Genomic DNA, 230686 nt, shown 5'->3' on the forward strand with positions numbered 1-230686 from the left:
CTCTTTAGTCACTCTCACCGCACTAATGAGTATCAAAATGGCCACAATTACGCTAGCAATTGGATCGGCAATATTCCAACCAAATTGTATGATCAACAGAGCTGCAATAATAGCACCAATAGAACCGAGCATATCCCCTAGAACATGCAAAAATGCACTTCGAAGATTAAGGTTTCCTTTTGTATCTCCTCTCATAAGGACCCATGCAGCCACGATATTCACTACTAAACCAAGAATACCGATGATCATCATTCCACTTCCTACAACAGAAGGTGGTTCTTGAAACCGATGAAAAGCCTCATAGAAAATGTAAATCGAGACAACGATTAATGTCACCCCATTAAATAAGGCGGCCAATATTTCAAACCGTTTAAATCCAAATGTTTTCGCTTTCGTTGCAGCCTTTTCTCCTACGACTAGCGCTAGCAGGCTTAAACCTAACGAGACTGCATCACTCAGCATATGTCCGGCATCAGATAATAAGGCCAGGCTATTTGTAATCAAGCCACCAATAACTTCAGCGACCATAAATAATGTAGTAATTAGAAAAGCAAATAATAGTGCTTTTTTATTCGAACCGTGTGAATGGTTATGACTATGACTTTCCATGTTCATTTCCTCCTGAAGCGCTCAATGATTCTTTCACCTAGAGTACCCTACTTGGTGAATATTGTACCAGTTTTTATTAGAGGTTGTTATCATTGAGTATTGAAAGCTTTATGCAACCCATAAGACTTTATCTCTAAATAAAACACATAAAAAAACAGCTCAAGCGTATATCACTTGAGCTGTTTTTTCATCCTTTTTCCTTGTCATTCCTCTGTCTATAAAACTCGTGGAACAATTTCATTAGTGCGCGTTTTTCAATACGAGAGACATAGCTTCTCGAGATACCCAGGTCTTTCGCAATCTCTCGCTGTGTCCGTTCTTTTTCCATGTCGAGTCCGAATCGTCCAACGATCACTTCTTTTTCACGATCATCGAGAATATGAATGTGCTCATAAATCTGTTTTTTCTCCATCTTCAGCTGAATCGTATCGACAATATCGTCAAGATCAGCTTTCAGTACATCAATGAGTGTAATCTCATTCCCCTCTTTATCCGTACCAATCGGGTCATGTAATGAGACATCTTTCTTCGTCTTTTTAATTGCACGGAGATGCATGAGAATTTCATTTTCAATACATCTCGCTGCATACGTCGCCAGTTTCGTTCCTTTTCCTCTGGAGTAGCTTTCGATTGCTTTAATCAGCCCGATTGTACCGATTGAGATGAGATCCTCCGTGTCTTCTCCGGTATTTTCGAACTTTTTACAAATATGGGCAACTAAACGCAAGTTATGTTCGATTAAGCGATTCCGTGCTTCTTCATTACCCTCGGCCATTTCTTTCAGATACTTGGCTTCATCATCAGATGACAATGGCTGTGGGAACGCGTTGTTCTTGACATAGGAGACGAAGAACATGACTTCTTTAAAGAAATAAGCCAGTGCTGCAATAATGCTGGACACAACCTCACCTCCATAGGCAACTATCACATATACTTATACCTATGACGGTGTGGGCTTGGTTGTGTCTGTACTAATATATAATTCAACAATTGTATCTACATAAATTTAAGAACTGTTTGCATTCTTTAAGGAAAGTTTCAGAATCGCTACAACAAGAAAATGTTGATACCATAGGGGGATACCCGTTTATCCATCAGTTATGTATCCTGCATTCATTTACAACTAAATCGGATTATTTAAACCAACCTTTTTCTTTGAATCGTGAGATAGCTTCTATTCGATTACTCACATTCAGTTTATCAAGAATGACTGAAACGTAATTGCGGACAGTTCCAGTGGTGAGAGATAGCTCATTTGCAATATCTTTCGTCGTTTTCCCTTCAGAAATTAGTTTAATGACCTGTTTTTCACGTGCAGTAAGTGGATTTCCATTACTACTCTCATATGCAATATCAACTAATTCTGGTGAATATACTTGACGACCATCCATTATGACACGGATTGAGTTCGCTAATTCCTCACTTGGACTATCCTTTAATAAATACCCGTTTACCTCCGCTTTACGAGCACGTTCGAAATACCCCGCTCGAGCGAAAGTAGTTAAAATAATGACTTTGCAAGAATCGCCCTTCAATTCCTCTGCTGCATCTAGTCCACTCTTTAAAGGCATTTCTATGTCCATAATGCAAATGTCAGGCTTTTGTTTCTTAACCAAAGCTATTGCTTCTTCTCCGTCTTTAGCCTTACCTACGACTTCCATATCTTCTTCCAAATTTAGCAGAGACCCTAGAGCTCCAAGCAACATCTGTTGATCTTCAGCAATAACTATTCGTATCACATCAATCTCTCCTAATACGTTATATTTATAAATTTGGCACCCGAGTAGTTAGTGTCGTTCCATTCGATGAGTTTATCTCCAAACTACCATTAACAAATTCAAGTCGTTCTCTCATCCCTTGGAGTCCATGACCTGATAAAGTGGACACTTTATCAGAGATGCCAATTCCATTATCTTGAACGCTTAACAACACTTCATGAGGTGATTGTTTGATAAGAACATTACAAGAAGTAGCTTGGCTATGCTTGACCACATTGGTTACAGCTTCTTTCAAACACATGCTTAACACATTTTCAACCAATAGTGGTGTATTGGTTAGTTCAGGGTCACCTTCAATATTTAAATCCATTTCAGCCGCTTCTACCATTTGTTGGATGTGAATGATTTCGTCTTTTAATTTTACTCTCCTCATATCTGAAACCATCTCTCGCACTTCTTTTAATGCAGTTCTTGCTGTTTTGTGAATATCATCGATTTCTATTTTCGCTGAATTGAGGTTCTTATACATTAATTTACCTGCCAAGTCACTTTTCAGTCCAATAAGGGAGAGTTTTTGTCCTAAAGTATCATGTAGGTCTCTAGCTATCCGTTGACGTTCTTCAAAGACCATTAACTGAGAAATTCTTTTATTTGCATCTTCTAATTGACCTTCTAATCTTTCCTGCTTGATTTTGTTAAACATTGTGAAAGGCAACAAAATGACACCAATTAAACAAATAATAATGAAAGGAAATTGAGAAAAAAACATTTCATTTTGTCTGAAAACGACTATGCTAACAGCTACAATCGTAGAAAGAAGGTGAATGATATATAACGTTAGAAACCCGACTTTCTTCTGTATGTTGCCAATAAAAAAAGCTAAGAAAAGTGCAAAATAAACATACCCAAAAAGTATTGTCATCACAACACTTATAGCCATTTCTATACTTACCCAAACGTAGACAGACCACCCCTTAGAAATAAAGGATAATCTGTAGGATGTAAAAAACATCAGAAATGCTAATACACCGATAATAATTTCCATTGTGGAAGAAGATCTGAAAATGAAATAGAGTGGAAGTATACAAAATACAATCCATACATAGGAGCTAAGCCCCGTATTTTTCGGAATAACATGATACCAATTACGCATGGGGGTCCCCTTTTTAAATTTTATTTACAAGTCGATCCAAAATACAACAATTACATTAAGTATAACAAAAAACAAAAAACGATTTACTAGAAAACCCTTCTCTACATGACGGAAGGGTTTTAATCAGTCGTATTTATTTTTGTTGTAGACTTGGTCTTATTGTGTTCAGCTGTCCGCTTGTTTTTAATTTCTTCTTTAAGTGTTTGAGGTCATTAAAGCCTACAAACGTCTTGTTTTTCTCATCAAACAATCTGAAACGAATAGATTTCAAACTTGATGCCAAGGTTATGGTCGTCGCGTTTTGTAACGGTGGTGTTGATTCGTGTGCTTTTTCTAGATGATAATTGGGTACCCTTGGGCTTAAGTGATGTACATGATGGAATCCAATATTACCTGTTAACCATTGCATTAACTTCGGGAGTTTGTAATAGGAACTACCATCCACGGCAGCTTTTACATAGTCCCACTCATCTTCTGATTCAAAATAAGAATCTTCAAATTGATGTTGAACATAAAATAACCAAATACCGAGCGAACCAGATACTAAAAGGATAGGGATTTGTATAATCATAAAAGCTTGCCAACCGATTGCGAATATCATAAGCCCATAAATGGTAGCGATTGAAAGGTTGATGAAGTATGTGTTCAATCGTTCCTTTCGTCTCGCTCCTTTTCGATTAACACGATTCGAAATGAAGTAAAGATAAATTGGACCGAATCCAAACATAATAATCGGATTCCGGTAAAGACGGTATGACAATCTGGTCCAAAAAGAGGCAGCAAAATACTCATCAACGGTCATCACCCAAACATCTCCAGTTCCACGCTTATCTAAGTTACCACTGGTTGCGTGATGGATCGTGTGACTACGTTTCCATTTTTCAAAAGGAAAATGAGTAATGATTCCAGTAATCGTACCTAGTACTCGATTGGCTCTTTTGCTTTTGAAGAAAGATTGGTGAGTGCAATCATGAAAAATAATGAAAGTCCGCACAACAAATCCTGCTGTCACAACTGCCAATGCCAAGGTCAACCATATAGAAACAGACAAACTTTGGTATGCAAGGAACCAAAGCAAGAAGAATGGTGGAATGGTATTGATCAGCTGATATACACTTGATTTAGTATCGGATTGTTCGAAAGAAGTAATATTTTTTCTGAGTTCTCTTTGTTTATTTATGCTCATATGTCCTCCTCAAGTCTAATACTCTCAATTCTTTATTTGGATATTTCATCTACTTCTATAATAAAGAACAGAAATAAACAGGAGAATTCATAATCGTCATGAATGTATATGACAAGTGTCATGTTTTTTAGTATTTGTCACAAAATCGAAACATTTAAATGGGAAAATAATCTAATTTGTTGATACCACAACCTCAATACCAATCATAGGTCTAAGTTCAATAGGGTGTGATTCTTATCTGAAAAACACCAAGCCTTCAAATGGTCTTAATGTTAATGTTTCTGCTAGGACAACCTCTTGGTAGTTTTGCACAATAACCCTGTACTGCTTCAGATCCTCGATGAGCAACGGATCTCTCAAAGATAGGTCCTTCTCGGAGAAATTACATAGTACGATTAATTCCTCTGTATCACTTTTTCTTCGGTATGCAAACAGGTTTGGATCTTCTTCGTAAAGTAAGGTGAAATTACCGCCTGTGATGACATCATATTTCTTTCTCAAAGCAATTAGGTGCTGATAATGATAGAAAATAGAATGATCATCAAATAAAGCTGCCTCAACGTTAATTTCTTTATATCGTGGATTTGCTTCTATCCATGGTTCTCCTTCTGTAAAGCCCCCATGCTTTGAGTCATCCCATTGCATTGGTGTCCTTGCATTGTCTCGTCCTTTTACATATATGGAATTCATAATTTGGTTAACTGGAACACCTTGCGATTGTTTTTCCTTGAACATATTTAGTGTTTCCAAATCTTTATACTGTTCGATAGAAGGAAATTTAACATTTGTCATACCGATTTCTTCACCTTGATAAATGTAAGGCGTGCCTTGTAGCATGTGTAAGCAAGTCGCAAGCATTTTGGCAGATTCTATCCGGAATGCTTCGTCATTTCCAAAACGTGAAACGATTCTCGGTTGGTCATGGTTATTCCAATAAAGACTATTCCATCCGATATTGTGTAGTTTTGTTTGCCACTTCTCAAAGTTTTTCTTTAAGTCTACTAAATGTAAAGGTTGATAATCCCACTTGTCGGAACGACTATCGAGTTCCATGTGTTCAAACGTAAAGACCATGTTCAACTCATTATTGGATGGGTCCGTGTATAAAATAGCATCGTCTGTACTAGCGCCTGGCATCTCCCCAACCGTTAACGTGTCATACTTTGATAACACTTCACTATTCATTTCCTTCAAGAATTCATGTATTCTTGGACCATTCATAAAATAGAGAGAACCGTCACCATATATCATACCTTCTCGGACAATTCCATCTGGTAAATTTGGAACCTTTGAGATGAAATTGATGACATCCATACGAAATCCATCTACACCTTTATTAAGCCAGAATGCCATCATCCTATAAATTTCATCCCGTACATTTTTGTTTTCCCAATTTAGATCAGGTTGTTTTCTAGAAAAGATATGGAGGTAATACTCATCAGTCTGTTCATCATATTCCCAAGCTGGACCGCCGAAGACTGAACCCCAATTGTTAGGTTCCTTGTCGTTTTCTCCGCTTCTCCAAATATAGTAATCTCGATAATGTTGATCCTTACTTTTCTTTGATTCCAGAAACCATTTATGTTCGTCAGAAGTATGATTGACAACAAGATCCATGATTATTTTCATCCCACGAGTATGCGCTTCTTCTAGTAAATATTCAAAGTCATCCATCGTCCCGAATTCTTGCATGATTTCATGGTAATCACGGATATCGTATCCATTATCGTCATTAGGAGAATCATAAATGGGGCTTAACCAAATAACATCAATACCAAGTTTATGTAAGTAGTCTAGTTTACTTACAATTCCTTGGAGGTCACCAATTCCATCTCCATCTGAATCCAAAAAACTTCTCGGATAAATTTGATAGACGACACTCCTTTTCCACCACTCTTCACATTGTTTAGTACTCATCACAGATTCTCCTTTTAATTTAATTTTTCTTACTCAAAAATGAGGCCCCTGTTTAGGACCCCATTTTATATACTCGAGCCTCATAAGGCTTTAACGTTATGGTGTATGTAGGATCATGCTCATGTACCTCATAATTATTAAGAAGAAGTTGATCGCGAACTAATAAGTGATCCGTTTCAAGTTCAGCTGGTGTTTCAGATAAATTAGTGATGATCATCACATGCTCATGTTTAAGCGTTCTTGTATACGCGTATACCTGTGGATGATCTTCCAAAATTAAATCGTATACCCCATAAGTGAATATATGGTTCTCTTTCTTTAACTGAATCATTTTCCTATAAAAGTGAAGAATGGAGTTTGGGTCTGACAGCTGTTCTTCTACATTAATGTATGCATAATTAGGATTCACACCTAACCAAGGCGTTTCCTTAGTAAAACCACCATTAGATGCACTTGACCATTGCATCGGAGTACGTGAATTGTCACGACTCGTTTTCCAAATCATCTCCATGATTGTCTTTTCTGGGATGCCTTCTTCTTTTTTGATATGGTATAAATTCTTGGTTGCAACATCATTGTATTCCTCGATCGTATCGAATTGGACATTTGTCATGCCAATTTCTTGTCCTTGGTAAATAAATGGAGTGCCTTGCATGAAGAAATACATAGCCCCTAAGGCAGTAGCGCTTTCATACCAAAATTCATTATCGTTTCCCCAGGTAGATACGACTCTTGCTTTATCATGATTTTCGATAAATAGTGCATTCCATCCTTTGTTCTCCAAGCCTTTCTGCCAACTTGTAAACACTCTTTTTAACTCTGCAAGATCCATCTCATTTTTCTCAGGATCCCATAGCCCTAAATGTTCAAATTGAAATACCATGTTAAACTTTCCTGAATCTTTTCCTACCCATAGCTCAGCATCTTGTACATTTACACCGTTTGCTTCACCAACCGTCATAATGTCATATTTAGCAAATGTCTCATCTCTTAATTCCTCTAATAAAGGATGTATGCCTTTGACATTCATATGCAGGTCAAAGGATGGTACATACTTTAACCCGTTTGGATTAGGTAGATCGGGAAGACCTTCTTCTTTTTTAATATGGCTTATGGCATCGACTCGAAATCCATCGACTCCTTTATCCAACCACCCATTCACCATTTTATATAGCGCTTCTCTCACTTCTTCATTTTCCCAGTTCAAATCTGGTTGTTTTCTAGAAAAGATGTGCAAGAAGTATTGTCCGGTTTGTTCATCATATTCCCAAGCAGAACCACCAAAAATACTTTCCCAATTATTCGGCTCTCTTCCATCCTTACCATCGGACCATATGTACCAATCACGTTTTGGACTGTCCCTCGATTCTCGTGAGTCTATAAACCATGGGTGTTCATCACTTGTATGATTAATCACTAAATCAATAATTAGCTTCATTCCACGTTTATGTACTTCTGATAACAGTTGATCAAAATCTGCCATCGTTCCGAATTCAGGCAGGATGTCTTCATAATCGCTAATATCATACCCGTTATCATCATTTGGGGATTGATAAAATGGACAGATCCAAATGACGTCAATTCCTAAATCTTTTAAATAGTCTAGCTTTAAAATAACACCTTGTAAGTCGCCAATACCATCATGATTAGAGTCCATAAAACTTCTCGGATATATTTGATAGGCGACCGCTTCTTTCCACCAAACTTTTGTCATATCTATCCTCTCTTTTCTTAACCATTCATGCACCCAGACTCTTTGTGATTTTCCTACTTAATTTTTTTGACTGATTTCCGTTCAATCATCTTGGAAGGAATGGTAATGCGTCTTGGAAGTACATCTGGGTTTTTAATTTTTTCAACTAAACAACTCGCTGCTTCAAAGCCCAATTGAAATATATTAATATCAACAGTAGTTAATGCAGGCTTTGTATATTCAGCAAGTAAGATATTGTTAAAGCTAATCATGGAAATATTTTCAGGAATACTAAGATTCAGCGCTTCTGTATAGCTTAATAATTCAATAGCCAAAATATCATCTGCGACCACGATTGCTGTGAGAGGAGCAGTGTCTTCAAGGAATTTAAGTATCCCTTCTTTTCCCTCTTTTTTGATTTGAGCGTCATCAATGATATATTTTTCATCAAATGGAATCCCAGCATCACTTAAGGCTTGTTTGTAACCTTCCATTCTATCTATAGTAAATACGAAATCCATATTTGTTCCGATATAGGCTATATGTTCATGTCCATTCTGTATTAAGTGCTCAGTTATTCGTTTTGTAATATGGATATTGTCATTATCTACATACGTCATATGTTCCGCATTCTTGTAGGGTCGACCTATAACCGTGAACGGGAATTGTTCAGCAAGTAAGTATTGCATCAATCGGTCATCTGTACGTGAGTATAATAATATGATGCCATCTACCCTACGTCCTTGTACCATAGCTACAACCTGCTCATAGGTTTCTTCCTCGGTTTTACCTGTTGTTAAATAAACACCATACATATTCTCACAAGCTTTTAAGCTTATACCTCTAATAACCTCTGGGAAGAAGGGGTTTTGAAGTGCTTGTGTAGCTGAATTGGGCATTACAATACCGATTGTTTGTGTGCTCTTACCGACAAGACTTCTCGCTTGTAAATTAGGGTGATAGCCCAATTCTTTCATCGCTTTACGTACACGTTTTTTTGTATTTTCACTTATACCTGGATGGTTACTTATTACTCGAGAAACAGTCGAAGGTGAAACATTTGCTTCCCTTGCTACTTCTTTAATCGTTACTGCCATCGGTTGTCTCTCCTCTATACCGAAAAATAATAAACATTTTCTTTTACTGTCGTACTTTTCTTTCCTAAGTATATCATCTACTTTACAGAGCCTTCTGCGATCCCTTTAATAATATGTTTTTGTAAGAAGAAGTAAACGATGATCACTGGAATAATCGCAATTGCTAGTCCTGCTAATGCTAAATGCCATTGTTTTGTATACTCTCCAAAGAAGAAGAACATTTTTAAAGGAATCGTCTCATTACCGGTCTTATTAATAACTAAAGATGGGAGAAGGTAGTCATTCCAAATCCATATGATATTTAATATGGCTACGGTTACCGTAATCGGTTTCAACATCGGGAATATAATATACCAAAATACTTGAAATCTACTTGCACCATCAATTGTTGCAGCTTCGTCTAGTGATTTCGAAATACCACTCAAAGCCCCGTGATAAAGGAAAATGGACAAACTGGCTCCAAAACCTAAATACATGAAAATTAAACCGGCTTTGTTCAACATGTCTACCTTTCCGAAAATCGCAATTAATGGAATCATAACGGATTGGAAAGGAATAAGCATGGCAGCGACGAATAGGAAAAAGATGAAAATACTCATTTTTCCGCCTTTACGTGACAATGCATAAGCCGCCATAGATGAAAAAATGATGATGATGACGACTGCTAATGTTGTTATTAGTACAGAGTTAAATAACGTTCTCAGAAAATCTAATTCTATAAAGGCTTCTTTATAGTTATCAAATGTAAAAATATCAGGAAGCTTCAATGTATCGGTAAATATTTCTTTTTTTGTTTTAAAGGAATTGACGAACATTAGATAAAACGGGGCAAGCCAAAGAATTGCTAGAGTCAGCCCGAGTATAGGTATTAAGAATTTCGAATTTCTTCTCATTACAATTCAACCTCCCGTTTCTTGTTTATGTAAACTTGTGTCAGTGAGATAGTAGCTACGATCAGGAAGAATATAACCGCTTTTGCCTGTGCAAATGCCATAGCATTTTCTACAAAGGCTGTATTGTAAATTTCCATCGCAACCATCTGAGTGGAATTATATGGTCCTCCACCTGTTAAGGATAGGTTTTGATCATACAGTTTAAATGAGTTTGATAGAGTTAAAAATAGACTAACTGTAAATGCTGGCATAACTAGAGGTAATGTAACGTGAAAGAAACGTTGGAATGAATTAGCACCATCTATTTGCGCCGATTCTAATAATTCTCTTGGTACACCTTCTAAGAAAGATATATAGATGACCATAACATAACCTGCTAATTGCCAACTCATCAGAATTGCCAGCGCCCAAAACCCTGTCTCTTCTGTTGCCAACCATACCTTGAGCCCTTCAACCCCTAAAATGTCTCCAATGCTTGAAAACACTTTAATAAAGATAAATTGCCAAATGAATCCTAAAATAAGCCCACCGATCAAGTTCGGCATAAAAAATATCGTTCTTAATACATGATTACCTTTAAACTTCTGCGTAACGAGTAGAGCTAATGATAATCCAAAGAAATTGATCAGGAATACAGACACAACTGTAAATTTCGTTGTAAACCATAATGAGTTTCTAAATTCTTCATCACCTATTAATGCTTTATAATGATCAAGGCCAACAAAGCTAGTGGTATAAATACCATTCCAGTCAGTAAAAGAATAATAAATCCCATACATCAATGGAAGAATGACAACAGCCACTAATGCAATTAGTACTGGAGCCAAGAACACCCAATACCACAAATTTCCTTTCCGCATCTGAAATCCTCCTTAGGTGGTGTTACATTTAAAAAAAGAGAGGAAACAAAGTCTTCACTTTGTTCCCCATTTGTCTATCATTATTTTCTAGCTTTTTCCCAAGCTTCTTGAGATTCGCTAACTAACTCTTTCCAGCTCATTTTGTCACTTAAATATTTTTGAATGTTTATACCTAGCTCTTGTTGGCCCCATCCGGTCGGATAGCCCATGAATGTCCACGATAAGGTTTTACCATTCTGAGCGTACTCATAAATATCTTTTGCTAAGGGATCCGAAATTTTGGATGTGTCGTAACCCTCATATGCAGGGATGAATTTGAAGTCTTCTAATACAGTTGTTTTACCAGTTTCAGAAGTATATAACCAATCTAAGAACGCTTTTGCTGCTTCAATTTCTTTAGCATCCTTGTTGCTGTTTACAGCCCAGTACATCGGAACTCCAACTGGCATAGAATCTTCTTTATAACCTTCAACTGGGATAGGAAGCATACCAATACCTGAGTTTGCTAACTCTTCATCAATTCCCGCAATTGAGCCATATGCCCAGTTACCTTGCTGAATCATCGCTACTTTACCAGTAGAGAATAATTCTTCTACTTGTTGAGAATAGTCAAGGTTCACAGTAGGTTGAGCAGAATACTCGTTTTGTAAATCTAGTACTTTTTTAAATGCATCACTATGAGTGAATTCAACTTTGTTAGAATCAAATGCATTTAATACATTTTGATCAAATTCTGGAGCTAAGAATACGTTAGAGAGGTGTAGTCCAGTCACCCATGTTTCCTTTGCTGGGAGTGCAAATACTGCTTTAAGGCCCAAATCGTCTTTCTTTTTATCTAAAGTTTGAACTGCACCTTCTAATGCTGCATAGCTAGTAATACTTGCTGGATCAATTCCTGCTTCTTTTAATACATTTTTGTTATAAATGAATCCGTAACCTTCTTGGTTGTAAGGTAATCCTAATACTTTATCGTCTTTTGTTACCCCTTCGAGCGTTCCTTTTAGAGCAAGTTCTGCTGCTTTTGTATCAGAAAGATCTGCAAGCTTGTCTGCCCAATCTTTAACATCTTGTGGTCCACCAACGTTGTAAATAGTTGGCTCGTTACCAGATGCAAATTTTGATTTAAGCGCAGCACCGTAATCCTCACCGCCACCGACCGTAGTGATGTTGATGTTTACGTCTTTATTTTCTTTTTCATAAGCTTTAACTACTTCTTCAAATTGTTTTTTGAATTCTACCTTGAATTGAAAAATATCCACTGTTACCTTGTCCTTGTTTGAATCATCGCCTTCGGATGAGGAACAGCCAACTAAAGCTACACTAATTAATAAACCAAATGAAAGAAGTAATAGACCAATCTTTTTTGCTTTCACGAATGAAACCTCCCTATTTAATATGTTTTAATACTCCAACCACTCGTTAATGAAAACGTTTGCATTAATTTCAATAAAATAATTTCAGAAAACACTCTTCTGAAATTGTATGAGTCGCTTACAATGATGATAAATATTAGTAAAGCACTTATAATATGTAGGTTTTAATTAAGCAACATTTTTAAAATTTCAACAAAAATTGATGCAAACATTTGCATTGAAGGAGTTGAATTAATCTTAGCACAGTAACTTTTTTCTGACAATTAAAATATTTACCTTTTGCAGAAATTAAATAAAATGAAAAAAAGCAAGCGGTGGCGTCCCCCGCTTGCTTCATAGATTACATCATATTCATAAAGTTTGCGGATTTGTTATGGGCTTCATCCATCATGGACTGTACACGTGTTTGGTGTTCCAGTGTACTTGGGTCGACTTTCCGCACTCGTTTCATAATCGCCAAAATAAACAATTGAAATGGCATCATATTGAATCACTCCTTCTCTTTTCATTTTCCTTTCAGGTCGTATCTTTCTCCGTTATCATCCAATCAAGAAACACTTTTCCTCTTATCATTTTCTTCATCCTCCTTTATATTTTCTACATGTTGATCATGTATTGAATGGCTTTGTCACGGTTTCGATTGTAAAGCTTTTCAACTTGTTGACGTTTGTTGATGTCTTCAAATGTTGTTTCAGTTTTTAATACTTTTTGTACTATGGTTAAGACAAATAAATGCATCGGCATCATAGTGGATCCCTCCTTTCTATGATTGAGCTATTCAGGGTTATACCCCACTTGAGCCAAATACGGTCTTTCTTGATTTTCTTTCCACATGCATAATCCTCCTTTCGTTTTTATATATAAAAACGCCACAAGGATCACTCCCTGTGGCGCATAATAGACAATTAGACAGAATGAACCGTCTAAAAGGCATATAAAAACCACAGGCAGTTGTTGACCTGTGGCGATTTTAACAAGATTCAATGTTTAAAAATCGTTCGTTTCACTGGTCGAACTACTTTTGTTAAATTGTATTTGTTTAGCTGCATACCATTTTTGGTTGATCATCATTTCATTCGACCTCCTTTAGTAATTTTATCCTGCAAAGTGAATTATACCCATACACATTATATATGTAAACCCCAAATATTAAAATTATTGACTTTTTTCTAAAAATGGGTTTTTCCATTCCATTAATACACCATAATTTGCTGATTCAGGATCATCTAAATAATTTGGTAGCAGTTTGACTGGAGTGCGCCCTGTTTTCATTAGAAACGAAACAACAGGGTCCTTATATGATCCAGTGATGATTTCTGCCAAGTACTTTTCTGGCGTCATGTGATCTTTCACCTTCTCGTATCCTGGCATACGCGACCCACCTAATACTGCTTCTAATTTCAATTCAACAACTAAATGAAACAGCGATTGCATCAAAAGTCTACCCACCCCTGTTCCCCTAAATTTAGGACGAACACTAATATCTACTACATAAAGTACATTGCCGAAGGTTTGATGTGTTCCGATTGATCCATTGTCAGTGATCTCATTCCAAGTGTGATCTTCACCATTGTAATCGACGATGAGTGTTGTAATCGAACCAGCAAGAATTCCATCCACTTCAGCACAAATTGCTCCCTTTGGAAAATGACGAAGATGAGAGGCTAACTGGTCCTTTGTCCACCATAAATCAGAAGGAAATGGGGGGGGGAAGCATTCTTTTTGTATGGCGATCAACTGGTCAAAGTCATTATTCGTATAGTTTCGAATTGTCGTTTTGAACGGCAGATCTTTATAAAATAAGTACTGAGAGAATTGCATAGAGTCGTTTCTCCTTGTCCACTTTGTCGTACGTATATATTTTGCTATGTAAACAGAGACTCCTGCATGCAACAAAAAAAGAAAGGACCTTTGCCCTTCCTTTAATAATCTATTGATTTGTATTTAGTTTCTTCTTCCATACCGATATTTTCCGATAAAAGACTAAAGCTACTCCGATTGATGTATAGCTTGCACTTAATAATATAAGTTGGTCAGCTGTCTCTTTTCCTTCAAAAGGGACGATACTGCCAATATAAAGAAAAGCACTCAATGATAGTAGTACAAAGCTAAACCGTTTGAAGTCAGCAATCTTATCTTTGATGTTTCGTACCATTTCCTTAGACAATTTCCCCACCCCTTACTAAACCTATCCTAACATGATTTTTGTAAGAAATATGGGAAATTCAGAAAATTCCTCAAGTTACCAATGTAACATATGGAAGACTCTAATAGTAAAAGATATTCTCTGTACTACATCTGGGATATTCTGTTTTCTTCTTTTCAAAGACAATTCAACCAACAAAAAAGAGCACGGTTGCCCATGCTCTTTTTTTAAGATATTATCCCTCTAATGCTTGTTTCAAGTCTTCGATCAAGTCCTCTGCATCTTCAATTCCTACTGAGATTCGTAGTAAGCCGTCTGTGATGCCGAGTTCGTCACGACGGTCCTTTGGGATCGATGCGTGTGTCATACGTGCAGGAGCTGAGATTAAACTTTCAACTGCACCTAAACTTTCAGCCAAAGTGAAGTAACGGACTTTACTTAATACTTGATCCGCTCGCTCTTCACTCCCTACATCGAAAGAGATCATTCCGCCAAACCCACCTGCTTGACGCTTAGAAAGCTCGTGACCTGGGTGAGACTTAAGTCCAGGATAGTAAATTTTCGTTACAGCTGGATGCCCATCTAGGAACTCTGCAATTTGTTTCGTATTACTTTCCGTCGCTTCCATTCTTAATCCAAGCGTCTTAATACCACGGATCAATAACCAAGAATCCTGTGGTCCGAGGACAGCGCCTGCTGAGTTTTGGATGAAGTGTAACTCTTCAGCTAGTTTCTTCGAATTCACAACGGCTAACCCTGCTACAACATCACTGTGGCCACCGATATATTTCGTCGCACTATGCAACACGATATCTGCACCGTGTGTTATTGGTGTTTGCCAATATGGCGTGTTGAACGTATTATCAACAATCAACAACACATCATTAGCTTTTGCGATTTTAGAAGCCCCATCAATATCAGTAACTTTCAAAAGTGGATTCGTAGGCGTTTCTACATAGATTGCACGTGTATTGTCTTGGATTGCATTTTCAATGTTCTCCAAGTTACTCGTATCAACGAATGTGGACTCCAGTCCTAGACGGTTCAAAACTTTTGAGACGAGGCGATATGTTCCACCGTACACATCATCAGTAAATACAACATGATCTCCAGTGTTGAACATCATCATGATCGAGTTGATCGCTGCCATACCCGATCCGAAAGCAAATCCTGCTTCCCCTTCTTCCAAGTCCTTGATTAACTCTTCTAAAGCATGACGAGTCGGGTTGCCAGTCCGTGAATACTCATATCCTTTAAAATTGCCGACGCTTTCTTGTTTATACGTACTCACCTGATAGATTGGAGTAGAAACTGCACCTGTTTGCTCATCACCAACAATACCAGCATGAATCATTTTAGTCTTTGGCTTCATCTTACATGCCTCCTTGATAGATCTTTTTACTTAAGTAGCGCTCACTGCTGTCTGCAAAGATCGTTACGATATGGCTACCTGGTTCTGCCTTTTCCGCTTCGATTAAAGCAGCATGTAAGGCTGCACCAGAGGAACTTCCGACGAGTAGTCCTTCTTTTTGAGCAAGCTCTTTTACACGTTGAAATGCATCTACATCATCAACGGTATGAATCGCATCAAAATAAGAAGTGTCCATATATGCTGGTAAGAACTCCATACCAATACCCTCTGTTTTGTGCGGGCCTGGTTCTGCACCATTTAGGATTGATCCTTCTGGTTCAACAATGACCGTCTTGATTTCTTGATTTTGCTCTTTCAAATAACGAGCCGTTCCCATGAACGTTCCACCAGTACCTGCACCTGCTAGGAAAATATCTACCTTACCGTCAAGCGCATCATAAATTTCTGGTGCCAGGGATTTATAATACGTGTTCGGATTTGCAGGATTTGCAAATTGAGCTGGGTAATACGCATTTTCAATCGTTTGCTCAAGTTCTTTCGCTTTCTCGATTGCTCCGCGCATTCCTTTGTCAGTATCAGTGTTGATCACTTCAGCACCAAGCGCACGCATTAACTCCTGCTTCTCTTCGCTGAACTTCTCAGGTACAACAAATATGACATGGACATCTTTATTAACAGCCGCAAGTGCAAGCCCAATCCCTGTGTTTCCTGCTGTTGGTTCAATCACAGTCCCACCAGGTTTTAGCTTTCCACTTGTAAAGGCTTCTTCAAGAAGCTCTTTACCAAGTCGGTCCTTAATGCTCCCACCTGGATTGTAGAACTCAAGTTTTGCAAAAAGTCGTACACCGTTAGGAAGATTGAAATTTACAATCTCTACCAACGGTGTATGACCAATCAATTCCTGTACGTTTTTGAAATACCTCATTGACGTGTGTTCCTCTCTAAAGAAAACTTGGCAAATCCAAGCCTAAGTCGATGGCTGAGCCATAGTTGCACTTATACTGGAATCCCTCGGTTTTACCTAGTTGAAAAGTTACACTTTCCATGTATTAAGAAAACTTATTCTTCGCCGAAAACATCTTTCCATTCGCTACGTTTTGCAAGCATGTCACGGGCAATAACCTTTGCACCTTCTAGACTGTGGTTGGCTGCCCATCCACATTGCACTTCATTACACGCAGGAACTTCATCTGCTTCAAGAACATCATTTAATGTCTTTTCAAGCACATCATGAATTTCATCATGGTCCGTTTGATTCAGAACTGCAAGGTAAAAGCCAGTTTGACAACCCATAGGACCAATATCAATGATACGATCGTGGTGATTGCGGATATTTTCAGCCAACAAATGCTCGATAGAGTGAAGACCAGCCATATCCATATGTTCTTTATTCGGTTGCTTGAAGCGGATATCATACTTTGCGATTTCGTCCCCGTGTTGTCCTTTTGTAATTCCTACAAGACGTACATACGGTGCACGTACCTTTGTGTGATCTAAGTTAAAACTTTCTACATTCATTTGTTTAGCCATGTTTCTTCAGCTCCTTTACCATTTTTAAAATTAATTCAGCAGAATTCTTTGCTGCAACTTTCAAGAATTGATCGAATGACATCGGTGCATCTTTGCCAGCAATATCAGATAATGATCGGATTACGACAAACGGCACATTGAATTGGTGACATACTTGAGCAATTGCCGCAGCTTCCATTTCTGCAGCATGCAACTCTGGAAATTTCCCGCGGATATCTTTCACACGAACAGCATCGTTCATAAAAGAATCACCTGAGGCGATTAATCCTTTAACAATCTTCATATCAGTAACTTCCTTGGCACTTTCCTCTGCGATTTGTACCAATAATGCATCCGGCATATAAAATGCAGGTAATTGAGGAACTTGCCCGTACTCATAACCAAATGCTGTAACATCAACGTCGTGGTGGCGGATTTCGGATGAAATGACGACATCTCCGACATTTAGTTCTGGATTAAAGCCACCCGCAGACCCAGTATTGATCACATAATCTGGTTTGTACAATTGATTTAACAAGGTTGTAGCAATTGCTGCATTTACTTTTCCTATACCCGATCTCAACAACACAACTTCTTGGTCATATAATTGACCTGTATAGAACGTGCATCCTGCTATCGTATTTGTTTCGCAGTCTTCTATTAATTCTTGCATTTGGATTACTTCTTCATCCATAGCTCCGATGATGGCAATTTTCATATTCACATTCCTTTACGTATCTTTTTTGACGGCAGACATTAACCAAACATAACGGTTCAAACGTTCAAATTGAACCTCAAACCCATTCTGAGTGAAAATGTCTGATAATACACCCATTGTCGTATAATATTCCGTTTGAAGATCATGGAGTAAATTTAGATACCCTTGCTTCTTCACCCGATCATGCAATTCTTTCTTAGCTTGTTCATGTTCATATACGGTGTCCGCAAATACAATTTTACCATTGTTACCGAGTAGCTTTCCATAATTATGGATTGCTTTCTCTTTTTCTTCATCTGTTAAATGGTGGAATGCATATGTGCTAACGATCGTGTTGATGGGTACATCTATTTCTGGAAAGGATAGAAAATCACCATCGAGTACTTCCGTATCCGGAAAACGTTCATTTGTTTTTTTCCTCATGCCTGGGGAAGGCTCGACCCCAATCACATTACGCTTTTTTTCAATTAGTGCATTAGTCAAATTTCCCGTACCAACACCAAATTCAAGAACAGTACCTGATGCTTCGCTAGCGACTCTTTCAAGAATTTCATCATATTTCTCAAAAACTTCATGATATTCGTTATCTTTTCCTGAAACTGTCTCATCGTAAGAGTCTGCCCATTCGTCAAAGAGATCAATAAACTCTCTTCCCACATTGTCCACTCTCCTATAATCTAATCTATATTATTCCTATCATTATACTATGAATTAATTTTAATATGGCTACAAGATACCACATAACACACTTTATGGCAATAAATTTAGAATGTTGACAGTGAACCTGTGCACCTACCAATCTAGATCAAGGTCATGGTAAAATATCATGTAGGTACATGTGGTCACTGAGCATTTGCTCGTGAGGGTGCGGAGGAGATCAAATTCGCTTACAGAGCACTCATTAATAGGCATCAATGAAGGTGTGGGAGACTCCTTCTTAGGTACTCAAATGCTGAGTTGGTGTTTTTCAGGGTACGGGAGACCTTAACAAGCACTCAATAGGGCGAAACCGAATACGCACATATTGAATTTAGGAGGTAACTACAAATTGGAATTACAACTAGAATTCATCGAAGATAAAGTAGAATTTTACGAGGCGACAGAAATGGCTAAATTAGAAGCTATCATTCAAGACAAAATTGAGCAAAACAAGGCATTACTCTTGCGGGTCCATCACGTTTCACACCAAGTAAACATAGACCCATCAAGTGGGAAGTGGCTATATTCTGCAGTCGTTCACTTCCGGTATAAAGGATAAACCATTAATGGCTGGCACCGATTGTGTGTCAGCCATTATTGTTTCTAAGACTAAGGTCTGATGAAAAAATAATGCTTGAGCGCATTGTTCCTACGTGTAAACTGGATTAAGATGGAAGAAATAAGAATGACTGATAAGGGAAGGGACTGCAAAAATGAAAACACTTTTGGCTATTTTACTCATATTAATAGGTGGATATTTCATTTTAAACGAAACAAACATAATGACAATGTCCAAATCAAATGGAGAGAAAATTCAATCAGCGGATATGGATCGTGTTGATCGTGTCAGTATTGATGTATCAAGTCTTAAAACGTCCATTGTCCCTGAGAAACGGGAAGATATACGTGCAGAATTGGATGGTAAGGGAGAACTTGAGGTAGACCGAAAAGGAAGTGAGGTTCGGATTAAGTATAGAGATGCCTGGTTCAACTGGTTTTCTATTGATCGTTCTGAGTTGACAATCTATCTTCCTACTGACTACGACCAGGAACTCACCTTAGATAATGGCTCCGGTACTTTAGAGTTAGTAGGTCCCTCTAAGCACTCACCTCTGTCACTGAAATTCTTAAGTGTCGATATTGGTTCTGGTGATGTAACACTAGAAAATATTGAAGCTAAACAGTTCAAGCATGATGGATCCTCTGGGGATGTGAACATCCGAAACATGAAAACAGAGTCTGGCACTTTTGATCTAAGTTCAGGGGACGTACGAATTGAGCATTACAAAGGTCCATTAAAAGCCGATTTATCTTCTGGAGATTTCGATGTACAAATGGATGAATTAGTTGGAGATATTGAGATGGATGTTAGTTCGGGTTCTGCAAATATCGATTTGCCGAAGGATGCTAGTTTTACGTTAAAAGGGAAAGTGAGCAGCGGAGATATACATTGTAAATTCCCTCTAAAAAGCCAGACGACCGGAAGTAGAAAAATTAATGGTACTTATGGAACAGGAAAATATCAAATTGACCTATCCGTATCAAGTGGTGAGATTGAAGTGTATTGATCATTCACACAACATATTTGTTAATAACATTAAACTCACTCACAAAAAAGCTACCCTCAACGTTCGCAACATTTGTTGAGGGTAGCTTAGCTTGTTTTCTATTATCAATTATTGTCTGCTGCTCCAGGTACACGTTCAACTGAAGTTGGTTTCCAACCTTGTCCGTCTACCCACTCAAGCATAACGACAAATGGCTCAGCCTTGTTTTCTGCTTTACTTACTATTCCTTTTGCAGTACTTGAGGATCCACCATTACCGATCCACCAATACGTAATTTCATCAGGAGATAAGCCAGTTGCATATTGAAGCGCTCGTTGTTTTTCTTCCCAATCTATTGAGCCTTCTTCAAAGCTATTTGTATGCTCACCATCTTGTTGTTTAGTACCTACAGGTTCCCATGAGCCATCTGGACCTGCTGATTCATCTGTATGATTCTTATATTCTCCGTTAGATTCGTCTTCAGACTGCTCTTCTTTATCTTCCTCGGACATTTCTACACTTTCAGAATCCTCTTTATCTTTATTCGTTGATTCCGTATTCTTCTCATCGCTTTCAGATGAAGAATCTTTCTTAGCTGCGGAATCATCCGATTCTTCTTTTGGTTCAGGTGTTGTGGTACCATTCTCTTCGCTCTTAGGCTCAGTTGATGCTTTTTCATCATCGCCTAAAAGCATTGATGCTCCGACTGCCAAAATTCCAATGAAGACGACACCAATCAGAGCATTAAGGATCAGATTTTTTTTCTTAGATTTTTGAGTTCGTGAATACCTTGAATTAAATGAGTCTTTCATGATTCCCCTCCATTCTTATACTATTTTACCACTATACAATGATTCGAAGAAGGGATAATTTTTGTACCGTCCTCCTAAAAGTTGTATAATGAATATTGTGAATATTTGTAATATTGGAACTAGTTTTGTCGTCTAACAGGAATTTGGGATAGTTATCACCAATATTACTACTAAGGAGGGGTACAAGATGCAATTTACGACATTTCATTCTGAAGAATGGAACCTAAAAACGTTTCATACGATTGGGTATCAAAAGGATTCAGAAACACTGCATGTTTGTCTCCATGGTGGTTCGACCCTTGAAGTGCTTGGTGTAACGGAACAAAGACTCTTTGAATTCATTCTTGCTCCTTATAAAGAACAATACTTACAAAATCAATTGCTCCCGAATCATGAAGTTAAAGTCGTCCAGTCAAAATCTTAATTCCCCAATGCTCTATCTGGATGCTCAAGGCTATAAAGTTGCTCAACAATTTGCGCGAATACTTTATTTGTAGAGGTAGAACTCGAATCAGCTTCTAAATCTACAACAACAAGTGCATATTTGGGGTTGTTTGCAGGGAAATATCCTGTGAACCATTTGTTATAAACACTTTTGTCACCTTTTTCTGCGGTACCAGACTTTCCTGCAATACCCCATGGCAAATTGTGAAATGACGGATAACCTGTCCCCTTTGGGTTTTGAACGACTCCAGTCAACAATGATTGGAGTTTTTTGATTGTATAATGAGACAATGGTTCAGACTGACTTTCTTTTTCCTCAAATTCAACGAGCGTATTCCCATTTTTATATAGAACAGATTGAGCTGCACGGACCTGTTTCTGCTCACCACCTCTAGCGATTGTTGCCATCATGTTAGCAACCGAGATCGGAGACAATTGTACATTTAACTGTCCGATAGCAGTTTGGGAAATAGCACGAGATACATGTCTATCAGTTTCATCCGCCCAAAGCGTATTTTTGCGCTCTGTTGGGTAATGCCTAAAGTCTTCAAGATGGAATACATCGTCGGTCCATCCTACCCGTTTCGTTAAGCCTAACATTTCCCCGTATTGATCTAATACTTTAGCGTCCTGTTCCATCATCTCATTTAATAGGGTTGCAAATGTGTAATTACAGCTTTGGTAAAAACTTTCTTCAAATGACAAGATGCCAAGCTCGCGAGCTTCAACTCCATCATTATAAGTGTTTTGACTACAATTAAACTTCCTGCCTTCAATATTATGATTTCTCTCGATTGCAGCAGCAGCTGTTACAATCTTGAAGATGGAACCAGGCGTTTGTGGTAAAAGCATCGCATTTTCTGTACCAGGTTTTTCTGGATCTTTCTTGGGTGGTAGCGGTCTACTAATCATACCTAGCATGTCGCTCGTTTCAACATCAAGTAAGACCGCGCCTCCTTTTGTTATATTGGCTTGATTGAATGCATCCTCAAGTATGGTTTGAGCCTGTTGGTCAAGGGTCGTTTGTAAATGGACAGGGTAATATGGATTGGCTGGGGCTGTGTACTTTACATCTAACCCAAATAAAGGTCTTCCAGATTGCTGCACGTGGTAAATCAGCTTAGACTCTCCTTCTGAAATAAGAAAAGGGTCAAAAGCATATTGAAGTCCACTCACACCCATCATCGAATGAGGATGAATCAATCCTTTTTCGACACGATCTTTATATCTTTTTTTCACTAAGTTAGGATTTTGTCGAATCGCACCAATAAAATGAAAGGCAAATTCAGGATCGCCATCAGTAGTTAACATTTGTCCATATGCACCTTGGATTTTCAAATCATTCACTTCATCGATCATTTCAGAAGTAATCTTATCTCTTAACACAAGTGGCTTGGACTGGTTCGTAAGTTGGCTTTCCAATTCATAGCTCGAAATAGGTAGGATTTCAGCAACCTTCGTTAGCTTTTCTTTCTCTTCATATAGAAAAGGAAATAAAATGATTGCGGGCACATGAATTTCATGTAAAAGCTCTCCAAACCTGTCATTCAACTTCCCTCTTCCATCATCTAACGCAACAGAATGCGTTCTCTGGTTCACACTTGCCTCAATTAGATTGACTTGATGTTTTGAGAATGACAGTGGTTCAATCAATTGAATTTGAGCTAACCTTCCTATAAGAACAACTAAGATCAAAATAAAAATAATCGCGATTTGATAAAGTCTCTTCGAATATTTCATGATGGCACACCTCATCCATCATTTTCGCCCGAAACCAATTATAATAAACCAATCGCTCGTCTCCATTATTGTTTAAAAAAAGAGACTAACACCTAGGTGTTAGTCTCTAATAACGCTTATAGTTTACCCTACTTCCGTAATACGGACGTTCATTTCGCCACCTGGCGTTTGAACGGATACTTCATCACCGATCTTTTTCCCAAGTAAGCTTCTTGCCATTGGAGAGTCATTGGAAATCTTACCTTCAAAAGGATCTGCTTCTGCACTCCCTACGATTGTATAGGATTCTTCTTCTCCTTCTGGAAGCTCTACGAATTTAACTGATTTCCCGATTGATACAACATGTGGATTTTCATCCTTTTCTTCAATGATTTCTGCATTACGAATCATTTTCTCTAATTGTCCAATTCGTGCTTCTACGAAAGCTTGCTCGTCTTTTGCAGCATCATATTCTGAGTTCTCGGAAAGGTCTCCAAAACCTCTTGCAATTTTTATACGTTCAACCACTTCTTTACGCTTTTCGGTCTTTAAAAATTCTAATTCCTTTTCTAACTTAACTTTACCTTCTTCTGTCATATAATGAATCTTTTCTTCTGCCATCTTAATCACTCCTCCAAAACCTTCTCGTTACCGACTAGTATATGCATAATACGTAGACACGTATTATTAAAAACTGTAAGCGTAACCATTGTTAATTTCATAAAAAATGAGCGCTAAAGAATATTGAAAACAGAGGTGGGAATACCACCCCTTAAAATTTAAAAAGGATTCTCATTATGGGTTCAATATTTCTTTGGTTTCTAAAATGGTTCGAATCTTGGTTACCATTAAGTCTATGGCCACTCGATTCTGCCCGCCTTCGGGAATGATAATATCTGCATAACGTTTTGTCGGCTCAATAAATTGATTATGCATAGGGCGAACGACGGATGTATATTGCTCAATAACAGAGTCAATTGTGCGTCCTCGATCATTGATATCACGCAATAGACGTCTAATAATTCTTAGATCTGCATCTGTATCAACGAAAAGTTTAATATCCATCAATTCACGTAAACGTTCGTCCTCAAGGATTAAAATTCCTTCTAAAATAATAACATCTTTTGGTTCAATTGGAATTATTTTATCACTTCTTGTATGCGCTGTATAGTCATAGACCGGTTTTTCAATTGATTCTGAGTTGCGCAGATTCATAATATGATCAATCAATAAATCGTTATCGAAAGCAAGAGGATGGTCATAATTCGTATCTAGCCTTTCCTCCATTGATTTTTCTGATTGATCCTTATAATAGGCATCCTGCTCGATAATCAATATAGATTGATCGGCAAACTTCCTGAAAATTTCTTTTGCAACGGTTGTTTTTCCAGAGCCAGAGCCTCCGGCAACACCAATAACTACAGGTTTTTTAGCCATCATTCTTCCCCTTTTGCCCAAGTTCTTTGCCATTGTCATATATGCTAACAGCCATACCGTCACCTACAGGTAATATGCTAGTTGTAAAATGGCGCTGTTCTAATAGAAATTCATTATAACTTCGAATCTTCTCTGTAAGCTTGCGGAAACGTCGAGAATCAATTTCTTCATTCTCTTTCGCAACGTATCCTCTAAAAAGCACATTATCACTCACAATCACTCCACCAGGAACAAGCATTTGTTCAAACTGCTGGAAAAATCGCTTGTACTGACCTTTCGCTGCATCAATAAAGATCAAATCGTAAGGTCCTGAATGTTGTATCTCTTCGACGAGCTCAAGGGCATCCCCTTCAAGAACTTTTATGGATTCATCCATGTTTGCTTTTGAAATGTTATCTATGGCTTGAGAGAATCGTTCATGATCACGCTCTACAGTAACAAGCTTACTTTCTGGAGAGGCTTGTATCATCCGGATACTAGAGTATCCGATTGCAGTACCAATCTCCAAAATTCTTTTAGGCTTGTGGAGACGTATGATTTGTAACAGAGCTTCCATACCGATCAAGTCCATGATAGGTACATGTCCTTCTTCGGCTTGTTGCTCCATCTCTAAAATATGCTTAGGGCGTTCTGATACAAGTCCCTCTAGGTAATGCTTCATTTCATCCGAAATCATACGGAATCCTCCTTTTTGACCCGGTCTATTTTAACATAAGAAAAGAGGGAATGCGAACTTACTTCATTCCCTCTGGAATCCCAGGTTTAATCTTTATCTTTATTTGCCAAATCGCGCCATTCTTGAATGTATTTTTCTTTAATAACATTATGCTCATCTAACGTTTTCGCATACAGAACTTCTCCATTAGGACGCGCAAAGAAATAATAATTAGGGTTCGGTTCCGGGTTCACTGCCGCATTAATAGCAGAGTCACCTGGAGATGATATTGGACCAATTGGAAGACCCTTTTGCACATACGTATTATAAGGTGAATTCGTTTCTGTATCTTTATAGGTTACTGTAATTTTCGACTGTTGTTGGGCATAGGTGACCGTAACATCGGATTGTAATCTCATCGGTTTATTTAACCGGTTATGAAATACACCAGAAACCTTAAATCGGTCTTCTTTTTCTTTCGCTTCTTCTTCAATAATGGATGCTAACGTTAGAATTTCATGTGTCGTATATCCACTAGCCTCAATATTGGCTTGATACTTCGTCACCACGGTCGACATCTTACTTACCATGGATTCTATGATTGATTCTAAAGATGGATCTTTTTTGAAAAATTCATAGGTCGCTGGGAATAAATACCCTTCTAATGGCCATATCACTTTTTCATCTAAGATTTCATCACCGAGTACCGGATATTTCTCTACCAATGATTGAATATACTTTTTATCTTGCATCTTTTTAAGGACTTCATCTTCTGTATATTCCGTTTGCTCCGCTATTTTTGAAGCAACTTGTGGAATTCTTAGTCCTTCAGCAATTCTGACTGTCATTTCTGGTTCTTTGTAAACTTTACCGTCTTTTAATGAAAGAATAATGTCTTTCATTTCCATCGCTTTTGTTAGTTCATAATTCCCCGCTTGAAAGTCATTATCATTTTTGTATTTAACATAGTATTTAAAAACGAGCGCACTTTTTATAACCCCTTTTTCTTCAAGCTTGTTGGCTATTTCACTTGTTGACGTTCCAATAGGTATTTCTACTTCTATTGGCTTTTTGCTCGAAGCATCAACAGGCTCTAACGCTCCTTTTATATATACATAACCACCTATACCGAGTCCTATAATAGAAAAGATCAAGATCGCTAGGACAAGTAATACAACTCTCCTTACAACCTTTGCCTCATGGTTGCGGCGTAAAATGGTTTCTTGATCAAGATTTGGTTGAAGCACCAAACATCCCCCTCTCATCCTCCCTATTATACTATATCTTAGGAATAATTCAGCTAATTTCCAGCAATTTTTTTATAGATTGTCGAAAGATGGGTGTGAGAAAAACAGTCAACTTTTAGTATAATTAACCATTTTTCAGGTGACCGTCGACATTAAAGGGGAGGCTCTACTCACTGTTTAGGGGGAATGGAAATATAGGAAGAGCTACAATAAACAAAAACAAGATCAAGTAGCGCGTTCTACTTGATCTTGTTCTTCATAAGGAACTAATTTGTAGCCCTTGACTTTATTCTTCTTCAGAATCTTGGAATGTGTTTAGCATTTCTTCAACCATATCCCATTCTGCATCTGTTTCAATTGGGAATAGTTCGATATCGTCATCTTCTTCGCCTTTTTCCTCGTATCGGAATGCAAATACTTCTACATCCTCTTCGTCTTCAGAGCTTTCAGCTGGTACAAGTACCATATATGATTTTTCTGACTCATCTACATCGAACGTGAATAGTACCTCAAATAAATGTTCTTCTCCATTTTCATCTGGAATGATGATCCGCTCTTTTTCTTCTTCAGTCATGTCAAAACACCTTCTTCTTTAGTTTGCTGCTGGGCTGTCTAAATAGCCTTGCAGGATTAAAACGGCTGCCATTTTATCAATGACACCTTTTCGTTTCTTCCGACTCACATCTGCTTCAATCAACATTTTCTCAGCAGCAGCCGTAGTCAATCGCTCATCCCATAATACCGTAGATATATTTAATGTATCCTCGATTTGTCGGGCGAATTCTTGACACATTTCTCCACTAGGACCAATTGTCCCATTCATATTCTTCGGAAAACCGACAACGATTTTGTCCACATCGTGTAATTGAACGAGCTCTTGAATGTAAGCTAAATCCTCATCAATGTTTCCCTTACGTCGGTACGTTTCAATTCCTTGTGCTGTCCAACCAAGGGCATCGCTCATCGCGATGCCTATTGTCTTCGTACCCACGTCTAAACCTAATTTTCTCATTGTTTGATTTTATCTCTCACTTTCTTGGTGCTGGACGAGATAAGACTTAACAAGTTCTTCAATTAATTCATCACGTTCAAGTTTCCGCATCTTACTACGCGCATCATTATGACGTGGTATATAAGCTGGATCTCCAGAAAGTAAGTATCCCACAATTTGATTAATGGGATTATACCCTTTCTCTTGTAAGGAATCATACACCGACAACAACACATTTTTGACATTGGTATCCATTGAATCATCGTGAAAATTAAATTTTACCGTTTTGTCAAATGAGCTCATCTTGACACCTCTCTTTAGGGAATATATTTGGAAGCCCCCGATTTATCTACTTCCATTGTACCTTACTGATACAGGTTTAGGAAATGGATTTGACGAATTCGTAAACATAATTTAATGCTTCATCAAGTTGTTCAGGCTGTTTTCCACCTGCTTGAGCCATATCTGGACGTCCTCCGCCACCGCCTCCACAACGAGAAGCGACTTCCTTTACAAGTTTCCCTGCATGATAACCCTCTTTCGTTAAATCATTCGTAACTCCTGCTACAATATTTACTTTTTCACCTTGCGCAGACCCTAGGACAACGATACCACTGCCGATTTGGTTCTTCAAATCATCTACAATTGACCTTAGGTTGTTCATATCACTTGCAGAAACTTTCTTTGCAAGTACTTTCACACCTGTCACATCTACAACTTCATCAAGTAATGATCCAGCTTCAATATTTGCTAGCTTACTTTTCAATGATTCATTTTCACGTTGTAAATCACGAACTTGTGTCTGGATATGTTCAACTTTAGAAGGTACATCATTCAAATTTGATTTCAATAGTTGAGCTGTGTCCTTTAATACACCTACTTGACCCGTTAGGTGGCGGTAAGCTCCTTCGCTCGTAACGGCTTCAATTCTTCGTGTACCTGCCCCGATTCCAGACTCGCTAAGAATCTTGAAAAGACCGATTTCAGCAGTGTTTTGAACGTGACATCCTCCACAGAGCTCCAAGCTATAGTCCCCAACTTGAACGACACGTACTTCACTACCGTATTTCTCACCGAATAATGCCATCGCACCCATTGCTTTTGCTTCTTCAATTGGCTTAACCATTTTTTCTACAGGTACTGTGCTCCAAATCTTTTCATTGACGATAGACTCGATCTTTTCGATTTCTTCCGGAGTAACCTGATTGAAATGTGAGAAGTCGAATCTTAGTCGGTCTTGTGTTACTAAAGAGCCTGCTTGGTTTACATGCTTACCTAGAACGTCCTTTAGCGCTTGGTGAAGTAAATGTGTTGCCGTATGGTTCTTAATAATACCTGCGCGGCTTGCTTCATTCACATTAGCTTTAAGTTCATCTTTAACTTTCAAAGTCCCTTGCTCGACTAGTACAGTATGGAGGTTTTGACCATTCGGCGCTTTTTGTACATCTTTTACGACAGCAAAGACATGGTCGTTTGATAGTGTACCTTTATCTGCAATTTGGCCTCCACTTTCAGCGTAAAATGGTGTTTGATCAAGGACCACGAGAACCTCTTCACCTTCATTTGCTTCTTGTACAGTTTCAGTACCTTTTACAATGACGCTTACCTTAGTAGGAGTTGTCAATTGATCATAACCAATGAAGGTGCTATCAACATCGATATCACTTAGTACACTCGTCTGTACTTGCATAGAGCCTGAATCTTGACGTGCTGACCTTGCGCGATCACGCTGCGCTTCCATTTCAACCTTGAATTGTTCAACGTTGACTGTCATTCCTTCTTCTTCTAAATATTCCTCGGTAAGTTCATATGGAAAACCATACGTATCATAAAGTTTGAAAGCATCCGAACCTGAAAGCTCTGACTGACCCTTCCCTTTTGCCTTCTTAATCATCTCTGACAAGATTGCAAGTCCATCATTGATCGTTTCATGGAATCGCTCTTCTTCATTTTTTACAACTTTCTGTATGAAGTCAGTGTTTTCCTGTACATTTGGATAAAAGTCTTTCATAACATCGGCAACAACCGGTACGAGCTCAAACATAAACGGCTTACTGATGTCCAGTTGCTTAGCAAATCGAATCGCTCTTCTTACAAGGCGACGCAGTACATACCCTCTTCCTTCATTTGAAGGTAATGCACCATCAGCAACAGCAAATGATACGGTACGGATATGGTCCGCAACAACCTTAAATGCTGTGTCTAGTTCTTTACTTGTACCGTACTTAACACCTGAAAGCTTTTCAGTTGCTTCAATCATCGGCATGAACAAATCTGTCTCATAGTTAGTTGGCGCATCTTGTAGCGCACATATTACACGTTCAAGCCCCATCCCCGTATCAATGTTCTTTTTAGGCAGTGGTGTATAGCTTCCATCTGGATTATGGTTGAATTGAGAGAAAACCAAGTTCCAAATTTCTAGATGACGTTCATTTTCCCCACCAGGAAATAGTTCAGGATCATTCGGATCATTTCCGTATTTTTCTCCACGGTCATAGAATATTTCAGTATTCGGACCACTCGGGCCTTCGCCAATATCCCAAAAGTTCTCTTCAAGTCGAATAATTTTCTCTTTTGGAAGACCAATTTCGTTATGCCAGATGTCATGTGCTTCATCATCCTCTGGGTGAATGGTAACAGCTAACTTTTCAGGATCTATTCCAAGCCAATCCTCACTCGTAAGAAATTCCCATGCCCAGTGGATCGATTCCTTCTTAAAATAATCTCCAATCGAGAAATTTCCTAGCATTTCAAAGAATGTGTGATGACGTGCAGTCTTTCCTACGTTTTCAATATCGTTTGTACGTATAGATTTCTGAGCATTTACAATACGTGGATTCTCTGGAACGACACGACCATCAAAGTACTTTTTCAATGTCGCAACTCCACTATTGATCCAAAGTAAAGATGGATCTTCATGAGGTACTAAAGATGCACTCGGTTCTACGCTATGTCCTTTTTCTTTGAAAAAATCAAGAAACATTTGCCTTACTTGAGCTGACGTTAATGTTTTCATTGTGTTTTTCCCTCCTTTAATAAATACAGAGCTTCAATAATCGTTAAAAAAAGCTAAATACAAAAAAACTCCCGTCCTGTATATCTACAGGGACGAGAGTTATCACGCGGTACCACCCTGGTTACGAATACTCTTATGTATCCATCACCTCGAGCACATTAACGGTGTGCGCCGGCAGGTTTTCCCCTGCATTCCGGAATAGCCTTCAGTTACTCTTCTTCCAAAACCTCTTTCAGCCAAGGAGGTTCTTCTCTTTAGGAAGGGCTTCAACTTACTCGTTCCATCATCACGTTAATTTATACATCGTTTACTTTGGATAATTATAGACTTAGCCTCTAGCCTTGTCAATATTTCTATAATGATCCCTCGAATGAAGAAAAATGACTTTTCCAACAGCAAATATCGGTACGGCTAATAGTAAGCCCAACACGCCACCAATTTCTCCGCCAATTAATAGCGCGAAAATAATCATAATCGGATGAATATGCAACGACTTACCTACAATTAAAGGTCCGAGAATATTTCCCTCAATAAATTGGAGCACTAACAAAATCCCCAATATGATGATTAATTTTTTCACTGAAATTGTTGCAGCAATCAGGGCAACAGGTACCGCGCCAATGATGGGTCCGAAATATGGAATAAAGTCGGTAACCCCTATAATCAAGCCCAAAATAACTGGATAGGGAACACCCGCGATCCAGAATGCAACTACAGCTAATATCGCTAATGCAACCGCAACCGTTAACTGTCCCCGAATGTAATTTCCAAGAGACTGATCAACATCTTTCACAAGATTCTTTCCTGATTCTCGCCACTTTTTAGGAGTAAGGTTATAAAACATTTTATTAATTAAATCCACATCTTTCAACATATAAAAGACGAGAAAAGGTATAACTAGTAAAGAAAAGAGGTTACTCCAAATTGTTTTGATTAGCCCTAATGCACTTTCAATCAGTTTGGTTAAATATCGTTCAGTTGCATGAAGTGTTTGTTCAAATTCAGTATGAACGGCTTCTGGAAGATGATCCGTTCGCTCATAGAATTCCCTCACCCACATCTTATACGTATCTGAAAGCACCGGAAGCTGATTACTTAAATCTTTCAACTGGGTTACGAGGTAGGGAATGCTTTTGAAAACTAGAAAACCTGTCCCACCAAAGAATGTCAAATAGATAATGAGTATGGCAATCGCTCTCGGTAGTCCTTTACCATGAAGCCATTCTACAATCGGATGTAAAAGGTACGTAATGAAAACTGCAATGAAAAACGGGACAAAAATAGACTTCACAATATCCCAAATGGGATGCCAAAAGGGACCCAGCTTCATCAATACAAAAAGAGAGAGCAAAAGTAGCAAAACCATGCCCAGACGAACGAGTGCTTCAATTGTAAACCATTTCTTCATAGTCTCCACCGCTCATTCGATGTTTTTCCTTCTTCTTAACGTGCACATAAACGGTATCACTATACTCTTAAATTAAAGCTCATTTCTAAAGGATTGTGGCTATTAAGTAATCATTGCGCACGGAATGAGTTGTTGAAATACACGAGACTCCTCAAAAATGAAATTCGCATTTTCTTCGTGCGATGTTACGCTGCCGAAGTGTTCCTTGTCCTACGGGAGCAGCGGCCAAATCGAGACCCCGCAGAGCTAGTACAAAAGGATCTTCGACTAAATACCACCACGTCCTGTGGTGAACGTCGAAGTCACCACATCCTGTGGAAGTGAGGCTTGATGGTCGTCCGTGGAAAGCGAAGTGTATTCCAACAACCTATCACATGAACAACAATGTATCCGAAAACAGCGTAAATTAAAGACCACTGTAATCAAAAAGAACCGACATTCTTTTGAACGTCAGCTCTTCTTTAATAAATAGCTTTTGCAATACGTTTACGTAACCGTTTCACCTTTTTGTTCGATATTGTGCCATTATCATAAAGTGATTTAATTAAATAAGCACTTGCACATGTTGTTGCAATCGTCAGAAATGCACGATTCATCCTCATCACCTTCTTACATTGGGATACTTAAATCGTCATCCTCGAAAAGGTCGTCTAGCGAAGTTAAGCTACCATCTTCTTCAACTTGATTGAGTGCTAACTTCCCTTCTACAACAGCCAGTTCGATAAAACATCCCCAGCAATAATATTGTTCCACCCCGATCTTACCAAGATCTTTGCATTGGCAATTGGGACATCTCATTGGTTGTTCCTCCTCATTAATAATCAACTACATTCATTGATTATGAAATGCTAGGAATAGGATGTCCCAATTCATTGTTAATTATACGTTTTCACTTGTCTTGGGGTGCGCCACTCTTTCTCTTAACTTCTTACTTAATAGAGAATTCCGAGAATCTGAATCATTTTGCTGAATGGCTCTTTCAAATGCATCTTTTTCTCCACAAATAATTAAATATTCCTTGCTCCTTGTCACAGCAGTATAGATTAAATTCCGCTTCAACATTCGATAATATCCTCTTACAATAGGAAGTACGACAATTGGAAACTCACTACCTTGCGATTTATGTATCGAGCAGCAATAGGCATGTGTAATCTGATTTAAATCCGATTTCTTAAACGTTACTTCAATTCCATCGAATGATATGACGATTTGTTCAACCTTATCCTTTGTTTCCTTTGCATGAATAATGGCTACAATTTCACCAATATCCCCATTAAAGATTTGCTCCTCCGGTACATTTACGAGTTGCAATACTTTGTCACCGACTCGATATTTCGTATCGAAAAAGTCTATCTCTCTCTTTTGGTTGCTCGGAGGATTAAACATGGCTTGCAATTCACGGTTTAACTCATCTATACCAGCTTTCCCCCTGTACATAGGTGCGAGCACTTGGACATCTCTAGCAGTATATCCTTTGTCATGAGCACTTTTGCATACTTGTAATATTGCTTTAGCTGCCTGGTCTTGTGTACATGGAAAGAAACGGCGATCGGGTTGAGGTACATGAATGTCCGCTGGTAAGCTCCCTTTCTTCATTTCATGGGCAAGTTGAATGATAGACGAATCTTTTGCTTGGCGATAAATCTGATCAAGCTTTACAGTTGGGATTACATTTGAAGAAATAAAATCTTTTAACACTTGACCAGGACCTACGGATGGTAGCTGGTCTTCATCTCCTACCATAATGACTTGGATATCTTCTGGTAGCGCATCGAACAACCGATAGGCAAGTCGAAGGTCTACCATGGACATTTCATCAATGATTAACAGTCTACCCGCAATCGGATTGTCGTCATCGTACTCAAAACCACTTCCACCTTTCCAACCTAATAAACGATGTATGGTTACAGCTGGCAAACCTGTGGATTCACTCATTCGTTTAGCAGCACGTCCAGTTGGAGCAACTAATAGGAATGGATAGTCTTCCTCATCATAATCCTTCGGTTCAACTGATAATCCATGAATCTCTGAGTAAAGGTCAATAATGCCTTTAATAACAGTAGTTTTACCAGTGCCTGGGCCTCCTGTTAAGATCATCATAGGTGAAATCAATGCTTTATAAATTGCATCCTTTTGGGCCTCAGCATATTCCATCCCCTGATTTTCTTCTAACAAACCGAGCGCTTTATAGAAATTTGATGGTTCAATTCTGTCATATTCATCTTGTTTAAGCAGTCGCTCAATTGTTTTCATCAAACCGAATTCCGCAAAGTAAAGCGAAGGTAAATAAGCATTTTCTTCTTCAATGTAAATTTTTCCTTCACCATGCAAATGAACAATTTCGGAATAGTAATCCACATCATCATGGTTAGGTTTTGTAAAGAGAAGCGATTTCGTTTCTTGAATTAAGTCATCTACCGGGATAAATGTGTGACCGTATTGATTGGATAGCTCTTTCAAACAATACAGAAAGCCTGCTTGTACTCGTTCAGAAGAGGATTCTTCAATACCTAATGCTTGACCGATTTCATCAGCCCTTTTAAAACCGACTCCCTCAATGTCATAAATAAGCTGATAAGGATTTGATTGGATGATTGAGATCGCTTCCTCTTGGTACGTTTGATAAATTTTCATTGAAATTGCGGGACCAATGCCGTATCGATGTAACGTACTGAGTAATTGCTCAAGTCCTTGATGCTCCATCAATGTTTCATATATCGTTTTCGCACGTTCTTCGCTTAGATCATTTACTTGATTCAATACATCGGGATCTTCGATGATTTTTGAAAAAGCCTCATCACCTAATGTTTGAATCACCTTTTCAGCCGTTTTCTTTCCAATCCCATTAAATAAATCACTTGATAGATATTGAATCATACCCTCTTCTGATCGAGGTAAATCTTTACGGTAAAACTCTACGACAAATTGGGTTCCGTATTTAGGATGATCCTTTACATCTCCCCAGAAAATATATGTTTCTTCTTCTGACAACACCGGAAATGTACCTACCATAATCATTTCCTTTTCTACTTCAGCAAGATTTGTATCCTTCGTTGACACTTTCAGTACGCTATAAAACGTATCATTATTCTTATATATTACATGGAGAATGGTTCCTTTAATGTAACGTTTCTCCTCCGCTCCTAAATCGAACTTCCCTTGTAAATCCATATTTTTCGCCCCGCTAATTATTCGTTGTTTTCAGTGGACTCTCTTATTTCTTTAATTTGTTTTAATCCATTGTGTGCTAGAATATGATCATTTTGAACTTTAACTGCTTTATTAAACATCTCTTCAGCAGTATCGATATTTTCTTGATATAAATAGGCAACACCAAGATTATAGTAAGCATCAGCATGTTCTGGATCCATCTTGATTACTTCATGGAGGGCTGCAGTTGCTTGTTCAAACATCTGTTGCGTGCCAAGTGCCATTCCATATTGAAACCATGCATCCACGTCACTTGGGTTATCTTCTGTTGCTTTTTGAAAATGGGGGAGAGCTCTTTTCGAATCTCCTAATTGAACAAAGCTCATACCTAACATGAAATGTGAATCCCCATCAGATAATCCTTTTTTAATGGCATTTATAAATAAGTCAACAGCGTCATCATATTGTTCTAACTTGTAAAACACAACCCCAGCTCCGTAGTAAGCTGCCGGTAGGTCTTCATTTAGCGAAATCGCTTTATCAAAAAAGCCCATCGCCTTTTCATATTCACCTACAAGTTCAAGTAAGTTACCAAAGTTGACATAGGCAACAGGATCGTCTGGTTGCTCTTCTAGCGCACTATGAAATGCCTTCGCCGCTTCCTCGTAGTTTCCTTCTTTCATCAGTTCAATTCCTCGTTTGTTTTGATCAGCCATAAACTTGTCTCCTCCTATTAATATTTGTCCCATATGAAAAAAGGGACCTAGTCAAACTTTCATTTGAAAAGGTCCACATTAGTGTTCGTATCTCTATGACAAATAAGAAAGTTCTTTTTCTTTCTTATAGACTTTATCGATTGTACCTCCACCTAAACAAACATCTCCATCATAAAAGACGACTGCTTGCCCTGGAGTAATTGCACGTTGTGGCTCATCAAACCACACATCATATTGTCCATCTTCGCGTTTCTTAATGGTTACACCCCGATCTGTTTGCCGGTATCTGAATTTAGCTGTGCATTTTAATTCATCAGGAATTTCCTTATCTGATACAAAGCTTACAAGTGTTGCCGTCAATTGTTCTGAATAAAGAAGCTCATTATGAAATCCTTGTTCAACATAAAGGACATTTCGGTCTAAGTCTTTCCCGACAACAAACCAAGGATCGCCATTTCCACCTATTCCAAGACCATGTCGCTGGCCAATCGTATAATACATAAGTCCATCATGCTTACCCTTCGTTTCACCGGCCATCGTTTGCATTTCACCAGGTTGTGCAGGAAGATACTGGCTTAAGAATTCTTTGAAGTTTCTTTCCCCAATAAAACAAATCCCTGTGCTATCTTTCTTCTTTGCTGTAGCGAGCCCTGCTTTTTCAGCCATTTCTCTAATTTCAGGCTTCTGATATTCCCCGATTGGGAACATAACTTTTGAAATTTGATCCTGGCTGAGTTGATTCAAGAAATACGTTTGGTCCTTATTATCATCAACACCACGCAGCATGACCGTTTCACCATTGCGTTCTGCAACTCTTGCATAATGGCCTGTTGCAACATAATCTGCACCCAAGCTCATTGCATGCTCAAGGAATGCTTTGAATTTTATCTCTTTGTTACACATGACGTCAGGATTAGGAGTCCGACCTGCTTTATATTCTTCAAGGAAATATGTGAAAACTTTATCCCAATATTGCTTTTCAAAATTTACAGCATAATAAGGGATGCCAAGTTGATTACATACCCTAATTACATCTTCATAATCCTCAGTAGCTGTGCATACGCCGTTTTCATCTGTATCATCCCAATTTTTCATGAAGATACCAATTACATCATACCCTTGTTCTTTCAACAGCAATGCTGCAACTGATGAATCAACACCCCCAGACATACCGACAACAACGCGTGTGTCTTCTGGATTATTCGCCATATATTACACCTCCATTTACATTGAAGTTAAGCGATTGACAATTTTGACCGTTTCTTGTCCTGCTCGCTCAATTTCTTCTATTGTATTTCCATAGCCGAAGCTAAACCGAATTGCTGCTGTAAGTCTCTCATGGTCATCAAACATTGCTGATAGAACATGGGACGGTTCGATCGACCCAGCAGTACAAGCGGAACCACTTGATGCTGCTATTCCAGATAAATCTAAGTTTACGAGCATCGATTCTACGTTCGTTCCAGGAAAACTGACATTCAGAACATGTGGCAACGAATACTCGCTAGATCCATTTAGTAAATACTGAATGCCTGCTTCATCAAAAATTTCCAGCATTTTTTCTTTAAATGCCTTTAATTGTTCATGGCGTTCCATTTTTTCTAATTGGATGAGTTCCACTGCTTTTTTCATTCCCATAATGCTTGGTACATTTTCAGTTCCGGCTCTCCGCTTCCTTTCTTGCTCACCACCAAATGCTCTTGGTTCGAGACGAACACCGTCACGGATATACAAAAAGCCACAACCTTTAGGTCCGTTGATCTTATGTGAAGAGATCGACATGAGATCTATTCCTAAATGTTCAACATCTATTAACACACTACCGTAAGCTTGAACAGCATCTGTATGAAAAAGGACTTCTTTATTCTTCGTAATGGTCCCAATTTCTTGAATTGGCTGAAGTGTTCCGACCTCATTATTCCCGTACATAATTGTAACAAGCGTCGTATCTTCTCTGATCGCCTCTTCTAATTGTTGTGGGCTGACCCTCCCCGTCTCATCGACTGGAAGATAGGTTACCTCAAACCCTTGCTCCTCAAGATATTCAACCGCATGTAACACTGCATGGTGCTCGATTCGAGAAGTAATGATATGCTTCCCCTTCTTCTCTTGAGCTAGGGCGGCGCCAATAATCGCCATGTTGTCTGACTCTGTTCCTCCACTCGTGAAAACGATCTCGTTGAATGAAGCGTTAATACTCGTTGCCATCACTCTTCTCGCTTCATCCAATGCTTGTCTAGTGTTTCTACCAAACTGATGGATACTTGAAGGATTTCCGTATAACGTTGTAAAGTAAGGTACCATTGCTTCAACGACTTCCTCCCTCGTCGGAGAAGTCGCAGCATGGTCCAAGTAAATGGCACTCATTAAAATCACCCTATTTCATTATTAACAGATCTATTCAAAGCACATAGCCGTCAACTTTTAAATCTACTTAGCCATATAGACTGATTTAAAAGAGATGGATTAGAAACAAGTAATACGAGGCACGAAGGCTTTAAGGACCGGAATGTATCTTTTAATACATGAGGACCGGAAAAGCCGAGTAACAAAGTAGTGCGCCGTTTATTAGCCATCGACTTTTAAATCTACCTTTAAATGTAGAACATATAAGCCTCTTGATCATCATCATTACTATAAGAAGCCAAATCATCTAAAGTGGTATTATCTAACACATCTTTCACAGCGTCACGGATTTTGATCCAAAGATCCCTTTTGGCAGGTTCTTCGTCATCCATAATTTCAACAGGGGTGATTGGACCTTCTAGTACGCGAATTATATCTCCTGCAGTTATCTTGTCCGCTTCACGAGCTAAAGTATACCCGCCATAAGCACCGCGAATACTTTTGACGAGACCCGCATTTCGGAGTGGACCTACTAATTGCTCTAAATAATGTTCTGAAAGTCCATGGTCCTTTGCAATCGATTTTAAAGATATCGGACCTTCACCATATTTTTTGGCTAGAGCAATCATGATCGTTAATCCGTATCGTCCCTTTGTTGAAATCTTCATAAAATCCTCCTCAATTCACTCTAAACATCTATTAAAAGCTATCCATTATTAATCATTGTATACGAAATATATAATCCCGTTTTAACCTATGACATTATAGCATGAAATGGGTTCTCCTTGCATTCAATCCGTTCCTATAGTATCGTTCATTTGAATTACACATTGTTCATGATTATGTCCCTGAAAGGACGTGAAGCTATGGATTTATTTGATATGCCGAATGACGATACCCCAAGAGGAAAACCACTTGCTGACAGAATGAGACCACGCAAGTTAGACGAGTTCATAGGACAAGAACATATCGTGGGTAAAGGCAAATTACTTAGAAGAGCAATAGAAGCTGATCAGTTATCAGCAATGATTTTCTTCGGACCACCAGGGACAGGAAAAACAACCCTTTCAAAAATCATTGCGAACACTACATCTGCTCAGTTCGACCAAATTAATGCTGTTACTTCAGGAGTAGGTGACATTCGAACCATTACTACTCAAGCAAGAGAAAGATTAAGAATGGAGAATCAGAAAACCCTCCTATTTATAGATGAAATCCACCGTTTCAACAAAAGTCAGCAAGATGCCTTACTTCCATATGTCGAGGATGGAACAATCATTTTGATTGGTGCGACAACAGAAAGCCCGATGTTTGAGATTAACAAAGCTTTGTTGTCCCGATCGAGATTATTTCGCTTCGAACCACTAACAGACCATCATATTAAGAAAGTTTTGCAAGTGGCGATTTCTGACGAACATCGCGGATTTGGTAAACATTCGATTGAAGCGGAAGAACAAGCGCTAGATCATTTAGTCGATGTAGCGAATGGAGATGCGCGAACTGCCCTAAATGCTTTAGAGCTTGCAGTATTGACTACTTCTCCAAATAAGGATGGCACCATCTATATCACCTTGAGCATTGCAGAGGAATCCATTCAACAGAGGGTTTTGCAGTATGATAAACAAGGCGACAATCATTATGACACGATTTCTGCCTTTATCAAAAGTATTAGAGGTTCAGACCCTGATGCTACTTTATATTGGCTCGCCAAAATGATTTACGCAGGGGAAGATCCAAAATTCATTGCGAGACGGCTGTATGTCCATGCGGCTGAAGATGTAGGTCTTGCCGATCCTAACGCTTTATTAATCGCTCAAGCCGCAGCTCAGGCAGTTGACTTTATCGGTATGCCTGAAGCAAGAATACCTTTAGCTGAAGCTGCCCTTTATCTTGCAACCGCTCCAAAAAGTAATGCGGTCATTAGTGGAATTGACCATGCTCTTGCAGCTGTAAAGAATGAAAAAGCTGGACAAGTTCCAACCCATTTAAGGGACGCGCATTACAGTGGCGCAAAAGAGCTAGGTTCAGGAATGGGTTATAAATATCCTCACGATTATAAAGATGGTTACGTACCACAGCAATATTTACCTGATCATCTTAAGCATAAGACCTTCTTTCAACCGAGTGAAAGAGGATACGAGAAATCAGTTTCTAGAAGGCTCGAGTACTTCAAAGAGCGAAAACAAAAAGGTGAATAGAACCTATTAAACAAAAATAGTAAACTTGTATAGTTCTTCTCTTTTTTGTCCATGATAATGCTAAAAAGCCTTATGGGATTTAAAAAGGAGAGAACTAAATATGTCAAATCAACGACAAGATGCTTGGTCTGAAGAAGATGATCTATTACTAGCTGAAACCGTTTTACGTCATGTACGTGAAGGAAGCACTCAGTTATTAGCTTTTGAAGAAGTTGGTGATCAACTTGATCGTACATCTGCAGCGGTAGGGTTCAGGTGGAACGCAATTGTTCGCAAGAAATACGAACAAGCTTTGAAGATTGCCAGACGTCAACGAAAGGAACGAAAAAGAGCAGCTGCTACTCAAGCACCGGCATCACGTAAGGTTGAGAAACAAGATCCTTACCAAACTCGGTATGATGAACCTATGGATTTTGAAAACTATCATCCTCTTTCGGAGCCAAAACACCGAATCGAGGTTGCAGAGGAATTGCATACACCTACACCTGTTGTAAGTGATACACCAAGAGAAGCCGAGGTAAGATCCCATGTCCCAACACCGAAATCAAATCAAACGGTTGAGCTAGATACTGTTATTGAATTTTTGCAGAACCTAAAGCACCAAAATACAGATTCATCTACTGTAAAAATGCGTAATGAACAATTGGAGCTTGAATGTAACAACCTTCGAACGCAAAATGAGGAATTTGAAAAAGAAATAAAAGAACTAAAAAATAATTATTCTTCATTAAAAGAGGATTATCAAGCACTGCTCCAGATTATGGATCGTGCTCGAAGAATGGTCTTACTCCAAGATCAGGATGAATTATCTTCCTCAAAATTCAAAATGGACAAAAATGGGAACTTAGAAAAAGTAGCAAAATAAAAATGGGAGTGATCAATCGTGCTAATACAGCACTGTTGATCACTCCTTTTCTTTTAGCTCTCTAATTTATCGAATTCGATTAATTTGGATTTCGTGCTTTTCAATAATTTTGTTAATGACATGTCCTGCCATGATTAACCCAGAAACCGACGGAACAAATGCGTTCGATGAAGGTGGCAGTTTCGCCTTTCTGATCTTTGCATTTTCATCTGGAACGATGCTTTTTCGCACATCTTCTCTGATTTGAATCGGTTTCTCGTCTGAAAAGACGACATTGATACCTTTATGAATGCCTTCTTTACGTAGTTTTGTGCGGATCACTTTTGCTATAGGATCATAGCTTGTCTTAGAAATATCAGCAATACGTAGTCGTGTCGGGTCCATCTTATTAGCGACACCCATACTTGATATCATAGGAATCTTTCTATTTAAACACTCTTTCATTAAGTGGATTTTATACGAGATTGTGTCTGAAGCGTCAACTACAAAATCAAGCGGATAACTGAAAAAGTCTTCATATGTTTCTTCCGTATAGAAAATTTTCAATGCTTCTACATGACAATCTGGATTAATGTCAGCAATACGCTCTTTCATCAAATCCACTTTCGGTTGTCCCACTGTAGAAATCAACGCGTGAACTTGACGATTGACATTTGTAATATCCACGTCGTCTTTATCGACTAGAATAAGACGGCCGACTCCGGAGCGTGCTAGTGCTTCGGCTGCAAAGGAACCAACGCCTCCAATACCAAGTACAGCTACCGTTGTTCCTTTAAGGACTTCTAATCCATCTTCACCGATTGCTAATTCATTTCTTGAAAATTGATGTAACATCTATATACCCCTTCCGTGCTCCAAATCAGTATCCATCATAGCATATATGAAATCGAAACTCGATTGCAACTTAACAGTTAAGATGATCCATTATTTTAATTAACGTAAAAAAACAATCAGGCTCAAGCCTGATTGTTTTCGTAGCTCATATTAGAGTCCCATTTGTGCCGTCAAATTTCCTTTGTGTTGAACCTGCCTGCAAAACGTGGGTGTCCTGCTATCATCATTGTGCGTCCTTTCGTAGAAGGCTTGCACGCCGATCATAAACTCAGACTCCCATAGTAAAAGTGTTGGCTCAAACATTCGGCAGAAACGTACACCTCAGGACTCTTTAATATTGTAGTTATAGAATAGCACAAGGTCTTTTCAAATTCAATTCAATTGTCAGTGTTTTCTTAAAAATCAGACTAATATACTAAGTTGTAATAATATGTCGCATGATGCACCCAAAATGTCATACGCATAAGTCTTCGTTTATAGTGCTTTGTTAGTAAAATCGCCTTCCAAAATGGAAGGCGACCTTAGTCTTAGGACTCGTTCTTTACTTTTTCTTTATGAACACGTAGATGTAAGTCGTTTAATTGTTGGTCACTTACCTTACTAGGTGCATTTGTTAATAAACAGCTTGCACTTGCTGTCTTTGGAAACGCGATGGTATCTCTCAAGTTTTGTCGGCCAGCTAGCAGCATAACTAGACGATCAAGTCCGAGAGCAATCCCTCCATGTGGTGGAGCTCCGTATTCAAGAGCTTCCATTAAGAAACCAAATTCCGCATGCGCATCCTCTAGAGAAAATCCGAGCGCTTTAAACATTCTCTCTTGAACTTCTTTTTGGTAGATACGCTGAGAACCTCCGCCTAATTCATAGCCATTCAACACTAAGTCATAAGCTTGTGCACGAACACTCACTGGATCTGACTCTAGTAGGTGTAGATCTTCCTTCTTAGGCATCGTAAACGGATGATGGGCAGCAACGTAACGATTAGCATCTTCATCAAATTCAAGTAGCGGGAAGTCAACAACCCACAAGAAATTGAATTTGTCTGTATCAATGAGTTCTAGTTGTTTACCTAGTTTCATGCGTAGAGCACCTAGGCTTTCAGCAACTACTTTAGGTTTGTCGGCAACAAATAGTAACAAGTCTCCAACATTCGCTTCAAATGCTTCCTTCAATTGCTTTTGCATGTTTTCATCGAAGAACTTAGAAATAGGTCCTTTTAGTCCTTCTTCCTCAACCTTCAACCATGCTAAACCTTTCGCACCGTAAACTTTTACGAAATCAGTCAATTGATCAATATCTTTACGAGAGAACTCACCAGCTTGACCGCTAACGTTGATTCCTTTCACTTCACCACCGGATTCAATGGTTGAAGCAAATACTTTAAAATCTGATTCCGCTACTAAGGAGGAAACATTTACAAGCTCCATACCAAATCTCGTATCAGGTTTGTCAGAGCCATAACGCTCTATTGCTTCCTTGTATGTCATGCGTTGAATAGGTGTTTGGACTTGTATACCTTTCGTTTCGTGTAAAATTTGTGTCATCATCTTCTCTGTCATTTCAAACAAATCTTCTTGATCCATAAACGATGTCTCGATGTCGACTTGAGTAAATTCTGGTTGACGGTCAGCACGTAAATCTTCGTCACGGAAACAACGTACAATTTGATAATATCGTTCAAAACCAGATACCATTAGCAATTGTTTAAAGATTTGTGGAGACTGAGGCAATGCATAGAAATGTCCCTCGTGAACACGACTTGGTACTAAGTAATCGCGTGCTCCTTCCGGCGTACTCTTTGTCAGCATTGGCGTTTCCATATCGAGAAACTCATATCCATCTAAGAAATCACGGATTAACTTCGTAACCTTACTACGCATCTTTAATGTTTCTTGCATAACTGGACGACGCAAGTCCATGTATCGGTATTTTAATCGAATATCTTCGCTGATCTCTTCCTTATCCGAGATCATGAATGGCGGTGTTTTGGCTGCATTGATAATTTCAACTTTCTCAGCTTTAATTTCAATACGACCCGTCTCCATTTTTTCGTTAATCGTACTTTCATCCCTGGCAACGACTGCGCCTTGTATTTCGATTACATATTCATTCCGAATTTTGTCTGCAATCATTGCTGCTTCTTTAGAGTTCTCAGGATTGACAACCACCTGTACAATTCCTGAACGATCTCTTAGATCTATAAATATAAGACCACCTAGGTCTCTTCGCTTTTGTACCCAACCTTTTAATTGAACGCTTGATCCGATATGTTGTTCTGTCACCTTACCGCACTGATGTGTTCTACCAATCATGACCGAGTTCCTCCTTCAATACCCTTTAGTAAATATTCTGTAGCTTCATTTATTGGCATTTCTACTTGTTCGCCAGTGTTCATATCCTTCACATTAATAACGTCTTTCGCTAGTTCATCTTCCCCTAAGACTAGTACATACTTTGTGTTTAACCGATCTGCTGCTTTAAATTGTGCTTTCATTTTTCTCTCGAGATAATCTCGATCTGCAGTAAGCCCCGCTCGTCGTAAATCGTTCAGTATGGACATACTGCGCTTCTTAGGTCCTTCACCTAACGTAACGAGATAACAGTCAATTCCCTTTTGTATCGGTAGATCGATTTGTTCTGCTTCTAAAGCGACAAGGAAGCGTTCAAGGCTCATCGCAAACCCTATACCTGGCGTTTCAGGTCCACCAATATCTTCAACGAGTCCATTATAGCGACCACCACCACTTAACGTAGTGATAGCACCAAAGCCTGGAGCCTCACTCATAATTTCAAATGCTGTGTGATTATAATAGTCTAGGCCTCGAACCAATGTAGCATCAACTTCATAAGGTACATTTAATTCATCTAAATAGGCTTTTACTTGCTCAAAATAGCCTCTTGAACTGTCATTTAAGTATTCCAATATGGATGGCGCAGATGCCATTTTAGGATGACTGCGATCTTTCTTGCAGTCCAAAATTCTAAGTGGATTCGCATCAATTCGGTTTTGACAATCCTCACAAAGTTCTCCAATTACAGGTCTAAAGTGAGAGACAAGTGCTTCTCTATGCGCGATTCTACTTTCTGTATCACCAAGAGAGTTGACAATAAGTTTCAAGTGTTTGAGCCCAAGCTCTTGGTAAAGCTCCATAGCAAGTGCCATTACTTCTGCATCAATCGCTGGATCATTACTACCTAACGCTTCGATGCCGAACTGCACAAACTGTCTTGTGCGACCTTTTTGAGGACGTTCATAACGAAACATCGGTCCTATATAGTAAAGCTTTGTTGGTTGCTGTGGATCCCCGAACAATTTATTTTGCACGAATGAACGAACGACAGACGCTGTTCCTTCAGGTCGCAGTGTCAGACTACGATCCCCTCTGTCCTTGAACGTATACATTTCTTTTTGAACGATATCCGTTGTATCACCTACACCTCGTTGAAAAAGATCGGTGTGCTCAAAAATCGGTGTGCGAATTTCGTGATAATTATATTTGCGACAAAGCTCTTTAGCCTTCTCCTCAATTAACTGCCATTTCTCAACCTCGCCAGGTAAAATATCCTGGGTTCCTCTAGGAATTTGAAAGCTCATTCCAGTTCACTCCCTGTTATCATTCTTTCAGATGAAAGATTCGTTTAATGTCTATATTTCAAATAAATAAAAAAACTCCCGCCCCTTCTTAATCAAATCATGATTAAAGAAGGGACGAGAGTTGTTTCCCGTGGTACCACCCTAGTTGAAGTGACAAACACTTCCACTCAAGTTACAGTTAACGCCTGCATACGTTAAATCCCTACTGCCAAATAGGTTCGGAATTAAACCTCCGGAGTGTCTTTCATCTAATCTCTATGTAGGAATGCTTGCAGTCAATTGGCATTCCCTCCCTGCACATGAGCTTTTAGAGTACTTTTCTCCATCAACGGTTATCAATCGATTCGTTTGAATTGATTACTATCATACGGACCTTTAAACATGATGTCAAGCACATAATAAATTTTAACGATTAATTTGTCGTTTTAGCTTTTTGACTGCTTCTAAATTGACGCCAAACTCTTCAGCAAGCTCGTAGTTTGTCATACTCGGTTCTTTTTCAATAAACTGATGGAAGTCCATCCCAAACAGAGCTGATTCCCTTTGATTCATCGTATCTTGTTTTGTACTTTTTCTCATTCATCATAACCACCTATATATCATTATCTACCTCTTTATCATTGCCCTAATATGATGTTTTTTTACATATTTAGATGTTTTTCACTCAATTTGTTGAAGCACATATGAAATGAGGAGAAGGTGTGACCGATATAAAAGATGGAATGAAGAAATGGGGTGGAATAGTGAAAAAGTGTTATTATATTTTGTTAACTATGATTTTCTTACTTAGCTCTTTCACAACAGTTAGTCAAAATGGATTTGCTGCCGACCGAGATAAGGCAAAGATTACGGTTGATACTTTAAATGTTCGGTCAGGACCAGGTTTGGGTCATTCAGTTGTTGGCCAAGTACATAAGAACAAGGAGTACCCGATATTATCTGAGAAAGGCGATTGGCTACAAATTCAAATGAATGGCAAAAGAGGTTGGATTGCTGGATGGTATGCTAAAAAAATTAAAGCTCAACAATCAGAAAACGATCCATCATCCAATACTGGGATCTGGATCTCATCAAAAGTTGATGCACTTAATGTGCGCTCTGGTCCTGATACATCTTTCACGGTCGTTGGACAGATCTATCCACATGAAAAGTTTCAATCGATTGATACGAAAGGCTCTTGGACAAAAATCAAGTATAAAAACCGTGAGGCATGGGTGGCTTCTTGGCTCACTCAGTCATCTACTCCATCAAGTGAAAAGAAAAAGGAACCAGAACAATCTAGCGACAAGTCCATCGTCAATGCTACTAGTTTAAATGTTCGTAGTGGACCTGGAACTTCTTACTCCGTAGTTGGTTCTCTCCGCAAAGGGGATCATGTTGAGATTATTCAGATTCAAAATGGCTGGTATAAAGTGTCTTACCAAAATGGAAAGGGCTGGGTAGCTGGTCGGTACGTTACAAAATCAGAAAATGAAGACAAACAACCTAGTACACCACCTACAGCTCCCACATCATTAAAAAAAGGGAAGATTACAGCTACCATTTTAAATGTCAGGGACAAAGGATCATTGCAAGGGAAAGTCGTTGGTCAATTAAAGAAAAATCAAATCGTAGAGATTCTAAAAGTTGAAAACAAGTGGGCCTATGTACAGTGGAATCAATCAAAAGGTTGGGCTGCTTCCTGGTTTATAGAAGAGGTAAAGGAAGACAACACTTCACAACCTGAAGGTGATTTGTCGAATGAACCATCCCTTACACTTCTCTACGATGGCACAAATCTACGAAGTGGACCGTCAACAAAGGATTCTGTCGTAGATCGAGGCAATAAAGGCGATCAATTTCCTATATTATCTAAAGAAGGTGACTGGTTTAAAATCAAGTTATCTTCAACTAAAGAAGCTTATGTAGCTGGATGGATTGTGTCGGTTACTGGTGCCTCAACACCCGAGGTGAATCATCCTACTGTAGGAGACTATCTTAAAGGAAAAACCGTCGTTATAGATGCAGGTCACGGTGGAAATGATGGTGGTGCTGTAGGAACGACATACGGCACACTTGAAAAAGTTCTGAATCTGAATGTCGCTAAAGCTGTTTCTTCTAAATTAAAAGCAGCTGGCGCGAAAGTAGTCATGACGAGAAGTGACAACCAATATATTAGTTTACCTTATCGAGTATACCTTGCTCACACTCATAGTGCCGATGCGTTTATCAGTGTACATTTTAACTCGTCGATCTTCCCTAGTGCAAAAGGTGTGAACAGCTTTTACTATTCAAAGCTAAAGGATGCACCTCTCGCTCATGCTATTCAAGATGAATTAGTGAGACAGACTGGGTTAAGGAACCGTGGGGTTAAATTCGGAAACTTCCAAGTCCTGAGAACAAATCATCAACCTGCAACACTCTTAGAGCTCGGTTTCATTTCCAATTCACAAGAAGAACATTATGTGCGCTCAGCTGCTTATACAGATAAAGCGGGCCACGCAATTTATAGAGGATTAGCAAAGTTCTTCTCTAATCGATAAATTCAATGAGCTGTCCAGAAAGCCCGTGAAAACTGTCCTTCTGACTGCCCACTGTTAAATAAAGATATTGATTTCTTCGAAATTCACTCCCTTTCCGCGGGCGAACCGCGAGCCTCCTCGCTCACAGCAGATTCCTGTAGCTAAACTTCGCTGCGGGGTCTCGCCTGGCTCGCTATTCCCGCAGGACAAGGAAGGCTTTGGCAACATTACATCGCACGAAGAAAATATGAACTTCATTTTCGAGGAGTGTCGTGAATTTAGTTTGAAATCAATTAATAAAGATCGACAGAACATTAAGATTTATGAAAGCGAAGAACAGAATGCTGATTGAGAGCCAAATGAACAACGGCGAAAGGCAAAAGCAAATACAAACCAGGACCAGGTAGGAATTTCTCTACCTGGTCCTGGTTTGTTTCAGGGACTAATTAGACAGCCCCAATACTTATTTGTTCATTTCATTTGTATCTAAAATTAAGGTTACTGGACCGTCATTATGGATTTGAACATCCATCATCGCACCAAATTCACCCGTCTGAACTTGAATACCTTTTTCGGACAGTAATTTGTTGAATATTTCATAAAGTCCTTTAGCTTGATCAGGTTTGGCTGCTCCCATAAAATTCGGGCGACGTCCTTTGCGACAATCGCCATATAATGTGAATTGGGATACGGAAAGGATAGATCCGTTAATATCCAACAAGGAGTGATTCATCTTTCCATCCTCATCTTCGAAAATACGCAAATTCGGTATCTTATCAGCAAGGATTTCCACGTCCTTTTGGGTGTCATCATGGGTGACACCAACAAGTAGGACGAGCCCTTTTTCAATTTCTCCAACTGTTTGGTCTTTCACAAGCACCTTTCCACTTGAGACCCTTTGCACGACGACTCGCATCAGGTTATCCCTCCAATTGCTTTACTGCATAACTCTTCGAACAGCGTAAATATCTGGAATCCGCTTGATCCGTTCAACGACTTTCTGTAAATGGTTTACGTTGGTAATTGAAATCGTCATGTTTATGGTTGCCATCTTGTTTTTATCTGAACGACCAGAAACGGCACTAATGTTTGTCTTTGTTTCCGCTACTGCATGAAGTACTTCATTCAGTAAACCTCTACGATCGAATCCAGTAATCTCGATATCGACGCTGTAATTTTTCGTTTGGTAATTGGCACCTTCCCACTCTACTGGTAAGAGGCGGCTTTCATCGCTTTCCACATCAATATTCGGGCAATCATGTCGGTGAATAGATACACCTCTACCTTTCGTAATATAGCCCACAATATCGTCACCTGGGACTGGATTACAACATTTAGAGAGACGGATCAACAAGTTATCTATCCCTTTAACTTGAACACCAACTTCTGTTCGCTTTCGTTGTGGATAGGATTTAGACTCGTTAATTGTATTCAGTAATTGTTCAGTTTTTGCTTCATCTTTCTTCTTCCGTACTTTATCAGATAATCGTGTAGCGATTTGAGATGCTGTGATGCCGCTATACCCAACAGCTGCATACATATCTTCAATGTTTGAGAAGTTATATTTTTCTGCAACTTTCTCTAAGTTATCCGAAGTGAAGACTTCTTTAAGTTCAAAGCCATTGCTTTTTACTTCTTTCTCGATCATATCCTTGCCTTTGGCAACATTCTCTTCGCGTTTCTCTTTCTTAAACCATTGTCTGATCTTATTTTTCGCATGAGAACTTTGTGTTAATTTAAGCCAATCTTGACTCGGGCCATATGAGTGCTTTGACGTTAGCACTTCAACAATATCCCCGGTTTTTAGTTTATAATCGAGAGGCACCATTTTCCCATTAATTTTCGCACCGATACATTTATTCCCGATTTCCGTATGAATTCTATATGCGAAATCAAGTGGAACGGAACCGGACGGGAGTTCAATAACATCCCCTTTAGGCGTAAATACGAATACCATATCTGAAAAGAGGTCAACTTTAAGCGACTCCATAAATTCCTCAGCATCGGTCGCATCGTTTTGCCATTCTAGAATTTCTCTAAACCAAGTCAGTTTTTCCTCAAATGTATTGTTGCTAGAATTGTTCATGCCTTCTTTATATGCCCAGTGTGCAGCAATACCGTATTCAGCCACTCTATGCATTTCTTCTGTTCGAATTTGAACTTCAAGTGGATCCCCTTTTGGACCTATAACTGTCGTGTGCAAGGATTGGTACATGTTTGCTTTAGGCATTGCGATATAGTCCTTGAAACGACCTGGCATCGGCTTCCAACACGTATGGATGATACCAAGAACTGCATAACAATCTCGGATATTATCGACAATGACACGAACGGCAAGTAAATCATAGATTTCGTTAAATTGCTTGTTCTGCTTCGTCATTTTGCGATAAATACTGTAAATGTGCTTCGGCCTTCCCCAAATATCAGATTCAATGTTTACTTCATCTAGTCGACTTTGGATATCCCCGATGACCTCTTCTACATATTGCTCGCGTTCATTCCGTTTCTGCTTCATCAAGTTAACAATTCTGTAATATTGTTGAGGATTTAAATAGCGTAATGAAACATCTTCAAGCTCCCATTTAATCGTAGAAATTCCTAACCGATGTGCGAGTGGAGCAAAGATTTCTAATGTCTCATTGGCTTTTTGAATTTGTTTTTCCTTTGGCATATGCTTTAAAGTCCGCATGTTATGAAGTCGATCCGCTAATTTAATGAGAATACAACGGATATCTTGAGCCATAGCAACGAACATTTTACGATGATTCTCAGCTTGCTGTTCTTCTTTAGACTTGAATTTGATCTTCTTTAGCTTCGTTACACCATCAACGAGCATAGCGACTTCTGCATCAAATTCATTTTCCATATCTTCTAATGAAACGCTTGTGTCTTCAACGACATCATGAAGAAACCCTGCCGCAATCGTCGTTGCATCCATCTCCAAATTTACTAGGATATCAGCCACTTCTACAGGATGATCAATATAAGGGTCGCCTGATTTCCGGAATTGCCCTTCATGAGCATCTCTCGCAAATTCATACGCCCTTTGCAAATAATCTATATCTTCTTTCGGCAAATACGTTGCCGCTTTCGTCAATACTTCTTGAATAGCCATACAATCACCTATCATATGTTGATTGGTATATAAATTCTATTATCGTTAAAATTTAACTTCATGTAAAGTGTAAATCGAAAATTGTCGATTAATGCCATCTGTAAGTTTTTTCTATTTCTTATATACCCATACACATCAAGTTATGAACTCAATTTCTGTAATTCATAACTTAATGTACAATAAAAAAATAATATATAAAACGAGCTCGTTTCTACGAGCCCGCTTCTAAGATCATTTTAATATTGCATTAATGTAAAGATATCGTATCCATCCATTTTATCACGGCCATTCAAGTATGTCAGTTCAATCATGAATGCAATTCCGACCACAACCCCGCCAAGCTTTTCAACGAGTTGAATCGTCGCATCGATTGTACCACCCGTTGCAAGTAAATCATCGGTGATTAATACGCGCTGACCAGGCTTAATTGCATCTTTATGAATCGTGAGTACATCTTTACCATATTCTTTACCGTAATCGACTTTAACGACTTCTCGTGGAAGTTTGCCGTCTTTACGAATCGGAACAAAACCGACATTCATCGCATACGCAACAGGACACCCAACAATAAATCCTCTTGCTTCTGGTCCGACGACTACGTCTATTTGCTTTTCTTCTGCGTACGTGACAATTTCGTCCATTGCTTTTTTATAAACGTCCCCTTGCTGCATCAATGTTGAGATATCTTTAAATCGTATGCCTTCTTGGGGAAAGTCTTCAACTACTTCAATGTATTTCTTATAATCCATATTCTTTAGTAAGCCTCCTCAAATCGAACACCATCAGTCTCTTTCTCGAAAAACCAGCGCTTTAAATCACGATAGGAGGAGTAACATAGGTCGTTTTCAAGACTTGACTGTTCTTGTTTTCTCCTATACGTTATTGAATCCGTAAGCGGTCGTTTGATAGGTTGATCTGTTACTGTAATAATTCCATTGTCTATTGTAACAAATTCAAGCTCAAAAAACACCTTTGACATAAAATAGACAGAATCTACTGACCATCCTTTAAAAGAAGCTAATTCTTTCGCTTTCTTCTTGTACTCGAATCGCCCTTGTTTTTTCAGAAAAGCATAGAACCATCTGAATGACTCTCTAGTTGGGATCGGGTTAAAATAATGGTCCTCTTCGTGGTGGAAAACTGTGTATACCCTTTCAGCTTTAGAACCATAACTTATAAGCTCCTCCAACTGTTCCTTATTGGACGGTAAATCAAGAATCATTAGGTAGTGTCCATCCAGTTTTATTTGTTCAAGTGTAGATGTTTCAGTAACATGATAAATACGATTCTTCCATTCTCCCAGTTGTAATTGGGCTACCGTATCTGTTTGAAAAGCAATGAGTTGAACCTTATCTGCATTTAACAGATCAAGTCGTTCTTTTAAATTCTTAATTCCTCGATAATCAAATAATTGCTTTTCTTTAACGGCGATATCTTTAAGCATAAGTTGAGGTTTTCTAAATCCATTCCACTCATTGATAGAAAGTTCACCTACAACAGAAAGAGAGGCATGAGGTGTAATTTCTTCGAAAATTTCGCCAAAGTGAAAACCAATTACATCTAATGCTGCTTGTTCCCCTTTCAACGTAAGTTTCAAATGTTTCGAGTCACTTCCAATTCTCCGAAATTCTTTCAATTGACTCGGTTCAATTAGGAATTTTGGTTTTGGATTATCTACTCCAAATGGCTCAAGTGTTTGAAGCTCTTCTATAACCTCAAGTGAAATATCATCTACCGAACATTTCAAATCAACCGTTGTAATCGGTGTGAAATCTTCAGGATTTAGCTTCTCTGATGCTAATTGATCTAAACGTGAACGAAGCTCCTCTAAATGAGCCAAGTCAAGCGTCATACCTGCTGCCATCGGGTGTCCACCGAAATGGGGGAGGATATCTCGGCATTCAGATAAATTAGCAAACATATCAAAACCAGCGATACTTCTAGCTGATCCCTTGGCAACACCTTTATCTGGATCGATGCTCAAAATAATCGTAGGCCGATAGTATTTTTCAACAATTCTTGACGCAACGATGCCAATCACACCTGGGTTCCATCCTTCTTTTGCGATGACAAGCGCAGATTGGTTCTCTGGCGGATACTCATTCTCAACAATCTCTATTGCTTCTTTGGTCATTTTTGTTACGAGATTTTGTCTTTCTTTATTCATAGCATCAATTTCTTGTGCAATCATTTCCGCTTCGTCTGGGTCATTTGTTGTGAATAAATCTACAGCTGGATCTGCTGAATCTAGTCGGCCAGCAGCATTCACTCTTGGTCCGATTCCAAAACCGATATGCTCCGCATTTAAGACTTGATCGTTAATATTACATAGTTTTATTAATGCTTGTAGACCAGGTTTCTCTGTTCTTTGCAACCTAGTAATGCCTCGTTTGGCAATCAATCTATTCTCACCAACCAGTGGTACTAGATCGGCTATCGTTCCGATACAAGCAATGTCCAATAAATGAACCGGTGGTTTTCCTAATAAGGCATGTGCGACTTTAATCGCTACTCCTACCCCCGCTAATCCCTTGAAAGGATAAGAACAGCCTGGTTTTTTAGGGTTAATGGTCGTATATGAATCTGGTAACTCAGGCTGAGGCTCATGGTGATCTGTAATAATCAGGTCTATCCCGATCTCTTTCGCAACAGTCGCTTCATGTATCGCTGAGATTCCTGTATCTACAGTAATAATGACCGAATAGCCTTGTTCTTTAATCCACCTAAATGCAGCTTCGTTAGGACCGTAACCTTCAGTAAATCGATTCGGTATATAGTAATCAAAGTCAGCGCCAAGTTCACGAAGAGTAAAATACATGACAGACGTACTACTGACGCCGTCTGCATCATAGTCTCCAAAAATCATGATCTTCTCTTGATTTTCTATAGCACTTTTTATACGCTCAACAGCAATTTCCATTCCATCTAATAAGAAGGGGTCATGAAATTCACTGTTCTCAATATGTAGAAATTCTGAAGCTTCGGTTATATCTTCTTTTCCTCTATTTACAAGTAATCCCGCTACTAATGGGGATATACCAAGGTGTTCCACGAATTGATCAGCTTTCTCCTGATCAACCTCGTTCACACTCCACCTTGTCTTTGCGTCCAACATAAAACCACCTCTTGACTCACTCATTATACAAGAGTGGCCAAAGAGGTGGCAAATACAATTTCAGGTTATATCGAAGCGTCTTCTTCAGTTTGATTAGATTCAGTCGTTTGCTTTTCTGAGGACAAGACTTTTTCTTGTTTGTCTTTCGCGCTCTCCGTAAGTTGTTGGTTTTCCTTCTGTAAGTTTCGTAATTCTTTTCTCATGGAGAAAAATCGAACGGAACCCGCAAAACCAATCGTTATTGCACCTAATAAAGCCGAACCTAGAATAACAAGTACAAGTGGCCATTGAGATGAACCAAATAAATAATGAACTTCAACTGAGTCAACATTGATAACAGCAAATACAGCTACAACAATTGCAAATAGGAGTACGATGATAAAACTCCATTCTCTTCTCATAAATCTCCACCGCCCTTTTCTGCTTGATAAGGATTGATATGAACGAAAACGTCTCTTACATTTGTTTGCTCAACTAAGCGATTCTTCACCTCTTTACCAATGTCATGCCCTTCTTGGACAGAAATGGTTGGGTTGACTGCAACTTTTATGTCGATTATCACGTAATACCCATGTTCACGCGCGAAGAATTCATCTAAATTCATCACACCTGGCACATTTCTCACAATTTCTTTCAACTCTATCGTATCTTCTTCATGTAAGACATGGTCAAGCGTATTATGAATAGATTCAGCTCCTAACTTCCAAGAGATGTGTAGTACGAGTAAGGAGACGACTAGACCTGCGATTGGATCGGCATATTCTAGCCAACCAATATTTAACTTCCCACCTAAAACCGCTGCTCCGATCCCAATTAATGCTGCAATCGAAGAATAGACGTCAGATCGATGTTCGTATGCATTATTAATAATTGCATCACTGTTAATTCTTTTTCCTAATCGGAATTTATATTGAAACATGATTTCCTTTGCAATAATCGAGAAAATTACCGCATATACTGCCCAGATTTTTGGTGCATTGATCGGATGGAAGAATGCCTCAATAGACGAATAGCCAATTTCAAGACCTACCACAAACAACAATACCGCTACAATGATGGCAGCGATGGATTCAGCTTTACCGTGTCCATATGGGTGATCACGGTCTGGGGGAAGCTTTGCTGCTCGTAATCCGAGCAATACAGCAAAAGAGCCAGCGACATCAGATGCAGAATGGACAGCATCCGCGATCAGCGCTCGACTATTGGAAAGAAACCCAACAGATCCTTTAATAATTGCTAATATCAAATTCCCAATAATCCCTACCCATGCGGCAAATTCACCCTGTCTAAAACGATCGTTTTGATCCACTTCAACCACTCCAAAAACATTCTACATATTAAGTCTACGTTCAATGTTCAACAATTACATCCAATTTTACACTAAAACTGATTTCTTAAACTTCTAGTTCATTTGTTAGAAAGAAAAGCGGCTGACCAATCTGGTCAACCGTCTTCCAATTATTCTGTTGTTTCAACTGATTTTGCAGGTTTCTTGTTCAATTGTTTCCCTTTCCACACTAACCATACTTGAGAAGCGATGAATAGAGATGAATAGGTTCCTGCAATTAATCCGATCAATAAAGCAAATGAGAAGTTACGGATTGCTTCACTACCGAAAATCATCAGTGCAGCTGCAGCAAATACCACAGTCAACACTGTATTGATTGAACGTGCTAACGTCTGAACTAAACTAACATTTACGACCTTCGATAAGTCTGCAAACGTCTTAATCTTCATATACTTAGAATTTTCTCGAATGCGATCGAAGGTGACAATCGTATCATTGATTGAATACCCGACAATGGTCAGGACTGCTGCAATGAACGGTAGATTCACTTCAATCTGCAATAAGCTGAAAATCGCGATAATGAAAAATGCATCATGGAGTAAAGCGACAATTGATGCTAATGCTTTCAACCATTCGAAACGGATCGTTACATAAATGATAATTCCGATGGATGCAATCGCAATCGCGTACATGGCATTTTTCGCAAGCTCTCTTCCTACAGTCGGATCCACGGTACTAACGTTCGGCTCTTGTCCGTATTCTTTTTTGAAGAACGATTTGAGCTTACTGATCTCTTGTTGCTCTAATACACCAACGTAACGTGTTACAGCAATATTATTTTTATCACCTGAAATGATGACTTCTTCAGATTCCAAGTCGATTGACTTTAATTGTTCTTTAATCTTTTCATCGTTCAATGACTGATCAGAGGTAATTTCAATTCGGCTACCACTTGCAAAGTCAATCCCTAAGTTCAAATTGAATATGAGTAAGGAAGCTACGCCAAGTCCAATCAACACACCTGAGATCGTAAAGAACTTTTTCCGATGCTTAACAAAGTCCATGTTTTTGAATTTGCTCTTAGAAATATCCAATCGATCCGTATCATCCAGATCTGATATTTGCTCTTGCTTTACACCGAATAGACGCGGTTTCTTATTTAAGATACGGCTGTTTACCCATAAGCCAAGTAGTAATCGAGAACCATAAACGGCCGTTAGGAAACTAGCCAAAATACTGATGATCAACACGAGCGCAAACCCTTTTACTGAGCTCGTCCCAAACCCGAATAAAACACCTGCAGCAAGGATGGTTGTGATGTTGGCATCAAGGATTGTAGATAATGACCGCTTGTTCCCCGCTTTAAAGGCTGACATGACCGATTTACCTGAACGAAGTTCTTCCTTAATACGTTCGTATGTGATGATATTGGCATCGACAGCCATACCGACCCCAAGAATGAGGGCTGCAATACCTGGTAACGTTAATACCCCATCCATCCAATCAAATACAAGTAGAATTAAGTAAATGTATGCGGAAAGTGTAATAACCGCAATAATTCCAGGAATACGATAGAAAATTAACATGAATAAGAAAATCAATGCAATTCCAACCGTACCTGCAACGACAGTCTTCTCTAAGGAGTCTTGACCAAATTTTGCACCCACTGAAGTTGAATAAATTTCCTTCAGTTTAACAGGAAGTGATCCAGCATTGAGAAGGTCAACTAAATTTTGAGCTTCTTCAACATTCTCCATTCCATCAATCGTTGCTTGCTTAGAATTGATTACCTTGTGTACGTACGGAGCAGAAATGTATTTCGGATTTTCTTTCTTGGCTTCCTCTTGGAAAGAATCTCCCTTTTCATAATCCAACCAGATGACTAAACGGTTGTTCGGTTTTTTTTCAAGGATTTGTTTCGTAACTTGACCAAATTTATCGCCATCTTTCAACTGTAAAGAAACGATCGGTTGGTTACTATTTTGTAAAAACTCTACCTTCGCACCGCCTTCTTTAAGGTCGGAGCCTTTCAAATAAACTTTCCCATTAACATCGCGGAAAGTCAGTTCTGCTTGAGTAGATAAGAGTTCCCGAGCTTTATTTTGATCTTTAACACCCGCAAGCTGTACGCGGATTCTTTTTCCTTCAATTTGGATGTTCGGTTCAGAAACACCCAGTACGTCAACACGTTCTCTTAACGCACTAACCGTATTATTCAATAAGTCCTTATCAACTTCTTGACCTTCACTGGTCGGTTCGACATCGTAAAGAACCTCAAATCCACCTTGTAGATCGAGTCCTAGCTTAATGTTTTGGACGATGTCTTTCGTCGTTACCCCTAAAGTCCCTGCAATCATTATGACTAACAGGAAAAAGGCAACGATCCGTCCTCTTTTCACCATATGTAACTTCCTCCCCTATGCCTACAATCTGGTTGTTCCTCTTAGTGTTATGTAATGACAGTACATCCTATTATATCCATCCGAAGAAAGGCGTGTCAATTGCCCTCAAGTGTGTCAAATGAATACCACTGATCATCTGTAACCGCCTGAATCGTAAGCCAGTTCATAAAATCATTTGTAGAAAGCCTCATGATTGTGTTGATTACTTGATGAATTCGCCACTCTTCTTCCTTTTGCTTTTTCGCACGTGACAAGATACATTTCCAAATTTCATCCTCTGTTACACTTTCATAACCCATAAAGTGTAACTCTTCCATTTTACTTTTGAGAGCAGGACCAACTTGTGGTCGCCATTCAGCTAACTTCATTTCTTCATGCATCTTTTATCCCCCTTTTTACCAAGCAGTTTATTATTTTATATAATCTACAATTTAAACGATCGAATAAACGACCAGTCCAACGCCTAATCCAGCCACTACTACACCAAATGCAATCGCAAGGAACGCATAGTGAAACCTGATTTTAAATAAAGCGGCTGCCACACAAGCACTATAGGCTCCTGTCGTCGGTAAAGGAATGGCTGTAAATAGAATTAAGCCTATTGCGCCAAATCGCTCAACGTTCTTACTGTTCCGTAGGGTACGTTCGTATAGCCAGTCATAGAAACGCTTGTACCATCGAAACCTCATCATAAAATTACTTAAAGGACGGAACAAAAGTAATAGAGGAATGATCGGTAAGAGATTTCCTAATACCGATAATGTAAAGGCAGTCCAAAAATCATAACCGAAAGTAGCAGCTACTGGAATGCCTCCTCTTAGTTCCAAAATAGGTAATGCAGACACAATGACAACAATTAATTCTTCTGGTAGGAAACTCAAATGTTCTACCACATACTGTTTAATTTCTTCTTTCAACTTCTACACCTCAACTATATACTTGTCATGCTTGGCCACCTTCACCGCATATACATAGGATAAGTGCGGCCCATTCATTGGACCGCAAAATCTATGCGTTTATGTAACTGAAGAAGGCAGGTACATGATATGTCTAAACAAACTTTTATACAAGGAACGCTTATATTAATCGTGGCAGGTTTGATAACAAAAGTGTTAGGCTTCATCAATCGAATTGTGATCGCCCGGATCATCGGTGTTGAAGGTGTTGGATTATATATGATGGCAGTCCCAACCCTTTTACTTACAATCACATTAACACGGCTAGGGCTTCCAGTAGCGATTTCTAAAATGGTAGCTGAAGCAGATGCGCAACGTAACCATAAAAAAATCAAACAGATCCTCGTCGTATCTTTAACCATAACGGGTACCTTAAGTATCATCTTCACTACCGCCATGATAGCACTTGCACCTATTCTATCACAGATTTTAAAAGATGAGAGAACTTATTATCCCTTAGTTGCAATCGCGCCAGTCGTGCCAATTGTAGCATTATCCTCAGTGATTAGGGGCTACTTCCAAGGTCGGCAAAACATGAAACCGTCTGCTTATTCCCAAGTCATCGAACAAATCGTTCGGATTACATTAGTTGCCGTATTAACTGCAGCTTTTTTACCTTATGGCATTGAGTATGCCGCTGCAGGTGCAATGGTTTCTGTTGTTATTGGTGAGCTTGCTTCTCTCTTATATATGTTTTCGATGTTCAAACTCCAAAAGCGTATCAAAATTCGCAAAGGATTTTTCGATTATGTGACAAAAGGTAAAGAAACCTTTAATCAGTTGATGCGCATTTCCTTACCTACCACAGCGAGCCAGTTGGTTGGTTCGGTTTCCTATTTCTTCGAGCCAATCGTTGTGGCGACGAGCTTATCGTTAGCAGGAGTCACAACAGTCCTTGCCACCCAGCAATACGGTGCGCTTGCAGGTTACGTCATTCCATTTTTGACACTTCCGATGTTCATTACGTATTCCCTGTCCGTTTCTTTAATACCAGCCATTAGTGAAGCGGCCGCTCAAAAGAAACATCATGTTGTGGAGCATAGATTGAATCAAGCCCTGCGTATTTCAATGCTTTCAGGAGGAATATCAGTTGTAATCACCTATGTGCTTGCAACGCCTTTAATGGATCTCATGTATGGCACTCCTGAAGTAGCCGTTTACGTAAAACTCATGGCCCCTTTCTTCTTTTTCCTCTATTTCCAGGGTCCGTTACAAGCCGTATTGCAGGCATTGGATTTAGCAAAGGCCGCCATGACGAACAGTATTATCGGTGCCATCATCAAAATTATTGCGATTTACCTACTTGCAACAAGACCAGACCTCGGGATTATGGGTGTCGCCTTAGCAATTGTCATTAATGTCGTCCTAGTCACCTTGCTTCATTTTTCAACCATCGTCAAAGCAATCAGTTATACAGTTGTCGTAAAGGATTATGTAAAAGGAATCCTTGCCATCGCCATAACTGCATTGGCTGTTACCTGGTTTACCACTCTATTGGATAAGAGTTTACTTGCTGATACGCTCATTACAATAGGATTCGCCATTCTCATCTATCTTATTTTAATCTTAAGCTTCAATTTAGTGAAAAAAGAAGATGTCCAATACATTCCCTTCCTTAAGAAGATCGTCCGTTAAGCCATAAGGCACAAGGTTGGTGGCAGGAATTCCTGAGGAATAGTGTCTAATCTAATCACAACTTATTTGGTGCTTTTCCATAGATATGTTAGGAATAGGGTTTAATCAGCTTTTTCCGGGGTTTGGTTATCAATCATTCCAACAAACCAACAAACCATTCCTCTTCCATTAAAAGTGGCTACCTTCAAAAGTCTCCGTTGACTTTGAAGGTAGCCTTATATTGTCTTCTATTACAAGTATTCTTCTTGAGGTACATTTTCTGGTTTCAATGCGTAATAAATGCGATATGCTCTTGTATACCAAAACTGTATAACGGGTCCGAGTGCTATGACCAGGACACCTGTCCCTACACCTACAGGTCCACCAATTAGGACTGCAAGAGATGCTACAACTATCGCTACAAGGGTTTGACCCATTCGTAAACTTAAGTTGAAGCGAGCACTGACTGCGAGAAACAATTGATCGACGGGTGCTCTCGGGAATTGTGGCAAAATATAAACCGCCACGCCAAGACCAATTGCCGTCATTCCTGCCCCAAGCGTGATGGCTTTCACTACCATTGGAGCTGCTGCTAGGTTAAATGAAGAAAATACAATTTCAAGCCAAAAATCCAGGATAAAGCTCTCCAAAATAACCGGTATTAAGGCTTGAAACTCTGGACGTTGATTCATAAGTCGAGCATTCAAAAAGATGATAATAAATTGAAATACACCGTACCAAAAGCCAACTGTCATACCGAAAATGTCAGAAATTCCGATGAAAAATGACGTCCAAAACCCTGCGCCTAGTGTTGCATGGATCACCAGTGCAACTCCGAAAAAATTGATGAACATACCTAGAAGGTAAACCGTAACTCGATATAACATTACGATCCCCTCCCTTCCTCAAAAATAAAGAAAACTCGATGATGATTTAATTCAATTTCAAATTTTCTTCTCCCGATTTTATTAGCGATTATCTTCACCGTCAATCATTTTTTATTAACAGTTAATGCCATCATACAAAAACAAAAAATCAACCATCTGTAACAGGGTTGATTTCACTACTCGTCCTTCGAATCTATAAAGAATATGCCATCTGATTCCAAAGAACAGAATGATATCTTCTTCAGTTCTCTATAACCAAGTTTTTTAAGCTCCTGACGAAGCCACAACTCAGATTTATTCAATCTTTTCAAATGCTCTTCTTGAATTTTGCCATCTAGTACGAGTGGTAGTGGATAAAGTGTTTCCCTCTCTTCATGATCATCGTGATCATCGTGATCTTTTTTGATAACAGAAAGTCTACCGGTCGGTTCTAAGATCGCAAATTCAACATCAGACACTTTGCTCACACCATTTTCACGTAATTGGATAAGCAAGTCCGCAAAGTTATACCGTTGCTTCTTCATTTCAGTTTCATCGATTTTTCCTCGGTCAATGATGACAGATGGTTTCCCATCAATGATTTCCCTTAACTTTTCACTTTTTAACGAGACATACGCAAATAAGATTTGAGCAGCTAACAAGATTGCGATACCCATTAAGGAATGGATCATTGGTTTCTCTGGATTTTCAATTGAAATAACTGCCAGCTCCGCAATCATGATCGAAACGACGAAATCAACAATAGACAATTGACCGATTTCCCGTTTTCCCATGAACCGGTAAACCATAATAATTAAGAAGTATATGAAAAATGTACGAAACATGATGATGCCGAGTTCCATGGCAGTCTTCTCCCTTCTTAATATAGTCTCACCGACTTAGGAGAAGATATGAAAAATTTACAATGGTAATATTTTAGAGGTAGGCCAGTAAATAGCGGAGAATAATGTAGGCTGTAGCAATAATCAAGGACAAGATGACAACAGGAAAACCAATCAGCATAAATTGAATGAAGCTGAAATCTTTCCCAGACTTTGCTGCAAGTCCAGCAACTATAACATTGGCGGAGGCTCCAATTAATGTAGCATTGCCTCCTAAGCAAGAGCCAAGTGCAAGCGCCCACCAAAGTGGGTCTAAGTTTTGAATGCCATATTCTTTAAATTCCATTATGACCGGAATCATCGCTGCGACGAATGGAATATTATCAACGAATCCAGACAATAGACCTGAGCCCCATAAAATAACGATCGTAGTTTTCGGTACATCGCCTTCAGTTAAAGAAAGAATGGACCTAGCCATTTCATCAATAATCCCTACTTCAATTAAACCTCCTACAAGGATAAACAAACCGATGAAGAAAAATAACGTCACCCATTCAATTGAACGGAATACTTCTTCGATCTCTTGATCTTTAGAAGTAATGAGCAATAACAAAAGGGCTCCGCTCATCGCGACTGTCGTTAGATCCACATGTATGAATGGATGAAGCAGAAAGCCTGAAATCGTCATAAGTAGTACTGCAACAGATTTAAATAGCATCGGCCCTTTTTTCAGAAAGGAAGCTGGGTCTACAGCCATCAATTCTGCTTGTTTTTCTTCAGAAATGATCAGTGACTTCTTATAAAACAGGCTAACACAACTGATTACAACAATATAAATCAAGATGACAACTGGACCTAAATGATACAAGAAGTCATTAAAATCAAGGTGGGCAACCGCTTGACCTATCATAATGTTAGGTGGATCCCCAATAAGTGTAGCCGTACCGCCTATATTCGCAAATAAAATGGCACTTATAAGAAAAGGAACACTGTTCACGTTCAACAGGTTCGTTAGCGTAATGATTATTGGAACGAGGAGTAATACGGTTGTCACATTATCTAGAAATGCTGATCCAATCGCTGTAATAGTTGACATGACCACTAATAAAGGTATCGGTTTGCCTTTCACTTGTTGCGCTAATTGAATGGCGATATATTCAAAAACACCATTTTGACTCGTAATGGACACGAGGATCATCATAGAGAATAGTAACGCAATTGTATTCCAGTCGACATGCTTAAAAAAGGCCTGATCAACATCTATGATCCCCAAAATAAGCATAATTACGCCACCACAACACGCAACTAATGCTCTATTTATCTTTTCAACCATAATGCCGATATAACTGATCAAAAAAATGACAATTGCAAGGGTTACATTCACATTACCCATCCTTTACTTGTCCGTATTAATACATCGTATGTAACGGTTCAAGTAAACATGTTCGACTTCTATTTTTTCATGACTAGGAATAAGTTGTACTAATGAATATACATGCCTAAAAGGAGTGAAATAATGTCTAGACGAATGATTACTGCAATGGGGTTTGGATTAGTCGTTGTACTAACCATTATTATGTGTAGTAGCTTTCTTCTTTCTCTTCTACTTCGGTTCTCTAGTATGACTGAGCATTCCATAACTTGGATTATTCTTGGATTGTCTGTTTTAGCGCTATTTATTGGTGGGATGGTTTCTGGGAAGAAGGGAAAGGAAAAAGGCTGGCTACTCGGTTCAGGAACAGGTGCATTGTTTTCAATTGTTGTTTTTCTCGTTCAATATTTAGGTTATCAAGTTCATTTTGATCCTGAACAGTATTTGTATCATCTGGGGTACCTACTCGTTGCTACCTTAGGGGGTGTGATGGGGGTCAATTTATCAAGTCATAAGAATTAGAAAAAGGGCTGACTCATTTGTCAGCCCTTTTTTCTATTTTTATTAATTGTTTTCAGCGATTTCACGAACTGCAGAGCGATCGTATGTAAGCTTTGAACCGTCACCAGCACGTAGTACTACTGTGTTGTTCTCATCATCAATCGCTTCAATTGTTGCGTGGAAACCACCAATTGTAATGACGCGATTTCCTTTTTCAAGACTAGATTGCATTTGAGCCGTCTTCTTTTGACGCTTCTGTTGTGGTCTAATCAGGATAAAGTAGAAAATTACAAACATCAAGATAATCGGAAGTAATCCTGTTAATGAATCCATGTTTCGTTCACCCCTTTCAATTCACCATGTATATTAAAAGTTTTTCGCATTTGGTTTATTGAAACCATATTGTTCAAAAAACTCTTCTCGGAAATCAAGCAATCGGTCTTCTCGAATTGCCTGTCTTACCCGCTCCATTAATTTTAACAGAAAATAAAGGTTATGGTAAGTCGTTAAGCGGAAGCCAAACGTTTCACTCGTTTTCACAAGGTGACGGATATATGCTCTCGAATAATTTCTACACGTATAACAATCACAATTTTCATCGAGCGGTCTAAAGTCATTACTGAATTTCGCGTTACGAACAACTAGACGACCTTCACTTGTCATACAAGTCCCATTTCGAGCAATCCTAGTTGGAAGTACACAATCAAACATGTCAATGCCACGTATCGCTCCATCAATTAATGAATCTGGTGAACCAACACCCATTAAATATCTAGGCTTATCTTCAGGTAACCAAGGTGTGGTGAACTCAAGTACTCTATTCATGACATCCTTCGGTTCTCCAACAGATAGACCACCTATTGCATAACCAGGAAAATCTAATGAAACGAGGTCTTTCGCACTTTGCTTCCTCAGTTCCTCGAATTCTCCGCCTTGTACAATTCCAAATAACCCTTGATCTTCTGGGCGTTTATGAGCTTCTAAACAACGCTCCGCCCATCTACTTGTCCGCTCAACGGATTGTCTCATATAGGAATACTCAGCTGGATATGGTGGACACTCATCAAATGCCATCATAATATCAGAACCAAGTGCATTTTGTATGTCCATTGCTCCCTCAGGAGTGAGAAATAACTTTTCTCCACTTAGATGGTTACGGAAATGAACACCTTCTTCAGTAATTTTCCGTAAATCACTTAAGCTAAATACTTGGAATCCCCCTGAATCCGTTAATATTGAACCATTCCAGTTCATAAATTTGTGGAGACCGCCGGCTTCTCTTACGATTTCATGACCAGGTCTAAGCCACAAATGATACGTGTTACTGAGAATGATTCCTGCTCCCATTTCAACAAGTTCTTCAGGACTCATTGTTTTAACGGTTGCGAGTGTGCCTACAGGCATAAAAACAGGTGTTTCAAAGGTACCATGAGGTGTGTGCACTTTCCCTAATCGTGCACCTGATTGTTTACACGTCTTAATATGTTCATATCGTACTGCACTCATTGGTGATCGGTACTCCCTTCAAGTATGAGCATTGAATCTCCGAAGCTAAAGAACCGATACTTATGAGAAACCGCTTCTTCATATGCTTTCATGATTAATTCCTTTCCTGCAAACGCACTGACCAACATGATTAAAGTCGATTGCGGCAAGTGAAAGTTTGTAATTAACCCATCAATTCCATTAAATTTATAACCAGGATAAATAAAGATATCTGTCCAACCAGACTGTTCTTTAAACGTTTCAGCCCCGTTTTGCATAATCGTTTCAAGTGTTCGCGAAGACGTTGTTCCTACTGCAATGATTCGGCCTCCATCATGACGGACTTGATTCAATAAAGCTGCTGTGCCCTTTGATACCTGGTAATACTCCCCATGCATCTCATGTTCCTCCACCGTTTCAGCAGAAACCGGTCTAAAAGTCCCCAGTCCGACGTGTAAGGTGATATACGCAACATGTATCCCTTTCTCCTGCATCTGTTCGAGTAATTCTTCAGTGAAATGAAGTCCAGCAGTTGGTGCTGCGACAGATCCAACATGTTTTGAAAATACGGTCTGGTATCGTTCCTTGTCATTTAACTGTTCCCGAATGTATGGAGGTAATGGCATTTCACCCAACTCATCGAGCAATTCCAAAAATCTGCCTTCATAAGTGAAGTTCATCAGACGCTCTCCCTGCTCACCTTCTCCTAAGCATGTCGCAGTTAAAAGACCATCTCCAAATGAGATCGTCGTACCTTCCTTCACTCGTTTTGCTGGTTTTACAAGTGTTTTCCACGTATCGTTTCCTTCGTCTTTCAGCAGTAGGACTTCTATTTTTGCACCAGTATCCGTTTTTATGCCGTAAAGCCTTGCCGGTAGTACACGCGTATCATTTAATACGAGGCAATCACCCGGTTTCAAGTATTCTGTGATATGACTAAATGATTGATGTTCTATATGATTAGATTGCGGATCTACAACCATCATTCTAGATTCTTTTCGATCTTCTAATGGTGTTTGTGCAATCAGTTCTTCTGGTAAGTCAAAATTAAATTCATCCACTCTCATATTCCAATTCACCTTTATTCTGAAGTTTGTTTCTCATGATTCGTATCGATTTATTTGAAACGACCGAACAGGTAGAAGAGAAGTGACAATACGATACTGACGATAATTGAAGTGACAATTGGAAAGTAAAAGGTTGTGTTTCCTTTCTTAAAGACGATGTCACCTGGTAGTTTTCCGATTAAACTACCAATCAATCCAAATAAAATAAAGACTATTCCGATGATAATGAATAACTTATTCATGAACGCTCACGCTCAGGCGTTTCTATGTTCATATGATCATAAGCAAGTCTCGTCACCATTCTGCCTCTTGAAGTTCGTTGGATAAAACCAATTTGGAGTAAATACGGTTCGTAAACATCCTCAATCGTCTGAGGTTCTTCTCCAATTGTAGCAGCAATGGTATTCAATCCTACAGGACCACCTTGATAAGTCTCAATCATCCCTCTTAACAATTTATAGTCAATATTGTCTAATCCTAAACGGTCTACCTGAAGCCGTTCTAACGCTTGTACAGCAATATCTTTTGTAATGATGCCGTCACCCTGAACTTGTGCAAAATCGCGGACTCTCTTTAAAAGGCGATTGACAATCCTCGGGGTTCCTCTAGCGCGTCTCCCCAACTCTTCTGCAGCGTCTGGCTGAACCATTATATCAAAGAAATCACCTGTACGAATGACAATTTCAATTAAATCATCTAATTCATAGTAATCCAAACGACTATGGACGCCAAATCGATCTCGGAGTGGTGCTGACAATAACCCAGCCCTCGTTGTTGCGCCTACCAATGTGAACGGAGGTAAATCTAGGCGAACGGAACGAGCTGTTTCACCTTTCCCAATAACAATATCTAGACAAAAATCTTCCATCGCTGGGTAAAGGACTTCCTCAACAGTTCTATGCAACCGATGGATTTCATCAATAAACAGAACGTCACCAGGCTCTAATGCTGAAAGAATAGCTGCTAAATCCCCAGGTCGTTCAATTGCTGGTCCACTTGTCGTACGGATGTTAACGCCCATTTCATTTGCAATAATACACGATAACGTTGTCTTCCCAAGTCCAGGCGGCCCATAGAACAAGACATGGTCTAAAGGTTCGCTCCGCATTTTTGCAGCTTCAATAAAGACACGCAAATTATCTTTCACTTTGTGCTGTCCGATGTATTGTTGCAAATATTGAGGACGAAGACTAAATTCCAATGCTTCATCTCCGTTATTCAATTCGTTTGAAATGATACGATCTTCCATTATTTACACCTCGATCAATTCAGTAATAATTGCAGAGCTTTCTTTATGTATTGATCGGTTGATAGACGCTCTTGTTCTTCTAGCTGAGGAACAATCTTTTTGATTTCCTTTTGACCATAACCAAGTGCAACTAAAGCTTCGAGCGCATCATCCAGTCCTTGTGGAGAAACGGAAGTCTCAGGCTTCTCATCAAACAAAGTATCTGTCCAATTAGGCAACTTCCCTTTTAAATCTAGAATCATTTGTCTGGCTGTTTTCTTACCTACACCCGGGAATCGAGTGAGAAACTTCTCATCTTCATTTTCAATAGCCGTTACAACTTGTGCGGGTTTCCCTGATGCCAGAATCGCTAGTGCACCTTTAGGACCTATGCCTGATACTTGAATGAGTTTCATAAACAAGTCACGCTCATCTAAATTCTCAAAACCATATAATGCAAGGATGTCCTCTCGTACATGCTGATACATATATATTGTTTTGGTGTTGCCTATTTCATCTTGGTACACAAATGGATTTGGACAATTTATTTTATAGCCGATATGACCACACTCTAATACGACATGATCAGTATGTATATACTTAACCGTTCCTGTTATATAATCAATCAAACTTTAGATCTCCCCTTAACTTCCAAACTTCCGTAATCCGTTCATTTAGAATAAAAAATGCGAACGTTTCTTCCTATTTTATTGTAGCACACCCTTTTTGAAAAAGTCGAAAGAATATAGACTAGACTTCTTATATTTGAATCGTTCTGAAACCTAAAGAAAAGAGTGACAATCGTTGTCACTCTTTGTTGGTCGTATATGGTTTATAACGTTCGAGAACTTCTGTGTATTCTTGTTTCGATTGCACTCTAATTCCTTTCGTTAATTCTTCCACCAGACCACTTTCGAGTTTATTAGTATCGATTTGGAAGAAAGATTGGATCACTTCATCCTCATGCGGTCGTCCATTGAAAATCGTCAAAATTCCTTCTTCTGTTAATCCGAAGAAACCATTTATTTTTGATGCAGGTGATATATCATCAATATCCTGCTCGAAAATGACTTTATTTACCTCTTGGTCTACAAGTTGCCAATCTGCATAGTGAGACCAAAAGTCTTCCATTGACCAGATGGTTTCATATACCACTTCTTCACTTTGGTTGCCATCTAAATAATTGCGATGTAGATAGACCTCGACTGTAATTGGACCCGTAACAGTTTGGGCTTCTACTTCAGCATAGTTTTCCTGATTAGTTTGTGACGGTAGATTCGCTTTCACTTTATCCTCAAACGTATAAAACAAAAATACGTACACTGCCCCTAATACGGTTACCACTAAAGGGAAAATCCACGATGTCTTAGTGGGGAAGGATTTCACCTTGCAATCACCTCACGTAGTTAATAAGAACATTACATTCAGTAATAGTTTTACCGTATTAAGTAAATTTATCCATTCTTAATTTACATATTCTTCGTACTCTTCCTCGTCAACTTCAAGATTATGAAAGACTTCCTGGACATCATCTAAATCTTCAAGTGTATCAATAAGGTTCAGTACTTTCTTTGTATCTTCAGCTCCAAGGGAAGCAAATGTTTGTGGAATCATTGTCATTTCTGAAGTAGAAATCGAATAGCCTTTAGAAACTAACTGATCTTTCACTTCTTTAAACATGTCTGGTTCTGTATAAATGTCAAACGTATCTTCGTTCACTTCATACTCTTCACCACCACATTCGATAACCTCTAGCATAAAATCGTCTTCAGATAAGGTAACTTCCTCACGATTAATCGATATGATTCCTTTTCGATCAAACATAAATGAAACACATCCTGTTTCACCTAAATTTCCATCATTTTTTGAAAAGGCGTGCCTAACGTCTGCTGCAGTGCGGTTCTTATTGTCTGTCAATATTTCAACCATAATAGCTGTTCCACCAGCTCCATACCCTTCATAAATGATTTCCTCATAACTGACACCATCTAAATTACCTGTGGCTTTTCTTACTGCACGATCAATATTTTCATTTGGCATATTCGCCGACTTCGCTTTCTCAATCATTAATCGAAGAGAAGGGTTGGTTTCAGGATCTCCTCCACCCTCTTTAGCTGCTACATATATATCTTTTGCAAGCTTCATAAATACTTTTCCGCGTTTCGCATCTTGCGCATTTTTCCTACGTTGAATGTTTTTCCATTTAGAATGTCCTGCCATCGTTATCCCTCTCCCCTTTTCAACACGTTTTCTTAACAATATAGCATAGAACATCGTTTGGAAAAAAGAAAGCGGTGCATGATCTCTCAGTAACAACTACATAGAGAACACCCTTGTTTCATCCTACATTTTCACATCGAAAAAAAATAATTCCGGTCTAAGACCGGAATTATCATTTGACTTCTTCTATCGATTGTTTTCAAACGGACGGCGAAGCGCATCTCCAATATCATTCATAATTGCATTGACATCAGATTCTACTTCATTATATCCGTTACCATCTCGAAGGTCATTGTCTACATCACGAATTCGCGTAAACATGTCTTCATCGGTTGTGACACGAACATCTTTGTCTGTCATCTTTTTCACAGCAGACTTGACCTTAGGCTTAACATCTCGATCATTTCGATCGTTAGTGTCTACACCAATTAGAACTGAATCTCTGGTTACGACTACACGTGCATCGTCAACATCACGCATGTTGTTAACCTTCTTAGAGATTCTTCTCGCAAGATCCCCACCTTGATAATCGTCCGCATAGTTGACTTCTTTTCTATCCAAGTCTTTGCGATCACGATCTGCAATACGCGTCATCGGACCTTCACCTCGACCATCATTCGTATAGTAGCCGATTGGACGGGTATCATTGTCATAACGAGTATCTAACGCTTCATTATCGTCAGCATTACAAGCAGTCAATGCGCTTGTGAGTAGTAATGCTGAGGTAAACATCATAATTTTTTTCAATTGAAAAACCTCCTTTCACCTTTATGATGGCAATCGGAGGTTTAAAATAATCTTAATTAAGATGGGAATGGTTACCTATTCTGATTTTGAATCTTTTTTCTTTGGTTTCCGTGGTTGCATCTCTATGTCTATATCCCAATACGGGTCTCTTCCGCCAGTTTGACCCATGAAAGGAAGTTGACTAAAGTCTGTCGGCATGCCGCTCTGGCCTTGACCCATGCCTGGCATCATTTGGCCCATTCCTCCGCCTTGGCCTTGACCCATGCCTGGTATCATTTGGCCCATTCCGCCACCTTGACCTTGACCCATGCCTGGTATCATTTGGCCCATTCCGCCGCCTTGGCCTTGACCCATACCTGGCATCATTTGACCCATTCCGCCGCCTTGGCCTTGACCCATACCTGGCATCATTTGACCCATTCCGCCGCCTTGACCTTGACCCATCCATGGCATTTGTCCGTTACCACCGTACTGCCCTTGGCCCATATCTGGCATCATTTGACCGCCTTGACCTTGTTCCATCCATGGCATTTGGCCACTCCCGTCATATTGCCCTTGAGCCATCCCTGGCATTTGTCCACCATAGTATTGGTCTTGTTCTTTCCAAGGATTCATTTGATTTGCATCATTTTCACCGTATTGATTCATTTGTCCGCCATCATGTTCATTCATCCATTGTTGGTTGTTTTGCATATTACCTTGGTTCATCCAAGGCATTTGATTACTCTCACCGTACTGTTCATAGTCCATTTGCTGGTGATCCATCATTTGCCCGTATTCCATTGGATTACCCATCATTTGTCCATACATCATTTCTTCGTATGAGTCCATTTCCTGCATATCATAGCCACTGTAATTCATATGCTCCATTCCGTGACCACCTTGATGCATATACTCAGGTGACATAGCGCCATAATGATGACCCATTTGACCGCCACCATGCATATATGGGCCATGCATCATATGCTGGTTTCCATACCCATACATCATGGGTTCACAACATGGATCCATCATCGGATATCCGCTATATGCACCATGGTCTCCATGGCCACTATAACCGCCATAACCGCCATGACCGCCATAAGGCGGGCAACATGGATCTGGCATACAGTAATCTACAGGTGGACATTCCTCAACAGGTTTTTGGATCGGTTTTGGTTTCGGCATTTCATATGTTGTAGTCGTTTCTTCTTTAGATAACCCAAGAGTAATATGAAATTCCTCTTCTGTCATAGGAGCCTGTGGAGGCTTCTTAATTGGCTTTTCTTTTACAATAGGTTTTTCTTTTTTGATCGGTTTCTCTTTCTTAATAGGCATTTCTTTTTTGATTGGCTTTTCTTTCTTAATAGGCATTTCTTTTTTCATCGGCATTTCCTTCTTATTCATGTATGGCATCATAGAATCGTTCTTATTATGGTTTGGATTAGATTTAACAGATACATTTCCAGATGGGACATTCACCTTCATACCAGGGTAAATAATATCAGGTGATTTTATTTGAGGGTTTGCCTTTACTACTGTTTCTAAAGAGACTCCGTACAATTTAGCAATTTTCCAAAGTGTATCCCCTTTTTTTACGATATGGATTTTCAAAACGATCTCCTCCCTGCCTAAGTCAATACACAGTATATGAGAGTTTGGGCATATTGCTACAAGATTACAGATCAGGCTGCTCACCATAATCAATATATGTTATCGAAAAGATACATATTCTATCTTAGGAAGAACTTATGGTATGCTTATAAAAACATGGATCAACATCTAGGAGGAAAGATTCCGATGAAAGGTAGAGGTACAAAAGTCTTAGGAGAAGAACGTAGAGAGCTAATCCTACGTTGGTTAAAAGGAAGTCATTCACCTTTAACAGGAAGTAAATTAGCCCAAGAGACGAACGTAAGTAGACAAGTCATTGTTCAGGACATTTCTTTATTAAAAGCAAGGAATGAACCAATTATGGCAACTGCTCAAGGATACATGTATTTCCATCAAGTACAAACAGATCAAAAAGTCTCAAAAATTATCGCTTGCCAGCACGCCCCAGAACAAACTGAAGATGAATTACTCACAATTGTAGATTTTGGTGTTACGATAAAAGATGTTACGATTGAGCATCCTGTATACGGTGATTTAACTGGGTCAATAATGATTCAAAATCGACATGATGTAGAAACATTTCTCAATCGAGTGAAGGAAACAAAAGCCTCCTACTTACTAGAGCTTACAGATGGCGTTCATTTGCACACATTAGAAGCGAATGATGAATCCCAGCTTCAGCAGGCATGTAAAGCATTGGAGCAAAAAGGATTTTTGCTTCGAAGATCATGAATATGAAAAACAGCCCTTTCTAAGGCTGCTTTTTTTATGCCTAAGAAAGAACTTTATACCATCAATAATAGTAATTTTTTGTGTATATCCAGAAAAAAATCCCCAGGTCGATTCTTGGGGAGATAAGTGTAAAAAGTTTTATTCATGCGCCAGAACCAATAATGTTTACTTGCTTAACATGCTCTAGCTTCTTCAATGCCTTTAAGATCCCATTGATATCCTCTTTAGCAGAGGCTGTTTCAATGGATATGGTTACGTTCGCTCTTCCTTGCAAAGGAATTGTCTGATGGATCGTCAAGATATTACACCCTAAATTTGCCAGTACTGCTAATAAAGTAGATAAAGATCCTGATCGATCTTCTAGGTGTATGGCAATAGAAACAATTTTTTCTTTTACCATCGTTTCAAATGGGAATACTCCATCCCTGTATTTATAAAATGCACTTCGACTAAGATCAACAGATTGGACAGCTTGATTAACCGTACCTACCTTACCTGACTCCAACAATTCCTTTGCATCTAAGGTTTTGTTCATCGCTTCAGACAGTAAGTCTTCTCTAACTAAATAAAATCGTTCACCATACCGTTCCATTCTGGATCCTCCAATTATAGACATTAATGTTCAGTATATAAGAATGAACAAAGGAAGGCAATGTACTCCTCCTTTGAATATGAAAAGACTGTCAAATATGACAGTCTATTCTATAAATTCAAATTCGTACTGTAAGATTCTAACGATGTCTCCATCTTCAGCTCCACGTTCTCTTAGAGCTTGATCAATCCCCATCTTTCTCATTTGTTGAGAGAATCTTCGAATGGATTCATCTCTAGAGAAATCTGTCATTTTAAAGAGTCGCTCAATTTTTGCACCTGTAACCACAAATGTACCATCATCTTCTCGAGATAATTCGAATGGTTGTTGTTCAGCTTCGTGCTTATAGAGAACTCGTTTCTCTTGGTCTTCTGCTTCCTCTGGCTCATTAAGTGGAAATTCTGGCGTATGCTCTAAAAGATTTGCGATTTCAAATAACAAATCTCGCACACCAGATTTCGTTATCGCAGAAGTTGGGAAAATTGGGTAATCCCCAACCTTTTCCTTAAACTCATTTAGATGTTCTTCTGCACCTGGAATATCCATCTTATTGGCAACGATTAATTGAGGTCGCTCAGTCAATCGAAGATTATATTGCCTTAATTCCTCGTTAATTTTTAAGAAGTCATCATATGGATCTCGACCTTCAAGTCCTGACATATCAATAACGTGGACAATAACTCTTGTTCGCTCGATATGTCGTAAAAATTGATGCCCTAATCCAACACCCTCATGAGCACCTTCAATTAGTCCAGGTAGATCAGCCATTACAAAGCTTCGGCTATCTTCCGTTTCTACAACACCCAGGTTAGGACTAAGCGTTGTAAAGTGGTATTCTGCAATCTTTGGCTTTGCTGCTGAAACGACTGATAGTAACGTCGACTTACCAACACTTGGAAATCCGACTAGGCCTACATCTGCCAATAGTTTAAGTTCTAGCGTAATTTCTTTTTCTTCACCTGGTTCACCATTCTCAGCTAGTTCTGGTGCAGGATTTGCAGGTGTAGCGAAACGGGAGTTTCCTCTACCGCCTCTTCCACCCCGTGCAATGACTGCTCGTTGTCCATGAGCAACTAAATCTGCAATTAACTTCCCTGTACTCGCATCCGTCACCATAGTACCTGGTGGCACTTTTACAACTAGAGGGTCCGTATTACGACCGTGCATATTTTTAGACATTCCATTTTCACCACGAGGGGCTTTATAATGTCGATTATAACGGAAATCCATCAAGGTTCTTAAGCCTTCTTCTACTTCGAAGATGACGTCGCCACCTTTACCTCCGTCTCCACCCGCAGGTCCACCGTTAGGAACATATTTCTCTCTTCGGAATGCAACCATTCCATTACCGCCATCACCAGATTTAACAAACACATTAACCTGATCTACAAACATGCTAACTCACCTCTACTTCTTATCCTAATTCAAGGATATACAACAGTTCATTTTCCTGACTGTAGCTTTCGATGATTCTAATTGAATTATGTACGGTTATTTGCGATGAATCCATTGATTGCTCAATGTTCTGAACATCCAAAACACCTGCAAAGTCATAACTAATCCGTACTTTATCCTCAAACAGTTGAATGGTTACCATTAAATGAGGTTCACTATCCATTACAACGTGTTTTTCAATTTCACTTAAAAAACAAGAAGTCCATTCAAACAATGGTTGATCGTACTTTGATAAATCACGTTCTGTTCCAATCACTTCATAATCTAACCTATACTGATTTTGCAGCCAGTTGTAGGTTAAAAATAACTCTGCCAACATAGGCATTTTTAGATTTGATACTTTCGCTTCATTCTTAGCTTCTTGAACGACTTGATCAATAATTTCCTTCGCTCGATCTGTACGGTCTAATGCCAGGTTACCTTTAATCAATTGAAGTTGATTCAGCCAATCATGACGAGCATGACGTAAAAGGCTTACTGAATCCATTTTTCCCTTCATAATAGCACTCCCAAACATATAATTGACAGTCTCTATTTCATAGGCTCTGTTAGAGAAAGCTGTAGATTTCTTGTAGAAAAGTTGATGAAGAGAAATTTACGAGACGCCTCGAAAATGAAATTCGCATTTTCTTCGTGCAATTTAACGCTGCCGAAGCGTTCCTTGTCCTGCGGATCGCACGCTGAAAGCGAGTGAATTTCGCAGAATTCAACATTACTATAACAGAGCTTAGAAGAAAAAAACTCTAACCAGTCCGGTTAGAGTTTAAGTCTTACGCTTCTTTGGCTACTGGGTAAACACTTACTTGCTTACGGTTACGACCAAGACGTTCAAAACGAACAACGCCGTCAACCTTAGCAAATAGAGTGTCATCTCCGCCGCGGCCTACGTTTTTACCAGGATAGATTTTTGTTCCGCGTTGACGGAAAAGAATAGATCCACCTGAAACTGTTTGCCCATCAGCTCTTTTAGCCCCTAGGCGTTTAGAGATTGAGTCACGACCGTTCTTCGTACTACCAACACCCTTTTTGGATGCGAAGTACTGCAGGTTTAATTTAAGCATGCGATGCACCTCCTAAAACCTCAATTTTAATATATTTTCCATAGTCACGTTCGATTGTTCTGAGTGATACCAGCATACCTTCAAGTAAAAGTTGCATCTTCTTAGATGTTTCTTCATTTACTGAAGAAGGTGTTTTAAAAAGTAAGTATCCGCCATTTTCTCGAGTTTCGACTTCAGGTTCAACCTGACAAAGCTCCTCGATTGCATTTACAGATCCAAAGGATACAGCTGTTACAGCTGCACATACAAGATCATGTCCATAAGGACCTGATTCAGCATGTCCTGAAATGCTAAAAGACACGATGTTGTGCTGGTCACGATGAATATTGACGGTTAACATGATAATTATCCGTTAATTTTGTCAATAACGACTTTTGTGTAAGGCTGACGATGTCCTTGCTTACGACGATAGTTCTTTTTAGGCTTGAACTTGTAAACAACGACTTTCTTATTGCGGCCTTGTTTCTCAACTTTAGCCGTAACAGTCGCGCCATCAACGTTAGGGCTTCCGACTTTAACGTCGTCTCCACCTACCATCAATACACGGTCGAATGTAATCGTTTCACCTGCTTCAGCATCCAATTTCTCGATGAAAAGCTCTTGTCCTTCTTCAACGCGGAATTGCTTCCCGCCTGTTTCGATAATTGCGTACATAACTTGCACCTCCTGTTTGACTCAGACTCGCCATTGCAGGTGCTACTGAATGAACATAGCCATCGTATTTCTTTGTTGCGTCGTTACTCCGGTCCTCAAATAGTGTTACCTATGATCCGGTCCTCGTACACTTCCGCGCCTCGAAATACTCGACTCTTTTCATTCAGTTGAATCACTGAATGAATACAGCCAATTTGACTTGATATAATCAGTTAAGCTTGAAAACCTGCTTTGTGCGGTTGGAGCTTGAGGCTCCAAAAACCAACGAAAGAATCATACCATAGAAATGAAGAGATTGTCAACGTTATTCCTTATCTATTCTAGCTTCAATATCAGCTTTTTGACCGATGTGTCGAATCCGAATATTAGGTCCTTCTGAATCGATAGACTTTGTCACAAACAACCGAGCAGGTATAAGATTTGATATATGCTCTAACCGGTCTGATTGATTTTCATGAATATAAGAGTATAATTCACTCGAAAGTTCGACCCAGACGCCTTCTTCTTCTGTAGTGCTAAGTTCATGGACACGTCGTTCTAACTCATAAAATAGTGTCTTTACAGAGAATTGTTGATGTGGTGATTGGCAGCGATTACAGTCATCCTTCATTATTGCGTGTAGACTATCTCTTACCTTTTGTCTTGTTAACTCCATTATACCAAGCGCTGTGAACCCATAAATCCTCGTTTGTATCGGATCACTTTCTAAAGCTGTCTTTAAATGCTTTTGAACTTCCAATCGGTGACGTTCGTCTGACATTCGTATGAAATCAATCACAACCATACCACTAATATTACGGAGTCTAAGTTGTCTGGCCGTTTCTTCAGCAGCAAGTAGATTGGTCTGAAGGATTGCCTGGGCACGATCTTGTTTGCCTGTAAATTTCCCTGTATTAACGTCAATGACGGTCAATGCTTCTGTATAATCAATTTGAATATGTCCACCGTTTTTTAACCAAATTGACTGATTCAATGCTTTTTGAATGGATGCGTCAACTTGATAATAAGAAAAGATATTCTCATGTCCTTTATAGAGTGATAGCTTGTAATTTTTTGATAATATATTTTTACACTTTTGATAAGCTTTAAACTCGTCAAATACTAACTCCGCCTCTTTGGCTAAATGATTATTTAAAGCCGTATCGATTATAGATTTTCCTTCAAACAATAAATGAACTTCACTCATACTCTTCGACTTCCCAAGAATGTGGTGCCATTTATGTCGTAATTCATAAAATTCTTCTTCAAGCTTATCTCTTGATGTCTTGGCACTTGAGGTCCTCATGATGACCCCCTCTTGCCCTTCAATCAAAGCTTCCCCAGCAAGCTTAACCTGATCCCTTCCGTTTTCTGTTAGCTTTTTTGAAACCGCAACATACTCTCCAAACGGCAAATAAACAAGGTTTTCTCCTGGTATTGCAATATTACCCGTCAGAAGAGGACCCTTGTTTTTCGATGCTTCTCGCTTGACCTGTACCACAATAGTTTGACCTTCATGAATGACTTCATTAATGGGGCGTTCTTGGTTATGATCATTAACGAGATCCGTTGCATGAATGAAGCCATTTTGTTCATGTCCTATATCAACAAATGCAGCTTGCATGCCCGGAAGGACTTTAATAACGCGGCCCAGATAGATATTTTCCGCTTTCGGATAAGCGTCTGGTCGTTCAATCAGAATTTCAACTACTTTTCCGTCCTGGATAATTGCCGCTCTTTTTTCTGAAGTGGTTAAATTAAAAATAATTTGATCCATGTGCTTCCTCAATTCTTCATTACAAATGCCTTTTCATACATTTTAACGAAAAAGATCTTGGATTGCACATGTCCTAGCGCTTCTCTTAAAATAAGCGTTCAATAGTTCCTTCTCATTGCAAACAAAAGGTGGGGTGGTCTTAACATGTACTTCATGAAGATATCCTTTATGGAGTTTGGAAAGGACACCATCTAAAGTCATAGTTGGTTCAACTAAAATCACTTTCTTTTTCCTGGATTTCTCCATTATATTCAACCGCTCTAATAAAAATCGGATATACATATAGGATTGGTGCTTCCATTCCACATAATGCGCATATAGCAAGAATGACAATACAATTAGTAGATTTAGATGGAACGAATAAATGAGGATCGTCGAAATCATAAATAGGAATAATAAACTTATTGAAGCAACCAGCATCGTACTCTTCGCACGTTTATAAGGAAGAAATACTGTCAGAAACAAAAAAAGAAGCTTGCCACCATCCAATGGCCACAAAGGGAGGAGGTTGAACAACAGAATCATCCAGTTGATTGAGATAAACTTTTCGATTAATACAGGGTCTCCATACCCCGTTAATAGCAAGAGGGAAGATAAACCAATCATCCATAAATGTTGAATGGGTCCCGCCAAAGTCACGACTATTTCCTCTAAATAGGGTCGGTTTCCGTACTCATCCATTTCCGCCACGCCACCGAACGGGAGCATTTCTACCTTAACTAAACGCCATTTGAAGAAGAGCGCAGCTAATGCATGACCGATCTCGTGAATGAAAATCACAATAAATAAGATTAGAAATTCCCTAAAATAACCTGTAAGAATACCAGTCGCTGCCACGAGCCACAGAAGCGGATTGATCCTAATCAAATTTATAAATTTCCACATCAATCTGAGGATAACGCCTTTAGAGGATCGATGAATCCGCCATTATCCTTTATTGCAAAATAGAATAAACCTGTATCAGATTTCTCTTCCTTAGTTACTTTTCCTAAATCCGCACCTGCATCAATATAATTATATAGTTTAATTTCCTCACTAATTTTATTTAATTTGCCATACCACGATTCACTTCCATCGAAATGTTGGACCACAACCGTCTTTCCAAGTTGTTCTTTCTCTCCAATGAAGATGATGAACCCTTCTTTTATTGAGGAAACATCTGTATTACTGCCCGTCTCTAATAAGACACCTTTACCGTTATCTTTAAAGGATTGTAGAACTTTCGCGTTTGCTGGAAGTGCGTAATTACTTGCTTTCCCAATCGAGTCAGCCGTTTTGTTCTTGGAATCAGTTGGAAATAAAGTGAGCGGCTTCCCGAAACGATTTTCATACCAGTTCGCGACAGAAGCAAATTGGAACTCTTCCTCAAACGCATTATTCACATAACCCTGTATATTCCCTAAAGGGGCAGAAGGGTTTTTGAAAATGATACCTATAACTAAAAATAGACATATCGCTGCCATAACTCTGAAAAGAAATCCTTCTGATGAAAACAATGGGTGTCCTCCATTGCTATTTCTATTTAAAACACTAAGACGATTAGAAGAGGATTCGTCCACATTGTTCCGATGGCTTTTAATTTGGTTCTGGTACTTCCTTCTAACCTCATCCGCTCTATTTTTCATTGACCTCCACCCTCTACACCTGATTTGTACATGTTTATGACTTGTCCGTGGGGATTATGACATGTACATAGTGAGGTCAAGAAGAATAGAAGACTTCTATGTTTACATAATTAAAATATGAGAAGCCTTGGTGTCGAGTATGAATAACTGTATTAAAAAAGCCAGATCCCCTAGCTGCGACAAGCAATTAGGTAATCTGACCTTTTTGTTTATGCTCTCATTCCGAAAAACTGTTTCACTTTCTTAAAGAGACCCTTGTCTTGCTCTAAGGACATGAGTGGAACAGATTCACCAAGAATTCTTCTAGCAATGTTCCGATAAGCTTGTGACGCTTTTGTATCTGGATTTAAGGCAATTGGTTCGCCTCGATTAGCTGCACCTAATACCGATTCATCATCAACTACGATTCCTAATAGCTCAATCGCTAATATAGAAACAATCTCGTCTACATCTAAAGAATCACCATTTTCCATCATATGAGCTTTTAACCGATTCACAATCAGTTTCGGTGATTCCATATCCTCTTGCTCCAATAACCCAATGATTCGGTCGGCATCTCTTACAGAAGCTGTTTCAGGATTCGTAACGACAATGGATTGATCTGCACCTGCGACTGCATTCTTAAATCCTTGTTCAATTCCTGCAGGACAATCAATGATTACATAATCATAATCCTGTTTAAGCTCCGCTACAATCCGCTTCATCTGATCTGGGGTGACAGCACTCTTATCTTTCGTTTGCGCTGCTGGCAGAAGGTATAAACATTCAAACCGCTTATCCTTGATCAGAGCTTGATGGAGTTTACATCGATTTTGTGCAACGTCCACTAAATCATATATGATTCTGTTTTCAAGCCCCATGACGACGTCCAGATTACGAAGTCCAATGTCTGTATCAATGAGACAGACTTTCTTTCCAAGGAGTGCAAGTGACGTCCCTATATTGGCTGTAGTTGTCGTCTTTCCAACTCCGCCTTTTCCAGATGTAATTACGATCGCTTCACCCACAAAACATTCCCCTTTCCCTACAGTCGGTTTAAACCCGGTCTGATCTGGTGCAAAATGTGCAGACGATCCATTTTAATCTGATTGTCCTCATCATCTAAGTATGCACATACACCATCATATTCTTGTTCATCTTCTTCATCTTGAAATAATTGATCAGCAATTCGTACAAGAGAAGGAATCATGATTGAAGCTGAAACGATTGCTGAGGTACGACCTTCACAGCCAGCATGAGCAATTCCTTTCAACGATCCCATAACAAAGATATTACCAGTGGCGGCAATATAACCTCCTGGATTGACATCGCCAATCAACAAAAGGTCACCTTGTACTTTCAGAATCTGACCTGATCGGACCATCCGACTTACCGATGTTATTTCATTTTCCTTCTTCATATATTCTGCATACTCTTTCGTGATCACTTCTGATTCGATAGCGTCAACAAGGAGATTTTTCTTTTGATAAATAATTTTATGAAGGAGCTCTTCTTGTTGCTCAGTTAAATACCTTTTGCCGACTTTCACCTTGACGGGTATTTTCGGTCCATCAGAAGGTTGGTTCTCAGATGGATGTATTAATTTTGTTTCTAATTCAGAGAGCAAATGATCGAAGGAGCAATTATCATCTAAATTGAGGATAAGACCTTCTTTCGTCCCTTTTATCGTTACAAAATGGTTGTTTACTTGTTTCTGTTTCTGTGCCATTACCCTGTTCACCTCAACATACACAATTTCGACAAAGTCAAATGGTAATCCTTTTTTCTACCCTATTTTTCTTCTAAGTCAATCGCGATGTTGATTAACCATTTTCGAAGTGGGTAATAGACCAAAACAACGAACACACAATTCAACAACAACGTAGGTAGATATCGCTGATAAACAAATATTTCTAAGTTCATATTCGCAATATCGATTAAGGTGTACAATCCGAACACCAAGAATTCAAATGCCGAAAGTCCGATAATCATAACGAATAATGTCACAAAAATGTTTCCGTGGAAATAACGCGCGATAAATGTCGTAATATAAGCCGTTAACCCCATTGAAAACATGTAAACTCCGATTAGATCTGTAAAAATAAGGTCATATAAAAGGCCAAAAGCAACGCCATAAAGTACACCCCTCATTGGCGTAATATACATGCCAATGAAGCACACCATGATGACGACAAACCTAGGAATGATAATCGTCTCGTTGTCCATATGCTGTGGTGTGAAAACTTGCATCAATGTACTTTCGCTAATAAATAACAGGTATGTAAGAAAAGGAAGAAGAAAGCGAATCATGACGTTTCTTCCTCCTCTACCGTATTCGTATCAGTTTCGGTTTCGACTTCTTGTATTTTCCGTTTCACGACCATAACATGATGGATATCATAAAGGTCTGCAGCCGGTTCGATATAAGCTGTTTGTGTAGGTTCAACTTTATCAGGTTCAAACCTCACAATTTTTCCGATTTCACGACCTTTAGGAAAGATACCGCCTAATCCGGATGTTGTAACCGTCTGGCCCTTTTTTAACTCTTTATCGATTCCGATCATCTTCATTGTGAGTAGTTTCTGCTTCTGATCAAATCCTTGGATTAAACCATAAACCCTCTCTTTTTCACCTTGCACCACGGCTGAGATTCGACTATTCGGATCATGGTTACTGATGAGTTCAACGGTAGAGTGAAAAGCAGAAACTTTATGGATTTTACCAATGAGTCCTTTATCCGTTATAACGGCCATATTCGGCTTAATTCCGGCCTGCTTCCCGACATCAATTTGGATAAATTGATACCATCTCTCAGGAGCTCTTCCAATAATTGTCCCATGCCAAACCGTGTAATCTGAAAGGGTTTGCTCCTTTTTCAATGTCCCACGAAGTGATTCGTTATCTTTCTTTAAATCTTTCACACGACTAGCCAGCTTATCATACTCATTCAATTGTTGTTTGAGCACTTTATTTTGTTCGTAAATCTCTTTCATTTCAACGGCATTCCCAAAGAAACCCGCCACAAAGTTCGCGGGTTTATAGAAGATTGACTGAGTCCAGCCAACAGTATCATGTAAGAGTTGTTCCGGCCATGAAATATTTTCTCTTTCTTTCATTGAGAAACCAATCATGGCTACGAGAACAATCATACTAACTAACAGAATAATAAGACGTTTGTTCGAGAAAAACTGCGGCACGATTCACACCTCTTAATATTTTGATTTAGAACGGCCGCCACCAAATCCAGGCTTGTTTCTAACCTGTTGATAGTTTTCAATTGCACGACCTGTACCAATCGCTACGCAGTCTAATGCATTTTCTGCCACAATTACCGGCATTTTCGTTTCTTCACTAATGATTCGGTCAAGGTTACGTAGTAAAGCTCCACCACCAGTTAACACAATCCCACGATCCATAATATCTGCTGCTAATTCAGGTGGCGTCTTTTCTAATGCCAGCTTAACAGCATCCATGATCGTATCTACCGTATCTTTTAATGCACCTGCAATTTCTTCACTAGAAATGGAGATTGTTTTCGGAAGTCCTGTTAAGAGGTCACGACCACGGATATCCATTTCTTCCATGCCATCTGAAGTATCTGCTGAACCAATATCAAGTTTGATTGTTTCTGCAGTTCGTTCACCGATAATCACATTGTACGTTTTCTTGATGTACTGAATGATCGCGTCGTCCATTTCATCTCCAGCAACACGAATGGATTGTTTCTCTACAATTCCACCAAGTGAAATGATGGCTACTTCCGTCGTTCCTCCACCGATATCAACTACCATACTACCTGTAGGTTCCCAAACTGGAAGGTCCGCACCAATTGCAGCTGCAAGCGGTTCTTCGATCGTCTCAACGTCACGAGCTCCTGCTTGTTTCGTCGCTTCTTTAACCGCGCGCTCTTCAACGTGAGTAATTCCGGATGGTACACAAACCATCACGAATGGTTTACGAGAAAAGACTGAACGATTCTTTTGTGCTTGTTGAATATAATACTTCATCATCGTTGCAGTTGTATCATAATCTGCAATAACCCCATCTTTCATCGGTCGGCGTGCGACGATGTTTCCAGGTGTACGACCAATCATATTTTTAGCGGCATTACCTACTGCTTCGATATCTCCGCTTTTCGTATTAATGGCAACTACGGAAGGTTCACGAACAACTACACCCTTCCCTTTCACATATACCAATGTATTTGCAGTACCTAAATCAATTCCCATATCTCTTGAAAATCCACCAAACATTTATGTAAATCTCCCTTCATTACTAGCAAAACTCATAACTTTGATTATACTCCAAACCCTAAGGCTTGAACAGTCTAAACGTAGCCTTTTTCTTTAAGACTAACGAATTTTTGATCTCCAATAATAATGTGATCCAAAAGGTCTATCCCCATAATCTTTCCGCATTCGGTTAAACGTTGTGTGACTTCAATATCCTCCCGACTCGGACTAGGGTCTCCACTTGGATGATTGTGGAAACAAATGATGGAGGCAGCGGACCTCTTCATTGCTTCCTTAAAAACTTCTCTTGGATGAACAATGGAAGCATTTAAACTCCCAATGAAAACCGTTTGCTTATGCAATACTTGATTTTTCGTATTCAAATAGATGCAAACGAAATGCTCTTGTGATAAGAAGCGCATCTCATCCATTACATAATTCGCACCATCATCCGGAGATCGAATAATATAACGTTCATCTAATTGTAAGCGACTTACACGTTTTCCGAGTTCTAGTGATGCAAGAATCTCTATCGCCTTTGCATTGCCAATTCCTTTGACAGAAGTCAGCTCATCAACGGTCGCATCTTTCAAAAGGTTAAGTCCTTCAAATTGTTGAATAACTCTTTGTGCAAGTTGAAGCACCGATTCTTCTTTCGTCCCGGAACGTAATAAAATCGCTAGTAATTCTTGATTGGAAAGAACGTTTGCACCTTCTTTTAGCATACGCTCTCTCGGTCTTTCATTCAATGGAAAATCACGGATGGTTAAGGGTTTCATCCCCAATTCATCATCCTCCTTAGGATTTATTCCGTGACTGATCTTTTTGTAATGTCGAACGACTTTAATTCACGGACAGTCCGTGAAATAGGTAAACCAACAACATTAAAATAATCACCATTTATCTGTTTGACAAGAGTTGAACCATAGCCTTGTATTCCATATGATCCAGCCTTATCTTTACATTCACCCAAGCTTACATATTCCTTTATTTCCTCAGAAGTCAAAGTCCAAAACGTAACTTCTGTAGCTTCGTGAAAACAAATCTCCCGCTCCTCCGAAATAATTGCTACACCCGTATAAACTTGATGCGTTTTTCCTGAAAGCTTTGATAAAGTTTCGTATGCATCTTCATCACTTTTAGGCTTACCTAATACTTGGCCATCATAAACAACCACAGTATCTGAGCCTAGAACGACATCATCGGGGTAATATTGGGCAATATCCTTTGCTTTTCTTAAGGAAAGTTGCTCAACAATTTCAGCAGGTGTGTATTCATCACTAATGTTTTCATTTACAGAACTTTTTTGGATAATGAATGGAAGGTGGGCTGTTTCTAGTAATTCTTTACGTCGAGGTGAGCCTGAAGCTAAAATGAGGCGTTTCATACAATCACCCTTTACGTTTAGAGTAGAGGTTACGATTGTCATTTTACTACAAATGAAGGGATTATTTACAGAATAGCAAATCCCTTCCAGTAAGACAACCAAAAATAGTAGCACCCTCCTTTATTATCGTTCGTAACAGGAGGGTGATTTATGACTATCTTTTGTTGAAAGCGTGTGGTTATTTTTTAAAGGACTGAACGAGGGCGATATAATGAATCGTCGCATCTAATTTAGCTTGTTGAATGGTCCACTTACCTTCATTTTGGTCCACTACAGCGGACATTGAATTAATGAATGCAACTGCTTTCTTTTGTTGGTCGGCTGTTAACTTTTCAACAGACCCCATCGCTTCTTTTTTCCATGATAACAAGTCAGACTCCATAGTATTCATGTCTGCAGTTCCATAGCTCAATTCAAGCAAAGCCTTACCACTTTCGAGCCAGTGTGTATCTCCACTCGTTGGCACAGAAATTTCCTCTTCTCCCATTGTACGAGAATGGGAATAAGGAGCTTCAGCGAGAATCTCCGTATTTTCATATACACTTGCTAACGCTTTTGCACCCTCTAGTGTACTACTTATACCAATATATACTCGGTAATCAACAGGATCTACAGCAGCTGCATAGCCCTTTGCTATTATATTATTCGCGATTTCTTCAGCCGAAGCCGCAGATGAATAGAGTCCTGCTTGTACAACATAAGGTGAAATGATGGTATTTAATGAAGTCGTTTTGGGAGCTGAAATAGGGTTCTTAACTGGTGTTTCAACAGGTTGAGTAGCTGCTGGTGTGGTATTTGACTTAAATTCGTCTCCTGTAAAAATCATTAATACGATCAAGCCGATGATCCCGCCAATGACAACTGCACTTACAATCGGCACTAGTAATTGCTTCGGCAATTGGAATGGCGTTTTGGGAGCTGAAAAGGGACGTTTAAGAGAAGATGTTAACTTTTTTCGATGAATCGGCAGTCCGGGTTTTCTCTCATTTGAATAAGCATCATATTCAGTAGATTCAGATTCATCACGATTTGCGTGAAAGAGATAAAGATTGGATGATGTATTTTCTTTCGGAAGAACCCATTCAAACGGTTGATCGATGAAATCACCGTCTATTGATGCTGCAATCTCTTCATCTTTGTTTTGAATTTCAGCTTTTACCTCCTGCACAGGCCTGTCCTTCCCATTGACTCTAATCGTTATATTCTTTTCCTTGTCATCCACCCGGCATCAACTCCTTTTCTCTCAGTCTATTCTATGTATTTCACCAACGGATTAGAACATTATTGATAGAGTAGTAGAGAGAATATACCATAGACCAAATGAAAAAGAACAAGACCTCTGTCGTCTTGTTCAGGAAAGTGTTCGAGTATTTTTGACAATAATTATTGATAGTAAGTCTCCAGGTCGATTGTGTAGATGATAGGCGCTTTTTCTTCTTCACTAGATGCTGCTGTAAGATCTAATTTCAATACTTTGTACAGCCGCTCACTGCTTTCCAGCGTACTTACGAACTTCTTAACAGATTCAATGTTAGGGGAACTGACCTCCAAAGAAAATGTCAATGGTTGAAGCTGTGAAGAAGTCACCGTTTGTTCACCTTGCTTCTCTTCATCCTCACCTTGGTTCTCTTCAAATGATAAATTACGAATTTCACTAGACGCTTCTTTTTCTGCATTCCGTAAATGAAGTACAATCTGATCTGTTGCAGGATATGAAGGAAGTGAAAACGCAATATCGGACTCTTCAGCGGATTTTTCTTTTAATTTCACTTTGGTAGCTTGAATGAGTGTTTTCTCATTTTTGATGTCTTTTTCCAGTTGTTCGATATGTGCAAATGATGGGTGGACGAGCCACACATAGCTTGCGATCAGCACAAGAACAAGTATAAATGATAATAAAGCGAGCAACCTTTTTTGAGAAGGAACTGTAGACATTATCGTGTTCCTCCTTGACTTAAATATTGTAGAGGCTCATATTTCACATGTAGGTTTGCGATGTAGGATTTCGTTGAAGCGTCCTCTGATTCTTGTTGATTGAGCTTTAGCAATTCAATGCTGTACATACCTTCCGCTTGAACCAATTGTTTTTGATATGCTGCAACGTCCTCTAAGCTTTTAAAGGAAGCCATCACATTTACATTTCCATCTTCAGCATAGGAAATATTTAATAGACCACCTGCAGGTAACCGTTTTAGGATATGATCAATGACTTTAATCGTTTCCACCCTCGTCCCTACAAGACTTTCAAATTCGTTACCAACCGATGAAGAACCATTTTCGTTTATTTCAGATAACTGCACCTGCAATCTTTCTGTCTGTGATTGATGCGCCTTGTAATCTGCTTCAAGCTGAGAAATATTTTGAGAACTTATATAATAAATGCTTCCAATACCGATTGAACAAAACATAAATAAGGTAATAACGATCATAAAAGCTACTTTACTGGATCGAAGTCCGCTCCTTTTTTTCGGGAGTAAATTAATATCAACCTGCACGGTGACTCCCCCTCAACCCTAAGCCAACTGTCGTAAAAAACTCACGCTGAACATCCAATCCACGTTCAAGTTTGACCTTTTCTTCTGGTATTTGAATCACTTTCATATCATACTCTGATTCTACTTTTTCTATAAATGCTTCATATTGCGGATGATCACCTGAAACGAGTATGGCATCAAATTCCGCTCCATCAGAAAGAGAAAATTGATAAAAGTTCATGATACGACCAAGCTCAGTCGTTACTTCATTCCAGCGACCATCAATATCAAAGAAATCGTGGTCCTCATTTGCCGAGAACTGACCAATCGTATTCAAAGAGATGAAGCGTGTAAACATGGGTGAATGCTGGTAAAATGCAGATCCATTAATACCATCCCGCTCAAGATTCAGTAGTAAATACCTTTTCGCAGGATCTACTAATTCCAAATGATAATAAAGGCGATAGATTGCGAGAGAAGAGAGCTCAGCGTCTAAAGGTTTTAGTTTTGCATCATTTAAAACTTCCATATAATCCTTCATCACGGCTTCTGGAGCAGCAAATAACAAATAATCAATATGCTCCTCTTCCTCTTTCAGCTTGTGAAGATCGAAAACTGGTTCATCAAAAGGGACATGAATAGTAGCACCTAATTCTACTTGTATGTATCCATCTAATTCCTTTTCAGGAATCGTGGAAGGAATCGGGATTTTACGAATAAATGAAATGGCATCTGGTATCGCGAAACGAACTTTCTTACCTTTCATTTTCCAGTTGTTCACACAGCTAGTGACGATCTTAGTTAAGGCATGTTTATCAAGGATTCGTCCCTTTTGAATGATGCCGGCTGGTAATTTCGTTTCGCCAATTTTATGAATGACTAAAGGCGATTGACTTTTCATCGTAACGTATCGAATGCAATCATCTTGAAACACAATAAATATAGGCAGCGCACTTTTGAACAGTTTCACGGTCGTTGAACTCCTTTACCTAAAGTACCAATCTAGTATGATGTCTCCCCAGAACAATGTAATGAAAGCGGCCAACACAATGAATGGACCGAATGGCACGTGCTGTTTACGTTCAACTTTTTTGAGGATCATTAATATTATCCCGATAACGGAACCGATAAGCGATGCGAGAAATAGGATTAGCAATATCCCTTTCCAACCGAAGAAGAGACCTAGAACTGCAAATAGTTTTATATCACCGCCACCCATTCCACCTTTACTAATAACAGCAATGAGGAATAATAAACTAAAGCCGATGATACTACCGAGCCAAGCGTCCCACCAAGGTTCTGTCGGTATCCAAAAACGGTACAAGATGACCAATGGTGCAAAGAATAATAGGATTTTATCTGGAATCAGCATGTAAAAAATATCGCTAATAAAAATGATGATAAGTAGCGAGACAATGATCAGACTGCCGATTAGCTCTGGTGACCATCCAAATTGTAGATAGCTAAAAGTAAACAATAATCCAGTGCTTACTTCTATCATCGGATAAATGGGAGATATTTTTGAATCGCAAGTGCGACATTTTCCTTTAAAAAGTTTGTAAGAAAGAACAGGAATTAGGTCAATGGATGAAAGTGGTCGCTGGCAGCTTGTACAATGGGAACCTGGACGGACAATCGACTTTTTCTCAGGCACCCGCAACCCAACCACATTATAAAAGGAACCAAACACCAAACCAAAAATAAAAAATAACGCTATGTACATCAAAATCTACCCCTATATAGGAATGAAACCCTCTCGTAGGAGAGGGTTGTTTAAAAAATCATATTGATATCAGAACTATCTATTATGGAGATGATGTTCCACTTGATAAAGTTACACCTGTTACTTTTCCATCTGCAACCGCGACACTGAGTGTAGTATAAGCGCTACCAGTCTGAGGATCTTCTGGTATTTCTTCAAGATAGTCTGGTACTAATTGCGTATCTGTTAAAGTTCCACTTTCATATTCTTCAGCAACAATATACAATCTAGCAGCCTCTTCAACGCTTTCCTCATTAGCTGTATGTGCATTAGTTTTTGTTTTTTCCATCAATCCACCAATAGATGGCACTGCAATCGCAGCAATAATTCCTAAAATAACGATCGTTGCTAGTAACTCAACAAGTGTAAATCCTTTTTCAGACTTAACGGCTTTCATTCTCTTTGATAAAATCTTTTTCATACATTGAACTCCCCTTTTTTATAGATTGATATTTTCATATAACCCGAACATGGGCAATACGACAGATAGAACAATCACACCGACAACGAGTGACAAGAACAAAATCAACACCGGCTCTAACAATGCTTGAAGTCGATCGGTAATGTGATCTACTTCGGATTCATAAAACTGAGTAATTTTCGTTAGCATGGCATCCAAGTTTCCTGTTTGTTCACCAATCAGGATCATATGTAGCACTAACGGTGGAAAAGGCCAATCACCCCTCATTGGAACGGTCATTGAATTTCCTTCCTCTACAGATTGTATCGACTCGTTTATGATCTTTTTGAAGACGTTATTGTTCACGATGTTACGAGTGATCTTCATCGATTGCAGGATGGGGACTGAGCTAGTAAATAGGGAGCTGAGCGTTCTGGAAAATTCAATAATTAGCGTTTTTTGTAAAATAGTGCCTAATATTGGCACCTTTAGTATAGCATAATCTATGTAATATTTACCATACTCTTTTTTTCTAAAAAAATAGAATGCTAATATTACTACAAACCCAAGGGTAATAAATACCCACCAATACGATAATGTGAACTGACTAATTGATAAAACCCATTTCGTTAACATCGGTAATTCTTGTTCCGAGTTCGCATACATGGATGTAAATCGTGGAACGACCATGTACAGTAATACATTTAATACCGCAATTGATACGACGCCTAAAAGAATCGGATAGGTTAAGGCTGATATTACTTTTTGCCGCATCTCATACCGTTTCTCAAAATAATCTGCGAGCCGTATCATCGCAGAATCCAAGTTTCCGCTCACTTCTCCAACTCTCGTTAAGTGGATGACCATTTGCGGAAAGACATTCGGATGACGATTCATCGCATTTGAAAGTGATTCTCCCTCTTGTACTTGATCCTTAATAGTACTTAATGCACTCTTCAATGGTTTGTACTGTGACTGATCATGTAGGATATGAACAGATTTCACAACAGAAATTCCTGCTTCTAGTAACGCGGAAAATTGTCTTAAGAACATGACGAGTTCTCGTGGGTTAATCCCTTTGGAAATGGAAATATCCTTCGTAAAGACACTTTCACGATGCTCTGCAATGTCGATTGGAATAATGCCACGCTCCTTGAGCATGGAGACAGCACTTGTTTTCGTCTCTGCATCTACTTGGCCCTTCGTCTTTTTTCCAGTAGGATCCCTACCCTGGTATACGTAAATCGCCATATTAAACCATCATCTCTTTTAAGAATGGTTTTGCAGTTTCAGATGAGATCTCACCTGCACGTAACGCCTCTTGGATCGACATTTCCAATGTATACATACCTTGTGCTTTGCTCGTCTGCATCAAACTCTTGATTTGATAAATTTTCTCGTTACGGATTAAGTTCGATATTCCGGAATTATTAATAAGCAGTTCTGTAACGAGCTTTCGTCCATCTTTACTTTGGTTCGTCAATAACCTTTGGGAAATAACAGAAACCATAACAGATGCGAGTTGCACTCTTATTTGAGATTGCTGGTTTGCTGGGAAGACGTCAATGATTCGGTCAATCGTCGAAGGTGCATCCGTCGTATGCAAAGTACCTAGCACAAGATGTCCAGTTTCAGCAGCCGTAATCGCCGTTGATATCGTCTCTAAGTCTCGCATTTCCCCAACAAGAATAATATCAGGGTCCTGACGTAATGCAGCCCGTAAACCTGAAGGGAACCCCTTCGTATCTAATCCAATTTCTCTTTGCAGGATGACGGATTTATTATGCCTATGTAAGTATTCAATTGGATCTTCTAATGTAATGATATTCCGATTCATATGCTGATTCACATAATTGATCATCGAAGCTAGAGTTGTTGATTTACCGCTCCCAGTAGGGCCAGTTACTAATACAAGTCCTTGAGACTTGTGCATAATTTCATTGATTGTAGTTGGGAGCCCAAGCTGCTCGATTGCTGGAATTTCATTTGGAATGATTCGAATCGCTAGACTAATACTAGATCGTTGATAAAACGCGTTAATCCTGAACCTTGAAATCATCGCAATTCCGTATGAAAAGTCCAACTCACCCGTTTCATTGAATTCCTTCCATTCCGTTTCATCCATCAATTCTCTTGCAATATGCTCCGCATCTTCAGGTGTCAATCTTGGCAGATCACGTTGATTGAGCTCTCCATGAATTCGAAATACCGGTACTAACCCACTAGATAAGTGAACATCAGATGCTTTCATTTTGTGGGCTTCAATTAATAATTCTTGAACAAACTCTAATGTATATTTCATCCCAAACTCCCCCTAGTCAACCAATGACACACTAATGACCTCTTCTATTGTCGTCAATCCTTGCTTCGCTTTCATTAATCCATCATCAAACAACCACTTCGTATCGTTTTCCTGAAAATGTTTTTTGATTGCATCGTTTGACTTTTTCTGTAAGATCAATTCACGTATAATATCGTCAAGTTGAATGACTTCGTGAATAGGTATCCTTCTTTTAAATCCAGAATTTCTGCAGCTTGCACACCCCGCTCCGCGATATAAGGTTTCAACAGATAAATTTCTCGTCAAAAAGATCTCTCTCTCTTTCTCGCTCGGCGTATATTCTTGTATGCAGTCATTGCAGATTTTTCGTACGAGTCGCTGACCGACTACGCCAGATAATGAAGAGGCAATTAAATACGGCTCAATGCCCATATCAATCAACCGGGTAATTGCACTAATCGCATCATTCGTATGTAATGTCGAGAGCACAAGATGACCTGTTAGTGAGGACTGAATCGCAATCTCAGCTGTCTCTGCATCACGGATTTCCCCAACCATGATGATGTTAGGATCTTGTCTTAGAATCGAACGCAAACCACTAGAGAATGTCAGCCCAACGGATGTATTCACCTGAATTTGATTAATACCTTGAAGCTGATACTCAACAGGATCCTCAACCGTAATAATATTAACTTCCTCCCGGTTCAACCTACTCAGTCCAGTATAGAGTGTGGACGTTTTACCTGACCCAGTAGGACCCGTCAATAACATCAACCCGTTCGGCCGGTCCAGTAAAGATTTGAAAATCCGTTCATTTTTTTCTGTAAAATGTAGCGCAGACATATTCAAGTTTGTTTTTGATAAATCCAATAATCGGATAACAACCTTTTCACCATGCATTGTCGGAAGAATGGAAATACGCAAATCTACTTTACTATTGTTTAACTTTAATTTAATACGTCCATCCTGCGGGATTCTGAACTCAGTAATATCTAAATCGGCCATAACTTTAATCCTTGAGATGATAGCGCTCTGTATTTTTTTAGGGAATGAGTGCTCATTACGGAGCACACCATCGACTCGAAATCGTACGAGAACCTGCTGTTCCTGTGGATCGATATGTATATCACTTGCTAGACTCTCAACTGCATCAGAGAGAATTTGATCGACGACTTTTACTGCTGAGGCTTCCAATTCCTCTTCCTTCTTCGGTGCTCCATCAGGCTTTCCTTGCACGGGTTTTCCGTAATATTTATTAATGGCTTGAATAATTTCGGTCTTGCCTGCAATAACCGGCATAATTTGAAAACCTGTAGATAGGCGTAAATCCTCAATGGCATAGAAGTCCATCGGATCTGCCATCGCAACAGTAAGTTGATCGTTTTGTTTCCGAATGGGTATGTAAACATTTCTTCTCGCTAATTCTTTTGGGACAAGAGACATGAGACTAGCGTCTATTTCCGTGTTGGTAAGGCGTACATGTGGAATGCCTAATTGGAACTCAAGAACTTCAATTAGTTTATTTTCCGTAATGATTCCGCGATCAACGAGTGCGTCACCTAGCTTCTGGTTCCTTGGTTTGTCTTTTAATACTTCATCCAGCTGTGCCTGTGTAATCATTTCTTTACTAAGAAGAAGATCACCTAATCGCAGTTTCATACTACCACCCTTTATCGCTTTTGATTCTTCTTTACTATTAATCTATATAATAAATGAAAATAATGTTAAAATATAGTTAATTATGAAGAAAGTAGTTGAAAAATGATGATGAAAAATCAAAAGGGCATGTCTTTAATTGAAGTCTTAGTTACCATTGTCATTATAGGGATCGTATTCACCCTCATCTCACAAACCACCAGCTACGTTACAACTGCTACTCAACTACATGACCGGAAAGCAGAAGCGATCTCGATAGCTGAAAGAACATTAAACGAAGCGCTTGAGAACAAACCAAAAGACAACTTTGCAACGAGCGAAGGACCATATTCTGTGAAAGGGTATGTTAAATCCAAGCCTGGAACGATTAATCAGTCGAACAAAGTGGTTCTTTCTGGTATCTATATTGATAAAAAAGATAAAGGCGGACTTGAACTAGAGTCACTCGAACAAGTAATCATTACAGTAGTCGTATCATGGGGGAATTGATATGAAGAATGAAAAGGGCATTACTTTAATAGAACTATTGGCGACTATTACAATATTTTCTATGATTGTCGGTGTGTCATACAGTATGATTACATATGTCCAAGGTTCATGGATTCATACAAAAGGAATCACTCAAACAGAATCGAAAGTCCAGGAATTGCAAACCGTTTTAACAAGGGAACTCTCGTCACCTTTAGAAATAACCTTTTCAGGTCACTCCCTAACTTTCAAGCAAAGGGAAGGGAAAACAATTAATCTAAAATTGAACGGTAATACACTAACACTAGAAAAAGACGGGACAGTAAATCATTCTTTTTCTTTACCTGTAAACAAAATCGAGTTTCACAATGAAAAAGATAGCGCAATTGCAACGCTATCTGAGGGTATTGGATATTTGAAGATCTATTATTCTAAAACCGGACTTAAATCCAAACAAGAGAATCTCACTTTAACAATTAATGTGTATGAAGGATCAGTTATTAAATAAGACAGGCTTCTTAATAGTAGTCCCTTTGAAGGTATTGTTTAGATCTACCAAGATCTTTCCACTCGTTACCTTTGATGGGATTACTTTTTTGTTGTTCCCTTGCGTAAATTCCCATCCAGCAAATAAGTATATATCCCTTTTTGAAATCATTGTTGAATTGATTACTGTTACATCCCCATTTGGTGCCTGAACGATAAGATTTCTTCTTGCACTGTTTCCGATAGTTTCTAGTGTTGTGTCATTCATAATGATATTCCCATGCTTAGAATGTACGAGGATGTTGTATGGATAATTTTGTTTTTTATCTTTACCATTTCCATCATCACAATCATCGTCATCTTTCTTTTTCTGCTTCTTTTTTTCTTTATCATCGTCTTCTTCTTCGCAATCATCTTCGTCGTCATTATCTTTTATAGCACCTTCGCCATTCCATTCAGCCTGGATTTTATATCCACCTTTAAAGTTGATATTTCCATTTGCCACAATTTCAATTTTGGAATCTCTATGGTACTCATTGCTACCATCATTTACATCAAAGATCGTAATGTCACCATAATAAGGAGTACCTTTTATGTAGGTATCAAAAGGAACAAATCGCTCATCCTGATGTAAATAGACGTGTTGCCCAGGTCCTAGACCAGTTGTCGTAAGGAGCTTCATTTCATGTTCCGTGTAAAAAGACTCTCCAGGATCTTTTTGATGATTACCATTTTTATCTCCAGATACACCTTGAATGACCAACGTGTACTCACCTGAATACGTTGAGAATTTGTCGAAGGTCAACTTTTTCCCGTTTTTATCAAGGACATGATGATATAAATTGTGAGAACCCCTTGAACTTGAAAGAATTTCTAAAGGTTTATTAAGTAAGTTGGAATTTGAGAGTAAATATTTCACTTGTTCTTGAGGACTTAAGTTTTCAAAGGATTCCATCGCACTGACTGCGATGTTGACCGCTTGCTTTTGATGGACGATTCTGGCGTCGTTTAACAATAACTTGTTATACATAGAATATGATGCTGGTATTAAGAGGCCAATTACCATAATGACCATCAAGACAATGACTAAGACACCACCTTGATTAGATCTTACTATACTCTTCATACTAACCCCCTCAATATTTATGTACCTATTCTTATTATCTAGTAAAATGTTCCTGTTGAAAAGGAAAAATTTTCAGAAATCGACAAAAAATCCTTGTTCGTCTTAGGGGATTAAGAAACTTGGAGATGAATCCTAGTTTCATGAGGCTATTGCCGTTAGAAAGAAGTCCAATTCTTTCTCCGGAGTTGCAAGCAATTTACAGGGTTCTTCCACTCTTACGTTTCACTTCCCCGAATCTCCTTCCTCTCCGTTCCTTTTCATCCACACAAAAAAGACCAAGCAGATTTTCATTCTGCTTGGTCCTTAACCTATCCGATATAGCTTGCTACTTTATTTCTTCCTTTTTGTTTGGCTCCTGTGTACATGGCGCGGTCAGCGTTTCGTATAAGAGTTAGTGGATCTTCACCTTGTTCCGGTGCTGTTGCGACGCCTATACTGACGGTTATGTTAATCGCTTTGTTTCTATAATCACCTAAGTCATTTTTAATCGTGAAGGTGTTCAATGATATATCTTCTCTAATTGCCTCTGCTAACTCCAAAGTGTCAGAGTGTGCAAGATCTTCTAATAGAATGACAAATTCTTCACCGCCATATCTTGCCACAGTACCATTATCGCCAATGATTTGCACAAGGCGATCGGCGACCTGACAAAGCACAACGTTACCAGCTTGGTGACCGAAGGTATCGTTTACCTTTTTGAAATGGTCGATATCAAGTAAGATCAATGAAAATGGTTTTCTGCTCTGTTTATGATTCACATACATTTCTGAGAGCACGTCTTCAAAATATCGGTAATTATATAAATTCGTAAGATGACATCGTTCACTTTTATGCTTAGTCGCTTCATAGTTCTTTGCTTTCTCAATAGCAACTGCCAAGTAGTTTGAAATAATTTCTAAGATCATCTCATGCGATTTTTCATATGCTCTTTTTTGAGTCGAAATAAACGTAATAACGCCAACGACTTCTTGATTTCGATACATGGGTACAGATAGGACAGATTGTGCTGAAAGCGGCATAAAACCACGTGAGAATTTACGCCATTGATGTCGTCTTTCAAATCTTAAGCTATTGCCACTTTCCCAAACCTTACCACTGATGCCTTCGCCTTTTACCAATCCTGAGATTTGAATCGTAGGTACTTTTTTAGATTCATACCTTCTTATTACGTTCAGGTTTTCTCCATCATTAATATCAAGTATGTATGCATAGTCTACTTTTAACATTTTCGTCATACGCGCGAGATAAATATCTAAGATTTCATCAACATTTAGGCTCTCTGTCAATTCTTGTCCAATTTTACTCGTAAACTTTAGAAGGTGATTGATCTTTTGGCTAGAATGATACAGCCGCAAAATTAACGAGATCACTACGAATGGCAGGCCGACAAAAAGAATGGCTGCTGTTCCTAATTGAGAGTATAGAATGAAGAAGGTGATCCCTACTGGTAGGATAATTAATTCCATGAGAAGTTCCCAAAGAAAATCCTTTGCGAACAATGAACTCTTCTCTTTATATATTTCATTTCGTAGAAAATATAAGATGATGTGATTCGTTAAAATGGCTGTAATAGAGTAGCCAATAACAGGAATGAGTGCTGGGTACTCATTCATACCGAGGCCGCCAATTTCTCCTCCTAATAAGTAATAGACTATCGCTGCGTTCGCAGAAACTACCATAAACATGATGGAGCTCGTACCAAGTCGATATAATGGATACCTTAGCTTCATAATAGAAATCGCAATCGTAATCTGAACGAGAACAAGCTCTACCAATAAACCAAAATGTAAAAACACTGCCAGGGAAATACCTTGTATGAATGAAATGTTTGTGCCCATGATTTGAATAGGAAAAAGAGCTACGACGACCATAAGCAACAACATGCCGAAGATATCGAACCAATATCCGTCCAAGGAGGGAATGGAAAAAGTAGAAAATGCCCAGAGGACTATACCCCATGATGCCAAACAAATGATTGCCAATATACGTTTAGCATTCTGACTCATCCACAGCCCCCCTTTCAAATCACTTTGTGACTAACGTACTACTTTTCCTATTCATATTTTAACAAACAATTCTAAAAATTGTCACCAAGAATTTACTTTATTTTTTATTTTTCAAAAAATTTCGTACTGTTGAAATAAAATAAAGTGATCCAGTGATGACTAGGACAGTATTTTCATCCATTTTTTCTCTTTCTAATCGAATCGCCTTTTCAAAATTTTCCTCTAGGTCTTTCTTCTTAAAAGTACATACATCATAAAGTGATTCGGCAGAACTAGCTCTATGAAAACGAAACGATGTAAATGTAATATGATCAATCGTATCGTATAATGTTGATAACATTTCTTCTATTGGTTTATCTTTCAGCGCACTAAAAATCAACCGCTTATTCTTGTTCGGATAATGTGATTTTAAAGTAGCTTTTAAACTTTCAATTCCTTCTTTATTATGTGCGCCATCAACAATGATCAATGGATTCTCACTCATTGTTTCGAATCTTCCTGGCCATGATGCTTGTTTAAGACCATTTGAAATATCATTCTGTGAAATCCTGAATTCGTTATGCTCAATTAACTTTTCTATTAATAGTACAGCGAGCGACGCATTTTTCACTTGATGCTCCCCGCTCATTTTAAGTTGAAGACTCTCATATAAGTGTCTAGTTGTTTGTAATGTGAATTGCTCCCCTTGTTCCAGTGCCATATGATTGAAGATTGAACAAGCTTGATCTAGCTTTGTCAACTCAACGTTTTTTACACTCGCTTGTTCTTCAATGACTTGTAGTGCTTCCTCTTGTTCAACGCCCGTTACCATCGGAATGTTTTTCTTCATTATCCCGCTTTTTTCAAATGCGATTTCAGCTAGCGTTTCACCTAATATAGCAGTATGATCATAACCGATTGTTGTAATTGCGGTTAAAATTGGCTGAATGACATTCGTAGAATCAAAACGCCCCCCTAGTCCTGTTTCAAATATGATAATGTCAGGATTTTGATGTCTAGCAAAATAAACCATCGACAATACCGTAACAACTTCAAACTCAGTTGGTGTGCCAAATTCAGTTGCAGCTACTTTTTCAACAATGGGTCTTACTTCATTTGCAACCGCGACTAACTCTTGATCTGGAATGGGTACACCGTTCATCGAAATCCGTTCATTAAATTGTTCTATATAAGGTGAAGTAAAGGTTCCAACAGTGTATCCAGCCTCTTGTAGCACACATCGCATATATGTGAGCGTTGAGCCTTTCCCATTTGTTCCTGCAATATGGACGGAGGTCAGTTCCTTTTCAGGATTTCCTAGTTCTTCAAGCATTTTTTCCATGCGGGATAGTCCAGGCTTCATCCCAAAAGCGAGCAACTCATGTATCCAGTGCAATGTTTCTTCGTATGTTTTCATATTAAAAACTCCTATGTACTATGAAGAAGACGAATCTGATTCGATTCGTCTCCTCATAATATCTAATTCTTCAATTCTTTAATTCGTTCTTCAACCTTCTGACGGTTATCAAGATACATTTGTTCCTTTGCACGTTCTTCTTCAACAACCTTTTCAGGGGCTTTCTTAACGAATCCTTCATTATTTAACTTCTTCTGAACACGATCTACTTCTGAATTCCACTTTTTATATTCGTTTTCTAATCGTTTAATTTCCTCTTCAATATCGATTAGTCCTTCTAATGGAAGGAAGATTTCTACTCCACTTACAACTGAAGTCATCGCTTTATCAGGTGCTTCGATATCAAGTGCCAAAGTTAACGGTTCTGGGTTACAGAAACGATCCAAGTAGGTTCGATTCGTTTCCAGCTGTTTCAATGTTTCTTGATCTCGGGGCTTTAATTGAATTTCAATTGGCTTACTAGGTGGTACATTCATTTCAGAGCGTGTATTACGAACGGATCGTATGATCTCAGTTAGCAATTTCATTTCTTTTGCAGACTCAACAAAGTGAAGGTCTTCTCGTTTTTCAGGCCAAGAAGCAACTGTAATGGATTCACCTTCATGTGGAATGTGCTGCCAAATTTCCTCAGTGATGAAAGGCATGAATGGATGCAACAATCGCATCGTTTGATCAAGTACATATGCGAGCACAGATCTTGTCGTCTTCTTTTGTGCTTCATCTTCTCCATATAAAGGAAGCTTAGCCATTTCAATGTACCAATCACAGAAATCATCCCATATGAAGTTGTATAAGGTACGCCCAACTTCACCGAATTCATAAGCATCAATCAGCTTTGTAACCGATTCGATCGTTTCATTCAAACGAGTTAAAATCCATTTATCAGCGAGTGATTTTTCTCCGGTTAAATCGATTTCATCGTACGTCATACCGTCCATGTTCATAAGTGCAAAGCGGGACGCATTCCAAATCTTGTTTCCGAAGTTCCAAGTTGATTCTACTTTTTCCCAGTGGAATCTTAAATCGTTCCCAGGCGCACTACCTGTTGATAAGAAATAACGAAGTGAATCTGCTCCGTATTTATCGATGACATCCATAGGATCGACACCGTTTCCAAGCGATTTACTCATCTTCTGACCTTCAGCGTCACGAACAAGTCCATGCATTAATACATCTTTAAATGGACGTTCGTCTGTAAACTCCAGTCCTTGGAATACCATACGTGCTACCCAGAAGAAAATAATATCATAACCTGTTACGAGTAGATCTGTTGGATAATATCGCTTTAAGTCCTCAGACGTTTTATCAGGCCAACCCATTGTAGAAAACGGCCATAACGCTGAACTAAACCATGTATCGAGAACATCTTCATCTTGTTCCCAGTTCTCTGGGTCAGACGGCTCTGTACGTCCTACATAAATCTCACCAGTTTCTTTATGGTACCATGCTGGAACTCGATGGCCCCACCATAATTGACGACTAATACACCAGTCACGTATATTTTCAATCCAGTTCAAGTAGGTCTTATTAAACCGCTCAGGGACGAAGTTGACTTTGTCATCGCCTTTTTGTAGTTCAATCGCACGATCTGCAAGAGGTTGCATTTTAACGAACCATTGCGTTGAAAGGTACGGCTCAACTATTGCACCACTACGTTCTGAATGTCCTACATTGTGCATGTGTTCTTCAATTTCAAATAATACACCTTGCTCTTGGAGATCTTTGATGATCTGTTTACGACAGGCGAAACGATCCATCCCTTTATAAGGACCAGCAGAATCATTCATCGTGCCGTCTTCATTCATGACTAAAATACGTTCAAGACTATGACGGTTACCGATTTCAAAGTCATTCGGGTCATGTGCAGGTGTAATTTTTACAGCCCCAGAACCAAATTCCATGTCTACATAATCATCCGCTACGATCTCAATTTCACGGTCCGTAATTGGGAGCTTAACTTTCTTCCCGATCATATGTTGATAGCGTTCATCATCAGGATGTACCGCAACTGCTGTATCACCGAGCATCGTTTCTGGACGAGTCGTAGCAATCTCGATATGTCCACTTCCATCAACAAGTGGATATCTCATATGATAAAGCGCACCTTGAACGTCCTTGTATATGACTTCGATATCTGATAAAGCTGTTTTCGTTTGTGGATCCCAGTTAATGATGTATTCGCCGCGGTAGATCAGACCTTTTTCATATAACGTGACAAATACTTCTCGAACAGCACTTGAAAGTCCATCGTCAAGTGTAAACCGCTCTCTTGAATAGTCGAGAGACAATCCAATCTTTGACCATTGTTTACGGATGAATTCCGCATATTCGTGCTTCCATTCCCATGATTTCTCTAGGAATTTCTCACGTCCTAGTTCGTATCGATTTGTTCCTTCTTCTTTTAGTTTACCTTCAACTTTCGCTTGCGTGGCAATCCCCGCATGATCCATTCCAGGTAACCACAATGCATCATAGCCTTGCATACGTTTTGTGCGAATCATGATATCTTGTAACGTTGTATCCCAAGCATGACCTAAGTGAAGTTTCCCTGTTACGTTCGGTGGTGGGATAACGATTGTGTATGGCTTTTTACCCTCTCCACCTTTTGCTTCAAAAAACTTTCCATCTAACCAATATTGATACCATTTCGCTTCCGTTTGTTGCGGATCATACTTTGTTGGCATCGAAATTTCCTGCTTAGACATGGAATCTCCTCCTCTATTATGAATGATTGATTAATGATGTAAGTGATGATTTACAAAATACGGCAACCTGAATCAACATGTAACTTTATACCTTGTGTTTTTGAAAAAAGCTCATAAAACTAAAAAAACCTCTTTCCATCCTCAAAGGACGAAAGAAGTTCGCGGTACCACCTTTGTTTGTAGTCCAAATTATACGAAACTACACAACTCATCAACGATAACGGATTTGACTCCGACTTCTCCTACTATATCATTTCAGAGAAATTGCTCCTGGGCGACATTCAATTGCTACATCCTAAGGAATCTTTCAGCTAATGATTCCTCTCTCTAAAGGGGTTACAATTTACTCTTCCCAATCACGGCCTAATATTTTAATTTTATTATTCAATATAAGTACTATCTAGTTTACTTATGAAATTTATTGTAGTCAATAGGCTTTCCACTTTTTTTGATTTTTAAACAAAAATGGGCACCATTTATGGGCTTCTGTCATAGCTTATAGAAACCTATTGCATAGAAAGGAGCAACATGATGAGGAGAAGGCGGGGTTTTGACAAGAATCGATTCCACTTTCATTTGCGTCAGTTTCGTGCAATTTGTGCGCAATTCGTCTTTCCATTGCTCATATTTCAAGGCATACGTACAATTTTATTTCCATCCCCGTTTGACATTTTCCTCGTTGTCTTACTATTAGGCATTCACTTGGCGATTTATTATGAGTTCTGGTGATCAGAAACGAAAATAGCTGACTCTTTAGAAGAGCCAGCACCTCCAGTAAGGTTGATTTTCAGTTTTACAAGAGCTGATTGGAGGCGCTGGTTAGTTTGATCCATTACTCTTGTTCCGGTATTGCTTCTTGCAGAAATCGATCTGCAAATCGATCTAATGCTTTCATGACATTCAATTTTCGGTCCAATTTGCGGACAAGGTCCAGTTGAGACGTACTTGGAGAACCTTGATACGTTTGGATTGTAGAAAATACAGGCTCAGGGAATTTCAAGTAACTAGCGAGTAAAACCTTTTCTTCTATTAGAAGAGGTAGATGGCTCTCATATCGGTTCAGCCATTCTAATGCGGAATACTCACTCCACTCTGGATATTGTGCTGCTGCTCTAAAGAAATAGGCTAGATCTCGAACTGGCGTATCCAAAATCGCCCGTTCAAAATTAATAAAGTTCCCTTCACCAAATTGGTCTTGAACAACATGCCCTCGGAATGGACGACCGTGGCATAGTACGCTTCGATACCGTTTATTCTGTTCACAGGTTGAGTACCATTCATTCACCTTATGTTTCGCCTCTTCAGCTATTCGCATCATTTTATGAAATTGAGATAAATAACGAAGTTCAAAAGGTGAAATGTAGGTTTGCCTTTCAGCTAGCTCTGTGAATCTTTCCATTTCAAGCTGTCGTTGTTCGAAACGCTTTAATAATCCGGTGTAAGAATCTTTAACTACATCTTCTGAAAAAGTTTGGGCCTTGACAGTATTTGCATGCAGTTTTCCGAGTTCATCTATAATGAATTCCTCATATGCAAAATCATTTCTACCATCATGCTCATACCACTTCGTTACATAATAGTAACGATTGTTCACCACTACATAAGGATCCCCATATTTGGTTGGCGTAATCGGCACAACATGATCATACGTTAACTCATGCAACCGTTCCATACAATGGAGAAACCAAGTCATTTGTTCAGGTCCCATATCTGTTTCTTTTAATGCATACGTTCCTTTTCGAGTGGTGATTTTCTGTACCTTTCCATATGCTTCAACCTTATCAGGGAATAAATCATAATAGTAGAGAATGAGACCGTCGATTGAAATAGATGATGCCCTCATGTGATCACCTTCTTTGAGCGATGATCGATCCAATGACACACTTCTTCAACAAGGGTCCGATTCGCTTCCCACTCTCGTTCAAATTGATCGAGCGTTGCACTAGTGGTATTCGTTTCACCAGACTCTAATCGTTGAATACACCGTTGTACTTCTCTCGGCGCAATAAGTTCTGCAGCTAAGAGCTGATCATATCCTCCCTCAATAGGGAACGTTTCGTGAATTGAGTCTAGTAATTTATAAAGGGATTGGGTATCCGTTGAAATTCTCCAATCTGAAAGCAATTCACATAACCCTTGAAGTCCTCTTTGCGGCTCACCTTCTCCACCTTGCCAAAAAAATCGACCATGCACACGTTTACCTTGGTGTGTCATGAGTGTTGATTCTAGGTAAGGTATTTTCAGGTGACGATAACGGCTTCTTATATTATCAAATGTCGTTAACCTTTTCCTTGCCTCAGGTATACTCCTGTTTAATAAAGGGAGATTCAAATCAGTCCTATGCAAACCAAAAGACCGATACAACTCATCTCTCGATTCTTGAACATGTTCTTGGTTATCACTCATCTGGTTGATACTATTGGTAAGTAACCTACCGATCAGGAACCCCCAATTTTGTTCATATCCATTCTTCGGAAATGGTTCATACCTTTCATCATGAAGAGTGAGAAAGCTTCCCTCGTATGGCAAATGCCATTTACCTCTACGTGTTCTAATCATTCTATCCGTTAATAGATCATTACTTTCAAGTTGTTCTCTCCAATGGAAATGCCAATTCATTAATTGTTCGCTTGACCAAATTCGTAATCGCTTCGTTCCCGAATCTGTTTCCATTACTTCATTTTTCTGTTTCCATCGGAGAGGTTTTAACGCGTAATTTTCTTCAATAAGCTCCAATATATCCATACTCATCGCGCCACCATCCTAACGAGGAGCCGATACTGGAATATATAAAATTTGTCCCTCTTCAATTTCTTCACTCTCTAACCGATTCACACGCATGAGATGACTCGCTGGCACATCGTATTTTCCGGCGATCGTATCTAATGAATCTCCAGCTTGCGTGATGCACATTTTCATTTTTGTAAGAACTTCCTCATCTCTTGTGACCATACTGGTTAGATAAAGTGCATTTTCTTCACGCTGTGGACGATTGCTGTTATCCGATTCGCTTGAATCATCGTCCTCTTCGTACTCTTCGTACTCATAATCGTCCTCTTCATAACTGTATTCTTCTTCGTATTCCTCTTCCACGTAGTTTTGATTTTCTGATGAGTACATTTCATCTCTATACGGTTGTTGAGGTGGTTGTTGGTATTCAGGACCCCTCATATAATTAACGGAAAACTCTTCAGAAGCTCTTTGATCCTCAGTTCTTCCTGAGAATCCCACTTGCGGTTCTCGTCTAGGAGCTTGATACTCTGTCTCCTCTACCTTTTCTGCTTGACCGTAAGATTGTGGTGCTCTTCTTGACTCAAATTCTAGAATTGGGAATGGATTTGCATTTTCTTCTGAGAAGTCATATTGACTTTCTTCCTCTACCATTACTTCCTCAGACGCATATGAGTCCGCATACGTCTCTTCATCTTGATTTTCGTAAACGCCAGATACACAAATTGAAGCAGATACTTCTATGCATGACGGAGTAGGCAGATCATAATCGAATTGTTCTACAGCAACATAAAGCTCATCAGCATTTTGAACTCGACTTTTCGGTAACGTGATATCAACTGGGAATCGGTGATCTAACTTTACTGTCTCCTCTTGCATGTCCTCTAGTTGCGAAAATGATCGATAGCTTAATGGATTTACAGAGTTTGATTCTTCTGGTTGATCCTCACTTTTATAACTGTACTCGCCAGTTAAACATAAATAACCTTTAATGCACACCTGATCTTCCGTTTCCTCAATCGTTACATTTGGATCAAGCGCAATGTTATAAAGCTCATCAACCTCCTGTCCCTTATTGAGCCAAACTGATTCCTCTATTGAAAATTGTAGCTTAGACGGATTGCGTTCTGTCAAAGCAAACTCCCCCTCTCAACACAATTATTCCTGTACAATACAGATGTATGTATGAGAGCTGATTTTATACCTAAAGAAAACTTGGCAAAACTACTGCCTCCTAAAAAATCCTCCTCTCTTTACTTATCAAAAAAGGGAGCATGGCTATCGCCAAACTCCCAAAAGTTGTATTGATTGTGCAAAACTTATTTTTGAAGCATGTCAGCTACAGCTTTAAATGCATGGTGACTGGCTTCAATAGTTTTTTCTATATCTTCATCTGTATGTTTTGTAGATAAGAACAACCCTTCATATTGAGATGGTGGTACGGAAATCCCTTGCTCGATCATCGTTTGGAAATATGTCGTAAAAGCTTCTAGGTTTGAAGAACTTGCTGTTTCATAGTTCACGACTTCACGATCTGTGAAGAAGAAGCCAACCATCGACCCAGCTCGATTAATGTGGTGCGGAATGCCGTATTTTGAAGCAGCTTCAGATAGACCTTCTGCTAACCGTTCTGCTTTTCTATTGAATTCATCATAAGATTCTTCAGAAAGCTGACGTAATGTTTCGTAACCCGCAGTCATTGCAAGAGGGTTCCCAGATAAAGTACCTGCTTGATAAATCGGTCCACTTGGTGCGATTTGATCCATAATCTCTTTCTTCCCACCATAGGCACCTACTGGTAGTCCGCCACCGATGACCTTTCCGAGACAAGTTAAATCTGGAGTGACATCATAATGACCTTGAGCACATTGGTAGCCGACACGGAAACCAGTCATCACTTCATCAAAGATCAGAAGTGAACCATGTTTCGTAGTGATTTCTCGTACAAACTCAAGGAATCCGTCATTAGGTGGCACAACACCCATATTTCCGGCTACCGGCTCCATAATTAAACCTGCGATGTCATCTCCATATTGTTCAAAAGCATAACGAATACTTTCTTCGTCATTATAAGGAACGGTTATCGTATTCATCGCAATGGACTCCGGTACCCCTGGACTATCCGGTAATCCTAGAGTTGCTACTCCTGAACCCGCTTTTATTAACAATGAATCTCCGTGACCATGATAACATCCTTCAAATTTAAGGATTTTATTACGTCCCGTATATCCTCTTGCCAAGCGTAGCGCGCTCATCGTTGCTTCAGTTCCCGAATTAACCATTCGGACAACCTCAATTGAAGGGACTCGCTCAATTACTAATTCTGCAAGCTTCGTCTCCATTTCATGAGGTGCACCAAAGCTAGTCCCTAATTCTGTTGTCTTCTTAAGAGATTCAACGACTTGATCATCAGCATGACCAAGAATGAGTGGTCCCCAACTTAGGACGTAGTCAATATACTCGTTTCCATCTAAGTCATAAATTTTTGATCCTTTTCCGCGGTTCATGTAAATCGGATCCATGTTCACCGAGTTAAATGCACGAACAGGACTGTTTACGCCTCCTGGCATTAACGGTGTTGCCTTTGAGAAAGCTTCCTTTGATTTGTCAAATGAACGATTTGTCATCATTACACCCTTCCTATCTCATTATCTTTCGTCAATATAACGCGCTGCATCCTTTGCAAAATAAGTAATAATTAAGTCTGAACCAGCTCGCTTCATTCCAATCAGCTTTTCCATTACGATCGATTTCTCGTCTACCCAACCATTTAATGCAGCAGCTTTAATCATCGAATACTCACCACTTACATTATAAGCAACGAGAGGCAGTGGGAAGCGATCCTTTATTTCTCTTATAATGTCTAGATAAGCAAGTGCAGGTTTGACCATTAAGAAGTCAGCACCTTCATCATAATCAGATTGCGCCTCACGGATTGCCTCTAATCGATTCGAAGGATCCATTTGATAAGTTTTTCGATCACCAAACTGAGGAGAACCTTGAGCTGCATCTCGGAATGGACCATAGAATGCAGATGCATATTTCACTGCGTAGGACATAATAGGTATATCCTGATACCCAGCTTCATCTAGTCCCGCACGGATAGCCGCTACAAATCCGTCCATCATATTAGAAGGAGCAATGATATCTGCTCCTGCCTTCGCTTGTGATACTGCAGTTTGTGCTAATAACGTTAATGATTCATCGTTCAATACATCACCCTCATGAATGACACCGCAATGTCCATGGTCTGTGTACTGACATAAACACGTATCTGCAATAACGGTTAGCTGCGGGTAATTTTCTTTAACAAATGCAATCGTTTGTTGAATAACCCCTTCTTCCGCATACGCAGAAGTCCCCTTCTCATCCTTGTCCTTCGGAACACCGAATACGATGATGGATTGAATACCTAATCCAACAATCTCATCTAACTCTTCATCTAATCGATCTAAAGAATATTGATAAATGCCCGGCATTGAAGGTACTTCCTTCTTCACGTCCTTACCCTCGATGATAAATAATGGATAGATAAGATCTTCTTTATGTAGTGCTGTCTCTCTCACAAGTGCTCTCATGCTGTCTGAGTTTCTCAAACGGCGATGGCGTTGAAATATATTGTTCAATGTTACTCCTCCTTTTGAATAAAGGACTCAATCGAATCGACTAAGCCGTCAATCGTATATTCTTTTGCAATGATATTTGCGCTTATCCCATATTCTTTAAGTGCGTTAGCTGTAATCGGTCCAATGCACGCTGTGTAACGATCATTTAACGAAAAGTCTTCTCCAACTATTTTGAAAAAGAAATGAACAGTTGATGGACTTGTAAAAGTTAAAATATCAATATGCTGATCCATCACTTCTCTTAACTTAGTTTGATGCTTTGGGTCAAAATACGTCTCATATAGAATGACATCATGGACATCTAAGCCAAATTCTCTAAGTGAATCCTTAATGGTCGATCTTGATAAATTACCGTGTGGAATGAATACACGATCTGACCGGTCCGTTTGAGTTTTAAATTCAGTTACAAACTGCTCTCCAACAAACTCAGAAGGGTAGAAGTCTACCTTCACACCTAAATCTTTAAGTAAATGATACGTTTTTCTTCCGATTGCTGCAATTTTACATGCTTGCAACCTGCTTATAGGTAGTTTTTCTTCGTTCATCAATTGGATAAAAAAACGAACAGCATTTTGAGATGTAAAAACAATCCATTGAAAATCATCGACCTGATGGATGGCTTGTCTCACATTTGACGTATCATCTGGTAACCGAAAAGAAAGGAGGGGGATGACAAGCGCTTCCCCTCCTTTTTTTTCAATTTCACGAACAAAAGGAAGCGCCTGTTCCTCAGATCTCGTTATTAATATTTTCTGACCTGATAAAGGCTTCTCCCGTTTCATCATGACTGATCAAGCTCCTCTTTAACTTGATCTAATATATCTTTTGCGCCTCGTTCATCTAGGCGTTTAGCTAACACTGTTCCAATCTCTTCAGGATTTGTGCCTTCAATTGTATCTTTAATAATTGTTTTACCGTCAGGCGTTGATACAAATCCAGTCAATTTAATGATACTTGACTCGGAATCAAGCTCAGCAAGTCCACCAATCGGAACTTGGCATCCCCCTTCAAGTGTTCTTAAGAATGCACGTTCAGCTTTTACCGTATCGAATGTCTCTGGACAATTAATCTTCTCTAACCAAGACTTTAATTCTTGGTCTGTTTCACGACATTCAATAGCAAGTGAACCTTGTCCTACTGCAGGGATACAAACGTCTTGTTCTAAATACTCAGTAACGATGTCATCTGACCAACCCATACGTTTAAGTCCTGCTGCTGCAAGGACAATCGCGTCGTAATTATCCGTTTCAAGTTTAGAAATCCTTGTGTCAATATTACCACGAATCCATTGAATCTTAATATCCTGACGCTTCGCTAATAGTTGTGCGCCTCTTCTGAGACTACTCGTACCTATTACTGATCCAGCTGGAAGATCTTCAAATTTGGTATGATTCTCAGAAATGAGTGCATCACGATAGTCTTCACGTGGAGGTGTGCATGCTAACTCCAATCCATCAGGAAGAACCGATGGCATATCTTTCATACTATGAACTGCAAAATCAATTTCTTCGTCAATCATTGCTTGTTCAATTTCTTTAACGAATAATCCCTTTCCACCAACTTTGGATAGAGTTACATTTAGAATTTGATCACCTTTTGTGACGATCTCTTTAATTTCAAACTCGAATGGTGCACCCGCTTTTTTCAACTGATCAATCACCCAACGTGTTTGGGTCATTGCTAATTTACTTCTACGAGAACCGACAACGATCTTTCGCATAATTGGCCTCCAAACTGAAAATTTATTTCAATAAATATTTGATATTTTTTTGTGTATATGAAGGTATCGATGTACAACTTATCCTACAAGGTACCACTAGTACCAAAGATGAAATTCTGTCAATGTAGCCGCCAAAAAGTAATTAATCAGGATGACAAGCAATCCCGCAACATTCCAATAGGATAATTGTCGACCATAAGTGCCTCTTACAACCCTTAAATATAAATAATAACCATAAACAATCAAAACAATGAATGAGCTAATTACTTTAGCATCATAGAAAATAGCAGGTGCAAGATTCATTTTATAGCCGTATATCAACCCCAAAACTAAGCTAAGGAACATGATTGGGACCCCTACTACATTAAGGAGATATGATAAATTGTCTAGCTTCCCAAGGCTATCAAATCGCCAGAGCTTCTTCCCGACTTTCTTCTCTTTCAACATGTTGTACTGCGTCACATACATAATTGAAAGGATGCTAGACAACGTAAACGCACCATATGCGATGAAAGCCATCGTAATGTGGATGATAGCAAGCTCATTAATCAATTGATCTGAAAATTGAGGAGAGACATAACTGTTTGGTGCAAACCAACTGACAGCCATTAGGATAAATCCAATAATATTTGTAAAGAAAACAAAAAAGTCAACTCGGAAGAACCAGTTGATCAATAATGATAGGGTTACAATCATCCATGAATAAAAGAATAGCCCTTCAGTCGGCGTCAATACTGGAAATCGATTCGTTTCAAATACCCGAAAGACTAGAACGGCAAATTGCAATACCCAGACAATAGAAAGCAACCAGAAGGCAATTCGGTTCGCCTTCCGGTTGTTTTGTAGGAAATCAACAAAATATCCTAATACACTTAATGCGTATAAAATAATTGTAAGGTCATAAATCCACCTAAAACTACTCACGATATGACTCCTCTCCAGGGAGCAAGACTAATTAACAGCCGGACTAGAAGCTGGTGATGAAATATTTTTTTCTTCTTCAGCCTCCGACATACTTTGTTCGCGAGCAAGACGCTCCTCTTTTAAAACCCTGTCCAATTCTTCTTCAATCCCGAATAACTGTGTGAATAAATCTAAGTGTTCATGCGCGTTTGGTTCAGCTGCAAGTTCCTTTATCCGAGTAATTGGATCACGAAGCAGTTGATTCACAATACTCTTTGTATGTTTACTAAGAACCTTACGTTCACGATCAGTCAATTCAGGCATTTTACGTTCAATGCTATTCAACGTTTCCCCTTGAATCATAAGAGCCTTCTGTCGAAGAGCCGTTATAATCGGTACGACGCCTAACGTATTGATCCAATTTAAGAAAGCAAGTAGCTCTTCTTCAATAATCACTTTAATTTTCTCAGCTTCATACTGACGCTCAGCTAAATTGGCTTCAACAATGCCTTCAAGGTCGTCAATATCGTACAAGAATACACTTTCTAAATCTTGCAGATCTGGCGACAAGTCTCTTGGAACTGCGATATCAACCATGAAAAGAGGCTTCCCTTTACGTTTCTTCAAAATCGGAGCAACAATAGATTTGCTCAATACATAGTCAGTTGAACCTGTTGAGCTAATCACTATGTCAGCCTTTAATAAAGACTCCTCTAAGTGGTCCATCGTGTAGCCTGTACCATTAAAGCGTGTCGCTAATTCTTCCGCCTTCTCATACGTTCGATTCAACACCGTAATTTCTTCGGCTCCGTTACTGCAAAGGTGCTTTGCAGTTAATTCTCCCATTTTTCCTGCTCCAACGATTAAGACGTTCTTTCTTTCAAGACCGCCAAAGATCTTCTTAGCAAGCTCGACAGCTGCATAACTAACTGAGACTGCATTTTCACCGATATCCGTTTCTGAATGAGCGCGTTTAGCAAGTGTGATAGCTTTTTTGAACAACTCATTAAAGACCGTTCCTGTCGTTCCTGTTTCTTGTGCTGAGAAAAAGCTTGAACGAATTTGTCCAAGAATTTGTGTTTCGCCTAAGACCATAGAATCTAATCCACAAACGACCTTAAAGAGATGTTCAATCGCATCTTCACGTTCTTGTATCTTCAAATATGGTGTAAGAAGATCTTTATCCAAAGCGAACCAATCAGCAAGAAATGCTTTTATATAATATCGCCCAGTGTGTAACTGGTCTGCGACTGCATAAATTTCAGTACGATTGCAGGTCGAGACGATCACACATTCAAGTATACTTTTTGTTTCCCTTAATTTCTTCAGCGCCATTTCCAACTCACCAGGTTGAAAGGACACTTTTTCACGGATTTCGACCGGGGCAGTCTTATGGTTTAATCCTACTTTTAAAATGTGCATCGTTCGTCACCCCCTGTAAGTAATATGTATTAAAATAAGTCTTAATAGTAGACAATCAAAAATAAAACATTCATAGTTATTTCCACTAGATAGTATAACATGGACATGCCATCCATAGATGTTAGAAATGTGAACAGTGTTTGAATGTCTTATGATAAAATAATTCCTGACGGATACGAATAAGTATTCCCGGATATTGAGTTAATTAGTACAACTAGCTCTATATAGCCAATAACCACTTATAATGTATCAAATTTCGAAGTTTTTCGCAAAAATTCAACACGTCTAAGACGTTTCTACTAAAGGAGGAAATCATGAAACAGGGTATCTTTCCAGGGACTTTGATCGCAGGGATCGGACTATACTTTCTATCTAAACAATGGGCTGTTCCTTTCATTGGTGAAATGGATGCTTTACCTGCATTTCTATTGATTATCGGTATTGCTTTCTTACTTCAAAGAAAAGAGCCATATGCGCTATTCTCCGGGGTAGTCATATGTGGCATTGCGATTCACTACTATGCGAGTGGCAATATATCAAATTGGCCCGCGATATGGATCGTTTATTTATTAAGTATCGGAGTTGGATTTATTCTACAGTACAACAAAACAAAGCAGAGTGGACTTTGGCTAGGAGCTGCATTAACAATTCTGGCACTCATTGCGTTGTTCGCTAGTCAAACAAACGGCATATTTAGGGAAATCATCCAGTACACAGAACGTTTTTGGCCAGTAATCCTTATCCTTGTCGGAGGCTATCTTATTAAGAAAAAATAGAGATCAAAAAAACCTGGTCCAACCGAAATGGTTAGCCAGGTTTTCATATTACCTATTACAGTATAGAACTAAGAAAATCTTGTGTTCGTTGTTCTTTAGGTTGGTTGAAAAGATCTTCTGGGTGCCCCTTTTCAACAATCCTTCCGTCATGCATATAGAATACCCAATCAGCTACTTCCTTCGCAAATCCCATTTCATGTGTAACGACAACCATCGTCATTCCCTCTTTGGCTAATTGTTTCATTGTTGATAAAACTTCTCCAACCAGTTCAGGGTCTAATGCTGACGTTGGTTCATCAAACAACATGATATCAGGTTTCATAGCGAGCGCTCTAGCGATTGCAACACGTTGCTTTTGTCCCCCGGATAATTTAGAAGGATAAACATTGGCCTTGTCTGCAAGACCGACTTTATCTAACAAATCCTTCCCTTCTTTCATTGCTTTCGCTTTACTTAATCCTTTAACCATAGTAGGTGCTTCAATCACATTTTCAAGCACTGTTTTATGGGGAAACAGATTAAAATGCTGAAAGACCATTCCGACCCTTTCACGGACCTTATTCAAATTATCACTCTTAGGATCGATTTCCTTCTCTTCAATAATAATTTTCCCGTCGTTTTTAATCTCTAAGAAATTAAGACACCTGAGTAAGGTACTCTTACCGGAACCACTTGCTCCAATCAATACGACAACATCGTTCTCTTTGACAACCATATCGACATCTTTAAGGACATGTAAGTCACCGAATTTCTTATTCAATTTCTCTATTTTGATCATTTCACGTTTTTCGCTCATATCCACTCACTCCTTTAATCACTAGCTGAGAGCTTTTTCTCCATTATGCCAACAACGGCTGTTAATAAGAAAACGAGAATCAAATAGTAAACAGCTACGATCAATAAATAAGTCATTGAATCAAAGCTATTTGCACCTGAAGTTGTTGCTACATTAAATAGCTCGTACATACCAATGAATGCAGCTAACGAGGAATCCTTTAACCCTATGATGAACTGATTCCCGAGAGGTGGGAGAGCTCTGCGGAACGCTTGTGGTAAAATGATCCTTCTCATCGTAAGAGCTGTCGTCATTCCTAAGGAACGTCCTGCCTCCATTTGACCTTTGTCAATGGACTGGATCGTGCCACGGAAAATCTCCGCTATGTAAGCACCGTTATGGAAGGCGAGCGCGAGCGTCGCAGACCAGAACCCTGAAATATTCAACTCTGAAAGTCCGAAGTAGAAAATAAAGATTTGTACGATCAACGGTGTTCCTCGCACAATGTAAATATAGACATTTGCAATACCTTCCAATACTTTTATTTTAGAAATTTTCAGTATTGCGAAGAAAAGTCCTATAAAAATTGCGATGAAAATAGATACTGCTGTAACCTGCAAGGTAAGTAGCATACCTTTAAAGAACACTGGATAACTATCAATAAATGTCTCAAAAAAGTGAGCAAAACTTGGCAACGTGTATCATCTCCTTCAGCATCTAATTAAGTTGTTAAATCAAAGCTTGTATCGCTAGAAGACGTGCTTAATAAACGAATGTGCGCATAATTGCGCACATTCGAAAGGATTTCCATCAATTACTCAGGCTTTGTCGTAATATCTTCACCAAAGTACTTCTTACTCAGTTCCTTTAATGTTCCGTCTTCACGTAAAGTTTCGAGTGCTTTATTAATATCTTTCAATAGTTGTTCATTCTCTTTAGAGACAGCAATCGCTTGCTCACTTCTGCCAAGTAATTCTCTTGCTTCAATTTTGAACCCTTTACCGATCGCTTCTTTTCCAGTTACAAAGTCTGTAATAACAGCATCATGTTTCCCTTTACTTAATGCTTCAAGCGCGGTTACATCACTATCATAAACTCTAATTTGATCGGTTACTTCTTTTGCAGTTTTTGCATAAGTTGAACCTTTAGAAACAGCAATTTCTTTCCCTTTCAAATCATCGAGTGTTTGAATATCACTATCTGGTCTTGTAAAGATTTGTGGACCTGAATAATAATATGGCGTTGAAAAATCTACAGCTTTCTTTCGTTCATCTGTAATCGTATGACTAGCTACCGCTGCATCGAAACGACCTGTTTTTACACCTTCGACAATACTTGCGAACTTAAATTTCTCTTGGTTAGGTTCTAACCCTAATTCTTTCGCAACCGCTTCAGCTACTTCAATATCAAATCCAGACATTTCACCTGAAGCATCTGTCGTACTAAATGGTGCAAACTCCCCCGAGGATGCAAAGGTAAACTTATCGCTTTCTGCGAGATCGTACTTTGACTCTCCCTCACCATTTCCACTATCCGAACCACCACATGCAGCTAGGAGTAGAGAAAATGCTAACAACATTGTTGCCCATAGACTGAATTTCTTCATTCTGTTTTGACCCTCTTTCTATTATTTTTTGGATGCGGTATACGAGAAACATACAGAGGTATAAAGCTGAATCTTCCGAAAATTACTGACATTAGTGTGTGAAGGTCCAAACAATCGTCACACATATTTCTCTCTATCTCTGTACGTTCCTCTATGTAATGGATGAAGTATTCCATTAAATCTCCATTTATTTGGCAGCATCCATACAACTACCTTCTACACAGAAATACAAAAACCTCCCTGTTTTTTAAAACAAGGAGGTCTCTACTATTTTCTAAAGTTGACTTTCAATGGTTGACCAGACTTTTTCCTTACCGAATGAGGTCTCCGAAGAGAAAGGAAGGACTACTGTGCCTTTTTCCATTTTCAATGTTTCCCGTATTACTTTAATGTGTTTTTGATGCTTCCCTTTTGGAATCTTATCGGCTTTTGTTGCCACGACTAATACAGGGATCTCGAAGTGGTTCAGCCACTCATACATCATTTGGTCTTCCTTAGATGGTGCATGTCGAATATCAACGAGTAAGACAACAGCTTTCAAGTCTTTACTTTCCATGATATATTCTTCTATCATGCGTCCCCATGCGTCTCGTTCTTTCTTAGAGACTTTTGCAAATCCATATCCGGGAACATCCACAAAATACATCTTTTCATTTAATAAATAAAAGTTGAGAGTTTGTGTTTTCCCCGGCTTAGAAGACGTTCGCGCTAGGCTCTTTCGGTTGATCATCTTGTTAATGAACGAAGATTTCCCAACATTAGATCGTCCTGCTAATGCGATTTCCGGCTTCAGGTCATTTGGGTATTGTTCTTTTTTTACGGCGCTGATTATAAGTTCAGCAGTATTGATTTTCATCCTTATTCCCCTATCAATGCTTCTTTTAATACTTCATCTAGATGAGCGACAGGAACAAATGTCAAATCCTTCTTTACGCTTTCCGGAATGTCATCTAAGTCTTTCAGGTTTTCCTCTGGGTAAATGATTTTCTCCAGCCCAGCCCGATGCGCGCTTAACGTTTTTTCCTTGAGTCCACCAATGGGTAAAACACGTCCACGAAGTGTAATTTCACCTGTCATACCCACTTCTTTTCGAACTGGTCGGTTTGTAAGAGCAGAGATTAACGCTGTTGCCATTGTTATCCCTGCAGAAGGACCATCTTTCGGCGTTGCGCCTTCAGGCACGTGAATGTGAATATCATTCTTCTCAGAAAAGTCCGGCTCGATGTTCAATTCAGCTGCTCTTGACCGAATATAGCTGAAAGCTGCTTGAGCTGATTCTTTCATGACATCGCCAAGCTTACCTGTTAAAATGAGCTTCCCTTTTCCAGGTGATACAGATACTTCAATTGAAAGTGTATCTCCACCTGCAGTCGTATAGGCTAACCCAGTTGCAGTCCCAATTTGGTCTTCAACTTCTGCTTGACCATACCGGAATTTAGGTTTTCCTAAATAATCTTCGATGTTCTTATCCGTTATTATGACACGCTTTTTTTCTCCGGAAACGATTTGCTTGGCAGCTTTACGGCAAAGTGAAGCGATTTGGCGTTCTAAATTACGCACACCCGCTTCTCTTGTGTATCGACGTACGACCTCAAGTATCGCTTCGTCACGGATTTGGACTTTACCTTTTGTGAGACCATGTGCTTCCGTTTGCTTCTTCACTAAGTACTGTTTCGCAATGTGAAGCTTTTCTACTTCAGTATATCCAGCAATCTGAATCAGTTCCATACGATCAAGTAGAGGTCCTGGGATGGTTGCCATGTTGTTAGCTGTCGTGACAAACATGACCTTCGAAAGGTCATACGGCTCTTCAATATAATGGTCACTAAACGTGTGATTTTGCTCAGGATCTAGAACCTCAAGTAAGGCCGATGCAGGATCACCACGGAAATCATTTGCCATTTTATCGATTTCATCCAAAAGGAAAACAGGGTTGACTGAGCCAGCCTTTTTCATACCTTGAATGAGACGTCCTGGCATCGCGCCTACATATGTTCGCCGGTGCCCTCTGATCTCAGCTTCATCACGCACGCCTCCGAGTGAAATGCGTACGAAATTCCGCCCTAAAGTACGTGCAATGGATCTTGCGAGAGATGTTTTACCAACGCCTGGAGGACCAACTAAACAAAGAATCGGACCTTTCAATGAATTCGTTAATTGCTGAACAGCAAGATATTCTAGAACCCGCTCCTTCACCTTCTCGAGGCCGTAATGGTCCTCGTTAAGGATGTCTTCAGCATGGTTAATGTCCAAATTGTCTTCTGTTTCTTCAAACCAAGGAATGTTTAGGAGCCACTCTATATAATTGCGGATCACTGAACTCTCAGCTGAAGTTTGCGGCATCTTTTCATATCGATCGAGCTCTTTAAGAGCTGTTTTCTGAACATTTTCAGGCATTTGTGATTCTTCTATTTTTTCTTTTAAGGTAGAGATTTCACCAGCTTTACCTTCTTTATCTCCGAGTTCTTTTTGAATTGCCTTCATTTGTTCACGGAGGTAGTATTCTTTTTGGGTCTTTTCCATAGATTTCTTTACACGTTGACCGATTTTCTTTTCTAGCCCAAGGACTTCTTTTTCGTTGTTCAAAATTTTGATGATTTTATTTAAACGTTCTTTAATATCCAAAGTCTCTAAAATCTCTTGTTTTTGCTTAATCTTCAGCGGTAAATGTGAAGAAACGACATCAGCTAAACGTCCTGGCTCTTCTATATCCTGTACTGAAGCGAGCGTTTCCGCTGTTACTTTTTTCGATAGGTTTATGTACTGTTCGAAGTATTGCAAGAGCATACGCATGAGTGCCATTTCTTCGGAATCAGCATTTTGTCTTTCGTCAATTAAGTCTACTTTAACTTCAAGATATTCTTCTTGTTCCTGGAACTGTTGAATCTTCCCTCTTTGTAGACCTTCCACAAGAACACGAATTGTACCATTCGGAAGTTTAAGCATTTGGTTCACTTTTACAAGTGTTCCCATATGATAAATTTCTTCTTCCGTTGGTTCTTCTATGGCCACTTCTTTTTGAGTGGATAAAAATATTTTCTGATCATCCATCATTACCTGTTCAAGAGCCTGTACAGACTTTTTTCGTCCCACATCTAGGTGAAGTACCATACTTGGATAAACGAGCAGTCCCCTTAAAGGTAACAACGGTATTTCTCTTGTTTGAGCCATAGAAACACACCTCCAAAATTCTATTTCAATCACCAGTCAATTTGGCTATGAGTATGTAAATGAAAATAGGTATTTCATCTTATCAATTTTACCCGTAAATACTAGGTTTGTCTAATGAGAGACAATAAATGCGGAAGTGCTAAAAATTAAATAATACGATTCTATACTAACAGCATAAAGCCCTCACCTCAGACAACCTTAGGTGAAGACTCTTGTGCAGTTATTTCTTCTACTCGTTCTTTTGGAACCTTTTCTTTAAAGACGTATTCAAAAATTTCATCAAGGTGATCGACGTATTTTATTTCAACGCCTTGAATTTCCTTTAAAATGGATTGGTGATTGTCTTTTGGCACGAACACTGTTTTTACTCCTGCTTGACTTGCTGCAGTTACTTTTGCGAATACGCCTCCAACTGGTTTAACTTTCCCATGTATACTAATTTCGCCTGTCATTGCTAGCGTATTGTCCACTTCAATGCCTTTAATGGCAGAATAGATGGCTGTTGCTATTGCAATCCCTGCCGAAGGTCCATCAACAGGTGCACCACCTGGGAAGTTGATATGGATGTCAAAATTACTGGCTGGAACGCCCATCCTTCTTAATACAGTGATTACATTTTCCACAGAACTTTTCGCCATACTCTTCCTTCGTATCGATTTAGATTGACTTCCGATGCTTTCCTCTTCAACAATACCCGTAATCATGATTGTTCCCTTTTCTTTTGTGGGGATGACTGTCGCTTCTAGCTCCAACAATGCTCCCGTGTTAGGGCCGTATACTGCAAGTCCATTCACATATCCGACACGTGGGCTTGGATGAATGTTCGTTTCCATCTTCGGTGTTAATTGGCTCGAATGGAGCACCCATTCAATGTCTTCCTTAGTTAAGAGCTTACGATCTTCGGTAATGGCTAGTCCCGCAGCGATTTGAACACTATTTACTGCTTCACGACCATTTCTTGCATATCTAGACAGTAACTCTAGTGCAGATTCTTCGATACTGAAATGAATCTTTTCAACTGCCCTTTTGGCTATTCTGACGATATCTTGTGTCGTTAATTCTTTAAAGAAGATTTCTAAACATCTTGACCTGATTGCAGGTGGTATTTCATCAGGTGTTCGAGTAGTTGCACCAATTAAACGGAAATCTGCAGGTAATCCATTTTGGAAAATCTCATGTATATGCTGTGGTATTTGATTATTTTCTTCACTATAATAGGCACTTTCAAGAAATACTTTACGATCCTCTAGCACTTTCAGAAGTTTATTCATTTGTATTGGATGAAGTTCTCCAATTTCATCTATGAACAATACTCCACCGTGTGCATTTGTTACCGCCCCTTGTTTCGGTTGTGGAATACCCGCCTGACCCATAGCGCCTGCACCTTGATAAATCGGATCATGCACAGAGCCAATCAATGGATCCGCAATACCTCGCTCATCAAATCGAGCTGTTGTAGCATCTAATTCTACAAACACTGCAGTTGGTTTAAACGGTGATCGAGTATTTTTCTTAGCTTCTTCTAATACGATTCTTGCCGCTGCTGTCTTACCGACCCCTGGAGGACCATAAACAATAACGTGCTGCGGATTCGGTCCACATAGTGCAGCCTGAAGAGCACGAATCCCTTCTGCTTGCCCGATAATTTCATCAAACTTGGATGGCCTAACTTTTTCAGATAATGGTTCACTTAGTGATATGCTTCTTAGTTTTCTTAATTGATCCATTTCCTTTCGAGATTCTTTATCTATTGATACTTTTTGAGTCCGCTGGTTTCTTAACAAATTCCAAAAATAGAGCCCGATAATGACACCAAAGAATAGTTGGATGATTAACGCAATTCCTGTCCAACTCATGCTTTCCCCTCCTATATGTATGTTCGTTATCATCTAGTATCTCCGGGCTTTCTAAGTACTAAACGTTACGATTATTTTTCACATAAAAAAAACACCTCGCAGAAATTTGCGAGGTGTTTTGATTTTACTTATGCACTTTCTTTAGGTGTTTCTTTCTTGCTATCAACGACTGTTCCATCTTCTAGAATCAGTTTTGGCGTTATTTTATCAGAAACCGTCTCTTGTGTAATGATACATTTACTGATTTCTTCACGGGAAGGAAGATCAAACATGACATCCAGCATGATGCCTTCGATAATAGATCGTAATCCACGTGCTCCCGTTTTACGCTCTATTGCTTGCTTCGCGATTTCTATAAGGGCATCATCAGTAAACTCAAGCTCTACATCATCTAATTGAAGTAGCTTTTTGTATTGCTTCACAAGTGCATTCTTCGGCTTCGTCAAGATTTCGACTAGTGCCTCTTCATCAAGCGGCGTTAAGCTCGCTGTTACAGGAAGACGTCCAATGAATTCAGGAATTAACCCGAAACGAAGCAAGTCTTCAGGTAATACTTTTGATAAGTATTCGCCTTGTTTCAAGTCAGCTTTTTCAGATGTTTCGGTACCGAATCCAATCACTTTCTTACCTAATCGACGTTTAACGATTTGTTCAATACCATCAAAGGCACCACCACAAATGAACAAAATATTCGTCGTGTCAATTTGAATGAATTCTTGATGAGGGTGTTTACGTCCACCTTGAGGAGGAACACTTGCAACCGTTCCTTCTAAAATTTTAAGTAAGGCTTGCTGTACACCTTCACCTGAAACATCACGCGTTATAGATGGATTTTCAGATTTTCGTGCGACTTTATCGATTTCATCGATATAAATAATCCCACGTTCAGCTTTTTCCACATCATAGTCTGCAGATTGAATCAGCTTAAGTAGAATGTTTTCAACATCTTCACCGACATATCCAGCTTCAGTAAGAGACGTTGCATCCGCAATCGCGAAAGGAACATTCAGGATACGAGCGAGTGTTTGCGCGAGTAATGTCTTACCGCTACCTGTAGGCCCGATCATTGCGATATTACTCTTTGCAAGTTCAACTTCATCAGATTTTTTAGATGCGTTGATTCGTTTATAGTGATTATAAACTGCAACTGATAATGACTTTTTAGCCATGTCTTGACCAATTACATAATCGTCGAGAATTTGTCGGATTTCTTGTGGTTTAGGAACATCCTTGAACTCAACATCTTCTTCTGTGCCTAACTCTTCTTCTACGATTTCTGTACAAAGTTCAATACATTCATCACAGATATAGACACCTGGTCCTGCGACCAGTTTACGTACTTGATCTTGTGTTTTACCACAGAAAGAACATTTTAATTGTCCTTTTTCTTCGTTAAATTTAAACATCTGATCACCCCTAAAAATGGTTTGGATGAATTGTTACTTTAGTTATTTGTTAACAAGTGTATTTTACACATCGAAACATTTCCAATATGTTTTTGAGTAACAAAACGCTCTAATGATGAAACTATTGTATGTAGACAATTTTATCATGAAGATGAGTAAAACAAAAATAATAAAGCTTTTAGTATGTGAATTCAAACATGGTGATATGTATCAGTATAGTCATATTTCATAGATGCAATTCCATAAATCAAGAATTTTTTTGTTATTGTTACAAAACAAGGCACGAATACTCGCGCCTTGTTCTGTAGTCATTCTTATTCTATATTATGCAACAGTCTTGCTATTCTCTACAAGAAAATCGATTGCCTTGCGAACTTTCAAATCACCTTTAAGAAGATCAGGTCCACCTTGCATTGCAAGCATTTGTTTCATTTTATCTGTTTCCATTTGGTACATTTCTGCCATCTTAGTGATTTCTTCTTCAACTTCTTCATCACTAATTTCAATGTTTTCAGTTTCAGCAATTGCTTCAAGAGTCAAGTTCGTTCGAACACGCTTTTCAGCATCTTCTTTCATTTGCTCTTTCAATTGATCTTCTGATGTTCCTGAGAACTGATAATACATATCAAGATTCATACCTTGCATTTGTAGGCGTTGATCGAATTCTTTCATCATACGATCAAGCTCGGCATTAACCATTGCTTCTGGTACATCAATTTCTGCATTATCAGAAGCTTTTTGAACGAGTTGATCTTTCATTTCGTTTTCAGCTTGAGTTGTTTTTTCTTCTTGAAGACGTTCTTTAATCTTCGTTTTCAATTCATCAAGCGTCTCAACTTCTTCATTTGCATCCTTAGCAAACTCATCATCAAGCTCAGGAAGCTCTAATTGCTTAATTTCGTGAATTTTAACCTTAAATGTAGCTTCTTTACCAGCAAGCTCTTCAGCATGGTATTCTTCAGGGAATGTTACAACAACATCCTTTTCAGCACCAGCTTCTTCGCCTTCTAGTTGTTCTTCAAAACCTGGAATGAATGATCCAGATCCGATTTCAAGAGAATAGTTCTCAGCAGTTCCGCCTTCGAATGCTTCTCCATCAACATAACCAGCAAAGTCGATTGTTACAGTGTCTCCACTTTCAACTTTACCTTCTTCTTTAACTGTAAGTTCAGCATGTTTCTTTTGAAGCTCAGTCAATTCTTCTTGTACGTGTTCATCGGTTACTTCAGTGTCTTGCTTTTCAACTTCAAGTCCTTTGTACTCTCCAAGTTTCACTTCAGGTTTTACAGTAACTGTCGCTTTGAAAATAAGGTTTTTCCCTTTTTCCATTTGCTCGATGTCAACGTCAGGTTGATCAACTGGATCAATTCCAGTTTCTTCTACAGCTTCACTGTATGCGGTTGGCAGCAAGATGTCTAGAGCATCTTGATAAAGAGCTTCTACTCCAAAACGCTTTTCAAACATAGGACGAGGTACCTTCCCTTTACGGAATCCAGGTACATTCACCTTTTTTACGACCTTTTTGAATGCTTGGTCTAAAGCTTCGTTAACACGTTCTGCATCAACATCAATTGTTAATACACCTTGGTTGCCTTCTTGTTTTTCCCATTTTGCACTCATGACTAATTTCCCTCCAACATATATCTTCTTATTACTTCATTAACGTTCGAATGAGTTTACAACCACTACATTATAACACATGCCCATTGGTTTTCAACTAGTTCGGTTGATCATCCGGTAATCCAATATCTTTCACGGAAATGCGTTCTATTTCGAGAATCTTTTCAACGACTTCTTCAACCGTTTGTTCATCGAGCGAAAACGCAATTTGTAATTCATCTCCATCAAACTCAAGTCCGTTTAGTCGATGTGCAACTTCTAGGACCGCTACTGCCCATAATTGTTCATTTAATGGTTCAGGCTGGAATGGATACACCATAAATAAATAATGGTCCCAAATTTGAACAGCCATTTCTAGTAAAGTCGGATTGTTTTGCTCCAATTCATGAACGATAATCTTTTTAACAAGTCGATAAAATTGACCCTCAGGTATGTCTTCAAGATCACCTGTATGAATATCGATTGATTTTCCAAACTTATGTACATTTACTGTTTCATGTGCCGGTCCATCTTTTAACATTTGTAACACAATCGTTTTTAATGATGGGTTTCCGTCAGGATATGTAAGGTACCTTTTTAATTGTTCGCGAATCTCAGGATGATCGGGCATCTCAATTGACTGTACAGCTTGCCATTGTTGTTTTGAGTCTCCAGATTTCAGCTGCGATTCTAAGTTGTTGAGATCAGTTGGTGATACAGACTCTGGTATCTCATTTTTCACATCGAGACCTTGCGATTCATCTTCGGCCATTTTCCTGCTGAAATAAAGAAGTTGGTAAAAGTTCTCAGCCATTTGTGGCGGGAGACTTTGTTCTTGTATGACAGCCTCTAATATTTCGACTACATCCTCATAGTCTCCGAGCTGAATTAGAATCGATATGTATATTTGTAAGACATCATAATACTCGCCAATGTCTTTCTTTAAAATTTCATCACACTTTACTTTCGCATCTTCAAGCTGGCCTAATTCAACCAAACTTAATACAACACCAATATTCCCTTGAGGATGATCAGGTTCCATTTCAATCAGCTGCTGAAAATAATTGAGTGATTCTTTAAATTTCTTTTGTTTAAGGGCTGACATTCCCTTATTCACAAGCTTTGCAGTAAGGTTTGGGAAGTAAACGATTTTACTGTCACGCGGCCCTTTATGGTCTTTTTCCAAATCAATCTCCCCGCTTTTTTCAATCGTTTAAAGTAAGTTTAGCAGTTTAACTAACTAAAAACAAATCTAATCAACCTAATCGGTGTTAACAAGTGTCTTTACATAAATTATCACTAAATAATAAAAAAACGCTCCTTCTCACTTTGATGTGAAAATAGCGTTTGTATGTATTGAGTAATGGCGTCCCAGGAGCGATTCGAACGCCCGACCGACAGCTTAGAAGGCTGTTGCTCTATCCTGCTGAGCTACTGGGACTTAATAAAAATGTGTAAAATTATATGCGATAATTAAATGGAGCGGGTGATGAGAATCGAACTCACGACCAGAGCTTGGAAGGCTCTTGTTTTACCACTAAACTACACCCGCACGTTTATCAGCGACAATATTTAATATATCGTACGCGCTGAAAATTGTCAATGGTTTTTTAAAAAGTCGTGAGTCCATTTTGTTACAGTCTATATTCAGTTGATAAATCGGACAATTCGTTTCCGTTATATTCAAAGAATCTCACGTTTATCTTGTTTCGGTCTTCGCGTTCGCAAATCGCATATGTTTTTTCTTTGCGACCTCTAGGCAATCTAATACTACCTGGATTGACGAAGACCATCCCATTCGACTCAAAAGATTCCGCGACGTGAGAGTGACCAAAGAAAACGAAGTCTGCCCCATACTCCTCAGCTCTGTAGGCTAAGTTCATATATGACATTTTAACGTTATACAGATGTCCATGTGTAACAAATAAACGATATCCTTGTTCTTCGACTAAAGTTTCATTTGGAAAATCATCATGCGCAAGATCCATATTCCCTTGCACATTATAAAAAGCACGTAAGTATGGATGATCCGCTGCCAATTCCGAGTCACCACAGTGTATCATCACATCAACTTGATTCTTGTGCATTTCTTGGATTTCCTTAAGTTCTTCTGAGAGACCGTGACTGTCGCTTACAACTAGTACCTTCAAGATGGAGGTCCTCCTTATAGCGAACTAAAAGATTTCAGACCACTGTTCGCGCAATTTTTTTAATGCATTAGCTCTGTGACTGATCTGATTCTTTTGACTAGGCTCTAGTTGAGCCATTGTTTTTTTTAGAGATGGCACATAAAAAACAGGATCATATCCGAATCCATGCTCACCTATTTTTTCTTGAGAAATGATTCCTTCACAAGTGCCTTTAACAATAGTAGTCTCTTTACCCGGAATTGCAATGGCTAAAACAGAAACAAACTGTGCCGTTCGTTCAGATTCATGGACAGACTTCAGTTCATAAAGGACCTTATCCATATTCGCATCATCGTTTTTGTCTTCGCCTGCGTATCTAGCTGAGAATACGCCAGGTCTCCCGTCTAATGCATCTATAACGAGACCGGAATCATCAGCAATGACAGGTTGATGAAAGTGAGCTGAAATGGTTTCTGCTTTAATTGAAGCATTTTCTTCAAACGTAGATCCTGTTTCTTCAATTTCATCATGAAAATCAAGGTCTCGTAATGATACAACCGAAACATCAAATTGTTTGAGCATCGAGCGGAACTCTTTAACTTTCCCTTCATTATGAGAAGCGATAATGATCTCGTTCATATTATTTTTCTCCTATTAGATGTTGGATATCTCCGAGCGCTTCCTTTTGATGTTCGATTAGCTCAGTGATCCCTTTATCTGCAAGTTCAAGTAACGTTTGTAATTGCTTATACGAGAATGTTGCTTCTTCACCTGTACCTTGTAACTCTACAAATTCCTTTTCACTCGTCATAATTACATTCATATCGACATGCGCTTTTGAATCCTCTAAATAACAAAGGTCAAGGATTTCTCCTTTTTCAGGTGCAACACCAACAGATGTTGCTGCAATAAATTCCCTAATTGGCATCTTTTTAATGACGCCTCTCTCTATTAAACGATTAAATGCGATTGCCATTGCAACAAATGCACCTGTGATACTTGCAGTACGAGTACCACCATCAGCTTGTATGACATCGCAATCAATCCAACATGTTCGCTCACCAATTTGATTTAAATCTACTACTGAGCGAAGTGCCCTTCCGATTAAACGTTGGATTTCCATCGTTCGTCCAGAAACTTTACCTTTACTCGATTCTCGAATGTTACGTTGTTCAGTTGCCCGTGGAAGCATTGAGTATTCAGCTGCGATCCACCCTTTTCCTTGGTTACGCATAAAAGGAGGTACCCGCTCCTCTATACTTGCATTACAAATCACTTTTGTGTCGCCAATAGATATGAGCACCGAACCTTCAGGGTGCTTTGTATAATCTGTTTCAATATGTATATTTCTTAACTGATCGCTTGTTCTGCCATCCGTTCTCATCGTCATTTCCTCCCCTTTTTTCAAACACTATCGATTAGTATGACCAACTATTTAGCATTCATTTAGGTTAGTCGTTCATGATTTAAATTTAAAGTTCTACATGTATGTTACACCTGCTTATAGAAACAAGAAAAAGGCGGCTTCAAGACCGCCTCATCCTATCTTATACTAACATAATTACAATTTAAAATTCTACTGTGTTTACTTCTACAGGTCTTGAGACAGGCTCCGTTAATTTTTTCCCAACTTCAGTTAGAACCTCTGCTTCGCCATTTACCTTTATAGATACTTTCTCTACACCCGTCAATTCAGTAATGGATAATACGAGAGAATTGAGTACCACATTTGAAATGGCCGTATTGTCTAATTCACTTAAAATCGCTTCATTAAAGTTGAGTGTTACAACACCATTCTCTTCCACCGGAGCACTTACTAGTTCTACCGTGTTTCTAAAGTCACTTAGTAAACCAGATTGAAGAGAGGGACCATTCAACAATTCATTGACCGTTGATTTCACTAAATTATCTTTAGATGAAACAACCCTTGTTACAGGTACATATTGATACTTCCCATCACTTGCTCCCACAAAATATACAGTGACCGTATCACTACCTGTGATATCAACAACGCCGTTTGTTTCTATATTGATTCCGTCTGCACGCGTCATACTTTCTCCAATTGGCGTTTGATTAACTGGCATTACTTTTTGGTCGATTCCATTAATCCTAATTTTCACGGCTGAAATATTATCAAATTGAGTGAGCGTATAAGTTAACGATTGTAAAATTCTTTGTTCATCTTCAACTGCATACTCCTTAAAGTCTTCAGAGAAATCAACAACAGCAGTTCCTTGATCAATGTTCACATCCAAGACTTCTGTGCCTGCTGGCAATACAGCCCTCATTCCATTTGGCAACATATTTGATACTTTTCCATCACGGACTAAGTATTCGACCACTTGTTTTGCAGGCTCTTGTGATAGTGGTAAGTTCATCGTTTGCGGAACGACTAATCCGTTTTCATTAATTAAGTATACTTGCAATTGCTGTGAATCAGTTGCACCTGCTGGGGCATCTTTCCCACCTGCCATAGCATCGGTATCCTTGCCATTTTCATCAAGAGATTCTCCCTTGTCGAGATAGTTAACCTCTTTAGGCGGATCAATTTCATTATTTGTTTTTTCAGTTAACAGTCCACATCCAGATGACACGATTAATAGACCTGTTAAAAGAGAGACGAATACGATCCTTCTCTGCTTTTTTCTCATTCAATTCCCTCCCACAGTGGTTTGTACTACTATATATACGAGCCATCTGTCCAATTAGACCAAAGTTATCTTTTTAACTTTATAAAATTCTTAAATGCTTGTTAAAGATAGTTGAAATACCGTTCCACCTAAATGTAAAAACTTTTTTAGTTAATTATTCGATATAAACCTTCTATAAGAAAAAGGGACTGTCTAAATAAGTCCCTAACAGAAAATAATACCTTCAGCAAACATTGTTGTTGATTTCAACGAAATTCACGACACTCCTGCGGGAATAGCGAGCCAGGCGAGACCCCGCAGCAAACTTTAACTACTGGAATATGAGGTGAGCGAGGAGGCTCGCGGTTCGCCCGCGGAAAGGGAGTGAATTTCGAAGAAATCATTATCTTTATTTAACAAAGGAGCTGTCAGAAGGTCAGTTTTCACTGATTTTCTGGACAGCCCCTTAATTACAATTCAATATGTTCGATATGTTTTATACTTTGATCAAACCACTCTTGTGTCAGTCTGTTGAATATTTGATTAGGACCTGTCGTAAAGAAACGATGCTCTGGAAGTTGATCTCCTTTATTCAATTGCTCACTGTAATAAAGAATCGTACTCACTTCACGTGCGGTTTCAGATCCGGATGAAATAATTGAGACTGATGATCCCATCACTTCCTCAATGACTGGCTTTAAGATCGGATAATGTGTACATCCCAAAATGAGAGTATCTATCGGTAGGTTTGTTAGTGGCGCTAGTCTTTCATAAACAATTCTTTTTGTATCTCTTTCATGAACCATTCCGCTCTCAACTAAAGGTACAAATTCAGGACATGCTAGACTGTGTACATTTACCTTACTATCAATACTATGTAAAGCCTGCACATATGCTCGACTTGCTACCGTTCCTTCTGTCCCAATCACACCAATTTCACGGTTCATGGAAACCTTGATCGCAGCGCGTGCTCCCGGGTGTATAACGCCTACGACGGGTATTGATAAGGTTCTTTGAGCTTCATCTAATACCGCTGCTGTTGCTGTATTACAAGCAATAACAAGGAGCTTAATATCTTTGCCAAGAAGATAATGTATCATATTCCAAGTAAATGTCCGCACCTCCTCAAATTGGCGAGGGCCATAAGGACATCGGGCTGTATCTCCAAGATAATATATTTTTTCTTTTGGCAGTTGCCTCATGACTTCCCTTGCAACCGTCATACCGCCTACACCTGAATCAATAATTCCAATCGCTCTTTTCAATTAAACCCCTCATTTTCTTTACATGTCTAGTTAGGGTGATACATGTTCATTTTGTCATAAAGAAGATGAAGACTTTGGTGGAGGTTTTCAATCTCGTCTGCAGAAAAAGAATCTGTCAATTCCTTTAAATAGTTCTGTCTTCTTTTAATGACTTCTTCTATTATTTCGTACCCTTTATCGAGTTTCTGTATACGTACAACGCGACGGTCATTAGGATCGCGTATACGCTTTACCAACCCATTTTTCTCCATTCGATCAATTAAATCAGTGGTTGTGCTATATGCTAAGTACATTTTATTGGATAAATCACCAATCGTCATTTCATCTTGTTCAAATAACCATTGTAGAGCAACAAACTGAGGAGGAGTAATTGAGAAATCATTCAATATTTCTCTTCCCTTTTGTTTGATGTGTCCTGAAATTTTTCTTAATGATTTTTCCATTTCGTTAATCTTTACTTCTTTACTTTCCAAAGACGTAACCTCCTGAACATACTATTACATCTATTTTGATTGGTTTTGTTTGTTTTTTCAACTTTTATATTTTGCGCTTCCAACCATTTGGAAATATCGATACCAATAAAAAAAGACTAACTCAACACGTTTAGTGTTGAATCAGTCTTCACCTGTTACTTTAAGAAATGCTCTTCTACGTATTGCTTTACCTGTTGGTCGGTTTCTAAGTTCAAGATCAAGTCTATATGATTCGCTATTTCTTCCTTACTCAAGTTTAGTAGCTGTGTTCGAGCTGGCAATACAGAGGTTGCGCTCATACTAAACTCATCTAAACCTAATCCAAGCAAAATCGGTATAGCAATTTCATCTCCTGCCATTTCACCACACATACCTGCCCATTTGCCTTCCTTATGAGCTGCATCTATTACATTCTTAACCAATCGCAAAATAGATGGATTGTATGGTTGATATAGATATGAAACTTGTTCATTCATCCGGTCGGCTGCAAATGTGTACTGTATCAAATCATTAGTACCTATACTGAAAAAGTCAACTTCCTTTGCAAATATGTCTGCCATTACTGCTGTTGAAGGAATTTCAACCATCATCCCTATTTCTATCATCTCGGAAACTTCAATCTTTTCCTGAACAAGTTTTTCTTTCTCTTCTAGCAGTATTGCTTTTGCCTGACGAAACTCTTCCAAAGTTGCAATCATTGGAAACATGACTTTTAGGTTCCCATAGATGCTTGCTCTTAAAAGTGCTCTTAATTGCGTCCTGAAAATCTCTTGTTGATCTAAGCATAGCCTAATTGCACGGTAACCTAAAAATGGATTTAATTCCTTAGGTAGGTTCAAATATGGCAACTCTTTGTCTCCACCGATATCTAACGTCCGAATGACGACCGGTTTACCTTCCATTTTTGAAAGGACTTCTTTATAAGCTTCAAATTGTTCCTCTTCTGTCGGTAACTGGTCTCGGTTCATATATAGAAATTCTGTCCGGTATAACCCAATTCCTTCAGCACCATTGTTGAGAACCCCAGGCACATCCTTAGGCGTTCCTATATTGGCTGCAAGCTCGACATGGACACCATCTGCTGTAACAGTTTGTTCAGTTACGAGCTTAGCCCATTCTTTCTTTTGTTGTGTGTATTGTTCTTTTTTCTTCTCGTAGGTAGCAAGTTCGTCAGCAGTTGGATTGATGATGACATGACCATCAATACCATCTATGATGACTGTCGTTCCATTATCAACTGAGTCTGTAATGGTTTTCGTCCCCACGACAGAAGGTATTTCCATCGATCGTGCCATGATCGCAGAATGAGATGTTCTACCTCCGATGTCAGTAGCGAACCCTTTGACGAATTGTCGGTTTAATTGCGCAGTATCAGATGGCGTTAAATCATCAGATATAATGATCACTTCTTCAGTAATCATACTAGGTGTATTAAATTCAATGTCCATTAAATGGGCTAACACACGCTTACGAACATCTCGTATATCGGCTGCACGTTCTTTCATATATTCATTGTCCATATTCTCAAACATCGAAATGAACATACCTGTTATCTCATCTAAAGCACTTTCAGCGTTTACAAGCTCTTCTTTAATCTTATCTTTTACATTATCAATCAACTCAGGGTCTTTTAGGACAAGAAGGTGGGCAGCAAAAATAGCTGCCTTATCTTCTCCTAATTCCTTTTCAGCATGGTCTTTAATCGCCTCAAGTTCAATCTTAGATTGATCGATCGCATGCTTGAAACGATCGATCTCCTCAGAAGGATCTTCGATAGACTTCTTTTCAACGTCTAGGGCTGGGTTTTCAAGTTTGAATGCTTTCGCAATTGCAATTCCTGATGAAGCTCCGATCCCTGTAATGCATTGACTCATTACTCAGCAAGTCCTTCTTCTTTTAATAGTTCACTAAGAGAAGATAGTGCTTCGTCAGCATCATTTCCATCTGCTTTGATTGTAATTTCTGACCCCTGCTGAATCCCTAAAGACATAACACCCATGATTGATTTGAGATTAACGGTCTTCTCATTGTGTACTAAATCAATGTGTGCACTGAATTGTCCTGCTTTGTTCACTAGTGTAGTTGCCGGTCTTGCGTGTATTCCAGATTCACTCGTTACTTTGAATGTTTTTTCTACTGCCATGATTCATCTTCCTTTCTATTTTTCAAATGAAATAATATCTTCTTCTCCAAGGTCTACTTGACCAGATTTGTTCACATTTACACTTTCTCCATCAGAAAGGTTTGTGAAAACGATAGGTGTTACTGTAGATTTAGCATGTTTTTCAATGTAATCCAAATCAGCCTTTAGGATAGGTTGTCCTTGCTTCACCTGATCTCCTTGTTCAACAAGCACTTCGAAACCTTCTCCTTTAAGGTTGACGGTATCGATACCAAAATGAATCAATATTTCCTTTCCATCAGCAGTCTCAAGGCCAATAGCATGTTTCGTTGGAAACACATTGACTACTTTAGCATCAGTTGGTGCAACAACCGTACCTTCTATAGGCTCAATTGCGAAACCATCACCCATCATTTTTCCAGCAAATACTTCATCTGGAACTTCTGTAATCGGTAGTATTATTCCTTTTATCGGTGATTGGATATTCATTGTGCTCATCTCAACCTCTCCTTTCAACGATTCGGGATTAACATCTTCAACTTGTTCTCTCACTTCTTGTTCGGTATCAACTTCTACCTTACGAGGGTATTTCCCCTTCATAATATCTTGCATTTGTGATTTGATCGCATCTGATCTTGGTCCAAATATCGCTTGAATATTGTTCCCAACTTCAAGGACTCCAGAGGCACCTAACTTTTTCAATCGATTTTTATCAACTTTCTTCACATCATTCACTGAAACTCTTAATCGAGTAATACATGCATCGAGGTGAGAAATGTTATCTTGTCCGCCTAAGCCATCAAGAATATCATATGGAAGATCATCAGACTTTCCTTGGGATCCAGATGAGTCATCCTCTTCAACATCATCCTCACGACCTGGTGTCATTAAGTTGAATTTACGGATTGCAAATCGGAAACCGAAATAATAGATGACCGCAAAAACAAGTCCAACCGGAATGACTAACCACCAGTTCGTTTGTGAATTAAGTACCCCAAAAAGGATAAAGTCAATCAATCCACCTGAGAAAGTCATTCCAATCTTTACATCAAGTAAGTGCATTGTCATAAAAGAGAGACCTGCAAAGATTGTGTGAATACCGAATAATACTGGTGCTACGAATAAGAACGAGAATTCAATCGGTTCTGTAATTCCAGTTAAGAACGAAGTTAAAGCTGCAGAAGCCATGATACCTGCAACGATCTTCTTTCTCTCAGGTCGAGCTTCATGATAGATCGCAAGTGCCGCAGCTGGTAAACCGAACATCATAAATGGGAACTTCCCTGTCATAAATGTTCCAGCTGTTAAGTTTTGGACACCATCTTTAATTTGTTCGAAGAATATACGTTGATCACCACGGACCAAGTCTCCAGCTTCAGTTGTGTAAGATCCGAACTCAAACCAAAACGGTGCATAAAAAATATGATGTAAACCAAAAGGGATTAAAGCCCTTTCAATGACACCAAAAACAAATGCAGACAACGTAAGATTTGCATGGACCATGTTTTGTGAAAAAGCATTTAAGCCATCTTGTACAGGTGGCCAAGCGAAAGTCATGATAATGCCCAATAAAACGGCACTAGCTGCAGTCGCAATCGGAACAAACCGCTTACCTGCAAAGAAACCTAAGTAGGAAGGTAGCTCAATATTATAAAACTTGTTATACATGAAGGCAGCTAGTATGCCTAGGATGATCCCTCCGAATACCCCTGTCTGTAAAGTAGGTATTCCTAGCACGAGTGCATAGGCTGGATCTACATCTCCTCCAGTCACATCAGGAATTTCTAATCCTAAGATGACACTCATCGTGACATTCATAATTAAGAATCCTACTGTTGCAGCTAATCCAGCTACACCATCCCCACCGGCTAATCCAATGGCAACACCAACAGCAAAGAGAAGTGCTAAGTTCCCAAAAATGATTCCACCTGCTGATTCCATGACAGATGCAATCATCACCATTGCGTCATTCTTTAAAAATGGAGCTATCTTTACCAGTGTTGGATTTTGAAGTGCATTACCAAACGCAAGTAACAATCCCGCAGCTGGAAGAATTGCAACCGGTAACATTAATGCTTTACCGACTTTCTGTAACGTTCCAAATGCCTTTTGCATCATTTCCCCTCCTAAGATCGTTTAATTCCATTCAACCAATAAGAAGAATACGTTTACATTTTGCTTGTTAAAAGAATCAAAAAAGGCATGAGTAAAGAATAAAATACAGTCAAAGATAGGATACCCATCTTCTGTATTTCAATTATTCTTCACTCATGCCTGATCGTATCAGTAACACGTAAAGTCATATTCTTTTTATTGTGATGAAAGCCTTTGCAAATGCATCGTTAAATATATAGCCTCTGCATCAGAAGCTTTCTTCCCCAACTGATGTTGCATAACTTTCATCAGTTTCCATGCAGTATTGTAGCATAAAGGATATTCGTCTTTCAACACCTTTGCTAATTTATGTTGACTTCCTACTTGCTCCCCACTTTCAATCCTTTCGATTCCACGCCTTAGGTGTTGAATCAGTCTCACGTAATTGATACTACCTTTATCCAAACTAATGTCTAGTTGTTGTTCAATAAGTTGAACAAGTGAATTCATGAGTTGTGAGTACTTATTCAGGTCTGATAGCGAGCGACTTGTAGTCGCACTATGTAAATGTAAGGTTATAAATCCAATTTCACCGTCTGGAAGGTAAACCCCTGTTTCCCGGTGAACCACTTCTACAACTTCTTCTGCGACAGCATATTCTCTCGGGTACATGAGCTGAGTCTCTTTTAAAAACGGATTCACGATGTCCATGCCTTGTTGTATTCTCTTTATCGCAAATGCAATGTGGTCCGTTAAGGCAATATGTATATGTTCATCGAATTGAACATTTAATTTCTGTTCACTAAGTTGAATTATATCATTCATAACTAGAATGATACTTTCATCAATTTCAGAAATTAATTGTTTATATTGGTGCTGCTTTTCTTCATCTTTAAGCACATATAGCTTATCTACATTTGTTTCTTCTAATCGATCACCAGATTTCTTTGAGAAACCGATGCCTTTTCCAATTAGCACTGCTTCTTGCTGATTTTCACCAATCGCAATGACAACATTATTATTTAATATTTTCAGTATCGTATAGTGGTCTTCCATGCAACGCCATCCCTTTCAGTTAAACGACGGTATAAGACGTCAACATCATATCGAATCATACTGGACTCGTCAACTTTTAAGTCAAAACTAAACCTAATGGTAATGGTTTGTTACATGTTCTTGTAAATTTTTACTCATCAACAGTAACAGAGTTTGAATCCAAAAAAAGATGCGGCTTTCATATATATGAAAGCCGCAAACCTCTAAATCTCCAACTCGCCAAGCCGCAGTAGCTCGACGACAGCCTGGGAGCGCCCCTTGACACCTAATTTTTGCATCGTATTAGAAATGTGATTTCGAACCGTTTTCTCACTAATGAAAAGTTGTTCAGCAATCTCCCTGGTTGTCTTGTCTTGAACAAGAAGTTCGAATACTTCTCTCTCCCTTTTTGTAAGTAGAGGCTTCGGTCGGTAGTGTTTATCTTTCAATGATTTCACCCCTCCTTGCATGGGCTAACGAGCTGCGGTTATGCAGAAAAGATATTTAGTCAACATATCATATGAAGGGATGAAATTGGTCGTGACTTGCCACGCATAAAAAAATCTTATATCTTTATCGAATTCTTTATATTTTCCATTCGTTCAACCATGTGGCCAGACCATAATTCCGGTTTTCCAGTATTTTTATCGATATGTACAATTCGGCCACGTCCTACAAACACAGCGTTACCTTGCTCATTCTCTGCCATATAATGCAAGTCTATAGAAGTTTTACCTATCCGAGCGACTTTCACATAAATTTTGAGTGCTTCGTCGAAGTACACTTGATTTAAAAAATCACATTGAAGGTCTGACACAACTGGTATTGTATTTACCTCAGGCTTGTTCCATTCTCCCATGAAACCTAGTTCTTTAAAAAGTTGAATTCTTGCATCTTCAAAATAAACAAAAGGTACAGTATTATTTAAATGATTAAACGGATCTACTTCAGAAAAGCGTACTTTTACATCAATAAAAAAATGAAAATCCTTTACCCAATTTTCCCAGTCTTGTATATAACTAATCTGTTTCATAAAACCCCTCCTAATTAAATAACAAGGACTGCCATTTATTCGGTCAGTCCTTGTAGTTTGTCATATTATTCTATTGAGCATCTGATCCGAAAAAGCTTCGGAACGATTGTAATGTTGTATCACGATTTAATGCTGCGATAGAAGTTGTTAATGGAATACCTTTAGGACATGATTGGACACAGTTTTGTGAATTACCACATGAAGCTAGTCCACCGTCACCCATTAATGCTTCCAAACGTTCTGCTTTATTCATTTCACCCGTTGGATGAGCGTTGAATAAACGTACTTGAGATAATGGAGCAGGTCCGATAAAGTCTGATTTATCATTCACATTCGGACAAGCTTCTAAACAAACACCACATGTCATACACTTCGAAAGTTCATATGCCCATTGTCGTTTCGTTTCAGGCATACGCGGTCCAGGTCCTAGATCGTAAGTTCCATCAATAGGAATCCACGCCTTTACTTTCTTCAATGCATCAAACATTCGACTACGATCAACTTGAAGGTCGCGTACGACAGGGAATGTTGACATTGGCTCAAGACGAATCGGTTGTTCTAACTTATCAACAAGCGCTGTACATGATTGACGAGGTTTACCGTTGATGACCATTGAACAAGCTCCGCAAACCTCTTCTAAACATCCCATTTCCCAAGTAATTGGCGTTGTGTTCTCACCCTTACTATTCACTGGGTTACGACGGATTTCCATCAATGCCGAAATGACATTCATATTCGGTCGATAAGGGATCTCAAACTGTTCATCATAAGCTGCTGAATCAGGGTTGTCCTGCCGTTTAATTATGAATTGAATCTTTTTCTCTTCAGCCATGATTAATTATTTCGCCCCCTTCTTCTTAGAATAATCACGCTTACGTGGTTCGATGAGAGACGTATCAACAGGTTCGTATTCAAAGTCTGGACCATTCTTCTCTGGATTAAAGATGGCTTTTGTTGTCTTCAACCATTCTTCATCATTACGATCTGGGAAGTCTGGCTTGTAATGCGCTCCACGACTTTCGTTACGATTTAATGCTCCTAAAGTTACGACACGTGCTAATTGAAGCATGTGCCACAATTGACGTGTAAACGATACACCTTGGTTACTCCATTTAGAAGTATCATTGATGTTGATATTTTTATACCGCTCCATCAATTCCACAATCTTATCGTCTGTTTCTTTCAACTTATCGTTATGGCGAACAACTGTAACGTTCGCAGTCATCCACTCACCTAACTCTTTATGAAGTTGATATGCATTTTCAGTGCCATCCATTTTCATAATTTGCGCTAAGTGATCTTCTTCTTTCTTCACTTGACGCTCATAAACCGTAGAAGAGATATCTTCAGTTGTCTTTTCTAAACCGTTGATGTACTCTGCAGCCTTCGGTCCTGCAACCATTCCGCCAAAGATGGAAGAAAGCAACGAGTTCGCACCTAAGCGGTTTGCACCGTGCTGTGAATAATCACATTCTCCAGCTGCAAATAGACCAGGTATGTTCGTCATTTGATTATAATCGATCCACATTCCACCCATTGAATAATGGACAGCAGGGAAGATCTTCATTGGTACTTTGCGTGGGTCATCTCCCATGAACTTTTCATAGATTTCAATGATTCCACCGAGCTTAATATCGAGCTCTTTAGGATCTTTGTGAGAAAGATCGAGGTAAACCATGTTTTCACCATTTATACCAAGCTTTTGTCTCACACAAACATCGAAAATTTCACGTGTAGCAATATCACGTGGAACTAAGTTTCCATAAGCAGGATACTTTTCTTCTAAGAAGTACCAAGGCTTACCATCTTTATAAGTCCAAACACGTCCACCTTCACCACGAGCTGATTCACTCATCAATCGAAGTTTATCGTCTCCAGGAATTGCTGTTGGATGAATTTGAATAAATTCACCATTTGCATAGTGAACACCCTGTTGGTAAAGTGCTGATGCTGCTGCACCAGTATTGATTACAGAGTTCGTAGATTTTCCGAAAATGACACCAGGTCCACCTGTTGCCATAATGACAGCATCTGACTTAAAGCTTTGAATTTCAGAAGTTTTCAAGTTCTGAGCTACGATACCACGACAAACTTGATCGTCGTCTAGTACTGCTGATTGGAAATCCCATCCTTCATACTTCGTAACTAGACCTTGTACTTCATAGCGTCGCACCTGCTCGTCAAGTGCATAAAGAAGTTGCTGACCTGTTGTGGCACCAGCAAATGCTGTTCTATGATGTTGAGTACCTCCAAAGCGTCGGAAGTCCAACAATCCTTCTGGTGTACGGTTGAACATAACACCCATTCGATCTAATAAATGAATGATACCAGGTGCAGCATCACACATCGCTTTTACTGGCGGTTGGTTCGCAAGGAAGTCTCCACCATATACCGTGTCATCAAAGTGTTCCCAAGGCGAATCACCTTCACCTTTTGTGTTAACCGCTCCGTTTATTCCGCCTTGCGCACAAACGGAGTGAGAGCGTTTAACAGGTACGAGTGAGAACAAATCAACGTGCATTCCTGATTCGGCGGATTTGATTGCAGCCATGAGTCCTGCCAATCCACCACCAACAATTATGATATTACCTTTGCTCATCGTGACTCACTCCTTATAAAATTGGTAGGTTTGTCGCAAGAGAAGCAAACCATTCAGGGTATACGAATGCGAAAATCGAACGCATTCCAATAATTGAAACTGCAAAGAATATTCCGACTGTCACATAAGTAGCGATCTTTTGTGAGCGTGGAGAAACCGCAATACCCCAGCTAACTAAAAACGACCATAATCCGTTTGAGAAATGGAAGATCGTTGATAAGACACCAATTACGTAGAACCAAACCATGATTGGATTACTAAAAATTTCTTCCATCATGTTGAAATTCACTTCTGCACCGAATGCAGCTGCAACTCGAGTTTCCCATACGTGCCATGAAATGAATATCAAAGTGATAATTCCTGTTACACGCTGAAGCATGAACATCCAGTTTCGGAAGTAACCATATCGGTTTGCATTATTACGAGCCTGAAATGTTATGTACAATCCAAATACAGCATGAAAGATGATCGGTAGAAAAATGACGAAAATTTCAAGGAAATAACGAAATGGAAGTGTCTCCATAAAGTGTGCTGCAGCATTAAATTCTTCACGACCTCTTGTCGCAAAATGGTTTACTGTTAAATGTTGTACTAAATATAAACCAATTGGTATAACACCAAGTAACGAATGTAGTCTTCTTAAAACAAAATCCTTATTATTTGCCATGTCTGTGCCCCCTTTTGATAGTGTTGCCGCTGCAAATTCAAATAAATTCAAAATTCCGATCATACGCTCAGGAAAAAATCGTCCGCCGAAGACAAGCTCCGACAAGAATTGATAACATGTTTATTGTACTCTCATCATATAGGACCGTCAAGAAAACGAATACAATTGATTTTCAGAAAGTTCATGAACATGAAAGCCCTTTCTATATAAAGCATTTACGTCCCTTACTTTAACCATTTACACTATAAAAAAATCATACTTACATTTTTAAAGATTACTTTGTCGTTTCGACATTCACAGGATTGTTATATAATAAAGAAAGTGATTTTGGGGAAGGAAAGGAGTGGTTATATGAAAAAAGACAAGAATATCCTTCCACAACCTAGTGAAAAAGAAAGCTATTTATTTGGGTATGAATTATTAAGAGATGTGCTACTACCAGAGCTACTTGGGAAAGAGGATCAAAGTCTTTTATATTGGGCAGGAAGAACGTTAGCACGCAAATATCCTATGGACACGACTGAAGAACTTATTCAGTTTTTCGCAAAAGCTAATTTTGGCGAACTTACCTTAAAAGAAGAAACAACCAAAGATATGACCTTCGAACTAACTTCGGAGCGAATTTCTGACTTACTTACGAAGAGGAAACATGATTCCTTTCAATTAGAAGCAGGATTTCTAGCAGAACAAATTCAACGGAAGAAAGAAAAAATAACGGAATCATTGGAAGAAGTAAAACGTGGGAAACTCGATAAAATCATTTTCAAAGTTCAATGGGACCGTAAGGATGAAGTTAAAGATACCGAGGAAAACCCGGTTCATAGTTAATATAAACAAAAGGCTGATCATATCCATACTTTGGAATTGATCAGCCTTTTTAAATCGGTTCATTTTTTACAAGTTTATGAGCTTACTTTTCTTCTCTATCTTTCTCCAAATCAGCAAAGTAAGTCACAATATTTTCAGCCACCGAGCTTGGAATTTGAGCATTTGTTAAATCTTCAACAGAAGCTTGTTTAATTCGCTTAAAGGAGCCGAAGTGACGCAACAAAGCTTTTCTTCTCTTTTCTCCGATACCAGGAATACTGTCCAAACTCGATTGAACCATGCCCTTTTCTCGAATTTGCCGGTGAAATGTGATGGCAAATCGGTGAACCTCATCTTGTATTCTTTGTAGTAAGTAAAATTCCTGACTATTCCGTGACAAAGGAACAATCGCCGGTGGGTCGCCCATCATCAACTGTGCAGTATTATGCTTGTCATCTTTTACAAGTCCACATACAGGAATCGATAAACCAAGTTCATTCTCCAAGACATCGATGGCAGCACTGATTTGTCCTTTTCCGCCATCAATGATAATTAAATCAGGTAACGGTATATCTTCTTTTAATACCCTTGAATAACGTCTTCGAGTGACTTCTCGCATAGAAGCATAATCGTCTGGTCCTTCAACAGTCTTAATTTTATATTTTCGATATTGCTTTTTGTCTGGCTTTCCATCCGTAAACACAACCATTGCAGAAACTGGATTTGTCCCTTGGATGTTAGAATTATCAAAGGCTTCTATCCGAATTGGTGTATCAATTCCTAATTGATTTCCGAGATTTTCTATTGCCTTGATCGTTCGCTCTTCATCTCTTTGAATCAACTCAAACTTTTCACTCAATGCGATCTTAGCATTCTTTGTAGCTAAATTTACTAAGTCTTTTTTCTTTCCTCGCTGTGGTTGAGAGACAGGGATTTTAAGCAATTTTTCTAGCAATTCATTCTCAACATGCTTGGGCACTAAGATTTCCTTAGGCATAATATGATTCTTCTGTAGATAGAACTGCCCAACAAAGGATAAGAATTCTTCTTCCGAGTCGTTATATATCGGGAAAAGAGAAACGTCTCGTTCAATCAACTTTCCTTGTCGTACAAAGAAAACTTGAACGCACATCCAGCCTTTATCTACGTGATATCCAAACACATCTCGATCCTTTTGGTCTGTATGAACCATCTTCTGTTGTTCCATTACAGATTCGATATGACGAATTTGATCACGAAGCTCCTTTGCGCGTTCAAACTCTAGTTCCTCTGCTGCTTTTTCCATCTTCTTCTGAAGATCCTTCTTTACATCTTGATGTCCACCATTCAAAAACCTAATAATACCCTCTACCATTTCTCGATTTTGTTCCTCTGTAACATCATATACACAAGGAGCAAGGCACTGTCCCATATGATAATACAGACAGACACGGTCCGGTAATTTATTACACTTTCTTAGTGGATAAATGCGGTCTAGAAGTTTCTTCGTTTCATTTGCAGCATAAGCATTTGGATAAGGACCAAAATAACGTCCGGACTTTTTCTTTATTTGACGGGACGTAATTAACCTAGGATGCTTCTCATTAGTAATTTTTATATATGGATAACTTTTATCATCTTTAAGCATGACGTTATAACGCGGATCATGCTTCTTGATTAGATTCATTTCCAGTACAAGTGCTTCTAAATCTGAAGACGTGACGATGTATTCAAAATCCACGATTTCCAATACGAGCCTTTGCGTCTTTCCATCGTGTGATCCGGTAAAATAAGATCGAACACGGTTGCGTAAATTTTTCGCTTTTCCAACATATATGATCGTGCCATTCCGAGCCTTCATTAAGTAACAGCCAGGTTGATTCGGAAGCACTGACAATTTTTGTTTGAGGTGGTGTTCCATACATTCTCCTCCTTTAAGGAGTTTTGTTCGTGGGATCCCATTCATACAATGTAATCGTGCTATAAATAGGATCGACTAAATGGTTTGACTGGAAGGTTTTCACCTTTCTAAATCGAGTAGACACTTCCACTCCTTGAATTTTAAAACCTTTTAGAACGCGATCCGTAACGAAAATGCGATGATTCTTGAAATGATTCATTTCCTCTTTAAATAGGTGGTATCGATAAACCTTCTTATAATAAAAAGGGGCATGCAAATAATCAAAAACACGTTCTTCTTCCCATGTGAATATGACTGAACGGTCATCTAACTCAGACATATAATTTGTTAACTGATAGGAAGCAGGCGTTTGTGTTTTAATTTCCTTCAAGTGTGAAATTCCTTGTATTGATTGTATCATCATAAGGGGAACAAGTGTTAGTGTGAGCACCACACTGTTCCACTTCGACCTTTTTATACTTCCCGCTAGATTTATGAAAATGATCATGAACAAAGGAACAAGTGGGAGGATATGTCTCGGTTTTTCAATATTTTGACCAACTAATGCCCATATGAAATAGGTGATCATTAAGAGGACAATTAAATAAGCAGATTTCTCGAATGCCGGTTTTCTTGAAAAAATTAGACAAACCAGTAGGAGCATAAGAAAACCGGTTACAGTGGATTCACCGAGTACGCCAGTCCATATAAAATTCACAAATGTTAACTGGATGAAGCGCTCAAGCAATGATAAATTACTCGTTGCAACCGAGCCTCCCCATTCACTAAAGTGACCATTTGTAAAAGCAACAGACAACTCCAAGAATGAAGAAATACCTCCAGCACTAACAATTAACCCGTTAATCCAAATTGCTTGGAATAATAAAAACAGTCCCGTTTCCAAAATCAATATACTCGTTTCACGAGTTTTCCTCCACCGGATCCACCATACGATCAATAATCCGATACCAAGCGGAAAATAGGATAAACGAATGCCCATCACTAAACTAAATAAGAATGATGCTAGGATAGAAAACCTTAGCTTTTCCGGATTTCTTAATGAAACATCTAATGCCCAAACGAACCAAAGAAGTAAAGCGACTGCAGAAGCTTCACTCATAGGTTGTGTAGACATAATCCAAATGTATGTAGAGGATTGTACGACTAACGCGCCAATAATAGCCAACCAGTATTCCATTCTTTTACCTAAATAAAGAAATACAGGAATAATTGCCGTTGTCATTAATACACCATTCACGATGGATAAAGATTGTGCAGGATCATCAATACCTGCATTTACGAGCATCCCCATAAATATAAAATAAGGGTATCCAGGAAAGTGAGGCTGCATCATGAACAAATCAAACTGATCGATCGCAAGGCTGAAATCTACCATATCCCAAGTCGAGGCATATGAACTTGCGAAAGAAGTACGTATGAATAAAATAAATGCCCCAAATAAGACTAGAGCTAATATGTATATTGTTTTACTCTTTTCCATTATGATTCACCATACGTTTCCTCGCCTCATCTTTATATGTAACTATGATCTACTTCGATTGTGAATGAGAACACACTTAACAATAACAGCACTCTATGGAAATGAAAACAAGACGCATACATTTCTGTATCCGTCTTGTCGCTCTCATTTAAGTGTTAATGGTAGACACACCAGCTGAGTTCTTTTGGTAAGCATTTGCAGTACTTGTCTTTTGCGAAGTAGGTTTCTGAACCTTTTCTTTTCCGTTATGTTTTACTAATAAGTAAATGACAACGAAATATCCGATATAGGCGACAACTTCTTCTATCGAAGGCATGGATGAATACCCGAACAGTGCCTTGAAGAATATGCCGATTTCCCCTGACATAAGTGGTGCTACACCATTGTCCCTAATATAGTGCGCATAATCTATTGGATGTTCAGGTAGAAAAGCTGTCAGATTATAAGCATGCGGCATGACACTTCCAATAATCTTCAAATCTTGCATCATAGAAATGCCTTGGACAAGCAATCCAGCAGCAACGATAACGATAAATGCACCTGTTACTTTAAAGAAAGTCTTCAACGGCACTCTCATTGTACCTTTAAAGAAGAAATAAGATATAGTAACTGCGATAAGTACACCAGAGATTGCTCCCCAACCTGTAATGGCTTTTTCAATGTTTCCACCTGTAATTGCGGCAAAGAAAAATACTGTTTCGATTCCTTCACGGAGTACGACTAGAAAAGAATGGATGACCATACCGACCACATTACCAGTTGTTAAGAATCCATCTAGCTTTGATTCCATTTCACCCTTCATGTTACGACTATGCTTCGCCATCCAAAATACCATTTGGGTTAAGAGTACCGAAGAAATGAGCATGATTGAGATTTTCAAATACATTTCACTACCCATAGCTGCAAAGCCTGTAAAGACAACTTGGAACAATAATGCCGCTCCAAAGCTAGCAAGTACGGCTAAGCCCACTCCTAGCCAGACATACTTTGTAAATTCTGGTCTTTTAATTCGCTTTAGGTAAGTGGTGATAATTCCAACTATAAGTAAAGCTTCTAACACTTCTCGAAATGTAATCAATAATGCTTGAATTTCTAAACTCGACATGTCTCTCTCCCCTATCTAGTTCAGGCCTCTTATCTTCTTCTACGAACGTAAAAGACGACTCCGATAATAATCACTGCTATGACAATCATGGGTACCCAGTTCTTCAGCTGAGCGTAATCCGTCCAGCTCTGAGTACTATTCTGTCCATCATCAGATGTGCCATCATTGGCGTAATGTCCAACTTCAACACTTTCTAAATCGAAGTATTGTTTTAATTCATTCAGAATGACTTCCTTACTTTCCTTGTAGCCTTCAAAATCTGCTTCCTTTTCTCCGACTCCGAATAACCCTGGATTGCCTAATGCTTTTAGAGCATTTTCAAACTCCTCTTTTATCTTGCTGTTCGTTTCGGGTTTTTCATTTTGTACATTTGGAGAAAGGACTTTATATGTAGCATTGGCTTTAGCTAATAAAACCTTATTTTTATCAACATCATCAAATTTCTTTTCAATAGCTCCTAAACGTCTTGAAATATTTAAGACGAGGATCGTTTGCATATGGTTGATGATCGACTCTTTATCCTCTGCATCAAAAGCTTCTTCAACGTTTGCTACCACTTCATTACCCATATGTAATTGAATTTCTTCTTTCACTGTATTGAACATTTCTCGAGCTTTATCATAATCATCGTTGTTTAAATAACCCATCATTTCCTCATAGGCGATGGCTACCTGCTCTTCACTTGGATCCCCGTAAGAGTATGCCATTGCTTCTATTGGAATTGATATTGTCAGTAATACGAGTAACATAGTTTGAAGTAAAACGCGCATATTCATCTTCCCTTCATCGTAAATGATAATCATTATCATGCAAAAAGTCAACGCTTTTAGCGAAATTGATTCTCAGTTAGCTCATCCTTATATGCTTTATGTGCCGGTTTTCGTCTCATCTCTTTATAAATGGCTGGAATTACGCTAGACATATAGGCTTTGAACTTAATAAATGATTGTCCCTTTGTACGGACTTGATAGCGGATTGGAATTTCTTTCATACGATAACCTTTCCTCACAAGGTTCAACGTTACCACTTGGGCATAATTATAGTCATGGATAATTTCCGCATCCTGTGTCGCTTCTCTAGAAAAAGCTCTCATACCAGACTGGCCATCGTAAATCCAACGTTTAAGGAGGATCGATTGAATCAAAGTGAACAAGTAATTCCCAAGTCTCCGGTGTATCTTCATACCCTTTATCGTTCCTTTGAAGCGTGACCCCATTACATAATCTGCATTTCCATTGATAATGGGTGCAACCAATTCAGGAATTTGTTCAGATGGGTATTCATTATCCGCATCGATCATTACACTGATTTCAGCGTCTAACTCAGCTGAGACGTGAAGTCCTTCTCTGACAGCTGCACCTAGGCCTTTATTCTGTTGAAAGGAGCGGATATGGTCCGCTCCTGCACGTTTAGCAATTTGTACAGTCCTGTCAGTTGATCCATCATCTATTACGAGTATCTCCACCTTATAATCAGCATGAAAGTCTCTCGGTATACGATTAATTACATCTTCTATAGAGTTTTCTTCATTGTGTGCCGGTAAAAAAACGATGATTTTCTTCATGCTGTTCCCTCTTTTCATTTGAAGATTGCTGAAATGCTTTTTCGAGAATCTTCCCTCTACTATGACTTGGGAAGGGTGTTCCTAATAAGTGAGCCAAGGTAGGTGCAACAGATACGAGTGATTCTCGGTCCTCAATGACTTGACCTGACTGAATGTGAGGTCCCCATAAGAAAAATGGAACAAAACGCTCACCTTCATCAAGATGACCATGTCCACCAATGCCATCAGCCTGTCCATGATCCGCACAAATCATTAACGTTGTATTTTTCATTTTCCCTTCATCATCTAGCCATCCTACAAACTCTTCTATTAACTTGTCTGCTTCTTCAATCTTTTGAATGTATTCATCATAAAATACACCTTGAGAATGACCTGTTTGATCTGTTCCGATTAACTGCGTAATAAATAAGTCTGGATCTTCCTCTTTCATAATCTTTTTTGAGCGATCAATAATATTCCGATCTGCAAGGTCATTGTGCATGACTGCTGTAACCGTATCGACATCTTTTCCAAGTGAATCAACGAGATGGGCGATGCCTAACAATCGGCCCTTTTTTCCGACCTTTCTTAATGAATCAAAAATACTTTCAACCTTAATGCCTAATTTCCATACCATATTTGACGTGATCCCATGTTCAAATGGATAAGTCCCAGTGAACATTGACGTAAAACATACGACAGTACGGGCTGGATAAACGGTTTCCATCTGTGTATATTCGGTTCCACCTTTTCTTAGCTTGTCCAAAAAGGGCGTATTGGCTTGGTAAAAGCGTTCCTTTCTCATACCGTCAATGACGATCACAACTACTTTATCTGAGAGGCCATCACCTGGTTTTTCATTTTCATGTGTATAAGTGCTATACATTTCCGGTTTCCAATCAAACAAATGTCGATGAAGAATAAAAGTATATAGCCAGAACCCTAATAAGAACAGAGATGGACCATAGAGCGATTCTACCCGAAATGAATTTGCAGACGTTAGAGATTGATAAAACATATGCCAAAACGAAAGCGCGAGTAAAATCTTCGGAAGCTGTTCTTGCGCATTCCCACTTGTGGAGTCACTATTTTTCAGGACTAGCTTCCAAAATCGCGTAAAGTTCATCCAACTCGTACCGATTCGTAAATGATAATAAAACGTTCCCCAGAAAAAGACTGTAAAAAAGAAATACAATCCGATTGCAAAGAACAATAACGGGATATGTATGGCTGGCCAGAGCACGACAAAGACGACAAATGGAATCCACAAATAGTTTCTGAGCATTAATGGAAAATCATAAATAAAAAATAGTATGAATAAGGGCACGGTTAACAACAAAGCAAGAATGCCATTTTGCCAAAAGCTAAGATCCCCCCAGCTTTGCACATGGAATAGGAGTAGCGTACCTAATATGAATATTGGTGTGAATGGCTTTCCTTCGTTCAATAGGTTCCAACATCTTGCAGCGATTTTCTCAAACTTTGATGCTTGTTTCATGACTGTTCTCCTTTCCGATTCACCCACTTTTTGATCATATGAATAGGTACTGGCGTCCACAAAATTAATCCTATCCCAATGAAAAATGAAAGTATAAATTTAAAAAGATGGGTTGATAAAGCAATGCTGTATCCTTTTTTAATGGCAATACTCATTGAAGCAAGTACCGCTGTCATAACACTTTCATACGTCCCTAAACCACCCGGTGTAAAATGGAACACTTGACCTGCGACAGTCAGACTGTTGACCCAAACACTTTGAAGGTAGCCTAATGGAGATCCAAACATTTTTGCGATTTCAAATAAGACGATCCCTTCAAATACCCAGCTCATTGTTGTTAACGAAACAATCATAACGGCTGCTTTAGGACTTATTTCTTTTAAATGATTAACCCCTCTATTCAACCACTTAAACCGTTTCCTAAATATTAGCCCTACAATGACTAATAATAATCCGCCAACAATAAATAAGAAAAACAATAAGGTAGAAATATGATAGCCGAATAAGAAAGCGCCAATCATAGCGACTATTCCCAAAACACCGAGATCAAGTATGCGTAAAGTTACGACAGAAGAAAGAGAGCGTTTAAATGAAATCTGGTGATTTAAGGTTACTATGCCCGCTCGAATGAAATCACCTGCTTTAACCGGCAAAATATGATTAAACACAAAACTATAAAAGATACCAACCATACTCGACTTGAAGGTGATGGATCCTTTCAAGAAAATACGCCAAGCCAAGGCTCTGAGTAAAAAGGCAGATGTATAGACTACAGTTACAATGATGACACTTAACCAATTGAAAGACTGAAGAAAGGAGCTTTGTATCTCCTCATCTTTCAATACAACAATGGATATCCAAACAAAAATACTGATGAACAAAAGTCGGATGAACCAAATCAACTTACTTTTCATATATCCCATGTTTTCGCCCATTGAACCGTCCTATCGATTCCTTCCTGAATACTCATTGTTGGAGCATAATTAAGTATTGTCCTTGCCTTCGTTATATCTGACCATGTCTGATTCACATCTCCCGTTCTCCAAGGCTTCTCAATTACATTCATTTTTGGAAAATGGCTGCGGAAGATCCTTAATAATTCGTTCATTGTAATCGGATTTCCGGAACCGATGTTAAAGGTTTCATATGCATGCTTTGCATGTATTGCTGCATGTATGCCATCAACACAATCCTCAACATACGTATAATCCCTTGCACTATTAAGGCTGTATACTTCAATAGGTTGTCCTGAAAGAAGACGATGCGTGAATTTAGGTATAGCCATATCTGGCCTACCCCATGGACCATACACCGTAAATAAACGTAAAATGGTCACCTGAAAACCATATAGTCTCTGAAAGGCATGACAAAAGGATTCGGCCCCAGCCTTTGCTGCAGCATAAGGAGATTCAACTTCCCCAACTCTCATCTCCTCACTAAATGCGCCTTCCTTATTGCCATAAACTGATGATGACGAAGCGAAGAGTACATGGTTAACCCCACTCTCTCCTGAGGCTTTTAATACATTAATTGTCGCCTTGATATCATAATCTACATATGGGATTGGCTGTTCTACAGAGTATGTGACTCCAGGTAAAGCAGCAAGATGAATGACGGAATCGAATTGATGCGTTTGAAATAAAACAGCCGTTTTCTCTTCATCCCTTAAATCTTCCTGGATGAATGTAAAGCGACCATATCGCTCTAAATCTTTCATATGTAATTGTTTCTGCTTTATAGAATAATAAGGATCAAGATTATCAATGATCGTCACATCATGCATTTCAGAAATCAATCGCTTACACAAATGACCTCCAATAAATCCTGCTCCACCTGTCACTGCAATTTTCACAAGTCTCAACAACTTTCCTAATCTACTCGATTAAACTATCCACCGTATCATTATAGTATACCTTTACAAGAATGAAATATTGAAAAGGCTGAACTCATAAGGAAAGTGCCCGACACTTCTGTGTAAACAGTGTGTCCGACACTCCGAGTCAGCCCTTATATATAAATCATGCTTACTATGATGTTATTTCGTAAATTCGTTCAACGTTTTTTCAATGGATGTTAGTATTTCTTTAGCTTTCTCTTGATCATCTGCTTTTACAGCTCCGATATAATCTTCAGCCTGTTTGCGTAGATCAGCATATCCATCTTCACCTAGTTCACGTTGAAAATCTGTTTCAAGAATTTCAATGAATAAAGCACCTTCTAGAGCAGTGATCATTGACTTGTCTTCGCCCCAATATTCTTGGCTCTCTTCATATTCATGTAGTGCTACTTTAGAAAATCCACTTACGAAAGCTTCATTTATTGCTTTAGGGTCTAATTTCGTAACATCACTCTCAAGGTTCAATTGAGATTCAATCATTTTTGCTTCTTCACTTGCATATTTTTCCAGGTATCCTGTGAGTGATTGATAGAATGCCCAACCTTCAGCTTGCTCTACACGAGCTGATTCTGGATCTTCTTTCGCTTCTTTAGCAGCTTTAGTTGCATATCCATGAGGTTCTGCACCTACAGCAAGGTAGAATGTACGCATTAACGTTTTATCGACGATTTGCTTACCTAATTGGAATGCGAGCTCATCATCATTTTCAACCGCTTGGTCCATTTCATCGAATCCACCTTGGATGGTTTCTGCCATTTTTGTGGAATAAGCTGCGTCACGCTTTTGAACAGTGCCTTCAAGTGCAGCATAGAATGCTTTTGCTTCTTCAAGCTCAGTTGTTACTTCTTCTTTTTCTCCCCAGTGCTCTTTAATTTCAATGAATTCATGTCGCATCGTTAAGAAAAATGCTTCTTGCATGATTTTATCAAAAATTTGCTTTACGACATATCCGTCAAGATCTCCTGATTTTCCTGCTTCAAGCGCAGTTGTAATTTGTTGGTCCATTGAAGTTTCAAATTCTCCATCACGCTTCTTCACAAGAGATTGAAGATCTTCTTTATATAGCTTGGAGACCATTTCATAGTCCACTTCTTTATCTTCTTTCGCTTTCGCTAATTCGTCTTTCCCAGTGTTGTATGATTCCACTGTTGTAGCAATGTCTTCTGTAACCGATTGCTCGTTGTCGGTTTCAGTAGCTTTCTCTTCGTTTTCATTTTTCTCTGATTGTGTATTGTTTTCTTCTTTCTTCTCATCTTGTCCACAAGCTGAAAGAAGTAAGCTTAATGCTAAGAAACTGCTTGTTGCGAATTTAAATTTGTTTGTCATTCTGTTCTCCCCCGTAATATGTATTGTTAATGATAATGATTATCATTACTGCTATCCGTAAAGTATTATATCGATAATGATTCTCAGTGTCAAATAAAGTTTTGATTTTTTCTACAATACTTTGTTTAGAACCGGGGATCGGTACGTGTCTGGATGTCCCGCATGTACAGAAAATGAGAGCTGATGATTTTTAGGGTGCGCGGCACTCTCTCTCATGAAAAACAAAAAAGCTGACTCCTAAACGGAGCCAGCAGTTTTGGTATAAGGTTTATTTGTGTTTGTTGATTAGTTCAACAAGAGCTTCTTTTGGTTGGAAACCAACAACTTGATCGACAACTTCGCCATCCTTAAACAGCATTAGTGTTGGAATACTCATTACACCGAATTTTCCAGCTGTTTCTTGGTTCTCATCTACATCTAACTTTACGATTTTTACATCGTCGTTCATTTCGCTATCAATCTCTTCCAATACAGGTGCGATCATTTTACAAGGTCCACACCAAGGTGCCCAGAAGTCCGCTAAAACTAGACCTTCGCCAGTTTCTGCATTGAAGTTTTGGTCTGTTGCATGTGTAATAGCCATAAAATTTTGCCTCCTCATCAATCATTCTTCACTTTCAATGGAAAGTATATCATTTTAAGAATAAACATCCTAACATTTTGCTTTCAGAGGTAGCATACCCTTTTTCAAAAAAACTCACACATATCGGCGTGTGAATTTAAAAGGAACTTAGCATACTAAAAACAGGGCTGACTATGTAAGCCAGCCCCTTTCATCGTTAAATTTTAAACAAGTACCTTTTTGAATTCTTCAGTTAGTTTAGGTACAACATCGAACAGATCTCCAACAATACCGTAATCCGCAATGTTAAAAATGTTCGCTTCAGGATCTTTGTTAATCGCTACGATAATTTTCGAGTTAGACATTCCAGCCAAGTGCTGAATAGCACCAGAAATACCACAAGCGATATATAAATCTGGTGTTACAACTTTACCAGTTTGTCCGATTTGAAGTGAATAATCGCAATAATCCGCATCACAAGCTCCACGTGATGCCCCAACAGCTGCACCAAGAACTTCTGCAAGTTCGTTCAATGGTTCGAAGCCATCTGTTGACTTCACACCACGTCCACCTGCAACGATTACTTTTGCTTCAGAAAGGTCTACACCATCCGTTGTTTTACGAATGATTTCTTTTACGATCGTACGTAAGTCTTTAATAGTAACATCGACCTTCGTTACATCACCTTGGAGACTATCATTTCTCTCAGGTGCTTCGATGTTATTAGGACGAATCGTGACAAACATCGATCCATCTGTAATGATTTTCTTTTCGAATGCTTTACCTGAATAAATCGGTCTAGTGAATACAATATTACCACCAGTATTCTCAATGCCCGTAATATCTGAAACTAATCCAGATTGTAATTTCGCAGCAATACGAGGTGATAGATCCTTACCTAAAGCTGTGTGACCAAATACAATACCTTCAGGGCTTTCAGCATCAATTACCTGCATCAATGCTTGTGTATAAGCATCAGATGTATACGTTTTCAAATTTTCGTCTTCTGCTACAAGTACACGGTCTGCTCCATACTTGTACATTTCACCTGCAACGTCACTCACAGCTTCTCCACAGACTAATCCGATGATCTCTCCACCTTCAGAAATTTCCTTTGCTGCTGCAATTGCTTCAAAAGAAACATTACGTAGTTCACCGTCTCTGACTTCACCTAATACTAATACTTTTTTCGCCATCGATTTCTCTCCCCTTCTATATCACTTTTGCTTCAGATCGTAATAATGACACAAGCTCTTTCACTTGGTCGTCCACTTCGCCTTCTAATACTTTTCCTGCTTGTTTTTCTGGTGGAAGGTAAATTTCTAACGTTCTTGTTTTACCTTCAACATCGTCCTCATCAAGATCGATATCATCTAGTTCAAGCTCCTCAAGAGGCTTTTTCTTCGCTTTCATGATTCCAGGTAGTGAAGGGTAGCGTGGCTCGTTCAACCCTTGTTGCGCCGTTACGAGAACAGGTAAAGAGGTTTCGATAATCTCAAGGTCACCCTCTACGTCACGTTCAATTTTGGCAGTCGTTCCATCAATTTCTAAACTCGTGATCGTTGTAACATGAGCAATATCTAATAATTCTGCTAAGCGAGGACCTACTTGTCCAGATGCTCCGTCAATTGCTACGTTTCCACCTAGAATAATGTCGACTTCCTTATCTTTGAAGTAAGCAGCAAGGATTTTAGCTGTAGAATATTGGTCTCCGTATTCTACATCTTCATCATCAATCAATACGGCTTTATCTGCACCCATAGCAAGTGCTGTACGTAATTGCTTATCGCTTTCTTCCTCACCTACTGTTACAACCGTTACTTCTCCACCATGTTCATCACGCAATTTAATCGCTTCTTCAACTGCGTATTCGTCATATGGGTTGATGATGAATTCCACACCATCTTCACTGATTTTCCCGTTTTCAATCGCGATCTTTTCTTCCGTATCGAATGTTCTTTTCAAAATGACATAAATGTTCATCTATGTTTCCCTCCTATTTTATCGGTCTTGAAAATCTGGCTTACGCTTTTCTATAAATGCCTTAATTCCTTCTTGTCCATCGTGAGAGGCAAAAGCTTTTCCAAAGGCTTCCGTTTCTTTCTTTGCACCTTGCTCATACTCACCATTCCTTGCGTAGTCAACTAGTTCTAAGGCTAGTCCAACTGCTACTGCACTTTTGCTAGCTGCTTTACTTGCTAGCCCATATGCTGTATCAAGAAGGTCTTCTTCAGATACTGCATGGTTTGCAAGGCCCCACTGGAGTGCATCTGTACCGATTATCGGTTCACTTGTCAAAAGCATTTCTGTCGCTTTTGCTGCACCAACATATCTCGGCAAACGCTGTGAACCAGCAAAGCCAGGGACAAGCCCTAGTTGTAATTCTGGTAAACCAAGTTTCGCAGAATCCGTTACTAGACGTATATGGCAAGCCATTGCTAACTCTAAACCTCCACCGAGCGCAGCTCCATGAATCGCAGCAATGACTGGTTTAGAGAACTGTTCAATCCGGTCAAACACCTGTTGTCCAAAAGCACCTAGTTCAGAGAAACCTGATGCGTCTTTTACCGTTGTAAATTCCTTGATGTCAGCACCGGCTGAGAAGAACCTGCCTTCTCCACGAATGACAATAGCTTTGACATCAGTATCATTTTCAATTTCATTCAGCACTGTGTCGATTTCTTTAATCATTGGGGAACAAAGCGCATTGGCTGGCGCGTGTTGCAATAGGATCGTTCCGATTTGATTTTCCTTCGAATAGGATAAGTACTCCAAATTTTCTCCTCCTCTTAACTTGGTCTATAACGAAAGCCATTAATAAGAAGATCATGGACAGACTGTGCAAGCGCTGTCAAATCATAGCGATGATCATTCATGACCCAGCTTGTCGTCGTTTCATCGATTGTACCAAAGATCATTTGACGTACAATTCGTATATCAATATCAGGATGAAAGACTTTTTGGTCAATACCGTTGATAATGATTTCATCAACTAAATCGAGGTACCGCATCAGTACTTCTCCAATCTTTGCACGGAGTGCCCGATTGGTTTGACGTAATTCTAGCTGTGTCACAATCGCTAGTTCATGATCGACTGATAACTGTTTGAAATGCATTTCAATCAGCGTTAATAACTTATCTTCAACAGAATGCTTTTGTTCAATTTCATTTTTTGTCGTGTCAATAAAGTGGCCCATTTTCTCTTGGAACAAGGAAATCAATAGGTCTTCCTTGTTTTTGAAATAGAGATAAATGGTACCATCTGCTACACCTGCCTCACGTGCAATCTTCGAGATCTGCGACTGGTGATAGCCATGCTCAGCAATGACCGATACAGCTGCATCAATAATTTTGTCATATTTAGGTCCTTTTCGTTTAACGGTCATATGCCTTTACCTCCACGTTATAGAAACGAAAAACTGCTTTGGAGACGCTTAGAAAAGCTGTTCTTCCCCTATGCAATTTAACTCATTTTTTCCTTTAACAAAAAATGAATGAACATTCACTCGGGTTCATTGTACTGTAAAAACGTGTGGAAAGTCAATGAATCTTTCGTATTTTTCAGAATTTTAGCCATCCTGTTGATTATCTGAATTATATCATTAATCTGTTAAAAATATAAAGCAGATGGGTTATTGCAAAAGATTCCCAAAAAGAAAAATGCTGACTAAACATCAATGTTCATTGACGTTTAATCAGCATCAGTCGTTTATGCGTTCTCTTTTATTTTTTGCTTTTCTTCTTCAACCAATACTCTTCGGAGAACCTTTCCTACCATTGTCTTTGGTAGTTCATCTCTGAATTCATAAAGTCGCGGCACCTTAAAGGAGGCAAGGTATTTCCGACAATGTTCATCGAGTTCTTCTTCAGAGCAAGTCACTCCGTCCTTCAGTACGACAAAAGCTTTTACCGTTTCTCCTCGGTAAGGATCCGGTACACCTATTACAGTAGCTTCCATCACTTTCGGATGCTCGAACAATATTTCTTCAATTTCACGCGGATAGATGTTGAATCCACCTGCAATGATCATGTCTTTCTTTCGATCGACGATATAGAAGTACCCTTTTTCATCCATGTAGCCCATATCACCAGTCAACAACCAACCATCATGAAACGTAGAAGCGGTCTCCTCAGGTTGATTCCAGTAGCCTTTCATTACTTGTGGACCACGGATCATCAATTCTCCAACTTCCTTTTCTTCCGCAATCGTCCCTGTTTCTGCTGATAATATGGCAGCCTCTGTATTCGGCCATGGTACACCAATACTACCTATAACACGGTTTCCATAAAGAAAATTTGCGTGCGTGACAGGGGAAGCTTCAGTTAAACCATATCCTTCAACGAGATTTCCATTTGTAATCTCCTCAAAGTTCTCTTGCACTTCAACTGGCAAAGGAGCTGAGCCACTGATGCAGCTAGCAATGGAAGAAAGGTCATATGAATGAATGTTCGGGTCGTTCAATAGTGCAATATACATTGTAGGTGCGCCAGGAAACATGGTCGGTTTATGCTTTCCGATCGCTTTGAGTACTTGCTTCGGATCAAACTTAGGGAGAATGATCATTTCACCAAGATACATAATCGAAAAGTTCATGACACATGTCATACCATAAACGTGGAAGAATGGTAAAGCGCCAAGAATTTTTTCTTCACCATATTTCGCCTTATACATCCAAGTTCGACACTGCATCGTATTCGCGACAAGGTTGTAATGCGTTAACATAACACCCTTTGCAGGTCCTGTTGTTCCACCAGTATACTGTAATAAAGCAAGGTCTTCTTTCACATCGAAATCGATGTCTATTGAACTAACATCGCCTTCTTCCAACAGTTTCTTGAAAGAATGAATGGTATCCGTGTATTCCACGCGAACGACCAAATTTGTTTGCTTCTTCTGAACAAATGGATAAATAAGGTTCTTCGGAAACGGTAAGTAGTCCTTCACACCTGTTACTACGATGTGCTCAAGCGAAGTTCGATTTTTTACCGCCTCTACTCTTGGAAATAATAGATCCAAACAGATAATGATTTTAGAACCTGAATCAATGAGTTGATGTTCAAGTTCACGCTCTGTATAAAGAGGATTCGTTTGAACGACAATTCCTCCAGCCATGAGTGCACCATAATAACTAATGACTGATTGCGGGGAATTCGGAAGCATGATGGCTACTCGGTCACCTTTTCTTATTCCAAGTGAACGCAATCGATTTGCCATCCTTAAAGCTTCTTCGTACACGCTACCATAGGTCATCCGTTTGCCAAGAAAATCTAGTGCAGGTTTCTCAGGATGCTTTCTAGCCGCCTCCTCCAAATAGTACTGTAAAGGCTTTTCGTCAATCTCAATGTCATGAGGGATCTCTTCGGGATATTGCATTAACCAATTCTTCTCCACCTTAATCTCCTCCTTTTATACCGCTCCTTTCCTTTAAAAAAACTCACACTCTAACACTATTATAATGAAAACGCATGCAATTTTATATATTTTTAGAATATTTCCAATAAATTTTGTTACTTCTAATATATGTATTATTGAAATCAGTAAAAAAGACCCCCTCCTATTGGAGAGAATCTTGAGGCTTTGTATTAAAAGTTTGCTACACGATTAAATAAATGATTCCTGTTAAAATAAAAAGGCCACAACAAACTAAAAGTACTTTCCATAATGTTTCCATTGCATTCACCTATCCGATACTGCTGCCGATTACGAATGAGAGACCTACGGAAATGACCATAGAAATTAAACCGACAGCTCTATTATCTTTTTGAATCTCTTCGTCTATTTTGAACCTCGGTGTCAAGAATTCAAAAATGAAATATCCGATCAACATGAGGATAAACCCGTATACGCCCCATATCGTCATATCCAAAATTGAATCATTATGTTCAATAGAGTATCTAAATATATTGGCAATCCCGAAAATTTTACCACCAGTAGCAAGAGCAACAGAGAAGTTTCCATTACTGATTTCTTCCCAGTTTTTGTATTTCGTTACAATTTCGAATATAGATAGAAAGACAATTAGACTTAATACTACTACACTATAATTGGCAACCGTATCTACATAAGGATTCGCTAGCAAGTTGTCCATAGATTCCCCGCTTTCTCTTTTAACTATGATTGTGTTTAACTCTATTTGAGTCCAACAATTGTAACGCCACTTCCACCTTCACCAGCAGATCCAAATCTGGTACTCTTCACATTCGGGTGTTCTTTCAAGAAAGATTGAACACCATTTCGTAGTGCACCCGTTCCTTTTCCATGAATGATTGAAACTTGGGGATAACCAGCTAATAAGGATTCATCAAGAAATTTATCTACTGCTCGTAATGCATTGTCATACCGCTCTCCACGTAAATCGAGTTCAGGTTTTCGTACAGAACTTCCCTCTACACGTACGACCGGTTTCGTTTCAGGCTTTTTTTCCTGTTTAACTTGTTCTAGTTCATTCGCTTTAACGGTCATCTTCATAATGCCAACCTGTACTTGATATTCATTGGGACCGACTTTGTCAACGATGTGACCTTTTTGATTAACCGTCAATACTTTCACTTCTTCACCTGGCTTAAGATTTTCAGGCACCTTAGCCTGTTTTGATGTCTTCTTCTTGAACGATTTACTTTTATTTGGTGTTGCTTCATCTAGCCGCTTTTGTGCTTCAATCAACTTATGTTCTTTCACATTACCATGGTCTTTTTGATATGCTCTAAGCTCTTTTAAAATTTCATCAGCTTCTGCCCTTGCATTTTCCACTGATTTCTTAGCTTCATTTTCAGCTTTTTCGTATAACTTGTCCTTATATTGATCGAATTCTTGCATCTTTCGCTCTAAGTCTTGTTTTAATTGTTGTGCTTCGCGATTAATATCATTCGCTTCAGACCGCTCTTGTTCTGCCTGTTTTTGAGCATTTTCCAAGGAAGCAATCATCACATCAATTTTATTATTATCCTCACTAATGTGCGAGCGAGCGTCTTCTATAATTCGATCATCGAGACCGATTCTTCTAGAGATTTCAAATGCATTACTTCGACCTGGGACACCAATCAATAAGCGATAAGTTGGTCGTAAAGTTTCCACATCGAATTCCACACTCGCATTCATAACACCTTCTCGATTATAGGCGTAAGCTTTCAATTCACTATAGTGGGTAGTTGCCACAATCTTTGATCCCCGTGCATTTACGTAATCGAGAATAGAAATGGCTAATGCGGCACCTTCAGTTGGATCCGTTCCTGCACCTAACTCATCGAACAAGACGAGAGACTTGAAATTGACCTGATCGAGAATGTTAACGATGTTTGTCATATGGGAGGAGAAGGTACTTAGATTCTGTTCTATAGATTGTTCATCACCAATATCGGCATAGATCGATTCAAAAACCGTCACTTCCGATTCTTCTTCAACTGGGATTTGTAGACCTGATTGGGCCATTAAAGAAAGAAGTCCAATTGTTTTTAACGTAACGGTCTTACCACCCGTGTTTGGACCTGTTATGACTAGAGAGTTATATTCCCCACCTAATTCCACATCGATCGGTACAACTTCATCTAATGGAATCATCGGATGACGCGCACGCTTCAATTTCATATATTGCTGATCATTGATTTTCGGTTTAACAGCTTTAATAGAATGGCCATAGCGTGCTTTTGCAAAAATAAAATCAATTTCGGATAAAACTGTTACATTATGACTTAAAAAGCTAGAAACTTCTGCAACAAGGTCGCTTAACGATTTAAGGATTCTTTGTATTTCTTGGTGTTCTTTACTTTTGGCTTCTTTTAATTGGTTATTGATTGTCACAACAGCTTGAGGCTCTATAAATAACGTCGCGCCTGAAGCGGATTGGTCATGAACCATACCTCCAAATGCTGAACGATATTCCTGTTTAACGGGAATGACATATCGGTCATTTCTGATGGTGACAATCGTGTCTGAGAGCATTTTTTGTGTTTTCGATGATCGGATGATTGATTCTAGCTTCTCCCGAATTCGTGATTCATAGCTTCGTAATTGTTGTCTGATCGTTCGGAGCGCTGGACTAGCTGTATCCATCACATGTCCTTGGTCATCAATACACTCTTTTATTTTCTGTTCTACTTCAATTAGAGGATCAATTTGGTCTATGAAATCAGATAAGATTGGCAAATCTACCTCATCTTCCAACATGCCTTCTATAAATCTCTTGAACCTTCTTCCTCCATAAATGGTAGTACCAATGTCCACTAATTCTTCAGGACTTAAAATACCGCCAATCTCTGTACGTTTAATAGAAGCACGAATGTCACGTATTCCACCTAACGGCACATTGCCCTTCAACCTTAATACTTGAGCCCCTTCATCAGTACTATTTTGCTGATGTGTAACATCCTCATAATTCGTCCAGGGTGTTAGATGATTAACCTTTTCTTTACCTAATGAGGATGAAACATGCTCACTTAATTGATGCTTAATCTTTGTATATTCTAGTACTCTTAAAATACGGTCATTCACGGAAAAGCCTCCTGTTACGTTTCACTTTACTTATGTCGGTTCAAAAAAGCACGAAACTCATTAAGCGTATAGGTATTTAAAACGTTCTCCTTACGTAAGAGAGCCGCTTGACCAACATTCACACCGATGTCCATGTGATCAAGTGTTTCATGAACATGCGCATCCGTATTAATAGCGACCTTAACACCTTTATCTTGTGCTTTCGCTAACCATTCTGGAGCAAGATCCAATCGATTTGGATTTGCGTTCAGCTCTAATGCTGTATTTGTCTTAGCTGCAAGATCAATTAGCGCATTCACATCTACTGCATATCCATCTCTCCGTCCGATAATTCGACCAGTAGGGTGTGCAATTAAGTCCACATGTGGATTATTCAGTGCCGTTTCAAGCCGTTTCATAATGGTATCTTCATTTTGAGAAAATGCAGAATGAATCGAAGCAATGACAAAATCAAGTTTTTCCAGTAGTCCATCATCGTAATCTAACGTACCATCTGGCAAAATATCCATTTCTATTCCTGAGAAAATAGTAAAGTCATCGTACTTCTCATTCACCCTGCGGATTTCTTCCTGTTGTTTTAAGATTCGTTCTGGCGTGAGTCCATTAGCAACAACAAGGTATTGGGAGTGGTCCGTTATGACGATATGGCTATACCCCTGATTCCTAGCAGCTTCTGCCATCTCCTCAATTGAGTTCGCTCCATCACTCCAAGTCGTATGCATATGCAAATCACTTTTGATATCTTTCCGTTCTAAATAAGGAACAGAATCTTGAAAGATTTCCAGTTCACTTTTTCCTTGTCTTATTTGTGGAGGAATATAAGTTAAACCAAAGTGACGAAAGAAATCCTCTTCTGTCTTAAATCTAGTAATTTCGCCAGTTTCTGCATCCTCAACACCGTATTCACTAATTTTCTCAGATCGCGACTTAGCTAATTGTCTCATTTTCACATTATGATCCTTTGAACCTGTGAAATGGTGCAGGGTTGTAGCGAATTCTTCTGGTTTAACGAGACGAAAATCCACTGAAATATCGTAATCATACGTGACAACAACGGATACCTTCGTAGATCCAGAAGCGATCACATTCGTAACATTTTCAAGGTCCTCGAGTAATGGTACAACTTGTTCAGGTGTTTGAGTACCGATAATAAAATCAATATCCTTAATCGTCTCACTATACCTGCGGATACTACCCGCTCGAGAATAACGTTCTACATCCTTCATTTGTTCTAGTTGCTCTTCAATCCGCTCTGTGATCGGAAGCATCATAGCAATTGGAAGTCTCTCAGGTCTTTTACCATAGTCTTCTATCGCTTCAAGAATCTTCTCTTCCGTTTTCTTACCGAATCCCGACATCGCCTGTACTTTGTTCGTTTCACAGGCTTCTTTTAAAGACTGAATGTCAGTTATACCTAATTCATGATAGAGCTTTGAAATTTTCTTTCCACCAAGTCCTGGTAGGTTCAAGAGACCTATTAAACCGTCAGGAAGCTCTTCCTTCAACTCTTCAAGCAGTGAGGATTGTCCGGTTTCTATCATCTCTTCAATGACAGATAAGGTTCCTTTACCGATGCCCTTCAAGTTAGAAATATCATCTATTTCATCAAGCGATCGGGAATCACTTTCTAATGCTTGCGCAGCCCTTCGATAAGCTGAGATTTTAAAACTATTTTCACCTTTAATTTCCATATATAAAGCAATTTGCTCCATCATTTTTATAATCAACTTTTTATTCATAGGAAACTCACCCCAAGAAATACTAGTAGCTTATATGTAAGATTTAATAACTGTGTGATCAGTGTCGCAAATTTCTTTTCATCACAACTTTTGACGCAGGTATATATCCAAAATAACAATCACTGCCTGAAACCGTCACGTCCTGTGACAACGGCAGTACTAACACGTCCTGTGTGTTGGTAATTCGCCGTTAATAAATAGACAATTTTTAGACACCCACTATAGATGTAGAAAAAGGATAAGTCTCCTTATCCCTAACTAAATCTCCGTATTAATTTCTGCAATCCAAATACTCTTTATTTTCTCAGAGAAAACGGGTGTGTGTTCTACCATTGCTTTTGCAATAAAGGAGTCTGACATTGCGGATTGAACCGTATTGATTGGAACTAATGCTGCGATGTACAAGAATAGGAAAATCACTAGATATATTTCTACAAATCCAAGTACGCCACCTAACCAACCATTGATTGTACGTAAAATCGGTAAGTCTGCAAGAAAATCGAGCATTGATCCTAGTATTTGCAAAAGAATTTTAGTTCCGAAGAAGAGCATGGCAAATGCAATCGCACGGTAGTATGCATCTTCAAGAAATCCAGCGTTCATAAATATGGCTAAACTACTTCCTTCAGAAACTGTTGGGTACGGAACCCATAGTCTTAGTTTGGGGGCCAATTCATCAAAATAGAGATATGCAATAACAAATGCAGCGATGAACCCTGTTAAATGGACAAGTTGAAGGACAAGTCCTCTTCTCAGTCCTACAAAGAATCCAACAATTAATACCCCAATTAAAATTAAATCGATCATCCTTTTATTCCTCTTTCTTTCCCTCTAATTGTCTGACTCGTTCTTGCAGTTTCAGATAATCATTGGTGATATTTACAGCAGTCAATACTGCAAGCTGTTTCGTATCCAAATTGTTGTTTTGATGACGAATTTCTCTCATTCTTTTATCGACAATATTCGCTACTTTATTTACGTGTCCAGCACCTTCTTCACCTATTACAGTGTATTGCTGGCCAAATATATGTACGGTTGTTCTGTTATCGTTAGACACCCAAAAGCCTCCTAACTCGTAAATGACTACTCATTATCTTAACATGAACCGATAAGAATGGGAATAATGAGACCTTTGTTTTATTACATTATTTGACAACCTTTTTGTTGTTTATTCTAGTTTACTTAATATGTAAATCTGATTTCAAGTATATTTCTATTCGCGAAAGTCTTAACTGCTCCGTTATAATGGTTATAGACAAATATTTATTAAAGAAACGAAGGTGAACGAGAGATGGCAAATGCTGTATTGAAACTTAGCAATGAAGAAATTGAAAAGATAAAAAAATCCTATCAAGCATACATACAATCTAACGTTCCGCAAGGTGGACTATTCGTAGCCAAATTAACTGGCTGTACGGTAACTGCATATAAGTCCGGAAAGATATTATTTCAAGGCCCAGCTGCTGAACAAGAATCATCTCGTTGGTCTTCTGAACAAAATATCGTACCGAAAAAAAATAAGGACGCTAAGAAGCGAAAACAGCATGCTTTTCTCCCCCCTGATCATGTATCATCGATGTCCATCATTGGTTCAGACGAAGTAGGGACTGGTGATTTCTTCGGACCAATCACTGTAGTAGCTGCATTTGTTTCTAAAGCGCAAATTCCACTCGTAAAAGAGCTTGGTGTCAAGGACTCTAAGTTAATGAAAGATCCACAAATTATCGAGATTGCAAAAAGCTTAATACAAACGATCCCTTATAGCTTGATGGTTCTGCCTAATCCAAAGTACAACGCTCTTCAAGCTAAAGGGATGACCCAAGGCAAAATGAAAGCGATGCTCCATCAGCAAGCGATTGAAAAAGTGCTCGCTAAGCTTTCTAACGTAAATGAAGCAGAAGGTGTATTGATCGATCAATTTTGTGAACCTGAAATATTTTTCAGGCATACCGGCAGCAAACCGAGTACAAAACCGCCATTCTATTTTGATACGAAAGCAGAAGAAATTCATTTGTCAGTGGCTGCTGCATCAATCATCGCACGCTATGCATTTCTAAAAAAGATGGATGAAATTTCTGAGCAAGCAGGTATGACCATTCCAAAAGGAGCTGGCCCGATCGTTGACCAAGCAGCTGCCAAAATCATTATGAAACATGATTTAGCATTCCTAAACAGTTTAAGTAAATCCCATTTTGCAAACACTCAAAAGGCGATGAAGCTAGTGAATCAAAAGCGTAAAGGTTAAGGTGCTTATACCTCGTTTCAAGTAGTAGGAGAACAGGAAAAGGGTAGACGACCTCAATGGCGTCTACCCTTTCTTATTATCCTCTCATTGTTGCGTTAAATTGATCCTTCACATGTTCAATGACTTTATGGTGCACTTTTTCTACATCTTCATCAGTCAATGTTTTTTCTGGGTTGTAATAAGTCAATGAGTAAGCAACCGATTTCTTGCCTTCATCCATATGCTCACCTTCATAAAGGTCAAAGATGGACACATGCTTCAGCAACTCTCCACCAGCAGCCTTTATTCCCGTTTGAACATCACCAGCTTGAACATCTTGATCTAGAATCAATGCGATGTCTCGAGTAATGGATGGATATCGTGGTAACGCATTATAAATGACTGGAGGAACATCAGCATGAAACAGTTCATCAAGATCCAGTTCAAATAAATACGTTTCTTTTACATCCCAGTCCTTTTGATCAGCAGGATGTAATTGTCCCACTACCCCGATTTGTTTGCCATCAAGAAGTAAAATAGCGGTTCTACCTGGGTGGAACCCTTCACGTTTGGCTTGTTGATACTCCACTCGATCACTCAAACCAAGCTTCGCGAACAGACCATCCAATATACCTTTTACAACATAAAAATCAACTTGTTTCTTTTCTTGTTGCCAAGGATGCGATCTCCATAAGCCAGAGAATGCTCCCGCTAGCTTCTGATGTTCTGTCGGCAATTCCTTAAGTTCAGTTTGTTCAGTTACGTATGTTGAACCTACTTCGAATATTGCCACATCATTCATTTGTCGGTTTTGATTGTATTGAACGACTTCTATAAGTTGTGGAAGAATCGTACGCCTTAATACTGCGCGTTCTTCACTCATCGGCATAGAAACCGAAACATATTCCAGCTTCCCATTTGTTTCTTTCCCACTATATTGGTTTGCCTTTGACTTTGTCGTTAATGAGTAGGTAATGGCTTGATAAAGACCTGCTCCTTCTAGATAACGTCGAACAAGACGACGTTTTTTCTGAGCAGAATTTAACTCACCAGGAGTAGTTGATCCAACCGGAAGTGTCGCCGGAATTAAGTCATACCCATAAATACGTCCGATTTCTTCAATTAAATCCTCTTCTAAAGTGATGTCAGGACGTCGTGTTGGTATTTCAACATGGAAGACGTCACCTTCAACTTCATAAGAAAACCCGAGACGGTTGAAAATTTCAATAATGGCATCATTATTGATAGATGTCCCTAATACTTTGTTTGCTCGAGATGCACTCACACTCACCTTGTAGCAATCAACATGACGAGGTCCGTCCTCAACGATTCCTTCTAAAACTTCACCACCTGCGATTTCTTCAAGTAATTGAGCCGCACGACTTGCTGCTTCAAACACCCGATTACGATCGATGCCTTTTTCAAAGCGAGTTGAAGACTCACTTCGAAGTCCAAGATCTTTCGAAGCTTGACGAACAATCGATGGATTGAAGTAGGCAGATTCAAGTAAAACGGTCGTCGTTTGATCTGTTACTTCTGAATCAGCACCACCCATTACACCTGCTACTGCGACTGGAACGCTCCCATTTGTAATGACGAGGTGATCAGCTTCCAGTTTCCTCGTTTCATCATCTAACGTCACAATCTCTTCTCCAGAGGATGCACGACGAATGACAACCTCTTTCGATCCGAAACGATCATAATCAAATGCATGTAAAGGCTGGCCATATTCTATGAGCACATAGTTCGTTATATCAACCACGTTATTAATTGGACGAATGCCAGCAGCAATTAACCGACTTTGCATCCATTCAGGAGAAGGACCCACTTTAATATTCCGAATGATTCTTGCACCATAATAAGGGTTATCCTCTTGATCATCTATTTTTACAGTAATGTAGTCATTTGCAGAATCACTAACTTCTTTTATAGAAGGTTTGGCTAAGTTAAGTTCTTTATTAAGAACTGCTGAAACTTCATAAGCGACACCCATCATGTTCAGGCAATCTGCTCGGTTTGGTGTTAATCCTAACTCTAAAATATGATCATCTAAATTCAGAAGTGATAGAGCATCAACACCTACCTCTGCATCCTCAGCTAGGACATAAATGCCATCTGCAAATTCTTTTGGTACCATTTTAGAATCCACACCGAGTTCTTCTAATGAACATATCATTCCATGTGAAGCTTCACCACGGAGTTTTGCTTTCTTAATTTTGAAATTCCCTGGTAATACAGCCCCGACTTTTGCAACTGCCACCTTTTGTCCAGCAGCAACATTTGATGCCCCGCAAATAATTTGTACAGGTTCTTCTTCACCAATATTTACACTACAAACATTCAATTTATCAGCATTTGGGTGTTGTTCGCACGTTTCTACATGCCCTACAACAACTCCGGAAATCCCATCGTTTAAGGATTCTACTCCTTCAACTTCAATTCCACTTTTCGTAATACGATCCGCCAAATCATTAGGCTGAACCCCATCAAGATCTACATAATCCTTTAACCAGTTATAGGATACTAACATTGTTTCTCACTCCTTATATACTATGTTCAAACGAGAGTCGCACTTTAAGCCCGTTTAAATTGCTCTAAGAACCTAATATCATTCGCGTAAAAATGTCTGATATCATCTATGCCGTACTTTAACATTGCAATTCGCTCTGGACCCATTCCAAATGCAAATCCAGTGTATTCTTTTGAATCGAACCCAGCCATTTCAAGTACGTTTGGATGCACCATTCCGGCTCCTAATATTTCGATCCATCCTGTACGTTTACAAATAGAACAGCCCTTTCCATTACATTTAAAGCAAGATACATCTACCTCTACTGAAGGTTCTGTGAATGGGAAGAAGCTAGGACGTAGTCGGATTTCTCTTTCCTCACCGAATAATTTCTGAGCGAACATAGTGAGCGTCCCCTTTAAATCACTCATTCGAACATCCTTATCAACGTACAAACCTTCAATTTGCATGAATTGATGGGAGTGAGTAGCATCATCTGTGTCTCGTCGGTATACCTTACCTGGGCTAATAATCTTAACAGGTCCTTTTCCTTCATGCTTTTCCATTGTGCGAGCTTGAACTGGAGATGTTTGTGTACGAAGTAAAAGATCCTCAGTAATGAAAAATGAATCCTGCATGTCTCGCGCTGGATGATTTTTCGGTAAGTTCAGTGCTTCAAAGTTATAATAATCCGTTTCGACTTCTGGACCTTCCGCAATCGTAAAGCCCATCCCAATGAATAGATCTTCAATTTCTTCAACTACGGATGTTAATGGATGTGCATTCCCTTTACGTACAGGACTACCTGGGAGAGTCACATCAATGGTTTCACTACTGAGTTGCTGGTCCAAAGCTTCTCTTTCAAGTTGTTCTTGCTTTACTTCTACTTTTTTTGTAATGACTTCACGTACATCATTTGCAAGCTGACCCATTTTCGGACGTTCTTCAGCAGGTAGTTTCCCCATACCTCTCAACACTTCCGTAATTGGTCCCTTTTTACCTAAGTACTCAACACGAATATCTTGTAACCCTTTTAGTGATTCTGCCTTTTCAATCTTTTCAACAGCTTCACTCTGCAAGCTCATTAATCGTTCTTGCATAACAGTTCCTCCTTCAACATTCTAAATAATGGCATTCAAATTTTTTTCTATAGAAAATTTCAAAAACTACAATCAATAAATCCGCATTAACCGACGGATTCTTCGTCGAGGTTTAACATAACATCATCGAATCAACGGAAAATGTGTGGACCAAAGGAGAGCAAAAGTGTTTTGAAACCAAAAAGAACCCCCATCCCACAAAGGGACGAAGGTTCGCGATACCACCCTAATTAACAATAATAAATAACATCATTGTTCACTCAATATACGTAACGGCATAACCGGCACAATCTTAGCTCATCAAAAAATGACCAGTGTTCGAAAGGCAACTCCGGGCTGAATTCCATTACTGCAACCATAAACATGCTCTCAGTCTTTGACATGTTCTCCCTAAATGGCGAAAATAATGTACTACTTCCCATCATCGTTATTCACAACATATATAATTGTTATCTACTACTGTATTATAAAAGTTCCCATCCGTTCATGCAACTATTATAAGCCTATTCCTGCAGCTTTAAACCATAAAGTAAAATACCTGCAGCAACTGCTACATTCAACGATTCTGCATTTCCATAAATCGGAACATACAAATTTTGATCCGTCTGTTCTAATAACTCAGACTGAACACCTTTCGCTTCGTTACCAAAAAGAATCGCATAGCTGCCATCAGGTTTTTCAGACGTATATGGAATCCCACCTTCCAAGGCTGTTCCATATACTTTTACTCCCTCTTCCTTCAAACGAGGAATCCAGTTTTTTAAGTCACCTTTAATAACAGGTAAGTGAAAAATCGATCCTTGTGTTGAACGGAGCACCTTACTGTTGAATAGATCTACCGTTCCTTCACCGAGAATCACGGCATCTACACCAGCACTATCACCCGTCCGGATAATCGTCCCTAAATTCCCTGGGTCCTGAATGCCATCAATGAGTATGTACGTACCATTCTTATTTAGGGTCAAATCTTGTTTTTGAAACTTAACAATGGCGACGATCCCTTGGGGCGTTTCTGTTTCAGTTAATTCCTTGATTACTTCATCGTTCGTCAACCAAGTTGTCACATTCCCCGTATGCCATTCACTAGGAATACGGAACGTTTCTTCAATAATTAAATCTGTTACTTCAGCATGATGTTGTAGGGCTTCTTCTATAAGGTGTGGCCCTTCTATAATGAAAGATCCTGCTTTTTCTCTACCTTTTCGATTTTTAAGCTTTTTCCACTCTTTAACCCGACCATTTTTCGGAGAGGTAATTCGATTCATTCTCTTCATTCCTTCAATAAATAGTCCATTCCATTGTGTAATCGGTGGAATAATAATGCTATTATACGTGAATTTCATACATAATCCAATGATACTGGATAAAAACTATCAACATACAAATGCTATGAGCAATACTCCAATTTCAAATAACGAGGTGAACGAGAAATGGATTTGAACTTAAGAAAAGCAGTATTGGCTAATGTTACTGGTAACAGTACAGACGAATTACAAAATACGATCATGGAAGCAATCAATAGCGGTGAAGAGAAGATGCTACCTGGCCTAGGTGTTTTGTTTGAAGTCATCTGGGAAAACTCAAATGATCAAGAAAAGAACGAACTCTTAGCAACACTATCTGAAGGACTTCAATAATCACTACTTAAAATCTCCATTAACATTAAGAGGGGCTGTCTAGAAAGTCAGTGAAAACTGACCTTCTGACAACCCCTTTTTGTTTAACGCAATTCTGCTTTAACAATTGATAATACTGTCGACTTTTTTCTGATCAAGACCTTTGATGATTTCTACCATCAATCTAACTGTATTTTCATAATCGTCTCGATGTATCATTGATGCATGTGTGTGGAGATAACGTGTAGCAATAGTGATTGATACAGCTGGCACTCCGTCGTGACTGATGTGGATATTTCCGGCATCCGTTCCACCGCCAGCCGTTGTGTCAATTTGATATGGAATGTTGTTTTTCTCCGCTACCTCAAGCACATAATCTCTTAAACCTCGGTGGGCGATTGTCCTTGCATCATAAATAATAATTTGTGGACCTTCACCAAGTACTGATAACGCATCCCGATCGGTCACACCAGGAGTGTCTCCCGGGATACCTGTATCAACCGCTATAGCTAAATCTGGATTGATCGCATTCGCTGCCGTTTTCGCCCCTCTTAAACCAACCTCTTCTTGTACTGTACCAACACCATATACAGTGTTTGGATGTTTAATTTTCTTCAGGTGTTTAAACGTGTCAATAACGATCGCACAGCCAATCCGATTATCAAACGCTTTTGCAAGCAGCATTTTTGGGTTACTCATAACAGTAAATTCGAAATAAGGTATGACCGAATCTCCTGGTTTAACACCAATCTCCATTGCATTTTCTTTACTTGAAGCCCCAATATCAATATACATGTCTTTAATTGGAACAGGCTTTTTCCTAGCTTCTGGACTAAGTATGTGTGGTGGTTTTGAACCGATCACACCTATTACATCGCCAGCCTTTGTTTTTATCGTTACACGTTGAGCAAGCAAGACTTGACCCCACCATCCACCAACCGTTTGAAAACGAAGGAATCCCTTGTCGTCTATTCTTGTTACCATGAAGCCAACTTCATCAAGGTGTCCTGCTATCATAATACTAGGACCAGACTTCGGACCTTTTTTCTTAGCAATTAGGCTACCTAAATTATCACAATAAACTTCGTCGGCATATGGTTGAATATAATTTCGCATGATTTCCCGCGGTTCACCTTCATCGCCAGGTATTCCTTTCGCATCGGTTAACTCTTTAAGCATGGTAAGCGTCTCGTCTAATGTCTTCATGTAAGATCCTCCTGATGTTTGAACGTAATGTTAATACCCTTGGTCTTGTCGAGTATGGTTCACTTCGTTCTTTGATAAATATGCGTGATTCACTTCTTCTGCTGTGAATCCTAATAATCGTCCAATCATCAGATAGTCTTCCATTAAAGTAACGTAATTATTGACGTCATTGCGATTGTTTTTTAGTATCGTAAGATCTTCATAAACTTTGAGGAATGCATCCACTAAGCTTTCTTGTATTAACTCTGGTACTTGCATTTGCTTTGGAACATCATAAGGTAGGATGATACCAAGAGAAAGCAGGAAATGCAGGCCATCCACGAACTCTTCAAGAATGACTTCTTTATCGGATGGAGCTTTTGAACTCCAGAATTTAAAGCATCTTGTTTCATTTGCAAGCTCTCCGACTTCCACTTGTAGCGCAAGTATTTTCTTATCAATTAAGTCTTCATTTTCAAGACCTCGATCTCGTTCGATACGGCGATCAAGCTCGTTTTGCATCTCAAATAGTGATTGTAACTGTAAATTCATTTTGCATCCCCTTTCCAATTCAGCTCTACAAAAGTATATCAATGTTTGAAGCGATTCGAAAATCAGATGTTTCAATGAAAAAAAGACCAAGTATATTACTTGATCTTGTTATGTCTTAAAAAATCTGATATTAAGGAAAACAGGGTTATCTAGCCTCTGCAAAGAAATCCTGCCATTTATAAACCCACTCTTTTTTCCTCAAGGTGTAAAATAATACTGCCAGAATGAACAGGATTGAAATCATCCAATTAACTGTGAGTTGATTGAGCCAATTCCCTAATGAAGTATACACAAGTGCAAGAGGGACATTCGTAAATAAAGATACTTTTGTATATTCTTTAAAATTCCGAGTGATTTCTATTAAGCAAAGCGAAATGAGATGAAAGTGTAGAAATGGTACTAGACGAAGGATTGTAATTTGACCTACTGACAACGCCGAACGTTTTCCAAACCATCTTTCCTTCAAACTCATGAATCTGCTGTAGGATTTCGGAATCGATTTCACTAAAAAATAAAAATACAGACTGACGAGGGTAATGCCAATCAAAGAATAGATCGTACCGAACACGGCCCCGAACACAACGCCGCCCAAGATACAAATGAAACCAACTGGTATAAACAAAAATTGCCTGAGTATATGCAGGAATATAAATAGGATTGGAGCTAATGCACCGCTCTGACCAAGCCATTGGATGAGTTGCATCGCATGCTGTTCCATCTACATCCCCCCGTATACTATCCATATGAATTAAGCGGCTTTAATAGACGTACCAATAGAGAATGCCAATTGCTTGGAATGCAATGATCATCGGTACACCATATTTAAAAGAAGCATGTTTCGTCTTATGGCGGAACATACGCATGCCAAGGAAAATCCCAACCGCTCCACCTATGATCGCGACAATCCATAAATGCCCTTCTGAAATTCTCCATTGCTGTCGTTGTGCTTTTCTCTTATCAACAAACATTATGATAATGCCATATAGATTTAGAACGATTAGTACAGAAAGTAAGATCATCTTTTCCCTTTCCTTTTCTTTGCATTTGATTTTCTTGTGAATGGAATCGCGCTAGCTGGCTGGTTTACGAAACCATTATATATATTTCAAGTATCGAGGACTTCTTTCTATCCGCCATATACTGCTTTCCGGGTATTGCGGATCGTAAGGTCCCTTTTTTATATGTAAAAAAAGGGGTGACTAATAGTCACCCCTTCTCATTTATGCTTTTAGGCTATCTTTAGCTTTGCTTGCTAGTTCAGCAAATGCTTTTTCGTCGTTGACTGCAAGATCAGCAAGCATCTTACGGTTAACGTCGATTCCAGCTTGCTTCAATCCGTGCATCATGCGGCTGTAAGAAATTCCATTCATACGAGCTGCAGCATTGATGCGTGTAATCCACAATTTGCGGAAGTCACGTTTCTTTTGACGACGGTCACGGTACGCGTAACGTAGTGATTTGAAGACTTGTTGTTGTGCAACTTTAAATAATTTATGTTTAGCACCAAAATAACCTTTTGCTAATTTTAATACGCGCTTACGACGACGGCGCGTTACATAGCCACCTTTTACTCTTGGCATTGTAATCCCTCCTGATTTTTATCTCTATAAAAGATATATAATTCGATTCTGTCCAAAGAAATCAATTAGACTTTTTGAACAGCTTAATAATTTAGATCATGTCTTTGATACGCTTGTAATCTCCACTTGATACAAGGGCAGACTTACGAAGCTTACGCTTTTGCTTTTGAGATTTGTTACGGAACATGTGGCTAGTGAATGCGTGTGCACGCTTCAACTTTCCAGATCCAGTTTTCTTAAAACGCTTAGCAGTCCCTTTATGAGATTTCATTTTAGGCATAGTAAAGTTCCTCCTTATGAATACTTGTACATCCTTTTTCCAAATCAGTCATAACAGTAAAACGAATTACTGTTGTTCAGCAAGTGGAGCAAGGATTAAAAACATACTACGACCTTCCATCTTCGGTTTGGATTCAATCGTACCAAACTCTTCACACTCTTTTGCCATTCGCATGAGTACGTCACGTCCGAGTTCAGAGTGAGTAATCGCACGACCGCGGAAGCGGATGGAAGCTTTTACTTTGTTTCCTTTTTCAAGAAACTTCTTCGCATTTCGAAGCTTTGTATTGAAATCGTGTTCTTCAATATTCGGACTCAGACGAACTTCCTTCGTCGTAATCGTTTTTTGATTCTTACGCGCTTCTTTTTCTTTCTTTTGTTGCTCATAACGGTACTTACCGTAGTCCATAATCCGGCATACCGGCGGTTTTGCGTTAGGGGCAACAAGAACAAGATCAAGGTTTGCGTTTTGTGCAATTTCAAGTGCTTCTTGACGAGTTTTCACACCAATTTGATCTCCATTGGCGCCAATTAGGCGTACTTCGCGAGCGCGAATGCCATCGTTGACCATCATGTCCTTACTAATAATGAGCCACCTCCATCGATTTTTACAACCTAATATCATCTTGTAAATGCAAATCTATTTTTTTGTTTCAAATAGAAAAAGCGTCGGCGCATACTACACCCACACTGAAATACCGATTTCGTAAAAAATCTAGTCATCATACCTACCGGCTGCACATTCATGCGCCAATCAGGTGAGAAGCGGGTGCTTCTGCTTTCTATACAAGAATATTTGATTATCACATTAGAATCATAGCATCGATGCTGTTCACATGTCAAGTTAAGACCTGTGTAACATTCAACTTTTATAGCATATCTCATCTTTTGAACAAATTCAAGAAGAATTTTTATTAACTAAAGTTTTACGAACAGAGTTGGACGTGTATCAGGTTCATTTTTATTGACAGTTCGAGCCTTATTATTTAGCTTCAAGTAAAAAATCTTCTGATTGGCCTTTGATTCGGGTCGTCTTAGGGAAGTTCGTTCCTCACTTGTGGAACTTTTCTCCTCACTTGTGGAACTTTCCTCCTCACTTGTGGAACTTCGCTGTCCACTTGGGGAATTTAGTTCTTGATTACTATCAAGCAAGTCTCAAGATTGCACCAATAAAATAAGACGCCCCTTTATAGGACGTCTCATCACTAACTTAGCTATGTTCAACTTCTCCAAGTAGCTTCTCTTTAAAGCTTTCGAAAGGAACTGTTTCTGAATCCTGTTCACCATACTTTCGGACATTAACCGCATTGGATTCAATTTCTTGATCACCAACGACTAGCATGTAAGGAATCTTCTTCATTTGTGCTTCTCGGATTTTATAACCGATTTTTTCTTCACGAGAATCAACTTCAACGCGAATACCACTTGCTTTCAAATCTTCATTCACCTTATATGCATAATCCATATGAACAGAAGAGACTGGAATCACCTTCGCTTGAACAGGTGCTAACCAAGTAGGTAGTGCGCCTTTATATTCTTCAATTAAGAATGCTACAAATCTTTCCATCGTTGATACTACACCACGGTGAATAACGACTGGACGGTGATCTTGACCATCGCTACCTTTATAAGTCAAATCGAAACGTTCTGGTAAATGGAAGTCAAGCTGCACTGTGGAAAGTGTTTCTTCCTTACCTAGTGCAGTTTTCACTTGAACATCAAGCTTCGGACCGTAGAATGCTGCTTCACCTTCAGCCTCAACGTAATTCAAATCCATATCTTCCATTGTTTCCTTAAGAAGTGCTTGTGCTTTTTCCCACATTTCATCGTTATCTACATACTTCTCTGTATCAGCTGGATCACGATAAGATAGGCGGAATTTATAATCGTTAATTCCAAAGTCTTTATACACTTTCTGAACCAATTTAACGACACGGATAAACTCATCTTTCAACTGGTCTGGTCGAACAAAAATATGCGCATCATTTAAAGTCATAGAACGTACCCGTTGCAATCCAGCTAACGCGCCTGACATTTCATGACGGTGCATCGTACCAAGTTCAGCTATACGGACTGGAAGGTCACGATAACTGTGCATCGCATTTTTATAAACCATCATATGATGAGGGCAGTTCATCGGACGTAGCACAAGTTGTTCATTTTCCATTTCAATGGCTGGATACATGTCCTCTTGATAATGATCCCAGTGCCCAGAAGTTTTATAAAGCTCGACACTACCGAGATGCGGTGTATACACGTGATCGTAACCAAGCTTCACTTCCGTATCGACGATATATCGCTCGATTACACGACGAATCGTTGCGCCCTTAGGCAGCCAAATCGGCAAACCTTGACCTACCTTTTGTGAAATCGTAAAGATCTCTAATTCTTTCCCTAGCTTACGGTGGTCACGTTCCTTAGCTTCTTCTAAGAAATGAAGATGCTCTTCTAATTCCGCCTTTTTGTTGAAGGCTGTGCCGTATACACGTTGTAGCATTTGATTATCGCTATCTCCGCGCCAGTAAGCGCCTGAAATATTCATCAATTTGAAGATTTTCAGCTTACTCGTTTGTGGAACATGGACGCCTCGACATAGGTCAAAAAATTCCCCTTGATGATAGAGTGTAATATCTTGATCCTCTGGTATAGCCTCAACGAGTTCAACCTTCAGCTCATCGCCCATTTCTTTATATCGACGAATCGCCTCTTCACGACTAACTTCTTCACGTTTGATCTCTAGGTTCTCATCTACGATCTTCTTCATTTCCTTTTCGATTTTAGGGAAATCTTCTTCAGTAAGTCGAGATTCCATATCGATATCGTAGTAAAATCCATTTTCAATGACTGGACCGACACCAAGTTGGATCTTCTCGTCCTTAAAGACACGCTTAATTGCTTGTGCCATTAGATGAGCCGTACTGTGACGAATAATTTCAAGCCCTTCATCAGAATCAGGCATGACGATTGTGATTGCCCCGTCACGTTCGATCGGTTGACGTAAGTCCAATAAAGTGTCGTCTAGTTTTCCAGCGATCGCTTTCTTCTTCAACCCAGGGCTGATCGAAAAGGCAATCTCTTCTGTTGTTATTCCTTTATCAAATTCTTTAACCGCTCCATCTGGGAACGTAATATTCACTTTAGACATGGTTCACACTCCTATGTTTTTCAATCTTTTTTGTTTCTATATCCTGTAAAATCAGGCTTAGGAAGTCATCGAAATTATGAATTTGAGAATGAGTCTCTTTGTACTTTCTCACATTGACGGTTTGATTTTCAACCTCATTGTCACCTACGACAATCGTATATGGAATTTTGCTCATTTGAGCATGTCGCATTTTATATCCGAGTTTCTCTTCCCGATTATCCAGTTCAACTCGAATCTGTTGATCCAGCAGCTTTTTATATAAATCTTTTGCATAGGCTTCATGTACCTTGGAAACGGGCAACACCTTTACTTGTACAGGTGCAATCCAGGTTGGGAAGGCGCCTGCAAAATGTTCAACTAGAATGCCTAAGAATCGATCAATTGAACCAAATACTGCTCGATGAATAACTACGGGTCTGACTTTATCGTTGTTTTCATCGACGTAAGTAAGATCAAATTTATCTGGCATTTGGAAGTCTAGCTGTATCGTTGCACATTGGTGGCTTCTTCTTAAAGCATCACGGATATGAAAGTCGATTTTAGGGCCGTAGAATGCGCCGTCCCCTTCGTTTAATGAATAATCAATGCCCAAGTCGAGCAATACATTTTTCAGAGCCCCTTCCGCTTGGTCCCATAATACGTCACTCCCCATAGAATCCTCTGGTCGAGTGGATAACTCTACACTATACTCGAAACCAAACGTTGAATAGATCTGATCAATCAGTGCAAATACCGACTTAATCTCTCCTTCAATCTGTTCTGGAGTCACGAAGATATGAGCATCGTCCTGGCAAAACGTTCTAACTCGGATCATCCCATTCAATGCCCCACTGTATTCATGACGGTGAACTTGCCCGAACTCTGCCATTCTGATTGGAAGGTCTCTATATGACTTGAGTGTATCTTTGTATATCAACATGTGTCCTGGGCAGTTCATCGGTTTTAACGCAAACTTCGTATTGTCCACCTCTGAAAAATACATATTGTCTTTGTAATGGTCCCAGTGACCTGACTTTTCCCATAGTCGTTGATTCATCATCAGCGGCGTTCTAACTTCATCGTATTGATTTTTCATCTGTAATGATCTCGAAAAAGATTCCAGTTCATTTCGAATGAATTGACCATTTGGTAGATAAAATGGCATGCCAGGTGCTTCTTCAGAGAACATGAACAACTCGAGTTCTTTCCCTAACTTCCTGTGATCCCTTGCCTTGGCTTCTTCTATAAAATGAATGTGTTCATCTAGTTCAGATTTTTGATCGAACGCCGTTCCATAAATGCGTTGTAGCATTTGGTTGTTGCTATCACCGCGCCAATACGCACCTGAAATGTTCATCAATTTAAACACTTTCAGCTTACTCGTTTGTGGTACATGGACACCTCGGCATAGATCAAAGAATTCACCTTGATGATAGAAGGTGATGGGTTGTCCTTCAGGGATCGCCTCAATGAGCTCTACCTTTAAGGCATCGCCCTTTTCTTTATACCTACGGATCGCTTCATCTCGTGTCACTTCTTCTCGAGTGATCGCAAGATTTTCACCTACGATCTTCTTCATTTCTTTCTCAATCTTAGGCAGATCCTCTTCTGTAAGACGGTATTCCATATCGATATCATAATAAAATCCATTTTCAATAATAGGTCCAACTCCAAATTGAATATTCTCATCTTGAAATACTCTTTGAGTAGCCTGTGCCATTAAATGCGCTGTACTATGACGGAGGATATCTAAACCGTCTTTCGAATCAGGCATGATAATGGTTAACTCACCACTTTCATGAATGGGGCGGCGATAATCAATCAATTGACCGTTTAACTTCCCTGCTATCCCTTTCTTTTTCAGTCCAGGACTGATAGAACCTGCGATTTCTTCGGTTGTAACGCCACTCTCATATGTATGTTTTGAACCATCTGGAAATAGAATTTCTATCTTCGCCACGCGTAGCGCCTCCCTATTACAACCCATTTTGATTTTGTTAAAGAATCATCAGCAAACATAAAGTATTGCCAATATAAAAAACACCCGTCCCTAGGAAAGGGACGAGTGTTATACTCGCGGTTCCACCCTCGTTCCGACACAAGTATGTGCCGACACTTGGAATTAATTAACGGTCATTTAACCGTCAACGGATACTATTCGTTCACCGTTGATGTTCAGAGGTGGTAAGTCTATTTGATACGGTGAAGTGCTTTCAGCTAATGCCCTTCTCTCTGGAAACCAGTTCTAAATGACTCATGTCCTCATCATTACTTTGGTATAGTTGTTTTGTTATGTAGTATTATATTCAGTTCACCAAAGAAAATCAAGCCTATTTTTGCAGCACTTACAAATTTTGTTTGCGGACTTGATAAGATCGACATGGTAAAATTCGAACCCGCTCCTGAAAAATGTTTTGGATTGTCTGATTCATAGACGCATCTTCTTCATCCGTGTACAAGCAAATTTTTGTCGGGGCTATAACAATCAACAATTTTAATAGGTCTGAAGCTATGAACTCATCAAATGTATTCCGATTATCTTTCAAAATACTAGCAATATCCTTTTCATTCAATTCATACTCATGTTCATTACACACCTTATACTGTTCGTCTAGATGTCTAAGGTGAACAGTTGAGAAAAGAGAAACACGTGTTTTCACGAATTGTCTTAATTGGTGAATGAATTCTTGGTACTCTTGTTCTAATTTAAATTCATCAATTGCACACTCAATGTATTCTTCTAACAACTCTCTATAAGGCTTTAATCTAAATTGCAAAAAGGACTCATATGAAAACATCATGTCACAATCAAAAAAACTTTCAAATGCGTTTGTAATGACTTCCTCCCTCATTGGGAGTCCACTAATTTGGGGCAAATCATCATGGCTGCCTTCTAGTAAAGCTTGTACGATGGTTAATATTTGCTGCTGCTCATCTTTGTCTTTGAAGTAATATTGATGTTCCAAAATCCTCAAAATCCAACCCGTTTCTCTTGTGCGAATAATATGTTTCGCAAAAAAATTCAAAAGCGTCGGCTTGATCATGTCAGTAACTGAATTAAAGGGATCAAGATCTATCTGCAACGCATGATCTTCCGAATAAGTTACCTTCACGGGAGTAGACCGGTTGGATGTGTGATGATTGCTTAGTAGCTTAGAAACGCGCTTATACAAATAATGGCCTTCGTTTTCATCTAAGAAATAGATCGTAACCAACCTTTATCCTCCTTGTCCATATTCATTGCTACAATATATGAAGGATTAGGAAGATTATTCAAGAATCTGTATTTATTCAATTAATCCATAGAAAAAAGAGCTGTCAGAACAGCTCTTTTTTCTATAACATTTAATTCACTCTTCGATTAGCCCCATTCAAATTAACAGGGGTAGTGAAATGTTTAATTCGTTCCATGATCCGCTTCGCTTTTAATTGTTCAATACCAGCCTTTTGTGAATAGGCTAAGTGTTCCTCTAGCTCATCGTAATCATAATTGGACGTATAGCATGTAGGGAGTTTTTCCATCATCCGGTACTGAAGAATGGAGCCTAAAATTTCATCTCGTACCCAGCTAGACATCGACTCTGCTCCAATATCGTCGAGTACTAATACAGGTGCTTTCTTAATGACATCTAACTTTTCATCGACCGTTTGATCTCCGATTGACGTTTTCATTTCTCTGAAAAAGTCAGGTGTGTATACGAGCATCGTTTGGATTTTTTTCTTCGCAAGTGCATTAGCTATTGCGCCCATCAAAAAAGTCTTTCCTACTCCAAAGCTACCATGAATATATAATCCTTTCGCTTCTATATCAGGGTCGGATACAGATTCCACGAATTTGGCAGCTTTTAAGGTTGCTTGATACCGCTCTGTGTCCTTTTTATCAAATTGATCAAAAGTTGCAGAGAGAATATCTCGCGGGATAAAATAGCTTTTAATTAAGGATTGTAATTTCTCTAGTTCATCATTCTCCTCTTTACTTCGGCAACGATTGTAAGTAATATCAATAATTCCTCCATTAATAAAAAGCTCTGGCTCATACCCTTTGATCATGTTGTGACAATGCGCGACATCCTGACAGCCTTTGCAATCTTTAGTGCCTTCTACGTATTCAAGTAGTCTAGGCAGACTCCGTTCAATCATCTCTTCAGTAATATAAGGATGAGCTTGATAGAATGCTTTCCAATCGGGGTGCGATAATACTTTACTTTTTACAGCCATCAGTTGCTTTTGTACTTTTGTGCGATCGCTGAATCCTTGCATTGATTGAGATATCGATTTCAACTGTTACACCCCCTATAATCCTTTCAAGTATTCTTCTAACCATTTTTCTTCAGATTCTGATACTGACTTTTTCTCTTCCTTGGTTGTGTTCTCTTCTTTTTTTGTTGATTGATCCTCTTGTTGAGAGGCCATCCATTTCGGAAGCTTGTCCTTACGAACGTTGTTTCTCTGATAGGATCGATTATTTGGATTCGATTTCTTTTGTTTATAAGCTTGGTAATTTTGATGTTCTGCCTTAGCAAGCGCCATAGCTTCACGTACACTCGTAATTTTCTTGCGCTTCCACTGGCTTGCGATCTTTTCAACGTGACTCTGAATTAATTTCATATCATTCGTGTTAAGTACATAATCAATCAAGACATTGATCACGCCGATCGGGAGCTTTTGATCAAACATGATTGAATCAATAACTTTCAAGTCAGCGCTCGCTGCTCTTCCACCTTCACTATATCTTTCTAATAACGCTCTCGGTGAAATCGTTTCAAACGTCTTCACCATCATCTCTTCGCGAGATAGTTCAGGTTGTTTTTCATGTGTCTGTGTTGTATCTTGTTGTTTCCTTTCACTCAACCTAGGTAATTGTCCGGGCTTTTCAATTTTATACCATCGTTGGACCTCTTGCCTTAGCGAAGTAGGCGTCAATTCATCATCTCTAAAGTATGCTTGTTGTACAATACTACTCATTTCTAAAGGTGAGATTCTATATATGAACGCAAGACGATAAATTGAATCCTTAATACTTTCCGTCAAAACTTCTGCCGGGATAATGAAACTACTCAAATCTCTGACGAGAGTTTCAAAGTCAAAATCCTCATTAGAAAACTTCGGAATACTCTGTTCTTGATTCTCACTTTTGTGCTGGTGATTCTTATCAGACTGGTGAAATTCAGAATTCAAGCCGGCTCTCATTTCTGATTGATGCAAGGAACTAAACACATCATTAAAGTTTGCAGTTACTTCTTTATAATCTTCATCATGACCTACTTGTTCTAAGCAAATACGTTTCTTTATTTCTAAATATCGTTCTTTTCCTAAACGACCATATAAATAAACACTAAGCACATCATCTTGAAAAAATTGTTCAGGCTTCAAAACAGGCTGCAATTCATATGTGAATTTCCGTTCATCATCTGTGCTTTTTTGAAACGATTTTAACAATCCAATTGCTTCAAGCTTTTTACGCTCTTCAAATATATGCTGCAAATTCATTTGGGTATGGTTCATTAAACTGTGGTGAGTTGATTCACCAGTAAATCGTTCACTAAATAACGTCATATATAAGCTATACGCTTTTGCACCAATTAATGGTTGATACAAAAGCGTGACAACTTTCAACTCTTCGAAATGTATGTGACCACTGCTCTGAACTTGATAACGATCAACAGGCAGTATTTCTTTCCAATAATTAACCATTCATCTTCACCTAATTTAATCATTCTTCGTAAGAATACAATAAAAAATCATATAGAGAAAAAGAGCTTATGTACGTTAAGCTCTCTACTCGTTCTCTTTCTTTAAAAGTTCCTTAAGTTCATCGATAAAAACGTTAATATCCTTAAATTGTCGGTACACTGAGGCAAAGCGGACATATGCGACTTCATCAATACTAGCTAATTGATCCATGACGCGTTCACCAATATCCTTACTTTGGATTTCTGAAACACCATCATTTCGCAAATCCTTTTCAACGGTATTGACCACTTCTTCTAGCTGTTCAAAAGGAACCGGACGCTTTTCACATGCTTTAATCAAACCACGCAAAATTTTATCCCTGTTAAACTCTTCCCTCGTGCCTTCTTTTTTGACGACGACAAGTGGAATTTCTTCGACCGTTTCAAATGTAGTAAACCTGTAATTACAAGCTTCACATTCACGTCGACGACGAATTGAACGTCCACTATTTACAGGGCGAGAGTCTAATACCCTTGTTCCGTTATTTTGACAATTTGGACACCTCATGTAACCAACCCCATGATCGATGAACGGACTTTTTTATTCAATCAACCGTTCTCGAATTAATAAACTACCTCTATATAATGATAGTAGAAAGGTCGTCCCGTGACAAGCGATTTCAAACGCGGATAAATCTCTCCATTAGAAAAAGGTGTGCGATCCGCACACCTTGTTGTGTTTATTGCTATTTGTTTTAATAAGCTGATACTTTTTTTTGCTCCACTTTTACTGGACCCATTCCTCTTGGTAACTCGACATTTTCCTTCGATGTAGCACCAAGCGCTTCAGCAATATAGTTTGCAGAAACATTTGGATCTAGGTCTCCACACGTATAAACATCAATACTAGCATAACCATGCTCTGGAAAACTGTGTATAGTCAAATGTGACTCAGAAATGATGACAACTCCGCTTACACCATGTGGTGCGAATTTGTGAAATGCTACCTCTCGGACTTCAGCACCCGATTTTAAAGCAGCTTCAACAAATAGTTGTTCAATATATGCCATATTGTTCAACTTTTCAGAGTCACATCCCCATAATTCAGAAATCACATGACGTCCCATTGTATCCATTTGCATAGTCCCCCTTTGTTTTAATTATCATGCCTTCAAAAGCATGCGGAAATGGAAAAAACCACGGGGGAAAGTTAGTCCAAAGAGGTCCTAACCCTTTAAGCAGCATCCAGTTCCTAAATTTGCTTATAACTTGAAGTTCACGATGAACAGTATACTTCTTTTTTTATACTTTTGCAAGATGTATTTTGTTCCTCATTTCACCTCCATATATGTATCCTTTCCACAAGTGAAAAAGTTAAAAACATGTGTGATTGAATCTGCGGTGAACTTATTCTCCCATAAAATCAAACCACTTCTCCATCTTTCGCACCATTTCCTCAGAACTTAAAAAGCGGGATCGACCTGATTCGGCCGATCCCGCATGTGTTTTTTTGGTAATTATGCAGTTCCTAGTGATATGTTGTTGTTACTTGTAAGGTTCATCGCAACTTTTTCAGTCAAATCTACTACTCGGCAAGAATAACCCCATTCGTTATCATACCAAGCAAGCACTTTCACTTTACGGCTATCGATTACCATAGTTGATAAAGAATCAATAATTGATGAGTTTTCATTGCCATTGAAATCAATCGATACGAGTGGATCTTTACTATATCCAAGAATGCCCTGTAAGGAACCTTCAGAAGCAGCTTCTAAAGCTTCGTTCACGCGCTCAGCAGAAACATCTACTTTCAAGTCAACGACTAAATCGACTAAAGATACGTTTGGTGTAGGTACTCGTAGTGCCATACCATGCAACTTACCGTCTAACTGTGGCATTACTTTGGCAATTGCTTTCGCCGCACCCGTCGATGTTGGGATAATAGATTGACCACAAGCACGAGCTCTTCTTAGGTCTTTATGTGGATTGTCGATATTCTTTTGATCGTTTGTGTACGCATGGACCGTCGTCATGACACCGTTTTCAATTCCGAACTGTTCATCTAGAACTTTTACGACAGGTGCTAGGCAGTTTGTCGTACATGAAGCGTTCGATAATACGTGATGTTCTTCTGGATTGTAAGCGTCATCATTTACGCCCATGACAATTGTCAGGTCTTCGTCTTTACCAGGAGCAGTGATGATTACTTTTTTAGCGCCAGCTTCAATGTGATAACCTGCAGTCTCTTTTGAAGTGAACTTACCAGTAGCTTCGATGACGATATCAACATTCATCTCTTTCCATGGTAATTGCTTAGGATCACGGTTGCTAAGTAGTTTAATTTCTTTCCCATCCACGATCATCGCATTTTCTTTCGCTTCTACTTCAAGGTCATAAGTACCATGAATGCTATCGTATTTTACCATATGAGCAAGCGTTTCCGCTGGGTAACTCGCATTTATCGCTACAACTTCAATTTGTTGGTTTTTCATCGCTTTACGGAAAACCATTCTTCCAATACGTCCAAATCCATTAATTGCTACTTTAGCTTTCATGTTGTAATCCCTCCACAATAAAGTGCTATACTTATTTCTGAAAATCTAAAATTAGTATAACATATTATATGATAAAGGGAACATTAAATTTAATAAATCAAAAAAAAGAGGCCATTGCCCGACCTATAGCACCTTTTTACAGGTATATGTCATGGCTAAATCATGCATTTGAAGTCTCTCACCATTTAAAAAAACATACAATAAGACCAAAAGAAATAATTCTCTTGGTCTTATTTACTCCAGATGCGCAATCTACTCACAAAATACCCCATTCTGAAAGGCTATGTATCAATTGCTTTTTGCTTTCTTCAATGGTCCCATTATTATCAATCACTTTGTCAGCCCATTGCTTTTTATCACTTAAAGGGATTTGAGATTGGATACGAGACAGAGCTTCATCTTTTGATGATTGATCACGTTCCATCAACCGCTTCAATTGTACGTCAGCACTCACATATACGAGTAAAGTTTGATCAACCATGTGTGTTAATTTACTTTCATATAGTAACGGAATGTCTAATACGACTGAATCGTGTTCTTTTAAATAGTCATCCTTTTGTCGCAACATTTCCTTTCGAACGGCAGGATGGACAATACTATTCAATGTCTTCCTTTTATCTTCATCATTAAAAATAATAGTACCCAGCTTTTTTCGATCAAGTGAATGATCGTCAGCTATTACGTCCTCTCCAAAGGCTTCAACAATTTTGTTATAAGCCATTTCACCCGGCATAACAACCTGCCGGGCGATCAAATCAGCATCAACAACCGGAATTTTGAGTTCTACAATCATTTTAGAAATCGTACTCTTTCCGCTTGCTATGCCACCGGTCAATCCTATTATCAAATGTAACACCTCACAATTTAAAGAACCCTAACACAATTAACATAATTCCTGGTAAGAAACTGAAAAAACGCATCGTCGGCAAATTAGATAGTAGCTTTCCTAATTTCATTCCAGATACGAGGAAAAACGCGCTCATTGTAGATACAAACAATGCTGTTTGTAAGTGCGGGAATCCAAGTAATGAAGCACCAAGACCTGCTGCAAATGAATCTAAAGAGAGCGCTAATCCTAGTAACAGCGCCTCTAATCCCACAATCGTTCCTGATCGGTCGATATCTGCAGCGTGTGGGGTTCGCAAGATTTGAATAACGATACCGAGCGAACGGATTTCCATATTCCAAATATAAGGAGAGTCTGATCCTTTATCAGGTCGGTCGTCCCTTTTTTTGAAAAATTGCCATAAAACATAAATGCCTAATCCAATCAGTAAAATGCCACCAATTTTTTCAGCAATGCTTGGTGATAAGAAAGTGCTGATGATTGTGCCTAAATTCATAGCCGCTAGGAGCATCATCGCTGAACAGATTGCGATTAACAAAATTGAGAAGAAGGTAATTTTCATGCCTCGTACGCCATAAGTTACGCCGACGCCGAAACTGTCCATACTTACAGCGACCGTAAGCGTCAAAAGGGCTACCCATCCTGTCACTTTTATACATCCTCCCCGATTTAACACTAGGATAGTATATGGTTGGGGCCCATCCAACGTACGCTGTTTTTATGAAATAATCTTGTTACTTCTGGCAGTTAGGACAAATATGCGTCCCCCTACCACCTACTACAATTCGTTCAATTTCCGTTCCGCAATGTAAGCAAGGTTCTCCTTTTCGCGCGTATACCGCAAGCCTTTGCTGGAACATTCCCATATCACCTTGGGAGTTTACGTAAGAGCGTATTGTACTTCCCCCTTGATCAACCGCTTCTTGTAATGTATCGACGATTGCTTTATGCAATGCTTTCACTTGTTTTTTACTTAACTTATTGGCAATGGTTTCAGGATGAATACTTACACGGAACAACGCTTCGTCCACGTATATGTTTCCTAGTCCTACCAATACAGCTTGATCGAGCAATGTAGGCTTAACTTTACGAGATGTCTTTTGGAGTTTCTCCCATAGGTGTTCAGGATTGAACGTTTCATCAAATGGCTCAGGCCCTAACAAAGAAAGCGGTCGGTTCGATTCTTCTTCACCAATTGAATAGACATGCATCGTTCCAAACTTTCGAACATCCCTATACCATAGCTCCGTACCATCAGTGAAATGAAAGATAACATGCGTGTGTTTGTCAGGCTCTTCCCCACCTTCTACATACACGTAACGGCCTTCCATCCGTAAGTGTGACACGAGTACCACATCATCTAATAAAATTTTCAGGAACTTTCCCCTACGCCCGACCGAATGTATCGTTTGACCAGCAACAAGATCGTTAAACATCTTTACATCATCTGGATGCTTAATGATCTTCGGCCACGTAACTGTTACACCTTTAATCGTTTTGCCAAGAACTAAATGTTCTAACGTTCTTCTAACCGTTTCTACTTCAGGTAATTCTGGCATTGCTATAATCTCCTTCTTCCAATGCGACTACTCCATTACTTAGAATCGTACCAAGTGTCCCCGTATGAGTAATCCACCTTCAAAGGTACGTCTATTTGAATCGCATGCTCCATTACATCTGGAACAATTTTCTCTAGCTTTTCAATTTCGTCTTTTGGTGCTTCAAATATTAATTCATCATGCACTTGTAGGAGCATTCTTGTTTGTAATTTCTCCTGATCTAAACGCTTCGCCATTTCAACCATCGCCTTCTTAATAATGTCAGCAGCAGTTCCTTGAATCGGAGTGTTCATTGCAGTACGTTCAGCAAAGCTTCGTAAGTTGAAATTTCTGCTTGTTATCTCAGGTAAATATCTTCTGCGGTTTAACATCGTTGTTACGTATCCGTCTTGTTTCGCTTGTTGGACAATGTCATCCATGTACTGTTTGACACCTGGGAAACTTTCCAGATACCTTTCGATAAATGCCCCTGCTTCTTTTCGGGTTATACCAAGACTTTGAGAAAGTCCGTAGTCACTGATTCCATAAACAATACCAAAGTTCACGGCTTTTGCTTGTCTACGCATATCCGAAGTTACTTCATCTTTTCCAACATGGAAAACATCCATTGCTGTTTTCGTATGGACATCCTCTTCGTTATTGAAGGCTTCAATCATCTTATCGTCCTGTGCGATATGAGCGAGAACGCGCAGTTCAATTTGCGAGTAGTCCGCTGCGAACATCACCCAGTCTTTTTCTGACGGTATAAACGCTTGGCGAATCTTTCTACCTGCTTCAAGACGAATCGGGATATTTTGTAGGTTCGGATCAATAGAACTCAGTCGACCTGTTTGAGCAAGCGCTTGATTAAATCGAGTATGAATTTTTTCCGTATCCCGATGAACCACTTTTAGTAGTCCTTCAACATAGGTTGAATTCAACTTGCCTAACTGTCTATAAAATAAGATCTCTTCGATAATCTCATGCTTGTCTTTCAATTTCTCAAGTACATCTGCATTCGTTGAATAACCTGTCTTTGTCTTTTTAATAACTGGTAGTTGAAGCTTTTCAAATAATACTTCGCCAAGCTGCTTTGGCGAATTGATATTAAATGCTGTACCAGCAAGTTCATGGATCTTGCTTTCAATTTTTTGAAGTTGCTCATTTAGATCCTTACCCATTTGTTCAAGTCGCTCCACATCGACCTGCACACCTTGATGTTCCATTTCACCCAACACAATTGAAAGAGGCATTTCTAGGTCATAGTAGAGCACATCAAGTTCATTTTTCTTCAAACTCTCTTGTAGAGTAGGAACCATTTCAAGCAACGAATCTGCTTTTCTAACGATGTGTTCACTTAACTCATCTTGACTTGGCACCTTTTGCTTAGCGCCTTTACCATAAATCGTTTCATTGCTGGATACACGTTTAAGTCCAAGACGTGTTGCAATCGATGGAATGTCATGTGAAGAGTCTGACGGATTAAGAAGGTAACTCGCAATCAATGCATCGAATCTTACCCCTCTTAATTTAATTCCTTCCCATGCAAGGGATACAGTTGCTTGTTTCGCATCTGGCATATACTTAATGATTGTTTCATCCTCAAGCCAGCTTTTAAATAATTCTGACTGAAGTGCGACGTCAGTCGGTATAAAGTATTTCCCTTTTTCAGACACGATTCCGAAGCCTAAAATGTCTCCGTTATGATAATTTTCTTCAAGACATTCGACTACAACAGCCGCTTCTGACCCGAAGTCACTATCTGTAATTTCACTTAGAACCTCATATTCAATATCTTCAGATGGTAATTCCGCTTCTTTCGCTGCTTCGCTATCCACCCGGTCAATTAACGAGTTAAATCCAAGTTCTTTAAAGAGTTCGACGACCTTTGCAGGTGCATCTTTTTTATAACCACACGTATCTAACTTTATTTCAATCGGTGCATCTACTTCGATTGTGGCAAGCTTCTTACTCATTTCGGCTTGTTCTTTATTGTCCTCTAGCTTTTCTTTCAACTTTTTACCTGAAACTTGATCAATGGATTCTAACACTTTCTCCACTGTTCCAAATTCCTTCAATAGTTTAATGGCCGTCTTCTCACCGACCCCAGGGACACCAGGAATATTATCAGAGCTATCGCCCATCAAACCTTTCATGTCGATAATTTGTTCGGGCTTGAGGCCATATCTTTCTTCTACGAGGTTTAAATCGTATGTATCAACATCTGTGATTCCCTTTTTCGTAAGACTGACCTTGACGTGTTCATCCACTAATTGGAGTAAGTCTTTATCACCTGTAATGACCTTTACTTCCCATTCTGATGCATCCGTCTGCTTGGAAAGTGTTCCAATGATATCATCGGCTTCATAGTTCTCTAATTCATAGCGCTTAATATCAAAAGCATCAAGCAATTCACGAATAAGCGGGAATTGTTCGGATAACTCTGGTGGTGTTTTCTGTCTTCCGCCTTTATATTCTCCGTACGTTTTGTGGCGGAATGTCGTTTTCCCAGCATCAAAAGCAACCAATATGTGACTTGGTGCCTCATCTTCTAAAACTTTCAATAACATCGTTGTAAAACCATATACTGCGTTCGTATATACACCCTTATCGTTGTTCAAGAGTGGTAACGCAAAAAAGGCGCGATATGCAATACTATTTCCATCAATTAAAACGAGTTTCTTTTTGCTCATTCCATTTCCTCCTCGTTAAACACTAGCTATATTTTATCATGTTTGCATTTAGAAAGGAAAAAGCACCAACAGGATAAAATGAAACAAAAAAAAGACGAGAGCATATGATTTTCGCTCTCGTCCAAAATTAGGGGATCCTTTGAAAAGGATTTGCATCTTCAGACTAACACCTCAATGTTTAGTTAAAGTTGAAGGAGTGTAAACATCACGTAAATTTAGTCTTTTCGTTTCTTAGAAAATATCATCTGAAACGTTGTTCCCTTGTCCTTTTGGCTAGTCACTTTAATTGATCCCTTATGAGCTTCTACTAGATGCTTAACAATCGCGAGACCGAGACCCGTTCCACCTGAATTTCGACTTCTCGCTTTATCAACTCTGTAGAATCGTTCAAATATACGCGGCACCTCATCGTCAGTGATGCCAATCCCAGTATCCTTAACATAAAGTTCTATGTTTTCATCAACATCTTTACCCGTGATCCACACTTCACCACCTGATGGTGTATATGAAAGAGCATTATTAATTAGATTAATAAGGATTTGCTTCAAGCGCTCTGCATCCCCGTCCATCTCAAGTGATCCAGACAATTCTACATGCATTTTAAGTTCCTTTTTCCGTGCTTTAGTTTCAAGTAAAGTTGTCACATCATCAATGATTGTCGCTAGATTAACGGTTTGCCAATTTAATTTGAAATTAGATTGTTCCATTTTCGTAAAGTCCAGCAAGTCTTGAATCAGATTTTGTAGTCGATCACTCTCTTTCCAAATAATTGAAAGGAATTTCTTACGAAGTTCCACATCATCCATCGCTCCGTCTAGCAACGTTTCAGCAAAGCCTTTTAGGGAGGTGACGGGTGTTCTTAACTCGTGGGACACGTTGGCAACAAAATCCTTCCTCATTTGCTCTAAATGCTTTAACTCCGTAATGTCATGAAAGACGAGTACGATTCCTTTAATTTTGTCTTGGAAACCTAGAATGGGTACACATGTGATATGAAAATGTTTGCGATCAATCCCAACTGAAATGGACACTTGCTTCTTGACAGTAGCTTCTGTTAAGAAGGTTTCCTCAACAAGATCAATAACACTTTGATTCGGCATAACATCATAGTATAACGTTTCATTAGATACTTCTTGATTCACTTCGAAAATTGAACGATATGTCCTGTTCATCAAATGGATATAGCCAAGTGCATCAATCAATAACAATCCACTATCCATATTCTCGATTACGGTTTTCATCCGCTCTTGTTCTGCTTCACGAAGCTCAGTAATCTGTTCTAGATTACGTGCAAGGATGTTGAGAGAATGGTTTAGCTCACCCGTCTCTCTTAATTGATACTCATGACTTCTAGCCTTGAAATTTCCTCTAGCCAGTTCTTTAGCTACACGCATCGCATCATCGACAGGCTTGGCCAGTTTACCCGTTAAACGAAATGTAATGTAGATCAAAAGTAAATAACTTAGGAACAATGTAATAAGAACTGGAGACCATGCGTCTCTTAATTCCTTCTCAAAGTCACTATTATTAATTGTAATCACGAGGTAATCTGTTGAAGGCTGGAGAGGATTTAATGGTCTTACAAAATTAATCCGATCTTCCGTCTTCATCATTTGTGTCTGATTCGTTTGATGGGTTAGACCTTCTAACATTTGTAGTGGAGGGTCTTTAAATGTCGTCCCATCCACAGTTCCTTCTTCCGAAATATAAGTTAAGTGCCCACCAATACTTTTATGATATTTTTGAAGCACACGATCTTTATCCTCTTCATTAATCACATCGTATGCGATCAGTTCCAATTGCTTTTTATAAGATTGAAAAAGCGCACGTTCTATACTGCCAATCGACAAGTTTGCAATGGCAATTCCAAGTAACAGAAAGATTCCGCTCGTAAAGATAATAAATGAATTCAGTATTCTACCGCGGAAGTTCTTCATCTATTGAGGCCCGTCCAATTTATAACCTAATCCACGAATGGTCTTAATATAAATCGGCTTTCTTGTGTTTTGTTCAATCTTTTCACGCAGATGACTAATGTGCACATCTACAATTCTTGTGTCTCCTACAAAATCATAATCCCAAATCGCATTAAGTAATTGTTCACGTGAAAGAACTCGTCCTTTATTTCTTACAAGGTAAACGAGCAACTCAAATTCCTTTGGGGTAAGTTCTAATGATTCTCCTTCGAAAAATGCTTCATAATTTTCCGGGTAAACCTTTAAATCACCTACAACCATCTGTTCTAAATCCACATCGACCTGTGCGTCTTTAGCGTTATATTCGCTCCTTCGTAAAATAGCTTTTACTCGGGCAACGACTTCTCTAGGGCTAAAAGGCTTTGTCATATAATCATCCGCGCCAAGTTCTAAACCTAACACTTTATCGAACTCATCATCTTTGGCTGTCAGCATAAGAATCGGGATCATGGATCGGGCTTGCCTCAAGCTTTTACATACATCAAGTCCATCCATTTCAGGCAACATTAAATCTAGTACAATCAAATCTGGCTTTTCTTGCTGAGCCAAATCTAAACCAGTTGCACCATCCATTGCCGTAATGACATCAAAACCTGCTTGTTCAAGGTTAAATTGCAGCAAAGTATTAATCGATTCTTCATCTTCGACTACTAGGATCTTTTTTTCTGTCATTGTAAGCTTCACCCCGTCTAGGAACTTTATTCGGTTATATTTTCACATAACAAGAGTAAAAAAAAAACAAAAAAGACGAAAACGTCTCTTTTGTTACATAATCTTTACACTATCTTAAAAATTATCAAAAGTTCTAGCTGTAATTGATCTTGGGGTATGTGGTGGACAAACTTCGAATTCACCGTTAATAATTTCGTCCTTCTCCTCATCATATCCCTTAACGGAAACCGTAATAACATGTTCATCTGTATCTACGTTCGTAATTTCAAAATGTAAGACGATAGTAGCGTAATGATAAACAGGCTTTGGAAATGCAATGGATTGTTTTAGAATTGAACTTCCTGGTCCTGGTAAGTACTTACTGATTGCTGATGTAATCAGTCCAGTTAACATGATTTGCGGTACGAGCGGCTTTTTAAATGGTGTTAATGTCGCGTAATCATGTTGAATATATAAAGGATTATTATCATCTGTTAATCCAAGATATAGGAGCAGATCTTTGTCCTCGATCGTTTCTGTTATTTCAAGCTTCTCCCCTACGTTAATCTCATCAATCTTTCTTCCAAGCTTTCGTTTTTTTCCTAGTAACATTCCAGTTCCCTCCTCTTGAAGTAAGCGGTTTCATAATGTTTGAAATGAAATGCCAGATGAATAGAAACATTCTGACATTACCTTGTAAAAGAAAGAATTCGAGAAAACTTCCCGAATTCCTCCTTTTCATTGTTCCATTATTAAGCTAAAACATTCATGACATTGCGAACAGATTCAGCTGATTGATCAAGATCAGCTTTTTCTTCTTCTGTAAGTTCTAATTCAACGATTTCCTCTAATCCCTTTCCTCCAAGGATCGTTGGAACACCTAGACAAATGCCATCATAACCATATTCACCTTCAAGATATGCGATGGCAGGAAGCACTCTTCGTTGATCCTTTAAAATCGCTTCTACCATTTCTACAAGTGATGCAGCAGGGGCATAGTATGCACTTCCGTTACCAAGCAGGGCTACAATTTCGCCTCCGCCTTTACGTGTGCGTTCTACGATGGCGTCTAAACGCTCCTTGCTAATCAACTTATCCAATGGTATACCACCCGCATTTGAGTATCGAATTAATGGCACCATATCATCTCCATGACCACCAAGCACGAATCCTCTAATGTCTTTTACTGAAAGATTCAACTCTTCTGCAACAAACGTGCAAAAACGAGCTGTGTCTAGAATACCTGATTGACCAATAACTCGGTTCTTAGGGAATCCAGATGCTTTCAATACGGTATAAGTCATTGCGTCAACTGGGTTTGTTAAAACAATGATTGTACAATCCGGTGAGTATTTAACAATTTCTTGTGTAACACTCTTCATGATTTTTGCATTTGTGTTTACTAGATCGTCGCGGCTCATTCCTGGCTTACGTGCAATCCCAGCAGTAATGACGACGATGTCAGAATCAGCTGTATCTTTGTAATTCGCAGTTCCTGTAATTTTTGCATCAAACCCTTGTACAGGACTTGCTTCCAGCATATCAAGTGCCTTACCCTTAGTCGGATCTTCCATATCGGGAATGTCTACTAACACAACATCTCCAAGTTCTTTTTGTCCAGCAATAAAAGCAGTAGTTGCACCTGTGAAACCGCCACCGATTACAGAAATTTTCTTACGTGTGTTCGCCATGAATGTTGCCCCCTAGCCCATATTTTTAATAAGTTCGTTACCAAACTCAGAACATTTAACTTCGGTAGCACCGTCCATTAGACGAGCGAAATCGTATGTTACCACTTTACTTGCAATTGTTTTCTCAATTGATTTCATTACAAGTTCAGCAGCTTCTGTCCATCCAATATGCTCAAGCATCAATACGCCTGAAAGAAGAACAGATGAAGGGTTAACTTTATCTAATCCAGCATATTTAGGAGCTGTACCGTGTGTTGCTTCGAAGATTGCATGTCCAGTTTCATAGTTAATGTTTGCACCTGGGGCAATTCCGATTCCACCAACTTGTGCTGCTAATGCATCAGACACATAATCACCATTCAGATTCATTGTAGCAACAACATCGAACTCAGCTGGACGAGTTAAGATTTGTTGAAGGAAAATATCAGCAATTGAATCTTTTATGATAATCTTACCTTCAGCTTCTGCGTCAGCCTGAGCTTTATTCGCAGCATCCTTACCGTCTTTTTCAACGATACGGTCATATTCAGCCCATGTGAATACTTTGTTTCCGAATTCTTGCTCAGCAACTTCGTATCCCCAGTTCTTGAAGGCACCTTCAGTAAATTTCATGATGTTACCTTTATGAACGAGTGTAACACTCTTTCGGCCTTCGGTGAGCGCATACTCAATTGCAGCGCGCACAAGACGCTTCGTACCTTCTTCAGATACTGGTTTGATACCAATTCCAGAAGTTTCAGGGAAACGAATGTTTTTGACACCCATTTCATCTTGTAAGAATTGGATGACTTTCTTCACTTCGTCTGATCCTTTTGCATACTCGATACCCGCATAGATATCTTCAGTATTCTCACGGAAAATAACCATATCTGTATCTTCTGGCTTTTTAAGTGGAGATGGAACGCCTTTGAAATAACGTACTGGACGAAGGCAAGTAAATAGGTCCAATTCTTGACGTAGTGCTACGTTCAATGAACGAATTCCACCACCGATTGGCGTTGTAAGTGGTCCTTTAATCGCAAGTATGTACTCACGGATTACATCAAGCGTTTCAGCCGGAAGCCACTCTCCAGTCTTGTCATAAGCTTTTTGCCCTGCAAGGACTTCTTTCCATTCAATGCCCTTCTCGCCATTGTATGCTTTCTCTACTGCAGCTTCTAATACTTTGGAAGCGGCAGCCCAAATGTCAGGTCCAATACCATCACCTTCGATGAAAGGAATGATTGGTTTATTTGGTACGTTTAGTACCCCATTGTCTACTGTAATACGTTCTCCGTTTGCCATGTTCATGACCTCCTGAATTCTCATATATCGTTTCTACAACTTTATCGTAACAAAAATTTTAAGTTATGACCCTTGTTAGTGCCTCATATATTGTCTGCCATTTTCAGTCAGACATGTGGGTCACTCACTTTATCTACTAGCGGTTTTCAATTGAAACATATTTTTGCATAGATGGTCCAGTATACTCAGCACGAGGACGAATCAATCGATTGTTCTCGTATTGTTCTAGAATATGAGCCAACCAACCAGAAACTCGACTCATTGCAAAGATTGGTGTGAACAAGTCATGCTTCAATCCTAAGCTGTGATATACAGAAGCTGAATAGAAATCAACATTCGGTAATAAGCCTTTTTCTTTCGTCATAACTTCATCCAGCTTAACAGACATTTCATACCATTTGCTTTCACCTGTAATTTGAGTCAGTTGCTTGGACATCTCACGTAAATGCTTCGCACGAGGATCGCCGTCTTTATATACTCGGTGACCAAAGCCCATAATTTTTTCTTTACGCTCAAGTGCACCTTTAAGATACTCTTCTGCATTTTCAGGCTCTCCAACTTCAGATAGCATTTTCATTACACGCTCATTCGCTCCACCGTGTAGTGGTCCTTTCAAAGCACCAATCGCTGCAGTTACACCTGAATATACATCAGAAAGTGTAGCCACACAGACACGTGCTGTAAAAGTAGATGCGTTTAATTCATGGTCAGCATGAAGAACCAATGCTTTGTTTACTGCTTTCTCAGAAACTTCATCAGGTACTTCACCATTTAGCATATATAAGAAGTTCGCAGCGTAGCTAAGATCCTCTTTCGGTTCAATGACCTCTAAACCATCACGAATTCGTGAAAACGCCGCAACAATGCTAGCTAGTCTCGCTTGAAGACGAATAGCTTTCGCTGAATTTGCTTCATCTGTCATTTCATCCGCTTCCTCATCATATAAACCTAGTGACGATACAGCTGTTCTCACTGCTGCCATCGGATGAATATCATTCAATGGGAAACTTTTGATCATATCAACTACTGGCTGTGGTAGGGCAAAGTTCTTAGAAAGTTCTGCTTTAAACCCACTTAATTCTTGTTGGTTTGGTAACTTACCATACCATAATAAATATACAACCTCTTCAAAACTTGCGTAATCAGCAAGATCATCAATGTTGTAGCCACGATAAGTCAATACACCATCAATGATTGAACTTACCGATGACGTTGTAGCTACAATTCCTTCTAATCCTCTCGTTGCTGTCATGGCTCTCTCTCCTTTAAGTGATTTTTTGTCTGGTCTATCAATACATTAAAGTAAGTGTCCACAGTAAAAGACACCTTATTAAGTATTAATAAGAAACTGCTTACATTATTGTAAACAAATAAATAAGTTAAGGAAGGATAAAACACATTCAAGTACAATTATAAACAAATTTCAGAACTTTGTGAACGGCTAGGGCTCAAAACCTCTCCATATCAATGAAATTTAACAACATTTCCATCATGTTATAAATTGTACCACCTTCATAACCATATATGCTATTCCTGCTCCAATCAAGGGGCCAACCGCAATTCCATTAAATAAACTAACAGCTAGAATCGTTCCAAACACGAGTGCTGTCGTAATATGAGGATCAGAGGCAAGTAACTTTAATCCACTTGCTGCAATAAGAGCTACCGCAATTCCGGACCCTAATGCGATCCATGCATAAGAAGATTTCATCGCATCTCCAAGTTGTTTGAACCCTATTTCGCCTGTAGCAATGGGTACAAGTACAGCGATCGTAATGATGGTTACACCCCATTCAATGCCACGCTTTTGTATATATGGGAAAACTTTATCACCAAGTCCGACCCACTTAATTACGATAAGAAACACAACAGCGATCAATAATGATTTGTTCTTGGCCCATAGGGCAATACCTAGTAGTACAATTAAAAATAATGATGCCTGGTTGAACATTAGTTTCTTCCTTTCTTTCCATTAATCAATGGTTTACATTGAAACTTATAATATGAAATTGTAAAATAATACTATTCTATAGGGATTAGTCCCAAGAAAGGATCGGTTGCGATTGAATCTTCATTATGTATATAGCTTCTTACGTTTTTTACTCGTAATTGCTATCGTTGTATGCTCATTCTTTGCACTCATTTTTACTGCAAAAATTACTTACCCGTTCATTATCGCTTTCTTCCTCGCACTGATGATGAATCCATTAGTAAACTTACTTGAACGTAAGGCTAAGATGCCTCGAGGTCTTGCTGTCACAGCCGTTTTGATATTACTCATTTCTGTTATTGCAGGATTTCTTACACTTGTGATCAGTGAAATGATTTCTGGATTCGGTTACCTGGCCGAGGTCATCCCTCAGCATACACAAGTTTTAGTACAATTTGTGCAAACTTATTTCACTCAACAAATTTTACCCGTTTACTATGACTTGTTAGCAATGTTTAAGAGCTTAGACCCTTCACAAAGAGAAACCGTCGTGAGCAACATTCAATCTGTTGGTCAGAACATTACAGCTAATGTGAAGGAATTTGTTCAATCTGTTCTAACTGGATTACAGAACTTCTTACTTAGCTTGCCTAATGTTGTAACCGTTATGATTTTTTCCTTACTCGCTACCTTTTTCATCAGTAAGGATTGGTATCGTTTTAAAGGATGGATTGAAAAACGAACGCCGGAGCGCACGGTTGAAAGTGGAAGAAGTGTTTATAAAGAACTCCGTAAAGCATTAGTTGGGTTCGTTAAAGCACAACTCACACTCATATCAATTACAGCAGGTATTGTCTTAATAGGATTGCTTATTTTACAAGTCGATTATGCGATCACAATTGCGATATTAACAGGACTTGTTGACTTACTACCATACTTAGGGACTGGAGCGGTATTTGTTCCATGGATTATATATAGTTTCCTTATGGAGGAGTACACGCTCAGTATTGGGCTATCCATTTTGTATGGTGTCGTCATTATTCAACGACAAGTGATGGAGCCTAAGATTTTATCCAGTAGTATAGGACTAGACCCACTAGCTACCTTAATCTCTTTATTTATTGGGTTCAAGTTATTTGGCTTTCTCGGATTAATAATCGGCCCGGTTACCCTTGTTGTCATACGCGCTTTAAGCCAAGCGAACGTATTCAGTGACGTTTGGAAATTCATCACAGGAAAAAAAGCGGCATAATTAGAAGGGGTATATTTTCTAGGGTTTGTATTAAAGTACAAAGTTGATTTTAAGTGAGGGTGTGGCAGACCTCTCGGGTCCTCAAACCTGCATTCCGAGAATTTCAGGGTGTGAGACTCCTCGGGAAAATCGACCAATACAAAGCCCACTGAGTAAATGATGAATGACCTTCAACTAAAACAACGGGGAGGTAGCTCGAGTAAGTTCAGTGGTGAAACAAAACTTAGGAAAAAATCCTAAAAAAGCTGGCCTGACACTCATCACTGAATGTCTTGCCAGCTTTTTGTATTCTATCGACGTATTGTGAACGTAAATTGTCCTGAGTCGATTTTCTTTTGGATTAATCGGCGAATGCCAATTTTAAATATTGATCGTGTATAGGGTATTAACAGCAAGAAGCCTAATGTATCCGTGATAAATCCAGGAGTGAGTAGCAAAGTACCACCGACTAAGATACATACACCATCTAACAATACATCGCTGGGTACTTGTGCATTCCCCAGTTGAATTTGTGCAAGCTTTACTGTTTCCATACCTTCTCTTCTTGCTAGCCATGCCCCAATGATTCCTGTTGCGATAATTAAGAGTATTGTGATCGGAATTCCAAATGTATTACCAGACCAAATTAAAATCCCAATCTCCGCAGCAGGTATGATGATGAGTAGCAATAATAATATCCGAAACATAGCACCGCTCCTCTAGAGAGTCCTAGACATCCTAAATATAGCTCTTTACTTATAGGACGCTTGTCTTTCCACTATAAACGACACCTCTGGAACCGTCCACTGTAATGTCTTGACCTTCTTCAATGACGTTCGTAGCTCCACCTACACCTACGATGACAGGAATACCTAGACTAAGACCAACTACAGCCGCATGACTTGTTAAGCCACCTTCTTCTGTAATGATGGCCGAAGCTTTTTTCAGAGCAGGCATCATTTCACGGTCTGTTCCAATCGTTACAAGAATGTCTCCATCTTGTACCTTCGCGATTGCGTCCTTCGCATTATTTGCAATAACTGCTCTACCAGCTACCGACATTTGACCGATTCCTTGCCCTTTTACAATTACATCACCGACTACATGTACTTTCATGATATTAGTCGTGCCCTTTTCTCCAACTGGTACACCGGCAGTAATCAGTGTGAGGTCACCATGATTTACAAGACCAGACTTTAAGGAAGCATCTACTGCGATATCTAACAATTCATCAGTTGATTTAGCTTTCTCACTTAATTGTGAAGTAACACCCCATACGAGGGACATTCTTCTACATACAATTTCTGAACTAGTCACTGCTATAATCGCTGCTTCAGGACGGTATTTAGAAATCATACGCGCAGTATGACCACTTTCTGTTGGTGCGATAATGGCAGAAATACCTAGGTTATACGCCGTATGTGATACAGATTGACTAATGGCATCTGTTACCGTCAGTTTGCTTGATTTACTTCTTGTATGAAGAATATCAGCATGATTCATTGCCGTTTCAGCTTTCATAGCAATTTTATGCATCGTTTGGACCGCTTCAACAGGATAAAGACCTGCTGCTGTTTCACCTGAGAGCATAATCGCATCCGTTCCATCAAAGATTGCATTAGCAACGTCACTAGCTTCAGCACGTGTAGGACGTGGATTCCGTTGCATTGAATCTAGCATCTGTGTAGCTGTAATAACTGGTTTTCCTTTGTCATTACACTTACGGATCAATTCTTTTTGCACGAGCGGTACATCCTCAGCTGGAATTTCAACTCCCAAGTCTCCTCGCGCTACCATCAATCCATCAGAAACCTCAAGGATTTCATTAATATTGTCGACACCTTCTTGGTTTTCTATCTTTGGAATGATTTGAATATGCGCTGCATTATGCTGTTCTAAAATTTCACGGATTTCTAGTACGTCAGATGCTCTACGTACGAAAGAAGCTGCAATAAAGTCCACACCTTGGCTTATTCCAAATTCAATGTCACGAGCGTCTTTATCCGTAATACCAGGCAGGTTCACTGATACATTAGGTACATTGACCCCTTTTTTATTTTTGAGCGTGCCACTATTCAAGACCTTCGTCTGTAATTGGTTTCGTTCAACCTTTGTGACTTCAAGTTCAATAAGACCATCGTCTAACAAAATCTTAGAACCTTCATGTACATCGTCGACTAATCCTGGGTACGTAACAGAAATAATGGATTCGTTTCCTGCTACCTCATCCATCGATACGACTAGATCTTGTCCAGCCTTTAGTTCAACTTCACCTTTTTCTAGTGTTCCGGTACGAATTTCCGGTCCTTTCGTATCAAGTAAAATCGCTACCGTCTTCCCTGTCTTTTGAGCAGCTTCACGAATGCTTGCAATACGCGCACCATGCTCCTCAAAATCTCCATGTGAAAAATTTAAACGAGCAACATTCAGTCCAGACTCAATCAGCTCTGTTAAAGTATCAACACTTTCACTAGCTGGTCCTATTGTACAAACGATCTTAGTATTTCTCATCATTTTCCTCCTATAACTTCACTCATATTTCTAATGCATCATTTATTTTTAAATCGAAAGCTCTTGTGAGAGCTGGTACATATCATTGTCAATCCTGTGTGGTAGTTCAAGGACTTCATTGATATCATGCGATACGATAGAATTTTTTTGAATACCAACCGCTTTGCCGGCTTCTCCACTCATAAGGAGTTGTACAGCTTTTGCACCTAATCGACTGGCTAGTACACGATCAAATGCAGTTGGCGAACCTCCACGTTGTATATGTCCTAAGACAGTTACTCTCGTTTCAAATTCCGTCGTATTTTCTATTTGTTTGGCGATATCCACACCGCTACCGACACCTTCAGCAACAACGATGATACTATGCTTCTTTCCACGTTCATGTCCGCGTAGCAAGCGTTCGTTAATCTCTTCAATTTTGTACGCCTCTTCAGGGATTAAAATAGACTCAGCACCCCCAGCTAACCCAGACCATAGTGCAATATCTCCAGCATTACGCCCCATAACTTCTATGATGTACGTTCTTTCGTGGGAAGTAGCTGTATCTCTAATTTTATCAATCGCATCAATTGCTGTGTTTAGCGCTGTGTCAAAACCAATTGTAAAATCTGTACCAGGAATATCATTATCTATAGTTCCAGGTAAAGTGATAGTAGGGAATCCATGCTCTGTTAGCTTTTGCGCACCACGATACGAGCCATCGCCGCCAATGACGACCAAGCCTTCGATTCCGAACTTCTTCAGCTGTTCAACACCCTTCATTTGACCCTCGTGGGTTTTAAATTCTTCACAGCGAGCTGAATAGAGCATCGTTCCTCCTCGATGAATGATATCACCTACTGAACCTAGTTCCATCTTCTCTATTTGTCCCTCAATTAATCCAGTATACCCATGATAAATCCCATATACTTCTATTTCTTGGTAAATGGCTTCACGTACAACAGCTCGAACAGCCGCATTCATTCCAGGGCTGTCCCCTCCACTTGTCAACACGCCAATACGCTTCATCTCTTTCACCTCGTACAATAGTTGTGTTCTTAAAATATCATGTTCCAAAAATGAACACAATAGACAAGCATTCCACAGAAAAAGTGCTTTTCCAGTTTTGGAAAAGCACTATCGTTATTTAACGCTAATGGAATCGTTTTCAAATGTATATTTTCCGATTTTTTTGTATTTTACGTAACGATGCTCTACAAGCTCTTCACTGCTCAGTTTTGAAAGCTCACTAAGTGATTGTTGCAAGACTTCTTCAATAAGTGAAGCCTGTTTACGTACATCCTTATGTGCTCCGCCTTCTACTTCTGGGATCATTTGATCAATAATTCCCATTTCACTCAAGTCAGGTGCTGTAATTTTCATTGTATCAGCAGCACGTTGGGCTTGCCCTGCATCTTTCCAAAGTAAAGCAGCTGCACCCTCTGGAGAAATAACTGAATACCAAGAGTTTTCAAGCATATGCACATGGTTTCCGACACCGATTGCAAGGGCTCCACCGCTTGCGCCTTCTCCAATGATGATACAAATAAGCGGAACCGTTAAACCAGCCATTTCCACTAGGTTTCTAGCGATCGCTTCACTTTGACCACGCTCTTCAGCAGACATTCCAGGATATGCACCTTTAGTATCGAGTAAGCAAATAACTGGTCGATTGAATTTTTCCGCTTGTTTCATTAAGCGTAATGCTTTACGGTATCCTTCTGGATGAGGCATTCCGAAGTTTCGTCGTAAGTTTTCTTTCGTATCCTTACCACGTTGGTGTCCAATAACGGTAACAGGCTTTCCGTGGAATTTTGCAATACCCCCAACGATTGCTTCATCATCCCCATAAAGGCGGTCTCCGTGTAATTCTAGGAAATCGGTGAAAAGAATTGAGATATAATCTAGTGTCGTTGGTCGTTCAGGATGACGAGCTACTTGAACACGATCCCATGGCGTCATATTCCCATAAACTTCTAGTTCAACCTTTGCTAGACGCTCTTCTAAACGTTCTACTTCATCGCTCAAATCGATGCCTTTTTCATCCATAAATGATTTCAGTTCAGCAATCTTAGCTCTTAATTCTTTTGCTGGACGTTCAAACTCTAAATCACCTACCATCTCACTCTTCACCTCCCTTATGAATATCTAGTACGTTGGATAATGTAGCTTTCATTTTATTCCTGTGAATCACACCGTCTAATTGTCCATGCTTTAATAGAAACTCAGCGGTTTGAAAATCTTCTGGTAATTCTTGACGAATCGTTTGTTCAATGATTCGGCGTCCTGCAAAGCCAATTAACGCTTTTGGTTCTGCGAAGTTATAATCACCGACTGATGCGAAGCTTGCTGACACACCACCTGTTGTTGGATGTGTCATAACTGATATAAACAAAAGACCAGCTTCATGATGACGACGAAGTGCAACACTTGTCTTTGCCATTTGCATTAAACTTAAAACACCTTCTTGCATTCGCGCTCCACCCGATGCAGTAAAGATGATAAAAGGCTTCTGTTCTTCAGTTGCCTTCTCAATTGCACGTGCTATTTTCTCACCTACAACGGAGCCCATACTACCCATTCGAAAATGGGAATCCATGACTGCAAATACGATTGGGTGATTGTCCAGATCTCCAAGACCCGTTACGACAGCCTCATTAAGTCCTGTCTTTTCGCGGTCTTTGTCAATTCGATCTAAATAATCAGGAAAATCTAAAGGATTTTCTGTTCTCATATCTTGGTTGAGTTCTGAAAATGTCCCATCGTCGATGATCATCTTAATGCGCTCTTGCGCCGTCATCCTGAAATGGTGATCACATGAAACACAGACCTTACAAGCTTTGTTCAGTTCCTTAGTCGTCATGATTGCTTTACATTCTGGACATTTTGTCATGAGTCCTTCAGGAACATCTTGTTTCATTCGATCGGAAGGTATCGTTGCATATTTTCTCTTCTTGGCAAACAGATCTTTTAACAAGTTGTTGCACCTCCATAAGTCCCTAAGTACTAATTGTAAAATTTACTCATTTCGTTTTATAGCTGAATGCTGCTCTATTTCGATTCCATTCTTAATCATTGTAAATACATCATCGTATTTGGATTTAGGATAAGTATGGTCGGAGTCTACATTAAATTGATCATATTCTGTCAATTCTACCCATAATCGATGGAGCAAAGAATTATTTGACGCTTTTAAAACCATATGGAAGAATGTTCGATCCATGGCGGCGTCAATTCTCGCAGAAGGTGCTGTCGGAATATCAGCTAAGTAAGCTTCTAAATCTTTAAGCTCTTCTTCTGTTCTTCGTTGAGAAGCGAGTACAACCGCGTTTCTTTCAATGATTTCTCTCGTTTCTGTCAACTCTTGCTTGACTAGGCCATCATTTAAAATGAAGGAGGCTAGTACCTCAACAAGACGATGGTTACGGGCTTCCTTAATGAAAGTGCCTTCGCCTCTCCTCGTTTCAATTAACCCTAATAACTCCATGGCTCTTAAAGCTTCTCGCACAGAGGAGCGTCCAACATTTAAACGGTCTGAAAGCTCCCTTTCAGAGGGGAGCTTATCACCTGGCAATAACTGATCCTTTTGAATGATCGCTTTTAATTTGTTCAAAATCTCTACAAACATTTTTTCGCGAGGTTTAGTAGTCATTTTCAAACGTCACCCACTTTTCAAAGGCACTTTTATTTTTCTTCGATCAAAGCAAGTCGACGGGTCTTTGCAGCAATTTCCTCTGGATCTACTTTAATTCTAGCTACACCAGTCTCCATTGCCGCATTTGCAACTGCTGCGGCAACTGCCGGAGCAACCCTTGGATCGAACGGAGCGGGTATGACATAGTCCTCTGTTAATTCGCTTTCGTCTATTAGTCCAGCAATTGCATACACAGCAGCAATTTTCATTTCTTCGTTAATGTGTGTTGCTCGCGTATCTAGTGCCCCTCTAAAAATCCCAGGGAATGCTAGTACGTTATTAACCTGATTGGCAAAGTCCGAACGACCTGTTCCAATCACCTTTGCACCCGCTTCTTTCGCAGCGCTTGGCATAATTTCAGGAACAGGGTTTGCCATTGCAAATATAATAGGATCATCATTCATGCTTTTAACCATGTCTTCAGTTAATGCCCCTTCTACAGAAACACCGATAAAGACATCTGTCCCTTTAACCGCTTCGTCTAATTTCCCTTCAATCTGCTGTCTGTTCGTGAAATGAGCAACTTCAGCCTTTACACGGTTCATTCCGTAAGGACGGCCTTCGTAAATTGCACCTTTAGAGTCGCACATAATAATGTCTTTTACACCGAAACGGTTTAGAAGCTTTATGATCGCAATTCCAGCAGAACCTGCACCATTTACGACTACTTTAATCGATGACATCGACTTTTCGGATAATTTAAGCGCATTAACAAGCCCTGCAACTGTAACAATTGCAGTACCGTGCTGATCATCGTGGAAAATAGGAATGTTTGTTTCTTTCTTCAGACGTTCTTCAATAATAAAGCAATTTGGAGCTGCTATATCTTCTAAGTTCACGCCACCAAAAGTCGGTTCCATCAACTTAACTGTTTGGACGATTTCATCTACATCAGTCGTGTTTAGGCATATTGGAAATGCATCAACACCTGCGAAGCTTTTGAATAATACTGCTTTTCCTTCCATTACCGGAAGTGCAGCTTCTGGACCAATGTTACCGAGTCCAAGCACTGCTGTCCCATCAGAAACAACAGCTACTGTGTTACCTTTCATTGTATATTCGTATACTCTGTTCTTGTCTTCATAAATTTCTTTACAAGGTTCTGCAACTCCTGGTGAGTATGCCAAACTCAAATCCTCTGCATTACGTACAGGGACCTTAGCTTTGGACTCCAATTTACCTTGATTAATTCTATGCATGTGTAGAGCTTCTTCTCTAGAAACAGACATACGTTCATCTCCCTCATTCTTGTTAAATATATATGAATGAAATAGTCTGCTGCTTGTACAGTAATAAGAAAAGCGCAAGCGCTATTGTGTCACGCAGGTCACTAGTAGAGACCGAATAATAGTAGGCCTTAGCCGACCTAAAGGGTCTGAAGTGAACCATGTGATTACGTGCTGGAGCTAGACAAAACATCCATGCTACCAAAATGTTAAACTTTCTTATCTTTTGAACAAACGAGGTGGTCAGACCACCTATTGACTTATCCATTATAACAAACCATATTTACCTGTAAAGATTTAGTGGTTTATTTTAAAACAACATTCTTCGTTCCAAGCAACGATTCAAACTTTACAACACATTCTTCAACTGGGTCAATACTGAACTCTTTAGATAATCGAACAACCTTCTTATTATGCTCATAATAGAGAATAACATCTGCATTACCTGGATAACGCAACACAATTTCTTTAATCTGATGCATGACACCTTGTTCCTGCTTAGAGGATTCAATCTTCAAATACAAGTTTTGATTCTTTTCCCTAGTCGATAAAGTAGATAGGTTCACTGCTTTTTCAACGATAAACTTGATATCTTCCGACTGTTCAACATTCCCTTCAAGTAATAATAGATTACCTTCTTGATAAAGCTCTGGGTTTTGTTTATACGCCTTTGGAAAAACAATGCCTTCAATTTCCCCTGTTGCATCACCAAATTGAACAAAAGCCATCCAGTCACCCTTTTTGGTTTTAATTTGCTTTGATTTTTCAATCAGCGCTCCAATTCGAACCTTTTTGACCGATTGTTTCAATTCTGCAATTTTAGAACATTCGTACTCAATTAGTATTTGACTATATTGTTCAATTGGATGCCCCGTTAAATAGAAACCTAAGGCCTCATATTCAAACTGTAACTGTTCTTTGTCTTGAAAAGGAGGAACATCTTCCATTCGTGGAGCTTGATTTGATCCATCCTCTTGGAAGAAATCAATCTGACCTTCTGCCTCCGCTTTTTGAATTTTAGAACCGTATTCAATGGCCGCATCTAAGTTTGCAAGTAATTGAGCGCGGTTCGTTGTGAATTCATCCAGACTACCAGCTAAAATTAACGATTCTAGAGATCTTTTATTCATCACCTTTAAGGATACACGCCGACATAAATCAAATAGATTTTGGTATGGTCCTTTCTTCCGCTCTTCTAAAATGCTTTCTATTGCACGAACACCTACATTTTTGATCACCATTAATCCGATTCGAATGCCTTCACTTTCAACTTTAAAACCGGCAGAGCTAGAATTGATAGATGGTGAAAGAACTTCAACTCCACTTTGGCGAATCTCCCCTAAATAAGCCGCTATCTTACCATGATTCCCAACAATACTACTTAGTAATTCGGCAAGGAAATAAACGCTGTAATTTGCTTTCAAATAGGCTAGTTGATAAGCGATCACACTATATGCTACAGCATGAGATCGATTAAACCCATAATTAGCAAAACGAACGATTAAATCATAAACTTGATCTGCCGAATTGCGATCATATCCTTGATTCATTGCACCATTTACAAAATGATTACGTTGCTCATGTAAAACATCTGCTTTCTTTTTGGAGACAGCTCTCCTTAATAAGTCAGCTTCACCAAGTGAAAACCCTGCCATCTTTGATGCGATTTGCATAATTTGCTCCTGATAAACAATTACGCCGTAAGTTTTCTTTAATATTGGTTCTAAATCAGGATGTGGAAATTCTACAGTGTTTTGCTTATGCTTCCGCTCAATATACACGGGGATGTTTTCCATTGGACCTGGTCTGTATAACGCGTTAACTGCCACGATATCTTCAAATTCAGTCGGTTTAAGTTTCTTTAAGACTTTTCGCATTCCTTCAGATTCCAGCTGGAAAATGCCAGTCGTATCGCCTTTTGCTAACAATTGAAAAGTAGCTTCGTCTTGAAAAGGGATTTGCTGAATAGGTATCTCATCACCGGTACTCTTTTTAATCGATGCTGTTATATTTTCTAATAAGGTTAGGTTTCTCAATCCAAGAAAGTCCATCTTTAAAAGACCGATTTCTTCTAAGCCTTCCATTGTATATTGTGTTAGGGACAAGAACTCTCCACCAGATTGTGTTGGCACAACATTTGTTAATGGGTCCTTACTAATTACAATTCCCGCAGCATGTGTGGATGCGTGCCTAGGAATGCCCTCCACTGTTTTTGAAATCCGCCAAAGGTGTTGAGCATCCTCTGATTGATCTAGTGTTTTCTTGAGTAACGGAGATTCCTTAATCGCTTGATCTAAAGTGATACCAGGACGTGATGGAACTTGCTTCGCAACACGATCAATAAGTTGGGTATCCAAGTTTAACACTCTTCCTACATCTCGCAATGCTGCTCTCGCTGCTAGTGTACCGAAAGTGATGATTTGTGCAACTCGGTCTTTCCCATACTTATGTGCTACGTATTCGATTACTTCGTCTCGTTTGGTATCAGGAAAATCGATGTCAATATCAGGCATACTCACGCGTTCAGGATTCAAAAACCTTTCAAATAACAGTTCGTGCTCAATCGGATCGACTTGGGTGATGGATAGCACATAGGATACGAGAGAGCCTGCAGCAGAACCCCTTCCCGGGCCAGTCATGATGTTATTTTCCTGAGCATACTTCATGAAATCCCATACGATTAAGAAGTAATCGTTGAACCCCATTCGATTGATAATGTCAAGTTCATATTTCATACGTTCAAGAACTTGATTTGAAGGAGTTTGCCCATAGCGATCTAGGACACCTTTTTCACATACTTTACGTAAGTAACTTTCGCTAGATTCTTTTTCAGGTATTGGATAAGCCGGCAAAATTGGTGTTCCGAAATTCAATGTGACATGACACTTTTCAGCAATCACACTTGTGTTTTTCATCGCATCAGGTACATGTGAGAACAGTTCTTCCATCTCAGTACTTGTTTTAAAATAGTGTTCGTCAGTCGGTCGTTTTAAATCATCGTCTTCATTTAACTTTTTCCCGAGTTTAATAGATCGTAACGCTTCGTATGCACTTGCGTCTTCTTGATCCATATAATGAATGTTATTAATGACAACAATCGGCACATCGGTTTCTTTTGATAATTGAATTAATGTGAGGTTGAGGTCTTTCTCTTTTGCGACTCCATGGTCCTCTAACCCAATATATAGGTTGTCCTCGAACATGTTTTTCAATTGAGCGAGTATATTCAGATGATGTTGTCCACCATTTAATATTGCACGTTGAACAACGCCATCGACCCCTGAGGTTACAGCCAAAACCCCTTCACAATATGTATGTAAATCATGTAATGCCAGTATATGAGTTGTTCCTCTACTTTCGGCTTGAATGGAAGAACTGATTTTTATTAAATTCTGATACCCTACATGATTCATTGCATATAAAAGTAGCTTAGCAGGTTGTCTTTGATCATTGCCTGCGCTGGAATCAACAACGTCTACTTCCAAACCGATAATCGGCTTGATCCCTTTCTTATGGCAGGATTTATAGAAGGGTATCACGCCATACATCACATTACGGTCTGTTATCGCTAAAGCGTCCATTCCTAATTCTTGTGCTCTATCTGTCAACTTCTCAATTCTACAAGCGCTTTCTAGCAGAGTAAATTCACTGTGTATGTTTAAATGTACAAATCCCATTCTGAGTCACTCCTCTCACCATAAACTACTTAACCCCATTATATACAAGACAGAGAGAACAATAAATCAAGCATACTTGACGGTGGCTGTCCATAATTATAGTTATGAGTGTTCAAATTGTAGATGTCATCGATAAAGGTGGTAAGTGTTATGGTCGTCCGTGACTTCGTTTCAACGAACATCATTTATTTCTTCGTTGCATTTGGAATTATTATTGGCGGATGTTTGATTGGTGCTATTGGCATGATGTTTGTTGGTAGACCACCGTTTCAATCAATGATTTTACTGTCAAAAAGTTTAAAGATCTGGGCTATCGTAGCTGCAATCGGTGGGACGTTTGATACAATCGATAAGTTTGAAAGCAGTCTGTTCAGTGGATCAATCCTTGAAGTCATCAACCAGTGTATCTATATCATTGCGGCATTGATTGGCGCAAATACAGGGGAAGCAGTAATCCGCTGGATGACACAAGGTGTTGAATAATGCGAATCCCTCCACTTCACCGTAGAAAAGGGTACCAACGTTTTTTTGCAGGAATCATTATTGGGATCATAATTGGGTGGTTCTTTTTCCTGATTAGTTTTGGAGGACTTCAAGACCAGTATTTAACTGAGATAAAGAAAAGAGACGCCGAAATAAAGGATTTAAATGACCAGTTTGAACACTTTAGAGAAGATTATGAAAAGAAAAATAAAGATATTGAGAAAAGTTTAAGGATACAGGAAATTAAACTCATATTCCTAAACCGTGAAAAAGTTAAGATCAAAGGATTGATGTTTCATGACTTAGAAAAAGCAGTCAAAACAGAAATGAATGATGTCCTTACAAAAGATATTGAATCAGTCTCCGAACATACGGATTTAATTATTAAATCACTTGAAAACAAAAACTTTTTAATTGGTGATCAAACATTTAAAGTGAAAGTCTATCAAATGCATCTTTATACAACGTTACGATTATATTTAAATATAGAAAGAGGAAATTAAGTCATTGTTTATGACAATTTATAGACAAATAAGCATAGATGTCGCAAAGTACAGGTTAATCGTATACAATAGTAATAGGATAAAAGTGTAAAGGAGAAATGTGTATGATTATCAACCGTAAAGAAATGGCAAAAGCAAAGGTTGAGAAGTTATTGAGTGGTTATTCTGCATTCGCAGAAACGAAAGAAGTTGCAGAACTCATCAAAAAACAAGCAATTGAGTTGAACATAGACTTTGTAGAGGACGTGACAGAAATTGGATCTTGGTTCATACCAGCCAAACCACAACAGCAGTAAAAGTTAGCCCCGATCTTCATATCAAGAAGACGGGGCTATTATTATACCTTTTTATCTGTTCAATGAATGACTTTTATTTTGAATCAGTACAAGCGCTAACAAGATCTTGAATGATTTGTTCTGTTTCTTTAATCGTATGAACAGTTGCGCCTGAAGCCATCGGATGTCCTCCACCGTTATACTTCGCTGCTATCGTGTTGACAACCGGCCCTTTAGAACGAAGTCTCACCCGAATTTGATCAGGTTCCTCAACGAAAAAGACCCATGTCTTTAAGCCTTCAACATTTGAAAATGTATTGACGAGTAGTGAGGATTCGCTAGCTGTTGTATTGAATTGCTCCATTACTTCTTGCGTTAAATAAATGTACCCCACTCCTGGTTCAATGTATTGAAAATGCGACAGTACATATCCATTCAGCCGTGCTAAGTTTAGCGAAACCTTGTACATTTCGTTGTACACTGCCGTTAAATCGAAATCATAATTCCTTAGTTCACCTGCAAACTTCATCGTCTTTTCTGTTGCATTAGGGAAAAGGAACCGTCCTGTATCTCCAACAATTCCCGTATAGAGTAATTCTGCACCTTTATCGGTTAGCTTGAAACCATGATGTTCACGCCCGTAAAGATAGAATTCATAAATCATTTCACTTACGCTACTCGCATCAGTATCTACCCAAATTAAATTACCGTATTGATCTTCATTAGGATGATGATCAATTTTAATGATATAATCCCCTTTAGAAAATCGTTCATCACTAATCCGCGCTTGGTTTGCTGTATCGCAAATGATCACAAGAGCACCTTTAAACACATCATCCGAAATCGTATCCATTTGTTTCATAAATGTTAATGATGGTTCTTCTTCACCAACGACATAGATTGATTTGTCAGGGAATGTTGCTTTCAATATTTCTGACAGACCACCTTGAGATCCTAATGCATCTGGATCTGGACGAACATGGCGATGTATGATGATTTTATTATAGTCTTTTATTTTGTTGATAATTTGTTCTTTCATCTTGGTCTCCTTTATTTGTAACCTAATGTTCAATTGTATAGATGGATTTTTGTAGAGAACTTCTATACAATGGTAATCGACATATTTTTTATTGGAGGATGGATTATGCCTGCATTTATTATTATCATTGTAATCGCATTAAGTCTTTATATATTTTATAAAATTAAGGAATTTCGTGTGAAAGCGCCTTATGAAAAAAGATGGACCAAATCGAAAGCAAATATATCACTCGGAGTTTTCATTTCAACATTTGGCTTGAACCGATTAGTGATTAACGAGTCTACGTACGACCTGATCATCGGAGGCGTATTCCTCGTATTAGGTTTAGTAAACATCTTTCTTGGATACAAAGCATACAAGCATTTTCTTCCATATGCGATCCAAGAAAGTGAACAGACAAAATCATAGCATAGGTGAAAGGAGACTGACTTTGTCAGTCTCTTTTTTTACATATGTCGATCGATGAGTTGAGCCATCATAAGCGCTTTGCCTACGACATTTCCTTCATGATAAATCTCTACGTCTACTTTCCCATATCGCCTGCTTAGCTCCAAAATTTTCGGACGGATCGTAATGGTACTATCAATCTGAACAGGCTTTAAGAAGTACAACGTAATGTTTTCTACAACGAGATCGCCCTTTTTCTGTTTACGAAGGGCTTTACTACCGACTTCGGAAACGAGCGTAGTCATAACTCCATACGAAAGCGTACCTAGGTAGCTTGTCATCTGCGGCGTTACTTCACATGAGTAGGTTTCTTCTGGATCTTCGTCTACGTCATGTATATGACTCGTAATCAGATCATCAAACGTTTCACCAACTTGTGGTTGCTTCTGAATCATTTGTAGTGCCTTCAAAACATCTTGTCTACTGATAATCCCATGAAGTGTTTGCTGAGCATCAATGACAGGAAGTAATTCAATTCCTTCCCAAATCATCATATGGGCTGCATTTGCTACAGAGGTTGTCCCTTTTACGGAAATTGGATTTTTCGTCATCACTTTCTCAATCTGCAAATCATAATCGCTACCGATGATATCCTTTGCTGTCACCACTCCGACAACTCTCATGCTCTGATCCACTACTGGATAACGGCTATGGCCAGTACGTTCATTAAGCTCATACCACGTTTTCACTGTATCCTTCTTCAATAAATAATTGGTTTGTTCAAGCTGTGTTGTAATGTCACTAACGAGCACAATTTCTTTCTTAATCAATTGGTCATATATCGCACGATTGATCATCGCTGCAACTGTGAACGTATCATAGCTAGTTGAAATGACAGGTAATTCTAGTTCATCTGCTAGTTTTTTTACAGATTCATCTGTGTCGAATCCACCTGTAACTAATACAGCAGCACCAGCCTTTAAGCCAAGCGCATGTGCTTTCGTTCTATTACCGACAATCAATAGACTATCCGGATCCACATATCGCATCATTGCTTCTAGTTTCATGGCTCCTATGACGAATTTATTAAGTGTTTTATGTAATCCTTGACGTCCACCTAATACTTGTCCATCAACAACATTTACGACCTCTGCAAACGTCAATTTTTCTATGTTTTCTTTTCGCTTCTTCTCAATGCGGATTGTTCCTACACGTTCAATCGTACTGACTGTCCCTTGGTTCTCAGCGTCTTTTATCGCACGGTAAGCAGTACCCTCACTAACAGAAAGCGCTTTAGCTATTTGTCTGACTGAAATTTTACTTCCGATATCTAATGTTTCGATATAGTCTAGGATTTGTTCATGTTTCGTTGCCATCGTTTTCACCAAGCTTTCTCATGGCTAAGTCTATCCTATTATACTAAGGGTACACCGCTACTTCAATGTTGTCGCATTTTTACTTTCTTATTGTTTGTCTGTTTGGTTGGAGTTACCTCATCAGATTGCTGTGGATAAAGACGATACATTAAAGCAGATAGATTACCACCAATCACTAATACAGCAAACATAAGCCATACCGCAGAAAACCATCCACCCAATCCAGGTTCCATTTCAGGTAAGTATGGTACGGAAAAATACACAAGGGCAAGAGCAGCGAGTAATGATAAGATTAATCGATTCTTCAAATAGCGTACTCCTTTCAAAAGAGGTAGTCTTACTGCATATGTTATGCGACCACCTCTTCAGAAAGAAGAAAATTCAAGTTATAATTCTACAGATTCACCAGACTTGAGGACGCGTCCTTTCTTGCCCTCTAGGTCGTTTACAAATGCTTCTGGATCCTGTTCAATCACTGGGAATGTGTTGTAATGTATTGGAACAACTGTATTCGCCTTCAACCAACTAGCTGCTATCGAGGCATCCTCTGGTCCCATTGTAAAATTATCTCCGATCGGTAGGAATGCCATATCAATATAGTTTTGCTCACCAATGAGCTTCATATCTGAAAACAGGGCTGTGTCACCCGCATGATAGACTGTTTTATCTTCTGCAGTGAAAAGAATTCCTGCAGGCATACCCGTATAAACAACTGAGCCGTCCTCTTCTGCATAGCTAGATCCGTGAAAGGCTTGTGTGAGTTTCACTTTTCCGAAATCAAAGTGATAAGCACCACCAATATGCATAGGATGTGTTTCAATTCCCTTTGTAGCAAGATAGTTTGCTAATTCAAACGGGGCTACAACTAGAGAGTTATTCCTTTTCGCGATGTCAACTGTGTCTCCAACATGATCATTATGCCCATGTGTAAGTAAGATAACATCAGCCTTTACATCATCCGCGGAAATGTGACACTGCCCATTCCCTGAAATGAACGGGTCAATCCAAATTGTTTTACCATTCGTTTCGATTGCGACTACAGAATGTCCATAATAAGTTACTTTCATTATGATCTCTCCTCTTTCTAGATTAGTTATTAGATCTGTTTTAAACCTTCGTGTTCATTGTTTCCTTTTCCTGCATGAGGTTAAACGAGTACACATAATATTGTTTACCCGTTTTTGTTTTTACAAAAAACAATAATAGTCTATTCTGAGTTCGTTTTTTTTTGTCCAAATCAATGCAAGGATTCTAAATTCAATAAAAAAAGAGACTGTACGAAATTCGTCAGTCTCTATCTTCATATTGTTCAAATCCGATTATGAAAGCATCTTGCGAATGTCTTTATATTCAAGGTCGTGTGATTGAGAAACAGCTTCATACGTAACAAATCCATTCAAAGTATTAATACCTTTAAGAAGTGCTTCATTATCTTGACAAGCCTTTACATACCCTTTGTTAGCAATTTGCAATGCATATGGTACCGTAACGTTCGTCAAAGCAATTGTTGATGTACGTGGTACTGCCCCTGGCATGTTCGCAACTGCGTAGTGGACAACACCGTGTTTATCGTAAGTAGGGTTATCATGCGTTGTAATACGATCAGTTGTTTCGAAAATACCACCTTGGTCGATCGCAACGTCTACTAATACCGCACCTTTTCTCATCTCTTGAATCATTTCTTCGGTTACAAGCTTTGGCGCTTTTGCTCCTGGGATTAGTACAGCCCCGATGACAAGATCCGAATCGATCACTGATTCTGCAATGTTTAGTGGATTGGACATCAATGTATTAATATCTGATCCGAAAATATCGTCAAGCTGACGTAAGCGTTCTGGATTCAAATCGATGACCGTAACACTCGCACCTAGTCCAACTGCAATTTTTGCAGCGTTTGTACCTGCAACTCCACCACCAATGACGGTTACTTTACCACGTTTCACACCTGGTACGCCTCCAAGGAGAATACCCATTCCACCATGAGGTTTTTCAAGGAATGATGCACCAATTTGAGTCGCCATACGTCCTGCAACTTCACTCATTGGTGTGAGTAGTGGAAGGCTTCTGTTCGGAAGTTGTACAGTTTCGTAAGCAATACCGACAACCTTGTTATCAATGAGTGCTTTCGTCAATTCCGGCTCAGCAGCTAAGTGTAAATATGTAAATAATATAAGTCCTTCACGGAAGTATTGGTACTCTGTGTCTAAAGGTTCTTTAACCTTCATGACCATGTCCATACTCCAAGCTTCTGCAGCTGTATCTACGATTACCGCTCCAGCTTCTTCGTATTGTTCATTCGTAAATCCAGATCCAAGTCCAGCACCTGTTTCAATAAAGACCTCATGACCTGAAGTCATTAGATTTACAACCCCCGCCGGAGTCATTGCGACACGATTTTCGTTATTTTTTATTTCTCTTGGTACACCAATACGCATGTTTGCGACCTCCTAAATCAACAAATCTTCTTTCCAGTCATGACGACTGCCCATTTAAAGATAACACCAAATGTCAAAAAGAAAAAGAGAAAAATTCGTAATTATTTCCTTCCAAGTATTGCATCTTTTTTATCGTAACATAAAGAAAACTTAACTCAACCAAAGGGTGAGTTCTAGTTGCACTAATAAAGAAATGTACAAAGCTTTCTCCACCTTCAGAGAAAGCTTTCAAGCTTCATTTTAATCGATTCTCATCTTCAAGTTGGTTTGGCGTTTCGTGCTCTACAGTTTGATCAACGACCCCACTTTGGTAGGACTGCATGATCTGTTGTTGAACTTCAAATTCACCATTTGCATCCATTTGGTATGTTTCTGGTTTTTTCGATGGTTTTTTTTGCACCTTAATCCGCCTCCTTTTTTCCATTAGTGATACACCCATTAGTATGCGCCTAATCGAATAGCTTATTGAGGTAAATTATGAAAGTCAATTGCAATAGCCTAACTTGTCCATTTTCGGTACAATGTGGAATAGTAGGAGGTATGGTCGAAATGAACTATTCTTTTCATCGTGATGATCGCCTTGGGATATGTTTACCTGTCCTAAACGAACCCTGGGAGCGATATTCCTTAGAAACACAAGAAATCATATTATCGAAATGGGAATCCATTAGAGGAAGAATCCCTGATCGAATCAAAGAAATCGAACAAGGAATAAATACAAAGCAACTGCAACTCAACAACGAAGAAAACTTTGAAAGGTCTTGTCAGCTGAATTCTGATATCGCTGAACTTGCTTCTATTATTAATGATTTATGGATTTGGTATCGGATGGACAACCATCTCTCAGCGCGGTCACACTTTTGACAGCCGAAAATAATTACGGAGGAAGTATCATGCAACTAGAAACGATCCACTTCTCTTTAAAGGAACTCATTTCACTCATTATCATAACCGTCTCAGGATTGTTGATGGCCGTAGCTTTCCAGTTTCAGCTTTTGATCGGTTTCATGCCAGGATTCATTTTTTTGATTTATCAACTTTTGAAAAAAGGTATTTCATTCAAAAGCATACGGCTAACAGGCTATAAAGGTATATACAGGAATCGTGAGATCATTTGGTTGTTATCATTAATTGGTATTTTGCTCCCTTCATGGGCAATCATTGGAACAGTCCCGAACATGGTATCATTTATCTTATCGGTTATTAATCCAGAGCATTTTCTTGTTTCATCTTTCCTTATGACCATGGTGATCTCTATGACATTAGGAACTTCAGTCGGAAGCTTAAGCGTCATCGGTTTACCATTAATGGGTACAGCCCAAGCATTAGGTGTTCCTTTGGAATGGACAGCTGGTGCACTAATATCAGGGGCGTTTGTTGGTGATCGTTCTTCTCCATTATCAAGTGCCTTCCAGTTACTTGCGACATCACTTGAGATTCAGACTAAAAAGCAATTTAATGCCATTATGCCTACTGCACTGTTAACAATCTGTGTAAGTAGCTTCCTGTTTATTTTGCTTGATCGTTCATTGACGCTAGATGCGTATAAACAGCCTGTCATCTCAATGGGCGAAATGATGTCAGACTGGATTGTGTTTTTACCCGTTATACTATTAATCGCTGGCGTAATCGTCGGAGTCCGAATCAGATATAGCTTTTTCATAAGTATAGGTGCGGCTTTTGCCATTGTTTTGATAAAAGGTATCTCAGTACTGAAATGGGGACAAGTTGTTCTCAATGGTATTGATGGCATCGGCGGATTAATGACGATGATACCGTTTATTATATTTATCAGTGTTGTAGGCATTTACAGCGAAATGTTAGAGCGTTATCAAATTGTTCAGCCGTACATTAATAAGCTACTTACGAATGACCATTCACTAACTGTCAATTCTGTTCAGGGAGTAACGCTTGCTTTGTTCGTCTCACTCATTTCACCAAACCAGTCTTTTCCTATCATATTAAATGGAAGAATGCTCTTGCCACATTGGACAAAGCACTTTAATTCTAAAGAGTTGGCGAGAGTCGTGAGTGACTCAACAATGGTTTATGCAGGATTAGTACCCTGGAGTCTCCTTGCTGTATTATGTAGTACAATTGTTGGTGTTTCGGTCATCCATTATGTCTTTTTCGCATTTTTCCTATGGTTGTCTCCACTTATAACGATTTTGTATTCAATCATACGTGAAAAAAGATGGAGTATCGCACATGAGATGTAAGAACTGCAATATACGAAAAGGATTGACCTGACGGTCAATCCTTTCTAATTTCACGGACGATATGATTAATTTCTGGAATGATAAGTTTGCTCATTGCGAGCTTAACGGCTCCACTGGACCCAGGAATCGAAAAGATTGCAGTGTCCTCATAAATGCCTGCAAGCGCACGACTTAAGATTGCCGCTGAACCTATGTCTTCCGTATAGCTGAGCATTCGAAAGATTTCTCCAAACCCAGGAATCTCTTTATGAAGCAATTCTGAAATCGCCTCAATCGTTACATCACGCTTAGCTATTCCAGTTCCTCCATTTAAAATAATTGCATCGATTGTTCTATCTGAAGCACCTGTTTTTACAGCTTGTTGAATGAGGTCGGCTTCATCTTTTACAATTCGATAGGAAGAAACTTTATGGTTGTTTTCTTCTAAAGCTCCAATGATAAGCTTCCCACTCTTATCCGTCTCTTCTGTTCTCGTGTCACTAATCGTAATCACCATAACTGAAACATGATCTGGCGCATTTCGCTTATGTTCTGCAACGCTCAAGTCCATTCACCCTTTAATTTTGTTTCGCTAATAACCATCTCTTTTGGTAAAAGTGATTCGCAAAATCTGTGATTTGTCTCGATAATTGATAATTTGTAGCAGCTCCGTAGACCATTCCCATTAATGGGATACCTTGAATCAACCGTTTCCGAAGCATGAAGAGTAGGAATCCTTTCCCTACTAATCCAACAAGGTGTCTCATCCATTTATCGTCTGCCACAACTTCTTCTGATTCAAACAAATATGGATCCATTGATTGGTCCGAAACTTCACTAATAAGCTGGTCCCACGCTTCTTGTTGGTGTTCTTTTGGGAGTGTCGCGGCATGGAACACCCGAAGTGCAAGCAAGGTCTCATAAGGTTTATTGATCGGATACCCGTAAGAAAGTGCTATCACCTGAATGGATCTTAGGTGAGCTGCGATACTTGCAGGCACATCTATCCCTAAAAATAGGAGACCACCTGCACCACTTAATCCTCCTTGTGCAAATGAAAGTAATCTATGCTTTGCAACTTGATGCTGCGCTATGTATCTAAGCTGCTCAATTCTACAATCTTGAATATCCTCAAATACTTCTACATCCTCATTCATCGCTTGAGCAGATAGTAATACTCTTTGTTTCGTATCCTGTTGAAACTGAGCATTCAAAATGATGGAATGCAAATGAAAAAGTAAATTATCAATCGTTTGTAATGCCCGATCCTTAATTTTTGGATTAAAACGATTAAGTGCTTCATCAAACGTTCTCACATAAGCTCGGCTGAAGTCTGTTGGTACATATGTAAAGTAGTCCTGCTCCCACTTTTCAATCGTGGACCATACTTGTTGTTCGTTTTTCGACCATCCCATACCTAGCACCTCCATAACGTTGCATATATTATATCAAATCGTAGCGAAGAAAATAACTGAGAGCTAAAAATGTATTTTTCATAAGGGAGGATTGCGCTCGTACCCTGAATTTTCTCGAATGCCAACTTCAGTACCCGCAAAAGCCTCGCAACTCCCAACCTTAAACTGCACAACAAACTTCCTTTATAAAAAGGAAAATGTCCTGTGAATTCACAGGACATCTCTACATTCATTTATTTATTCTTCCGTTATTGCGCTTTTCGTACGGTATCTCGTGCAATCATTACTTCTTCGTTTGTCGGGATGATCATTACTTTTACAGGCGAGTGTGGGTAGTTAAGGAACGCTTCTTTCCCACGGACTTTATTTAGTGCTGGATCCCAGTAAACGCCCATGAATTCAAGCCCTTTCATAACACGTTCACGAATAACATCACTATTTTCACCGATTCCTGCAGTAAATACAATTGCATCAATACCGTGCATTTTAGACGCATAGGAACCGATGTACTTGTGAATTCGACCAGCGAATACTTCCAATGCTAACTCTGCTCGTTCGTTTCCTTCTTCTGCTTGCTTTTCAATATCACGAAGGTCACTTGAAAATCCTGAAACTCCAAGTAATCCACTTTCTTTATTCAGGACATTCATCACTTCTTCAGCTGTTTTACCTGTTTTCTCCATAATGTATGGGATCAATGCAGGGTCAATGTTCCCTGAACGCGTTCCCATCGTAACACCTGCGAGTGGGGTAAAGCCCATAGATGTATCAATTGATTTGCCGCCTTCAATCGCAGCGATACTGGCACCATTACCAAGATGACATGAAATCAAGCGAAGCTGTTCAATTGGTCTTCCGAGTAGTTCTGCACACCTTTGGGAGACATACTTATGGCTTGTCCCGTGGAATCCATACTTGCGAATACCAAATTCTTTGTAATAATCATATGGCAAACTATACAAGAATGATTGTTCAGGCATCGTTTGATGGAATGCTGTATCAAATACTGCGACTGCAGGTACATTCGGAAGAATTTCTTTAAACGCTCGAATGCCAACAATGTTAGCCGGATTATGGAGCGGTGCTAAGTCAGATACTTCTTCAATTTCTTTAATAACTTCTTCAGTTATTAATATCGAATCATTGAACTTCTCTCCACCATGAACGACACGATGGCCAATTCCTTCAATTTCATCATATGATTCAATAATATTGTGTGCTGTCAATTTGTTCAAAAGCATCTTAACGGCTACACCATGGTCCTCAATATCAATTGTTTCCTTTATTTTTTCACCATTCACTTCAATCGCAAAAATGCTATCAGGCAGACCAATTCTTTCTACAAGACCTTTTGTAACTACTGTCTCTTCAGGCATTCTGAGTAACTGAAATTTCAGTGACGAACTCCCGGCGTTAATGGCCAGTATCATTTGCATATATAAGACAACTCCTTCGTTGTTGAAGATCATTTATCCCAAACCTGCTACCATTAAACCACCAGATCACTGTTCCCCGCAAGGATGGAAAGCGTTTTCCATCTATATTCTTTATTTTCAGATTTGAATGCGATTTCATTGTGACATTTTGGTGAAAAAAAACTGCGATTATACACAATTAAGTTAACCAGTAAAAGAATTCTTAAACCAATTGTCAATTTGAACCATGATGCCCTGAAGAGCTTTAGGCTCACTGAAACTAGGAAGTTCAGCCATCAATGCTTCTTTAGGTGGCTCGATTCCTTCTCCTTTTTTCTGTAAAAAGAAAATACTTTTCGCGTGCTCTTCTTTCTTGAACATCGTTAAAGGGAGCTGTAAAAGACCATGAATGACCGCTTCTTCTTTCAGGAAGCTATTCAGTTTCTTTGCCTCGTCTCCTGCGAATAGGAAATTAGGAATTAAGAAGAAAAGAAATCCACCTTCTTTTGTATGTTTCAAGGCTTGCTCGATCATCAAGTGATGGGCGTAAGAGTGACCAGAATCAGCTTTTAGTTTGTATTTTGCAGCTGTATCGTCATCTGGATAATACCCTACAGGTAAATCTGTTACGACAAAGTCAACCGGATCGATCATCAATGATTTCAAGCTATCTTGATGGTAGAGTTGAATGTCATGCTCTTGCGCATTTAAGCTTGCATATGCAAGCTTTATCAACGTTTCATCAACCTCTGAACCATAGCCATATACAGGCTTCTTCACTTGATTAAGAATCGCTGAAACAAGATTCCCTGTTCCGATTGCTGGGTCTAGCATCGTGACACGTTCCTTATCACCGATTGTTTTCTCAACTAAGTATCCAACAAAGAGTGCAACCGCATCAGGAGTCATTGCATGATGCGATTGAACACCATCTTGCATTCCTTTTAGTATGGCTAACTGAAACCCTTTTCGAATTTCTTCCTTAGATAAGTCATCAAGCGAAAGGGATTGATATTTATATAGTAGATCATTCTTGGTTTGTTCATCAAATCGATCAGGTATAGCACCTTGTACGAGGTGTTCACCCGTCATTACTAACCCTTCAAGGTAAGTGACTTGTTCCTTCTCTGAGAGAAGCGTTGCCGTTTCATGTAACAGCCGATAAAATGTTTCAACCTTTTGAAATTCAGGCATGTTCTTAATCCTCCTATTTTACAACTAGACTTATTGTATCAAACATGTAATCCAATAAAAAAGGTTAACCCCGCAAGGTGCAGGCAAATGAAAGTTTGCCTGACACTTGAAGGTTAACCGGATTTCATTACAGTTAAACTTTGTTGTTAATTACTTAGCAGACTTAGCTGCTTCAACTGCTGCCTCATAGTCTGGGTGATTTGTTGCTTCACTCACATATTCAACATAAGTCACTTTGTCGTTTGAATCAACAACGAATACTGCTCGTGCTAGTAAACGAAGTTCCTCAATCGCAACGCCGTAGGCTTTACCGAATGAAAGATCACGGTGGTCAGAAAGCGTTTGAACGTTTTCTATACCTGCTGCTGCACACCATCTTTTTTGAGCCATTGGTAAATCTACACTGACCGTCAATATTTTAACGTTATCAAGCTTTGATGCTTCTTCATTGAACTTACGCGTTTGCTGATCACACACACCTGTATCTAAAGAAGGCACGACGCTAATTAATCGAACGCTTCCCTTTGAATCGTCTAATGTAACGGGTGACATGTCATTTGCTAATACTGTGAAATCTGGAGCTGTATCCCCTACTTTTACTTCATTACCTAATAGTGTCACTGGATTTTCTTTAAATGTTACTGCTGCCATTTCTAAACAACTCCTTATGATTAGGTTACTTCATCAAGTTAATGGTAAACTTTCTGAATTCTTCTTTCAAGTAATAAGGATTACTTTAACAAAAGTCAAACAAACGCAAAAATGTCCAGAATTCCGAGCAAGTCAGAAATCCAGACATTGAAGTTTTAATTTAGGGTGTTTCAGCCTGATTTGTTTTACTAGAAATCTAAGTCATGCTTTTGTCGACGTTCGGATTGATGTTGGGTCTGTTGGAGATCAGGTTGTTGCTGTCTTTGTTGATTATTAGACTTCGAACCTTGTGTGTTATTCATCATTTTCTGGATCTTTTCAACAACCTGTGGCGCTAAATCCAATAATCTCTCATACAAGTGGGTACTGTTATCAAGGTGAATCGTCTTAACGCCTGATGAATTCACAATGAGAAAGGCAATCGGTGTAATCGAAACGCCTCCACCACTTCCTCCACCAAACGGGAGAGAATCCTCATCTGAACTCCCTTTCGAGTGACCTGACGACGCAGAATTAAACTGACTTCCACCAGCCGCAAAGCCGAAACCAACCTTAGATACGGTTAGAATCACACTACCATCAGGTGTTTCAACTGGATCTCCAATGATCGTATTGACATCGATCATCTCTTTAATATTTTCCATTGCTGTTTGCATCAAGCCCTGGATTGGATGTTCTGACATGCTGTTTCCTTCCCTTCCAATTTTTCGCGATCTGATATCCTGCGCGTATAGCTTTCCCCACTCGAAATGAAAACATACATTGCATATTCGTATTTACAAGAGGAATTTGAAAGGATGGATGCACTTCTATGAGAGGAGGATTTTTTAAATTGGCAATATGACTGATCAATCCTACTAGACTTCCTTTAATTGTCCAAAGCATTCCTGAAAAAACGCCCGTAGAGCCTGCATCCCCCGTACCGATCGTACTGTACCATTCGAACTTTTCAATCTGTATTGATTGAAGGAATTTACGTACAATTTTATGAAACTGGTACACTGAGTCAATTATTTCTCTCGTTTCATGGGCACGCTGAACGATGGATTCAGCTCGGAAAATAGCTTCTCTATCCTTCTCATGATCTTGCTTCCCCACTTCTAAATCTGTTTGATATTGGAGGTGGACCCCATCATCCTCCACTTCCAATTGGTCAAAAGGAAAGTCCCATGAATAATGTATAATACCTTTAAACACATGCATATGAACCTTGCATTCGTTTCGGTTTGGTTCATGGATATACGTAATTGAAACTGTAACGCGACTGACCAAAACCATTATGATTAGGGCAATAAAGAATAGGATAATTCCGATAACCCAATACATCCACTCATCCACCTTTTTATTCACTATGCACAAAAAAAGACCTATCAGCATTATGTACTGACAGGTCTTGAACGATACCTATTTCTTCGTATGAATCACACGCGTATCTGCGAAAATATCATGTAGAGCTTTTTTTTCGCTCGTAAATCCAGAAATAAGATAACCAATTAATAAGATTTTCTTACTAATAAATCGACCAATTACCTCTCTGAAAAGAAGTGTCGACCAGGTAAGATGACCGTCTATTTCTTTCGAAACCACTTTAATTGCGAATACCATTTTTCCAAGCGTTTGTCCGAAGAACTTCGTCATCAACAAAAAGTAGGCGAAAAATATAATACCTGTTGAGATTGCTTTAATCGAAAAAATACTAGGGTCATTCAAGGGTAAATCTAACCACCGGAATGTAGGATTAATCATAATACGATAAATACTCCCGATGACTAATAAATCGATCAAATAAGCCCAGAATCTCATCCAAAACCCAGCAAATTTTCTCGGTTTAGGAGGATCTAGAGGGGGGTTCATTGGTTGTTCATCTGAAATTGTATTATCCAATTATATTCCCTCCTATTCCGTGTATAAATATTTGATTTGCGGTGTATTTGTCTCACTCATAAGCTTTTGAATACCGAGAAGATCACCATTCGGTTGGAACAGCTTTTGAGCGGTCATGTTCAGGAAAGAATTTAAACCAATATTTTGTTCATATCGGACAACCTTCAAATGAGAGTTTCCTAAATCCTTCTTCATCGTCTTGATCGTATCGTCAAGATCACCTAATCCATCAACGAGATTCAATTCCTTCGCTTGTCTTCCGTCATATACTCGACCGTCAGCAATTTTACGAACATTGCTTTCTGACATTTCTCGTCCAGATGCAATTACTTTTACAAATTCATCATAAGAATTATCAACGATAGACTGAAGAATTTCCTGTTCACTTTCCGTCATTTCACGGGTCGGTGAGAGAATGTCTTTATGCTTGCCACTCTTAATCGTTTCCCACTTCACACCTAACTTTTCAGCCAACTCACCATAGTTCATAGATTGGATGATCACACCTAGTGATCCAGTTAGTGTAGAAGGATGCGCAATAATCTTATCTGCTGGTGCTGAAATGTAATACCCACCCGATGCGGCCATGTTACCCATCGATATGTATACCGGCTTCTTACTTTTCTTTTGAATAGTCTTTATTTGATCATGAATTTCAGCGCTTTCAACTACGCCTCCACCTGGCGTGTTGACTCGTATGATGATCCCTTCTACGCTAGAATCTTCACCAGCGTATTCTAGCATTGCTAGAAAATTCCGATGGTTATATCCTTGGGATTGAAAGAATGATACTGCATCTCCAGTATCTTGTATGACACCGTTCAACTCTAGTAGAACGATGCTTTCCTTATCTTTACCTTCCTCCACAACCTCTTCAATAAAAGGTTCGTCTTCAAATAGCGCACTACTTTCTATGCTTCCGAAGTTTGCATTTGCCGCAAGTGATAGTCCATTTATGAGAACCGAGACAAACAACAAAGCGGCTGCAATCCCTAATGCTGCCCAACGTTTTCCGTTCATGTGAAGCCTCCTAGCTATTATTTATCTGTAAAGTTTACCCAATACTAGATAGAATACCATAAATTAATTGCGTTGAAGATGATTTGACAAAAAAGTTCAGAAAACCGATTATTAATGTACATGATCATTGATAAAATTTGCAAAGGTCCACAAAATAAAAAAAGGGTGAAAGTACAATAGGAGGTTAATGATGGCTGATCGTAAAAATATTCATTTCTTTCACAAGAAAGGAACTGAATTTGAAGATAAAATTGTCAGATTAAAGAACCTTGCTGTAGATAATGGGTTTACCTTAGTAGACAAAGCAGATGAAGCGAACATTATCGCAAGTATTGGTGGAGATGGTACTTTCCTACAAGCTGTCAGGCAAACTGGGTTTCGGGACGATGCTTTATATGTCGGAGTTAGTACCGGTCAATTAGGATTCTATTGTGACTTTGATATTGAAGATTTACCAGGCATGATCGAAGCGATGATGAATGAACAAGTAGAGGTCCGCAGATATCCAACCATTAAAGTGGACGTAGAAAATGACGCCTCCTTCTATTGCCTTAATGAGTGTTCCATCCGTTCAGGCATTATTAAGACACTATCACTTGATTTGTATATTGACGACCTATTCTTCGAAAGATTTAAAGGCGATGGCATCATCGTGTCTACACCAACTGGAAGTACGGCCTATAACAAATCAATGGACGGCGCTATTGTAGATCCGAAGCTTGCCTGTATGCAGATTAACGAAGTTGCATCCATTAACAACAATCATTATAGAACGCTCGGTAGTTCATTCCTATTGAGTGAAGAACGAGCCCTAGTGATTAATATGGTTGACGACGGTAACGATTTTCCGATTATTGGAATGGACAATGAGGCGTTGAGTGTCAGGCATACCGGTTCAATTAGAATCAGCCTGTCAGACAAACGAATTAAGACTGTAAAATTGAAGGACAACTCCTTCTGGCATAAAGTGAAGAGAAGCTTTTTGTAAAAAGTAGATAAGAAAGGTGATCCCCATATTAACTCGGATCACCTTTTTTGTATATTTTAAATCAGTTTATGCGCTATTCTGCAGCATAAACAATGGAATTATTGACAACTGTCTTTAAAACAGTCACATCTGGAATATTTTCTGGGTCAATTCGGAACAAATCTTCGCTAAGAACGGTGAAATCTGCACTATATCCGCTCTTGATCCTACCCATTTCATCTTCTTTACCGATTGCGTAGGCACTTCCTTTTGTATAGAGCGAGACAGCTTCATACACAGTGAGTTTTTGTTCAGGATAATATCCTTGGTGTGGATCTCCCTTCTTCTTCCTCATAACCGCTGCATATATCGTTGCAAGCGGGTCAGCTGTCTCTATAGGTGCATCAGAACCAGCCCCACAAGGAATCCCCTCGTCAAGTAACGTTTTCCAAGCAAAGCTATATTGCATGCGCTCCTCCCCAAGCCGTTCGATCACCCATGGGAAGTCAGATGCTACGAAATGAGGCTGAATATCAATAATGACAGGCACCTTCTTGAGTCGTTCAATTAAATCTGGTCGAACGACTTGACCATGAACAAAACGATCTCTCAGTCCTATTGGTGGCGGATACTCCTCGACTGCATACAAGGCAAATTCTAACGCTAAGTCACCAATCGTATGGATCGCAACTGGCATATTATAACGTCTAGCTTTTTTTACGAGATTTTTCAGTTCCGTAAGAGTGTGAATGGCTACACCATATGTTTCCGGCATGTCATTGTACGGTTTACTTAGGTACGCGGTTCTACCACCTAATGCACCATCGGCAAAAATTTTCATTGCGCCAAGCTCAACATAACCATTCGACGCACCAAACGCAAATCGATGTTCATGCATATCCTCAACCACTTCATGGTGGACGAGGAGATTCGCTTTGAATTTCATATTTTCTTCATTCACGACATTCAAAAATGTATCGTAGGTCCTCTTAAATCCTCCATAATAATTCAAATCCTCACTATGACCTCCGACAAGCCCGTGCTTTGTCAGATCCTCTACTGAAGTTGAAAGTGCGCGGTGTAAGTATTCTTCAGTTACCTTAGGGAGAGCGTCTCGAACAAGATCTTGTGCCTTATCAAGCAAATATCCTGTCGGAGAACCGTTTGAATCTCTAACAATTACCCCACCAGGAGGGTCAGGGGTATGTTTCGTTATTCCTGCTATATCTAGTGCTTTTGAGTTCGCGAGCAGTGCATGGCGACAAATGCGCGTTAACATCATTGGATGATGAGGTGCAATCTCGTCTAATTCATTACGGTGGAAAATTTTTCGGTCCACAAAATTATTTTCATTCCAGCCATCTCCGATGATCCACTCATCAAAGGGCGTCGAATAGACTTTTTCTTTAAGTGTCGTTCGCATTTCTTCAGCCGAGTGGATTTCTGATAAATCAAGTCGTAGTAGCTTTTCCCCGTGACCGATCATATGTAAGTGACTGTCCACAAACCCAGGATACATGACAGCACCTTGGAGATCTTGTATCTCATCTATAGCATGTTCCCGCTCCATTCTGTCACGATCACCAGTATCAATAATCCGTTCGTTTTCTACTATTACGGCTTCAACCGTTTCAAACTCTTCATTCATTGTGTAGATCGTTCCATTCGTCCATAACGTTTTCATCGTTCCACCTCAACTTTCAATTTCTGTATCATATGAAAATCATATCGAACTTCTCAAAAACATGCTACTTACTTGAATGAAAAAGAGCCGGTTGTTGATCCGGCTCCTTTCTTCTTTAATTCACTTTTTGTTGATTTTCTTTCATTCGAAGTTCAATTCTGCGAATTTTTCCGGATGTTGTTTTCGGTAATTCATCGACAAACTCGATTTTTCTCGGATATTTATAAGGAGCTGTCAGTTGTTTTACATGATCTTGAAGTGCTGGGATGAGTTCTGCTGATTTGGCTTCAGCCGGATTTTTCAAAACGATAAACGCTTTGACGACAAGACCTCTCACCTCATCTGGGCTTCCGACCACTGCACATTCCTTAACAGAAGGATGCTTAACGAGTGCGTCTTCAACTTCAAACGGTCCGATCGTATAGCCAGAGCTAATGATAATGTCGTCACCGCGACCTTCAAACCAGAAGTATCCATCTTCATCCTTTTTCGCTTTATCACCGGTTAAGTAATAGTCACCACGGAAAGCCATGCTCGTACGGTCTGCATCCTTATAATACTCTTTGAAAAGGGCAGGTGCGTCACGGTGGACGGAAATGTCTCCAACTTCACCAGGTTGGACTGGATTTCCTTCTTCATTGATAATTTCAACTCGGTTACCAGGTGTAGGTTTGCCCATCGAGCCAGGACGTACTTCCATTCCCTCCACAATGCCGACAAGTAATGTGTTTTCTGTTTGTCCGTAACCATCTCGTACAGTGACGTTGAAATAATTTCGAAAAATATCGATCACTTCACGGTTTAATGGTTCCCCTGCAGATACAGCGCTTCTTAATTGGGCTAGGTTGTAATCCTTCAAATTATCTACTTTTGCCATCAACCTGTACTCTGTAGGTGTACAGCAAAGTACATTGATCTGATGCTTCTGCAATAATTCCAAATAAGTATTCGGGTCAAACTTGCCGTTATAAACAAATCCTGTCGCTCCCGTCCCCAATACGGATACAAATGGACTCCATATCCACTTTTGCCATCCGGGACCTGCCGTTGCCCAAACCTTATCGCCCTCTTTTATGTTCAGCCATGAGAGTGCAGCTGTGCGGATATGTGCATAAGCCCAACCATGTGTATGTACAACACCTTTTGGTTGGCCTGTTGTACCAGATGTATAAGATAAGAACGCCATATCATCTTTTTCAGTAGATGGTAATGCGATCGATGAATTTGACTTGGCGATCACCTCACCTAGATCAGTCCAGCCTTCCTGCTCCCCACCTACAATGATTTTATATTGTAAACTTTCGATTGGATCCTCTATCTCATCAAATTGAGAAGTGTATGGGTGGTAAGATATAACCGCCTTTACTTCACCGTGATTGATCCGAT

Annotated in this window: 223 protein-coding genes, 2 tRNA genes, 1 other RNA gene and 7 other annotated features (2 of these 233 only partly in view); of the genes, 23 read left to right on the top strand and 203 right to left on the bottom strand. The window is 39.1% G+C overall.

Annotated features, from left to right (window positions below; translation table 11 throughout):
* From L2716_RS09780 to L2716_RS09875, 20 genes are all read right to left on the bottom strand, one after another.
* Positions 1-609, bottom strand: partial view of a cation diffusion facilitator family transporter gene (locus tag L2716_RS09780; protein WP_408005301.1) — the 5' portion only. Its footprint begins 291 nt before the window's first position; 609 of the gene's 900 nt are visible here — the first part of the coding sequence; its start codon is at positions 607-609; its stop codon lies off the left edge, out of view.
* Positions 610-796: 187 nt separating this feature from the next.
* Entirely contained in the window at positions 797-1510 is a 714-nt protein-coding gene (gene sigK, locus L2716_RS09785) for an RNA polymerase sporulation sigma factor SigK (protein WP_236334088.1), read from the bottom strand.
* A 232-nt stretch (positions 1511-1742) separates the two neighbouring features.
* Positions 1743-2348, bottom strand: coding sequence for a response regulator transcription factor (locus L2716_RS09790; protein ID WP_236334090.1), 606 nt, complete (start codon positions 2346-2348; stop codon positions 1743-1745).
* A gap of 25 nt (positions 2349-2373) precedes the next feature.
* Positions 2374-3480, bottom strand: a complete 1107-nt coding sequence (locus L2716_RS09795; protein WP_236334092.1) for a sensor histidine kinase — start codon at positions 3478-3480, stop codon at positions 2374-2376.
* A 133-nt stretch (positions 3481-3613) separates the two neighbouring features.
* Complete coding sequence (gene desA, locus L2716_RS09800; protein WP_236334095.1) at positions 3614-4666, bottom strand: Delta(5) desaturase DesA; 1053 nt, start codon at positions 4664-4666, stop codon at positions 3614-3616.
* Between the two features lie 234 nt (positions 4667-4900).
* On the bottom strand, positions 4901-6583 hold the full coding sequence (locus L2716_RS09805; RefSeq protein ID WP_236334097.1) for a glycoside hydrolase family 13 protein: 1683 nt from the start codon (positions 6581-6583) through the stop codon (positions 4901-4903).
* Between the two features lie 52 nt (positions 6584-6635).
* Positions 6636-8297: a glycoside hydrolase family 13 protein gene (locus tag L2716_RS09810; protein WP_236334098.1), complete on the bottom strand. Its 1662-nt coding sequence runs from the start codon at positions 8295-8297 to the stop codon at positions 6636-6638.
* A gap of 53 nt (positions 8298-8350) precedes the next feature.
* Complete coding sequence (locus L2716_RS09815; RefSeq protein WP_236334100.1) at positions 8351-9373, bottom strand: LacI family DNA-binding transcriptional regulator; 1023 nt, start codon at positions 9371-9373, stop codon at positions 8351-8353.
* Positions 9374-9450: 77 nt separating this feature from the next.
* Positions 9451-10266 (bottom strand): carbohydrate ABC transporter permease, encoded by an 816-nt coding sequence (locus L2716_RS09820; protein WP_236334103.1) that lies wholly within the window; start codon positions 10264-10266, stop codon positions 9451-9453.
* The gene (locus tag L2716_RS09825; RefSeq protein WP_236334105.1) at positions 10266-11126 is read right to left on the bottom strand and encodes a carbohydrate ABC transporter permease; all 861 of its coding nucleotides are present in this window, start codon (positions 11124-11126) and stop codon (positions 10266-10268) included. The genes L2716_RS09820 and L2716_RS09825 overlap by 1 nt, the downstream gene beginning before the upstream one ends.
* Before the next feature lie 80 nt (positions 11127-11206).
* The gene (locus L2716_RS09830; RefSeq protein ID WP_236334107.1) at positions 11207-12499 is read right to left on the bottom strand and encodes an ABC transporter substrate-binding protein; all 1293 of its coding nucleotides are present in this window, start codon (positions 12497-12499) and stop codon (positions 11207-11209) included.
* A gap of 340 nt (positions 12500-12839) precedes the next feature.
* Complete coding sequence (locus L2716_RS09835) at positions 12840-12983, bottom strand: hypothetical protein (RefSeq protein WP_236334108.1); 144 nt, start codon at positions 12981-12983, stop codon at positions 12840-12842.
* A gap of 113 nt (positions 12984-13096) precedes the next feature.
* Positions 13097-13246, bottom strand: coding sequence for a YrzI family small protein (locus tag L2716_RS09840; protein ID WP_236334110.1), 150 nt, complete (start codon positions 13244-13246; stop codon positions 13097-13099).
* Positions 13247-13654: 408 nt separating this feature from the next.
* Complete coding sequence (locus L2716_RS09845; protein WP_236334112.1) at positions 13655-14320, bottom strand: GNAT family N-acetyltransferase; 666 nt, start codon at positions 14318-14320, stop codon at positions 13655-13657.
* Between the two features lie 109 nt (positions 14321-14429).
* Complete coding sequence (locus tag L2716_RS09850; protein ID WP_236334114.1) at positions 14430-14666, bottom strand: YrhC family protein; 237 nt, start codon at positions 14664-14666, stop codon at positions 14430-14432.
* A 214-nt stretch (positions 14667-14880) separates the two neighbouring features.
* Complete coding sequence (locus L2716_RS09855) at positions 14881-16017, bottom strand: bifunctional cystathionine gamma-lyase/homocysteine desulfhydrase (protein ID WP_236334115.1); 1137 nt, start codon at positions 16015-16017, stop codon at positions 14881-14883.
* A 1-nt stretch (position 16018) separates the two neighbouring features.
* Positions 16019-16942: a PLP-dependent cysteine synthase family protein gene (locus L2716_RS09860; RefSeq protein WP_236334117.1), complete on the bottom strand. Its 924-nt coding sequence runs from the start codon at positions 16940-16942 to the stop codon at positions 16019-16021.
* A gap of 134 nt (positions 16943-17076) precedes the next feature.
* Positions 17077-17547: an S-ribosylhomocysteine lyase gene (locus L2716_RS09865; protein WP_236334119.1), complete on the bottom strand. Its 471-nt coding sequence runs from the start codon at positions 17545-17547 to the stop codon at positions 17077-17079.
* The gene (gene mtnN / locus L2716_RS09870; protein WP_236334120.1) at positions 17540-18244 is read right to left on the bottom strand and encodes a 5'-methylthioadenosine/S-adenosylhomocysteine nucleosidase; all 705 of its coding nucleotides are present in this window, start codon (positions 18242-18244) and stop codon (positions 17540-17542) included. Before mtnN ends, L2716_RS09865 begins: the two co-directional genes overlap by 8 nt.
* Before the next feature lie 12 nt (positions 18245-18256).
* Entirely contained in the window at positions 18257-18901 is a 645-nt protein-coding gene (locus L2716_RS09875; protein WP_236334122.1) for a class I SAM-dependent DNA methyltransferase, read from the bottom strand.
* A gap of 391 nt (positions 18902-19292) precedes the next feature.
* Here L2716_RS09875 and L2716_RS09880 point away from each other — a divergent pair, with 391 nt between their 5' ends.
* Complete coding sequence (locus tag L2716_RS09880; RefSeq protein ID WP_268963970.1) at positions 19293-19502, top strand: DUF2536 family protein; 210 nt, start codon at positions 19293-19295, stop codon at positions 19500-19502.
* Between the two features lie 154 nt (positions 19503-19656).
* Positions 19657-20511, top strand: a complete 855-nt coding sequence (gene liaG, locus L2716_RS09885) for a LiaG family protein (protein ID WP_236334124.1) — start codon at positions 19657-19659, stop codon at positions 20509-20511.
* Positions 20512-20615: 104 nt separating this feature from the next.
* Here liaG and L2716_RS09890 read toward each other — a convergent pair whose 3' ends face one another.
* The gene (locus L2716_RS09890; protein WP_236334126.1) at positions 20616-21302 is read right to left on the bottom strand and encodes a DUF1510 family protein; all 687 of its coding nucleotides are present in this window, start codon (positions 21300-21302) and stop codon (positions 20616-20618) included.
* 187 nt (positions 21303-21489) lie between these two features.
* On the opposite strand from L2716_RS09890, the gene L2716_RS09895 reads away from it, so the two are divergent.
* On the top strand, positions 21490-21726 hold the full coding sequence (locus L2716_RS09895; RefSeq protein WP_236334127.1) for a KTSC domain-containing protein: 237 nt from the start codon (positions 21490-21492) through the stop codon (positions 21724-21726).
* Here the strand turns inward: L2716_RS09895 and L2716_RS09900 are convergent.
* The 17 genes from L2716_RS09900 to cymR form a co-directional block, all read right to left on the bottom strand.
* On the bottom strand, positions 21723-23486 hold the full coding sequence (locus L2716_RS09900) for a penicillin-binding transpeptidase domain-containing protein (protein ID WP_236334129.1): 1764 nt from the start codon (positions 23484-23486) through the stop codon (positions 21723-21725). The genes L2716_RS09895 and L2716_RS09900 overlap by 4 nt on opposite strands.
* A 123-nt stretch (positions 23487-23609) precedes the next feature.
* The gene (greA, locus tag L2716_RS09905; protein ID WP_236334130.1) at positions 23610-24086 is read right to left on the bottom strand and encodes a transcription elongation factor GreA; all 477 of its coding nucleotides are present in this window, start codon (positions 24084-24086) and stop codon (positions 23610-23612) included.
* A 174-nt stretch (positions 24087-24260) separates the two neighbouring features.
* The gene (udk, locus tag L2716_RS09910; protein WP_236334132.1) at positions 24261-24902 is read right to left on the bottom strand and encodes a uridine kinase; all 642 of its coding nucleotides are present in this window, start codon (positions 24900-24902) and stop codon (positions 24261-24263) included.
* Positions 24895-25575 carry an O-methyltransferase gene (locus tag L2716_RS09915; protein ID WP_408005322.1) on the bottom strand — a complete coding sequence of 227 codons (681 nt, stop codon included), beginning with the start codon at positions 25573-25575 and terminating at the stop codon, positions 24895-24897. Before L2716_RS09915 ends, udk begins: the two co-directional genes overlap by 8 nt.
* Positions 25576-25664: 89 nt before the next feature.
* The gene (mltG, locus tag L2716_RS09920; RefSeq protein WP_236334136.1) at positions 25665-26804 is read right to left on the bottom strand and encodes an endolytic transglycosylase MltG; all 1140 of its coding nucleotides are present in this window, start codon (positions 26802-26804) and stop codon (positions 25665-25667) included.
* A 286-nt stretch (positions 26805-27090) separates the two neighbouring features.
* On the bottom strand, positions 27091-27378 hold the full coding sequence (locus L2716_RS09925; RefSeq protein ID WP_236334138.1) for a DUF1292 domain-containing protein: 288 nt from the start codon (positions 27376-27378) through the stop codon (positions 27091-27093).
* Positions 27379-27396: 18 nt separating this feature from the next.
* A complete protein-coding gene (gene ruvX, locus L2716_RS09930; protein ID WP_236334140.1) occupies positions 27397-27816 on the bottom strand; it encodes a Holliday junction resolvase RuvX in 420 nt (139 codons plus the stop codon).
* A 9-nt stretch (positions 27817-27825) separates the two neighbouring features.
* Positions 27826-28098, bottom strand: a complete 273-nt coding sequence (locus tag L2716_RS09935) for an IreB family regulatory phosphoprotein (protein WP_236334142.1) — start codon at positions 28096-28098, stop codon at positions 27826-27828.
* A 76-nt stretch (positions 28099-28174) separates the two neighbouring features.
* On the bottom strand, positions 28175-30811 hold the full coding sequence (gene alaS / locus L2716_RS09940; protein WP_236334144.1) for an alanine--tRNA ligase: 2637 nt from the start codon (positions 30809-30811) through the stop codon (positions 28175-28177).
* A gap of 85 nt (positions 30812-30896) precedes the next feature.
* Positions 30897-31107, bottom strand: a binding site (T-box leader).
* A 32-nt stretch (positions 31108-31139) separates the two neighbouring features.
* Positions 31140-32219 (bottom strand): AI-2E family transporter, encoded by a 1080-nt coding sequence (locus L2716_RS09945; protein ID WP_236334146.1) that lies wholly within the window; start codon positions 32217-32219, stop codon positions 31140-31142.
* Positions 32220-32680: 461 nt separating this feature from the next.
* Positions 32681-32815 (bottom strand): hypothetical protein, encoded by a 135-nt coding sequence (locus L2716_RS18315; RefSeq protein WP_268963972.1) that lies wholly within the window; start codon positions 32813-32815, stop codon positions 32681-32683.
* Between the two features lie 13 nt (positions 32816-32828).
* Positions 32829-33017, bottom strand: coding sequence for a hypothetical protein (locus tag L2716_RS09950; protein ID WP_236334147.1), 189 nt, complete (start codon positions 33015-33017; stop codon positions 32829-32831).
* A gap of 81 nt (positions 33018-33098) precedes the next feature.
* Positions 33099-35390, bottom strand: a complete 2292-nt coding sequence (gene recD2 / locus L2716_RS09955) for an SF1B family DNA helicase RecD2 (RefSeq protein ID WP_236334149.1) — start codon at positions 35388-35390, stop codon at positions 33099-33101.
* 17 nt (positions 35391-35407) lie between these two features.
* On the bottom strand, positions 35408-36085 hold the full coding sequence (locus L2716_RS09960) for a tetratricopeptide repeat protein (protein WP_236334151.1): 678 nt from the start codon (positions 36083-36085) through the stop codon (positions 35408-35410).
* Positions 36086-36178: 93 nt separating this feature from the next.
* Positions 36179-37294 (bottom strand): tRNA 2-thiouridine(34) synthase MnmA, encoded by a 1116-nt coding sequence (mnmA, locus tag L2716_RS09965; RefSeq protein ID WP_236334153.1) that lies wholly within the window; start codon positions 37292-37294, stop codon positions 36179-36181.
* Between the two features lie 15 nt (positions 37295-37309).
* Positions 37310-38452 carry a cysteine desulfurase family protein gene (locus L2716_RS09970; RefSeq protein WP_236334155.1) on the bottom strand — a complete coding sequence of 381 codons (1143 nt, stop codon included), beginning with the start codon at positions 38450-38452 and terminating at the stop codon, positions 37310-37312.
* Between the two features lie 227 nt (positions 38453-38679).
* The gene (gene cymR / locus L2716_RS09975; RefSeq protein WP_236334157.1) at positions 38680-39099 is read right to left on the bottom strand and encodes a cysteine metabolism transcriptional regulator CymR; all 420 of its coding nucleotides are present in this window, start codon (positions 39097-39099) and stop codon (positions 38680-38682) included.
* A 198-nt stretch (positions 39100-39297) separates the two neighbouring features.
* On the opposite strand from cymR, the gene L2716_RS09980 reads away from it, so the two are divergent.
* Positions 39298-40629, top strand: coding sequence for an AAA family ATPase (locus L2716_RS09980; RefSeq protein WP_236334159.1), 1332 nt, complete (start codon positions 39298-39300; stop codon positions 40627-40629).
* A gap of 100 nt (positions 40630-40729) precedes the next feature.
* A complete protein-coding gene (locus L2716_RS09985) occupies positions 40730-41494 on the top strand; it encodes an RsfA family transcriptional regulator (protein WP_236334161.1) in 765 nt (254 codons plus the stop codon).
* A 66-nt stretch (positions 41495-41560) separates the two neighbouring features.
* On the opposite strand, the gene L2716_RS09990 is transcribed toward L2716_RS09985, so the two are convergent.
* The 5 genes from L2716_RS09990 to L2716_RS10010 form a co-directional block, all read right to left on the bottom strand.
* On the bottom strand, positions 41561-42328 hold the full coding sequence (locus L2716_RS09990) for a tRNA threonylcarbamoyladenosine dehydratase (RefSeq protein WP_236334162.1): 768 nt from the start codon (positions 42326-42328) through the stop codon (positions 41561-41563).
* A 151-nt stretch (positions 42329-42479) separates the two neighbouring features.
* Positions 42480-42659, bottom strand: a non-coding RNA gene (gene ssrS, locus L2716_RS09995) — 6S RNA.
* Between the two features lie 196 nt (positions 42660-42855).
* Positions 42856-44640, bottom strand: coding sequence for an aspartate--tRNA ligase (gene aspS / locus L2716_RS10000; RefSeq protein ID WP_236334164.1), 1785 nt, complete (start codon positions 44638-44640; stop codon positions 42856-42858).
* Positions 44637-45923, bottom strand: coding sequence for a histidine--tRNA ligase (hisS, locus tag L2716_RS10005; RefSeq protein ID WP_236334166.1), 1287 nt, complete (start codon positions 45921-45923; stop codon positions 44637-44639). The genes aspS and hisS overlap by 4 nt, the downstream gene beginning before the upstream one ends.
* 107 nt (positions 45924-46030) lie before the next feature.
* Positions 46031-46261, bottom strand: a binding site (T-box leader).
* A 67-nt stretch (positions 46262-46328) separates the two neighbouring features.
* The gene (locus L2716_RS10010) at positions 46329-46502 is read right to left on the bottom strand and encodes an RNA polymerase subunit sigma-70 (protein ID WP_236334168.1); all 174 of its coding nucleotides are present in this window, start codon (positions 46500-46502) and stop codon (positions 46329-46331) included.
* Between the two features lie 122 nt (positions 46503-46624).
* Between L2716_RS10010 and L2716_RS10015 the strand changes: the two genes are divergently transcribed.
* Positions 46625-48445: an N-acetylmuramoyl-L-alanine amidase family protein gene (locus L2716_RS10015; protein WP_236334170.1), complete on the top strand. Its 1821-nt coding sequence runs from the start codon at positions 46625-46627 to the stop codon at positions 48443-48445.
* Positions 48446-48887: 442 nt separating this feature from the next.
* Here L2716_RS10015 and dtd read toward each other — a convergent pair whose 3' ends face one another.
* From dtd to L2716_RS10060, 9 genes are all read right to left on the bottom strand, one after another.
* Positions 48888-49340 carry a D-aminoacyl-tRNA deacylase gene (gene dtd, locus L2716_RS10020; protein WP_236334172.1) on the bottom strand — a complete coding sequence of 151 codons (453 nt, stop codon included), beginning with the start codon at positions 49338-49340 and terminating at the stop codon, positions 48888-48890.
* A 21-nt stretch (positions 49341-49361) separates the two neighbouring features.
* Positions 49362-51539, bottom strand: coding sequence for a RelA/SpoT family protein (locus L2716_RS10025; protein WP_236334174.1), 2178 nt, complete (start codon positions 51537-51539; stop codon positions 49362-49364).
* 236 nt (positions 51540-51775) lie between these two features.
* A complete protein-coding gene (locus tag L2716_RS10030) occupies positions 51776-52288 on the bottom strand; it encodes an adenine phosphoribosyltransferase (RefSeq protein ID WP_236334176.1) in 513 nt (170 codons plus the stop codon).
* 5 nt (positions 52289-52293) lie between these two features.
* Positions 52294-54654, bottom strand: a complete 2361-nt coding sequence (gene recJ / locus L2716_RS10035) for a single-stranded-DNA-specific exonuclease RecJ (protein WP_236334177.1) — start codon at positions 54652-54654, stop codon at positions 52294-52296.
* Positions 54655-54719: 65 nt separating this feature from the next.
* Positions 54720-55055 carry a LapA family protein gene (locus L2716_RS10040; protein ID WP_236334179.1) on the bottom strand — a complete coding sequence of 112 codons (336 nt, stop codon included), beginning with the start codon at positions 55053-55055 and terminating at the stop codon, positions 54720-54722.
* Positions 55052-55963, bottom strand: coding sequence for a cation diffusion facilitator family transporter (locus L2716_RS10045; RefSeq protein WP_236334181.1), 912 nt, complete (start codon positions 55961-55963; stop codon positions 55052-55054). The genes L2716_RS10040 and L2716_RS10045 overlap by 4 nt, the downstream gene beginning before the upstream one ends.
* 149 nt (positions 55964-56112) lie before the next feature.
* On the bottom strand, positions 56113-58344 hold the full coding sequence (gene secDF / locus L2716_RS10050) for a protein translocase subunit SecDF (protein WP_236334184.1): 2232 nt from the start codon (positions 58342-58344) through the stop codon (positions 56113-56115).
* 95 nt (positions 58345-58439) lie between these two features.
* Positions 58440-58724, bottom strand: coding sequence for a post-transcriptional regulator (locus L2716_RS10055; protein ID WP_236334186.1), 285 nt, complete (start codon positions 58722-58724; stop codon positions 58440-58442).
* Positions 58725-58775: 51 nt separating this feature from the next.
* Positions 58776-59261, bottom strand: coding sequence for a COG2426 family protein (locus L2716_RS10060; RefSeq protein ID WP_236334188.1), 486 nt, complete (start codon positions 59259-59261; stop codon positions 58776-58778).
* 129 nt (positions 59262-59390) lie between these two features.
* Here L2716_RS10060 and spoVB point away from each other — a divergent pair, with 129 nt between their 5' ends.
* On the top strand, positions 59391-60935 hold the full coding sequence (gene spoVB / locus L2716_RS10065) for a stage V sporulation protein B (RefSeq protein WP_236334190.1): 1545 nt from the start codon (positions 59391-59393) through the stop codon (positions 60933-60935).
* A 230-nt stretch (positions 60936-61165) separates the two neighbouring features.
* Here the strand turns inward: spoVB and L2716_RS10070 are convergent, their stop codons facing one another.
* The 3 genes from L2716_RS10070 to L2716_RS10080 form a co-directional block, all read right to left on the bottom strand.
* The gene (locus tag L2716_RS10070; protein ID WP_236334192.1) at positions 61166-61801 is read right to left on the bottom strand and encodes a YczE/YyaS/YitT family protein; all 636 of its coding nucleotides are present in this window, start codon (positions 61799-61801) and stop codon (positions 61166-61168) included.
* Between the two features lie 176 nt (positions 61802-61977).
* Positions 61978-62643: a DUF421 domain-containing protein gene (locus tag L2716_RS10075; RefSeq protein WP_236334194.1), complete on the bottom strand. Its 666-nt coding sequence runs from the start codon at positions 62641-62643 to the stop codon at positions 61978-61980.
* A 73-nt stretch (positions 62644-62716) separates the two neighbouring features.
* Positions 62717-64015 carry an ArsB/NhaD family transporter gene (locus L2716_RS10080; RefSeq protein ID WP_268963973.1) on the bottom strand — a complete coding sequence of 433 codons (1299 nt, stop codon included), beginning with the start codon at positions 64013-64015 and terminating at the stop codon, positions 62717-62719.
* 123 nt (positions 64016-64138) lie between these two features.
* On the opposite strand from L2716_RS10080, the gene L2716_RS10085 reads away from it, so the two are divergent.
* Entirely contained in the window at positions 64139-64516 is a 378-nt protein-coding gene (locus tag L2716_RS10085) for a TIGR04086 family membrane protein (RefSeq protein ID WP_236334199.1), read from the top strand.
* A 42-nt stretch (positions 64517-64558) separates the two neighbouring features.
* Here L2716_RS10085 and yajC read toward each other — a convergent pair whose 3' ends face one another.
* The 10 genes from yajC to safA form a co-directional block, all read right to left on the bottom strand.
* A complete protein-coding gene (gene yajC / locus L2716_RS10090) occupies positions 64559-64828 on the bottom strand; it encodes a preprotein translocase subunit YajC (RefSeq protein WP_236334201.1) in 270 nt (89 codons plus the stop codon).
* 33 nt (positions 64829-64861) lie between these two features.
* A complete protein-coding gene (tgt, locus tag L2716_RS10095) occupies positions 64862-66001 on the bottom strand; it encodes a tRNA guanosine(34) transglycosylase Tgt (RefSeq protein WP_236334203.1) in 1140 nt (379 codons plus the stop codon).
* Entirely contained in the window at positions 65998-67047 is a 1050-nt protein-coding gene (gene queA / locus L2716_RS10100) for a tRNA preQ1(34) S-adenosylmethionine ribosyltransferase-isomerase QueA (RefSeq protein ID WP_236334205.1), read from the bottom strand. The genes tgt and queA overlap by 4 nt, the downstream gene beginning before the upstream one ends.
* A gap of 50 nt (positions 67048-67097) precedes the next feature.
* Positions 67098-67289 (bottom strand): DUF2905 domain-containing protein, encoded by a 192-nt coding sequence (locus L2716_RS10105; protein WP_236334206.1) that lies wholly within the window; start codon positions 67287-67289, stop codon positions 67098-67100.
* Positions 67286-68296, bottom strand: a complete 1011-nt coding sequence (gene ruvB / locus L2716_RS10110; protein WP_236334209.1) for a Holliday junction branch migration DNA helicase RuvB — start codon at positions 68294-68296, stop codon at positions 67286-67288. The genes L2716_RS10105 and ruvB overlap by 4 nt, the downstream gene beginning before the upstream one ends.
* 14 nt (positions 68297-68310) lie before the next feature.
* Entirely contained in the window at positions 68311-68904 is a 594-nt protein-coding gene (ruvA, locus tag L2716_RS10115) for a Holliday junction branch migration protein RuvA (protein ID WP_236334211.1), read from the bottom strand.
* Positions 68905-69082: 178 nt separating this feature from the next.
* Positions 69083-69598 carry a BofC C-terminal domain-containing protein gene (locus tag L2716_RS10120; protein WP_236334213.1) on the bottom strand — a complete coding sequence of 172 codons (516 nt, stop codon included), beginning with the start codon at positions 69596-69598 and terminating at the stop codon, positions 69083-69085.
* A gap of 141 nt (positions 69599-69739) precedes the next feature.
* On the bottom strand, positions 69740-70495 hold the full coding sequence (locus L2716_RS10125) for a YebC/PmpR family DNA-binding transcriptional regulator (RefSeq protein WP_236337849.1): 756 nt from the start codon (positions 70493-70495) through the stop codon (positions 69740-69742).
* A 186-nt stretch (positions 70496-70681) separates the two neighbouring features.
* The gene (locus L2716_RS10130) at positions 70682-71242 is read right to left on the bottom strand and encodes a YhcN/YlaJ family sporulation lipoprotein (RefSeq protein WP_236334215.1); all 561 of its coding nucleotides are present in this window, start codon (positions 71240-71242) and stop codon (positions 70682-70684) included.
* Positions 71243-71317: 75 nt separating this feature from the next.
* Positions 71318-72835: a SafA/ExsA family spore coat assembly protein gene (gene safA / locus L2716_RS10135; protein WP_236334217.1), complete on the bottom strand. Its 1518-nt coding sequence runs from the start codon at positions 72833-72835 to the stop codon at positions 71318-71320.
* A 186-nt stretch (positions 72836-73021) separates the two neighbouring features.
* Here safA and L2716_RS10140 point away from each other — a divergent pair, with 186 nt between their 5' ends.
* Positions 73022-73567 carry a transcription repressor NadR gene (locus L2716_RS10140; RefSeq protein WP_236334219.1) on the top strand — a complete coding sequence of 182 codons (546 nt, stop codon included), beginning with the start codon at positions 73022-73024 and terminating at the stop codon, positions 73565-73567.
* A 142-nt stretch (positions 73568-73709) separates the two neighbouring features.
* On the opposite strand, the gene L2716_RS10145 is transcribed toward L2716_RS10140, so the two are convergent.
* The 25 genes from L2716_RS10145 to L2716_RS10265 all read right to left on the bottom strand — a co-directional run bounded on the left by L2716_RS10145 (position 73710) and on the right by L2716_RS10265 (position 94884).
* Positions 73710-74159, bottom strand: a complete 450-nt coding sequence (locus L2716_RS10145) for an ACT domain-containing protein (protein ID WP_236334221.1) — start codon at positions 74157-74159, stop codon at positions 73710-73712.
* A gap of 105 nt (positions 74160-74264) precedes the next feature.
* Positions 74265-75554 carry a GTPase ObgE gene (gene obgE, locus L2716_RS10150; RefSeq protein ID WP_236334223.1) on the bottom strand — a complete coding sequence of 430 codons (1290 nt, stop codon included), beginning with the start codon at positions 75552-75554 and terminating at the stop codon, positions 74265-74267.
* 19 nt (positions 75555-75573) lie between these two features.
* Positions 75574-76113 carry a Spo0B C-terminal domain-containing protein gene (locus tag L2716_RS10155; protein WP_236334225.1) on the bottom strand — a complete coding sequence of 180 codons (540 nt, stop codon included), beginning with the start codon at positions 76111-76113 and terminating at the stop codon, positions 75574-75576.
* A 271-nt stretch (positions 76114-76384) separates the two neighbouring features.
* On the bottom strand, positions 76385-76675 hold the full coding sequence (gene rpmA / locus L2716_RS10160; RefSeq protein WP_236334226.1) for a 50S ribosomal protein L27: 291 nt from the start codon (positions 76673-76675) through the stop codon (positions 76385-76387).
* Positions 76668-77015 (bottom strand): ribosomal-processing cysteine protease Prp, encoded by a 348-nt coding sequence (locus tag L2716_RS10165; RefSeq protein ID WP_236334229.1) that lies wholly within the window; start codon positions 77013-77015, stop codon positions 76668-76670. Before L2716_RS10165 ends, rpmA begins: the two co-directional genes overlap by 8 nt.
* A gap of 5 nt (positions 77016-77020) precedes the next feature.
* Complete coding sequence (rplU, locus tag L2716_RS10170) at positions 77021-77329, bottom strand: 50S ribosomal protein L21 (RefSeq protein WP_236334231.1); 309 nt, start codon at positions 77327-77329, stop codon at positions 77021-77023.
* A gap of 13 nt (positions 77330-77342) precedes the next feature.
* Positions 77343-77580: a sequence feature (ribosomal protein L21 leader region), on the bottom strand.
* A 53-nt stretch (positions 77581-77633) separates the two neighbouring features.
* The gene (locus tag L2716_RS10175; RefSeq protein WP_236334232.1) at positions 77634-79085 is read right to left on the bottom strand and encodes an Rne/Rng family ribonuclease; all 1452 of its coding nucleotides are present in this window, start codon (positions 79083-79085) and stop codon (positions 77634-77636) included.
* Between the two features lie 42 nt (positions 79086-79127).
* Positions 79128-79970, bottom strand: coding sequence for a site-2 protease family protein (locus L2716_RS10180; RefSeq protein WP_236337850.1), 843 nt, complete (start codon positions 79968-79970; stop codon positions 79128-79130).
* Positions 79970-80710 carry a M23 family metallopeptidase gene (locus L2716_RS10185; protein ID WP_236334234.1) on the bottom strand — a complete coding sequence of 247 codons (741 nt, stop codon included), beginning with the start codon at positions 80708-80710 and terminating at the stop codon, positions 79970-79972. The genes L2716_RS10180 and L2716_RS10185 overlap by 1 nt, the downstream gene beginning before the upstream one ends.
* A gap of 209 nt (positions 80711-80919) precedes the next feature.
* The gene (minD, locus tag L2716_RS10190; protein WP_236334236.1) at positions 80920-81717 is read right to left on the bottom strand and encodes a septum site-determining protein MinD; all 798 of its coding nucleotides are present in this window, start codon (positions 81715-81717) and stop codon (positions 80920-80922) included.
* Positions 81718-81734: 17 nt separating this feature from the next.
* Entirely contained in the window at positions 81735-82418 is a 684-nt protein-coding gene (minC, locus tag L2716_RS10195; RefSeq protein ID WP_236334238.1) for a septum site-determining protein MinC, read from the bottom strand.
* Between the two features lie 62 nt (positions 82419-82480).
* Positions 82481-82999, bottom strand: a complete 519-nt coding sequence (gene mreD, locus L2716_RS10200) for a rod shape-determining protein MreD (protein WP_236334240.1) — start codon at positions 82997-82999, stop codon at positions 82481-82483.
* Entirely contained in the window at positions 82996-83886 is an 891-nt protein-coding gene (gene mreC, locus L2716_RS10205) for a rod shape-determining protein MreC (protein WP_236334243.1), read from the bottom strand. Before mreC ends, mreD begins: the two co-directional genes overlap by 4 nt.
* A 12-nt stretch (positions 83887-83898) precedes the next feature.
* Positions 83899-84942 carry a rod shape-determining protein gene (locus L2716_RS10210; RefSeq protein WP_236334245.1) on the bottom strand — a complete coding sequence of 348 codons (1044 nt, stop codon included), beginning with the start codon at positions 84940-84942 and terminating at the stop codon, positions 83899-83901.
* A 74-nt stretch (positions 84943-85016) separates the two neighbouring features.
* Positions 85017-85700 carry a RadC family protein gene (radC, locus tag L2716_RS10215; protein ID WP_236337851.1) on the bottom strand — a complete coding sequence of 228 codons (684 nt, stop codon included), beginning with the start codon at positions 85698-85700 and terminating at the stop codon, positions 85017-85019.
* Between the two features lie 26 nt (positions 85701-85726).
* Positions 85727-86308: a Maf family protein gene (locus tag L2716_RS10220; RefSeq protein ID WP_236334247.1), complete on the bottom strand. Its 582-nt coding sequence runs from the start codon at positions 86306-86308 to the stop codon at positions 85727-85729.
* Positions 86309-86486: 178 nt separating this feature from the next.
* Positions 86487-87530, bottom strand: coding sequence for an SPOR domain-containing protein (locus L2716_RS10225; protein WP_236334249.1), 1044 nt, complete (start codon positions 87528-87530; stop codon positions 86487-86489).
* Between the two features lie 161 nt (positions 87531-87691).
* On the bottom strand, positions 87692-88243 hold the full coding sequence (locus tag L2716_RS10230; protein ID WP_236334251.1) for a type II secretion system protein M: 552 nt from the start codon (positions 88241-88243) through the stop codon (positions 87692-87694).
* Complete coding sequence (locus L2716_RS10235; protein ID WP_236334253.1) at positions 88243-88803, bottom strand: hypothetical protein; 561 nt, start codon at positions 88801-88803, stop codon at positions 88243-88245. Before L2716_RS10235 ends, L2716_RS10230 begins: the two co-directional genes overlap by 1 nt.
* Positions 88793-89752: a type IV pilus biogenesis protein PilM gene (gene pilM / locus L2716_RS10240; RefSeq protein ID WP_236334255.1), complete on the bottom strand. Its 960-nt coding sequence runs from the start codon at positions 89750-89752 to the stop codon at positions 88793-88795. The genes L2716_RS10235 and pilM overlap by 11 nt, the downstream gene beginning before the upstream one ends.
* A gap of 15 nt (positions 89753-89767) precedes the next feature.
* A complete protein-coding gene (locus L2716_RS10245; protein WP_236334257.1) occupies positions 89768-90505 on the bottom strand; it encodes a prepilin peptidase in 738 nt (245 codons plus the stop codon).
* Between the two features lie 82 nt (positions 90506-90587).
* Positions 90588-90965: a type II secretion system protein gene (locus L2716_RS10250; protein ID WP_236334259.1), complete on the bottom strand. Its 378-nt coding sequence runs from the start codon at positions 90963-90965 to the stop codon at positions 90588-90590.
* A gap of 18 nt (positions 90966-90983) precedes the next feature.
* Complete coding sequence (locus L2716_RS10255) at positions 90984-92195, bottom strand: type II secretion system F family protein (protein WP_236334261.1); 1212 nt, start codon at positions 92193-92195, stop codon at positions 90984-90986.
* Position 92196: 1 nt separating this feature from the next.
* Positions 92197-93246, bottom strand: coding sequence for a type IV pilus twitching motility protein PilT (locus L2716_RS10260; RefSeq protein WP_236334263.1), 1050 nt, complete (start codon positions 93244-93246; stop codon positions 92197-92199).
* A 12-nt stretch (positions 93247-93258) separates the two neighbouring features.
* Positions 93259-94884 (bottom strand): GspE/PulE family protein, encoded by a 1626-nt coding sequence (locus tag L2716_RS10265; RefSeq protein ID WP_236334265.1) that lies wholly within the window; start codon positions 94882-94884, stop codon positions 93259-93261.
* Between the two features lie 108 nt (positions 94885-94992).
* Here L2716_RS10265 and L2716_RS10270 point away from each other — a divergent pair, with 108 nt between their 5' ends.
* Both L2716_RS10270 and L2716_RS10275 read left to right on the top strand, forming a co-directional pair.
* Positions 94993-95370, top strand: coding sequence for a type II secretion system protein (locus tag L2716_RS10270; protein ID WP_236334267.1), 378 nt, complete (start codon positions 94993-94995; stop codon positions 95368-95370).
* A gap of 1 nt (position 95371) precedes the next feature.
* On the top strand, positions 95372-95857 hold the full coding sequence (locus tag L2716_RS10275; protein WP_236334269.1) for a PulJ/GspJ family protein: 486 nt from the start codon (positions 95372-95374) through the stop codon (positions 95855-95857).
* On the opposite strand, the gene L2716_RS10280 is transcribed toward L2716_RS10275, so the two are convergent.
* The 13 genes from L2716_RS10280 to hemA all read right to left on the bottom strand — a co-directional run bounded on the left by L2716_RS10280 (position 95843) and on the right by hemA (position 113469).
* Positions 95843-96961, bottom strand: coding sequence for a hypothetical protein (locus tag L2716_RS10280; RefSeq protein WP_236334271.1), 1119 nt, complete (start codon positions 96959-96961; stop codon positions 95843-95845). The genes L2716_RS10275 and L2716_RS10280 overlap by 15 nt on opposite strands.
* Before the next feature lie 308 nt (positions 96962-97269).
* Positions 97270-98967: a GGDEF domain-containing protein gene (locus tag L2716_RS10285; RefSeq protein ID WP_236334273.1), complete on the bottom strand. Its 1698-nt coding sequence runs from the start codon at positions 98965-98967 to the stop codon at positions 97270-97272.
* Between the two features lie 97 nt (positions 98968-99064).
* Positions 99065-100363 (bottom strand): bifunctional folylpolyglutamate synthase/dihydrofolate synthase, encoded by a 1299-nt coding sequence (locus tag L2716_RS10290; RefSeq protein WP_236334275.1) that lies wholly within the window; start codon positions 100361-100363, stop codon positions 99065-99067.
* Between the two features lie 62 nt (positions 100364-100425).
* A complete protein-coding gene (locus L2716_RS10295; protein ID WP_236334277.1) occupies positions 100426-103068 on the bottom strand; it encodes a valine--tRNA ligase in 2643 nt (880 codons plus the stop codon).
* A gap of 141 nt (positions 103069-103209) precedes the next feature.
* Positions 103210-103437 (bottom strand) — a binding site (T-box leader).
* A gap of 463 nt (positions 103438-103900) precedes the next feature.
* On the bottom strand, positions 103901-104911 hold the full coding sequence (locus L2716_RS10300) for a protein kinase family protein (protein WP_236334279.1): 1011 nt from the start codon (positions 104909-104911) through the stop codon (positions 103901-103903).
* The gene (locus L2716_RS10305; protein ID WP_236334281.1) at positions 104908-105819 is read right to left on the bottom strand and encodes a hypothetical protein; all 912 of its coding nucleotides are present in this window, start codon (positions 105817-105819) and stop codon (positions 104908-104910) included. Before L2716_RS10305 ends, L2716_RS10300 begins: the two co-directional genes overlap by 4 nt.
* A gap of 12 nt (positions 105820-105831) precedes the next feature.
* Entirely contained in the window at positions 105832-106932 is a 1101-nt protein-coding gene (spoVID, locus tag L2716_RS10310; protein WP_236334283.1) for a stage VI sporulation protein D, read from the bottom strand.
* Positions 106933-107117: 185 nt separating this feature from the next.
* The gene (gene hemL / locus L2716_RS10315) at positions 107118-108428 is read right to left on the bottom strand and encodes a glutamate-1-semialdehyde 2,1-aminomutase (RefSeq protein WP_236334285.1); all 1311 of its coding nucleotides are present in this window, start codon (positions 108426-108428) and stop codon (positions 107118-107120) included.
* 18 nt (positions 108429-108446) lie between these two features.
* On the bottom strand, positions 108447-109424 hold the full coding sequence (gene hemB, locus L2716_RS10320; protein ID WP_236334287.1) for a porphobilinogen synthase: 978 nt from the start codon (positions 109422-109424) through the stop codon (positions 108447-108449).
* Between the two features lie 2 nt (positions 109425-109426).
* Positions 109427-110209, bottom strand: a complete 783-nt coding sequence (locus tag L2716_RS10325; protein WP_236334289.1) for a uroporphyrinogen-III synthase — start codon at positions 110207-110209, stop codon at positions 109427-109429.
* The gene (hemC, locus tag L2716_RS10330; protein ID WP_236334291.1) at positions 110206-111144 is read right to left on the bottom strand and encodes a hydroxymethylbilane synthase; all 939 of its coding nucleotides are present in this window, start codon (positions 111142-111144) and stop codon (positions 110206-110208) included. The genes L2716_RS10325 and hemC overlap by 4 nt, the downstream gene beginning before the upstream one ends.
* Positions 111145-111240: 96 nt before the next feature.
* Positions 111241-112068: a cytochrome C assembly family protein gene (locus L2716_RS10335; RefSeq protein WP_236334293.1), complete on the bottom strand. Its 828-nt coding sequence runs from the start codon at positions 112066-112068 to the stop codon at positions 111241-111243.
* 27 nt (positions 112069-112095) lie between these two features.
* The gene (hemA, locus tag L2716_RS10340; RefSeq protein WP_236334295.1) at positions 112096-113469 is read right to left on the bottom strand and encodes a glutamyl-tRNA reductase; all 1374 of its coding nucleotides are present in this window, start codon (positions 113467-113469) and stop codon (positions 112096-112098) included.
* A gap of 314 nt (positions 113470-113783) precedes the next feature.
* Between hemA and L2716_RS10345 the strand changes: the two genes are divergently transcribed.
* Positions 113784-114245 (top strand): hypothetical protein, encoded by a 462-nt coding sequence (locus L2716_RS10345; RefSeq protein WP_236334297.1) that lies wholly within the window; start codon positions 113784-113786, stop codon positions 114243-114245.
* A 55-nt stretch (positions 114246-114300) separates the two neighbouring features.
* Here L2716_RS10345 and L2716_RS10350 read toward each other — a convergent pair whose 3' ends face one another.
* The 26 genes from L2716_RS10350 to L2716_RS10475 form a co-directional block, all read right to left on the bottom strand.
* The gene (locus L2716_RS10350) at positions 114301-115041 is read right to left on the bottom strand and encodes an amino acid ABC transporter ATP-binding protein (RefSeq protein WP_329610114.1); all 741 of its coding nucleotides are present in this window, start codon (positions 115039-115041) and stop codon (positions 114301-114303) included.
* Positions 115042-115055: 14 nt separating this feature from the next.
* Complete coding sequence (locus L2716_RS10355) at positions 115056-115715, bottom strand: amino acid ABC transporter permease (RefSeq protein WP_236334299.1); 660 nt, start codon at positions 115713-115715, stop codon at positions 115056-115058.
* A gap of 119 nt (positions 115716-115834) precedes the next feature.
* The gene (locus tag L2716_RS10360) at positions 115835-116626 is read right to left on the bottom strand and encodes a transporter substrate-binding domain-containing protein (RefSeq protein ID WP_236334301.1); all 792 of its coding nucleotides are present in this window, start codon (positions 116624-116626) and stop codon (positions 115835-115837) included.
* Positions 116627-116900: 274 nt separating this feature from the next.
* Positions 116901-117482: a ribosome biogenesis GTP-binding protein YihA/YsxC gene (gene yihA, locus L2716_RS10365; protein ID WP_236334303.1), complete on the bottom strand. Its 582-nt coding sequence runs from the start codon at positions 117480-117482 to the stop codon at positions 116901-116903.
* Positions 117483-117484: 2 nt separating this feature from the next.
* A complete protein-coding gene (gene lon / locus L2716_RS10370; protein ID WP_236334305.1) occupies positions 117485-119797 on the bottom strand; it encodes an endopeptidase La in 2313 nt (770 codons plus the stop codon).
* Positions 119798-119985: 188 nt separating this feature from the next.
* Positions 119986-121653, bottom strand: coding sequence for an ATP-dependent protease LonB (gene lonB / locus L2716_RS10375; RefSeq protein WP_236334307.1), 1668 nt, complete (start codon positions 121651-121653; stop codon positions 119986-119988).
* A 128-nt stretch (positions 121654-121781) separates the two neighbouring features.
* Positions 121782-123059: an ATP-dependent protease ATP-binding subunit ClpX gene (gene clpX / locus L2716_RS10380; protein ID WP_236334309.1), complete on the bottom strand. Its 1278-nt coding sequence runs from the start codon at positions 123057-123059 to the stop codon at positions 121782-121784.
* 324 nt (positions 123060-123383) lie between these two features.
* The gene (gene tig, locus L2716_RS10385; RefSeq protein WP_236334311.1) at positions 123384-124679 is read right to left on the bottom strand and encodes a trigger factor; all 1296 of its coding nucleotides are present in this window, start codon (positions 124677-124679) and stop codon (positions 123384-123386) included.
* Between the two features lie 97 nt (positions 124680-124776).
* Positions 124777-125844: a tetratricopeptide repeat protein gene (locus L2716_RS10390; RefSeq protein WP_236334313.1), complete on the bottom strand. Its 1068-nt coding sequence runs from the start codon at positions 125842-125844 to the stop codon at positions 124777-124779.
* A 178-nt stretch (positions 125845-126022) separates the two neighbouring features.
* Positions 126023-126099, bottom strand: a tRNA-Arg gene (locus L2716_RS10395).
* Positions 126100-126136: 37 nt separating this feature from the next.
* Positions 126137-126210 (bottom strand) — tRNA-Gly (locus L2716_RS10400).
* Positions 126211-126292: 82 nt separating this feature from the next.
* Positions 126293-126808: a metallophosphoesterase family protein gene (locus tag L2716_RS10405; RefSeq protein ID WP_236334316.1), complete on the bottom strand. Its 516-nt coding sequence runs from the start codon at positions 126806-126808 to the stop codon at positions 126293-126295.
* 24 nt (positions 126809-126832) lie between these two features.
* The gene (locus tag L2716_RS10410; RefSeq protein ID WP_236334317.1) at positions 126833-127426 is read right to left on the bottom strand and encodes an XTP/dITP diphosphatase; all 594 of its coding nucleotides are present in this window, start codon (positions 127424-127426) and stop codon (positions 126833-126835) included.
* 1 nt (position 127427) lies between these two features.
* Positions 127428-128171 (bottom strand): ribonuclease PH, encoded by a 744-nt coding sequence (rph, locus tag L2716_RS10415; protein WP_236334319.1) that lies wholly within the window; start codon positions 128169-128171, stop codon positions 127428-127430.
* 184 nt (positions 128172-128355) lie between these two features.
* The gene (locus L2716_RS10420) at positions 128356-129438 is read right to left on the bottom strand and encodes a GerMN domain-containing protein (protein WP_236334321.1); all 1083 of its coding nucleotides are present in this window, start codon (positions 129436-129438) and stop codon (positions 128356-128358) included.
* 449 nt (positions 129439-129887) lie between these two features.
* A complete protein-coding gene (gene racE / locus L2716_RS10425) occupies positions 129888-130682 on the bottom strand; it encodes a glutamate racemase (protein WP_236334323.1) in 795 nt (264 codons plus the stop codon).
* Between the two features lie 26 nt (positions 130683-130708).
* On the bottom strand, positions 130709-131125 hold the full coding sequence (locus tag L2716_RS10430) for a MarR family winged helix-turn-helix transcriptional regulator (protein ID WP_236337853.1): 417 nt from the start codon (positions 131123-131125) through the stop codon (positions 130709-130711).
* 185 nt (positions 131126-131310) lie between these two features.
* A complete protein-coding gene (gene ptsP, locus L2716_RS10435; RefSeq protein WP_236334325.1) occupies positions 131311-133029 on the bottom strand; it encodes a phosphoenolpyruvate--protein phosphotransferase in 1719 nt (572 codons plus the stop codon).
* The gene (locus L2716_RS10440) at positions 133029-133298 is read right to left on the bottom strand and encodes a phosphocarrier protein HPr (RefSeq protein ID WP_236334327.1); all 270 of its coding nucleotides are present in this window, start codon (positions 133296-133298) and stop codon (positions 133029-133031) included. Before L2716_RS10440 ends, ptsP begins: the two co-directional genes overlap by 1 nt.
* 15 nt (positions 133299-133313) lie before the next feature.
* Entirely contained in the window at positions 133314-135395 is a 2082-nt protein-coding gene (ptsG, locus tag L2716_RS10445) for a glucose-specific PTS transporter subunit IIBC (RefSeq protein WP_236334328.1), read from the bottom strand.
* 192 nt (positions 135396-135587) lie between these two features.
* Entirely contained in the window at positions 135588-136427 is an 840-nt protein-coding gene (glcT, locus tag L2716_RS10450) for a glucose PTS transporter transcription antiterminator GlcT (protein ID WP_236334330.1), read from the bottom strand.
* A 203-nt stretch (positions 136428-136630) separates the two neighbouring features.
* A complete protein-coding gene (locus L2716_RS10455; protein WP_221566329.1) occupies positions 136631-136855 on the bottom strand; it encodes a helix-turn-helix domain-containing protein in 225 nt (74 codons plus the stop codon).
* A gap of 116 nt (positions 136856-136971) precedes the next feature.
* The gene (locus tag L2716_RS10460) at positions 136972-137439 is read right to left on the bottom strand and encodes an acyl-CoA thioesterase (RefSeq protein ID WP_236334332.1); all 468 of its coding nucleotides are present in this window, start codon (positions 137437-137439) and stop codon (positions 136972-136974) included.
* A gap of 70 nt (positions 137440-137509) precedes the next feature.
* Positions 137510-138271 (bottom strand): succinate dehydrogenase iron-sulfur subunit, encoded by a 762-nt coding sequence (gene sdhB, locus L2716_RS10465; RefSeq protein WP_236334333.1) that lies wholly within the window; start codon positions 138269-138271, stop codon positions 137510-137512.
* A gap of 6 nt (positions 138272-138277) precedes the next feature.
* Entirely contained in the window at positions 138278-140038 is a 1761-nt protein-coding gene (gene sdhA, locus L2716_RS10470; protein WP_236334335.1) for a succinate dehydrogenase flavoprotein subunit, read from the bottom strand.
* A gap of 13 nt (positions 140039-140051) precedes the next feature.
* A complete protein-coding gene (locus L2716_RS10475; protein WP_236334337.1) occupies positions 140052-140705 on the bottom strand; it encodes a succinate dehydrogenase cytochrome b558 subunit in 654 nt (217 codons plus the stop codon).
* Positions 140706-141056: 351 nt separating this feature from the next.
* Between L2716_RS10475 and L2716_RS10480 the strand changes: the two genes are divergently transcribed.
* The gene (locus L2716_RS10480; protein ID WP_236334339.1) at positions 141057-141533 is read left to right on the top strand and encodes a YslB family protein; all 477 of its coding nucleotides are present in this window, start codon (positions 141057-141059) and stop codon (positions 141531-141533) included.
* Positions 141534-141615: 82 nt separating this feature from the next.
* On the opposite strand, the gene uvrC is transcribed toward L2716_RS10480, so the two are convergent.
* From uvrC to zapA, 20 genes are all read right to left on the bottom strand, one after another.
* The gene (gene uvrC / locus L2716_RS10485; protein WP_236334342.1) at positions 141616-143412 is read right to left on the bottom strand and encodes an excinuclease ABC subunit UvrC; all 1797 of its coding nucleotides are present in this window, start codon (positions 143410-143412) and stop codon (positions 141616-141618) included.
* Between the two features lie 13 nt (positions 143413-143425).
* Complete coding sequence (locus L2716_RS10490) at positions 143426-144892, bottom strand: nucleoporin-interacting protein (RefSeq protein ID WP_236334344.1); 1467 nt, start codon at positions 144890-144892, stop codon at positions 143426-143428.
* Between the two features lie 148 nt (positions 144893-145040).
* Positions 145041-145997 carry an FTR1 family iron permease gene (locus L2716_RS10495; RefSeq protein WP_236334346.1) on the bottom strand — a complete coding sequence of 319 codons (957 nt, stop codon included), beginning with the start codon at positions 145995-145997 and terminating at the stop codon, positions 145041-145043.
* Positions 145998-146026: 29 nt separating this feature from the next.
* Complete coding sequence (locus tag L2716_RS10500) at positions 146027-146806, bottom strand: hypothetical protein (protein ID WP_236334348.1); 780 nt, start codon at positions 146804-146806, stop codon at positions 146027-146029.
* 17 nt (positions 146807-146823) lie between these two features.
* The gene (locus L2716_RS10505; protein WP_236334350.1) at positions 146824-147561 is read right to left on the bottom strand and encodes a glycosyltransferase family 2 protein; all 738 of its coding nucleotides are present in this window, start codon (positions 147559-147561) and stop codon (positions 146824-146826) included.
* Entirely contained in the window at positions 147524-149038 is a 1515-nt protein-coding gene (locus L2716_RS10510; protein WP_236334352.1) for an alkaline phosphatase family protein, read from the bottom strand. The genes L2716_RS10505 and L2716_RS10510 overlap by 38 nt, the downstream gene beginning before the upstream one ends.
* On the bottom strand, positions 149035-149961 hold the full coding sequence (locus tag L2716_RS10515; protein ID WP_236334354.1) for a lysylphosphatidylglycerol synthase transmembrane domain-containing protein: 927 nt from the start codon (positions 149959-149961) through the stop codon (positions 149035-149037). The genes L2716_RS10510 and L2716_RS10515 overlap by 4 nt, the downstream gene beginning before the upstream one ends.
* Positions 149949-150902, bottom strand: a complete 954-nt coding sequence (locus L2716_RS10520) for an NAD-dependent epimerase/dehydratase family protein (protein ID WP_268963975.1) — start codon at positions 150900-150902, stop codon at positions 149949-149951. The genes L2716_RS10515 and L2716_RS10520 overlap by 13 nt, the downstream gene beginning before the upstream one ends.
* A gap of 171 nt (positions 150903-151073) precedes the next feature.
* Complete coding sequence (locus L2716_RS10525; RefSeq protein ID WP_236334356.1) at positions 151074-152261, bottom strand: hypothetical protein; 1188 nt, start codon at positions 152259-152261, stop codon at positions 151074-151076.
* 268 nt (positions 152262-152529) lie between these two features.
* Complete coding sequence (gene trxA / locus L2716_RS10530; RefSeq protein WP_236334358.1) at positions 152530-152844, bottom strand: thioredoxin; 315 nt, start codon at positions 152842-152844, stop codon at positions 152530-152532.
* A gap of 203 nt (positions 152845-153047) precedes the next feature.
* The gene (locus tag L2716_RS10535) at positions 153048-154019 is read right to left on the bottom strand and encodes an electron transfer flavoprotein subunit alpha/FixB family protein (protein WP_236334360.1); all 972 of its coding nucleotides are present in this window, start codon (positions 154017-154019) and stop codon (positions 153048-153050) included.
* A gap of 16 nt (positions 154020-154035) precedes the next feature.
* On the bottom strand, positions 154036-154806 hold the full coding sequence (locus tag L2716_RS10540) for an electron transfer flavoprotein subunit beta/FixA family protein (RefSeq protein WP_236334362.1): 771 nt from the start codon (positions 154804-154806) through the stop codon (positions 154036-154038).
* Positions 154807-154824: 18 nt separating this feature from the next.
* Positions 154825-155598 carry an enoyl-CoA hydratase gene (locus L2716_RS10545; RefSeq protein ID WP_236334364.1) on the bottom strand — a complete coding sequence of 258 codons (774 nt, stop codon included), beginning with the start codon at positions 155596-155598 and terminating at the stop codon, positions 154825-154827.
* A gap of 14 nt (positions 155599-155612) precedes the next feature.
* A complete protein-coding gene (gene fadR, locus L2716_RS10550; RefSeq protein WP_236334366.1) occupies positions 155613-156209 on the bottom strand; it encodes a fatty acid metabolism transcriptional regulator FadR in 597 nt (198 codons plus the stop codon).
* A gap of 323 nt (positions 156210-156532) precedes the next feature.
* The gene (locus L2716_RS10555) at positions 156533-158197 is read right to left on the bottom strand and encodes an AMP-binding protein (RefSeq protein WP_268964047.1); all 1665 of its coding nucleotides are present in this window, start codon (positions 158195-158197) and stop codon (positions 156533-156535) included.
* A gap of 307 nt (positions 158198-158504) precedes the next feature.
* On the bottom strand, positions 158505-158912 hold the full coding sequence (locus L2716_RS10560) for a DUF350 domain-containing protein (RefSeq protein ID WP_236334368.1): 408 nt from the start codon (positions 158910-158912) through the stop codon (positions 158505-158507).
* A gap of 41 nt (positions 158913-158953) precedes the next feature.
* Entirely contained in the window at positions 158954-161311 is a 2358-nt protein-coding gene (locus tag L2716_RS10565) for an endonuclease MutS2 (protein ID WP_236334370.1), read from the bottom strand.
* Positions 161312-161337: 26 nt separating this feature from the next.
* Positions 161338-163050 (bottom strand): DNA polymerase/3'-5' exonuclease PolX, encoded by a 1713-nt coding sequence (gene polX / locus L2716_RS10570; RefSeq protein WP_236334372.1) that lies wholly within the window; start codon positions 163048-163050, stop codon positions 161338-161340.
* Between the two features lie 258 nt (positions 163051-163308).
* Entirely contained in the window at positions 163309-163857 is a 549-nt protein-coding gene (locus L2716_RS10575) for a CvpA family protein (protein WP_236334374.1), read from the bottom strand.
* A 4-nt stretch (positions 163858-163861) separates the two neighbouring features.
* Complete coding sequence (zapA, locus tag L2716_RS10580) at positions 163862-164107, bottom strand: cell division protein ZapA (protein WP_236334376.1); 246 nt, start codon at positions 164105-164107, stop codon at positions 163862-163864.
* Between the two features lie 234 nt (positions 164108-164341).
* On the opposite strand from zapA, the gene rnhC reads away from it, so the two are divergent.
* The gene (gene rnhC, locus L2716_RS10585) at positions 164342-165295 is read left to right on the top strand and encodes a ribonuclease HIII (protein WP_236334378.1); all 954 of its coding nucleotides are present in this window, start codon (positions 164342-164344) and stop codon (positions 165293-165295) included.
* 76 nt (positions 165296-165371) lie between these two features.
* Here rnhC and pheT read toward each other — a convergent pair whose 3' ends face one another.
* The 3 genes from pheT to L2716_RS10600 form a co-directional block, all read right to left on the bottom strand.
* On the bottom strand, positions 165372-167804 hold the full coding sequence (pheT, locus tag L2716_RS10590; RefSeq protein WP_236334380.1) for a phenylalanine--tRNA ligase subunit beta: 2433 nt from the start codon (positions 167802-167804) through the stop codon (positions 165372-165374).
* A 44-nt stretch (positions 167805-167848) separates the two neighbouring features.
* On the bottom strand, positions 167849-168883 hold the full coding sequence (gene pheS, locus L2716_RS10595; RefSeq protein ID WP_236334382.1) for a phenylalanine--tRNA ligase subunit alpha: 1035 nt from the start codon (positions 168881-168883) through the stop codon (positions 167849-167851).
* A 198-nt stretch (positions 168884-169081) separates the two neighbouring features.
* Positions 169082-169317: a binding site (T-box leader), on the bottom strand.
* 69 nt (positions 169318-169386) lie between these two features.
* On the bottom strand, positions 169387-170148 hold the full coding sequence (locus tag L2716_RS10600) for a TrmH family RNA methyltransferase (RefSeq protein WP_236337856.1): 762 nt from the start codon (positions 170146-170148) through the stop codon (positions 169387-169389).
* Between the two features lie 165 nt (positions 170149-170313).
* On the opposite strand from L2716_RS10600, the gene sspI reads away from it, so the two are divergent.
* Complete coding sequence (sspI, locus tag L2716_RS10605) at positions 170314-170520, top strand: small acid-soluble spore protein SspI (RefSeq protein ID WP_236334385.1); 207 nt, start codon at positions 170314-170316, stop codon at positions 170518-170520.
* A 99-nt stretch (positions 170521-170619) separates the two neighbouring features.
* On the opposite strand, the gene L2716_RS10610 is transcribed toward sspI, so the two are convergent.
* From L2716_RS10610 to L2716_RS10735, 26 genes are all read right to left on the bottom strand, one after another.
* Positions 170620-171705 (bottom strand): M42 family metallopeptidase, encoded by a 1086-nt coding sequence (locus L2716_RS10610; RefSeq protein ID WP_236334387.1) that lies wholly within the window; start codon positions 171703-171705, stop codon positions 170620-170622.
* A 30-nt stretch (positions 171706-171735) separates the two neighbouring features.
* Positions 171736-172236, bottom strand: a complete 501-nt coding sequence (locus tag L2716_RS10615) for a dUTP diphosphatase (RefSeq protein WP_236334389.1) — start codon at positions 172234-172236, stop codon at positions 171736-171738.
* Between the two features lie 145 nt (positions 172237-172381).
* The gene (locus tag L2716_RS10620) at positions 172382-172954 is read right to left on the bottom strand and encodes a TVP38/TMEM64 family protein (RefSeq protein WP_236334390.1); all 573 of its coding nucleotides are present in this window, start codon (positions 172952-172954) and stop codon (positions 172382-172384) included.
* A 40-nt stretch (positions 172955-172994) separates the two neighbouring features.
* Positions 172995-173255: a DUF1294 domain-containing protein gene (locus L2716_RS10625; RefSeq protein ID WP_236334392.1), complete on the bottom strand. Its 261-nt coding sequence runs from the start codon at positions 173253-173255 to the stop codon at positions 172995-172997.
* 201 nt (positions 173256-173456) lie between these two features.
* Positions 173457-173816 carry a 50S ribosomal protein L20 gene (gene rplT, locus L2716_RS10630; RefSeq protein ID WP_236334394.1) on the bottom strand — a complete coding sequence of 120 codons (360 nt, stop codon included), beginning with the start codon at positions 173814-173816 and terminating at the stop codon, positions 173457-173459.
* Positions 173817-173907: 91 nt separating this feature from the next.
* Positions 173908-174096 carry a 50S ribosomal protein L35 gene (gene rpmI / locus L2716_RS10635; RefSeq protein WP_236334396.1) on the bottom strand — a complete coding sequence of 63 codons (189 nt, stop codon included), beginning with the start codon at positions 174094-174096 and terminating at the stop codon, positions 173908-173910.
* A 66-nt stretch (positions 174097-174162) separates the two neighbouring features.
* A complete protein-coding gene (gene infC, locus L2716_RS10640; protein WP_236334397.1) occupies positions 174163-174669 on the bottom strand; it encodes a translation initiation factor IF-3 in 507 nt (168 codons plus the stop codon).
* Between the two features lie 80 nt (positions 174670-174749).
* Positions 174750-174882 (bottom strand) — a sequence feature (ribosomal protein L20 leader region).
* A gap of 423 nt (positions 174883-175305) precedes the next feature.
* Positions 175306-177240 (bottom strand): threonine--tRNA ligase, encoded by a 1935-nt coding sequence (gene thrS, locus L2716_RS10645; protein WP_236334399.1) that lies wholly within the window; start codon positions 177238-177240, stop codon positions 175306-175308.
* On the bottom strand, positions 177233-179206 hold the full coding sequence (gene thrS, locus L2716_RS10650) for a threonine--tRNA ligase (RefSeq protein ID WP_236334401.1): 1974 nt from the start codon (positions 179204-179206) through the stop codon (positions 177233-177235). Before thrS (L2716_RS10650) ends, thrS (L2716_RS10645) begins: the two co-directional genes overlap by 8 nt.
* Before the next feature lie 67 nt (positions 179207-179273).
* Positions 179274-179497: a binding site (T-box leader), on the bottom strand.
* Between the two features lie 67 nt (positions 179498-179564).
* Positions 179565-180434, bottom strand: coding sequence for a sporulation protein YtxC (gene ytxC, locus L2716_RS10655; protein ID WP_236334403.1), 870 nt, complete (start codon positions 180432-180434; stop codon positions 179565-179567).
* Between the two features lie 130 nt (positions 180435-180564).
* Positions 180565-181500 carry a primosomal protein DnaI gene (gene dnaI, locus L2716_RS10660; RefSeq protein WP_236334405.1) on the bottom strand — a complete coding sequence of 312 codons (936 nt, stop codon included), beginning with the start codon at positions 181498-181500 and terminating at the stop codon, positions 180565-180567.
* A 12-nt stretch (positions 181501-181512) separates the two neighbouring features.
* Complete coding sequence (locus tag L2716_RS10665; RefSeq protein WP_236334407.1) at positions 181513-182913, bottom strand: replication initiation and membrane attachment family protein; 1401 nt, start codon at positions 182911-182913, stop codon at positions 181513-181515.
* An 84-nt stretch (positions 182914-182997) separates the two neighbouring features.
* Entirely contained in the window at positions 182998-183459 is a 462-nt protein-coding gene (nrdR, locus tag L2716_RS10670) for a transcriptional regulator NrdR (protein WP_236334409.1), read from the bottom strand.
* A 187-nt stretch (positions 183460-183646) separates the two neighbouring features.
* Positions 183647-184027 carry an adenosylmethionine decarboxylase gene (gene speD, locus L2716_RS10675; protein WP_236334411.1) on the bottom strand — a complete coding sequence of 127 codons (381 nt, stop codon included), beginning with the start codon at positions 184025-184027 and terminating at the stop codon, positions 183647-183649.
* 381 nt (positions 184028-184408) lie between these two features.
* A complete protein-coding gene (locus L2716_RS10680; RefSeq protein WP_236334413.1) occupies positions 184409-185446 on the bottom strand; it encodes a glyceraldehyde-3-phosphate dehydrogenase in 1038 nt (345 codons plus the stop codon).
* Between the two features lie 256 nt (positions 185447-185702).
* Complete coding sequence (gene coaE, locus L2716_RS10685; RefSeq protein WP_268963976.1) at positions 185703-186293, bottom strand: dephospho-CoA kinase; 591 nt, start codon at positions 186291-186293, stop codon at positions 185703-185705.
* Between the two features lie 10 nt (positions 186294-186303).
* Entirely contained in the window at positions 186304-186942 is a 639-nt protein-coding gene (gene ytaF / locus L2716_RS10690; RefSeq protein ID WP_236334415.1) for a sporulation membrane protein YtaF, read from the bottom strand.
* Between the two features lie 85 nt (positions 186943-187027).
* Positions 187028-187852, bottom strand: a complete 825-nt coding sequence (gene mutM, locus L2716_RS10695) for a DNA-formamidopyrimidine glycosylase (RefSeq protein ID WP_236334417.1) — start codon at positions 187850-187852, stop codon at positions 187028-187030.
* A 35-nt stretch (positions 187853-187887) separates the two neighbouring features.
* Complete coding sequence (gene polA / locus L2716_RS10700) at positions 187888-190524, bottom strand: DNA polymerase I (RefSeq protein ID WP_236334419.1); 2637 nt, start codon at positions 190522-190524, stop codon at positions 187888-187890.
* Between the two features lie 215 nt (positions 190525-190739).
* The gene (gene pnpS, locus L2716_RS10705) at positions 190740-192461 is read right to left on the bottom strand and encodes a two-component system histidine kinase PnpS (RefSeq protein ID WP_236334421.1); all 1722 of its coding nucleotides are present in this window, start codon (positions 192459-192461) and stop codon (positions 190740-190742) included.
* Positions 192462-193172, bottom strand: a complete 711-nt coding sequence (locus L2716_RS10710) for a response regulator transcription factor (protein ID WP_236334423.1) — start codon at positions 193170-193172, stop codon at positions 192462-192464.
* Between the two features lie 114 nt (positions 193173-193286).
* Complete coding sequence (locus L2716_RS10715; protein ID WP_236334425.1) at positions 193287-193763, bottom strand: MaoC/PaaZ C-terminal domain-containing protein; 477 nt, start codon at positions 193761-193763, stop codon at positions 193287-193289.
* 140 nt (positions 193764-193903) lie between these two features.
* Positions 193904-194842 carry a malate dehydrogenase gene (gene mdh / locus L2716_RS10720; protein ID WP_236334427.1) on the bottom strand — a complete coding sequence of 313 codons (939 nt, stop codon included), beginning with the start codon at positions 194840-194842 and terminating at the stop codon, positions 193904-193906.
* A 12-nt stretch (positions 194843-194854) separates the two neighbouring features.
* On the bottom strand, positions 194855-196132 hold the full coding sequence (icd, locus tag L2716_RS10725) for an NADP-dependent isocitrate dehydrogenase (RefSeq protein WP_268963977.1): 1278 nt from the start codon (positions 196130-196132) through the stop codon (positions 194855-194857).
* 130 nt (positions 196133-196262) lie between these two features.
* Positions 196263-197378, bottom strand: coding sequence for a citrate synthase (gene citZ / locus L2716_RS10730; protein WP_236334431.1), 1116 nt, complete (start codon positions 197376-197378; stop codon positions 196263-196265).
* 237 nt (positions 197379-197615) lie between these two features.
* Positions 197616-198077: a DUF441 domain-containing protein gene (locus L2716_RS10735; RefSeq protein ID WP_236334433.1), complete on the bottom strand. Its 462-nt coding sequence runs from the start codon at positions 198075-198077 to the stop codon at positions 197616-197618.
* A gap of 112 nt (positions 198078-198189) precedes the next feature.
* Here L2716_RS10735 and ytvI point away from each other — a divergent pair, with 112 nt between their 5' ends.
* Complete coding sequence (gene ytvI, locus L2716_RS10740; protein WP_236334435.1) at positions 198190-199308, top strand: sporulation integral membrane protein YtvI; 1119 nt, start codon at positions 198190-198192, stop codon at positions 199306-199308.
* A 290-nt stretch (positions 199309-199598) separates the two neighbouring features.
* Here the strand turns inward: ytvI and L2716_RS10745 are convergent, their stop codons facing one another.
* The 8 genes from L2716_RS10745 to L2716_RS10780 form a co-directional block, all read right to left on the bottom strand.
* Positions 199599-199994 carry an FxsA family protein gene (locus tag L2716_RS10745; protein ID WP_236334437.1) on the bottom strand — a complete coding sequence of 132 codons (396 nt, stop codon included), beginning with the start codon at positions 199992-199994 and terminating at the stop codon, positions 199599-199601.
* 49 nt (positions 199995-200043) lie between these two features.
* Positions 200044-201798 (bottom strand): pyruvate kinase, encoded by a 1755-nt coding sequence (gene pyk / locus L2716_RS10750; protein ID WP_236334439.1) that lies wholly within the window; start codon positions 201796-201798, stop codon positions 200044-200046.
* Positions 201799-201846: 48 nt separating this feature from the next.
* Complete coding sequence (pfkA, locus tag L2716_RS10755; protein ID WP_236337858.1) at positions 201847-202806, bottom strand: 6-phosphofructokinase; 960 nt, start codon at positions 202804-202806, stop codon at positions 201847-201849.
* A 114-nt stretch (positions 202807-202920) separates the two neighbouring features.
* The gene (accA, locus tag L2716_RS10760; RefSeq protein ID WP_236334441.1) at positions 202921-203898 is read right to left on the bottom strand and encodes an acetyl-CoA carboxylase carboxyl transferase subunit alpha; all 978 of its coding nucleotides are present in this window, start codon (positions 203896-203898) and stop codon (positions 202921-202923) included.
* Between the two features lies 1 nt (position 203899).
* Positions 203900-204754 (bottom strand): acetyl-CoA carboxylase, carboxyltransferase subunit beta, encoded by an 855-nt coding sequence (accD, locus tag L2716_RS10765; RefSeq protein WP_236334442.1) that lies wholly within the window; start codon positions 204752-204754, stop codon positions 203900-203902.
* Positions 204755-204796: 42 nt separating this feature from the next.
* On the bottom strand, positions 204797-205405 hold the full coding sequence (locus L2716_RS10770) for a FadR/GntR family transcriptional regulator (protein WP_236334446.1): 609 nt from the start codon (positions 205403-205405) through the stop codon (positions 204797-204799).
* 56 nt (positions 205406-205461) lie between these two features.
* On the bottom strand, positions 205462-206700 hold the full coding sequence (gene ystJ, locus L2716_RS10775; RefSeq protein ID WP_236334447.1) for an NADP-dependent malic enzyme: 1239 nt from the start codon (positions 206698-206700) through the stop codon (positions 205462-205464).
* A gap of 302 nt (positions 206701-207002) precedes the next feature.
* Positions 207003-210374 carry a DNA polymerase III subunit alpha gene (locus L2716_RS10780; RefSeq protein ID WP_236334449.1) on the bottom strand — a complete coding sequence of 1124 codons (3372 nt, stop codon included), beginning with the start codon at positions 210372-210374 and terminating at the stop codon, positions 207003-207005.
* 150 nt (positions 210375-210524) lie between these two features.
* Between L2716_RS10780 and L2716_RS10785 the strand changes: the two genes are divergently transcribed.
* From L2716_RS10785 to L2716_RS10795, 3 genes are all read left to right on the top strand, one after another.
* The gene (locus L2716_RS10785) at positions 210525-210857 is read left to right on the top strand and encodes a YtrH family sporulation protein (protein WP_236334451.1); all 333 of its coding nucleotides are present in this window, start codon (positions 210525-210527) and stop codon (positions 210855-210857) included.
* On the top strand, positions 210857-211360 hold the full coding sequence (gene ytrI, locus L2716_RS10790; RefSeq protein ID WP_236334453.1) for a sporulation membrane protein YtrI: 504 nt from the start codon (positions 210857-210859) through the stop codon (positions 211358-211360). Before L2716_RS10785 ends, ytrI begins: the two co-directional genes overlap by 1 nt.
* Before the next feature lie 104 nt (positions 211361-211464).
* On the top strand, positions 211465-211656 hold the full coding sequence (locus tag L2716_RS10795; protein WP_236334455.1) for a YtzJ family protein: 192 nt from the start codon (positions 211465-211467) through the stop codon (positions 211654-211656).
* Positions 211657-211729: 73 nt separating this feature from the next.
* On the opposite strand, the gene L2716_RS10800 is transcribed toward L2716_RS10795, so the two are convergent.
* Complete coding sequence (locus L2716_RS10800) at positions 211730-212674, bottom strand: DHH family phosphoesterase (protein WP_236334457.1); 945 nt, start codon at positions 212672-212674, stop codon at positions 211730-211732.
* Between the two features lie 105 nt (positions 212675-212779).
* Here L2716_RS10800 and L2716_RS10805 point away from each other — a divergent pair, with 105 nt between their 5' ends.
* Positions 212780-213082 carry a YtpI family protein gene (locus L2716_RS10805; protein ID WP_236334460.1) on the top strand — a complete coding sequence of 101 codons (303 nt, stop codon included), beginning with the start codon at positions 212780-212782 and terminating at the stop codon, positions 213080-213082.
* Between the two features lie 38 nt (positions 213083-213120).
* Here the strand turns inward: L2716_RS10805 and L2716_RS10810 are convergent, their stop codons facing one another.
* From L2716_RS10810 to L2716_RS10830, 5 genes are all read right to left on the bottom strand, one after another.
* Positions 213121-214437 carry a CBS domain-containing protein gene (locus L2716_RS10810; RefSeq protein ID WP_236334462.1) on the bottom strand — a complete coding sequence of 439 codons (1317 nt, stop codon included), beginning with the start codon at positions 214435-214437 and terminating at the stop codon, positions 213121-213123.
* A 62-nt stretch (positions 214438-214499) separates the two neighbouring features.
* Complete coding sequence (locus tag L2716_RS10815) at positions 214500-214745, bottom strand: hypothetical protein (RefSeq protein WP_236334463.1); 246 nt, start codon at positions 214743-214745, stop codon at positions 214500-214502.
* A gap of 78 nt (positions 214746-214823) precedes the next feature.
* Complete coding sequence (locus L2716_RS10820) at positions 214824-215504, bottom strand: metal-dependent hydrolase (RefSeq protein WP_236334465.1); 681 nt, start codon at positions 215502-215504, stop codon at positions 214824-214826.
* Positions 215505-215756: 252 nt separating this feature from the next.
* The gene (gene ald, locus L2716_RS10825) at positions 215757-216872 is read right to left on the bottom strand and encodes an alanine dehydrogenase (RefSeq protein ID WP_236334467.1); all 1116 of its coding nucleotides are present in this window, start codon (positions 216870-216872) and stop codon (positions 215757-215759) included.
* 235 nt (positions 216873-217107) lie between these two features.
* A complete protein-coding gene (locus L2716_RS10830; RefSeq protein WP_236334469.1) occupies positions 217108-217272 on the bottom strand; it encodes a hypothetical protein in 165 nt (54 codons plus the stop codon).
* A 149-nt stretch (positions 217273-217421) separates the two neighbouring features.
* Between L2716_RS10830 and L2716_RS10835 the strand changes: the two genes are divergently transcribed.
* Both L2716_RS10835 and L2716_RS10840 read left to right on the top strand, forming a co-directional pair.
* Positions 217422-217736, top strand: coding sequence for a hypothetical protein (locus tag L2716_RS10835; RefSeq protein WP_236334471.1), 315 nt, complete (start codon positions 217422-217424; stop codon positions 217734-217736).
* A 29-nt stretch (positions 217737-217765) separates the two neighbouring features.
* Positions 217766-219091 (top strand): Na+/H+ antiporter NhaC family protein, encoded by a 1326-nt coding sequence (locus L2716_RS10840; RefSeq protein WP_236334472.1) that lies wholly within the window; start codon positions 217766-217768, stop codon positions 219089-219091.
* A 34-nt stretch (positions 219092-219125) separates the two neighbouring features.
* Here the strand turns inward: L2716_RS10840 and L2716_RS10845 are convergent, their stop codons facing one another.
* From L2716_RS10845 to sppA, 9 genes are all read right to left on the bottom strand, one after another.
* Complete coding sequence (locus tag L2716_RS10845) at positions 219126-219635, bottom strand: MogA/MoaB family molybdenum cofactor biosynthesis protein (RefSeq protein ID WP_236334473.1); 510 nt, start codon at positions 219633-219635, stop codon at positions 219126-219128.
* 13 nt (positions 219636-219648) lie between these two features.
* Positions 219649-220485, bottom strand: a complete 837-nt coding sequence (locus tag L2716_RS10850; RefSeq protein WP_236334474.1) for an EcsC family protein — start codon at positions 220483-220485, stop codon at positions 219649-219651.
* A 248-nt stretch (positions 220486-220733) separates the two neighbouring features.
* Positions 220734-221921 carry an acetate kinase gene (locus L2716_RS10855; protein ID WP_236334475.1) on the bottom strand — a complete coding sequence of 396 codons (1188 nt, stop codon included), beginning with the start codon at positions 221919-221921 and terminating at the stop codon, positions 220734-220736.
* Positions 221922-222104: 183 nt separating this feature from the next.
* Positions 222105-223094, bottom strand: a complete 990-nt coding sequence (locus tag L2716_RS10860) for a class I SAM-dependent methyltransferase (protein WP_236334476.1) — start codon at positions 223092-223094, stop codon at positions 222105-222107.
* A 150-nt stretch (positions 223095-223244) separates the two neighbouring features.
* Positions 223245-223745 carry a thiol peroxidase gene (gene tpx / locus L2716_RS10865; protein WP_236334477.1) on the bottom strand — a complete coding sequence of 167 codons (501 nt, stop codon included), beginning with the start codon at positions 223743-223745 and terminating at the stop codon, positions 223245-223247.
* 188 nt (positions 223746-223933) lie between these two features.
* Positions 223934-224428 carry a GerW family sporulation protein gene (gene ytfJ / locus L2716_RS10870; RefSeq protein ID WP_236334478.1) on the bottom strand — a complete coding sequence of 165 codons (495 nt, stop codon included), beginning with the start codon at positions 224426-224428 and terminating at the stop codon, positions 223934-223936.
* Entirely contained in the window at positions 224376-225071 is a 696-nt protein-coding gene (locus L2716_RS10875; RefSeq protein ID WP_236334479.1) for a DUF2953 domain-containing protein, read from the bottom strand. Before L2716_RS10875 ends, ytfJ begins: the two co-directional genes overlap by 53 nt.
* 78 nt (positions 225072-225149) lie before the next feature.
* A complete protein-coding gene (locus L2716_RS10880) occupies positions 225150-225629 on the bottom strand; it encodes an RDD family protein (RefSeq protein WP_329610115.1) in 480 nt (159 codons plus the stop codon).
* Between the two features lie 12 nt (positions 225630-225641).
* Entirely contained in the window at positions 225642-226649 is a 1008-nt protein-coding gene (gene sppA / locus L2716_RS10885; RefSeq protein ID WP_236334480.1) for a signal peptide peptidase SppA, read from the bottom strand.
* A 190-nt stretch (positions 226650-226839) separates the two neighbouring features.
* Here sppA and L2716_RS10890 point away from each other — a divergent pair, with 190 nt between their 5' ends.
* Entirely contained in the window at positions 226840-227637 is a 798-nt protein-coding gene (locus L2716_RS10890; protein ID WP_236334482.1) for an NAD kinase, read from the top strand.
* A gap of 73 nt (positions 227638-227710) precedes the next feature.
* On the opposite strand, the gene L2716_RS10895 is transcribed toward L2716_RS10890, so the two are convergent.
* Both L2716_RS10895 and mbcS read right to left on the bottom strand, forming a co-directional pair.
* Positions 227711-229300, bottom strand: a complete 1590-nt coding sequence (locus L2716_RS10895; protein WP_236334484.1) for an amidohydrolase — start codon at positions 229298-229300, stop codon at positions 227711-227713.
* Positions 229301-229415: 115 nt separating this feature from the next.
* Positions 229416-230686 carry the 3' portion of an acyl-CoA synthetase MbcS gene (mbcS, locus tag L2716_RS10900; RefSeq protein ID WP_236334487.1) on the bottom strand. 319 nt of this gene lie beyond the right edge of the window, so the window shows 1271 of its 1590 coding nt (coding positions 320-1590); its start codon lies beyond the right edge, outside the window — the gene reads right to left on this strand; its stop codon occupies positions 229416-229418.

This window comes from Pseudalkalibacillus berkeleyi, from assembly GCF_021608225.1.
GTDB classification, from domain to species: Bacteria; Bacillota; Bacilli; order Bacillales; family Fictibacillaceae; genus Pseudalkalibacillus; species Pseudalkalibacillus berkeleyi.

Bases quoted from the DNA above. Each gene is read 5' to 3' on its own strand.
- rplT (WP_236334394.1), bottom strand. From the start codon at position 173,816: ATGCCAAGAGTAAAAGGTGGCTATGTAACGCGCCGTCGTCGTAAGCGC.
- L2716_RS10800 (WP_236334457.1), bottom strand. From the start codon at position 212,674: ATGAAAGAACAAATTATCAACAAAATAAAAGACTATAATAAAATCATC.
- pyk (WP_236334439.1), bottom strand. From the start codon at position 201,798: ATGAGAAATACTAAGATCGTTTGTACAATAGGACCAGCTAGTGAAAGT.
- L2716_RS10140 (WP_236334219.1), top strand. From the start codon at position 73,022: ATGAAAGGTAGAGGTACAAAAGTCTTAGGAGAAGAACGTAGAGAGCTA.
- L2716_RS10280 (WP_236334271.1), bottom strand. From the start codon at position 96,961: ATGAAGAGTATAGTAAGATCTAATCAAGGTGGTGTCTTAGTCATTGTC.
- L2716_RS10305 (WP_236334281.1), bottom strand. From the start codon at position 105,819: ATGAGTATGGATATATTGGAGCTTATTGAAGAAAATTACGCGTTAAAA.
- yajC (WP_236334201.1), bottom strand. From the start codon at position 64,828: ATGGATTCATTAACAGGATTACTTCCGATTATCTTGATGTTTGTAATT.
- L2716_RS09815 (WP_236334100.1), bottom strand. From the start codon at position 9,373: ATGGCAGTAACGATTAAAGAAGTAGCAAGGGAAGCAAATGTTTCACCT.
- mreD (WP_236334240.1), bottom strand. From the start codon at position 82,999: ATGATTCGCTTTCTTCTTCCTTTTCTTACATACCTGTTATTTATTAGC.
- L2716_RS10145 (WP_236334221.1), bottom strand. From the start codon at position 74,159: ATGGAACGGTATGGTGAACGATTTTATTTAGTTAGAGAAGACTTACTG.
- L2716_RS10835 (WP_236334471.1), top strand. From the start codon at position 217,422: ATGAACTATTCTTTTCATCGTGATGATCGCCTTGGGATATGTTTACCT.
- mnmA (WP_236334153.1), bottom strand. From the start codon at position 37,294: ATGGCGAATAATCCAGAAGACACACGCGTTGTTGTCGGTATGTCTGGG.
- L2716_RS09810 (WP_236334098.1), bottom strand. From the start codon at position 8,297: ATGACAAAAGTTTGGTGGAAAGAAGCGGTCGCCTATCAAATATATCCG.
- L2716_RS10175 (WP_236334232.1), bottom strand. From the start codon at position 79,085: ATGGATCAAATTATTTTTAATTTAACCACTTCAGAAAAAAGAGCGGCA.
- L2716_RS10075 (WP_236334194.1), bottom strand. From the start codon at position 62,643: ATGGAACTCGGCATCATCATGTTTCGTACATTTTTCATATACTTCTTA.
- L2716_RS10785 (WP_236334451.1), top strand. From the start codon at position 210,525: ATGGTCGTCCGTGACTTCGTTTCAACGAACATCATTTATTTCTTCGTT.
- L2716_RS10505 (WP_236334350.1), bottom strand. From the start codon at position 147,561: ATGAAGAAAATCATCGTTTTTTTACCGGCACACAATGAAGAAAACTCT.
- clpX (WP_236334309.1), bottom strand. From the start codon at position 123,059: ATGTTTAAATTTAACGAAGAAAAAGGACAATTAAAATGTTCTTTCTGT.
- L2716_RS10275 (WP_236334269.1), top strand. From the start codon at position 95,372: ATGAAGAATGAAAAGGGCATTACTTTAATAGAACTATTGGCGACTATT.
- L2716_RS09970 (WP_236334155.1), bottom strand. From the start codon at position 38,452: ATGAGTGCCATTTACTTGGACCATGCTGCGACTTCTCCGACGAGGGAG.
- mdh (WP_236334427.1), bottom strand. From the start codon at position 194,842: ATGGCGAACACACGTAAGAAAATTTCTGTAATCGGTGGCGGTTTCACA.
- L2716_RS10770 (WP_236334446.1), bottom strand. From the start codon at position 205,405: ATGTTTGTAGAGATTTTGAACAAATTAAAAGCGATCATTCAAAAGGAT.
- L2716_RS10220 (WP_236334247.1), bottom strand. From the start codon at position 86,308: ATGAAACGCCTCATTTTAGCTTCAGGCTCACCTCGACGTAAAGAATTA.
- L2716_RS09895 (WP_236334127.1), top strand. From the start codon at position 21,490: ATGCAATTTACGACATTTCATTCTGAAGAATGGAACCTAAAAACGTTT.
- L2716_RS10440 (WP_236334327.1), bottom strand. From the start codon at position 133,298: ATGGCAGTAGAAAAAACATTCAAAGTAACGAGTGAATCTGGAATACAC.
- ptsG (WP_236334328.1), bottom strand. From the start codon at position 135,395: ATGATGCAAAAGGCATTTGGAACGTTACAGAAAGTCGGTAAAGCATTA.
- rpmA (WP_236334226.1), bottom strand. From the start codon at position 76,675: ATGCTTAAATTAAACCTGCAGTACTTCGCATCCAAAAAGGGTGTTGGT.
- L2716_RS10165 (WP_236334229.1), bottom strand. From the start codon at position 77,015: ATGTTAACCGTCAATATTCATCGTGACCAGCACAACATCGTGTCTTTT.
- L2716_RS10820 (WP_236334465.1), bottom strand. From the start codon at position 215,504: ATGAAAGTAACTTATTATGGACATTCTGTAGTCGCAATCGAAACGAAT.
- uvrC (WP_236334342.1), bottom strand. From the start codon at position 143,412: ATGGAACACCACCTCAAACAAAAATTGTCAGTGCTTCCGAATCAACCT.
- hemC (WP_236334291.1), bottom strand. From the start codon at position 111,144: ATGCGAAAGATCGTTGTCGGTTCTCGTAGAAGTAAATTAGCAATGACC.
- hisS (WP_236334166.1), bottom strand. From the start codon at position 45,923: ATGAGCTTTCAAATTCCTAGAGGAACCCAGGATATTTTACCTGGCGAG.
- infC (WP_236334397.1), bottom strand. From the start codon at position 174,669: ATGATGGTCAACGATGGCATTCGCGCTCGCGAAGTACGCCTAATTGGC.
- polX (WP_236334372.1), bottom strand. From the start codon at position 163,050: ATGAATAAAAAGTTGATTATAAAAATGATGGAGCAAATTGCTTTATAT.
- queA (WP_236334205.1), bottom strand. From the start codon at position 67,047: ATGAGAGTGGATGAATTTAATTTTGACTTACCAGAAGAACTGATTGCA.
- L2716_RS10250 (WP_236334259.1), bottom strand. From the start codon at position 90,965: ATGAAAAAGATTTTATCAAAGAGAATGAAAGCCGTTAAGTCTGAAAAA.
- hemA (WP_236334295.1), bottom strand. From the start codon at position 113,469: ATGCACATTTTAAAAGTAGGATTAAACCATAAGACTGCCCCGGTCGAA.
- rpmI (WP_236334396.1), bottom strand. From the start codon at position 174,096: ATGCCTAAAATGAAATCTCATAAAGGGACTGCTAAGCGTTTTAAGAAA.
- obgE (WP_236334223.1), bottom strand. From the start codon at position 75,554: ATGTTTGTAGATCAGGTTAATGTGTTTGTTAAATCTGGTGATGGCGGT.
- rph (WP_236334319.1), bottom strand. From the start codon at position 128,171: ATGAGAACGGATGGCAGAACAAGCGATCAGTTAAGAAATATACATATT.
- L2716_RS09820 (WP_236334103.1), bottom strand. From the start codon at position 10,266: ATGAGAAGAAATTCGAAATTCTTAATACCTATACTCGGGCTGACTCTA.
- L2716_RS10475 (WP_236334337.1), bottom strand. From the start codon at position 140,705: ATGGCAAATAATAAGGATTTTGTTTTAAGAAGACTACATTCGTTACTT.
- mtnN (WP_236334120.1), bottom strand. From the start codon at position 18,244: ATGAAAATTGCCATCATCGGAGCTATGGATGAAGAAGTAATCCAAATG.
- L2716_RS10495 (WP_236334346.1), bottom strand. From the start codon at position 145,997: ATGTCGAGTTTAGAAATTCAAGCATTATTGATTACATTTCGAGAAGTG.
- spoVB (WP_236334190.1), top strand. From the start codon at position 59,391: ATGTCTAAACAAACTTTTATACAAGGAACGCTTATATTAATCGTGGCA.
- L2716_RS09805 (WP_236334097.1), bottom strand. From the start codon at position 6,583: ATGAGTACTAAACAATGTGAAGAGTGGTGGAAAAGGAGTGTCGTCTAT.
- rplU (WP_236334231.1), bottom strand. From the start codon at position 77,329: ATGTACGCAATTATCGAAACAGGCGGGAAGCAATTCCGCGTTGAAGAA.
- L2716_RS09960 (WP_236334151.1), bottom strand. From the start codon at position 36,085: ATGGCTGATCAAAACAAACGAGGAATTGAACTGATGAAAGAAGGAAAC.
- tgt (WP_236334203.1), bottom strand. From the start codon at position 66,001: ATGAGTGCAGTACGATATGAACATATTAAGACGTGTAAACAATCAGGT.
- L2716_RS10350 (WP_329610114.1), bottom strand. From the start codon at position 115,041: ATGAGCGAAAAACGTGAAATGATCAAAATAGAGAAATTGAATAAGAAA.
- ystJ (WP_236334447.1), bottom strand. From the start codon at position 206,700: ATGTCTGTTTCTAGAGAAGAAGCTCTACACATGCATAGAATTAATCAA.
- L2716_RS10620 (WP_236334390.1), bottom strand. From the start codon at position 172,954: ATGGAACAGCATGCGATGCAACTCATCCAATGGCTTGGTCAGAGCGGT.
- L2716_RS10600 (WP_236337856.1), bottom strand. From the start codon at position 170,148: ATGAATCGAATTACCTCTCCGAAAAATGGTCGGGTTAAAGAGTGGAAA.
- L2716_RS10055 (WP_236334186.1), bottom strand. From the start codon at position 58,724: ATGCATGAAGAAATGAAGTTAGCTGAATGGCGACCACAAGTTGGTCCT.
- L2716_RS10325 (WP_236334289.1), bottom strand. From the start codon at position 110,209: ATGATGAAACGGGAGAAGCCTTTATCAGGTCAGAAAATATTAATAACG.
- L2716_RS09900 (WP_236334129.1), bottom strand. From the start codon at position 23,486: ATGAAATATTCGAAGAGACTTTATCAAATCGCGATTATTTTTATTTTG.
- L2716_RS10360 (WP_236334301.1), bottom strand. From the start codon at position 116,626: ATGAAGAAATTCAGTCTATGGGCAACAATGTTGTTAGCATTTTCTCTA.
- hemL (WP_236334285.1), bottom strand. From the start codon at position 108,428: ATGATGACAAATCGTTCATTTGACAAATCAAAGGAAGCTTTCTCAAAG.
- sspI (WP_236334385.1), top strand. From the start codon at position 170,314: ATGGATTTGAACTTAAGAAAAGCAGTATTGGCTAATGTTACTGGTAAC.
- sdhA (WP_236334335.1), bottom strand. From the start codon at position 140,038: ATGAGCAAAGGTAATATCATAATTGTTGGTGGTGGATTGGCAGGACTC.
- udk (WP_236334132.1), bottom strand. From the start codon at position 24,902: ATGGCTAAAAAACCTGTAGTTATTGGTGTTGCCGGAGGCTCTGGCTCT.
- L2716_RS10780 (WP_236334449.1), bottom strand. From the start codon at position 210,374: ATGGGATTTGTACATTTAAACATACACAGTGAATTTACTCTGCTAGAA.
- L2716_RS10430 (WP_236337853.1), bottom strand. From the start codon at position 131,125: ATGGAAAAATCATTAAGAAAAATTTCAGGACACATCAAACAAAAGGGA.
- L2716_RS10460 (WP_236334332.1), bottom strand. From the start codon at position 137,439: ATGAAACAGATTAGTTATATACAAGACTGGGAAAATTGGGTAAAGGAT.
- L2716_RS09825 (WP_236334105.1), bottom strand. From the start codon at position 11,126: ATGCGGAAAGGAAATTTGTGGTATTGGGTGTTCTTGGCTCCAGTACTA.
- L2716_RS10245 (WP_236334257.1), bottom strand. From the start codon at position 90,505: ATGTACATAGCGTTATTTTTTATTTTTGGTTTGGTGTTTGGTTCCTTT.
- L2716_RS10420 (WP_236334321.1), bottom strand. From the start codon at position 129,438: ATGAGAAAAAAGCAGAGAAGGATCGTATTCGTCTCTCTTTTAACAGGT.
- minC (WP_236334238.1), bottom strand. From the start codon at position 82,418: ATGGCACAGAAACAGAAACAAGTAAACAACCATTTTGTAACGATAAAA.
- L2716_RS10155 (WP_236334225.1), bottom strand. From the start codon at position 76,113: ATGAAGGGAAAAATGGATTCAGTAAGCCTTTTACGTCATGCTCGTCAT.
- L2716_RS10525 (WP_236334356.1), bottom strand. From the start codon at position 152,261: ATGACAAACAAATTTAAATTCGCAACAAGCAGTTTCTTAGCATTAAGC.
- L2716_RS10850 (WP_236334474.1), bottom strand. From the start codon at position 220,485: ATGGGATGGTCGAAAAACGAACAACAAGTATGGTCCACGATTGAAAAG.
- L2716_RS10300 (WP_236334279.1), bottom strand. From the start codon at position 104,911: ATGAGGGCATCATCTATTTCAATCGACGGTCTCATTCTCTACTATTAT.
- icd (WP_268963977.1), bottom strand. From the start codon at position 196,132: ATGAACATGGCAAACGGAGAACGTATTACAGTAGACAATGGGGTACTA.
- alaS (WP_236334144.1), bottom strand. From the start codon at position 30,811: ATGAAAACATTAACGTCAGCTCAAGTAAGGCAAATGTTTCTTGATTTT.
- radC (WP_236337851.1), bottom strand. From the start codon at position 85,700: ATGAAACCCTTAACCATCCGTGATTTTCCATTGAATGAAAGACCGAGA.
- L2716_RS09890 (WP_236334126.1), bottom strand. From the start codon at position 21,302: ATGAAAGACTCATTTAATTCAAGGTATTCACGAACTCAAAAATCTAAG.
- L2716_RS10860 (WP_236334476.1), bottom strand. From the start codon at position 223,094: ATGCCTGAATTTCAAAAGGTTGAAACATTTTATCGGCTGTTACATGAA.
- L2716_RS10535 (WP_236334360.1), bottom strand. From the start codon at position 154,019: ATGGCGAAAAAAGTATTAGTATTAGGTGAAGTCAGAGACGGTGAACTA.
- L2716_RS10125 (WP_236337849.1), bottom strand. From the start codon at position 70,495: ATGGCAGGACATTCTAAATGGAAAAACATTCAACGTAGGAAAAATGCG.
- secDF (WP_236334184.1), bottom strand. From the start codon at position 58,344: ATGGTGAAAAGAGGACGGATCGTTGCCTTTTTCCTGTTAGTCATAATG.
- L2716_RS10285 (WP_236334273.1), bottom strand. From the start codon at position 98,967: ATGAGTCAGAATGCTAAACGTATATTGGCAATCATTTGTTTGGCATCA.
- L2716_RS10795 (WP_236334455.1), top strand. From the start codon at position 211,465: ATGATTATCAACCGTAAAGAAATGGCAAAAGCAAAGGTTGAGAAGTTA.
- L2716_RS10185 (WP_236334234.1), bottom strand. From the start codon at position 80,710: ATGAAAAATAGAGCGGATGAGGTTAGAAGGAAGTACCAGAACCAAATT.
- L2716_RS10105 (WP_236334206.1), bottom strand. From the start codon at position 67,289: ATGAATAAGTTATTCATTATCATCGGAATAGTCTTTATTTTATTTGGA.
- L2716_RS10715 (WP_236334425.1), bottom strand. From the start codon at position 193,763: ATGTTACTAGGAAAAAAACGAAAGCTTGGAAGAAAGATTGATGAGATT.
- L2716_RS10260 (WP_236334263.1), bottom strand. From the start codon at position 93,246: ATGAAATATACATTAGAGTTTGTTCAAGAATTATTAATTGAAGCCCAC.
- L2716_RS10040 (WP_236334179.1), bottom strand. From the start codon at position 55,055: ATGAGAAGAGAATGGAGTTTTATCATCGTACTCCTATTTGCAATTGTT.
- glcT (WP_236334330.1), bottom strand. From the start codon at position 136,427: ATGGAAGACCACTATACGATACTGAAAATATTAAATAATAATGTTGTC.
- pheT (WP_236334380.1), bottom strand. From the start codon at position 167,804: ATGTTAGTATCCTATAACTGGTTAAAGGATTATGTAGATCTTGATGGG.
- lon (WP_236334305.1), bottom strand. From the start codon at position 119,797: ATGGCTCAAACAAGAGAAATACCGTTGTTACCTTTAAGGGGACTGCTC.
- sdhB (WP_236334333.1), bottom strand. From the start codon at position 138,271: ATGGCTGAAGAGAAAAAGATTCAATTCATAATTAAACGGCAGGACAAC.
- L2716_RS10490 (WP_236334344.1), bottom strand. From the start codon at position 144,892: ATGGAAAAGAGTAAAACAATATACATATTAGCTCTAGTCTTATTTGGG.
- L2716_RS09980 (WP_236334159.1), top strand. From the start codon at position 39,298: ATGGATTTATTTGATATGCCGAATGACGATACCCCAAGAGGAAAACCA.
- ptsP (WP_236334325.1), bottom strand. From the start codon at position 133,029: ATGAGTCAATGCATTACAGGGATCGGAGCTTCATCAGGAATTGCAATT.
- L2716_RS10265 (WP_236334265.1), bottom strand. From the start codon at position 94,884: ATGAAACTGCGATTAGGTGATCTTCTTCTTAGTAAAGAAATGATTACA.
- citZ (WP_236334431.1), bottom strand. From the start codon at position 197,378: ATGACAGCAACGAGAGGATTAGAAGGAATTGTAGCTACAACGTCATCG.
- thrS (WP_236334401.1), bottom strand. From the start codon at position 179,206: ATGGGTTGTAATAGGGAGGCGCTACGCGTGGCGAAGATAGAAATTCTA.
- mutM (WP_236334417.1), bottom strand. From the start codon at position 187,852: ATGCCAGAATTACCTGAAGTAGAAACGGTTAGAAGAACGTTAGAACAT.
- L2716_RS10875 (WP_236334479.1), bottom strand. From the start codon at position 225,071: ATGTATTGGGTTATCGGAATTATCCTATTCTTTATTGCCCTAATCATA.
- L2716_RS10680 (WP_236334413.1), bottom strand. From the start codon at position 185,446: ATGAAAGCTAAAGTAGCAATTAATGGATTTGGACGTATTGGAAGAATG.
- L2716_RS10515 (WP_236334354.1), bottom strand. From the start codon at position 149,961: ATGGGATATATGAAAAGTAAGTTGATTTGGTTCATCCGACTTTTGTTC.
- rnhC (WP_236334378.1), top strand. From the start codon at position 164,342: ATGGCAAATGCTGTATTGAAACTTAGCAATGAAGAAATTGAAAAGATA.
- L2716_RS09795 (WP_236334092.1), bottom strand. From the start codon at position 3,480: ATGCGTAATTGGTATCATGTTATTCCGAAAAATACGGGGCTTAGCTCC.
- cymR (WP_236334157.1), bottom strand. From the start codon at position 39,099: ATGAAGATTTCAACAAAGGGACGATACGGATTAACGATCATGATTGCT.
- accA (WP_236334441.1), bottom strand. From the start codon at position 203,898: ATGGTAGGTGATTTAGAGTTTGAACGTCCAGCAAAAGAATTAAGAGCT.
- greA (WP_236334130.1), bottom strand. From the start codon at position 24,086: ATGGCAGAAGAAAAGATTCATTATATGACAGAAGAAGGTAAAGTTAAG.
- L2716_RS09855 (WP_236334115.1), bottom strand. From the start codon at position 16,017: ATGAAGCCAAAGACTAAAATGATTCATGCTGGTATTGTTGGTGATGAG.
- L2716_RS09840 (WP_236334110.1), bottom strand. From the start codon at position 13,246: ATGATGCCGATGCATTTATTTGTCTTAACCATAGTACAAAAAGTATTA.
- L2716_RS10500 (WP_236334348.1), bottom strand. From the start codon at position 146,806: ATGATAATGATTATCATTTACGATGAAGGGAAGATGAATATGCGCGTT.
- L2716_RS10410 (WP_236334317.1), bottom strand. From the start codon at position 127,426: ATGAACGAGATCATTATCGCTTCTCATAATGAAGGGAAAGTTAAAGAG.
- aspS (WP_236334164.1), bottom strand. From the start codon at position 44,640: ATGATTGGTAGAACACATCAGTGCGGTAAGGTGACAGAACAACATATC.
- L2716_RS09865 (WP_236334119.1), bottom strand. From the start codon at position 17,547: ATGGCTAAACAAATGAATGTAGAAAGTTTTAACTTAGATCACACAAAG.
- ruvB (WP_236334209.1), bottom strand. From the start codon at position 68,296: ATGGAAGATCGTATCATTTCAAACGAATTGAATAACGGAGATGAAGCA.
- ytfJ (WP_236334478.1), bottom strand. From the start codon at position 224,428: ATGTCAGAACATCCAATCCAGGGCTTGATGCAAACAGCAATGGAAAAT.
- trxA (WP_236334358.1), bottom strand. From the start codon at position 152,844: ATGGCTATTACACATGCAACAGACCAAAACTTCAATGCAGAAACTGGC.
- L2716_RS10290 (WP_236334275.1), bottom strand. From the start codon at position 100,363: ATGAAAACATACGAAGAAACATTGCACTGGATACATGAGTTGCTCGCT.
- L2716_RS10615 (WP_236334389.1), bottom strand. From the start codon at position 172,236: ATGAATTTACAGTTACAATCACTATTTGAGATGCAAAACGAGCTTGAT.
- L2716_RS10085 (WP_236334199.1), top strand. From the start codon at position 64,139: ATGTCTAGACGAATGATTACTGCAATGGGGTTTGGATTAGTCGTTGTA.
- pheS (WP_236334382.1), bottom strand. From the start codon at position 168,883: ATGCAAGAACGATTAATGAGCTTGCAGAGTGAAGCTGTTGAAAAGATT.
- L2716_RS10625 (WP_236334392.1), bottom strand. From the start codon at position 173,255: ATGATCTTACTTTCTGTACTAATCGTTCTAAATCTATATGGCATTATC.
- pnpS (WP_236334421.1), bottom strand. From the start codon at position 192,461: ATGAAGAACTTCCGCGGTAGAATACTGAATTCATTTATTATCTTTACG.
- L2716_RS09985 (WP_236334161.1), top strand. From the start codon at position 40,730: ATGTCAAATCAACGACAAGATGCTTGGTCTGAAGAAGATGATCTATTA.
- desA (WP_236334095.1), bottom strand. From the start codon at position 4,666: ATGAGCATAAATAAACAAAGAGAACTCAGAAAAAATATTACTTCTTTC.
- L2716_RS10030 (WP_236334176.1), bottom strand. From the start codon at position 52,288: ATGGATTATAAGAAATACATTGAAGTAGTTGAAGACTTTCCCCAAGAA.
- L2716_RS09835 (WP_236334108.1), bottom strand. From the start codon at position 12,983: ATGATGCCATTTCAATTGTTTATTTTGGCGATTATGAAACGAGTGCGG.
- tig (WP_236334311.1), bottom strand. From the start codon at position 124,679: ATGAGTGCAAAATGGGAAAAACAAGAAGGCAACCAAGGTGTATTAACA.
- L2716_RS09950 (WP_236334147.1), bottom strand. From the start codon at position 33,017: ATGAGATGTCCCAATTGCCAATGCAAAGATCTTGGTAAGATCGGGGTG.
- tpx (WP_236334477.1), bottom strand. From the start codon at position 223,745: ATGGCAGCAGTAACATTTAAAGAAAATCCAGTGACACTATTAGGTAAT.
- L2716_RS10555 (WP_268964047.1), bottom strand. From the start codon at position 158,197: ATGCAATATCCCGAAGAGATCCCTCATGACATTGAGATTGACGAAAAG.
- thrS (WP_236334399.1), bottom strand. From the start codon at position 177,240: ATGTCTAAAGTGAATATTACGTTCCCAGATGGAGCGGTTAAAGAATTT.
- pfkA (WP_236337858.1), bottom strand. From the start codon at position 202,806: ATGAAGCGTATTGGCGTGTTGACAAGTGGAGGGGACAGCCCTGGAATG.
- L2716_RS10895 (WP_236334484.1), bottom strand. From the start codon at position 229,300: ATGAAAACGTTATGGACGAATGGAACGATCTACACAATGAATGAAGAG.
- L2716_RS10070 (WP_236334192.1), bottom strand. From the start codon at position 61,801: ATGTTATATCGAGTTACGGTTTACCTTCTAGGTATGTTCATCAATTTT.
- L2716_RS10855 (WP_236334475.1), bottom strand. From the start codon at position 221,921: ATGCAAATGATACTGGCCATTAACGCCGGGAGTTCGTCACTGAAATTT.
- L2716_RS10745 (WP_236334437.1), bottom strand. From the start codon at position 199,994: ATGTTTCGGATATTATTATTGCTACTCATCATCATACCTGCTGCGGAG.
- L2716_RS10510 (WP_236334352.1), bottom strand. From the start codon at position 149,038: ATGAAACAAGCATCAAAGTTTGAGAAAATCGCTGCAAGATGTTGGAAC.
- L2716_RS18315 (WP_268963972.1), bottom strand. From the start codon at position 32,815: ATGAATCGTGCATTTCTGACGATTGCAACAACATGTGCAAGTGCTTAT.
- L2716_RS10805 (WP_236334460.1), top strand. From the start codon at position 212,780: ATGCCTGCATTTATTATTATCATTGTAATCGCATTAAGTCTTTATATA.
- ald (WP_236334467.1), bottom strand. From the start codon at position 216,872: ATGCGTATTGGTGTACCAAGAGAAATAAAAAATAACGAAAATCGTGTC.
- dtd (WP_236334172.1), bottom strand. From the start codon at position 49,340: ATGCGAGTCGTCGTGCAAAGGGTCTCAAGTGGAAAGGTGCTTGTGAAA.
- yihA (WP_236334303.1), bottom strand. From the start codon at position 117,482: ATGAAAATCAATACTGCTGAACTTATAATCAGCGCCGTAAAAAAAGAA.
- L2716_RS10270 (WP_236334267.1), top strand. From the start codon at position 94,993: ATGAAAAATCAAAAGGGCATGTCTTTAATTGAAGTCTTAGTTACCATT.
- L2716_RS09860 (WP_236334117.1), bottom strand. From the start codon at position 16,942: ATGAGGTATTTCAAAAACGTACAGGAATTGATTGGTCATACACCGTTG.
- L2716_RS10735 (WP_236334433.1), bottom strand. From the start codon at position 198,077: ATGTTCAACCAGGCATCATTATTTTTAATTGTACTACTAGGTATTGCC.
- L2716_RS10295 (WP_236334277.1), bottom strand. From the start codon at position 103,068: ATGTCTAAGCAGGAAATTTCGATGCCAACAAAGTATGATCCGCAACAA.
- L2716_RS10080 (WP_268963973.1), bottom strand. From the start codon at position 64,015: ATGGGTAATGTGAATGTAACCCTTGCAATTGTCATTTTTTTGATCAGT.
- L2716_RS09990 (WP_236334162.1), bottom strand. From the start codon at position 42,328: ATGTTACATCAATTTTCAAGAAATGAATTAGCAATCGGTGAAGATGGA.
- ruvX (WP_236334140.1), bottom strand. From the start codon at position 27,816: ATGAGAAAATTAGGTTTAGACGTGGGTACGAAGACAATAGGCATCGCG.
- L2716_RS09925 (WP_236334138.1), bottom strand. From the start codon at position 27,378: ATGACTGAAGAAGAAAAAGAGCGGATCATCATTCCAGATGAAAATGGA.
- fadR (WP_236334366.1), bottom strand. From the start codon at position 156,209: ATGACCGTTAAACGAAAAGGACCTAAATATGACAAAATTATTGATGCA.
- L2716_RS10230 (WP_236334251.1), bottom strand. From the start codon at position 88,243: ATGTCTACAGTTCCTTCTCAAAAAAGGTTGCTCGCTTTATTATCATTT.
- L2716_RS10560 (WP_236334368.1), bottom strand. From the start codon at position 158,912: ATGGACAACTTGCTAGCGAATCCTTATGTAGATACGGTTGCCAATTAT.
- L2716_RS10890 (WP_236334482.1), top strand. From the start codon at position 226,840: ATGGCTGATCGTAAAAATATTCATTTCTTTCACAAGAAAGGAACTGAA.
- recJ (WP_236334177.1), bottom strand. From the start codon at position 54,654: ATGTTGGACGCAAAGACAAGGTGGAGTGTGAACGAGGTTGATCAGGAG.
- L2716_RS10540 (WP_236334362.1), bottom strand. From the start codon at position 154,806: ATGAACATTTATGTCATTTTGAAAAGAACATTCGATACGGAAGAAAAG.
- sppA (WP_236334480.1), bottom strand. From the start codon at position 226,649: ATGAACGGAAAACGTTGGGCAGCATTAGGGATTGCAGCCGCTTTGTTG.
- polA (WP_236334419.1), bottom strand. From the start codon at position 190,524: ATGAGCAAAAAGAAACTCGTTTTAATTGATGGAAATAGTATTGCATAT.
- L2716_RS10610 (WP_236334387.1), bottom strand. From the start codon at position 171,705: ATGAAGACATTAGACGAGACGCTTACCATGCTTAAAGAGTTAACCGAT.
- liaG (WP_236334124.1), top strand. From the start codon at position 19,657: ATGAAAACACTTTTGGCTATTTTACTCATATTAATAGGTGGATATTTC.
- L2716_RS10180 (WP_236337850.1), bottom strand. From the start codon at position 79,970: ATGTGGAAATTTATAAATTTGATTAGGATCAATCCGCTTCTGTGGCTC.
- L2716_RS09945 (WP_236334146.1), bottom strand. From the start codon at position 32,219: ATGAAGAAATGGTTTACAATTGAAGCACTCGTTCGTCTGGGCATGGTT.
- nrdR (WP_236334409.1), bottom strand. From the start codon at position 183,459: ATGAGGTGTCCAAATTGTCAAAATAACGGAACAAGGGTATTAGACTCT.
- lonB (WP_236334307.1), bottom strand. From the start codon at position 121,653: ATGAGTTGGACAGGAATTGCGTTAATCATCCAACTATTCTTTGGTGTC.
- L2716_RS10575 (WP_236334374.1), bottom strand. From the start codon at position 163,857: ATGATCGATTTAATTTTAATTGGGGTATTAATTGTTGGATTCTTTGTA.
- L2716_RS10210 (WP_236334245.1), bottom strand. From the start codon at position 84,942: ATGTTTGGTGGATTTTCAAGAGATATGGGAATTGATTTAGGTACTGCA.
- L2716_RS10840 (WP_236334472.1), top strand. From the start codon at position 217,766: ATGCAACTAGAAACGATCCACTTCTCTTTAAAGGAACTCATTTCACTC.
- L2716_RS10665 (WP_236334407.1), bottom strand. From the start codon at position 182,913: ATGGTTAATTATTGGAAAGAAATACTGCCTGTTGATCGTTATCAAGTT.
- speD (WP_236334411.1), bottom strand. From the start codon at position 184,027: ATGGATACAATGGGACGTCATGTGATTTCTGAATTATGGGGATGTGAC.
- L2716_RS10480 (WP_236334339.1), top strand. From the start codon at position 141,057: ATGAAAAAAGACAAGAATATCCTTCCACAACCTAGTGAAAAAGAAAGC.
- L2716_RS10345 (WP_236334297.1), top strand. From the start codon at position 113,784: ATGAAACAGGGTATCTTTCCAGGGACTTTGATCGCAGGGATCGGACTA.
- L2716_RS10010 (WP_236334168.1), bottom strand. From the start codon at position 46,502: ATGAGAAAAAGTACAAAACAAGATACGATGAATCAAAGGGAATCAGCT.
- L2716_RS09845 (WP_236334112.1), bottom strand. From the start codon at position 14,320: ATGCAATTCTCTCAGTACTTATTTTATAAAGATCTGCCGTTCAAAACG.
- L2716_RS10810 (WP_236334462.1), bottom strand. From the start codon at position 214,437: ATGGCAACGAAACATGAACAAATCCTAGACTATATCGAAACATTAGAT.
- L2716_RS10255 (WP_236334261.1), bottom strand. From the start codon at position 92,195: ATGGCGATTTACGTATACCAGGGTAGGGATCCTACTGGAAAAAAGACG.
- L2716_RS10025 (WP_236334174.1), bottom strand. From the start codon at position 51,539: ATGGCTATTCAAGAAGTATTGACGAAAGCGGCAACGTATTTGCCGAAA.
- ytrI (WP_236334453.1), top strand. From the start codon at position 210,857: ATGCGAATCCCTCCACTTCACCGTAGAAAAGGGTACCAACGTTTTTTT.
- L2716_RS09935 (WP_236334142.1), bottom strand. From the start codon at position 28,098: ATGAGCTCATTTGACAAAACGGTAAAATTTAATTTTCACGATGATTCA.
- L2716_RS10710 (WP_236334423.1), bottom strand. From the start codon at position 193,172: ATGACAGAAAAAAAGATCCTAGTAGTCGAAGATGAAGAATCGATTAAT.
- recD2 (WP_236334149.1), bottom strand. From the start codon at position 35,390: ATGGATTTACAAGGGAAGTTCGATTTAGGAGCGGAGGAGAAACGTTAC.